Consider the following 224105-nt stretch of genomic DNA (forward strand, 5'->3'; position numbering starts at 1 on the left):
CAACCACCAGCGCTTGCCAGATGGCGGCGGCGGCGCAGACGCCGACGGCCTGAATAAAGCGCAGGATCCAGAGCTGCACGGCGTTTTCCACCCACAGCATGCCCAGGCAGCCGAGGGCGAACAGCGTCAGCCCGATCAATAATACCGGTTTGCGGCCCAGACGGTCGGAGAGCGGCCCCCACAGCAGCTGCGCAAAGGCGAAGCCGGCCAGGAAGATGCTCAGGCTGGCGCTCACCGCGCCGGCGGAAATTTGCAGTTCCTCCCGCATGGCGCCGAAGGCGGGCAGATACATATCGGTCGCCAGATAACCCAGCATGCTCAGGCCGGCGAGGTAGAACATAAAGCCAAAGGAATTTCGCATGGTATTTCTCGTTAATATTTTAATGTCGCAGGTTTTTAGCGCCGGCCAGTGTATCCGGCTGGATCTCTGCTTGTGAAACGGTAATATTTGCAAAGTGCTGTTAAAAAAATTGAAGGCAAGGCGATGTGGTCTGAATATTCTCTTGAAGTGGTCGATGCGGTGGCGCGCACCGGCAGTTTCAGCGCGGCGGCGCAGGAGCTGCACCGGGTGCCGTCGGCGGTCAGCTATACCGTACGGCAGCTGGAGCAATGGCTGGCGGTGCCGCTGTTTGAGCGGCGTCATCGCGATGTGGAGTTGACGCCCGCCGGTGCGCTGTTTATCAAAGATGCGCGAGTTGTTATCAAAAAAATGCTCGACACCCGCCGCCACTGTCAGCAGGTGGCCAACGGATGGCGCGGCCAGCTGAATATCGCGGTCGACATCATCGTCAAACCGCAGCGCAGCCGCCAACTGGTGCTGGATTTCTACCGTCATTTCCCCGACGTCGAATTGATGCTGCAACCCGAAGTGTTCAACGGCGTGTGGGATGCCTTGGTGGACGGCAGGGCGGACATGGCGATCGGCGCCACGCGCGCGGTGCCGGTCGGCGGCGGCTTCGCCTTCCGCGACATGGGTTATATGAACTGGCTGTGCGTGGTGAGCCCGCAACATCCTCTCGCGCAGTTGACGGGGCCGCTGAATGACGATCAGCTGCGGCCGTACCCTTCGCTTTGCCTGGAGGACACCTCGCGCAATCTGCCCAAGCGCGTCACCTGGACGCTGGATAACCAGCGGCGGCTGGTGGTGCCGGACTGGACTTCGGCGCTCGACTGTCTGTGCGCCGGGCTGTGCGTCGGCATGATGCCGGCGCATCGGGCGCTGCCGCGGGTGCAGCGCGGTGAGCTGACCGCGTTGCAGCTGCAGCAGCCGTTTCCCGCCAGCCCTTGCTGCCTGACCTGGCAGCAGGATAAACCGTCACCGGCGATGAGCTGGCTGCTGGCGTATCTGGGCGATGGGGAGACGCTGAATCAGGAGTGGCTGAGCGAGGTGGAACCGGAAGCCGCGCAGGCTTCCGGCGCGGGGGATTAGCGGCGGTAGTCGATGAACGGGCCGTCGGCGACCGAGCGGCGTTCGATCAGCTTCGGATGCACTTCGATCACCTGCGACTCTTCGCGTTTACTGATAATGCGATCCAGCAGCATGGTGAAAGCCATTTCGCCCAGACGCTCTTTCGGCTGGTGAATGGTGGTCAGCGCCGGGGTGAAGTAGCGAGCGTTGCGCACGTTGTCATAGCCGATCACGGAAATATCCTGCGGCACCCGCAGCCCCAGCTCGTCGGCCGCGCAGATGGCGCCCATCGCCATGATATCGCCGCCGCAGAATACCGCGGTCGGCCGCTGTTTTTGCGACAGGATTTGGTGCATCGCCTTGTAGCCGGACTCCGGCTCGAAGTCACCCTGGACGATCCACTCTTCGCGAATGTCGATATGCGCTTCCTGCAGCGCCTTCATAAAGCCCTGGTGACGGCCGCCGCCGGTGTTGCGCGACAGCTGGCCCGGAATGGCGCCGATATCGCGGTGGCCGCGCTCGATCAGGTAACGGCCGGCCAGATAGCCGCCTTCGAACGCGTTATCGATGATGGTGTCGGTGAAGTCGCCGCGCGCGGCGCCCCAGTCCATTACCACCATCGGGATGTTGCGGTAATCTTCCAGCATGCCCAGCAGCTGATCCGGGTACTCGGAGCACATGACCAGCAGGCCGTCGACGCGCTTTTGCGCCAGCATCGCCAGGTAGGCGCGCTGCTTGTCCAGATTGTTGTGCGAGTTGCACAGGATCAGGGTGTAGCCTTTGCTGTAGCAGCTGTTTTCCACCGCCTCGATCACTTCGGCAAAGTAGGGCGCTTCGCTCGAGGTGGCCAGCAGGCCGATCGACTTGGTGTGATTGACTTTCAGGCTGCGCGCCACGGCGCTCGGCGAGTAGTGCAGCTCTTTGATGGCGGCCCACACGGCCGCTTTGGTCTCTTCGGCGACGAAACGAGTCTTATTGATGACGTGCGAAACGGTGGTGGTGGAAACGCCCGCGCGTTTGGCCACATCTTTAATCGTTGCCATGTAAGGAATGACTCCTGAACTCACATGTTTACAGCATGTAAGTGTGATGTTAATCGTTTGCCTACGTAGATCCTTCTCCAGAGAAGCGAAAACTGAGTTTTTAGTGTGTTGAAGTCTTCAGCGCTTAATCAGGAGGGGCATGGATGCCGGTACGCAGTTGTGAACTGCGAATTTTGTCGCATATTGAACAAAAGTGGAAGAGGTAATCGAGATTATAAACCGGGAAATGATAACAAGATTTTATCGGCGAACTGTGGGAAAATGATTTGACGTACTAATTGTGCGCCTTTTATCCTTAGGAAAGCCCATTTTAAAGGAGTTGTCATGGATACCGAATTGAAGATGTCGCTGTTCACCACCGTCTGCGCGTTGGCGGTCATTATCGCTTTCAGCTTCGTTGCCGCGTTGAACTGATTTACCCCCGGTTATAAAAAAGGCGCAGCCTGGCTGCGCCTCATCACCTCAGAACCTGCGCTTACGCCAGGTTTTCCGCTGCGAAGGTCCAGTTGACCAACGCCCAGAAGTTTTCCAGGTATTTTGGACGCGCATTGCGGTAATCGATGTAATACGCGTGTTCCCACACGTCAACGGTCAGCAGCGGTTTGTCTTCACCGGTCAGCGGGGTGGCCGCGTTGGAGGTGTTGACGATCGCCAGCGCGCCGTCCGGTTTTTTCACCAGCCAGGTCCAACCGGCGCCGAAGTTTTTCACTGCGGCATCGGTAAACTGCTCTTTGAACGCAGCGAAAGAGCCGAAGGATTTGACGATCGCCGCCGCCAGTTCGCCCTGCGGTTCACCGCCGCCCTGTGGCGACAGGCAGTGCCAGTAGAAGGTGTGGTTCCACACCTGCGCGGCGTTGTTGAAGACGCCGCCGTTTGAGGTCTTGATGATCTCTTCGAGCGATTTGCCTTCGAACTCGCTGCCTTTCACCAGGTTGTTCAGGTTAACCACGTAGGTGTTGTGGTGTTTGCCGTAGTGGTATTCCAGGGTCTCGGCGGAGATGTGCGGCTCGAGCGCGTTTTTCTCATACGGTAATGCAGGTAATTCAAACGACATTGCTTCCTCCTTTACAGCGCCACTCTTTTTCCGCCGGAGCGGGAGCCGAATGGGCCGTTTTTTATTGTGGTCTTTCAATCTTAACAATTTTCATCATAAAAAACAGGAAGAAAAGCGAGAAATGCGCGTGAGGCGGTGTGAGGGGCGATAGCTTGAGCAGGCGGTTGCGACCGGTGCCGCAACCGCGCAGAGCAGGGAATTAACGAATGGTTTTCGGCGTTACTACGCGGCGCGCGCCGATGTAGTGGTTTTGCCAATAGTCGTTGTCGAGCTGGCTGATGCGGATCTCTTCGCCGGTGCGCGGCGACTGGATGAATTTGCCGTTGCCGAGATAAACGCCGACATGATCCGCCACGCCGCGGTTGTTGATGCGGAAGAACACCAGATCGCCACTTTCCAGTTCGCTTTTCTTGATCGGCGCCGCGTCGCGCAGGTGGTACATCTCGTTGGCGGTGCGCGGCATCTTGATTTTTACCACGTCTTTATAGGCGTAATAGATAAGGCCGCTGCAGTCGAAACCGGTGCGCGGCGAGCTGCCGCCCCAGCGGTAAGGTTTGCCCATCTGGCCCATCAGCTTGGCCATCGCGGTCTGTTTGGCATGCTGATAGCGTTTTTTGTGCGCCGGGCTGAGTTTTAACGGTTTTTCATCACGCGCCAGCTTGGCGGTGGCCATACCGGCTTCGCGGTGGCGGCCGTAGCCTTTTTTGTAGCCCTTTTTCGGCGGGGTGACTTTAATCTTGGCGGTTTTCTGCGCTTTGGCCTTGGGTTTGGCGCTGGCGATCTTTTTCGCGCTTTTCTCGCTTTTCGCCTTGGCGGTCTTGGTTTTTTTCGCGGGGGCCGTCACTTTGGCTTTTTTAGCGGTTTTGTCCGCTTTCTTTTTTCTGCGGTCATCGGGCCGCGCTTCATTAGCATGGCTTTTACGCTGCTCGGCGGCAACACGCGCCTGTGGCGCAGCGTGCGCCAAATTGAAGAAGAGCTGCGTAAACAGCAGCGCAAAGAGCGTAAGAATTAAACGCATGTCGACGTCACCAACCTTGGCCCCGAAACGGATATCGAAAGAGTCACAGTATTCCCGAATTTCGCCATATAAAACAGCGAAGAACTCATAAATAATAATCCATATTGTGAGAAAACGTTAATGACATTTTTTTTGGTTCAAAATCAGCCCGTTGGTGTATGAAAAAGCGCCGGCGGGGGCTATGAATATAATTAATCCGCGCCGTCAGCGCCGCGCAATATATTAGTGAAATGGTCGGATTAAAAATGTTATTCTCAACGTATGTTTTGACCGGAATGACGTGGCCGGTGAAACGCGATCGGCGGCGGGCGAATATCCTTGCAAAAGATGGCGTTTTCTTGCGACTGTTCCAGCCGCTACAATAGCCCGCGTGATGCATGTTGTAGCCATGAAATGTGGCTTGAGGAAGCAATAAATGACGACGACACTTGAAAAAATTCAGCACCAGATCGCTGAAAACCCGATTCTGCTGTACATGAAAGGTTCGCCAAAGCTGCCGAGCTGCGGCTTCTCCGCACAGGCTGTGCAAGCGCTGTCCGCCTGCGGCGAGCGTTTCGCTTACGTGGACATTCTGCAGAACCCGGACATCCGCGCCGAGCTGCCAAAATACGCCAACTGGCCGACGTTCCCGCAGCTGTGGGTAGACGGTGAGCTGGTCGGCGGTTGCGATATCATTATCGAAATGTATCAGCGCGGCGAACTGCAGCAGCTGATCAAAGAAACGGCAGAAAAGTATAAAGCGCAGGAAGACCAGCAGTCTTAATCGACGGGCTTGCGGTTATCGCGTAACGGGCGGCGCCAGTGCAAACTGGGCCGCCTTTTTTGTTGGGCTTATTCGGCAAGATCGCCGGCGGGCAGCGGCCAACCGCCGAGACGTTTCCAGCGGTTAACCAGCTCGCAAAACAGCAGGGCGGTTTGCTCGGTGTCGTACAGCGCAGAGTGCGCCTGGCTGCTGTCGAACGGCATACCGGCCGCGATACAGGCCTTCGCCAACACCGTTTGGCCCAGCACCAGGCCGCTCAGCGCGGCGGTGTCGAAGGTAGCGAACGGATGGAACGGGTTGCGCTTCAGGCCGGCGCGTTCGGCCGCGGCCATCAGGAAGCTGTGATCGAAGTTGGCGTTGTGCGCCACGATAATGGCCCGGTTGCAACCGCGCTCCTTGAGCCCTTTGCGCACCGCTTTGAAAATAGCGTGCAGCGCGTCATATTCGCTGACCGCGCCGCGCAGCGGGTTGTGCGGATCGATGCCGTTAAACGCCAGCGCTTCCGGCTGCAGGTTGGCGCCCTCGAAAGGCTCCACGTGGAAGTGCAGGGTTTCGTCCCGCTGCAGCCAGCCGTCCTCATCCATTTTCAGCGTGACGGCGGCGATCTCCAGCAGCGCATCGGTATTGGCGTTAAAGCCGGCGGTTTCAACATCTATTACTACGGGATAAAACCCACGAAAACGACCACTCAGGGCGTTAAGATCACTTTTTTCGGCCATCAGTTTCTTATCTTCATCGAATGCAGCGCGCATTATGGCAAATTTTGCGCCCGGTTGCAGGCGCTATCGCGCGGAGAATCAGCAGGGCGCAGCGCGCCCTGAGGGGGAGGCTTAGTGGCCGAGGCCCTGACCGGCGTGTTTGTTTTCGATCAGCTCGATTTTGTAACCGTCCGGATCCTCGACGAAGGCGATGACGGTGGTGCCGCCTTTCACCGGGCCGGCTTCGCGGGTGACCTTGCCGCCTGCGCGGCGGATGCTGTCGCAGGTGGCGGCAACGTCGTCCACGCCCAGCGCCAGGTGGCCGAAGGCGGTGCCCATGTCGTAGCTGTCGGTGCCCCAGTTATAGGTCAGTTCGATAACCGCGCCTTCGCTCTCTTCCGTATAGCCGACGAAAGCCAGCGAGTATTTGTACTCGGGGTTTTCGCTGGTGCGCAGCAGGCGCATGCCTAATACCTTGGTGTAGAAGTCGATGGCGCGTTGCAGGTCACCGACGCGGATCATGGTATGGAGTAAGCGCATAATTCCTCTGAATTGGCTGTGCCGTGGCAGACGGCGGGTGGATTGAAGCACAAGCGAGTATAGCCTTGTCCCGCAAGGGAATTCAACGTGACGAGTGAGTGACGATGTCACGTATTAGTTTTCCGTCAACGCTGTCTAAATATTGATCGAGCGTACCGATCGATACAGAGTAATTGATCTGCACAATCAATTATCTATTCCAGCGGCAATCGTGTAAAAATTGAACGGCAATATAGAGAACAACACCAGGGAACACCGGCCCGCCTCGTGCGGGCCTTTTTGCGCGCGGCGCACAAAAAAACGGCCATGCGATTGCGTGGCCGTTGGGGTCAGGAAGGGTTACTTCGCCAGAAACGGATAGTCGGTATAGCCTTCGGCGCCGCCGCCGTAGAAGGTTTCCGGCTTAGGTTCGTTCAGCGGAGCGTGCTGACGGAAACGCTCTACCAGATCCGGGTTGGCGATGTAGCTGCGGCCGAAGGCCACCGCGTCGATGAAGCCTTTTTCGATCAACGCTTCGGCTTTCTCGGCGGTGTAGGCGCCGGCGCCGACGATCACCCCGTTAAAGTGGGCGCGCACCGAGTCGCGGAAGGCGTCGGAATACGGTTTGCCGCCGGCCCAGTCCGGTTCGGAGATGTGCAGGTAAGCGATGTTGCGCTTATTCAGCTCTTCCACCAGATACAGCGCCGCTTCTTCCTGATCTTCACCGTTGTCCAGCCCGTTGAACGGCCCCAGCGGCGAGATGCGGATGCCGATGTGCTCGGAACCCCATTCGGCGATGGTGGCGTCGACCACTTCCAGCGTCAGGCGAGTGCGATTCTCGATGCTGCCGCCGTATTGATCGGTACGTTGGTTGGAGGCCGGTGACATGAATTGATGCAGCAAATAGCCGTGCGCCGCATGCAATTCGATGAAGTCGAAGCCGGCTTCCCGCGCGTTGGCGGTCGCCTGGCGGAAATCGTTGACGATGCCCGGGATCTCGCTGGTTTCGAGCGCACGCGGCGTGGAGGTCGGCACGCGCACCCAGGCGCCGGTTTCATCACGCACGGTGGTGCGGGTTTCGGCGTTGATTGCCGAAGGGGCGACCGGTGCTTGCCCGCCCGGCTGCAGGCTGGCGTGGGAGATGCGGCCTACGTGCCACAGCTGCACGGCAATATGGCCGTTGTCGTCATGCACTGCCTGCGTGATGTTTTTCCATGCGGCGATCTGCTCCGGCGTATGCAACCCCGGCGCGCCGGCGTAGCCTTTCGCCTGGAAGGAAACCTGGGTCGCTTCGGTCACGATCAGGCCGGCGCTGGCGCGCTGTGCATAATATTCCGCCATCAGCGGCGTAGGAATGTCGCCCGGCTCGATGCTGCGCAAACGCGTCAGCGGAGCCATAAACACGCGGTTGGGCAGGGTGATGGCGCCAACCTTCAGCGGAGAGAGCAATTTTTCAGTCTTCATAGTGCATCCTGTATTTAATAGACCGGTCGTCTAGTAATGGGCGATAAAAAACCACGAACTGCATTTTCAATAAAAAGAAATTGTTACCGTTACGCTTGCGGCGGGCGCAGCAGCAACTCGATGCTTTCCAGCGCGCTGGTCAGCGGCGCCAGCGAGTGGCGGATCTTGGCGCGCAGCGAGGCACCGAGCCACAGTGAATACAGCGTTTCTGCGGTCGCCGCGGGGCTCATGGCCACCGACAGCGAGCCCTCGGCGATACCGCGCTCGATGGCCTCCTGCAGGTGGCCGATCACGCGAGCGGTGCCCGTTTCCAGCGCATGACGCATCGGTTCCGACAGATCGCTCACCTCGGCGGAAAGCTTCACCGCCAGGCAGGCGTTGTGGCATTCGCTGCGGCAGTGGTAGCTGATAGCCTGAGCGTAATAGCCGAGCAGCTGGTGGCGGGCATCGCCGCGTCTGTCGGCAAACAGCGCCTGCATTTCTGCATCATAATGGGCGAAATAGCGTTGCAGCATCGCTTCGCCGAAGGCTTCCTTCGAGCGAAAATAGTGGTAGAACGAGCCTTTCGGCACGCCCGCGGTGGCCAGCAGTTCACTCAGCCCCATGCCGGTAAAGCCCAGGCGCAGGCTGAGGGTTTCGCCGGTGGCGAGCAGATGTTCACGTGTGTCCACGTTGCAATGCGTTGATTTGGTCATCATGGTGCCGAGCATAATAGACCGATTGGTCTAGGTCAATGGGAATAAAAAAACCGGCGCACAAAACGCCGGTTGTCTGCAAACTATTGTGCCCCAGCGGCACGCAGAAGTTAAGCCATTACGCCGCGTTGCGGCAAGGCTGCAGGATATCCAGCCGGGATTGATATTCGCGGGTCTGTACGTTCAGCATGCCCAACAGGGTGTGGAACAGGTTGTCCTGCGACACGTCGTCCTTTTCCGCCAGTGCGTTCAGGCACTGGCGATCGACGCCGAAATTGCGCTGATAGTCGGCCGACATCCACATCAGGAAAGGCACGTGCGTCTGCTGGCTCGGCGCGAAGACATAGGGCGTGCCGTGTAGATACATGCCGTTTTCCCCCAGCGATTCGCCGTGATCGGACAAATAGACCAGCGCGGTATTGAACCGGTCGTCATACTGCCGCAGCAGCTTGATGGTGGCATCGAGCATCGCGTCGGTATACAGGATGGAGTTGTCATAGGTGTTCACCAGCTGTTCATGGCTGCAATCCTGGATCTGATTGCTGTTGCAGGTCGGCGAAAACGCCTGGAATTCTGGCGTGCTGCGGCGGTAGTAAGCCGGGCCGTGGCTGCCCATCTGGTGCAGCACGATCACGCCGTCGTCTTTCAGGCTATTGATGTAGTTGTTCAGCTTATACAGCAGCACGTTATCCATGCAAACCTCGCCGCCGCAGTCCTGCGGCAGTTTCAGCTTGGTCATGTCGATGTGCGGCACCCGGTCGCAGGCGCCTTTACAGCCGCCGTCGTTATCGCGCCACAGCACGCTGACGCCGGCATGCGCCAGCACGTCGAGCATCCCCTCCTGGTGCGCCGCCTGAGTCGCGTCGTACTCCTTGCGCGGCATGTTGGAGAACATGCAGGGCAAGGAGATCGCCGTTTCGGTGCCGCAGGAACTGGCGTTCTTGAAGTAGACCACGTCATCCTGCTTCAGGCGCGGGTTGGTTTCGCGTTGATAGCCCCCGAGAGAGAAATTTTCGGCGCGGGCGGTTTCGCCCACCACCAGGATCACCAGCGTTTTCTTGGCCTGCCCGGCGATCAGCGGCCCTTTGCGCGCGTCCTCGCCGATCTTGACCAGCGGCAGATTGCGGGTGAAGTAACGCTGTTCGGTAAACTTGATGGTGCCGGCGACGAAGTTGGAAGGGGTCAACATCTTCACCACGCTTTTATTGTTGCGGATCAGCGAAGCATAGTCTTTGTAGAACAGCGCGGCGACGATCAGGATCACCGCCAGCGACAGCATGACGTTGGCGGCGCGCAGTCCAACCATATACCACCAGGGGCGAGTCTGGCGAATCTGGGTGAAGCAGACCGCTACCGCCGGCAGAATGCCAAGCAGCGCCAGCCACAATCCCATGCGCGGCGTCAGCAGCGCCGTCGCCTCCTGAGGGTTGGTTTCGAAGGCGTTTTGCATCATGTTGCCGTCGATCACCACACCATAGCTGAACATGAAATAGTTGGCTGCGGCGCTGCCGAGCAAGAAAAAGATGATCAGCGGCTTGCGCAGGTAGGGCACGGTCAACACGCTGAAGATGATATTCAGCGCACAGAAGATCACCACCGGCATGCTGGCAGCGAAAATCACGCTGTGGACGCTATCGAAGGTGATATACGACCAGGCGCGATGCAGGAATAACGCGTTTTGAAACAGAGTGAAGAACAGGGCGGTGGCGAGGGTAAAACCGAGGCTGTTGCACCGTAAGCGTTGACGTAACCACATTGCCGAATCGGGATCCTGAAAGTAGATAATGCTTTGAAATCTACCGGATGAAACTTAAGGAAACCTTAGAAACTCAGAATATTGGCGGCGGAGCCTGCGCGGAAAACGCCAGGCCGGGCGGCCTGGCGGTGGGGCGGTTTAGTAGGCGGCGGTGAATTGCGCGCGAATAAACTGAGGCTTTTCAATTTCATCAACGATAGCGACCGCCAGGTCTTCTACCGAAATGCTGGCCGGCGCTTCGCCGTTCATCAGCAGTTGCGTGGTGCCGAGGCGGAACTGGCCGGTGCGTTTGCCCGGCTCCAGCAGGGCGGCCGGCGAGAGATAGGTCCAGTCGAGCGCCGATTCATTGCGCAGTTTGTTGCGCAGATCGCGCACCGCCTGCGCGCCGGGGCGGATATTTTCCGGGAACTGCGGCGTATCCACCAGTTCAACGCCGGGCGCCACTTCCAGGCTGCCGGCGCCGCCGACCACCAGCAGGCGCTTGACGCCGGCCTGTTCGACCGCGGTGAGGATCTGTTGGGTACCTCGGGTGGTTTTCTCATACAGGTTGTCTTCGCCCCAGCCGGGGTTGTAGGCGCTGATCGCCGCATCCTGACCGCGCAATTGCCCCGCCAGCCAGGCGGTATCGGCAACGTCGCCCAGCGCGACGGTCAGGTTGGCGTGCTCCGGCAAATCTTTTTTCTGGCGGGCGATTGCCGTCACCTGAATACCGCGAGCCAGCGCTTCATCCACCACGCGGCGGCCAACAAAACCGGTTGCTCCAATAATGGCTACTTTCATCTGCATGCTCCTTCGGGGATAGGTTCAGTATCGTGACGCAGGCCGATGTGCCTGCTGCGTGGTGTTTACTCTAGTCCTTAACAATAGCCGTGATTAGTGCCATATTCATGCTTTCTTGATTAAGTAAAACTTCATAATCGTGGATAAACTCAATCGAATGGCGGTATTCGCCACCGTGGTGGCGGAGGGATCGCTGGCCGGCGCGGCGCGGCGGCTGGGCATGACGCCGTCGGCGGTCAGCCAGCACATGCGCTCGCTGGAGAAGGCGCTTGGGGTGCCGTTGCTGCATCGCTCCACCCGCCGTCTGGCGCTGACCGAGGCCGGGGCGGCGTTTTACCCCGGCTGCGAGGCGATGCTGCAACAGGCGCAGCAGGCGGAGCAGCGGCTGGCGGAATTGCGGGATACGCTGGTGGGCGAGCTGCGCATCGCCACCCCGGTCGGCATCGGCGGCCGATCGCTTGCGGAGGCGCTGGCGCCGCTGTTGCAGGCGCACCCCAAGCTGACGCTGCGGGTGCTGGCGGACGATCGCATCGTCGATATGATAGAGCAGCGGGTCGACATCGCGCTGCGGGCCAACCGTCAACTGGCGGACGCCAATATGATCGCGCATCCGCTGACGGCGTGGCCGATGGTGCTGTGCGCCGCGCCGCGTTATCTCAGCCAGCATGGAGTGCCGGAAAAGCCGCAGGATTTGGTGCAGCACCGCTGGATCTCCAGCGGCTACAGCGGGGCCCATCTGGACTTGCTGCACCAGTCCGGCCAGCAGGTTAAGCTGCGGCTGGCGGAAGGGCAGATCGTCAGCGAGAGCATGAACGTGATGCGCGCCTTTACCCGCGCCGGGCTGGGCATTTCCGTTCAGCCGCTGTATGAAATTGGCGACGAGCTTCAGCGCGGCGAGCTGTTGCTGCTGTTGCCTGAGTGGCGGCCGGCGCCGCTGCGGCTGCATGCGCTGACGCTCGAGCGCAACGCGCCGGAGAAAAGCCGCCAGGCGCTGCGCTATTTGCGCGACTATTTTCGCCGCAATGGCGAAAAGGGACTTGCCAGCGGCGGCGATGGCGTCTTCAATTAGCAAGAGAACGCAGGAGGAGCCCCGTGGCGCAGCAGCTTGAGTTTTTCGACATTCCCAGCCCGTGTCGCGGCATTTGCCAGGCCGACGATCGCGGATTCTGCCGTGGCTGCCTGCGCAGCCGCGAGGAGCGTTTTGGCTGGATGAACATGAGCGACGCGCAAAAGCGCGAGGTGCTGCGCCTGTGCCGTCAGCGCTTCCTGCGCCTGCAGCGCGCCAATAAAGCGCCCGACGAGCCGCTGCCGGAGCAGCCGTCGCTGTTTTAACCTTTCCTGATCTGCCGCACGTTCGTGTGGCTTACCGCTTCCCTGTGCCTCACCGGCTTGTGTATGCTGACTGGCAACTAATGTCATGAGGTTTTCGCAATGGTAGAACGTATTCGTCTCGCGCCGCAGGGGCCTGAATTTTCCCGCATGATTTGCGGTTACTGGCGGTTGATGGAGTGGGGCATGTCGCCGCAGCAGCTGCTGACGTTCATCGAACAGCATGTCGAACTGGGCGTCACCACCGCCGATCACGCCGATATCTATGGCGGCTATGCCTGCGAACAGGCGTTCGGCGACGCGCTGCGCCTGAAGCCGGCGCTGCGCCAGTCGCTGGAGCTGGTGAGCAAATGCGGCATCGCCACCACCGCCAAGCCCGGTAACCCGATCGGCCACTACATCACCGACCGCGACCATATCGTACAGAGCGCGGAGCAGTCGCTCCGCCATCTGCATACCGACTACCTCGATCTGCTGCTGATCCACCGGCCGGATCCGTTGATGGACGCCGACGACGTGGCCGAAGCCTTTGTTGCGCTGCACAAAAGCGGCAAGGTGCGCCATTTCGGCGTCTCCAACTTTACGCCCGCGCAGTTCCAGCTGCTGCAGTCGCGCCTGCCGTTCTCGCTGGCGACCAATCAGGTGGAGATCTCGCCGATTCACCAACCGGCTATTCTCGACGGCACGCTCGACCAGTGCCAGCAACTGCGCATCAAGCCGATGGCCTGGTCCTGCCTGGGCGGCGGGCGCCTGTTCAACGACGCCGAGTTCCAGCCGCTGCGCGACGAGCTGCAGCGGGTGGCGCAAGAAATCGGCGCCGAGACCATCGAGCAGGTGGTGTACGCCTGGGTGATGCGCTTGCCGTCGTCGCCGCTGCCGATTATCGGTTCCGGCAAGATTGAGCGGGTGCGTTCGGCGCTGAAGGCGCAGAAACTGGTGCTGAACCGCCAGCAGTGGTTCCGCATTCGCAAGGCGGCGCTGGGGTATGACGTGCCTTAAGGCGGAGTAAAAAAGAGCAAAGCCGGGCGGCGAAAGCACCCGGCTTTTTTACGTCGATCTTTAGGCCAACACCACCTGATCGGTGTTGAAGTGATCGAGCGAGACGCCGATCAGCGTGACCTGGCTGTGGCCGAAGGCCAGCACCAGATCGTCGTTTTGCTGCGTGGCGTAGTCGCGGATATTCCCGCTGGCGCCTTCGGTGCCGACAAACACCAGCTTATCGGTGGCGTTGAAGCCATACAGCTGATCGCGGCCAAAGTCACCGCTGAACAGGAAGGTATTGCCGTTGCCAACGCCCTTCAGGATGTCATCGCCGCTGCCGCCGACGAAGGTCAGGTTGCCGCCGGCGTGGCCGTTAAGGGTGTCGTTGCCGGCGTTGCCGAATAGCCAGGCGTCGTGGCTGCGAGCCTGCAGGACGTCATCGCCGTCGCCGCCGGCGGTGGCGGCGGCATAGGCTTTGAGGCCAGAGTCCGATTTCAATCCGGCGGCGGTCACCTGATGGTCCACCTGTTTGTTGAAGATAAGCCACGAGGTTTCTTTGCTGCGCAGGGTGCTGATGTCGTCCGCCAGCGTAATGCCGCCTTTGGCGTCGCGCAGGTAAAGCGTGTTGCCGTCGTAGGCGATCTCGGTGTTTTTCAACGCCTGTTGGGTATCGAAGATATTGTGGCCTTTGCCGCCGGCGATCAGGTTGTAGCCGCCTGCATCGCGGAAGATATCGTCGCCGTCGCGCCCCTCGAGATAGTCGTTGCCTTTGCCGCCCTTGATCAGATCATTGCCGTCGCTGCCGATGATAAACGTCGGCCCGCTGTGCGTTTCCGCGTTGCGGTTCAGGTCTTCCACCCAGGTATTGCCGCGCGTCACGTTCGACAGGTTGGAGACGATGATGGTCGAGTCTTTGTCGGTCAGCGAATAAAACTCGGAGTTCAGCACCCGCATCAGGCCGTCCTGATAGAAGAACGGCAGGTGCGACAGCCAGGTCGGAATGTTGAGAATGGAAAATGGCAGCAGGTTCCAGGCGTCCGACGCGTAGTGGTCGTTGAAGTTGACGATATTGTTGGTGGCGGAGGCATGGGGCGCATCGTGTACGCCTAACGACGCCCCGGTCAGCGTGGTGCCGTCGAGCGCGCGGAACACCGGATCGTTCTCGTAGCCGATGTTGATCACCTTGCCGCCGGCTTCGTACTGGGTCGGCGAGGCGAAGGCGACATAGTTGGACTGCGCGTAGAAGCCGCCCCAGTTGGCGTCGCTCTGCGCCGCCATGCTGTTGACCGCCAGCCCGCCGAGGCTGTGGCCGCTGACCACCACGTCTTCTCCGCTCAGCCCGTGCGCCTGCGCGAACTTCGCCACGTCGCCCAGCAACTGGCCGAAGGCCTTCAGCGTGTAGCCGTCGGCGTAGCCTTTCGGCCCGAAGCCGGCCAGCAGATCGTTAATCACATCGCCGATGGTATCGCCGATCAACGACTCGCGCGGGCCGCTGGTGCCGCGAAATGAGATGCCAATGGCGGTGAGATTGCCTTCGCTGTCATATTTGCCCAGCACCTCGGCCTGAGCGGTGGTGTAACCGGCGGTCTCGCCGTAGTAGGTGCCGCGCGCATCGGTTTTGCCGGCGTAACCCAGCTGCGCGGCGCTGATCACCGACCAGCCGGCGTTATTCACCGCCTGCTGCGCGGCCTGTTCGGAATCGGGATTCCAGGGAATGCCGGGCAGGCCGCCCTGCGATTGGGTGCTGCCGATGAGCGCAGTGACCAGCGTCAGCGGCAGGCCCAGCCCGAAACCGGTCTGGTGATAGCCTTCATCGAAGCCGTTATCGATATTGTGGTAAGCGTAGGTAGAGATGGCCAAGGCGTCGGAAAATAGCGCTTTCGACGCCTTTTCGTCCAGATCCTTATAGCTAAAGATGCCCATATCAGTTCCTTATGAAGTATGCCGCGGGCCTGTAAGTGGACTCACATGCGTCGGCGGTGGAAACAGGGAAACAACGTTAGCCGAACGACAGCTGGTCAGAGGACCAACATCGGTAGAATTATTATTAGTGTTAAATATTAGGCCCGCGAATCAAATTAGCGAGATTGTGCGTTGGTTAACAGTGCCGGCGCAGGCTCTCCTATACTGATAGCTCGATATAGTCATTAAGGAGACTGATTGATGAAACGTTATTGGTATGCAGCGCTCGGCCTGATGGCGTGTGGTGCGGCTCAGGCGGCGACAACCGACGTCGAGATGCACCTGGTGACCGGGCAGGGGATCGGTCAGGACATCGGCAAGGTGGCCATCAGCGAAACGCCGTATGGCCTGCTGTTCACGCCGAGCCTGAAAGCATTGCCGGCCGGGGTACACGGCTTCCACGTGCATGAGAAAGGCAGCTGCGAGCCGGGCATGAAGGACGGCAAAGCGGTGGCGGCGCTGGCGGCCGGCGGACATTTCGACCCGCAAAAGACCGGAAAACACCTCGGGCCGTATGCCGACGGGCACCTGGGTGACCTTCCGGCCATCTATGTGACCGCCGACGGCATGGCGAACTATCCGGTGTTGGCGCCGCGGCTGAAAAAAATCAGCGACATTGAGGGTAAAGCGCTGATGGTGCACGCCGGCGGCGACAACCATTCGGATCATCCACAACCGCTCGGCGGCGGCGGAGAACGCTTCGCCTGCGGTGTGATCAAATGATTATCCGCCGCTAACGGCCGGTACGGCGGTGGGCTGGCCCATCGCCTGTTGCAACTGCTGCAGCGAGCAGTAGAGCCGCCAGATCAGGCCGGCCAGATCGCGCGCCGCCTGTTCCGGGTGGTGCGCCAGCGCGTTGCTCATGCGCAGCAACTCCTGCAGCGTGGCGTCCAGCGAACTGTGCTGCACGCCTTTCTCCGTCATGATGCCGCGCAGGCAGTGGATACAGACGTTGCGCACCGCCGAGAGCGGATCGGAACGGGTTTGCCAGTCGCGCAGTTGCCAGACGATATGGCTGCAGTTGAGCAGCACCACGCCCCAGCGCAGCAGCCAGGTGCGAGCGTCCTGATCCTGACTTTGATTAAGCTGGCTGATGCGATGGTAGATCAGCGATTCGAACTGGCTTTCGCTCTGCTGCGGCCGTTTGCTCAGCTGATCGATAAAGTCGCGCCGCAGCGCGCGGATAATGCGGCGGCTTTTGCGTTTGTCCGAACTGGGGCGCAGGATCTGAAACGCCAGCCCGGCCAGCAGCACGCCGACGATTTTAGCGATGTTGTCATTGATAAAGGACTGGTAGTCATAGCTCGGCGGATTGCTGACGGTCAGGAACGAGCCCATAAAGACGATCAGCTGCCCCCAGAGCGCGGCATAAGGCGGATTCTGCAGCTTGAGCATCTGCATGGTCACCAGGATCGGGAACAGGAAGGCGCAGAACACCCAGAAGTCGTCAATCTGGATCATCAAACCGAATTTCACCACGAAGCAGGCGACCGAGAGCAGCAGCACCGCCTTGAGCAAGGTGCTGACGCTGTTGATCGGCGAAGGCGTGGACGAGTAGAGCACGCAGCTGATGGCGGTGAGCGTCAGCGCCGCGCTGCCGGCGTCCCACTGCGTGTTGATCCAGTAGGCGCAGCCGATCACGATGCACAAAAAGGTGCGCAGGCCGTTGTAGGCGGCTTCGTAGCTGTCGGTATGGCGCGCCAGCGAAGTGACGCGCGGCGGTTGGAGATCGCTGACCGCCGTGGCGCTTTCCAACCGCCGCAGCCAGCGGTTGCAGCGCAGGTAAAGCCAACAGAAATCGCGCAGCCGCAGCCAGAAGGCGCGATGGCGGTAGTCCGTAGCCTCTTGCGGGGCGATCTGCTGAAGCAGGCGCGCCAAACGGTATTTGTCGGTGGCGGGATCGCGCAACTCGTCCAGCAGTTGTGTCAGCACCGGCATCAGATTGGCGGGGCGATCCGGCCAGTTCAGCAGCATGCGGCGCAGGCTGGAGATAACGCTGGTCATGCGCAGCTGTTGGTGCAGCAGATAGTTGAGCAGGTTATTTTGCCGCCGCAGCCGGTAGTGGCTCCAGAATGCCTGAATGCGCAGCAGGTTCATGGTCAGGATCTGGCCGATGACCCCTTCGTGCGAGGTGCGCATCTGCGCGGTGATCTCCGGCTGCCACAGCATGGCGGCATGCTCCAGCAGGCGCAGCTGCATGCGCCGCAGCGAGGTCAGCAGGGCTTCGCCGTCCGAGGTGCTGGGCAGGATCATCATCATCAACCCGCCGCACAGAATGCCGGTGATCACTTCGCAAACCCGCGCCTGCGCGATATCGAAGATTTGCTGGGTATCGGTGACGTTGACCGTGCCGAAGGCGATGATGGCGGCGGTATAGCCCGCCAGCGCGAAGGCGTAAGAGACGTTGTTTTGGTAATGGTTGGAGACATAGGTGCACAGCCCGATCCAGGCGGCGATGAACAGCGTAAACAGCCAGGGATCGTTCAGGCAGTGGCCGGCGATCGCCACCGACGCGGCGGCGCCCACCAGGCTGCCGAAGATGCGGCCGATGCTTTTACTGATCACGCCGCCGATGGTGGGGAAGCTTACCACCGCGGCGGAGGTAAGCGCCCAATAGGGTTCGTCGAGTTCGAGCACGAAGGCTACCCATAGCGCCAGACACATCGCCAGTGAGTTGCGCAGCGCATAGCGCCATTGGCCGCCGGTCGCCTTACCCCAGGGGGTGCGGCTCCACTCCAAAAAAGGCAGGTTCACACTTTAGTTCCGCTGATGAATCGAAATGGTGCAGGTGGTGCCGGCGACCAGCGTCAAATCGACGGGCACGTTGAGCAATTTTATCCGTACCGGCACGCGCTGAGCCAAACGCACCCAAGGAACATTAGGCTTTACGTCCATTAATAGATCGTTGCTGCTGTCAACGCTCTGATCGTAAATGGCGCGGCCGATGCTCTCTACTTCCCCCTGTAGCGGCGTGTTGCCGTTATATAAAACGATGTCCGCTTTATTGCCTTCTTTTATATGCTTCAGCTTGGTTTCTTCGAAATAACCGAGCACATAAAACGAATGCACATCCACCAACGCCACCAGCGGCGTACCGGCGTTGGCGTAGTTCCCGACCCGCGCCTGCAGGTTGGTGATATAACCGTCGGTTGGCGCGTAAATTTTGGTTTTGCTCAAATTCCATTTGGCCTGTTCCAGATTGGCCAGGGCGGCTTTATAGGCGGCCTTCATTGCCTGCGCGGCTAAATTTGACTCGTCCAAATCTTCAGCGGAAATAACGTTACGCGGTAAACCGCGGCGGCGGGCAGCCTCGTGGTCCGCTTTGGCCAGATCGGATTGCGCTTTTGCCAACGCGGCCTCGGCATTGTCCAGCGCAATCTGGTAGGGCACCGGGTCGAGGGTAAAAATCAGACTTCCCGCAGGTACGAACTGATTGTCATTCGCGCTTATTTTCTCTAATCTTCCAGAGACTTCAGGGGTGATATTGACGAGTTCGGCGCGCACTTTTCCATCACGGGTCCATGGGGATTGCATATAATAATTCCAGAGCCACCAACCGGCGCAGACAGCAATGGCGCAGACGATCACCGTAGAGAAGTATTTTAATGTTTTATGCTGCATGGGTTACCAACTCGCTAAAATCCATAAGGAACCGCTGACGGTCAGAACGAAAATGGACAGGTCCATCAACATGGGATGCCAGATTTCACCGGAATACATCCAGTCTCTCAGCAGCTGATGAATCAGCAGCCATAAGAGCAGTCCTAGTAAAAAAGCTTTAAATATAGGTGGAAAATAAAGCGATGCTCCCAGGACCAAATCGGGCAAGGGAGATGAGGTGTGTAACCATGATGTATTCACATTAACAATCCCTAAGGGTGAATATGTTGAATATTTGCATAACGATTAAACAATAGCGGCTAAAAATAGTGGCTATTTCCACAATATACATTATATACATTTGTGTTTTTAATGTGAGTTACCCAAAATAGTCTAAGCTCTGGGAGGTAATGTTAGCATGCTAATTATAAGGAGGGGGAAGTGGAGTCAACATTAGGTTCAGATTTAGCACGATTAGTTCGTGTGTGGCGCGCGCTCATCGATCATCGGCTCAAGCCGTTGGAGCTGACCCAAACGCATTGGGTCACGTTGCACAATATCAATCGCTTGCCGCCGGAGCAGTCGCAAATCCAGCTGGCCAAGGCGATCGGTATCGAGCAACCGTCACTGGTCCGTACGCTGGACCAACTGGAGGAGAAAGGGCTGATCACGCGTCACACCTGTGCCAACGATCGCCGCGCGAAGCGCATCAAGCTGACCGAAGCGGCCGATCCGATCATCAGGGAAGTGGACAGTGTGATCACGTCTACGCGCAGTGAGATTTTAAGCGGCATTACCGCCGACGAAGTGCATCTGTTGGTAGGGCTGATTGGCAAGTTAGAACAAAATATCACCGAACTGCAGAACAAATAATAATATTCTTATTTTCTACGATTACAGTTTCACAGCATCAGAAATAAAACCGGAGGCGATTGCCTCCGGTTTGCCGCTTGTCGCCGGCTGGCTTACAGCGGAGAGACGGTGATGGTGTCGCCCATGCGCGCCATGCGCACGCGCTGGCCAGGGCTGAACTTGGTGTCGCCCGCTTTCTGCACCACCACGATGTTCTCTTTCTGGTCGGTTTTGATCTCCAGCTCGTAGCCGGAGGTACGGCCGGCCACTTCACCGATGCTGTTACCTGCCGCGCCGCCGGCGATAGCGCCCGCCGCGGTAGCCAGCGTACGACCGGTGCCGCCGCCAACGGTGTTGCCCAACAGCCCGCCAATCACCGCGCCGCCGATCATCCCCATGGCGTTGGAGCCTTCGCCGCCCTGAATTTTAACCGGACGCACGGAAACCAGCGTCCCGTAGGTGACGGTCTGCACCTGCTTGGCCTGCGAGGACGAGTAGACATCACCGGACATGGATTCATTGGCACAGCCGGCCAGCGTAACGGCGGCGACGGCAACGACGAGAAGACGCTTGATCATACAAAACTCCTGATGGTAGTAGTCCATAACCTGGCAATGCTCTCCAGGCAAGATTCAGTGAAAACGATAGACAAAGTATGGCTGAAAGTTGACACACCGCCATGCTTCATCGCTGCATGCAGCTTAACTTTTCTCTGTTCAACCAATAATAAACCGCGGTTTACCTTTATGACAGCCTTGGCGACATTCCGTCGCCTGTTATGGCACGGTTTAACACATAACCCGTGCCACAGCGGTGTCGGGGGGCATCTGGCTCACGAACCGTAAAAAAAGCATCATAATTCATGGCGTTAATCCGGCAATTCTGGTTTATTTGTCAGGATGAATTTTGCTTACCGCGCGGGTTAGAGGATGTTGCTATGAAGTCAGGCCGCTATATAGGCGTCATGTCCGGCACCAGTCTGGACGGAATCGATGTGGTATTGGCCGCGATCGACGATCGCATGGTGGCGCAGCAGGCCAGCTATAGCCATCCGATGCCGATGGCGTTGAAAAAAGAGATCCTGGGCATGTGCCAGGGGCAGCAAACCACGCTGGCCGCCGTCGGCCGGCTGGACGCGCGACTGGGCACGTTGTTCGGCGAGGCGGTGCTCGGCCTGCTGAAGCAAACCGGCATCGACGCAGAACAGATCACCGCCATCGGGTGCCACGGCCAGACGGTGTGGCACGAACCGGAGGGTGACGCGCGTTTCTCGATGCAGCTCGGTGATAACAACCGCATCGCCGCGCTGACCGATATCACCACCGTCGGCGATTTCCGCCGGCGCGACATGGCCTACGGCGGGCAGGGCGCGCCGCTGGTGCCGGCGTTCCATCAGGCGCTGCTGGGGCATCCCGTCGAGCGGCGCATGGTGCTGAACGTCGGCGGCATCGCCAACCTTTCTCTGCTGTTGCCCGGTACGCCGGTGCGCGGTTTCGATACCGGGCCGGGCAACATGCTGATGGACGCCTGGGTATGGCGCCACCGCGCGCAGCCTTACGATCAGGACGGCGGCTGGGCGATGCAGGGGCGAGTCTGCTTGCCGCTGTTGCAGCAGATGCTGGCGGATCCGTACTTCGCGCTGCCGGCGCCGAAAAGCACCGGCCGCGAGTATTTCAATATCGCCTGGCTGGAGCGGCAGCTGGCCGGATTGCCGGCGATTGCGCCGGTCGACGTGCAGGCCACGCTCACGGAGCTGACCGCGGTCAGCATCAGCGAGCAGGTATTGCTGGCCGGCGGGTGCGAGCGCCTGTTGGTCTGCGGCGGCGGGGCGCGCAACACGCTGCTGATGGCGCGCCTGTCGGCGCTGCTGCCGGGCACGGAGGTCGGGCTGACCGACGATTTTGGCGTCAGCGGCGACGACATGGAGGCGCTGGCCTTTGCCTGGCTGGCCTTCCGCACGCTGTCCGGCCAGGCCGGCAATCTGCCTTCGGTGACCGGCGCCAGCCGTGAAACGGTGTTGGGTGGGATTTATCCGGTTTTGCCATTGGGGGCCCGTTAGCTCTGTTAGGATAGCCTGTGAAGGATTTTTCTAAGGAGCAACAGCATGAAAAAAGTCATTTTCGTCGCCGGCGCGCTGGCGCTGTCCGGCTGCAGCTACATCCTGCCGCAAAGCAGCCAGACGATGCACTACCAGTGCGGCACCACGCCGCTGACGGTGGCGCTTGACGGCAAGGCGAGCGAAGTCAGCCTGCTGATGGACGGCGAACAGCTGCATCTCAAGCAGGTGCTGGCGCTGACCGGCGCCAAATACAGCGACGGCAAATACACTTTTTGGTCGAAAGACCGTAACGCCTATCTTGAGCGCAACGGCAAGGTAGTCATGAGCGACTGCGTGTTGACGGAGTGAAGGTCGACGGCGGCGTCGGAGCGATTGAGTTCCTGACGCCGCAGGCGCAGAATGTAACGACGGATTTTTTCAGTTGGTCGATAACCCAGATGATTGAAAAGAATGAGTTTGATGTTGCGGACCTGCGCCGTGAATACACCCGAGGCGGCCTGCGCCGCAACGATCTGACCGCCAACCCGCTCGAACTGTTCGAGCGTTGGTTGAAACAGGCCTGCGACGCGCGCCTGGCCGATCCCACCGCCATGTGCGTCGCGACCGTCGACGAACATGGCCAGCCTTATCAACGCATCGTGCTGCTGAAGCATTTCGATGAGCAGGGGCTGGTGTTCTACACCAACCTCGGCAGCCGCAAGGCGCAGCAGCTGGCGCACAACCCGCATATCAGCCTGCTGTTCCCCTGGCACATGCTCGATCGCCAGGTGATTTTCCTCGGCCAGGCGGAGCGCCTGTCGACCCTCGAAGTGCTGAAGTATTTCAACAGTCGGCCGAAAGACAGCCAGATCGGCGCCTGGGTGTCGCAGCAGTCGTCGCGCATTTCCGCGCGCGGCGTGCTGGAAAGCAAATTCCTTGAGCTGAAGCAGAAGTTCCAGCAGGGCGAGGTGCCGTTGCCGAGTTTCTGGGGCGGATTCCGCGTGAAATTTGACTCCGTCGAGTTCTGGCAGGGCGGCGCCCATCGCCTGCATGACCGTTTCCTGTATCAGCGGGACGGGAATGACTGGAAAATTGACCGACTGGCACCCTGAAGACGGAAAATCCCCTCTAAGCGCTGGTGCTGACGCCGCCGGCGCTTTATTCTATGCGCTACCCTGAATTTTTATTTCGCCACTGGGCGAAAGGCCGTGTACCGGCAAAGGTGCATTCGTTTATACATGGAGTCATTGATGGCAAGCAGCAACTTGATTAAACAACTGCAAGAGCGGGGCCTCGTTGCCCAGGTTACGGATGAGGAAGCGTTAGCGGAGCGACTGGCGCAAGGGCCAATTGCACTGTATTGCGGTTTCGATCCGACCGCTGACAGCTTGCATTTGGGCCATCTGGTTCCTCTGTTGTGCCTGAAGCGCTTCCAGCTGGCCGGCCACAAGCCGGTAGCATTGGTGGGCGGCGCCACCGGCCTCATCGGCGATCCGAGCTTCAAAGCGGCGGAACGCAAGCTGAACACCACCGATACGGTGAACGAGTGGGTCGAGAAGATCCGCAAGCAGGTTTCCCCGTTCCTCGATTTCGACTGCGGTAGCAACAGCGCTATCGCGGCCAACAACTACGACTGGTTCGGCGGCATGAACGTGCTGACCTTCCTGCGTGACATCGGCAAGCACTTCTCCGTCAACCAGATGATCAACAAGGAAGCGGTCAAGCAGCGCCTGAATCGCGACGACTCCGGCATCTCCTTCACCGAGTTCTCTTATAACCTGCTGCAGGGCTACGATTTCTCCGAGCTGTATAACCGCCACCAGGTGGAGCTGCAGATCGGCGGTTCCGATCAGTGGGGCAACATCACCTCAGGCATCGATCTGACGCGTCGTCAGCACCAGAAGCAGGTGTTCGGCCTGACCGTGCCGTTGATCACCAAAGCAGACGGCACCAAGTTCGGTAAAACCGAAGGCGGCGCGGTCTGGCTGGCGCCGGAAAAAACCAGCCCGTACAAGTTCTACCAGTTCTGGATCAACACCGCCGACGCCGACGTTTACCGTTTCCTGAAGTTCTTCACCTTCATGAGCCTGGAAGACATCAACGCGCTGGAGGAAGAAGATAAGAACAGCGGCAAGGCGCCGCGCGCCCAGTACGTGCTGGCGGAAGAAGTGACCGGCATGGTGCACGGTGCGGAAGGCCTGGCGGCCGCCAAGCGCATCACTCAGAGCCTGTTCTCCGGCGCGCTGCACGACATGACCGAAGCGGACTTCGCCCAGCTGGCGCAGGACGGCATGCCGACCATTAAACTGGAGCGCGACGCCGACCTGCAGCAGGCGCTGGTGAATGCCGAACTGGTGCCGTCACGCGGCCAGGCGCGCACCATGATCGGCTCCAACGCGGTGACCATCAACGGCGAGAAACAATCGGATGCCGAATACCGCTTCAGCGATGCGGACCGTCTGTTCGGCCGCTACACGCTGCTGCGCCGCGGCAAGAAACACTACTGCCTGGTGGATTGGCAGTAAGCGTCAGTCAGCCTATATGACGTGAAAAGCCCGGGGAGATCCCCGGGCTTTTTTTATCACTTGGCGCGGATGAAGATTAGGCAAACGCCTCCGGCAGCGAGTTTTCGGCCGCAACACCGTTCACGGTAATGGCTGGCGAGTGGTAGTGCAGAGAGACGGCAGCCAAATAGGGATCCTGATTGCCGATCGAGAACACCACATCATCGGCGTCAAACGTTTGGTTATGATTGTTATCCACGATGACATAGAGCGATTTGTCCAACTTTAGCAATCCGACTTCCGCCAGGTTGTTGGCGCTGGCGCCGTTGGTCATCTTCGCCAGAACCTGCGAGAACAGCGCTTGGGCATTGTCCGTCGCATTCAGGCCACTGAACGCATTTTGTAATTCAGCTTGGGTAGTGGCGCTGCCGTACAAGGTTGCGGTCTTGTCTCCTGTCTTGGAGAAAACCCATGGGTTATCGGTTTCTCCCACGGAGATGACGCTGTTGGCATAGCCGGTATTGAGCGTGACCATATTGTCTATTTTGCTATCGGTAAAATGTAACGCACCGGCGCTATCCAGCGTCGTGTTGCCCTTAACGTCGGCTTTATAGACGGTCAATCCGGTGCGGTCGACCGTTAACTGGTCGCCGGCAAGTTCGGCAATGACATGGGCGAAATCGTCTTTATTGGCCAGCGTGTTTAGCGTGTTGTAGAAAGCGCCGCCGCCGGTGCCGCCTTTTTCTGCGACGAGGTACAGCTTCATGTCGGAGTAATAACGGCGTTCATCGGTAAATTCGCTGCCTATGATGGTCTTCAGGTTATCGCTAAAATCTGCGGCGACGGTCAGATTAAGCACCAGCGGTTTATCGCCTGTGTACATATAGCCGCTCAGCATCAACGTGCTAATTGAGTTGTCCCCGCCGCTCAGGGTCAACGTGCGATTTTGCACAATGTCGAGGTTGCTGCCCATACGGATTTCGAGCGTTTCTTTATGGTTCGATGTAAAGCTGAAAGTACCCATATTGAGATTGGTTACCGTATGGCTAGCCGCATCGGTAAAGAACAATTTAAAGCTGTCGTCGCTTTGCGCCGTATCGCTGATATGGATACGACTTTTCGCGGTCAAGTCGCCGCCGAGGGTAAATTGCCCGCTGCTGACGTTGAGCAGCGCTAAATCTCCGGAGTAGGCCGTAATTACCCCCCCAGCCGATCCCGTAGCGTTTTGCGAAGCATTGGGCTGCGCCATTTCGCCTTGTTTTAGCGAGTTGATGTTGCCGTAAATCGGATGGGAGACGGTCGCTTCTTGCGTGAACAACCCAAAGTCAAAGACCTTGTTGCCTTCAGTGGCGACCCGCTGCCCGTTAAGATAAATCTCTCCGGTACCGCGATAATGGGTCAAATCTACATAGTTGAAGTACAGGAACTGATTAACGTTATTTGTGATTTCAGCATCATAGCCACCGCCGGCGCTGGCCGTCAGGTGGACGACCTTGGTGAAAAAATTGGCTGAGACACTGTAGTAAGATGTCTCGGGATCGCTATTAAGCGCCGTCGCTTTGAAATCACTGCTGACCCTATTGCCGCTGTCGGCTGTGGCATTGCCTTGCCAGACAAGCTGATGTTTCCCGGCGGCCAGATTGATTTGCGCGGCTGCCGTCGTCATATCGAGCCGGTCGGCGACGACGGTGCTGTTCTTAACGTTGGTAAAGTTAATCCCTTCGGGGGCGTTCAGCAGATTGCCCTCGCTAAGAATGAGAGTGATATTCAGGTTTCTCAGCGACTGTAGCATTGCGTCATTGGTGGCAAAATCGCCCTGCAGCGTGACTTTTTGCAACGATTTGGCAAAGCTGAGATCGACCGCGGAGCCGACCTCCGTGTTAAGAGTGATCTCGCGCAGTTGGCTGATTTCCGCATGACTTAACGTATGTTGCTTACCGGTATTCAGGCTGCCGTTGAGGGCGCCGTCGGCATTCGACATCGTGACGTTGCCACGGATCTGATACCCCAGCTCGCTGCCAATTTTGTATTCGAGATTGACGAGTTGCTCGTGACTGGGGCTGACTCCGCCCTCCAGCGGCGCTTCCCCGTTGCGGAACGCATGCAAAATATTCAGCGTCGCCTGCAGCGGATTATTGCCGGCTTTGAGCAGAATTGCCTGTTTTTGCAGTTCGCTCAGCGCCGGGCCGTAATACAGTTCGTGATAAACCCTGGCGAAGTCTGCGGCATCTTTGAAGGGGGAGGATTTAGCCAGAATGGTCAGCAGATCAAGCTCGGAATTTCCCGCGGCGAGGAATTTGCTGTAACTGTCCAACCCGGTTGATTCCAGCGTGGCCTTTTTCCCGAGTTGCAGAAAGAGCAGCGCTACGCTTTCCTGATAGTGGGTCGCAGCCATCTCACCCGCAGCGTAGACATGGGTAGCATTAAGAAAAGCCTGTTTGGCTGCGCCATGGGCAGTGTCGTTACGAATATCGGCGATCAGACGCATGATGACGTCGCCGCGCGTTTCGGTATGATTATTCAACCCGGTGACGTAATTGGCGAGCTCGCTTGCGCCTGCATCAACGCCGAACGTATTTTTATAGACGGTTTTGACGAAGTCTTCATTACTTAACGTGGTCAACGCGCTGCGCGTCTCGACGAAACGGCCGGCGATATAGCTGGCGTCGGCTTTTCCCGTCGCCAGAACCTGGCTCCAATAATTGACGCCTTCCGCCACCGCAAGGCTGCCTACGATGTAAAACAGAGCTTGAATATCGGCTGCCGCTTCGGCGTTGGCGGGATAGGGGGACAAAGCGGGGTGTAAGGTTGTATCAATAATATCAAACAGATGCTGTTGCTGTGCGACCGGTGCCGCAGCGTCACCCATATAGCTTTTCACGCCGGCGATGAGATCCTTGGTAATCAGCCCCAGCGTTTTTCCTGCATTGGCTTGCGCGACCAGCGTGGCCAGCACTGCGGGCGCTGGATCCGCGCCTGTCGTATTTTTATAGATGTATTGAATTTTTTGCGATGTTGTCAGGCCATCGTAGCGATGATGTCCATCCTGAGACTGGATGAATTTTTCTGCCAGTTGATCTCTGCTGTACTGCCCCGATTCCAGCTGGCGGGCAAAGAAGTTCAAGGCGGCGCTATCGGCTTTTTTACCGAGCGTGGCGTAAAAAAGGATGGCCACATCCTGTTGTGACGACAATAAACTCATGTTAACCCCTGTGTTGACATAGAAATAAGCATCAACAAGTACAGTTCAAAACCAGGTTATTGCAATGCGGCGAAATATGAGGAAATTCTGTTTCTGCCGAAAATGCGGTTGTCCTCTGTGTAAAAGCACTGCGGCGAAAGGCTCGATACTGGGGCAACCCTTTAGTGGCAGTCCACTATCGTAAATATCTTGGCGTGGATCGGGTTTTTCTCTCTGTCGAAGCCATGGCTGCAGGCTCGCGGCTTTTTTTGGATCGGACTTTTCGCTACAATATGCCGCCGTCGAAAGCATAAAAATCCCTCTCATTTCTTGTTTTTAACAGCGCCGGCATGACGTTTTAGCGTCGTGCACCCATTATCATTTCGCCGCGGGCTGATGCACACGGCATGGCGAGGTCAGTTGTTCCGATGAAAAACATTCTTTCTATCCAGTCGCACGTGGTGTTTGGTCACGCCGGCAACAGTGCGGCTGAATTCCCGATGCGCCGCATGGGTGTCAATGTCTGGCCGCTGAACACGGTGCAGTTCTCCAACCATACGCAATACGGCCAGTGGACCGGCTGCGTCATGCCTGCCAGCCACCTGACCGAGATCGCGCAGGGTATTGCCAATATCGAGCAGCTGCAACGCTGTGATGCGGTGCTGAGCGGTTATATCGGTTCGCCGGAGCAGGGTGACCATATTCTGGAGATTGTGCGTCAGGTTAAGCAGGCGAACCCGAATGCCTGGTATTTCTGCGATCCGGTGATGGGGCATCCTGAAAAGGGCTGCATCGTGGCGCCGGGCGTGGCCGAGTTTCACTGCCGCCAGGCGCTGCCGTGCAGCGACATGATGGCGCCGAACCTGCTGGAGTTGGAGATGCTGAGCCAGATGGCCGTCGCCAACGTGGCCGATGCGGTGCAGGCCGCCCGCGTGCTGATCGCCAAGGGGCCGCGGCTGGTGCTGGTCAAGCACCTGGCCCGCGCCGGCTATCACGCCGACTGCTTCGAAATGCTGCTGGTGACGGCGGACGAGGCCTGGCACATCAGCCGGCCGCTGGTGGACTTCGGCGCGCGTCAACCGGTTGGCGTCGGTGATTTGACCAGCGGTCTGCTGCTGGTGGATCTGCTGAAGGGCGAGGCGCTGGACAAAGCGCTGGAGCACGTGACCGCCGCCGTGTATGAGGTGATGCTGACCACGCAGGAGATGGGCGAATACGAACTGCAGGTGGTGGCGGCGCAGGATCGGATCGTGCAGCCGCTCAGCGAATTCAAAGCGGTAAAGCTGTAAGTGCATCGAGCCCCGGCGACAGCCGCCGGGGCTGAAACTTTACTTCAATCCTTCGGCGTTCAGCGCCGCATCTACCGCCGGGCGCGCCGCAACGCGATCGAACCAGGCCGCCAGATGGGCGTGCTTGCGCACGTCGAACTGCAGGGCGAACGCCCAACGCAACACGGTGAACAGGTAGGCGTCGGCTACGCTGAAACGGCTTCCCAACAGGAAGTGCTGCTTCGCCAGCACCGAATCCAGATAGCTGAACTGCTGCTCCAGCTTGGCGCGCGCGATGGTTTGGTATTCCTCGGGCGTTTTCGGGTTGAACAGCGGGCTGAACCCTTTGTGCAGTTCGGTGGCGATGTAGTTCAGCCATTCGATCGCGTGGTAGCGCGACAGGGTGCCCGCCGCCGGGATCAGGTTGCGATCGGGCACGCGGTCCGCCAGGTATTGCACGATCGCCACGCCTTCTGTCAGCAGGCTGCCGTCATCCAGCAGCAGCGCCGGTACCTGTCCCTTGGGGTTGATGGCGAGGTAATCGGCGCCGCTCTCGGTCTTCTTCTGCGCCAGATCGACCTTCTCCGCCGTAAAATCCAGCCCTGCCTCACGTAGCACGATATGCGGGGACAGCGAACAGGCGCCGGCTTTATAGAACAGTTTCATCGGAAGCTCCTTGTTGATGACGAATGACGGGCATGCTTAACCTCTCATCGTAGTCCCATAGCGCCAAAATTACAGCGGCTTAGCTAACAAATTTAACCGATGATCGCCTCGGCGGGCTGCAGCTGCGTCAGCGTTGCGGCGATCTGCTGTTGCAACGCCTGCGGCGCTACCTGCATCGGCGAGCGCAGCTCGTTGGCGATCAGCCTCTGCTGAGCCAGCACCGTCTTGACCGGCGCCGGATTCGGGAAGCTGAACATCTGGTGGATCATCGGCAGCAGCTCATAGAAGTTGCTGCGCGCCGCGGCCAAATCGCCGGCGGCGACCTGCTGCACCAGCTGCACGAAACGTTCCGGGTGAACATGCGCGGCGGCGGAGATGGCGCCGGTGCCGCCGAGGCACAGCGTGGTGAGGATCAGATTGTCTTCCCCGGTCATCACATCGATTTCGCCGTCGGCGATCAGCGCCATGGTGGCGTCAGGATTGCCGCCGCAGTCCTTGATGGCGGTGATGCGCGGATGGCGCGCGAGCCGGCGCAATGTGGCCAGCTCCATGGCGATGCCGGTGCGCTGCGGAATGTTGTACAGGATCACCGGCACGCTGGAGGCGTCGGCCAACTGGGTGAAATAATCGATCAGGCCGCATTGCGAAGGGCGGATGTAGTAAGGCGCTGGGATCAGCACGCCGGCGATGTCGCGCAGCTGAATGGCCTGCTGCATCTGCAGCGTGGCGGCCATGTTATTGCCGGAAAGGCCCATCACGACCTGGTGTGCGGGCGCCACTTCCAGCACGGCGTCGAGCACCGCCAGCTGTTCTTCTTTGCTCAGCGCGGCGGCTTCACCGGTGGAGCCGCAGACCACCAGGCCATCGATGCCGGCGTCGAGCAGGTGCCGCGCCAGGCGTTTCACCGCCGGCAAATCGACGGCATCGTGATTGAAAGGGGTAACCATCGCCACCCAAATACCCGAGAATGAGGCCATAAAATATTCCTTCTGTGTGACCGACAGAGAAGCCAGATGAGAAAATTGAAGGCGGGGCGTTGCGCGCCATCCAGTCAGCTCATCTGACGGGACAGCTCGCCCCGGTCAAATGAGCGTCTGTTTCTTCGATTTAACCGCCGCCAAACCGCCAACGGGCAACGCGGGCGTCATCAGCATGTCAGCGTTGCGTGGGTAGGCCATGGCGGTCTCATGAAAAGGGAAAGTGGGGTGATAATGAATATTCTTCATCAGGCTGTCAATTTACAACAGATTGATAACATTGTTATTCATGATTCGGTAGCGAGGATGAGTTTGGCTAATAAATAAAAATCCCCGCAGCGGCGGGGAGAGTTTGGCCGGCTCAGCGCGGCGGGCGGGAGCCGATGGTGGCGGACCAACTGAAGGTGTCGCCGCTCGGCCGATAGCGGTTGGCCTTGCGTTCTGCACGCTCCGCCTTGGCGAGCTTCGCTCTGGCGGCCATGATGCGCGCCACCACTTCATCCTTGACCTTGTGCTGTTCGGCGTTGGTCAGCGGCCTGCCGTGGCTTTTGCGCGCCTTGTCCAATTCGGTTTTCACTTCCCGCTGTTCGCTTTCCGTCATCTCTTTCAACGTCAACTTTTTCATCTTTGCCGCCCGTTCGGTGAAGTTGACCTACAGTTTAGCGGCGTTATGTGACCGAAAATGTTATGGGCATAACGAAATGCGCGGTAAGCCGGCATTACACCTCTTCCAGCAGATCGTCGACAAAGCGCCGCATGCGTTCGGTGCGCTGCTCGGCCATGTGCCGCCCGGCGGCGGTCTGGAAGCCGTCTTGCAGTTTGAACAGCTTGGTTTCGAAGTGATCCAGGCTGAAACGCTTGTCGTCGTATTGGCGATGTTCGGCCCGCGGGTCGGCGGCGTCGTACAGTGCGCTGCGCATGCGGCCGCCGATATAGAAGCAGCGCGCCACGCCGATCAGGCCGATGGCGTCGAGGCGATCGGCATCCTGCAGGATCTTCGCCTCCAGGGTTTGCGGGGGGATGCCGGCGGAAAAACTGTGCGCTTCGATGGCGTGAGCCACCGCCGCGATATCCGCCGGCGCCCATTCCAGCCGGGTCAGCGTCAGCGTGGCTTGCTCCGCCGCCATGCGTGAGGCCAGATGGCGCTGCGGCGAATTCTTTTCCACCGCGACGGCGTCGTGCAGCAGCACCGCCGCACAGAGAATGCGCCGGTCGCCGCCTTCCAGCTTGCTGATCCGGCGGCAGTTCTTCCAGACCCGGTGCAGATGCGCCACGTCATGCGAACCGTCGTCCGACTCGAGGGTGAGCGGCAGCAACGTTTGCGCCAGCGCCTGGTAGGGGGAAAAAGGTTGTAACAGCTCTTGCGTCAGCGAGGGTAAAGACACGTTCAGCTCCTGTTGGGGGAAATCGGTCAATCAGCATAGCCGCGCCGGATGCCGGGAGAATGACAGAAAAACGGCTATTGTTTACTAAAGTGCAACCCACTATTGTCATAACTGCGGTTTTTGCAGCGAAACAAGCAACCTAGAATAGCCGCATTCCGCCGTCTCCGCTTGGTGAGAGCCTGTGTCCGCGGAGATGGCCGGAATATCCTCATCAGCCATGGGAGAAGAGACATGCCAACCCCTCTTGAAATAGTGCGCGCAACCTATGAAGGCAGCTCCGAAGAAAACGGCGGTAATCTGCTGGCGGCGCTGGCCCCCGATGCCGAGTGGACCGAAGCCGCCGGTTTCCCCTACGCCGGTACCTATATCGGCCCGGAAAATATCATCAAGAACGTGCATCAGCGCCTGGGCAGCGAATGGCAAGGTTACCGCGCCGACGTCGACCACTTTTACGACGCCGGCGACAATGTGATCGCGCAAGGTTTTTATCACGGTACCTACCGGGCCACCGGCAAATCTTTCAGCGCCTCCTTTGCGCATATTTATACGCTGCGCGGCGGCAAAATCGTGAAGTTCGTGCAGATCGTCGACAGCGCCAAAGTGCTGGAAGCGATGCAGCCTTAATCGCCGCTGCGCTTGCCGAATTTGCGGTCGAACTCGCGCCGGTAACCCCGGGCCTTGTTGCGATCGCGGATCCACAGATAGCCGCACACCAGCGCAACCGCTCCCGAGAAGGTGACGTTGCGCATATCCCGGTCATACCAAAACACCAACAGCGCATCCAGCGCCGCAATCAGCGCGATCCATTTATACATATGGGATTGACGCCGCGTGGCGGCGTTGAGTCGCTTTAACTGTCTGGCTTCGTCCAACACCGGTTTTTGCTGCATAGCGTTTCGTTATCATCAGGCTGTTCACGCTAAATTAGCAGAATTTCCCTAACCGCCGCAAAGATTAACGCGCGGTGCCATGCGGTTTTCCCCGCCGCTGGCGCGGGGCAGAAAATTTATGCCGGACGCTTGAATTGTCCATTGGGCGTGGTAGGTTATTTATTCGCTATTTTTGGGTTTTTATTCAACATTCGCCGTGTCATCAAGCTGCAGCACCGGGCGGTTAACGTGATGGGTTCGATACATGCGGCGGTTAACTTCAGCAGGAGGATGTGATGAACGATAAAACGGCACGCCCGCAGGATGTGGTTCAGCAACAGCTTGACGCCTATAACGCCCGCGACATCGACGCCTTCATGGCCTGCTGGGCGGACGACGCGCAGTATTACGAGCATCCCGACACGCTGCTGGCCAGCGGCAAGGCGGCGATCCGCGAACGGCATCTGGTGCGTTTCCAGGAGCCAAGTCTGTACGGTGAACGGATAAAACGCATGGCGGTGGGGAACATGGTGGTCGATCAGGAAGTGGTGACGCGCAACTTCCCGCAGGGGCGGGGCAAAATGGATGTCATCGCCATTTACGAAGTGGAACAGGGGCGGATCGCCAAAGCCTGGTTCAAGATCGGCCCCTGTGTGCCGGATGAGGGCGCGCTCTAGCCGCGCATTATTGCAACGCCATCACCGCTTCTATCTCTACGCACACCTGCGGTGAAAACAACGCGCTGACCGCCATCAGTGAACAGGCCGGCAGCGCGCCATCGAAATAGTCAAACAGCACCGGGCGCACGCCCGCCAGATCGGCGATGTCGGTCAGGAACACGCTGATTTTAATCAACGCTTTAAGATTAACGCCTTCGCTGGCGGCGATAGTGGCTAACTGCTCGAGGATCTCCTGCGTTTGCTCCGGCGCGCTCAAGCCTTGCGCGTCGGTGGCGAAGGCCGTCAATCCCGACACGTACAGGCGATCGCCGTGGCGCACCGCATGCACATAGGGGCCGCCCGGCGTAGGCAACTGCGGATAATTCGTGCGTTTTAATAATGTCATGATCAAACCCCGCGCAAGACCGGTTAATAAAATCGACAAACTTGGTTAGGATACTGAGGAAACGGCGGCCAGACGCCGCGCACCGATGATATTTGAGAGTATCATCCCTCTTTATTTTATACGTCGTCTTTCACCTGAATGTGACAGTGCGGCGCAGATCGGCCACAAGGACGCATGAGACGATGAACTCGCTTTTTACTCCCTACCTGCAACGCTGGCAACTGGAACAGGACGGCAAAGCCTTCGAAACCCACAGCAGTCTGCTGATGCCGGTGCGTTACCGGGGCGAGGCGGCGATGCTGAAGATCGCCCGCGAGCAGGAGGAGCGCTTCGGTGGCCAACTGATGTGCTGGTGGCGCGGGGAAGGCGCCGCGCAGGTGCTGGCGTGGCATGACGACGGCATTCTGCTGGAGCGCGCGCAGGGTGAAGGCTCGTTGGCGCAGCTGGTGCGTGACGGCGACGATGAGCAGGCCACGCAAATCCTGTGCCGGGCGATCGCCGCCTTGCATGCGCCGCGAGCGGAACCGTTGCCCGAGCTGATCCCGCTGCAGGAGTGGTTCAGCTCACTGTGGCCGGCGGCGCAGGCGCACGGCGGCATGCTGCGTCTCTGTGCCACGGCGGCAGCAGAATTGCTGCACAGCCCGCGAGAAGAGAGCGTGCTGCACGGCGATATTCACCATGACAACGTGCTGGACTTCGGCGAACGCGGCTGGCTGGCGATCGATCCCAAGCGTTTGTATGGCGAACGGGGCTTCGACTACGCCAATATCTTCTGCAATCCCAACTATGGCATCGCCACCGATCCGGCCATTTTCCAGCGCCGCGTGGAACAGGTCTGTCGCTTGGCCGGGCTGGAGCGCCGGCGCTTGCTGCAATGGATCCTGGCCTGGTCGGGGCTGTCCGCCGCCTGGTTCATGGAAGACGGGCAGGCGGCGGACATCGACTTTCGCGTCGCTGAGCTGGCGGCGCGCGCGCTGGATCTCCCGCTGCCGGGCGGCGACTCAGGGTTCATCCTGCCAGTAATCGAGCGAGGTTGAAGGGCGCTGCAGGTAGCGCACCTGCTGGCCGTCTGCGCCGCGCGCCATCGCCTGGTATTTGCCGGAATCCGGGTACATCACCAGCTCCGGCTGCTCGCGCGTGCTGACGGACAGGTACTTCAGTGGCGCATCGGAGGTGTTGATGATCTGGTGCGGGTATTCCGGGCCCGGCGGAATGAAGATGACATCCCCGCTGACGATCGGCAGCATTTCTCCGGCCACCCGCAGCGTACCGCTGCCTTCCAGAATGATGAACATTTCCTCCTGAGCGTAGTGAAAATGGTAGGGGCAGGAGCGCATACCCGGCGCGACACAATCGAAAGAGGCGCCCAGCTTGTCGGCGGCGGTGCCGGTGCCGAGGCGAGCGCCGACGCTGTCATACAGCGGCGGCCGCCGATCGTGCCGCTTATCTACTCGTTCGACATTGCGTATCAGGCGCTGAGCCAACAGCGCAGCTTTCTCAGTCATAGGCTTCCTTGGTGACGGCGTCACTTATTTTGTGAATTGATCTCAAGACGACAGAGAAAGTGAAGGCGCCATGGCGGCACTTGTCAATGTAGACCGCCCGTTATGCTTGGCTTGTTCGCTGCGGCAGCGACAGCAGCAGATGGGCGATCGCGCCGCCGACGATGCCCCAGAAGGCCGAACCGATGCCCAGTAACGTGACGCCGGAGGCGGTGATGAGGAAGGCGATCAGCGCCGCGTCGCGCTGTTTCTCATCATGCAGCGCGCGCTGCAGGCTGCCGCCGATGGTGCCGAGCAGCGCCAGCCCGGCGATGGTGTGGATCAGGGCGAGGGGCAGCGCGCTGAACAGCAGGCCGATGGCGCCGCCGAACAGCCCGGCCAACAGGTAGAAGCCGCCGGCGGCCACCGCGCCCATATAGCGGCGCTGCGGATCGGGATGCACGTCCGGGCCCATGCAGATGGCGGCGGTGATCGCGGCGATGCACACCGAGAATCCGCCGAACGGTGCCAGCAGCAGCGCGGTGAGCGCCGTCCAGGCGATCAGCGGTGACGTAGGCACGCGGTAGCCCGCCGCCTGCAGCGTGGCGATGCCGGGCGCATTCTGCGAAGCCATGGTCACCACGAAGAACGGCACGCCGATGCCCAGCAGCGTCGGCCAACTGAAGTGCGGCGCGATAAATTCCGGCATGGCAAACGCCGGCGCGTGTTGCGCCGGCTGGATATTGCCCTGCAGCGCGGCGATCGCCAGCCCGGCCGCCAGCGTCAGCACGATGGCGTAGCGCGGCAGATAACGGCGGCTGAGCAGATAGGCCAGCCCCATGCCGGCGCTCAGCGGGAAATTGAGCTGCAGCGAAGCGAAGGCGTCCAGCCCGAAACGCAGCAGGATCCCCGCCAGCATCGCGGCGGAAATCGCCTGCGGAATATAGTCCATCAGGCGGGCGAACAGCCCGGTGACGCCGCACAGCAGGATCAGGCCGGAAGCGAAGATAAACACCCCGATCGCCTCGTTGATCGGCGTGCCGGGCAGGCTGGTGACCAACAGCGCCGCACCGGGCGTCGACCAGGCGGTGAGGATAGGCGTGCGATAGTAAAGCGACAGTCCCAGCGAGGTGACGCCCATCGCGATCCCCAGCGCGCTCAGCCAGCCGCCGATCTGCGCCGGTGTGGCGCCCGCGGCGGCGGCGGCCTGGAAAATGATCGCGGCAGAGCTGGTGTAACCCACCAGAACGGCGACAAAGCCGGCCATGACGGCGGGCAGGGTCAGATGGCGCAGGGAGAGGGCTGGGCGCATGAGAAGCTCCAATTGGTGGTTGTGCGTTATAACGCACGATGAGAAATCAGCATAGCACCGTGCGCTATAGCGCACAAGCGGGTATAATCGGGCTCGACACGCAGAGGAGAACTGGATGCAGGAACTTGCCGGCCATTTGGCACACACCCTTCGCACGCTGCGCGCGCAGCGCGGCTGGAGCCTGACGCAGGCGGCGGAATACACCGGCGTCAGCAAGGCGATGCTCGGGCAGATCGAACGCGGCGAGTCCAGCCCGACGGTGGCGACACTGTGGAAGATCGCCACCGGTTTCAACGTGGCGTTCTCCGCCTTTCTCGAGGCTTCTCCCGCGCAGCAGCAGGCGACGCTGCACCGCTACGGCGATCTGCCGGTCTACGATCAGGACAACGCCGACATGCGCGTAGTGCCGCTGTTTCCCTACGATCGCCAGCTGGGTTTCGATATGTTCGTCATCGATCTTGCGCCGGGCGCGCTCAGCGAATCGTCGCCCCATGAGCCGGGCGTGATCGAGCATGTGATCGTGATCAGCGGCCGGTTGGAGTTGGCGATAGACGGCGAATGGCACAGCCTGGCCGCCGGCGAGGCGATGCGCTTTCAGGCCGATCGGCCACACGCTTACCGCAACGCCAGTTCACAAACGGTGCGCATCCACGATCTGATCCATTATCCTCAATCCTGACTCAACGCGGCGGCCGTGGGCTTTGACTCCGCGCCGCCAAACGCCTACCTTGTTGAAAATGACTCTTATTTCACAGGCTGTCGCCCACGACGGGGCGGCGTTGCAGCCGACTCAAAAGGAGCTTGATTTTGCCGGTCACCAATCGACGTCAGTTTATTAAACTCAGTGCGCAAACCGCAGGAGCCGTATTCGCGATGACTTCATTACCCAACAGTATCCGCCTGGCGATGGCGGCGGAGGGCGGCGCGGCCGCCGGCGATGAATTCCTGTGGCTGGAGGAGCTGCAGGGTAAAAAAGCGCTGCAATGGGTGCAGCAGGAAAATCAGCGCTCCGTGGCGCGTTTCGGCCAGGGCGAAGACTTTCAGCGCATTGAGCGCGAGGTGCTGGATATCCTCAATAAAGACACCCAGATCCCGTGGGTGAGCAAGCGCGGCGAGTACTATTACAACTTCTGGCAGGACCAGGCCAACCCGCGCGGCCTGCTGCGGCGCACCACGCTGGACGAGTACCGCAAGGCCAAACCGGCCTGGGAAACGGTGCTGGATATCGATGCGTTGGGCAAGGCGGAGGGCAAGGATTGGGTTTATCAGGGCTCGCAGCCGCTGGCGCCGGAATACCGCTATTGCCTGATGCAGCTGTCGCCGGACGGCGGCGACGCCACCGAAATCCGCGAATTCGATCTGGTGGCCAAACGCTTCGTCAAGGACGGCTTCAACGTACCGGTGGCGAAAAGCCGGGTTTCCTGGGTCGATCGGGACACGCTGTTCATCGCCACCGATTTCGGCCCCGGCTCGATGACCCAGTCCGGTTACGCGCGCATCGCCAAACGCTGGCGGCGCGGCACGCCGCTGAGCGCCGCCGAAACGCTGTACGAAGCGCAGCCTGAGGACATGGCGGTCTTCGCCTATCACGATCGCACGCCGGGCTTTGAGCGCGATTTCGTCGGCCGCAGCCTGGATTTCTATCGCCGCGACTACTTCTTGCTGGCTCAGGACGGCCGGCAGATCAAAATCGACATCCCGGCGGACGCCGAGCTGGATACGCACCGTGAATGGCTGCTGATTAAACCGAGCAGCGACTGGGAGGTGGGCGGCAAGCGCTATCCGTCCGGCGCGCTGCTGGCGGCCAACTTCGATGACTATCTGGCGGGCAAGCGCGAGCTGCAGTCGCTGTTTACCCCAACGGCGGAGCAGGCGCTGAGCGGCTACAGCGGCACCCGCGATCACCTGATCCTCAGCATCATGGATAACGTGGTCAACCGGCTGGAAGTGCTGACGCCGAAGGGCGGCAGCTGGCAACGTCGCCCGCTGGGCAACCCCGGCGCCATCAGCACCATTTCCGCCGGCGGCATCGACGAAGAGAGCAACGCCTATTTCTTGACCGTCAGCGGGTTCCTGCAGCCGACCTCGCTGTACATGGGCAATCTCGACGGCGGTGAGGCGACGCTGCTGAAACAGGCGCCGCAGGATTTTGACGCGTCAGGCTACCAGGTGAGCCAGCATTTTGCGCGCTCCAAGGACGGTACCCGCGTGCCGTATTTCCAGATTGCCGCCAAAGATCTCAAACCGGATGGCAGCACGCCGACGCTGCTGTATGGCTACGGCGGGTTTGAAGTGCCGCTGCTGCCGGGCTATCTCGGCGGCAAGGCGCCGGCCTGGCTGGAGCGCGGCGGGGTGTACGTGGTGGCCAACATCCGCGGCGGCGGCGAATACGGCCCGGCCTGGCACCAGGCAGCGCTCAAGCAGAATCGCCATCGCGCCTACGAGGATTTCGCCGCCGTGGCCGAAGATCTTATCGCACGCAAGGTGACCTCGGCGCCGCATTTGGGGGCGCGCGGCGGCAGCAACGGCGGCCTGTTGGTGGGCAATATGCTGACGCAGTATCCGCAGCTGTTCGGCTGCATCGTCTGCGAAGTGCCGCTGCTGGACATGCAGCGCTATACGCAGCTTTCCGCCGGCGCGTCGTGGATCGCCGAATACGGTGACCCGAGCAAGCCGGAGCAGTGGGCTTATATCAAAACCTTCTCGCCGTACCACAACATTCAGGCGAAAACGGCCTATCCGCCGGTGCTGTTCTATACCGCGACCAGCGACGATCGGGTCAACCCGGCCCACGCCCGCAAAATGGCGGCGCGCATGCAGGCGATGGGGTATCAGCAGGCTTATTTCTACGAGAATACCGAAGGCGGGCACAGCGCCGCCGCCGACAAGCAACAGGCGGCGTTCCACAGCGCGCTGGTGAGCGAATTCATGTGGGCCAACCTGAGCGGCAAACCCAAGTCAGCGTAAGCCTTTTTCTTGCGGGCATAAAAAAACACCGGGGCGTTAACCCGGTGTTTTTATTTACGTCTCAATCTGCCGGCGATCAGCGAGCCGCGGTGGCTTCCTGCGCTTTCTGATTGGCGTCTTCGGTGGTGTCCAGCGTCATGCGGTACAGCTTCGGCGCGGTCAGCATCATCAGGATAGCGATGACGGCGGTGACGATACCGATCTGCATAAACACATGGCTGTAGATGGCCAGCGAAGCGTGCGCGTCGTTGATGTCGCTTGGGACGGCGGTCAGACCGGCAACCTTACCGGCGATCAGCGCGGCGGCAGCGGTGGTCAGGAACCAGGAGCCCATGATGAAGCCCATCAGGCGCTGCGGCACCAGCTGCGCCACCATCGCCAGACCCAGGCCGGAAATCATCAGCTCGCCGATGCTCTGCAGCGCGTAGCTCAGGATCAGCCAGTTGACCGACACGATGCCCTGTTCGTTGGCGAAGCTGGCGCCCCACGGCAGCACCAGGAAGGCGCAGGAGCAGAGGATCATGCCGAAAGCGAACTTGTGCGGCATCGGCAGGCGATCGCCCATTTTGTTATACAGCGCGGCCAGAATCGGGCTGGCGAGCATGATCCAGAACGGGTTCAACGCCTGATACTGCTCCGGCTCGAAGGCGACGCCGAAGATGCTGTGTTCCACGTTGTGGATGGCGAAGAAGTTCAGCGAGGTTGGCATCTGGCTGTACAGCACGAAGAACACCACCGCTTCCAGCATCAGCAGGAAGGCGACGATCATCTTGCGGCGAGCGGCGCCGTGCAGGGCGAAGGTTTCCTTGGCGAACACCAGAACGATGCCGGCGGAAACCAAGGCCAGCGCCCAGCGCGCGATCACCTGGTTGTGCAGCAGCCAGCTGGACACGGCGATCAACGCCACGATGCCGACCAGCACCATCAGCAGTTTCTGCAGATGCAGCGGCTTGAAGTCAGGCTTGGAACCGTTTTCCTTCACCCACTTGCGGCACATCATAAAGTTGACCAGGGTGATCAGCATGCCGACCACGCTCAGCGAGAACGCCACGCTCCAGCCGTATTTCGCCGCCAGCCACGGAGTGGCCAGCATAGAGAAGAAGGAACCGATGTTCACCGACATGTAATACATGGTGAAGGCACCGTCGAGACGCGGATCGTCTTTCTCATAGCAGGTGGACAACAGGGAGGATGGGTTGGCCTTGAACAGACCGCTGCCCACGGCGATGGTCGCCATGCCCATGTAGACCCAGAAGATGTCGTGGCCGGAGTAAGCCACCATGGCGTAACCGGCGGCCAGCACCAGCGCGCCGAGCACGATCACGCGTTTGGCGCCCAGCACTTTGTCGCCCAGCCAGCCGCCGATGGCGACGAAACCGTATACCAGGGCGCTGAAGGAAGAGAACAGGGTGATGGAGTCGGCTTCGCTCATGCCGAGCATCTTGACCAGATAAACCGCCATGATGCCCTGCAGGCCGTAGTAGCCGAAACGCTCCCACAGTTCGATCGAGAAGATCAGATAGAACGCTTTCGGTTGTTTGAACGCGTTAAGGCTAACGCTCTCCGGATGTTGGTTGTTTGCTGTTGACACTGGTACCTCTGTTTTTTCGCAGCCCGTCTTTGGAGGACGGGAAAGTACAAAAGTTGATGCGGAACGGCATCCTTTTGCGTTGTTATAGGATGGGGACGGCGGTTAATGTTCACTATCTTTGTCAACGAGGCAAGCAGTTTGTCATATTCGGTTACATTTAACGCCCACAGGATTATGCTGCGATGTTGCAAATGTTATGCAGTATTAACTTTCGGGTTTTAATGGTTTGCCGATTTTTTGTTTTGATTAAAAGCTATACGAATTTTAAACAGGGATATATTCTGCTGAATTGCTATTTTTTAGCGCATCAGTGTAGGTGAGGTTATTAATCCGTTGGAATGTTGTGCACATGGCGCGTTTTGTAAAATTATAGAAATTTGGGAAAACGGTACTGGCATTTGTGAACGCCTTGTGATCCTGAAAGCGTGACGTTCACCGCAATTTTCGACTAATTTTTCGCTTGAAAATAACACGGCACTGAGTTTTTCACTGAAAACCTCGAAATTGCCGGGGTTACTGCTGCGCGATATCACATTTCCGATAAAAAAGAGGCGCTGGCGGGGGGAGAGGTGGCGACGGGTGCGGTTTGCCGCACCCAACAGACTCAGGATTCCGGATAAACCTTTTCTTTATACTCGCACAGGTCTTCGATAATGCAGGAGCCACAGCGCGGTTTGCGCGCGATGCAGGTATAGCGGCCGTGCAGGATCAGCCAGTGGTGGCAATCGACCTTGAATTCGGCGGGCACCACCTTCAACAGCTTCTCTTCCACCTGATCGACGTTCTTGCCTGGCGCGAAGTGAGTGCGGTTGCACACCCGGAAGATGTGGGTGTCCACGGCGATGGTCGCCCAGCCGAAGGCGGTATTGAGCACCACGTTGGCGGTCTTGCGGCCGACGCCCGGCAGCGCTTCCAGCGCGGCGCGATCTTCCGGCACTTCGCCGCCGTGCAGCTCCAGCAGCATGCGGCAGGTTTTGATCACGTTTTCGGCCTTGCTGTTGAACAGGCCAATGGTCTTGATGTACTCCTTGACGCCATCAACCCCCAGCGCCAGCATGGCGGCGGGGGTGTTGGCGACCGGATAAAGCTTGGCGGTCGCTTTGTTGACGCTGACGTCGGTGGCCTGTGCGGACAGCAATACCGCGATCAGCAGTTCAAACGGCGTGGTGTACACCAGCTCGGTGGTCGGGTGCGGGTTGTTGTCGCGCAGCCGGGTCAAAATTTCCAGTCGCTTCTGCTTGTTCATCAGGCCTTCTCAGCACGTCCTTGTTCCAGCAGCGGTTCCACCGCCAGGGCGCGGGCTTTGCGCGCCTTCATTTTTTCGTCGATCAGATACTTGACCGCCAGCAGCAGCCCCAGGCCGATAAAGGCGCCCGGCGGCAACATGGCCAGCAGGAAGGGGCTGTCGAAATGCACCACTTCGATGCGCAGCGACTTGGCCCAGCCGCCCAGCAGCTGGTCGGCGCCGTCGAACAGCGTGCCGTTGCCCAACAGTTCTCGCATCGAGCCCAGCGTCACCATCACGCCGGTGGCGCCGAGGCCGATGGCCAGACCGTCCAGCGCCGAGAGGCCGACCGGTTTTCTCGCCGCCACCGCTTCGGCACGGCCGACCACGATGCAGTTGGTCACGATCAACGGAATAAAGATCCCGAGCGACTGATACAAACCGAAGGCATAGGCGTTGATCAGCATCTGCACGATGCTCACCACCGCGGCGATGATCATCACGTAGATCGGAATACGCACTTCGCTCGGCACCCAGCGGCGCACCGCGGAAATCGAGGCGTTGGTCAAGACCAAAACCAGGGTGGTGGCCAACCCCAGGCCGAGCGCGTTGGTGACGGTGGAGGTCACCGCCAGCAGCGGGCACATGCCCAGCAGCTGCACCAGGGCGGAGTTGTTCTTCCACAACCCCTGGACGATCAATTCTTTGGCTTCACTCATTCGGCGGCTCCACACGCAGGTAAGCTTTCAAGTTTAGGCGGCAGCGTTTCCATATACAACGCCGTGCGGCGCACTGCATTGACCACCGCACGCGGGGTGATGGTAGCGCCGGTGAACTGATCGAACATACCGCCGTCTTTCTTCACCGCCCAGCGCTTATCGTCCGGGCCTTCGATTTTCTTGCCGCTGAAGAAGGAAATCCAGTCGGAAATGCGCAGTTCGATTTTGTCCCCCAGCCCCGGGGTTTCGTGGTGTTCAATCACGCGGGTGCCGAGCACCGTGCCGTTGAAATCGGCGCCGACCAGCAGCTTGATGGCGCCGGAGTAGCCGTCCGGCGCGGTGGTTTCCAGCGCGGCGGCGGTCGGTTGCCCGTTTTTGCGCGCCAGGTACAAGCGATGCGGCGCGCCGTCGCCCAGCGCCGGATCGCTGACCAGCAGGCATTCGTTCTGCATGATGTTGTCGTAGTTTTCCGGCGGCACCACCTGATCGAGCAGCGCTTTTTGCTGCAGCGCCGCCTGATGGGCGATGGTGGTTTTCGTCAGGGCGTAAACCACGGCGGTCAGGCCGGTGGTGACCGCCGCGAACACCGCCAGCGTGGTGCCGTGCTTTCTCATGGAATTCAGCATGGCGGCTCCTCAGCGATGGCCGTACACGCGCGGCTGCGTGTAGTGGTCGATTAACGGGACGGTGATGTTGGCGAGCAGCACGGCGAAAGCCACGCCGTCGGGGTAGCCGCCATAGACGCGGATCAGCCAGGCCAGCACGCCGATCAGTGCGCCGTAGATCAGGCGGCCCTTCGGCGTGGTGGAGGCGCTGACCGGATCGGTGGCGATAAAGAACGCGCCCAGCATGCTGGCGCCGGAGAACAGGTGGATCAGCGGCGAAGCCTGATGCGCCGGATCGATCCACCAGGCAAGGCCGGAGCAGAAGGCGATGGCGGCCAACATGCTGAAAGGGATTTGCCAATGGATCAGGCGCCGCGCCAGCATAAACAGGCCGCCGGCCAGGAAGCCGAGGTTGACCCATTGCCAGCCGATGCCGGCCAGCGCGCCGCCGAACAGCGGCTGCTGTAACACCTGTTCCACGCTGTGGCCGCTGCGCAGGCCGGTTTTGAAGCCGTCGAGCGGAGTAGCCTGGCTGATGCCGTCCACGCCCATCTGCAGTTCGTGCAGCGTCGCGCCTTGCGAGGTATGGCCGCTGAAAATGGCCAGCAGCGTGTCGTGGAGCGACAGCGCGGTGGCGCGCAGCTCATCCGGCGGCAGCCAGCTGGTCATCTGTACCGGGAAGGAGATCAGCAGCACCACGTAACCGACCATCGCCGGGTTGAACGGGTTCTGCCCGAGGCCGCCGTACAGCTGCTTGGCGATGACGATGGCGAAGAAGGTACCGATAACGATCATCCACCACGGTGCCAGCGGCGGCAGGCTGATGCCGAGCAGCAGGGCGGTCAGCAAAGCGGAGTTATCCGCCAGCCGGCTGCGCACCGGCAGCTTGCGCAGCCTGAGGATCGCGCCTTCTGCGGCCAGCGCGACGATCGCCGCCAGCGCCACCTGAATCAATACGCCGTAGCCGAAGAACCAAATCTGCGCCGCGATGCCGGGAATGCACGCCAACATCACCCACAGCATGATGCGGCTGGTGCTTTGCTGGTTGTGGGTGAACGGCGAGCTGGCGATGTGTAAGCCTTTGGCGGCTGTGGGTGATACCGGCCTGAACTTCATAGAGTAACGATACCTTCTGCGCCGCGCCTGCGGCAGTTTCGATGCGCCGAATTGCGGGCGCGGCAAAAATAATAGCCGAGCATTCTACCTGATTCGATGCGAGGGTAATACGCCTTAATGATAGGGGTATTCGGCTTTCCGCGCATCTGGCGATCGGGACGACGCGATTTGATTTTTTTTTGGCCGGAAAATGGGCTAACGTGAGGAATTGTCAGTGGAACTTGTGCCGCCATCGACCGCAGTAAATGGGTTAACCGTATGAATGAAATATCATTTTTCACCAGATTTCCGCACAAAATAACAACTTTCACATAATCCGTGTAGGTTACTATCGCGAACATTATTGAGTCAGTGAACCCATAATAATGACAAATGAAGACATTTTTTTTATTGAAGAGCTAATTGAGTGGGTGGAGATACATCTGGAGAAACGGCCAAACCTGGATGAAGTCGCGCGTATTTCGGGCTATTCCAAGTGGCATCTGCAGCGTAAATTCAAGCGTATTACCGGCATTCAACTCGCCACCTACATCCGTTCGCGTATCCTGACGCGCGCCGCGGTGGCGCTGCGCATTACTCGTCGCTCGATCATCGACATCTCCGATGAGCTGGGCTTCGACTCTCAGCAGACCTTTACCCGCATGTTCAAGCAGCGCTTCGGCACCACGCCCAATCGCTACCGATCGATGACGCACTGGGACGTGAAAAACCTGATGCCGCGCTTTAACTTCGAAGCCAGCTACGGCGCCGGTTATTACCCGGAAGTGAAGCGTTTGACGCTGCCCGACATGCAACTGGTCGGCTTCACGCGCCGGCTGGATTTCGCCTCCGAACAGGAGCTGGAGTACTCTTCCTGCATGGCGATGAAGGACGAGATTTTCAACGACTTCTTCAAGGGGCTGCACGTCGACTGTCGGCGGATTTACAGCATCTACTCCCCTCATGCCGGGGAGGGCGACGAGCTCTCATCCACGCTGGTGATGGCGGTCGATCCTGAACACAAAAAGGATATTCTTTCCAACTATCAAATCGACACTTTCCATCTGCCGAGTCGCGAGTTTATCTCCATCAACCATAAGGGTTCGGCGAAAGAGTGTTTGCAGTTTTTCGGCTACCTGATGTCGCATGTAATGCCGGGGCTGAAGGATGAAGTGCGCGGCAGTATGGAAATGGAGATCATTCAAACCAAAGAGTGGAATCCGGAATCCAAACTGCGCCAGATTGATGTGGATTACACCTACCTGATCTCTATCGATTAAACGGCGCCGACGTCAGCCAGGCGCCGCTGTCATCATTTGTCTTCCGTTTCCGCCGCCAGCGATTCCCTGGCGGCTTTTTTGGCTTTGGCGCGGGCGATAGCCGCCGCGACCGCCGCCTTGCGCGGATCTTCCTCGGCGGTTGCCGGCGCCGTTTCCGCCGCTGCAGGGGCGTCCGCCTGCTGCGCCGCCTTCTTGGCTTTGGCGCGCGCGATAGCCGCCGCGACCGCCGCCTTGCGCGGATCTTCCTCGGCGGTTACCGGCGCCGTTTCCGCCGGTGCAGGGGCGTCCGCCTGCTGCGCCGCTTTCTTGGCTTTGGCGCGGGCGATAGCCGCCGCGACCGCCGCCTTGCGCGGATCTTCCTCGGCGGCTGCCGGCGCCGTTTCCGCCGCTGCAGGGGCGTCCGCCTGCTGCGCCGCCTTCTTGGCTTTGGCGCGGGCAATAGCCGCCGCGACCGCCGCCTTGCGCGGGTCTTCTTCGGCGGCTGCCGGCGCCGGTTCCGCTGCGGCAGGGGTATCTGCCTGCTGCTCTGCCTTTTTGGCTTTGACGCGCGCCAGGGCGGCAGCAACGGCCGCTTTACGCGGATCGTCCTCTGTTGCCGCCGGGGCGGCGTTGTCTGCGGCCGGCGCTTCCTTGCGCGCTTTCACGCGGGCCAGCGCCGCGGCCACGGCGGCTTTGCGCGCGTCGTCGCCGGAGGCCGCCGGTGGCGCCTCTTTTTCCGCCTCGGCCGCCAACTGGGCGCGGCGTTCACGCGCCTGCGCTTTACGCGCTTCGCGGGCGGCGATCATCTCGCTGTTATCCGGCTGCTGGCCGTCGACCGGCGTGACCGCCGCTTCGGCATTTTTGCTGCGCACGCGCGCCAGCGCGGCCTGCACCGCACCCTGATCGTCGTCGGTCAGTTTGACGGCGGCTTTTTTGTGCCGCTCTTCGCGCGCCAGCTTCTCGCGCTCCAGGCGGGCCAGCTTGGCTTCGTAACGCGCCTTGGCCTCGGCGGCGCGCGCCGCTTCCAGATCGATAGCCTTGATCTCGGCCTTTTCCTGACGGTAGTACTGCACCAGCGGGATGTTGCTGGGGCAGACGAACGCGCAGGCGCCGCATTCAATGCAGTCGAACAGGTTATGGTTGCGCGCCTTGTCGTGCTCCTGCCCACGGCTGAACCAGTACAGCTGCTGCGGCAGCAGCCCGGCAGGGCAAGCGTCTACGCACAGGCCGCAGCGGATGCAGGACTGCTCCGGCTCCTGCGGTGTCATTTCATCGACCGTCGGCGCCAGAATGCAGTTGCTGATCTTGACGATCGGCACGTTCAGCGCAGGCAGGGTGAAGCCCATCAGCGGGCCGCCCATGACCACCATCTGCTGCGCCTGCGGGCGGAAACCGGCGAAGTCAAGCAGGTGCTGCACCGGCGTGCCGATGCGCGCCCACAGGTTGCCCGGGCGCTCGATCGCGTCGCCGGTCAGGGTCACTACGCGCTCAATCAGCGGTTCACCGTCGACGATCGCTCGCTTGATGGCGAAGGCGGTGCCGACGTTTTGCATCAATACGCCGATGGCGGAGGAGTGCTTGCCGTGCGGCACTTCCTTGCCGGTCAGGATCTTGGTCAGCTGTTTGGCGCCGCCGGACGGGTATTTGGTGGGGATAACGCGCAGCGCAATGCCGGACTGGCCGCGCAACGCCTGCTTCAGCGCCGCGATCGCCTCCGGTTTGTTGTCTTCGATGCCGATCAGCGTGACCTTGGGTTGCAGAATATGCTGCAGGATCTGCGTGCCTTCAACGATCTGATCGGCATGTTCCTGCATCAGGCGATCGTCGGCGGTGATGTAAGGTTCGCACTCGGCGGCGTTGAGGATCAGCGTTTCCACGCCGCTCATGCCGCCCTGCAGCTTGCTGGCGGTTGGGAAACCGGCGCCGCCCAGACCGGCGATGCCGGCCTGATGAATACGTTGAATCAGATCCGCGGCGGGCGCTTGGCGATAGTCAACCACCGGATCGCGCTCGCACCAGCGGTCTTCGCCGTCCGCCTCGATAATCACGCACAGCTCCGTCAGCCCGGAAGGGTGCGCGGTGATGTGCGGCGTGATGGCGCTGACGGTGCCCGAGGTCGGGGCGTGAACCGGCACGGTGCGGCCGCGGCCGACGGTCAGCGGCTGGCCTTTCAACACCCGATCGCCGGCATTGACGCACAGCTCGCCTTCCGGCCCCAGATGCTGCTGCAGCGGAATGATAAAGGTCTTGGGCAGGGGAGCGACACGCAGCGGCGCACCGCTGGACTGCGTTTTCATTTCCGGCGGATGGATCCCGCCGTTGAAATCCCAGATCCGGTCTTTTTTAAAGGCGGCGAACAGATTAAGCATGTTGCTCCACGTGGATCACTTGCACCGGGATCGTCTTCATGTCCCACTTCCAGTTGGCGGTGGTGGTGGCGACCGGTCTCATTTCAATACAGTCGGTAGGGCAAGGGGCGACGCACAGGTCGCAGCCGGTGCAGAGGTCGGTGATGACGGTGTGCATGGCGCGGGTGGCGCCGACGATGGCGTCCACCGGGCAGGCCTGAATGCACTTGGTGCAGCCGATGCAGTTGGCCTCGTCGATATAGGCCACTTTACGCTCCGGCTCGGCGGCGGCTTCGCTGCCCAGCGGCTGCGGCTCGACGTTGAGCAGCTCCGCCAGTTTCAACATCACCTGTTCGCCACCCGGCGCGCATTTGTTGATCATCTCGCCGTTGGCCACCGCCTCGGCGTAGGGGCGGCAACCGGGGTAGCCGCACTGGCCGCACTGGCTCTGCGGCAGGATCGCGTCGACCTGCTCGGCGACCGGATCCTCCTCCACCTCAAAACGGCGCGCGGCGTAGCCCAGCACCAGTCCGAACAGCAGCCCGAGCGCGCTTAAAGCCGCGATAGCTATCCACAACGCAGTCATTAGAATTTCACCAGCCCGGTAAAGCCCATAAAGGCCAGCGACATCAGCCCGGCGGTGATCAGTGCGATCGAGGAGCCGCGGAACGGCGCCGGCACGTCGGCGACCGCCAGACGTTCGCGAATGGCGGCAAACAGCACCATGACCAGCGAGAAACCGGCGGCGGCGCTGAAGCCGTACACGGCGGACTGCAGGAAGTTGTAGCCGAGGTTAACGTTAAGCAACGCCACGCCAAGCACCGCGCAGTTGGTGGTGATCAGCGGCAGGAAGATGCCCAGCAGGCGGTAGAGCGCCGGGCTGGTCTTGCGCACCACCATCTCGGTGAACTGCACGACGACGGCGATCACCAGAATGAAGGAGAGCGTGCGCAGGTAGACCAGATCCAGCGGAACCAGAATAAAGGTGTTGATCACCCAGGCGCTGACGGAGGCCAGCGTCATGACGAAGGTGGTGGCCATTCCCATGCCGATGGCGCTTTCCAGCTTCTTGGAAACGCCGAGGAACGGGCACAGGCCAAGAAACTTCACCAGAACGAAGTTGTTCACCAGTACGGTGCCGACAAACAGGAGCAGGTATTCGGTCATTGCGATGCCTAAAAAAATAAAAGCCGCCTATTATCGGGAATCGGCGGCCGGACGACAACATATGAATCGCAGGGGTATTGCCTTTTTTGGCGAAAATTTACACAAAACACCCGATAAAACGTGCTGCAACCGCCCTTAACGTTCGGTAAAGGTGCCTTTGACCCGCTGCGAGCGCTTGATGTAAGGCACCAGCAGCGCCGCCATCAGCAGCGGCCAGCCGAGGCTGCGCACCGCCACTTCATCCGGCACCGGCGCGAAGGCGAAGGCTTTCACCGCCAGGAGCACCGTGATCAGCAGCCACAGCAAGAACAGTTTGGGAAAGCGCTGCGAGCGCTGGCAAAACAGCCACAGCAGCCACAGGGTGAAGCACCACATCAAGAGCGTGGTCAGCACCGAAAAGTACCATTGCAGGGTAAACGCCTGGGCGTTGGTCAGCAGGTAGTCGCGCGATTCGGGCATGAAGATCGCCATGGCGTACAGGAGCAGCATCAGGCTGGCGCTGAGCAGGGTGACGATCAGATAGGCCATCGGGGCCAGCAACCAACCGCCGATACGAGAGTATTCAGCTTGAGACATAAAGGCTTCCTGATTGAAACGGGGATCACAGGCGGCATAGCTTAGCGGGTAATACCGGCTTCGTCATCTCAATCAACCGGATAGCTCGGCATCGCGGCGGGTGGCAGCACGTTTGGCTACTCGACGCCGTATCGAGCCCGCTTCAAATTAACATCTCATTTACTTCTTGTTCCATCCGGCCGCATGGTGTCAAATCGAAAGGTCTGTCGTGAGCCTGCAAGAGGAAATCCCATGGCTGAGAAAATTCGTGTCGGGCTGGTCGGTTACGGTTACGCCGGCAAAACCTTTCATGCGCCGCTTGTCGCCGGTACGCCGGGGCTGGAGCTGGCTGCCGTCTCCAGCAGCGATGCCGGCAATGTGCACGCCGACTGGCCGTCGATGGCGGTGGTGGGCGATGCGCAGGCGCTGTTCGCCGATCCGGCCCTCGATCTGATCGTGATTCCCACTCCCAACGACACCCACTTCCCGCTGGCGCAGCAGGCGCTGGCCGCCGGCAAGCACGTGGTGGTGGATAAACCGTTTACCGTGACATTGTCACAAGCGCAGGCGCTGCAACAGCAGGCGCAGCAGAGCGGTTTACTGCTGTCGGTGTTCCACAACCGCCGCTGGGACAGCGACTTCCTCACCTTGAAAGCGCTGCTGAATGAGGGCGCGCTGGGCGAGGTGGTGTATTTCGAGTCGCATTTCGATCGCTACCGGCCGCAGGTGCGCCAGCGCTGGCGTGAACAGGGCGGCGTCGGCAGCGGTATCTGGTACGATTTAGGGCCGCATTTGCTCGATCAGGCGCTGCAGTTATTCGGCAAGCCCGACCGGCTGTTCGTCGATCTGGGGGAATTGCGGCCGGGGGCGCAGGCGGTGGACTATTTCCACGCCTTGCTGAGCTATGGCGATCGCCGCGTGGTGCTGCACGCCAGCATGCTGGCGGCGGCGGAGAGCCCGCGTTACGTGGTGCACGGCACCCGCGGCAGCTATATCAAATACGGCCTGGACCCGCAGGAAGACCGGCTGAAGGCCGGCGAGCGCCTGCCGCAGGCCGATTGGGGCTATGACATGCGCGACGGCGTAGTGACGCTGTCACGTGGAGATCTGCTGGCGGAGCAACCGCTGCTCAACATTCCCGGCAACTACCCGGCTTATTACGCCGCGGTGCGCGACGCGATCGCCGGCATCGGCGAAAACCCGGTGCCGGCCGCCGACGCCATCGCGGTGATGGCATTGATCGAACTGGGGCTGGAATCGGCCCGGCTGCAGCAGGCGCTGCCGGTGGTCTGAGCCCGTCCATTTCTCTGTGGCCCGGCGCAACGTCGGGCCTTTTTACGACTTTACGTGCAAGGAAATCCGTTTCATGTCCTGGTTGCAGCGTTTGCGCATTGATAAATTTTTGCTGGTTCTGATTTTGGTGGTGATCGTCGCCTCGCTGTTCCCTTGCGAAGGCATCTGGAAAACCTTCTTTGAACACCTGACCACCGCCGCCATCGCGCTGCTGTTCTTTATGCACGGCGCCAAGCTGTCGCGCGAGGCGATCGTCGCCGGCATGAGCCACTGGAAGCTGCATCTGCTGGTGTTCCTCAGCACCTTTGCGCTGTTCCCGCTGCTTGGGCTGGCGATGAATCTGCTGGTGCCGGGCATCATGACGCCGACGGTCTATCTCGGCTTCCTCTATCTGTGCGCGCTGCCGGCCACGGTGCAATCGGCCATCGCCTTTACCTCGGCGGCGGGCGGCAACGTGGCGGCGGCGATCTGCAGCGCCTCGGCGTCGAGCATTCTCGGCGTGTTCCTGTCGCCGCTGCTGGTGGGCGCGTTGATGCATACCCAGGGCGGCAATACCGACGTGCTGCACGCCATCGGTTCAATCATTCTGCAGCTGATGGTGCCGTTCGTGGTTGGCCATCTGGCGCGGCCGCTGATCGGCAAGTGGGTCGATCGCCATCGTAAGCTGATCAACCTGACCGACCGCTCGTCGATCCTGCTGGTGGTGTATACCGCGTTCAGCGCGGCGGTGGTGGAAGGGATTTGGCATCGCATCGACGGCTGGTCGCTGCTGACCATCCTGGTGATGTCGCTGGTGCTGCTGACGGTGGTGTTGGTGATCAACACCTACGCGGCGCGCTGGCTGGGCTTCAATACCGCCGATGAGATCACCATCGTCTTCTGCGGCTCGAAAAAAAGCCTGGCGAACGGCATCCCGATGGCCAACGTGCTGTTCCCGGCCGCGGCGGTGGGCGCCATGGTGCTGCCGCTGATGATTTTCCACCAGGTGCAGCTGATGGTGTGCGCGGTGCTGGCGCAGCGCTATGCGCGTAAAACCGCCAAACAACGGGCCGAGGCGGAGGCGCTGGCGGCCAAATAGACCGCAGGCCGCTAACGGCAGCCCAGCGCGTCGAGCAGAAAGTCGGCGCGCTCGTCGGGCGAGGCGCGCGGCAGTTCCTGCAGCCGATAGCCATGTTGGCGATAGGCGGCCAGCATCGCTCGATAGGTCTGCTCGGCTTCGGCGAAAGATTGTTTTCTCTCGCTGTCCTGCGCGTAGATCGCTCGCCACGGTGGGGCGATGAACACCGTATCGGCATAGCGAAAAGCGCCGATCGCCGTGGTTAAGGGGACGGGGATCGGCAACCCGCACAGCGTCAGGTAACCGGCGATATCCGGCAGGCCGCGATCGAAGAACCAGCATGTTGCGCCCGTCGCTTCCCGCCATGAGCGCAGTTCCCAATCCAGCATCCGCTCGGCGAAAGCCTGGCGATCGCCCCACGGCAGCGCATTGCCGCCAATACTCACCTGCTCCTGAATAATCGCCCGGCCCGCCTCCTGCGAATGCGGGTAGCCACGGCGATGAAGAACCTCGATGAGCGTGCTTTTGCCCGAACCCGGGCCGCCGGTCAGCACGATGCGGCGTAGTTTGTCAGACATAAGAAATTCCTCTAGTGCGGCAGAGTTATGGGTGAAAACAGCGATAAAGACGAGCAGGCGGAAGAAAACGGGGGATGAGAAGAAGGCGCCGTGTGGCGCCTTGGGGGAATTTAACCTTGCACTTTGGCGCGCAGCGCCTGTTTTTCCTGCTCGCTGAGGAAGGCCAGCTTCAGGCCGTTTTCCTGCGCGGTGCGGATTTCCTGCGGCGTCAGCCCGGCCTGCGGCGCGGCGACGCGGTATTCGTGCTCGATCTCGATGCCCTGAACCGCCGGATCGTCGGTGTTGATCGATGCCAGCACGCCGTGGCGCAGGAAGGTGGCCAGCGGATGCTGCGCCAGCGAAGGCACGGTGCTGGTCTGGATGTTGGAGGTCAGGCAGGACTCGATGCCGATGCCGTGTTCCGCCAGGAAATCCATCAGTGCCGGATCTTCAACCGCTTTCACCCCGTGGCCGATACGCTCGGCGCCCAGCTCGCGGATCGCCTGCCAGATACTTTCCGGGCCGGCGGCTTCGCCCGCATGCACGGTGATGCGCAGGCCGGCGTCGCGCGCGCGGTTGAAGTGGTTGAGGAACAGGCTGCCGGGGAAGCCCAGCTCATCGCCCGCCAAATCCAGCGCGGTAATGCCGTCGCGGTGCGCCAGCAACCCTTCCAATTCCTGCAGACAGGCGGCCTCGCCAAAGGTGCGGCTCATGATGCCGATCAGGCGAATGTCGATGTCGCGATCGCGGCAGCCCGAACGGATCCCGTCGATCACCGCTTCCACCACGCCGGCGACCGGCAGCTGGTGCTTCATCGCCATGTAGTAAGGGGAGAAACGCAGCTCGGCGTAGTGCAGGCCGGCGTTGGCGGCGTCTTCGACGTTTTCGTAGGCCACCCGGCGGCAGGCGTCCAGATCGCCCAGCACCGCCACGCCCCAGTCCAGTTTCTGCAGGAAGCTGACCAGATCCGGTTCGGCGTGGGTGATCTGCACGTGCGGGCGCAGGCTCTCCAAATCGTTGGCCGGCAGGGCGAGATTGAATTGGCGACCGAGGTCGAGAATGGTCTGCGCGCGGATGTTGCCGTCGAGATGGCGGTGAATGTCGGTAAGCGGTAGGCGGGGATCGATCATGCTGGGCACTCGCTAATTTATCGTAGGTAAAGTGCAGAACAGTATAAAAACAAATGAATGAAACTTGCCATCTCGTTGCATAAAAAAGTGACTTGAATCACAAATAATGCGAGATCTATCGCATTATCGTCGTGAATCAGGCTTTCAACACGCTGACGCCCGCCTGCTGCAACGGCGCGATCAATGCGTCGTCGGTGGCGCGTTCAACGATGATGGTATGCGCCAGCGTAATATCGCCGATCGCATACTGCGAGGCGGCGTTAAGCTTGGCGGCGGAGGCCAGCACCACGGTTTCCGCCGCGCGGGCCGCCAGCGCCCGCTTGATGTAGGCCTCTTCCAGATCGCCGGTGCTCAGCCCCGCGGTGGGGTGCACGCCGGTTACGCCCATAAAATAGATATCGGCGCGAATATGCGACATCGCTTCCACCGCGGCGGCGCCGACGCTGACGATCGAATGCTTGTACAGCCGGCCGCCGATCAGGATCACCTCGACCGTGGGGTGATCGACCAGGCCCACGGCGACACTGGGGCTGTGGGTGACGATGGTGGCGTTCAGGTTGAGCGGCAGCTGCCTGACCAGCTCGGCGGAGGTGGTGCCGCCATCGATGATCGCTACCTGGCCGGGGGCGATCATCGCCGCCGCCGCTTTGGCGATCGCGCGTTTGGCGCCGGATTCCAACTGATTGCGCTCGGCGAAGCTGGCAATGGCAGAGGAAACCGGCAGGGCGCCGCCATGTACCCGTTGCAGCAACCCCTCGGCGTCCAGTTCGCGCAGATCGCGCCGGACAGTGTCTTCCGACAGCCCGAACATTTCGCTGAGCTGCTTGGCCAACACCTGGCCGTCCTGGGCCAGTTTTTCCAGGATGATTTTCTTGCGCTGGCTGGTCAACATGGCCATTTTCCTCTCAAATTTAGTTTGCACGAAATACCTTGATCATACACGAAATTGCACGATAGTATCAATTTCCATCCTCTGGCGGAGTAAACCGATGATAGCCACCAAAGACAGGGTTCGCATTGTCGAAACCCGGGTGTTGTCCGATGACTGGTACCTGCTGAAAAAAACCACCTTTGATTTTCTGCGGCGCGATGGCGTTTGGCAGCGGCAAAGTCGCGAGACCTACGATCGCGGCGACGGCGCGGTGATTTTGCTGTTCAACCGGCGGGCGCAAACGGTGATCCTGACGCGCCAGTTCCGCTTTCCGGTGTTCGTCAACGGCCATGACGGCATGTTGATTGAGGCCGCCGCCGGGCTGCTGGACAACGCGTCGCCGGAGGCGCGCATCCGCGCCGAAGCGGAAGAGGAAACCGGCTATTTCGTGCAGAACGTGGAGAAGGTGTTCGAAGCCTACATGAGCCCCGGCTCGGTCACCGAGAAGCTGCACTTTTTCGTCGGCGAATATCAGGCGGGCGACCGCGTCAACGAGGGCGGCGGGGTGGTGGCGGAGGGGGAAGATCTGGAGGTGCTCGAGCTGCCGCTGGCGCAAGCCCTGCAGGCGGTTCGCCAGGGCACGATCGTTGACGCCAAGACCATCATGCTGCTGCAGTTTGTCGCCTTGAACCGCACGTTGGAGGAAGAACGATGAAAGCGCAACAAATCCTGATCGCCGGCCCCTATCGCAGCGGCACCGATGGCGATCCGCAGCGTATCGCTGCCAATCTGGCGCGCCTGGAACAGGCGGCGCTGGCGGTTTACCAGCGGGGGCACGTGCCGGTGATCGGTGAGTGGCTGGCGCTGCCTTTGGCGGCCGCGGCGGGTTCCACGCAGGTTGGCGATGCGGTGAGCGAGGCGTTTCTTTACCCGGTGGCCCACCGGCTGATTGCGCAGTGTCAGGCGGTGTATCGCATCGAAGGGGCATCTGCGGGGGCCGATAACGACGTGCGGCTGGCCAACGAGTGGGGCCTGACGGTCTATCGCCGCCTGGAGGAGATCCCGCCTGTTCAGGGGTAACGAAGGGGCGGGCAGAGGCTCGCCCCCTCGCGCTATTGCTCGTCCAGCACCAACCTCAATCCGGCGATCAGCTTGTCCATGCCGGCCTCCAGCTTGCTGCGCGGGCAGCCGACGTTGAGGCGCAGGAACCCGCGGCCTTCCTCGCCGTAGGTAAAGCCCGGCATGATCGCCACCTTTTCGCGCTCGATCAGCACCTGCTGCAGCGCTCGATCGTCTACGGCCAGCGGCCGCAGATCGATCCAGGCCAGGTAGGTGGCCTGCGGCGGACGCCAGCCCAGCGCGGGAAACGCCTGCTCCAGCCGCTCGGCGACGTAGGTCAGATTATCCTGCAGGTAGTCGCGCAGGGCATCCAGCCAGGGTTCGCCGTGCCGATAGGCGGCCACGTGCGCGGCCACCGCCAGCACCGCCGGCGAAGAAAGGCCGTCGCGGGCTTTGAGCTGCTGGAAGTAGGCTTCGCGGCTGGCGGCGTCGCTGATGAAGCCGTAGGCGCCGGTCAGCGCCGGAATGTTGAAACTCTTGGAACCTGAGGTCAGCAGGGCCCAGGCGCCGCTCGCCACCTGGCTCCACGGCGTATGGCGGTGTTCCCCCCACACCATGTCCATATGGATCTCGTCGCTGATGACGCGCACGTCGTGGCGCTCGCACAGTTCGGCCATCTGCTGCAGCTCGTCGCGGCGCCACACTTTGCCGGTGGGGTTATGCGGGCTGCATAGCAGCAGGATCTTGGTCTGCGGCCGCGCCAGCAACGCCTCAAGGTGCGCCATGTCGCAGCGCCAGTCGTCGCCGGCTTTTTGCAGCGGGCAGGCCAACAGCTGGCGCTGGTTGGCGAGGATCACCTTGTAGAAAGCGTCGTAGGCCGGGGTATGGGTCACCACGTAATCGCCCGGCACCGACCACTGGCGGATCAGCTGCGCCGCCATGTAGATAACGGAAGGACCGTACACCGCCGTCGCGGTGTCGATGCCGACGTTGAAACGTTGCTGATACCAGTGGCGCAGCGCGCCGAGAAAATCCTCGTGCTGCCAGCGGCTGTAGCCCAGCACGCCGTGCTGCAGGCGCTGCTGCAATGCGTCGAGAATGCACGGCGCGGTGGCGAAATCCATATCGGAGATGGTGAACGGCAGCAGGTCGTCGCTGCCGAAACGATCGGCGATATAGTCCCACTGGGTGCACCAGGTGCCGTGGCGGTCGATCGGGGTGGAGAAATCAAACATGGGTGGCTCCCTGCAGCGCCGCGGCAGGTTGCGCCGTGGCTATCAGTGAGTCTAATTCATCCTTCACCGATTGCACCTGCGGGCCGATCACCACCTGCAGATTATGGTCGTTGAGATGCACCACGCCGATAGCGCGGTTGGCCTTCAGCGCCGCGTCGTCCACCCGGCTCATGTCGTTGACCGACAGGCGCAGGCGGGTGATGCAGTTGTCCAGCGTGATGATGTTGTCCGGGCCGCCGAGCGCCGCCAAAATCGCCGGCACGTTGTAGCCGGATTTGCCCACCGCGCCGCTCGGGGCGCTTTGGCTAACGGCGCCATCGCTCTCGCGGCCCGGCGTTTTGATGTTAAAGCGCTGGATGGCGAAGCGGAAAATGGCGTAATAGCCGACGAACCAGACGGCGGCCACCACCGGCACCAGATACCACTTGGTGGCGGTGCCGTGCAGAATGCCGAACACCACGAAGTCGATGATATTGCCGTCGGTATTGCCGATGGTTACGCCCAGCAGCGCCATCACGGTAAAGCCCAGCCCGGTGAGCAGCGCGTGGATCAGGTAGAGGAACGGCGCGACGAACAGGAACAGGAACTCGATCGGCTCGGTGGTGCCGCCGACCACGCAGGCCACCACGCCGGAAATCAGCAGCCCTTTGATTTTATGACGGTTCTCCGGTTTGGCACAGTGGTACATCGCCAGCGCCGCGCCCGGCAGGCCGCCGAGGAACGCCGGCATTTTACCCTGCGACAGGAAGCGGGTGGCGCTTTCGGCGAAGCCGGTGGTGGTTGGGCAGGAAAGCTGCGCCTGGAAGATGGTCAGGGCGCCGCTGACGCTGTGGCCGCATACTTCCATGGTGCCGCCCGCCTCGGTAAAGCGGATCAGCGCCACCAGAATGTGCTGCAGGCCGAACGGCAGCAGCAGGCGTTCGCCGGTGCCGAACAGCATCGGGCCAAAGGCGCCGGCGCTGTTGATCACCCAACCCAGCCCGGTGATGCCGGCGGCGAACCACGGCCAGATCAGCGGGATCACCAGGCCGCACAGGCCCAGCACCACGGTGGTGACGATCGGCACGAAGCGCGTGCCGCCGAAGAACGCCAGCGCGTCCGGCAGGCGGATGGTGTGGAAGCGTTCATGCAGGCGATAGACGATGATGCCGACGATCACCGCGCCGAGGATGCCGGTATCGATCGACTGAATGCCGAGGATGTTCTGGATATTGTTGGCTTTCAGCACCAGCGGATCGCCGGTGGGCAGCACGCCGGCGGCGGTCAGGTAGAAATTGGTGCCCAGATTCAGCACGGCGAAGCCGACGAAGCCGGAGAAGGCGGCGACGCCCTTGTTTTCGCGCGCCATGCCCAGCGGAATGGCGATGGCGAACATCACCGGCAGGAAGCTGAAGGCGAAGGAGCCTACCTTGCTCATCCAGGTAAAGATCAGCTGGAAGATCGGGTGGCCGATAAACGGCATCAGGGTGATCACGTCGCGGCTGCTCAGCGAGCTGCCGATCCCCAGCATGATGCCGCAGAAAGAGAGCAAGGCGACGGGCAACATGAAGGTTTTGCCCAGGCTCTGGAAGAACTCCCAGAGGGTGATTTTTGGTTTGTTGGCTGCTGACATAACCGACTTCTCCTGGCGAAAAGACGAGCAAAAAGAGGACTGCAGATTAGGTAAAAAGAAGATAAAACGTTTTACCTAGCAAAAATGCGCCGCCAATCACAAATCTGCCGCCCGGTTTTTAGCGACAATGCGGCTGGCAGTAAAACGTTTTACTGAGCTAACGGATTCGGTATACCCTTGATCATTACGGCGCGGGTTGCCCAGGAACGGGTTCGCAGAGACTATGAGCATCAAAAAGATCACCATCACCGATGTGGCGCAACAGGCGGGCGTGTCGGTCACCACGGTTTCCCTGGTGTTGAGCGGCAAGGGGCGCATTTCGCCGACCACCGTCGAGAAGGTCAATCAGGCGATAGAGCAGCTGGGCTACGTGCGCAATCGCCAGGCGGCGACGCTGCGCGGCGGGGAGTCCGGGGTGATCGGCCTTATTCTGCGCGACATCTGCGAACCCTTCTATGCCGAAATGACCGCCGGGCTGAGCGAAGCGCTGGAGGCGCACGATAAGCTGCTGTTTTTGACGCAGAGCGGGCGCGACGGCCAGGGCCTGCAGCGGGCGTTTGACGCGCTGCTGGCGCAGGGCGTCGACGGCATCGTGCTGGCGGGCGGCATTCGCGCGGCGGCGGGCCTGAAGGAGAAGGCGGCCGAGCAGGGCGTGCCGCTGGTCTGCGTGGCGCGCTCCAGCGGTCTCGACGGCGTGGACGTGGTGCGGCCGGACAACATGCAGGCCGCCAAGCTGGCCACCGAATTTCTGATCTCGCGGGGCCACAGCCAAATCGCCTACCTCGGCGGCCAGAGCGATTCATTGACGCGTGCCGAGCGGCTGGGCGGCTTTTGCGCCACGCTGGTGCAGTATGGCCTGCCGTTTCGCAGCGAATGGATCGTCGAGTGCGATTGCCGGCAGCGCCAGGCGGCGGAAGCGGCGGAGCAACTGCTGCGCCATTACCCGAATATTACCGCCATCGTCTGCCATAAGGCATCGGTGGCGCTCGGCGCCTATTTTGGCCTGGCGCGCAGCGGCCGCAGCATCGGTTCGGACGGGGTCGACGCCTACTACGGGCGGCAGGTGGCGCTGATCGGCTTTGGCGACGTGCCGGAGGCTGAACTGACCGAGCCGCCGCTGACCTTCGTCTCCAGCTCGGCGCGGGAAGTGGGGCGCAGCGCCGCCGCGCGCCTGCTGCAGCGCATCGGTGACGCCGACCTGCCGGCGCAGAACGTCATTCTGCCGCCGACGCTGATCCGGCGCGGCTCCGCCTAGCCCTGCTGCTGTTCCTCCTCCGCCTCCCGGCGGATCCAGCCGATAAAGGTTTTCATCGCCGGCGTCAGATCTCGCGATTTCAAATGGGTCAGCCAATAGGCGCCGAGCGCGGCCTCGGCGGCGAACGGCCGCTGCAGCGCGCCGGCGGCCAGTTCGCGGCGGAACATGCTGACCGGCGCCAGCGCCACGCCATCGCACTGGATCGCGCCTTCCACCATCAGCCTTGACGAGTCGAACACCGGGCCGTTGATCCGCCACGGCGTCACCTGTGCCGCCGCGAACCAGCGCTCCCACTCATCCTTGCGGTAGGTGCGCATCAGCTGCTCGTGCTGCAGATCCTGCGGCGTGCGCAGGCGCGCGGCGACCGCCGGCGGGCAGAGCACCGTCAGCGGCGCGTCGAACAGCTTGATATTGCAGGTGGCGGGCCAGAGGCCTTCGCCGAAGCGGATGGCGAAATCCATGCCGTCGGCCGACAGATTGACCAGGTTGTTGTGGGTCAGCACCCGCAGATCGATAAACGGGTGCGCCGTGCGGAACGCCGCCAGCCGCGGCATCAGCCAGCCGACGGCGAAGGTGCCGACCACCGCCACCGTCAGCACCTCGTGGAAATGCCCGCCTTCGAACTGCTGCAGCACCGCCTCGATGCGGTCGAAGGCGTCGCTCAATACCGGCAGCAGCGCCTGGCCCTCTTCGGTCAGATCCAGCCCGCGCGGCAGGCGGCGGAACAGCTGAATGCCCAGCTGTTCTTCCAGCATGCGCACCTGCTGGCTGACGGCGGCCTGGGTGACGCGCAGCTCCAGACCGGCGCGGGTGAAGTTCAGGTGGCGAGCGGAGGATTCGAACGCCCGCAGGGCGTTGAGGGGAAGTCGATTGCGCATTGTCGATAGCCATAAGTTTTTCTTTATGCTGGCTGAAATTATTATCGCTTGTCAACCCGGCGGCAAAATCCGATATTTGGCGCGGCTGCTGTGAGCGTCGCCGCAGCCGTAAAGGAATGACATCATCAATCAGGGAAAGCGCCGTGCATAACGCCAATAAAAACTTTTGGCCGCGGCTGATACCCTGCAACCTAAGAGCTTCTATCATGACGAAAATGAACCGCCTGGCGGCCGCGCTGATCGCCGCACTGATCTTGCCGACCGCGCAGGCCGCGCAGCAGCAGGATATCGACGCCGTTATTCAGCCGCTGATGAAAAAATATGGCGTACCGGGCATGGCGATCGCCGTGTCGGTCGACGGCAAACAGCAGATTTACCCGTATGGCGTCGCCTCGAAGCAGACCGGCAAACCGATCACCGAGCAGACGTTGTTCGAAGTGGGCTCGCTGAGCAAAACCTTTACCGCGACGCTGGCGGTCTATGCGCAGCAGCAGGGCAAGCTGTCGTTCAACGATCCGGCCAGCCGCTACCTGCCCGAGCTGCGCGGCAGCGCCTTCGACGGCGTCAGCCTGCTGAATCTGGCGACGCATACCTCCGGCCTGCCGCTGTTCGTGCCGGACGACGTCACCAACAACGCCCAACTGATGGCCTACTACCGGGCCTGGCAGCCGAAACACCCGGCGGGCAGCTACCGGGTCTATTCCAACCTCGGCATCGGCATGCTGGGCATGATCGCCGCCAAGAGCCTCGACCAGCCGTTTATCCAGGCGATGGAACAGGGGATGCTGCCGGCGCTGGGCATGAGCCACACCTACGTTCAGGTGCCGGCGGCGCAGATGGCTAACTATGCGCAGGGTTACAGCAAGGACGATAAGCCGGTGCGGGTCAATCCCGGCCCGCTGGACGCCGAATCTTACGGCATCAAATCCAACGCTCGCGATCTGATTCGCTATCTGGACGCCAACCTGCAGCAGGTGAAGGTGGCGCAGCCGTGGCGCGACGCGCTGGCCGCGACGCACGTCGGGTATTACAAGGCGGGCGCGTTCACGCAGGATCTGATGTGGGAGAACTACCCGTACCCGGTGAAACTGTCGCGTTTGATTGAAGGCAACAACGCCGGGATGATCATGAACGGCACGCCGGCCACCGCCATCACGCCGCCGCAGCCGGAATTGCGCGCCGGCTGGTATAACAAAACCGGCTCCACCGGCGGCTTCTCCACCTACGCGGTATTTATCCCGGCGAAAAATATCGCCGTGGTGATGCTGGCCAACAAGTGGTTCCCGAACGACGATCGCGTCGAGGCGGCTTACCACATCGTCCAGGCGCTGGAGAAGCGCTGACGGCCAGGGGCGCCGACGAGGTGCCCCTACCAGCGATGCTGCCGTTCACGTTGCTCGCGCATGAAATCGATAAAGGCGCGCAGCTTGAGCGGCAGATGCCGGCCGGCGGGAAAGTAGATGAAAAACCCCGACGCTTCGCTGGCGTAATCCGGCAGCACTTCCACCAGTTGCCCCTGCGCCAGCTCCTGCAACACTGTGCCCTGAAAACGCTGTGCGATACCCAGGCTCGCCAACGCCGCATCCTTGATCAGCCGATCTTCGTTAAAAATCAAACTACCGCTGACGTCCAGCGCGCGTTCATCGTCGCCCAGGCTGAAATACCAGGGTTCCAGTTTGCCGCTGCCGGGAAAACGGTAGCGCAGGCAGTGGTGAGCGGGCAGATCGTCCGGCGTGGTCGGTACGCCGCAGCGCGCCAGATAGTCGGGCGAGGCGACCAGCACCCGGCGCTGGCCGTTGTCGATCGGCACGGCGATCATGTCCTTTTGCAGCATGGCATGCATGCGAATGCCGGCATCGAAACTGCCCAGCACCAGATCGGAAAAGCGGTCTTCGGTAAACAGTTCCAGCTGCACCTCGGGATAGCGCCGCTGAAACGCCGCCAGGTGCGGCATCACCAGCAGCGAGGCGGCCAGCTGCGGCAGCGTAATGCGCAGCAGGCCCGCCGGCTGCGCGCCCAAAGCGCGCACGTCGTCCGCCGCCACGTCGATCTGGCTCATCGCCGGCGATACCTTCTGATAGAACAACCGGCCCTCGTCACTGAGGCGCACCGAGCGGCTGGTGCGGTGAAATAACCGCACTCCCAGCTGATTCTCCAGCGCCTGAATGTTTTGCGACACCGCCGGCGGCGTGACGCCGAGCTGGCTGGCCGCGCGGGTAAAGTTGCCCAGGCGCGCGACGGCTTCGAAATAGGGCAACAGCTGCAGGAGTGAACTCATCTATCAATAACCTGTGCTTAATGATTCATTAAATTATGCCTTATTTTAATTTATGACGAAGGTTTTAGACTGATTTTACTTTCCATCAGAGAGATGAAAATCATGTCGGCAGAACAACGGGCGTTAACAGAACGGATCGCGGCGATCGATCAACAGGCGATGGCCGAAGGGCGCATCGTGGGTAGCGTAGTGCTGGTGGCGCGGCGGGGCGAGATTTGCTACGCCGGGGCGGCCGGCTATGCCGATCGCGAAGCGCGGCGGCCGATGCGGCGAGAAACGCAGTTTCGACTGTCGTCGGTCTCCAAACCCTATACCACGCTGGCGGCGCTGCGCCTGATTGAGCAGGGCAAGCTGAGCCTGGACGACGCGGTCAGCGACTGGCTGCCGTGGTTCACTCCGGCGTTGGCGGACGGCCGGCGCCCGGCGATCAAGATTCGTCATTTGCTGAGCCACACCGCCGGGCTGGACTATCGGCTGAACCAGCCGCCGGCGGGCGTTTATCATCAGCTGGGGATCCAGGACGGCGTGGAGCTGTCGACGCTGACGCTGGAGCAAAACCTGCGGCTGTTGGCACAGGCACCGTTGCTGTCGGCGCCGGGGGAGCGCTTCAATTATTCGCTGGCGATCGACGTGCTTGGCGCGGTGCTGGAACGGGTGACGGGCATGCCGCTGCCGCAGCTGTTTGTCGAATGGGTGGCGCGGCCGCTGGGGCTCAGCAATACCGCGTTTTATGCGACGGACGCCGCGAATCTGGCGACACCGTATTACAACACGCCGCAAGGGCCGCAGCGCATGCATGAAGGCCTGCGGCTGGCGCTGCCGGAGGAGATGGCGGGGGGCGAGGTACTGTTTTCACCCGCGCGGGCGCTTAACGCCGGGGCCTATCCTTCCGGCGGCGCGGGCATGGTCGGCGATGCCGACGATGTGCTGCGCCTGGTGGAGGCGCTGCGCAGCGGCGGGCTGGGCATGTTGCGGCCGGACACGGTGGCGTTGCTGCGCAGCCCGCACGTGGGGGCGCAGGCGCAAACGCAAGGGCCGGGCTGGGGATTCGGTTTCGGCGGGGCGCTGCTGGTGGACACAGATGCCGCGCAGACGCCGCAGCATGCCGGCACGCTGACCTGGGGCGGCGTTTACGGCCACAGCTGGTTCTTTGATCCACAGGCGCAGCTGAGCGTGGTGATACTGACCAACACCGCGTTTGAAGGCATGTGCGGCCGCTATCCGCAGCAGATCCGCGATGCGGTTTACGCCGCGGAAATGGGGTAAATAAAAAGGGCCCCGTAGGGGGCCCTTGATCAGGCTGTCAGGCGATTACTGCGCCGGTGCCGGAGCGGGTTCCGCTTCCTGCGCCGGTTCAGCGTCTTCCGCCGGGGCGCCCAGCATGGCGAACTGGCCGATGAACTCTTGCAGCGACATCTTGTTGCCGTTGAGGTCAACCTGGTTGTCGGCATAGTGGAACTTGCTCGCGATCACGCCGTCTTTCTGGGTGGTCAGCTTGAACATCTGGCCCATGGCCGCCAGGCCCTGCACTTGCTGCTGCGCCAGTTTCTGCGCGTCTTCCGCATTGTAACCCTGCAACAGCGCGGTTTTCGCGGTCACTTCGGTGGCCATCGCTTCCGGAATGGTCAGGTTGATATCCAGCTTTTTAACCGCCTGCGCGATCAGCTGATCCGGCGATTGCGCCGGGGAGGCGGCTTTGCTCGGATCGGTCAGCGCCAGATCCAGCGTGAAGGTGCTCTCGCCCTTGCTGTTTTTCCAGCTCAGCGGCGCGATGCTGAGGCTCGGGTTGCCTTTCAGCAGCAGCGGCAGGTTCTTTTGCAACAGCTCGGCGTTTTGCTGCTCATACACGGCCGGATCCAGGTTCTCGCCCTGTTGCAGCAGCGCCATGGTCTGGCGGTTGTAGCTGTCGGCGAAGTCTTTCAGCGCCTTGCCGTCGACGTTGTCGATTTTCAGCGCCAGCTTGCCGGCGCCGAAATCGTTGCCCTGCACCTTGAGCGCGTCCATGGTGTAGTCGATCTGGCCGCCGATGTTGCTGCTGCCTTGCTCGGCGAACTTGCTCACCAGGTTGAAACCGTCCAGCGCCACGGTATCTTTACCGTCGATCGTCAGTTTGAACTGCTTGAGCGTCATCGTCTGATCGCCGAGCTTCACGCCGAACTTGCTCTCGTTGCTGTTGCCTTTCAGGTTGAAGCCCTGGAAGGTGATCTGCTCGTTTTGACCGAATTCGTTCGGGCTGGCGAACACGATATTGTCGCTATTGGCGTCCAGCACGAATTTTTTCAGATCGCTGGACACATCGGCGTTAATGGTGGCGCCGCTGAATTTCAGCGAAGACTTATCCTTTTGGTAGTCCAGCGGGATGATGTCAATGGCGGACGAGGTGTCCCCACTGTAAGAGATGCGCGAATCGGCGGTAAACAGCGATTTGCCTTTGGTGGTGTCAAACAGGCCTTTCACCGCCGGGGTATTTTCCAGCTCGGTATGCACCGACGCCATGCTCGGCAGCAGATTGAATTTTTTCAGCTGGGCGAAGGGGAACGGGCCGTGATCGATGGTTTCCAGGAACGCCACTTCTTCGCCGGCTTTCAGCGCCGCGTCTTCACTGGTATCCGTGCCGTCGGAGCGCAGCACATAACGTACTTTACTGCTGAACAGGCCGCGCTGGTAATTTTCATAGCTCAGCTTAACCCCGGCTTTCGGCAGGTAAGCTTTCAGCTGGCCGTTGGCGTTGTCGACGACTTCGCCCATGTGCTGCTCGATCAGTTTCCCGGTGTACCAGGATGCCCCGGTCCATGCTGCGCCAAGAACCACAATGACGCTGACAGCGACTAACGATTTTTTCATAGCTCTGTTTCATCCTTTTTTCTTATCACCCTCCGTTGCGCGGGAGGGGCAAATAGGGGCCGAAAATAAACGCCCGCAGGCGTTTAATTGTGGGGGTAGCTCTCGCTTTCAGCAAGCAATTTGCTGAAATTTATCAACGGTTAGGCCAGCTGGTTATAAACCCTGGCGATGCGGCCGCTGCCGCTGATGTTGACCGGGGATTCGAAAGCCCCGATAAAGCAGGATTCGCCCGGTTTGAGCGTCAGGCGTTGCCCGGATTTTTCCAGCGTCGCTTCGCCGGTGACGCAGAACACGATGGCGGCGCTTTGCTGCGCCAGCGCCTGCGGGGCGGTGGTCAAATCGTGCAGCGAGAAGGCGAAATCCGCCACCGGAATCGGGAAGAACAGCTCGTTGCCGCGCGGCTCCGGCTGGGTCAGCAGGCCGGAAGCCGGCTGCGGGCGGAACTGCAGATTGGCCAGCAGCTCGGGCACGTCGATGAATTTCGGCGTCAGGCCCGCGCGCAGCACGTTGTCCGAGTTGGCCATCACCTCCAGCGCCACGCCTTTCAGGTAGGCGTGCGGCGTTTCGGCATACAGGAACATTGCTTCGCCCGGCGCGAGCTGCACCACGTTCAGCAGCAGCGGTGAGAACAGGCCGCTGTCGTCCGGATAGAAGCCGGCGATAAAGCGTACGGTGTCCCAGGGTTCCCCCTGCTGGTTGTTGAGCGCGGCTTTCAATACACCGAGCGCCAGCGACTTTTGCTCGCCGCTCATCGTCAGCAGGCTGGCGAACAGGGTTGCGAGATGCGCGGTGTCCGGCTGTTGCAGGAAGGCGGCGATGTCGTGGTGTGCGCCGGCGATCGGTTGCAGCAGGGAAACGATATCGGCCAGTTCGCGAAAGCCGTTCATCGCCAGGAACGGCGTGAGGGCGAACACCAGCTCGGGCTTGTGGTTGGGATCTTTATAGTTGCGTTCGGCTGCGCTCAGGGGGATGCCGGCGGCATTCTCTTTCGCGAAGCCGATTTCGGCCGCCGCTTTGCTCGGGTGAACCTGGATCGACAGTGGCTGATCGGCGCAGAGTACTTTAAACAGGAACGGCAACTCGCCAAAGCGGCTGGCGACGTTGGCGCCCAGCTGTTTTGGCTGGTCTTCATCGATAAGAAAGCGCAGCGAACGCAGCTCGCCGTCGGCGCCCGGCACGCGGGAAGGGCTCTTGGGATGGGCGCCCATCCACAGTTCGGCCATCGGCAGATTATCAGGGTTGGCGATGCCGTAAAGACGGGTCAGCGCATCGTGGCTGCCCCAGGCGTAATTCTGTACCGCGTTGGTCATTTTTTGCATGTCGATAAACGTCCTTAGCGTCATTGCCGTACCGGATGGCAATAACTTACTGATTTTATACGGTTAGTTAAATCTGTGCCGACAACCATCATACGCCCGCGTCGGCAGGAAAAATCATGGGCGCGATCAAAACAACGCCGAATAACGTCGCGCCCGGCAACGGGGCCAAAGTATAGCGTGATAACGATCGGCGCCTCAATTGGCGCGCAGGCCTCAAGGCGGCCCGGAAAACCCGCCGAACGATTATTTTTTGAACCGGCGGGATTATTGCCGATAGTCCGCGCATCCTGCCGCATTATTTATTATTCAGCATGTCAAAATATGACTGCTGAATTTATTTTTTACCGTCTGAGCCATTCCCTTATTATTATTTTCGCGCTGCGCCGGGCGATCACACGCCGAGCTTAAACCTGCGCGCCAGACCTCTTTACCGTAATGGCTAACGAGTCGATTTAACAAAACCAGAGGTCTGTTGCATGAAAAAACTGTTGTTGCTGTTGGGGCTTTGCGCCGGCGCAGCCCAGGCGGCGGTGATCGTCACCTATCCCTACGCGGCGCCGCGCGCCGTGGCGATCGCGCCGGCGCCGATCGTCGTTGCACCCGCGCCGGTCGCGGTTCCCGCCGCGATCGTGCCCGTGGCGCACCCGTTGGCGCTCACCGCCGGCGCGGTGGCGACCGTAGCCTATCGGCATCATGAACGGCAGGACGCCTACGACGAGATCAATCATCTGCAGCAACAACGTATCGATGAGCTCAATCATTTACAGGCGCAGCGCATCAATAATTTTAATTCGCGTCATCCGCGTTAATGAGTAGCCACACTTTTATTCTCCTGGCTCATTCCCGGCCGTTTATTTCGCCGCGGGTTAACCGATGGAAAATAACCGCGTCGTTAATGGGTAAAAAAGATGAAACGTGCTGTGAGATAACTCTCTTAATGCGAATAGTTATTATGTCACTATACTGGGAGTGCATGCCGACGGGGGTAGCGCGTCGGCCTAACCCTACGATTTTAGGAATTATGCTAAGGAGATAATGATGGCAGGCGTTCGTATCGAAAAAGACTCTATGGGCCCCATCGAAGTACCGGCCGACAAGCTGTGGGGCGCGCAAACCCAGCGTTCGTTGGCGCATTTCCGCATTTCCTCCGAAAAGATGCCGACCGCGCTGATCCACGCGCTGGCGTTGACCAAGCGCGCCGCCGCGCAGGTGAACGTGGATCTGGGGCTGCTGCCGGCCGAACGGGGCGCCGCCATTATCAGCGCCGCCGACGAAGTGCTGGCGGACAGCCATGCCGACCAGTTCCCGCTGTCGATCTGGCAAACCGGTTCCGGCACACAGACCAACATGAACATGAACGAAGTGTTGGCCAACCGCGCCAGCGAGCTGCTGGGCGGCGTGCGCGGTGAAGAGCGCAAGGTGCACCCGAACGACGACGTCAATAAAAGCCAGAGCTCCAACGACGTGTTTCCCACCGCGATGCACGTGGCGGCGGTGATTGCGCTGCGCGAACATCTGATCCCCGAGCTGAAAGTGCTGCACAAGACGCTGAGCGACAAGGCTGAAGCCTACCGCGACATCGTCAAAATCGGCCGCACCCATCTGCAGGACGCCACGCCGCTGACCCTGGGGCAGGAGATCTCCGGTTGGGCGGCGATGCTGGCGCACAATCTGAAACACATCGAGGACAGTATTCCGCACATCGCCGAGCTGGCGCTGGGCGGCACGGCGGTCGGCACCGGGCTGAACACCCATCCGGAGTACGCGGTGCGCGTTGCTAAAGCGCTGGCGGAGTTGACCCATCAGCCGTTCGTCACCGCCCCGAACAAGTTCGAAGCGCTGGCGACCTGCGACGCGCTGGTGCAAGGGCATGGCGCGCTGAAAGGGCTGGCGGCCTCGCTGATGAAGATCGCCAACGACGTGCGCTGGCTGGCTTCCGGCCCGCGCTGCGGCATCGGTGAGATTTCGATCCCGGAGAACGAACCGGGCAGTTCCATCATGCCGGGCAAGGTCAACCCGACCCAGTGCGAGGCGATGACCATGCTGTGCGCCCAGGTGCTGGGCAACGACGTGGCGGTAAACATTGGCGGCGCTTCCGGCAACTTCGAGCTGAACGTGTTCCGCCCGATGGTAATCCACAACTACCTGCAGTCGATTCGCCTGCTGGCCGACGGCATGCAGGGCTTCAACGAGCACTGCGCGGTGGGCATCGAACCGAACCGCGATCGCATCACCCAGTTGCTGAACGAATCGCTGATGCTGGTGACGGCGCTCAACACCCACATCGGCTACGACAAGGCGGCGGAAATCGCCAAGAAAGCGCACAAGGAAGGGCTGACGCTGAAAGCCGCGGCGCTGAAGCTCGGCTACCTGACCGAAGCGCAGTTCGACGAGTGGGTGCGGCCGGAAGCGATGGTCGGCAGCATGCAGAAATGATTGATCTGTGAGGCAACCGGGGGCTTACTGAGGTAAGCCCTTTTTTTGTGGAGAAATCAAGATGTCGCGCGCACAACGTTTACTCGATCTGATGCAGCTGCTGCGCAGCCACCGTTATCCGGTGGCGGGCCATGCGCTGGCGCAGACGCTGGGTATCAGCATGCGCACGCTGTACCGCGATATCGCTACGCTGCAGCAGCAGGGGGCGGAGATCGCCGGCGAGGCGGGCGTCGGCTATGTGCTGCGCCCCGGCTTTATGCTGCCGCCGCTGATGTTCTCGCAGGCGGAGACAGAAGCGTTGGTGCTGGGCATGCGCTGGGTCAGCCGCCGCGGCGACAGTCAGCTGGCGAGCGCGGCGGGCCAGGCGCTGGCCAAGATCGCCGCCGTGCTGCCGCCGGCGCTGCGGGAGGAGCTGGAGGCTAACACGCTATTGATCGCGCCGGTTCAGGCACCGCCGGTGGCGGATGAACTGCGGGTGCTGATCCGTGACACCATCCGCCGCGAGCGCAAGCTGCATATCGACTATCTCGATCTGGCGGGGCAGCGCAGCGAACGCCTGCTGTGGCCCTTTGCGCTGGGCTTTTTCGACCAGCTCCAGGTGCTGGTCGCCTGGTGCGAGCTGCGCCAGGCGTTTCGCCATTTTCGCCTCGATCGCATTCAGGCCGCCATGCCGTTGGAACAGCGCTATCCGCGCGGCCGGCGGCGGCTGCTGAAAGAGTGGCGCCTCAGCGAGGGCATTGCGGAGCAATAGCGGCACGCTGCTGCCATAAACTGTCAGTAGCGCGCTTTAGTCTGTGCCTATCGGGAACCGGCCGGTTCCCATCACCCAGAGGACAGACCGATGACTCTTCCCAGCATGACCCTGCTTTACGTCGACAACCCGCTGAACAGCGCCGCCTTTTATCAACGCTTACTGGGACAGGCACCGGTGGAACTTTCTCCCGGCTTCGCCCTGTTCGTGCTCAACAACGGCTTTAAGCTGGGGATGTGGGCCAAACAGGGGGTAAAACCTGCGGCGCCCCTGCCCGGCGGCGGCGGTGAACTGGGCTTTTTGTGCCAGGATCCGCAAGAGGTCGAGGCGCGCTATAACCAGTGGCGCGAACTCGGGCTGCCGATTGAGCAAACGCCGACCGAGATGGCGTTCGGTTACACCTTCGTGGCGCGGGATCCGGACGGCCATCGCCTGCGGGTGTATGCCCTCAGCGAGTAGCGTCGTCGGTATACAGGTGCAGGCGTGGCACCAGCAGCCGCAGCGGCCGGGCGTCGGGTTTGTAACGGTGTTTCACCGCGTCGACGTCGTAGTTGAGCAGCTCGCCAATCTTCGGCACCGCGGCGCCGTTTTCAACCTGACACAGGGCGATCAGCGGCAGCGGGCAGGGGTGTTGCACCTGTTTTTGCTGCTGCTGATACCACACCCGGGCGATCGGCTGCACTTTGACCGGCCGCTTGATTTTCAGCGTCGCGTGCTGCGGCAGGCGGCTGACGTCGTCTATCTCGCGGCTGACCAGGGCAGCCCACTGTTCACGGCTGTGCGGCGGCACCGCGCGGCCGGCTTTCAGGCTTTTCTCCAGCTGCGCCAGGATGTCGTCCCGCTTGACGTTTTTGATGATGTGCTTGTTGGCCCAGCCAAAGCGCACGGAGTCGGGATTTGTCAGGGCGGTGAGGGTGCGATAGGCGCTGAGGGTAATCAGCCCGTGCAGATGGGTGTGCACGAACTCGAAACGCTGCTCCGGCGCCAGGCCGGAATCGACGGTGATAATCTGTTCCAGCTCGCCCTTCAGGCGATTGATCAGCGCCAGCTGCGTTTGCAGCACCTGATACTCCGGCTGCTCCACCGCCAGACAGATGACGCCGGGCAGGCGAACGGCGGCCTTGCTGCTGACATTCTCCCGGTTATGGTGGATAAACAGCCGCTGATAGTGCTCCAGCGCCAGATCGCGCGCCGCTTGCCCCACATGTTGTTCGACCGCGATATGCGAGATAGCCTGATGCTCCTGACCTTTTTCAACCTCCGGCAGGCTGAACACCCGCGCCGCCAGCAACCGCAGCGGGGCGATCTGCTGCTGCAGCGCGCCGAGCGCCTGCTCCAGCTCGGTAAAGCAGGCGTTCATCCGGCCAATTACATCGTATCTGCTCATCGCACCTTCCTATTTTAGTTACAACATACTATAGGGGAATAGCAGACTGGGGGCAACATAGGCCACCGGGGAAAAGGCGGCTTCATTGGCCACCCGGCTTATCAGCGGAAAATACGCCATAACGGTCTTTGGCGGCAGGGCACGCAAGACACTCTGTATACGTAGTGTTTTGATTCATTTATGGATTTTATCCTGTTCGTTTGTGTTTTGTTTAATCCATTTTCCGCTCGCCGTTGTCCAAACGCTGGAACAAACGGAATGGCAGGACGCGATGAGCCCTTGGGGTTATCTTTTCTTCTGTCATTAACGGGCGCTTTAAACGGAGGTTCACTGTGGATATTAAACAGAAAGTCAAAAACATGACGCTGGAAGAGAAAATCGGGCAAAAAATCATGCTGGATTTTCGCTACTGGGATCGGAGCGGTAGCAGCAATCAGGATATGACCGTTCCCGATGAAGCCATTGGCAAGCTGATCGCCGATAACCACGTGGGTGGGGTGATCCTGTTTGCCAATAATCTGAAAGACAAGCAGCAGATCAACACATTGACGGCCTGGTATGCCGCGATGAAAACCCACGCGGGCATTCGTTTGTTTATTGGCACCGATAACGAAGGCGGTAACGTTTTCCGGCTGCCGCGCGGCGACTATGCCTCATTTCCCGGCAATATGGCGCTCGCAGCGGCGATTGAGGGCGGTGCGGATAAACATCTCGCCGTTGAACAAGGCAAACTGATGGCCCAGGATATGCGCGCGTTGCATATCAATACCAACTTTGCCCCGGTCGTGGACGTCAACACCAACCCGTTCAATCCGGTGATTAACGTTCGTGCCTTCAGCGATGATAAGAACACCGTTTCCCGTCTGGCAGAGAAAATGGTGGCGGGCATGAAACAGCAGGGGCTGATCACCGCTTACAAGCACTTCCCCGGCCATGGCAGCACCTCGACCGACTCGCATACCGGCTTGCCGCGCGTCGATCGCACGCGGGAAGAGGCTTTTGCCATCGATATCGCTCCTTACAAGCAGGCCATCGATCGCTGCGCGGCGCCGGACATGGTCATGACCGCCCATATTCAGTATCCGGCACTGGATAACCGCCAGATAGACACCCGCAGCGGTGAAAAAATCACGGTGCCGGCTACCATGTCGCATGAAATTCAGACCCAGATCCTGCGCAATGAATTGGGGTATGCCGGCGTAACGATTTCAGACGCGCTGGATATGGGCGCGATTGCCGAGCATTTCAGCCAGCAAGCGGCCGCTGAAAACGTCTTTGCCGCCGGGGTGGATATTGCCCTGATGCCTGTCAGCATCGCTTCGCCGGCCCAGGCGCGCTTGCTGCCGGATCTGATCCGTTACCTTGCGGACAGGGTGAAAACGGGGCATCTCAGCGAGGCTGATATCGATGCCTCGGTCGAGCGAATTTTGCGCCTGAAATTACGCCATAACCTGATGGGCCATAGCGACAGGCCGTGTTCCAACGACGCTTCGTCCTCAGCGCACAAGCTGGAAAAACGCATCGCCGATCGCTCCATTACCGTGGTGATCAATCGCCACAGCCTGTTGCCGTTGAAGGACAAAACGCTGCGCTACTTTATTTTGACCCCGTGGGGCGAGCAGGCCAACGGCATTGCGCGCGTGATGGCGCAGGAGGGGTATCAGAACGTCGTTGCCGCGAAGGAAACGGAGCTGAGCGACGCCCAAGTCAGAGAGCATATTGCCGGCTGCGACGTGTTCCTGCTCGGAACGCTGTCAACCCGCTTTACGCCTGCCGAGCAGGATGGGGGGGTGACTTCCGCAACCGGAGCGGGCAATGACGGCAGCCCTTATCCGGGCTGGTTGAAATACGCCGCCGAGCAGGGGAAAAAACGCGTTCACCTCTCACTGCGCGCCCCTTACGATATCGTGAACTATGCCGCAGAGGTGGAGGCGGCCGTCGCCACCTACGCCTACTACGGTTATGACAGCGGCGTGTGGCGCGGCCCTTCGATGGTCTCTTTGGCGCAGGTGCTGACGGGTAAAATCAAACCGCAGGGCAAATTGCCGGTCAACACCTGGCATGACTACGATGCGGAAACCAATACGGGCAAGGTGGCGTTCCCTCGCGGGACTGGGCTGAGCTGGTGATGGGGTAAGGACACCGGCGTCGTCTGAAAAAGGCGACGCCGGCAGCTTGATAACGGGCAGTTTCTTGCTCTGCACGCAACGACATGGGATAACCGTCACTCACGGAAGGAGAATCAGGATGCCGACAGGCGCAACAAAATTAGGCGGATGGCTGTTGATGGCCGCCATGCTGGGCGTGAGCGGATGCGCCAAGCCACCCGAACCGGAGAAGCCCCCGCGGCCGACACCGCCGATAACACCGATGCGGGGCATCTGGCTGGCCACGGTCATTGGCCTGGACTGGCCGCCGGCGGCCTCCCTGAAGGCGGAAACCGCGCAAGAGCGGGTTTGCCAGCAGAAACAGGGGCTGACGGACGCGCTGGACGAGATGGTGAAAACCGGGATTAACACGGTCTATTTTCAGGTTAAACCGGACGGCACGGCCCTGTGGCGCTCAAACATCTTGCCCTGGTCTGAGGTGTTGACCGGCACCGTTGGCCAGGATCCCGGCTATGATCCGCTGGCCTTTATGCTGCAAGAAGCGCACCGGCGCGGCATCAAGGTGCATGCCTGGTTGAACCCTTATCGGGTTTCCATGAATACCCGCCCACAGACGATTGAGGCACTCAATCATACGCTGCAGTCGCCGCCGGCCAGCGTCTATGCGCTGCATCCCGACTGGATACGCACCGCCAACGAGCGCTTCGTGCTCGACCCCGGCCTGCCCGACGTGCGCAACTGGATCACCGGCGTGGTGGCTGAAATAGTCAAAAACTACGATGTCGACGGCATTCAGTTTGACGATTACTTCTATTACGAAACGCCGCAATCGCCGCTGGATGATGAACGAACATATCGCGCATACGGCAAAGGATTTGCAGACAAAGCCGCCTGGCGCAGAGACAACACGCTGCAATTGATAAAACAGGTGTCAGCCGCCGTCAAAGCATTGAAGCCCGAGGTTGCGTTTGGCGTCAGCCCGGCGGGCGTATGGCGAAACAAAGCGGACGATCCTGACGGTTCGGCGACGCGGGCAGGCGCGCCATCGTATGATACGGCCTATGCCGATACGCGCCAGTGGGTAAAATTGGGGCTGCTCGATTACATCGCACCGCAGCTGTATTGGCCTTTTGATCGTGAAATTGTCCGCTACGACGTGCTGGCCAACTGGTGGGCCGAGGTGGTGAAAGGCACGTCGGTTCGGCTCTATGCCGGGGTGGCGCTGTATAAAGTAGGCACGCCTGCCGCCGGCGAGCCGGCCTGGGCCGTCGAGGGCGGCGTTCCCGAACTGAAAAGGCAGCTCGATCTCAACGAAAGCCTGCCGGGAATGGGGGGAACCATCCTGTTCCGGCAGCGCTATCTGACTGAGCCGCAAACGGATAAGGCGGTGGAGTACCTGCGCACCCGCTGGAAAACCGGTCAATAATCACAGGCACTGGCATGACAAGCCGCGGCAAACCACCGCGGCTTTTTCTCTTCAAAGGCGCGCCGCTTCCGGCAGGCGTTTCAGGTAATGCACTACCAGCAGCGCCAGCAGCAGCATCAGGCTAATGAACGCCGCCACGCCATTCCAGCCGAAACTGTGCCAGAACACGCCGCCGAGGGTGCCGGCCACGCTCGAGCCGACGTAATAGCAGAACAGATACAGCGACGACGCCTGGCCTTTGGCGCGGCGCGCGCGGCGGCCGATCCAGCTGCTGGCCACCGAGTGGGCGGCGAAAAAGCCGGCGGTGAACAGCATCATGCCGATAAAGATCGCCGGCACCTGTGGCAGCGCGGTAATCAGAATCCCGATCAGCATAATTACGATCGAGGCCAGCAGCACCGGGCCGCGCCCGAAGCGCGAGGTGAGCGCGCCGGCCTTGGGAGAGCTGTAGGAGCCGGTGAGGTACACCACCGACAGCAGGCCGACGATCGCCTGGCTCAGGTGGTAAGGATCCGCCAGCAGGCGATAGCCGATGTAGTTGAACAGGGTGACGAAGCTGCCCATCAGCAGGAAACCTTCCGCGAACAGCAGCGGCAGGCCTTTATCGTGCCAATGCAGTTTGAAATTGATCAGCAGGGTGCGCGGGCGCAGCGAGCTGGCGCGAAAATGCCGCGAGGCGGGCAGGATGCGCCAGAACATGCAGGCGGCGGCGAGGGCGAACAGGCCGATAACCCCAAGCGACACGCGCCAGGAGAAGAAGTCGGTCAATACCCCGGTCACCAGGCGGCCGCTCATGCCGCCGATCGAATTGCCGCTGATGTACAACCCCATCGAGAAGGCGACGAAGCTGGGATGGATCTCTTCGCTGAGATAGGTCATGCCGACCGCCGCCACGCCGCTCAGCGACAGGCCGATCAGCGCACGCATCAGCAAGATGCCGTGCCAGCTGGTCATAAAGGCGCAGATCAGCGTGCAGACCGCCGCCAGCAGCAACGCCACCACCATCACCGATTTGCGGCCGATGGCGTCGGACAGCGGCCCGGTGAACATCAGGCCGATCGCCAGCAGGCCGGTGGAGACCGAGAGCGACAGGCTGCTTTCCGCCGGCGAGACGCCGAAATCTTGCGACAGCACCGGCAGGATCGGCTGCACGCAGTAGAGCAGCGCGAAGGTCGCCAGCCCGGCGGAAAACAGCGCCAGCGTCACGCGCATAAACTGCGGCGTGCCGCGTTCGATGTAAGGGAGTTTGTTGTTGAGGGTGGAGCGTTTTACTTTTGGCGCAGCGGCCGCGTCATCGTTGGCGGCCAGCGTCGACGGCATCGCGGCCGCAGAACGCACAGGGGTTGTCACAGCGTTTCCTTACCGAACTTCGGGGAGATAAACAGACACTTTGCAGATAACAAAATGATAGGGAGCGGCGATTTTTTTGTCTAATATATTAATAATTAAAATTAAGACGTTTTAAATATGAATATCGAATTGAGGCACCTGCGTTACTTTATCGCCGTGGCGGAAGAGCTGCATTTTGGCCGCGCCGCCGAACGGCTGCGCATCTCCCAGCCGCCGCTCAGCCAGCAAATCCAGGCGCTGGAGGAGATGGTCGGCGCGCGGCTGCTGGCGCGCAACAACCGCAACGTCAGTTTGACCCAGGCCGGGGAGATGTTCCTCAAAGAAGCCTATCAGGTGCTCGATCAGGTCGGGCGCGCGGCGGAAAAGGCGGCGCGTCTGGATCGCGGCGAACTGGGGGAAATGACCATCGGCTTTACCTCTTCCGCGCCCTTTATCGGCGTGGTGTCGCGCAGCCTGCGCGCCTTTCGTCAGCACTCGCCGCAGGTGCATATCAAAATGCGCGAAATCAACACCAAACAGCAGATCGAACCGCTGCTGAACGGTGAGCTGGATCTGGGGGTGATGCGCAACACGCGGCTGCCGGAAGCGCTTCACTATCAGCTGCTGCTGCGCGAACCGCTGGTGGCGGTGGTGCCGCAAGGGCATCCGCTGGCGGAAACGCCCGGCGGCGCGCTGCGGTTTCAACATCTGGCGCAGGAGCCGTTCGTGTTCTTCTCGCGTGAAGTCGGCACCGCGCTGTACGACGAAATTCTGCTGCTGCTCGGCAAGGCCGGCATAACTCCGTACATCACCCAGGAAGTGGGCGAAGCGATGACCATTATCGGGCTGGTTTCCGCCGGGTTGGGGGTGTCGATTCTGCCGGCCTCTTTCGCCCGGGTGCGGGTGGACGGCGTGCGCTATTTGCCGCTGGCGGAACCCGACGCCACCACCGAAGTGTGGCTGGTGCATCACCGCCGGCGGCCGCTGACCGCTGCGGCGCAGGCGCTGATGGCGTTGATGCTCAAATGACGCCGAAACCGGGTAAATAAAACTCGATTCACGCTGAAATTGCGAGGAATTTGTGCAGCAAATCACATAACGAATCAAATAGTTGACGCTGTATGACAAAAGCCCCACCATAACCCCTAGTCTTTATTTAGAAGCGCGAAAAATAGTAGGAGCAGGTTTGTGATTGCGGTTGGGCAGCCTGGGCATATCGATCAAATCAAACAGACTAATGCGGGGGCGGTTTATCGGCTAATCGATCAACTGGGCCCGATTTCGCGCATCGAACTGTCAAAACGCGCGCAGCTGGCGCCCGCCAGCATCACCAAGATCGTGCGCGAACTGCTGGAAGCCCACCTGGTCAAGGAAACCGAGTACCAGGAAATCGGCAGCCGGGGCCGCCCGGCGGTGGGCCTGGTGCTGGACACCGAAGCCTGGCATTACCTGTCCGCCCGCATCAGCCGCGGCAGCATCACGCTGGCGCTGCGCGATCTCAGCAGCAAACTGGTGGTGGAGGAGCTGCTGCCGCTGGCGGCCGAACACCCCGAACCGCTGTTGAAACGCATCCTGACCGAAGTCGACCAATTCTTTATCCGCCACCAAAGCAAGCTGGAGCGGCTGACGGCGATCGCCATCACGCTGCCGGGCATGATCGACGTGCAGTCCGGCGTGGTGCACCGCATGCCGTTTTACGACGTGCTGGAGATGCCGCTCGGCCCGGCGCTGGAAACCCGCACCGGCCTGCCGGTTTACCTGCAGCACGACATCAGCGCCTGGACCATGGCCGAGGCGCTGTACGGCGCCTCGCGCGGCAGCCAGAACGTCATTCAGGTGGTGATCGACCACAACGTCGGCGCCGGGGTGATCACCGGCGGCCATGTGCTGCACGCCGGCAGCCACAGCGTGGTGGAGATCGGCCACACCCAGGTCGATCCCTACGGCAAACGCTGCTACTGCGGCAACCACGGCTGTCTCGAAACCGTGGCCAGCATCGAAAACATGCTGGAGATCGCCCAGCAGCGGCTGAGCGGCTCGATGAGCTCCAGCCTGCACGGCGCGCCGCTGACCGTCGAATCGCTGTGCGACGCCGCGCTGGCGGGCGATCAGCTGGCGCGGGACATCATTCTCGGCGTTGGGCACAGCGTGGGGCGCATTCTGGCAATCATGGTCAATCTGTTCAATCCGGAGAAGATCCTGGTGGGCTCGCCGCTCAACCGCGCGGCGGAGATCCTGCACCCGGCCATCGCCTCCTGCATTCGCCAGCAGGCGCTGCCGGCCTACAGCGAGCAGGTCAAGGTCGAATCCACGCAGTTCTTCAATAAGGGCACCATGCCCGGCGCGGCGCTGGTGAAAGAGGCGCTGTACAACGGTTCGTTGCTGGTACAGCTGCTGCAGGGCTAACATCAGAACTTCTTATTAATTCCGCAAAAGATTGAGCTACCTCAAGCCCCTATGGGGGCGCATCCCCTAGAATTTTTCCGCAAGACTTCTTCGCCGCCGGTGCGGCGACACATTGTTAACGGGGCATTCTGGGGCATTTTATTCATGTTGAAGCGTTTATTTGTGACAGGCACGGATACCGACGTCGGTAAAACCGTGGTTTCCCGCGGGTTGATGCAGGCGCTGGCCGCCGATGGCCGTTCGGTGGCCGGCTACAAGCCGATCGCCGCACGCTGCCAGGAAACCAGCGAGGGCATCCGCAATAAAGACGCTTTGGTGTTGCAGGCATCGTCAACCCTGCCGCTGTCCTACGAGGAGATCAATCCCATCACCTGCCTGGATGAGGTGTTTCACGCGCATGCGACCGAGGACATCAACTATGGCGTGATGAGCAGCGGTCTGCGGGATCTGTCCGCCAAAGCCGACACGGTGGTGGTGGAAGGCAGCGGCGGTTGGCGGGTGCTGATGAACGATCTGCGGCCTTACGCCGAGTGGGTGGTACAGGAACAGCTGCCGGTGGTGCTGGTGGTGGGCATCAAGCTGGGCTGCGTCAGCCACGCACTGCTGACCGCGCAGTCGATCATCAACGACGGCCTGCCGCTGTTGGGTTGGGTGGCCAACCGCATCAACCCGGGGTTGGCGCACTATGCCGAAACCATCGCGGCGCTGCAGCAGCGCATTCCCGCGCCGCTGCTGGGTGAGATTCCCTATTTGCCACGCGCAGAGCAGCGCGAGCTGGCGCACTACCTCGATATTTCCACGCTGCTGTAAGCCTGCTCAGGTGCACAGCGCCGCCAACAGCCGGGCGGCAATCAGCAGGCCCAGCCCATACACCGTGTGGGTGAGCAGGCTGAGGAGCCGCGCTTTTCGCGGGTAGGCGGTTTTCGCCGCCGCCACGCCAAAGCCCAGCGCGGGCTGCATCACCAGAAACGGCGCCGCCAGGCTCAGCCAGCCGCTCAACAGCGCGATGAGCGGCTCCGGCGCCGCATACCACCCGATGCCCGCCAAACCGATCGGGATAAAGGCAAACGCGATGCCGATGGCGTAATGCAATATCCAGCCGATTGTTCTCTCTCCCCGGCGCGGCGGCGCCGTAATGATGGTGGCGTGAAACCAGCGGCCGTCGAACATGCCGAGAAACCAGCGGCCCACCAGCGCATAATCGAGAGAAGGGATGCCGAAGCGCCGCCTCAGCAGCAGCGCCCACAGATCCATGCAGAGGGTGGCGCCAACGCCGGTTAACAGAATGCGCACTAACAGTTCAGGGGTCATAGGGGTGTCCTTGGCTCAGTGACGTGATAATGTGCGCACAGTGTGCAACTTAAAGTCGGCTTCAAGTCAATGGCAAAAGAACTGGATATCGGCACGGTGGCGCGCCTGAGCGGGATCGCGCCTTCCGCGCTGCGGCATTACGAGAAGAAAGGGCTGATCGCGTCGACGGGCCGCCACGGTTTGCGTCGCCAATACGCCGCCGGCGTGCTTGACCAACTGCGGCTGATCGCGCTGGCGCGCCTGGCCGGTTTTACGCTGGACGAGATGAGCGCCTTGTTTGACGAACGGGGCAAGATAGCGCTCGATCGCGGGCTGCTGGCGGCGCGGGCGGATGAGCTGGATCGCCATATCCAGCGCCTGGTGCAGGTGCGCGACGGGCTGCGCCACTTGGTTGATTGCCCTGAACCCGAGCACCTGCAGTGCCCGCAGTTCAGGAAAATCCTGCAGCAGGGCGAGTTCTAAGCCTCGCGTTTGGGTGGCGGCGCCGAATGATACACCGACACCGGCCGCAGGCCGCGCGACACGGTGGTGGCGATCACGCACGAGAGCAGAATGCCGGGCAGCAGCGCGTATTCGCCGGTCATTTCAAACACCATCAGCGCCGCCATGATTGGCGCATGGGTGGTGGCAGCCAGCAGGGTGGCCATGCCGGTCAGCGCCAGCAGCAGCGGCACCGCCGCATCCATGCCCGGCCACAGGCCAAACAGCTGACCGATGATCGAACCGAGCGCGGCGCCGACGAACAGCGTCGGGGTGAAGACCCCGCCCGGCGCGCCCGACCCGCTGCTGGCGAGGATCGCCAACAGTTTGCACACCAGGATCGCCCCCAGCAGCAATACCCCCGGCGGCGCGATCAGCAGCGCCTGTACCACGCTGTAACCGTTGCCCCACACCTGCGGGAACAGCAGCGAAAGCAGCCCGACGATCAGGCCGCCCAGCGCCAGCTGCAACGGCGGCTTCAACCGCAGCGAGCGGAAGGCATGGCCGGTGGCGGTCATCAGCCATAAAAACAGCGGCCCACCGGCGCCGGCCACCACGCCGACCAGCGCCATCAGCAGGTATTGCGTCGGCAAGGGGGCGGCGAGCGGCGTCACCAGATAGAGCGGCGCCTGGCCGCCGTTGAGCAGGTTGGTCATCAGCAGGGCGCTGACCGCGGCGATCACCACCGGGCCGAGCGAGGCCAGCATCAGGGTGCCGAACAGGATCTCGGCGATAAACAGGCTGCCCGCCAGCGGCGCATGATAGGCGCTGGCCATCCCGGCGGCGGCGGCGCAGGCCACCCACAGTTTCCACTCTTTCTCGTGCGTAAAGCGCTGGGCGAACAGCGAGCCCACCAGCGCCGCCAGCAGGATCATCGCGCCTTCGCGGCCGATGGCGCTGCCGCTCGACACCACCAGCAGCGACGCCAGGCACTTCACCAGGCTGGCGCCGGTGTCCAGCTTGCCGTTGCCGGTCTCGATCGCTTCCATATAGTCGGTGGGCGCCGCCGGGCGCTGGTGGCGGTAGCGCTGATGCATATACAGCAGCAGGCCCGCCGCCAGCCCGCCCAGCGCCGGCGTGAGGGCGCGCCGCCAGCCGGGCAGCGCGGCGGCGGCGGCCACCAGGCTGCCGTCGGCATTGCCGAGCAGCAGCCACTCGAGGCCAATCATCGAACGGTGGAACAGCCACACCGCCAGAGCGGCGGCGACGCCGATGAACACGGCGATAAACAGGCTGCGCAACAGGGCGCGATAGTGGTGCAGATGGACCAATCTTTTCATGCGTGGGCAGCGTCGTGAGAAAAATCAAAGGGTCATCAGCGCATTGTGCTTGGCGCTCCGGCCGATGACCAGTGAATCTTTAGCAAACTGCGGCGTGGGCGGGGCGGCGAGCGCCCCGGCGTGGGTTATTGCGGCGTCAGCACCCGGCGCGTGCGGCCGGAGCTGAGGTAGTCGGCGATATAATCCTGCGAGATTTCGCCGCTGTAGCGGCCGTCTTCATCGACGATCGGCATCCAGGAGGTGTTGTGCTCGTACAGCTTCGACAGCACCACGCGCAGGTTCTCCTCCGCACGGGCGGTGACGCGGAAATGGTGCAGGCTGTCGGCGCAGACGCCCGGCGCGCCGCGTGCCTCGCGGCGCTTGACGTATCCCAGCGGCTTGCCGTCGGCGTCCACCACCGTCACCGAGCGGGCGTCGATATCGTCCATCAGCCCGAACGCTTCCACTAGCGGCGTCTCCCGCCGCACCGTCACCGTTTCCTGTTGATCGGCCACGTCGCCGGCCTGCACCAGCAGCAGGCGCTTCAGCGTGCGATCCTGGCCGACAAAGGAAGCGACGAAGTCGTTGGCCGGTCGCGCCAGTAGCTCATCGGCGCTGGCGTTCTGCACGATTTTGCCCTGGCGGAACACCGCGATGCGATCGCCGAGCTTCAGCGCTTCGTCGATGTCGTGGCTCACCAGCATCACGGTCTTTTTCAGCTGGCGCTGCATGTCGAGAAACTCGTTCTGGATGGTTTCGCGGTTGATCGGATCCACTGCGCCGAAGGGTTCATCCATCAGCAGCACCGGTGGATCGGCCGCCAGCGCGCGGATCACGCCGATGCGCTGCTGCTGCCCGCCGGACATCTCTTTCGGGTAGCGGTGCAAAAAACGCTTGGGATCCAGCGCCACCATGCTCATCAGCTCCTCGGCGCGATCGTGGCAGCGTTTTTTGTCCCAGCCCAGCATGCGCGGCACCACGGTGATGTTCTCCTCGATGGTCATGTTGGGAAACAGGCCGATCTGCTGGATGACGTAGCCGATTTTGCGGCGCAGGCTGACGGTATCCAGCGCGCTGGTGTCTTCGCCGTTGACCAGAATGGTGCCGCCGGTGGGTTCGATCAGGCGGTTGATCATCTTCAGCGTGGTGGTTTTGCCGCAGCCGGAAGGGCCGAGCAGCACGCAGATTTCGCCTTCCGGCACGTCCAGATTGATGTTGTCGACGGCGTTGAACGGCGTGCCGTTCTTTTGCATGAACTGTTTGGTCAGATTTTCCAATTTAATCATGAGCGGATCCCCTTGGGCGTTAGCGCAATTTGCAAGCGGTGCAATAACCAATCGAGGACGATCGCCAGCAGGCTGATCATCACGGCGCCGGTAATCAACTGGCGAATGTCGCTGCTGCTGATGCCGTTGAGCAGCAGCAGGCCGAGGCCGCCGGCGCCGATCACCGCAGCGATCGCCATCACGCCGATATTCATCACCACGGCGGTGCGGATGCCGCCGAAGATCACCGGCAGCGCCACCGGGATCTCCACCCAGCGCAGGCGTTGCCAGAACGTCATGCCGATGCCGCGGCCGGCTTCGCGCAGCCCGCCGGGCAGGTTGTCGAGCGCGGTGTGGGTGTTGCGCACGATCGGCAGCAGCGAGTAAAGGAACACCGCGGTGATCGCCGGCACGTAGCCGATGCCGTGGCCGATTAAGGAAAACAGCGGGATCATCAGCCCGAACAGGGCGATGGAGGGCACGGTAAGCACCAGCGTGGCCAGGCTCAGCACCGGCGTCGCCAGCCATTTGTGGCGGACGATCAGCACGCCGAGCGGCACGCCGATCAGGATCGCCAGGCCGACGGCGACGCCGACCAGCAGCAGATGTTCCAGCGTCAATCCGGCGATATAGGCCCAGTTTTGCCAGGCGTAAAGTATGGTATTCATCACATGCCTCCCTAAATCAGGCCGCGCTGCTTGAGGAACGCGTCGGCGACCTGTTGCGGCGTCTGGTAGTCGATATCCACCCTGGCGTTAAGCTCGGTGATCACCTGATTGTTGAACTGTTTCGACAGCGTGTTCAGCGCCGCTTCCAGCCCCGGCGTGTTTTGCAACACGTCGGCGCGCACCACCGGCGTGACCGCATAGCTCGGGAAGTAACCCTTGTCGTCTTCGAGCACCTGCAGATCGAAGCCTTTCACCCGGCCGTCGGTGGTGTACACCAGCCCGGCGTCGACGAAGCCGTCGCGGATGGCGTTGTAGACCAGGCCGGGATCCATTTGGCGGATTTGCGGACGATCGAGCGGCATGTCGTACAGCGCCTGCATCGGCTTCAGGCCGTCCGAGCGGCCGGCAAACTCCAGATCCAGCCCCAGCAGCCAGTTGTGTTTCGGGTCGGTTTTACGCACCTGTTCCACTTTGGCCACCAGCTGCGACATGGTGCGAATCTGCTCTTTTTCCGCGCGCTGGCGCTGCATGGCGAAGGCGTAGGTGTTGTTCATGTCCGCCGGCTGCAGCCACACCAGGCCGAGTTTGGCGTCGAGCTTTTTCACCGTGTCGTAAGTTTCCTGCGGCGTCATGCGCTTATTGATGTGGTTAAAGATGATCAGCGAGGTGCCGGTGTATTCCCAGGTCATGTCGATCTGTTTGTTGATCATGGCGTTGCGGGTGATCACCGTGGCCAGATTGGTCTTGGGTTCGACCTGAAAACCTTTGGCCCGCAGGTATTGCACGGTGATCGCCGACAGAATGCGCTGTTCGGTGAAGTTCTTGCTCGCCAGCGTCAGCGGGGCGGCCCAGGCGGCCGCGCCGGTCATCAGCAAGGAGAACAGCAGCGCGTGGCGGAGGCGTTGTAACCATCGAGTCATCGCGTTTCTCCCATCAGGATGCGGTGTGCGGGCTGAGCCGGCGGCCGAGACCGGCCAGCGCCAGATCGAGCAGCAGGGCGATCAGCGCGGTGGCGGCGGCGCCGAGGATCAGCGTCGGGAAGTCGTTCAGGTAGATGCCGGGGAAGATCAGTTCGCCGTAGCTGCTGGCGCCGATCAAAAACGCCAGCGGCGCGGTGCCGACGTTGATCGCCATCGCGATGCGTACCCCGGCGAAGATCACCGGCAGGGCGTTGGGCAGTTCGACCTGGCGCAGCCGCTGCCCGGCGGTCATGCCAATACCGTTGGCGGCCTCGACCAGCGCCGGCGGCACCGAACGCAGGCCGGCATAGGTATTGCGCACGATGGGCAGCAGCGAGGCGAGGAACAGCGCCACCACCGCCGGCCGGTCGCCGATGCCGATGATCACCATCGCCAGCGCCAGCACCGCCAGCGGCGGCAGGGTGTTGCCGACGTTAAAGATCTGCATCACGTGCTCCGCCCAGCGGCGGGCGAAAGGGCGGCTCAGCAGGATGCCGCTGGGAATACCGACCAGCAGCGACAGCAGCATGGAGCACGCCACCAGGAACATGTGCTGCTGGCCGAGGTAAATCAAATCTTCCCGGCGCGACTTGAGGGTTTCCCAGCCGATGCCGTAAACCAGCAGCGCGACGACGGCGATAAACAGCAGGCTCCCGAGGAGCAGGCGCCGGTATGGCGCTGACTTGTGCATGATGTTGCGTCCTCCGTTGCGCGGAGCGGCCGATAGGCGGCGCATTCCGCTCTGATTGTTACCCACTGCCCGGCGGGCGTGGCGGTACAAAACGGGCGTTTCGCATGAGGTTAGCGAGATTGAGCGAAGGGTGCGTTCGGCACAGCGTGCTGAACGTAGGCTCAATACGTGAGTTAATCAGCATAAGATACTGATATTTAAACCCGAGAAAGCACGAAGCCCAAAGGCGCCGGCTAGGGAAGGTATAGCACCCTGACGTTGAGCGTGCCAAGTTTTATGAACAAAATCAGCTGATTGAGTTTGCCCAGATTGGCGCCGCAGACCGCGTCAGCGCTGGGATGCGTGGAAAGTAAAAAAAATCCGCAGCAAAAAGTTACGCCGTAACAATCAGTCCAAATGGTGCGATTCGCCGCCGGCAAAGGCAGGATGTGAGGGCGGATAGACTCGGCGCAGACGCTTGCTGATATACTCAGGGAAAATAAAAACGCCAGGAAGCCTGCATAACGCCATGACAAATAACGTTTCACCCGCACCCATCACCCATCGCCCGCTGATCCTGATCGCCTGCATGCTGGCGATGTTCATGTCGGCGATCGAAGCCACCATCGTCGCCACCGCCATGCCGACCATCATCGGCGATCTCGGCGGCTTTTCGCTGCTGGGCTGGGTGTTCGCGGTCTATTTGCTGGCGCAGGCGATCACCATTCCCATCTACGGCCGGCTGGCGGATCTCTACGGCCGCAAGCGGGTGTTCTTCTTCGGCGCCACGCTGTTCCTGCTGGGATCGGTGCTGTGCGGCTTCGCCCCCGACATGTATTGGCTGATCGGCTTCCGTCTGCTGCAGGGGCTGGGCGCCGGCGCCATCATGCCGATCGCCTCCACCATCATCGGCGACATCTACAGCGCCACCGAGCGGCCGAAGGTGATGGGCTACCTGTCGAGCGTGTGGGGCGTGTCGGCGATCATCGGCCCGCTGCTGGGGGCGTTTATCGTGCAGCACCTGCCGTGGGCGCTGGTGTTCTGGGTCAACCTGCCGATCGGCCTGCTGGCGATGTTCTTCCTCTGGCGCTATCTGCCGGCGCATCAGCAGCTGCGGCCGCACGCGCTGGATCTGGCGGGCACCGCCTGGCTGACGCTGTTTGTTTCGGCGCTGCTGCTCGCGCTGTTGCAGATGGAAAGCCTGGGATGGTGGGTGGCGCCGTTGCTCGCGCTGGCGGCGGCGTCGCTGGCGCTGCTTGTCCGCCAGGAGCGGCGCGCGGTCGAACCGCTGTTCCCACTGGCGCTGTGGCAAAGCCGGGTGATCGTCGCCGGCAACATCGGCGGGCTGGTGATCGGCGCGGCGATGATGGGCATCAGCGCCTTCCTGCCTACTTTCATTCAGGGCGTGATGGGCGGCTCGCCGCTGGAGGCGGGCACCACGCTGGCGCTGATGTCGATCGGTTGGCCGCTGGCCAGCACGCTGAGCGGCCGTTTGATGCTGATGACCTCGTACCGCGCGACGGCGTTGCTGGGTGCGCTGCTGTTGGTGGCGGGCGGCCTGATCCTGCTGATGCTGCAGCCGACCGGCGGCCTGCTGTGGGGGCGGGTGGCGGCGTTTATGGTCGGCGCCGGCATGGGGTTGTGCAACACCACGTTTTTAGTGTCGGTGCAGAATGCGGCGCATTACAGCATTCGCGGCATCGCCACGGCCTGTACGGTGTTTACCCGCATGGTGGGGTCGGCCATCGGCACCGCGATTTTGGGTGCCACGCTGAACCTCAACCTGCAGTGGCGTTTGCCGGAGATTGACGATCCGGTGCAGCGGCTGATGGAGCCGGCGGTGCGGCAGAGCATGGGAAGCGAAGCGCTGGCGCAGCTGATCCAGCAGGTGGCGGCTTCGCTGCATTGGGTGTTTCTGGTGTCGGCGTTGGTGTCGTTGCTGGCGTTGGCGGCGGCGATGCTGATCCCGGCGCGTTGTCGACCGCAGGGCGAAGGGGAAGAGGCGGAGCAGGCGTAAGGGAAAAGTAAAGGGCGCGGCTGTGAATGAACTGCGCCCTGGATAGCCGATGCGGCTTACTGCGTGTTGGAGGTATCCTGGCTGCTGCCGGTCTGCGCCGCGTCACCGCGATCGTCGCCATTGTTCAGGCGGGTATAGACGATCTTCTGGGTGTCGTTTTCGCAGTGGCCGACCACTTGGCCGCCCGCTTGATCGGCCTGATCGTTAGGCACGATCTCCAGTTTGAAGCCGGACTCCGGAACGCCGTTATTGATGATTTTCTGCGAAATATCCGCTTTCACGCTTTCGCAGGAGGCCAGAGCCGCCAACGGCGCGCCGGCCAGCAAGACAGCGGTTAATATCAGCGTTTTCTTCATCACGTCATCCTTTTAGACAATGGACTTCCAGTAACAGGATAGCAGTAATGGCGGCCGGGTTTCACGCTTGCCCGCCCGCCGCAGGCGGATTAAGGATTAATCCGACGCCCGGTCTGACGATCCAGACATTTACGGGTGTCAGGCTCCCAGTACGCGTTGACGTTGTTGCTGTCGTTGCAGCGATCTTCGTCATCCGCCGCGCGATCGGCCTTGTCGAACTCTTTCTCGACGCGAGTGTTAACCTTGTGGCGCAGGGATTTGGTATCATTCCACTGCTCTTTGCTCTGGCGTGCTTCTTCGGTGCTCATCGCGCCGCTGCCTTTGCCATCGACGGTGACGCAGGTGCTGCCCTGCGTGCAGGTGGCGGCCAGCGCCGGCGCCTGCCAGGCGCCCATAACGGCCAGCATGGCGACCGGCAGCATCCCGCGCAGCAGTCGTTGGGTCGAAAATGTTTTCATCGTTTCATCCTTATGAGTGAGTGCGCCTGATGATGGCGACACTGGCGTTACTTCGCCCGCAGGCGTGGTGACAAATATACCACCGCGCTTCTGAAATTCACCAGCCAAGCGCCGATTCGTTTACTTTATCGAGAGAAAACTGCGACCGATGTTAAAAACCACGCTGTTGTTTTTCGCCACCGCCCTGGCTGAAATTATCGGCTGTTTCTTGCCTTATCTCTGGCTCAAAAAGCAGGGCAGCGCCTGGCTATTGCTGCCGGCGGCAGTGAGCCTGATGCTGTTTGTCTGGCTGTTGACGCTGCATCCGGCGGCCAGCGGGCGGGTCTATGCGGCCTACGGCGGCGTGTATGTGGCGACGGCGCTGCTGTGGCTGCGGGTGGTGGACGGGGTGAAGCTGTCTGCGCTGGACTGGGTGGGCGCGGGGGTGGCGCTGGCGGGCATGTTGATCATCGTTTCCGGCTGGCGCGCAGCCTGAGCAAACACGGCGGGAGTCGCCTCCCGCCGCCGGAGATCAGGCGCCGCGGTGGATGTTCAGCCCGGCGAAGGACTGGCTGACCGGCATCATTTCCAGCGTGTTGATGTTGACGCGCGCCGGCAACGTCGCGACCCAGAACACCGACTCGGCGATGTCTTCCGGCGTCAGCGCATCGGCGCCTTCGTAGGTTTTGTTGACCTTGCCGTCATCGCCCTTGAAGCGCACGTTGGAGAATTCGGTGCCGCCCACCAGGCCCGGCTCGATATCGGTCACGCGGATGCGCGTGCCGTGCAGATCGGCGCGCAGCCCCAGGCTGAACTGTTTGACGAACGCCTTGGTGGCGCCGTACACGTTGCCGCCGGCGTAAGGCCAGTTGGCGGCGGTGGAGCCGATGTTGATCACATGGCCGACGTTGCGCTCGACCATGGCCGGCAGCAGCGCGCGCGTCATGTTCACCAGCCCCTTGGCGTTGGTGTCGATCATGGTTTCCCAGTCATCGGCGTTGGCCTTGTGCGCCGGCTCCAGCCCCAGCGCCAGGCCGGCGTTGTTCACCAGCACGTCGATCTGGCGCAGCTCGGCCGGCAGTGCTTCGATCGCCTGTTGAATGGCAGCGCGGTTGCGCACGTCGAGCCGCACGATGTGCAGCGCTTGCCCTAATTCGTCCTGCAGCTCTTCGAGACGCTCAAGGCGGCGCCCGGCGGCGATCACCTGATGGCCTTCACGGATAAAACGGCGTGCGATTGCCTCGCCGAAACCGGAGGTGGCGCCGGTAACAAAAATAATCATGTTGCTGTTCCTCAACTGTTTTTACCCTACATGCCTCTATCATTAGCACAAACCCGCTGGCAGTGGCAGCGGTTATCGTGGCGCAGAGAAAAAAAGGCCGCACCGGGCCGGCGGCCCGATGCTGATTAGCGCTGAGGCGGCAGGTGGTAGACCACGGCGTCATACTTGATGTTTTCACGCTTGCCGGCCAGCACGCCGCCCAGCGACTCGGCGAGGCGGCGGCTGGCGGTATTTTGCTCGGCCACCGGGTAGATAAGGTGCTGAGGCTGAAAGCGCTCGCTGACCCAGCGCGCGATGCCCTGCACGATTTCGCGCCCGTAGCCCTGGCCGTGCAGGCTCTCTTTCACCCAGATGCCCAGCTCCGGGGTGCGGCTGCGCAGGTTGTGCGCGCCGCCGACGCCGACAAACTGCCGGTCTTCGCGCCGACGGGCGACGAAGATCACTTCTTCGCCTTCGCGCATCAGCGGCAGCCAACCTTGCCAGACGTTGGCGAAATCTTCCGGCGACGCCTCCGGCTCAAAGGCCATAAAGCGCGTCAGAGTGGGGGTGATCGCCTGGTAAACATCGTCGGCGTCTGCTGCGGTAAAGGGGGCAATCAACAAACGGTCGGTGTCCACGCGGCACTGAGAAAGGTCATTATGATTCATCTTATTTTCCCTCGCTTTTCAGGCCAGAACGGCAAAAAATCCGCGCCCATAAATCAGGGCGGATCGTCGATATTACGCGCATTGGCGGCAGAAGCGACTTATTTTTCACCGCTTGGGCAAGATGGAAAGATCGGGATTGGTGACAATGTCACGTTGTGAATGAAGCGGCGAGCGCGCTGAGGTGCGCCCGCCGTAGGGGATCAGAACTTCACCGAGCCTTGCAGATAGATCGTGCGCGGCTGGCCGATGTACAGACCTTTGTTATTGTCGTCATAGGCGCGGGTGAAATACTCGTGGTTGAACAGGTTTTTCACGCCGACGCCCAGATTCAGGCCGGCCATTTCCGGGCCGAAATCATAGGCGGCGCGCACGCCCCACAGCATATAGCCGGGAATGCGGCCGGTGCTGCCGTCGGCGCTTTCCGCCACGGTGTTGGCGTTATCGGCGAACTGGCTGGATTGGAACTCGCCGTTGAGGTTAAACGCCCAGTTGCCCGGCGTGTAGTCCAGCCCCAGCGTGCCTTTATGCTTCGGTGAGAACGGCACCTGGTTGCCCTTGTAGCCGCCGTCTTCGCGGATAGTGGCGTTGACGTAGGCGTAGCTGGCGTAGGCGGTCAGATCGTCCAGTTTCGGCGTCAGCTGCGACAGATCGTAACGCAGGCTGCCCTCCAGCCCGGCGTGGCGAGTTTTGCCGCGCGCGGTCACGCTGTCGGTCACCTGGTTGGAGTCGTACTGGTTGTTGAAGTTGATCAGGAACAGCCCGATCTCGCCGGTCAGCGCATCGCCGGCGTAGCGGGTGCCCAGCTCCCAGGTGCGCGCCTTCTCCGGTTCAATCTTGCCGCTGTCGACCGCTTTGCCCATCTGGCTGTATTGCACGGTGCCGAAGGAGCCTTCGGTGTTGGCGTACAGGTTCCAGTATTCGTTAAGGTGATACATCACGTTCAACGCCGGCAGCGGCGCGTTATAGCTGACGTCGAGGCGGTTGTTCTTGATGTAGTTGTTCTGATACGACTTGATGTACTCGTAGCGCATGCCTGGCGTGATGGTCCAGTCGCCGATGTCGATGCGATCGTCGATATAGAAGGCGTGCGCCTCGGTGCCGGACTGGGTATCGCGATCGTACGGGCTGGCGCTGGACGGCAGCCGGCCGGTGCTGGCCTTGCTGGTGTAGCGCAGCTCGTGGGTGGATTCGCTGACGTAGCGGTAGCCGACGCCGACCTCATGCGCCGAGTCTCCCCAGCGGAAGCTCTGGCTGTAGCGCGGTTCCACGCCGCGCACCCAGTATTCGCGCGGTGACAGCGTCAGATTTTTGCCCTGATCCAGATAGCCGCTGCGCAGGGTGTAGGTGTAGAAGCTCTGCACGTCGAACTTGTGCTGTTGATCCGGCTGATACTGATAGCCGAAGTTCGCCAGCTGGCGGCGGCCCCAGAACTTGTCGTACGGGCGCGTCGACTGGAACGGGTTGGCGTTGTAGTCCGCCCGGCTCAGGCCGCCCGGCATGTCCGCCTCGCCTTCGTAGTATTGCAGCAGGCTGTTGAAGGTGTGCACCTCGTTCGGTGCGTAACGGCTTTTCAGCATCACGTCGTCAATCTTGGTCGCGCTGTGCTCGCGCCAGTCGCTGCCGCGCGTGCCGGAGTAGAGCAGCGCCGCGCCGAAGCCGTTGTCGGCGGTGCCGCCGATCATCAGGTTGCCGGTGCCTTTCGGGTGATCCTGGCGCGAGGTCGGGCTGAGCTGCCCCTGCATGCCGGCCTCCATGCCGAAGGTTTTCGGGATGGCGCGGGTGACGAAGTTGACGACGCCGCCGACGCTCTGCGGCCCATAACGCACCGCGCCGCCGCCGCGCACCACGTCGATCGCGTCCATATTGCCGAGCGAGACCGGCGCCAGTGACAGCTGCGGCTGGCCGTAAGGCGCGAAGGGCACCGGGATGCCGTCCATCAGTACGGTGGAGCGGCTGGCGAGGCGCGGGTTGAGGCCGCGAATGCCGAAGTTCAGCGCCATGTCATGGCTGCCGGTGCCGTTGTTCTCCGGCGCCACCACGCCCGGCACGCGATTCAACGCTTCGCGCACGGTGGTGGTGCCGGTTTTGGCGAATTCTTCGCGGCGCACCACGTCGCGCGCGCCGGGATGTTCGAACACGTCTACCTGGCGGCCTTCCGCCAGCCAGTCACCGACCACGGTGATGTCTTCTTCCTTCTGCGGCTGCGGCAGTTTGGCCAGCGTGTAACCGTTGTTGCCGAGCGCTTTAGCCTGCAGGCCGCTGCCCGCCAGCAGGGCGTTCAGGCCGTCATCGACGCCGTAGCTGCCGCTCAGGCCCGGCGAACGTTTACCGGCGGTCAGCGTGCCGTCCACCGAGAGCGCGATGCCGGCGCGAGCGGCGAAAGCGTTCAGCGCGCCGTCCAACTCACCGGCCGGAATATGATAGGCTGCGGCGGCGCTGGCGGCGCTCGCCGTCAGCGGTGCGGCGAATGCCAGGCCAATAGCCACGGCCAGCGGCGTGGCGCGTTTTCCCCAAAGCGAAGCCGGCGCTACTTTTCCCCAAGCGTTGTTCATACCTTCTCCTGAATCATTTTTTATTTATTGCTGCAGTGTTTTCCTGGGAGTCGGATGAGCGAAGCAAAAGGGACAATCAAGAATGCGATTTTTTATCATTTTCATTTAAAAAATTCAGGCGGGAACGATTTGCAGCCAATAACGGGTAAAGCTTTGCAGGCGCACCGGCAGCGTTTGGCTGAGCAGGGCGAGGGCGCGATCGGTATCGTTGAGCGGGAAACTGCCGCTGACGCGCAGGCCGGCAACGGCCGGATCGCAGCTCAGGTGGCCGCGTCGGTAGCGCGCCAGTTCGGCGATCACCCGGTCCAGCCGCCATTGGCTGACGCTCAGCACGCCGCGCAGCCAGCCGTCCTGCGCCGCAGCCGGTTGCTTGTCGCTGAAGGCCGAGGCGCTGAAGCCGATTTGTTCCCCGGCGTCCACCCGGCGCGTTTGCTGCGGATCCTGCGCCAGCTGCGCTTCGACTGCATGCTCCAGCACCGTCAGGCGCGTCTCGCCGCCGATCTCGCGCACCAAAAAGCGGGTGCCGAGCGCGCGCATCGCCCCCTGTGGGCTTTGCACCCACAGCGGCCGGGGGTCGCGCCCGGTAATCAGGCTGATTTCTCCGGCGTGCAAACGGATCAACCGTTGACGATCGTCGTAATGCACGTCCACCGCACTGGCGGTGTTGAGCACCAGTTGGGTGCCGTCGCTTAACACAATGGGTTTGATTTCGCCGGTGGCGGTGCGGTAGTCGGCACGCAGCTCCCGGCCGAACGGCGATTGGTAAAGGAAACCGCCGCCGCCCACGCCAAGCAACAGCAGCAGGCTCTTCAGTAGGGTGCGGCGATCGATTGCCGACTGGCGGCCGGCGCGATCGAGCGCGCGGTAGCTGAACTTGCCCGGCACGCCCTGCAGCTGGCTCTGCAGCGCTTCGACGCGCTGCCAGGCCCAGCGGTGATCGGCGTGCTGCTGGTGCCAGGCTTGCCACTGTAGGCGCTGGCGGTCGGTGACGTGCTCATCGCACAGCAGGGCATACCAGTGTGCGGCCATCTTCAGCGCCTGGCGCTGCTCGGGGGTAATGGCGTTGCTCATGAGAAAACGTCGTTTTCCAGGCTGAACAGCAGGCAATGCTCGGTGGCCTTGGCCATGTATTTTTTAACCGAACTGACCGACACGCCGAGGCGCACGGCGATGTCCGCATAGCCCAGGCCTTCGAGCTGCGACAGCAGAAAGGCCTGTTTCGCTTTTGGCCCCAGGCCGTCGAGCATGGCATCGATCTGCTGCAGGCTTTCCAACAGGCTCTGGCGCTGTTCCGGCGACGGGGCGTAGCCTTCCGGGATCAGCGTCAGCATCTCCAGATAGGCGCGCTCCAGCGTTCTGCGGCGGAACAGATCGACCATCACCCGCTTGGCGACGGTGACCAGAAAGTCTTTCGGCTCGCGCAGGGTCGCCGCGGCGTCGCTTTTAAGCAGGCGCATAAAGGTGTCCTGCGCCACATCGTCCGCGTCGAAAGCGCAGCCCAGCCGCCGGCGCAACCATCCCTGCAACCAGGCGTGATGGGTGGCGTAAAGGCGCGACAGCGCGGCGTGCGGGGCGGAAGCGGTGGCGGACATGGTTTTCGCATTGCTGGTCAAAAAGATGCGTGGATGATAATTGAGAATGGTTATCGTTTCAAGTTTGCCGGGTGGTTTCCTGAATGGTTCCGGCCTCTTTTTATCGCGTTGAAATAGGCTGACGGGCGCGAAAATATCCCTTTGCCCATTAAAGGTGCAGCAAAGGTGTTATTCCGGTAAGCAAACGGTTGCTATTAATCTGCCGTCGAAGATCGCCGCGTGTTTTATTCTTTTTCTTCGGTTGGTTTTCTTTGTTTAATTGGTATCACTTTGTTTTAACGTGAAAATATATTTTATGTCGGTCTGTTGGTACACGGCTTGCTATGCTTAACCCGGTCTTTAAGTTTGGGCAACAGAAGGCATTGTTTCATCGACGCAGGTTATTATGCGGGTGAGATTGGCCGGTCGTCACAAGGAAGAAAATAATGGTACTGCAATTCACCACGGCTATTCGTGGCAATTTTTTTGATATCGCGGCCTGCGTGGAGGAACCGCAACAGCTTGACGAACGCCTGCGGCACATTCCCGACGGTTTGTTGCTGCTGAACGGGGGCGTCATCGTCTGGTTCGGCAGCTGGCAGCAGGGCGAGGCGCTGCTGCCGCCGGGTTTCGCGGTCACGGAGTATCGCGACAAACCGATCGTGCCGGGGTTTATCGACACCCATATCCACTATCCGCAAACCGAAATGATTGGCGCCTATGGCGACCAACTGCTGGACTGGTTAAATAATTACACCTTCCCGACCGAAAGCCGCTATGGCTGCGAGCAGCACGCCGACGCGATGTCGGCCTTCTTTCTGCGTGAGTTGCTGAGCAACGGCACCACCACCGCGCTGGTGTTCGGCAGCGTGCACCCGCAGTCGGTCGATGCGCTGTTCAGCCAAGCGCAAACGCTGAACATGCGTCTAATCGCCGGTAAGGTGATGATGGATCGCCATGCGCCGCAGGCGCTGCTGGAAACGCCGGAGCAGAGTTACCGCGACACGCGCGAGTTGATTGAACGCTGGCACGGCAAAGGCCGCCTCGGTTACGCCATTACGCCTCGCTTTGCGCCAACCAGCACCCCGGCGCTGCTGGCGCAGGTGCAGCGGCTGCGCGAAGAATTCCCCGACGTGTGGCTGCAGACGCATCTGAGCGAGAATCCGCAGGAAGTGGCCTGGGTAAAATCGCTGTTCCCGCAAAGCCAAAGCTATCTGGACGTTTACCATCGCTACGGCATGACCGGCGGAAAAAGCGTGTTCGCCCACTGCCTGCACCTGGAGGAGCAGGAGTGGGACTGCCTGTGCGAGACCCGCTCGGCGATCGCCTTTTGCCCCACCTCCAACCTGTTCCTCGGTAGCGGGCTGTTCGACCTGCAGCAGGCCTGGCGCAAGCGGGTGAAGCTCGGCATCGGCACCGACGTGGGTGCAGGCACCTCCTTCAATATGCTGCGCACGCTGGGCGAGGCGTACAAGGTCGGCCAGCTGCAGCATTACCGGCTCTCCGCCGTAGAAGCGTTCTATCACGCCACCCTGGGCGGCGCCCGCGCGCTGTCGCTAGACGACAAAATCGGCAACTTCGACGTCGGCAAAGAGGCGGATTTCGTGGTGCTCGATCCGGCGGTGACGCCGCTGCAGCAGTTACGCTACGCCAACAGCGCCACGCCGGCGGAACAAGGCTTCGTGCTGATGACGCTGGGGGACGATCGCAATATTTACCGTACCTATGTGGACGGCAAGGTGGTTTATCAGGCGGCGGTGTCAGACTGATTTCATTCGCGGTGCCGGCGCATAGGCATATTGGAATACGCCGACACCGCGTGGCGACAATTTTAACATAAGGAAGTGAAAGCCTTGATAGCGTTATTGCTGCACACGTTGTGGATGAAAAACAGACAATGGAAGGGCGGCGCATGATTATTTATTGGACATGCCGAGATGTAGTCTGAATACGATTATTTGGTTAGGAGACTCTTTATTGGTTTTTTATGAATATACATGGTGATATACAGCCATGTTGCTGGATAAGTGCGTAAAAAGCATTGCATTTTTTCGGGGGGCTCTATATCATAATGAGAATAATTATCTTTACGATATCACTGCTTAAAAAGCAACAGGCTTGTTTTAATCACTGTTGCTGTTTTTTCGGTGTACTTCTGCATTTTACGAGCCAGGATTGGCTTGAGCTTTATTTCTGGAAAGGGATTTCATGCGTGATTTGTTTCGACAGGAAGCCACGGATCATCAGCGGGCGAAATGGGCGGGTAAGGCCTTATTGATAAACGGCTTGCCCGCCTGGTGCTTTGGTCTTTTATCGTTTTTATTTATTCTTGTTTTCCTCTCTTTTCTTATATTCAGTCATTATACGCGCCGCATTAATGTTTATGGTGAAATCACCACCTTCCCCCGCTCAGTCAATGTGTTTGCACCCCAGCAGGGTTTTATCTCGGAACGCTTCGTCGAAGTGGGCGACGTGGTTAAAAAAGGCCAGCGTCTTTATCAGATTGATGTCAGCCGGGTGACGGATAACGGGAAAGTGAGCGCCAATACGCGCCTGGCGCTGGAAAACCAGTTAAAACACGTTGACAGCATCATCCTTAAGTTGCAAGACAACAAGCGCATGACGCTGGAAAATCTACGCGCGCAAAAAAAACAGTATGAATTGGCGCACATGCAGTCCAAACAGCTGTTGGATAACGCACGAGAAGGGGTGGCATTTGCTCAGGACAACATGCGTTCCTATAAGGAATATCAGCAGCGCGGTCTGATTACCAAAGATCAGCTTAGCGGACAAACCTATTCGTTTTATCAACAACAAAGTCTGTTCCAAAACCTGCATAGCCAACACATTCAGGAATCGTTGCAAATTACGAATTTGGAAAGCGACATCGTTACGCGCGCGGCAGATTTCGATAATCAAATTTCACAGTACCAGTTTCAGCGTAATGATTTGCAACGGCAGTTAGCGGAAGCCGATGCCAGCGGCGCATTGATCGTGAACGCCCCGAGCGATGGCCGCATTGAATCTCTCAGCGTTACCCCGGGTCAGATGGTCAATAGCGGTGACAGTCTGGTACAGATTATTCCACGTAATGGCGCGATTTATCAGCTAGTTTTATGGTTGCCGAACGCCAGTGTGCCTTATGTTTCAGCGGGGGACGCCATCAACATTCGTTATGATGCTTTCCCCTATGAGAAGTTTGGCCAGTTTCCCGGCAGGATAGAAAGCATCGCTTATGTGCCGGCCTCCATGCAAGAAATGTCAACTTACAGCAGTTCTCCCGTGCATCAGCCCAACGCGCAAACGGCATCTTATTACAAGGTCACCGTTTCCATGGATGAAACGCATATCAGTTACCAGGGCAAGGCGTTGCAGCTCACTAACGGCATGCGGGCTCAATCCACGCTGTTTCTGGAAAAAAGGCCTTTATATCAATGGATGTTCTCGCCTTTCTACGATATGAAAAACAGCCTGATGGGGCCAATCAATGACTGAATCTTATTTCGACACGCTAAAGGGCAAACTCAATTTGTCGCTGCGCCGCAAAGTGCCGCAGATCCTGCAAACTGAAGCCTCGGAATGTGGGCTGGCCAGTCTGGCGATGGTATGCCATTACCATGGCTTGCAAATCGATCTGTTTAATCTGCGCAGCCGCTACGGCTTTTCTTCACGCGGGGCGACGCTGTCCGCGCTGATTGACATCGCGAGCGCACTGAAACTGCAATCCAGAGCGTTATCGCTGAATATCGATGAACTTAAGGCATTGAAAATGCCTTGTATTCTGCATTGGGACATGAAGCATTTCGTGGTGCTTGTCAGTGTCAGCCGAGGGCGGGCGGTGATCCATGATCCTGCCTTTGGCCGTAAAGTGCTGGGGTTGCATGAACTGTCGCGGCATTTTACCGGCGTAGCGCTTGAGCTGTGGCCAGACAGTGAATTTCAGCCGATCAAACAGCAAAGCAGATTGCGTTTTCGCAAGCTGATGAGCAATGTGCGCGGCCTCAAGGGGGCCTTGCTAAAGATCTTCTGTCTGTCGATCGTGATTGAAACGGTTAATCTGCTGTTGCCCGTCGGTACGCAGTTGGTCATGGACCATGTGATTCTGGCCGGCGATCATGATCTTTTAGCGCTGATATGCATAGGATTGCTGTTTTTTATTTTATTCCGTACCGGCGTATCCATGTTGCGCTCGTGGATCTCTATCGTCATGGGCGCGTTGATAGACGTGCAATGGAAGGCGGGAGTGTTCGATCATCTGATGAAATTGCCGCTTTCCTTCTTTGAGAAGCGCAAGTTGGGTGATATTCAATCCCGTTTCGGCTCATTGGATACGATAAGAGCGACTTTCACTACCAGCATCGTCAGCAGTATTATTGATGGCATCATGTCCGTAGGCGTATTTATCATGATGCTGCTCTATGGCGGCTGGTTGGTTTGGGTGGTGCTCGGCTTTACGGCGATATACGTTATTCTCAGGTTGTCGACCTATCAATATTATCGGCAGCTGTCGGAAGAGCAGTTGGTGAAAGGGGCACGAGCCGGGTCTCATTTCATGGAAACGTTGTATAGCGTCAGTACGTTAAAGGCGCTGGGGTTATCTGAAACCCGTTCGCAGTATTGGCTGAATCTAAACGTAGAAACGATCAATGCCGGTATCAAGCTGACCAAATTAAACATGATGTTTGGCGGCCTGGGGGCGTTTATCGCCACCTGCGATCAGGTGATCATCCTTTGGCTAGGCGCGGCATTGGTCATAGACAATCAAATGACGATCGGCATGTTTATCGCGTTTAACGCCTACCGCGGGCAGTTTTCGGAGCGTGCCAGCAGCCTGATCGACATGATGCTTCAGCTGCGAATGCTGAGTTTGCATAATGAAAGGGTGGCGGACATTGTGCTTTCGTCACCGGAATCGCAAATGCCCGCGCGCCAGCTCTTCACAAAAGGCAAAGCCGCGGAGCTTCGGGTGCGGAATCTGCGCTACCAGTATGATCGCTTGGCGAAACCCATTATCGCGGATTTGAATCTCAGCATTGCAGCGGGAGAAAGCGTGGCGATTGTCGGTCCCTCCGGCGCGGGTAAAACCACGTTGATGAAGTTAATGTGTGGGTTGCTGTCGCCGGATGAAGGGGCCGTGCTGGTCGACGGTATGGATATCAGCAACATTGGCGTTAATAATTATCGCCAATGTATCGCTTGCGTGTTGCAGGATGACAAGCTGCTGGCGGGATCTATCGCTGAAAATATTTCAGGATTTGATGCCGAAATGGATCTGAAGCGTATTGAGGCGTGCGCACGACGTTGCAATATGCATGATGATATTCAAAACATGCCGATGGGCTATGAAACATTGATCGGCGAACTGGGGGGGAGCCTTTCTGGCGGGCAGAAACAGCGCTTATTGATAGCCCGTGCGCTCTATCGTCGCCCCAGCATTCTGTTTATGGACGAAGCGACTAGCCACCTGGATCTAGATAATGAAACACATATTAACCGCGCTATTTCACAACTGAACATTACCCGCGTGATTATTGCGCACCGTCCGTCGACGATTGCCTCTGCGGATAGAGTCATTCGACTCGGGTAATGTCAGCTTCGCTTTACCTGGCCTCTTCACCCCGATATTTTCGCTACGTCAACCGCGCACTCATCCTGCGGTGAACCCATGAAAAAAGGGTTATCACAATGATAACCCTGGCATGATGTGACGCTTTAGGCGCTGAAGCCAATGTTAACCGCTGAGGTCAACCGCGAGGCTTGCAGGGCCCCGATCAGTTCGAATCGGTATTGTTGTTGTTCCCCCACATGGTACCGCCGCCGTTGCTCCCGCCCCAGGGAATGCCTGATGGGCCAACTGAGCCGGGGGCACGATCGCCGGTGACATAGTTACCGACAGCACCGCCGACAATAGTGCCGACAACGCCGCCCGCCACGCCACCGATAGAGCCGATGCCGCCGCCGATCGCTGCGCCGACAGTTTCTGCGGAAACCGTCAATGTACCGCTGCGATCTCCTGCACCGGAAATGATTGAACATTCTTCAGAGGTAAGATTGCGCATACTTGCTCCTTAGTAATTAAATTTTAAAATAAGCCACGTTGATCATGCTGAGCGTCGCCCGTGATCGCTATTGAGCAATTTATGCGTGGCGATAACGGCAAAGGCGATAAGGGCGTATTTCAAGAAACGATTGAGGCTGAAATAATCCGCAATCGCGCCAACAACAAGCCCGATTAAAATGGCGAACAATATAATGAATAATCTTTTCATATGATGGATACGAATCTTCCTGCATTAGTTACTGTCGGCAGGATTGTTCGTCGATGTTTGTTTATTGCCACCCAACATGGACTCCACCATTTTGCCAGCGGTATAGGCGGCACCACCGATAACGGCACCGGCAACAGCGCCTGGGCCAGCACCGACGCCGCCAGCCATGGCGCCGGTCATCGCTCCACCAACCGCGCCGGCAGCGACTGCACCGCCCAACTCTGCATAGCTGAAATCCCCAGCTGCCGCGATAAAGTTCACTTCATTAAGTGTAAGCTCTCTCATAATGACTTCCTTATATTATTGGTTTTTGGTTTTTGCAGTTTTCCGATACCAGAAAAATGCCACTAGCAAGGTTGAAAAGATAAAGGATTGAATGATTGTGCTGGTAAACCTCCTGTCTTCGGAAAAAAATAAAGAATAAAAAATATCCATAAATGTGTAGTAAAAGCAGAACAAAAAAATCCAACTGCTTGGTAATTTCATCAGTGCCTCGATAGGTTTGATTGATAGGGGGTATCTTCTCGCGTTATTCCAATGATGTTGACAACGCGTGCAGCAATTGCGTCAGCGCTCGAAGAAGTTGAGCGTTGTTTAAAATGCTGTAATGCGTTTCTGCACAATAACTGAGTTGAACGCTATGCGAGGATTGCATCTCCCAGCGTTGTGCAAGATGGGGGTGTTTACGCTGACGTTGCTGGCTGAGCCAAAGCGTTAGCGGTATCGCTATCTGCGGCAGGGGGCCGGCGTTATTCGTTAGTTCGAACGATTTTTTCAGCGCCCAACAGAAGGTTTCGGCATGTTCCAGCGTGATCTTCTCCGCAAGCACGCTCTGATTCAGCGCATAGTGCATTTTTATCTCGTTGGCGAAGCTGTCTATCGCATTCGTTTCTTGACGCCGACACAAATGGCGCGCAATACCGAGGGAGTCGAACAGACTGAGGTAACTTTGGGCCACGCTGAAACGTCGCTTCACTGCGGGCTGCTGGGCGGGAAAACCGCTGTCGACAACCACCGCATGCGCAAAGGGCGCGCCTTGTTCCGTGGCCAGCGCCGCCATATGGACAGCTAATTGGCCACCCAATGACCAGCCGGCGATAACGGCCGTGTCGCGTTTGGCACGCGGTATGGCCGCCAAGTGGGAGGCGGCCAATCGCTGCAGGGTGAGTGTGTCGTCTGCGCCTGGCGCGGCCAACCCCGGGCTGGCGATGGTAATGATGTTGGCGCAGGCGCAAAGCTGTTTTGTCCACTTTGCATATTGATGTACCTGGCCGCCGGCGCCATGCACCAAATACAAGGTGGGCAGAGAGGGGCGATCGGCTGAGCCGGACAGCATCGATAACGGCAGGGGCGCATTCGCGCGCAGACGCTCGACAAGTTTATCGAGCTGTGAGTAGCCAAGGATTTCCGCCAGGGTTAATTCCACATTAAGGGCGCGCTTGATGTTGCCCAAAAACGTGATGCCGGAAAGCGAGCTGCCGCCATTGCTGAAGAAGCTGGCATGGGGGTCGATCTTGTCTGGGGTACAGCCTAACGTATTCGCCAACAGCTCTCGTAGCAGCATGAGTTCCGCGGACGCCGCGGGTGCAACATCGCTGGCCTGACTCCGTTCGGTGCCTGGCGATAGCAAGGTGCGATCCAATTTGCCGTTGCGTGAAAGTGGGAAACGTTCAATGAGATGATAGCGGGATGGCGCCATATACGTGGGCAATGCGGCCGTAACCAGCTCGCGTATTCTTTGCTCTGCTTGAATGCAGGTTTTCCCCGCCTCGGTCAATGTGATGTAAGCCTCCAGATGCGGTGTGCCGTTCCCGGTTTCATCGCGACAGACGACACACGCTTCAGCGACCAGCTCGCTGCTTTTGAGCGCGAATTCGACGTCACCTAATTCGACGCGAAAACCCTGCAGTTTCACCTGTTGGTCTTCGCGGCCGAGAAACTCGATGTAACCGCTGCGATGCCAACGGCCGCGATCGCCGGTGCGGTACACGCGTTCTCCGGTGGTTGGGAAAAGCACAAAGCTGCCGACGGTGGTTTGGCTATCGCGCCAATACTCGCGGGCAACCCCAACGCCACCGATATAAATGTCGCCGGTAACGCCGAAACCGCACGGCTCGAGTTTTTCATCCAACACCCACATGCTCTGATTTGGCAATGCGGTTCCATAAGGGATGGCGTTTCTGTAGTGCGTATCTCGTGTAACCGGATGATAAATTGACCATATTGCCCCTTCGGTTGCACCGCCAAGGCTGGTGATGGTGGCGTTGGGGCAAAGCCGATGTGCCTCGGCGATCAGCCGCGAAGAGATGCGATCGCCGCTCAGCCAAATATGCCGCAGTTGAGGCAGCGACAGGATGTTTTCTTGTGCGCAATATTGCACCAGCATTTGCAAGATGGCGGGAACCGAGTTCCAGATGCTGATTTGCCGCTGGCGTATCGCATTTAGCCATGCTGACGGCTCTTTCGCTTCATGCGGCGATAGCACCGTTACCGATGCGCCGGCTAGCCAGCTGCCGAACAGGTCATAGACCGATAAATCGAAGGCCAGATCGGCGAGCGCCAATACGTTGTCACGATGAGAAACGTTAAACTGTCGGTTCATGGTCAGCAAGGTATTGGTGACGGCACCCTGTTCCATAGCCACACCTTTTGGCGTGCCGGTCGTCCCCGACGTATAAATGACATAGGCGAGCGCTTCCGCTTCGCCTGGCGGGAAGGTCGCTGTGTCTGTGACATGAGGGGAAAACAGCGCCTCCAGATCTTGAATGCGGGTAGTCTGCGGATAGCGGGCGCGATGGTGAGCCTGGTTGCTCAAAACCCAGGCGCAACCTGATATCCGCATAATGGCCGCTGCGCGGGCATCCGGCAATCCTTCGGCCAACGGCAAGTAGGCGCGTCCGGCGAGGATCACGCCGAGCGCCGCAATAGCTTGATGAGCGCCGCGTGGAAGATCGATGGCGATGAGCGCGCCTGGGGCGGTATGGGCGATCAGCCAATGCGCCACGAGGCCGGCGTGCCGCAACAGTCGATCGTAATGCCATACGCTATCGCCCTCGTACAACGCCGGGCGATCCGCATGCTGGTGGGCAGTGCGTAACAGCCGATCGGAAAGAGGTTGCCGCAAGAATGCCGGCATTGCCTGTCCGATGGAGAGCTGACGCAATTGCCGGTTATCGGCCATTGACGCCAGCGAATAGTGGCCGACGGCCCGCGAGGGATCGCAGGCAATTTGCTGCAGCAGCAATGCGTAAGCTTGCGCCAATCCATCAATGCGCTCCGGCGTAAACAGCTTGGCGTTGTATTGCCATTCCAACTGAATGCCCTCTGCGCTGGAAATCACTTCCAGAACCAGATCAAACTTGGGCGGCGCATAGCCTCTCGGCAGGGTGTTAACCTGCGCACCGCCAACATTTAGCTCATTGCTTTTGCGATGTTGGCAGACGAACATGATTTGAAAAATGGGGTGAAACTTGCCGCGCGTGGGCTTGAGTTGTTCAACCAGGTAAGAGAATGGCAAACCCTGATGTTTGAAAGCGCGCGCAAATTTATTCGCGTTCTTTTGCAGCAGCGCGGTGAAACTGTCGTCGCCAGTGATGATAAATTGGTGAGCGATCGTGTTGACGAAGCTGCCCACGGCATCGTTTAACGTTGGCTCGTTCCTGTTGGCGATCGGGCTACCGATGACCACGCGATCCGTCGCAGATTCTCTGGCAATCAGTAACGCGAAGGCGGAGTGCAACAGCGTAAACAGCGTCGTACCGTTATGTTTGGCTAACTGGGCCAGAGCCGACTGCAGTTCGTTCGTCAGCGATGTTCTGACGATATTCTGTGTTTTTCCTGCCGCGGTGATGGCAATATCGTATTCAAGCGCGTGTTTTTCCGGCGCACCATCCAGTTCATCGCGCCAAAACGCCATGCTGTCATCGACATTGGCGACGGCGAGGAAAGGGTCTTCAAGGTAGCGGAAAAACGCCTGGCCGTTGTCATAATGGCAATGCTCTTCGTGCGCGTGATAGCCACGGCTCAGTTCATCCACCAGCAAATTGGCCGTCCAGCCGTCGACCACGCAATGGTGAAAGGTCAAGAACAGATAGTGGTGCTGCGCGCTCTTTCTCAAGATCCGGCAGCGCAGGGGATACTCGGCACCGAGATCAAACGGAATCGTGCACTGGGCGTTAAGCGCCGCCAGCATACTTTTTTGCTGCTCCTCACTATTCTGCCCGCTGATGTCCTCGAGACTGTGTTCGAAAATGGTTTCATCAGGATGCACGATGTCAACGGTGATGGCTTCCCCGTCTAGCCGATAGCGGCCGCAAAGCGCACCGTGCCGCTTGAGTAGTTTTTTCAGCGCGGCGAGCAAACGCGTGGGTTCAAAGGGCCCCAGGATCTCTTTGGCGATCGGAATGTTATACAGCGGGCTGTTCTTGGTGAAGTTTTCATACAGCCACAGGTATTGCCCCGCGTAGTGATTGACGGTGTAACAAGGCTTCTCCCCGGTGTCTCGCACTGCATTATCTGGCGTACAGACAGATAAAAATGCGGTGATGTCTTCCTGCACCGCACTGAGGGCGGCGGCGTCGACATGCTCAATGGTTTGGCGTCGAGGCGACAGCTCGCCGAATGTTGCTCCCTGTTTCGCCATTTCCATCAGATTGATCAGGCCGATGACGCTCATCAGTGCACTCCTTCCATGTTGACGTCGATAGCTTTCCCTGTTCGACCGCTTTTATTCGGGCGTTTGTCGCTGTGGGCGGAAATCAAATTCAGCCAATGCGACAAGCTACACAACTGCACTCCCGGGTTTCTCCGCTGTGCCATTGTGAAGGCGGCGCGATGATCGATATTCTCGCCATCATCGAAGCCGAAGATCCTCAGTACGCAGCCGTTCAATCGCTCATTGGCCGTATCGAACCGGATGTGCGGGAAATAGCCAAGCCGCGCGGAAAAGGCTATCAACTCAGTAACGCCGGCGTCGACGGCTTGGCGGCGCGAATCGGTTTTATGCAGCAACAGCAGCCGCTCATGCCGAAAATCGCGCAGCAGGCTTTGCGTGAGTCTGGCGCCGCCGGCTGTATCATGCATAAAGATCATGTAGTTAACTCGGCCGGGCAGGACGAGCAGCAGGGCCGAAAGCGCATCAAGCCAGCTGGCATATTGCGTGGCTTCGTTCGGTACGTTGAATATGGCCGCGTTCAGCGGCCATTCAGCATGCAACGGCAGCGCCTGCGGTGACAGAATGTCCACACCGTGTTTGTCGGCGAGGGCGGCCAACAAAAGTCGTTCATCTGCGCCTTCGGGAGATTGAATAAACAGCCGGCTGCTGGCCGGCGCCTCGGTTGATAGGCGGCGGCCGATAGCGCAGCGGATGTCCAGATGCTGCGGATCCAGGCCATAGCGTGCATGGGCCAGCTGCGTTAGGTGTCGGCAGAAATCGGCGAGTCTCGGATGTTCAAAAATGTCGCTCAGGTTCAGATCCAACCGACAGTGGGCGTTAAGCGCGTTAATGATTTTTATGGCCTGCAGCGACTCGCCGCCGAGCGTGAAGAAGTCGCCATCGTCACTGCCCAGCGTCGCGAGCCAAACCTCATTCACCAGGGTGTTGAATGTCGTCGAACGCAATTCCCGTGTGGGTTCAGGCAGCCGGGATTGTCTTTCCAGGGTGCGATAATCAATCTTGCCGTTAGCCAGTTTGGCCAGCGGCGTTGGGTGATGCACGAAGCGCTGAGGAATATGTGCATTGGGCAGTTCGCCATACAGCGTGCGGCGCATTGCCTCGCTGAGCGGCTGCCGGCTGTGATAATGCGCGTACAGTTCCGTTCCCGCGTCGCCGCTTTTGGCCAGCACGGCAATTTCGACAATTGCGGGCAACCGGGCCAGACAGCTTTCTATCTCACCCATATTGACGCGCTGCCCGGCGATTTTCGCTTCACGAATTTTGCGGCCAAGGAACACCAACTGCCCATCCTGGCGCTGGCAGGCGATATCGCCGGTGCGAAAGGCGGGCATGGGATGGCCGTTAACCTCAAGGGTGACGAACTTTTCCGCGCTCAGCGTTGGCTGATGCAAATATCCCAGGCTGACGGTCGCTCCGGCTATCAGTAATTCGCCGCTGCAGCCGAGCGGCAACAGCCTGAGATCCTCGCCGACGATCGCCGTGTATATACCGTCCAACGGTGCGCCTATCGTCACGGCGGCGCCATCGTTTTTGATTTCGGCGACCGTCGCCACCACGGTTGTCTCGGTTGGGCCGTAGGAGTTGAATAACTTTCTGCCTTTGGGATAGTGCGCGAACCAGCTTTCTTTGGCTCGCGGTGAAAGGCTTTCGCCGCCGATGATAACGGTCGTGACGGCCGGCGGCAGCGTCTGTTCGCCGCCGGAGGCGAACAGCATCTCATTAAAGTAGGCGGTCGGCAGATCCAGCAGGCTGATTTGATGATCGGCGCAGAATGTGAAGAAAGCGGCAAAACTGTGCTTGACGGCCTCAGGGGCGATACACAGGTGGGCGCCGGCACCCAGCGTCATGAAAATTTCTTCAATGCACGCATCGAAATGCAAGGGCGCAAATTGCAACACGCGTTCATGCGGTTGAATGCCATAGCATTTTATCGCCGCATCGACAAAAACGTTGAGAGCATGTCGGGCGCCTATCACGCCTTTAGGCATTCCCGTCGAGCCGGAGGTAAACATGATATAGCCGGTTCCGGCCGGGAATGGCGGCGCCTCTGCCGCTGTTTGCCGGCGAAACACGGTGAAGTGCGCGAAATCCGCCGGCATATCGAGTGTCGATGCGCGCCAATGTGCCAATACGTCAGGTTCGGAATGAAAGGAGGGAAGTGTGCGATCGGTAATCAGGATAGCGTCGCTAAACTGTTCAAGCAGTTGACGATGAGCCGCTCCATCCCCTTTGGCATTCAGGTTGACGAACGGCATTTTCAACTGCAGCGCAGCAAGCATGCAGATGATGGCTTCCGGCCCTTGCGGCAAGTCGAGCAACAGCACGGTGTATGCAGCACGGGCGGGGGCCAGGGTATCGGCCAGCGCACGCCACTGTTGCTGCAAAACGGCATAAGACAGCGCTCTTAGCGACAACGAAGCGTGTGCGGGCGTGAGGATCGCCGTGCGTTGCGGCGCTTGAACGACGGCACGATCGATACGTTGCATTATATCGACCACGTTCTCGTTGGCTGCTTTACCCTGCAGCGAGAGCGGGAAACGTTGTCGCAATGCCGCGACGGAAAGATTTTCCGGGTCGTGATACAGCAAGTCGCACAAGGTCTGTATCCCCTGGCTGTGCCGCACCAGGCTGGCCGCATCGTAAAGCCCTGAGTCGGCATCGATCTCCAGCCGAAGCGTTTGGTTATCGAGATCGGGACGCATGTTGAAGACCAGATCCTGCGCGCCTCCTGAGCGTAAATTACGGATTTCGCTGCGCTGCGCGGAAGAAAATGAGGCTGCCGCTTCAAAGGGAATGATATTGACCACGATGTTGAACAGCGGCGAGCGGCTGGTGACGCTCCTCAGACTTTTTATCTCTTCGTAACGGAACGCTTGATGTTTTTTGAGTTGCCTGAGCATGCGTTCAATGGTTTGCGCCAACTGTCGGCATGAGGCCGTGTCCTCAATATCGAGCGTCAAAGGAACAACGTTGGTTTTGCAAGTCAGCGCCTGCCTCGTCAGGGAGTCTGTTCGCGCCATCATTGGGACGCCGATCGTTTGCTGTTTCTCGCCGGTACACAAGTACAAATATGCCATCACTACCACGAAAGTGCGCGCCAGCCAAGAAGGGTGCCCGGTTTGCAGCGCAAGGCGCTCGGCAGGATAGGGCAACGAAGTCACATGGCGGATCGTTTGTCCCGAGGGAATATTGGCGCAGGCTAATGTCATCGGGTCTGGCAGTGAGGCGCTGGCTGCTTGCCAAAAATGTCGGTCCGCTTGATAGGCGGCTGACTGTTTATACTCAGATTCAGCCCTGAGCAAGGCATCGATCGCAGGTACGTCTTGCGGTTGCTGCGTTTGGCCTCGGTAGGCCTGTGCCACTTGGTGGATCAGCAAATAAGTGCCGTAACCATCAAGCAGCAGATGGTGGCTGCAGAAATACCACAGAAAGCGTTGCTCACCCAGTCTAATGATTTTTTGTCTGAATAACGGCGCAGCGTTCAACGAGAACGGGCGCTTGGTATCCGCTTCCATTAATTCGATAGCGGTAGCCATATTGTTGGCGCGCTGCGAAAGATCTACCCATTCCACTGAGATGTTGGCGGTGACGGGATATTGATAAGGCGTACCGTTATCTTCATCAAACAGAACGTGCAGCGTCGGCGTTTGGCTGATGACGCGATGAATGACACGTTTCATTCTTGCGATATCGAGAGTGTGATTTATTTCGACATATTCCGCGATATTATAGCTCGATTTGTCATCGCCGACCTTGGTGCCGTAGTAAAATCCCGCCTGTGAATCCAATAGTTGATGCTTGCTCATCGGCTCATCCCTGATGTTTATTTTTCTTTATTTTTTTAACGTCATCAGTTTGCCCGTTCGGCGGGAACGCCATACAACCGTGCGACGTTCTGCGATTGGGTGAACTGTTTTAAGGTGTTCCAAACATAAATGCGCGCTGCCTGGTTTGCAGCAAAAATCTAAAATACACAGCGTGCCGCCCTCATCCCATTCTGAGGTATGGAGAAGAAACTGCGGATCGTTAATAAATCGACCCAGCGTCTCATCTCTCAGGTAGGCCCAGGTTATATATCCTAACGGATTGTCCAAATGGTCGAATAATATTTTGAATTGGTTTTGATTAATCGCTTCCTGAGTCCATAGCTGCAACGTTTTTATATGGTACAAACTGTAATTTTTATTCATCAGCATACAGTTAACGGCGAAGCCCAGGCTCTCGTATTGACTGAACTTACTTTTACCCTGCTGGTTTTCTTTGATAAAACTCACGAAATATCCTCAGCGTTATTATTGTAATACGTTGATCGCCTGGCGCTCGAAACGATCCAGATAGGTTTGCAACTGTTCGCTGATCTCGCTGACTTCACCGCGCCAGCCGGCAATTTCTTGAAAAATCACTTCACGGCGCATGAACGCGCGGGAGCCCAACCTTCGGGTGACGGTCTGCTTCATCGCCTGTTGTAATCCGGCGGCGGTTTGATCCGCTGATGTTTCCTGAAGGTACTTCGCGTATAACCGCTGGAATGCCAGAGAAAATTTCTCCTCCGCTGTCGTACCCTGTTGTTCGGCGGAAACCCTTACGGGCGAGTCGATGAGCCGATGCAACAGGGCAATCGCCGGATGAGCATTCCCCTGGCCCAGACCTTGTCGACGGCTAAAGACGCCGGGAGCCAAATCGAACATTTTTTGCAAGCGTTCGCCTAAGGCGAACCATTCGGCGGTGAGAGGCAGGCGTTGTAAAAATGCAGGGGCAAAACCCGCCATACCGAGATTATCCAGCAGGCAGGCTCGCTTGTAGGCCATACTAAAGGCCGCGCCGATGCCTTGGTGCGCTGCCGCGAGAAATGCCGGGCCAAATTGATGCTTGGCTAAATAAAAAGCGAGATCTTGCATGCCTCTCAGCAACAAAGGGGCGTCTTCGTTGAGTTTGTTGTGCTGAATGTAGCTGCGGCCGGGATCTCGACGTTCTGCGGGAAAAACGCTGCGAACACCATGAAAGTCCAGCAGCCTGCCGGCCATATCGCAATTGGAGGGTGAGGTCATCATCACCAAATGGCGGGTACGGCAGTAAGCTATCTGCGTCGCAAGGCGCCGGGCAAGCTCGCAGAGCCCGTAGAATGCTCGTTCTTCCTGCGGCAATGCCAACCAGCGCACAGCGTCAAACTCAGAGGGACGAGGCAGAAAGGACGGTGCGGCGACAATGAGTTTTTCGGTCCGCTCAATATCCGAAGGCTGCCTTTGCATCGCATCATGAGGATGATAGTAGGGCGCGCGGCAAAAATGTGCAGGGCGCACGACGGGTTCGCGCACCAGCAACGCCTTGCGGTTATGGACATCTCCCGCCGATGCAGGAGAGAGGGTGGCGATGGGGTTGTCGGTCAGCAAGATCGCCTTATTGGGCACGGCGCCATAAGGCAGCAGTTTGGCCATGACGTTTCCCCACAATGCCTCCAATACTGCGCCGGTCATTGTCAACTCGCCATCGACATGCTTTGCCCCTTGACCCACTAACGCATTGGCTCCGATGCCTTTAACCTGCCATAGCCCATCAAAGCCACAGCGTGCGCCACCGCCGTTGCGCGAAATAGCCCCGCCGCCATAACGTTCGGCGAAAAAGACTTTTTCATCGTTTAAGAGCGGCGTGCCGTCATCAAAAATAGCATGACGATTATTTTCTTCGATGAGATAGCTGGCCTCATTTTTCAGTTCGTCCTGCTCGGCAGGGCTTAATTCGTTGTGCCAGAGTAATTGAGAACCTGTCTTTTTTGCGACAAAAGGAATCAAGCTTTCGTGAAGCATGGCGAGGTTTTTCATTTTTTTAATCGTTATTTTTATGGGCGCAGGGCAAGTTAAGTATCGGCCTTATTTTTCAAGGGATAATAAGGCCCACGTTTTTTTAATTTGAAGAATCCGGTGTTGAAAGTGACGACGACGGTGAAGGGCGACCACCGCCACTGCCATTCCATGTTGGGCCCATGGGAACCTGTGGAATAGCAACGTTAACCGGCATGTGCGGTGCGGCCTGAATAGCGATTTCCGTGCCCACGCCCACGGCTAATGATACGGGGGTGGGCAATTTCGCTATTGTGCTCAGGCTGCCGACAATAAGTGAAGTCGGATTATAAGAATCATTGCCGTCAGAACCGTTAATACATGACAACTCAACTTCCGTTAAGGCTCTCATTTAAGCTCCTTCTTGCGAGAGGTAATAGATAACACAAGCGAAAAAATAACTGCCATCGACAAACCATACATTGCCGTGATTTTAAGGGCGGCCGTATCCAAAAGGATCGCTTGGCGCTGCAGGCAGTAGTCTAAAAATACGGCAAGGGGGAATATCAAGAACAGCATGACGATATGGTACGTGCGCAAGCCTTTTTTCTTCGCGTTTTTATAAGTTGCACTGATAATGAGGATGAAAATGACAATAAGAACTATTTCCGTTATAAGCTGCAATTTGATTAGCTCCATTAATCAAAATTTACATCAAGTTACATTGAGTAACCTGATAAGTCAACAGGGTATTTTATGATTCTTCTTTATTTATCAATGGCATTGAATTAATTTCCTATAAACTAATTACATTATGTGACTATATGTTGATGATAAAAAATAAAGATGTCACCGGAGCTTCTGGCAGCGGCCGGCGAGGCGGCTAACTTCTAATCACTTGTTTTTGCTCAAACTGCCAACTGCACCTAAGCTAGGAGGTGACTCAGAGGGAGCGATACCCCGAGACCTTATTCCGTGAACATGGAGGAGTTTCGATTTGATGCGTTTATCCACATTGGTGCTGGCGATCGGCATGGCGCTGGGCTCGCAGGCACAGGCAGCAGAAACCCAACCTCACGCCGACCATAGCGCACTGCCCAGCGGCCAGGCGAAGGAGGCTAACGTGACCGGTGAAGCCAATCAGCACGACAAGCAAAAGACTCAAAATCCGTTCTTCTATCAAAGCCGTCTGCCGTTCCAGGCGCCGCCGTTCAACCTGATCAAGGAGAGCGACTACGCGCCGGCGATCGCAGCGGGCATCAAGCAAAAGCGGGAAGAGGTGGAGAAGATCGCCAACAACCCGGCCAAGCCCAACTTCAAAAATACCTTCGTGGCGCTGGAGCAGGCTGGTTCGTTGCTGACGCGGGTGATGAACGTGTTCGGCGCCATGACCTCGGCCAACACCAGCGACGCGCTGCAAAAGCTGGATGAAGAAACCTCGCCGAAGCTGGCGGCGCTGAACGACGACATCATGCTCAACGGCAAGCTGTTCGCGCGCATCAAGGCCATCTATCAGGATCGCGATGCGCTGAAGCTGGATCCGGAGTCGCGCCGGCTGGTGGAAGTGACCTATAAGAACTTCGAGCTGGCGGGCGCCAACCTGTCGGACGCCGATAAGGCCAAGCTGAAGGCGCTGAACCAGGAAGCGGCGACGCTGAGCACCCAGTTCACCAACAAGCTGCTGGCGGCGAGCAAAAACGGTGCGCTGGCGATAACCGACCAGGCGAAGCTGGACGGCCTGTCGGAAGGCGAGCTGGCTGCGGCGGCCCAGGCGGCCGCCGAACGCAAGCTGGAGAAACAGTGGCTGCTGGTGCTGCAAAACACCACGCAACAGCCGTTGCTGCAGAGCCTGAAAGATCGCGACACCCGCCAGGCGCTGTTCGACGCCTCCTGGACTCGTGCGGAGAAGGGCGACGGCAACGATACCCGCCAGACCATTTCCCGTCTGGCCAAGGTGCGCGCCGAGCAGGCCAAGCTGCTGGGCTACCCGAACTACGCCGCCTGGAAACTGCAAAACCAGATGGCCAAGACGCCGGATGCCGCGCTGAGCTTTATGCGCAACATCGTGCCGGCGGCCACCGCGCGCGCCGAGCGTGAAGCCAAAGACATTCAGGCGGTGATCGACCAGCAGAAAGGCGACTTCAAGGTGCAGGCCTGGGACTGGCAGTTCTATGCCGAACAGGTGCGCAAGGCCAAGTACGATCTGGACGAGTCGCAGATCAAGCCTTACTTCGAGCTGAACAACGTGCTGAACAACGGCGTGTTCTACGCCGCCAACCTGCTGTACGGCATCAGCTTCAAGGAGCGCAAGGACATCCCGGTCTACCAGCCGGACGTCAAGGTGTACGAAGTGTTCGACAAGGACGGCAAGTCGCTGGCGCTGTTCTACACCGACTACTTCAAGCGCGACAACAAGGGCGGCGGCGCCTGGATGAGCAACTTCGTCGATCAGTCGAAGCTCAACGGCACCAAGCCGGTGATTTACAACGTCGCCAACTTCACCAAACCGGCGCCGGGCCAGCCGGCGCTGCTGTCGTATGACGACGTAATCACCATGTTCCACGAGTTCGGCCATGCGCTGCACGGCATGTTCGCCGATCAGGAATACCCGAGCCTGTCGGGCACCAACACCGCGCGCGACTTCGTCGAGTTCCCGTCGCAGTTCAACGAGCACTGGGTCAGCGATCCGAAAGTGTTCAGCCACTTCGCCAAGCACTACCAAACCGGCGAGGCGATGCCGCAGGAACTGGTCGACAAGATCAAGAAAGCCGACAAGTTCAACAAGGGCTACAGCATGACCGAGCTGCTGTCCGCCGCACTGCTGGACATGCACTGGCACATGCTGACGGCCGACCAGCCGCAGCAGGACGTGGACAAGTTCGAGGCCGAGTCGCTGCAAAAAGACAAGGTCGATCTCAGCTACGTGCCGCCGCGCTACCGTTCCAGCTATTTCCAGCACATCTGGGGTAACGGCTACGCCGCGGGCTACTACGCCTATCTGTGGACGGAAATGCTGGCGGACGACGCCTTCCAGTGGTTCACCGAACACGGTGGCCTGACCGCCGAAAACGGCCAGCGCTTCCGCGACATGATCCTGTCGCGCGGCAACAGTCAGGATCTGGAGAAGCTGTACATCGACTGGCGCGGCAAAGAGCCGAGCATCGAGCCGATGCTGATCAACCGCGGGCTGAAGGACGAGTAAGTTCGGCCACTCCCGGTAAGCAAACAAAAGGGCGCGTTATGCGCCCTTGGTCTTTTTCGGCTTGGCCGACATTCAGCGGTTCACCACCTTGGCCGGCAGGGCCACCACCAGCAGCGAGCTGAGCAGCAGGCAGCCGGCGAAGGCCCAGAGCGCGCCGCCGCTCTTGCCGGTCAGATCCAGCGCCAGCCCCATCAGCGAATTGCTCACCAGCCCGGCGATGTTGGCCAGCGAACAGGCCAGCGCGAAGCCGGTCGCCGCCGCCGTGCCGCGCAGGAAGGTGGCCGGCAGGCTGAAGAATACCGGCACCGCGCCGATGATCGCCGCCTGGGCGATGGAGAACAGCAGCACCGTGGCCAGCGCATTGTGGGTGAAGAAGGTGCTGCCGGCCATTGCCAGCGCGCCGACGATAAACGGCACGATGATATGCCAGCGCCGTTCGCGCAGTCGGTCGGAACTGCTGCCGATCAGCAGCATGCCGAGCAGGGCGGCGACGCTGGGGATCGCCGTCAGGTAGCCGATGGTGGTGATGTCGGTGACGCCGGCGGTTTTGATGAAGGTCGGCATCCAAAAACCCATGGCGTAGGCGCTGAGCAGAATGGCGAAGTCGATGCCGCCAAGCATCCACACTTTCAGGTTGAAGAAGCCGTCGCGGAAGCTGTGTTTGCCGTGATCGGCTTCGGCGTCGTCACGCGCCAAATCGTCGGCGATGCGCTGTTTCTCCTCGGGCGTCAGCCACTTGGCCTGCTGATAAGTGTTAGGCAACAGCCAGAAGGTCAGCACCCCCAACAGCACGCTGGGAATGCCCTCCAGCAAAAACAGCCACTGCCAGCCGTGCAGCCCGTGGCGCATGTCGAAATGGCCCATGATCCAGCCGGACAGCGGCCCGCCGATCACGCTGGACAGCGGCAGGCCGATCATGAACAGCGCGATGATGCGGCCGCGGCGATAGGTCGGGAACCACAGCGTCAGGTAAAAGAGCACGCCGGGCAGGAAACCGGCCTCCGCCACGCCGAGCAGAAAGCGAATGACGTAGAACTGGGTCGGCGTGGTGACGAACATGGTGGCGGTAGATAGCAGCCCCCAGGTGATCATGATGCGGGCGATCCACATCTTGGCGCCGACGCGCTGCAGGATCAGGTTGCTCGGCACCTCGAACAGAATATAGCCGACGAAGAACAGCCCGGCGCCCAGGCCGAAGGCCGCTTCGCTCAGCTGCAGCGCGTCGGCCATCTGCAGCTTGGCCAGCCCGACGTTGATGCGATCGAGGTAGGCCGCCAGGTAACACAGGCAAAGAAACGGGATCAGTTTCCAGGTGATTTTGCGGTACAGCAGCAGCGATTCTGCGTCCGCTTTCCCCGCCAGCGGGGTGTCGACAATGGCCATGATGTTGTCTCCAGGTGGTGCGTGTTGGCCTCCGCAGGAGGCGCCTGTTGTGTTTGCGTTGCATGGGCGCCGCCCTGTTTCGGGCGGTCGCGTGAGGCGCTGTCTGCGCCTTCGTTATTGTCGTTGCAGGTGAATCCTTGACTCATAACCGGTTCAGGTAGTCGAGCGCCTCCCGTTTGTGCACCACGTCGCCGTATTTGCTGTCGATATCGAACAGGTTGGCTTCGTGCGGGCCGGGGTGACGATCGCCGACGCACTCGCGCACCACCATGGCGCGAAAGCCGTGCTGCACCGCGTCCACCGCGCTGGCGCGGATGCAGCCGCTGGTGGAGCAGCCGATCATCAGCAGCGTGTCGATCCCTTGCGCCACCAGCAGCGGCGCCAGCGCGGTGCCGAAGAAGGCGCTGGCGTATTGCTTGCTCAGCACTACCTCATCGGCCAGCGGCGCCACCGGCGGGCAGAACGCCGCCAGCGGGTTGCCCGCCACCATGTCCTTCATCACCGGCGCTTTTTTGACCCACAGACCGCCATCGGCAAAATGGCCTGAATGATAACGGATATGGGTGTGGATCACAGGAATTCCCGTGCGGCGCGCGCAGGCCAGCAGCTCGCGGCTCTCCTCGACCGCGCTCACCACGCCCGGCGCGAACAGCGGCGCGCCTTCGGTGGTGTAGGCCTGCATAAAGTCGATCGCCAGCAGCGCCGGGCGCCGGCCGAAGCCGATGCGCTGGCCCCAGACGCCGCGGTAGTTGTCGCTGAGGGTGTCGTTCATTCTGCCTCCTCAATAGGCGCCGGACAGCAGGGCGCCGGCGCCGGGGACGATCGGTTCCAGCTCCAGCGCGGTCAGCATCGCGTAAGTGGTGGCGATGGCGGCGGTGATCACCGGCTTGCCGGTTTGGGCCTCCACCGTCGGAACCGCCGGCAGCGAAGGCATCTGCACGCAGGCGGACAGCACGATAGCATCGACCTCGCGTAAATCCATCTCGGCGACGATCCCCGGCAGCCTGGCCGGATCGTGCCGGCCGACTTCGAGGTTGTCCGGGATCTCCAGCGCGCGCCACACCTTGACCTCAATGCCTTCGTGCTGGATGTAGTCCACCACCAGCTGGGTCAGCGGTTTCATGTAGGGCGCCACCAGCGCGATGCGTTTGGCGCCGATCACCTTCAGGCCGTTGACCAGCGCGCCGGCGCTGCTGATAACCGGCGCGGCGGCCTGATTGTCTTTCGTCACCTGCGCCAGCCGGGCCTGCGATTCGCGGTGGTAGCCCAGCCCCATCGCCATGATGGCCACCAGGCAGGCGTAGCCGAGCACGTCGACCCGCGCGTCGGACAGCTCCAGCGCGCAGCGATCGGACTCGGCGTCCATCGCCGCCAGCTCTTCTTTATTGACGTGTTTCATGCGCATGCGGCTGGAGTGAAAGGTGAAGCGCTCCGGGCGTATCAGCTGGCGCGCGCCCAGCATCGCCGGGATCTCGGTTTCCATCGTGGTGTTGGAGCTGGGCACGATCTGGCCGATGCGGTAGTGGTTGCTCATGTCGGTGTTCCTCAGTTAATCCAGAAAATCGCCCAGGGCGCGGAAGAAGCCGTCGAAGTCGTCCCACGGGATCATGTGCCCGGCGTTCTCGACCTCGACGATGGCGATCTCCGGCTGCAGCGCGCGGATCTCCGCCCGGTCTTCGGGGTGAATGACGCCGCCTTTGCCTGCGGCCATCAGCAGCGTCGGCATGGTCAGCAGCGGGTAGTCGCGGTGGCTGTCCACCTGATGAAAATCGTCGTAGGCGCGTTGGATCGCCGGCTCGTAGCAGGTGTGCAGCCACTCGGCGCGCAGCCGGCGCTGCTCTTCGCTCCAGGTCGGGCAGAAGGCGCGCATTTGCTCGGCGCTCATGCCCGGCAGCGACTGCCGGATCGAGTCGGCGTACCACGGCCATTGGCCGGGATAGGCGCGGCGGCCGGGGCCGGAAACCGGCGGATCGACCAGCACCAGCCGCCGCACGCCGGCAGGCTGCAAAACGGCGGCGCGCAGGGCGAAGCGGGCGCCCATCGAATGGCCGAGCAGGGCGTAACTGTCCAGGCTCAGCGCGGCGGCGAAGGCGTTGACGTCCTGCGCGCAGGTCTCCGCGTCATAAGCCAGTTCCGGGCCGCTGGACGACAAACCGCGGCCGCGCACGTCGAGCACGTAGACGTCGTATTTTTCCCCCAGCCGCTCGGCGACGAAACCCCAGGTGATCGCCGGGCTGGTGATGCCGGGGATCAGGATCAGCGCCGGGCCGTGGCCGCCGTAGCGCAGGTAGTGTTGGCGAATGCCGTTGGCGTGAACGTGGGCGCCGTAGAGGAAAGTGCTCATGCGGCGTTCTCCGATTTCAGCGCTTGCGCGTACAGGTCATAGCCGTAGACCCAGGCCGGATCTTCCTGGGTGCGCAGGAAGGTGTTGGCGTTGGACACCGCCTGCACCCGTGAAGCGCGCTCCTTGCGGTTGGCTTCATACATCTGGAAGGCGGTGCGGTAGTCGCCAAGGCCGGTTTCCTGCAGGCAGCGGGTCAGCATGGCGGCGTCTTCGATCGCCATCGCCGCGCCCTGCGCCATATGCGGCTTCATCGGGTGGCAGGCATCGCCGAGCAGCACCAGGCGGCCTTCGCTCCACAGCGGCAGCGGTTTGCGGTTCAGCAATGGCCATTTGGTGACCTGCTCGCTGGATTCGATCAGCGCCTGCACGATCGGGTGGTAGCCGGCGAAGGTCTCGAACATCTCTTCGCGGCTGCTGTCGATGAAGCTGCCCTGGAAATCCCAGGCCGGGTGTGGCACGCCGCTGACGTAGTAATACTCGTCGCGCCGTTGGGTGGTGTAGTAGACCATCAGATGGCGGTCCGCCGACCACCACTTCACGCAGTCTTCGAACGTCAGGTTGTATTTCGCCAGCTTCTCGCCGCGGATCAGCGCGCGGTGGGCCACCCAGCCGCTGTAGGTCGGCGCTTCGGCGCCCAGCAGATGTTCGCGGATGCGCGAATTGATGCCGTCGGCGCCGATCACGATGTCGGCATGGGCCGAGGTGCCGTCGACGAAGTTCAGCACCACCTCGTCACCGCGATCTTCAATCTTGCTCAGGCATTTGCCGAAGTGCAGGGTGCCGGGCTGCAGCGCGGAAAGTTGCAACGCCTGCAAATCGCCGCGGTGCACCGTCACATAGGCGGCGCCGTACTCCCGGCGGGCAAAGCCGCCCAGTTCGATGCGCGACAGGTAGTCGCCGCTTTCGGCGTCGCGGCTGAACCAGAAATCGGGATGAGACGCCATCTGCTCCAGCCGCTGCTCAATACCGAGCCGGCGGAAAATCTTCAGTACGTTCGGCCCCATGTGAATGCCGGCGCCGAGGCGCGAGAACGCCGGGCTCTGTTCATACAGATCGACGGTAAAGCCGGCTTTTTGCAGCAGCCCGGCGGCGGCGGCGCCCCCCAGCCCGGCGCCGACGACGGCGATGCGTGGTTGTTTGCTCATCATGTTTCCCCTGTCTGTTGGCTTTTTTCAGCGTAGGTCCAACGCATGGCTGGACGATCGATTTATAGTGTATGCGCTAGATAACGCAAAGTTGCAAAAGTGTTAAATCAGATCTTGCTCACGCTAATTGACAGCGCTTTACTGTTAAACTCATGTTAATCACAGGATTGACAAGGGATGAAATAGGACTTTCTTATGGTGGATATTCGCAGCTTGCTTTCCTTTGATTTTTTGACTTAGATAAAAATGAGTGTGTTCGCTTTAAATTGTTTGAAAAATCACCGCCGCCTTGCGGGCGTCGGACACCCTTGACGAGACAGGAGACAGGCCATGGCGGTCAATGAAACCCAGTTGGTACAGCTGTTCGAGCAGGTGCTTACGCTGTCGAAGGTCGATGCTTCGCAGAGCGTGGCGATTTTGAAAAGCCATTATTCCGATGCGCGCACGGTGCGCGCCGCGACCGACGCGGCGCTGCGGCTGGGCGCCAGGGTGTATGCCGTCGAGCTGCCGGCGTTCAACCATCCGCGGGCGATGGGCAACGACATGACCGCCTATTGCGGCGATACCGCGCTGACCGGCAACCTGGCGGCGCAGCGTGCGCTGGAAGCCGCCGACCTGATCGTCGATACCATGATGCTGCTGCATTCGCCGGAGCAGGAGCAGATCCTGAAAACCGGCACCCGCATCCTGCTGGCGGTGGAGCCGCCGGAGGTGCTGGCGCGCATGTTGCCTAACGCGGAGGACAAGGCGCGGGTGCTGGCCGCCGCCGCCGTGCTGGAGCAGGCGAAGCTGATGCAGGTGACCTCCGCCGCCGGCAGCGATTTCCGCGCGCCGCTCGGGCAATACCCGACGGTGACCGAGTACGGCTATGCCGATGAACCGGGGCGCTGGGATCACTGGCCGAGCGGTTTCCTGTTCACCTGGCCGAATGAGGAGCAGGCGGAAGGGGTGCTGGTGCTGGAGGTCGGCGATATCTTGCTGCCGTTTAAAAGCTACGCGCGCGAACGCATCACGCTGGAGATCGAACAAGGGTTCGTTACCCGCATTCACGGCGGCTTCGAGGCGGAATACCTGCGCGAATACATGAAATACTTCGACGATCCGGAGGTGTACGGCATCTCGCATATCGGCTGGGGCCTGCAGCCGCGCGCCCAGTGGACGGCGATGGGCCTGCACGACAAGAACGACGGCATGTGCATGGACGCGCGCGCGTTCTACGGCAACTTCCTGTTCTCCACCGGGCCGAACACCGAAGTGGGCGGCACGCGCAAAACGCCTTGCCATATGGACATCGCGCTGCGCCGCTGCGACATCCGCCTCGACGGGCAAACGGTGGTGGCGGATGGGGAAGTGGTGGCGCCGGAGGCCTCGCGCGCGCGTCGGGCTTAATCGTTGCTGCCAACGGCGGGGGTTTGTACTATTCTCGTGAATTCCATAGATGGTGAGAGTAACGCAATGACGCCCCCCGAATACCCGTCAGCCGTGAGCGGCCAACCCGAAAATTATCATTTTACCGAGCAAGTCGGGCACCTGCTGCGCAAGGTTTATCAGCGCCACCTGGCGATTTTTCAGCAAAACGTCGGCGATTCGCAGCTGACGGCGGTGCAGTTCATCACCCTGTGCGCGGTGCGCGATATGGGGCCGAGCTCGCTGACCGAGCTGGTGCAGGTGACGGCGGTGGATCAGGCCACCATACGCGGCATCGTCGAGCGGCTAAAGGCGCGCGATCTGATCACGGTGACGCCGGATCCGGTGGATCGGCGCAAGGTGGTGGTCGGCCTGACCGACGCCGGCGCCGTGCTGCTGACGGAAACGGTGCCGCAGGCGGCGAAAATCACAGAGCTGACGTTCGGCACGCTCAACCCGGCCGAACGGATAGCGCTGATATTCCTGCTGAATAAAATGCTGGAAGATCCGCCCACCGGCTGATTCGCCCGCGCAACGTCGGTTGCCTGGTGGTCGGTGGCGAGAGGCCAGCCCATAAGACCATCAAGTGCAGGCGGAGACGCGAACAATGGCGATATCTGAAGTGCAGTCGCCCAGGGAAGGCGCGAAAACCACGCTGACGGAGCATCCGCTGATGCTGTCGGTGAACGGCGAACAGCTTCATGCGCAGGTGATGGCGGATACGCCGCTCTTGCTGGTACTGCGCAACGATCTGGCGCTCAACGGCCCGAAATACGGCTGCGGCCTGGGCGAATGCGGCGCCTGTACCGTGTTGATCGACGGCGTGGCGGCGCGCTCCTGCGTGATCCCGGCGCTCGGCGTGTCCGGCCGGGCGATCGTGACCCTGGAAGGCCTTGGCGATCGCCAGCGCCCGCACCCGGTGCAGCGCGCCTTTATCGAAGAGCAGGCGGCGCAATGCGGCTACTGCCTCAACGGCATGATCATGACCACCAAAGCCCTGTTGGATCGCAATCCCGCCCCGAGCGAGGCGGAGATCCGTCAGGCGCTGTCCGGCAACCTGTGCCGCTGCGGCACCCATCTCGAAATCCTGCGTGCGGTTCAGCGCGCCATCATTCTCTGCCGCGATGAGGGCGCCCACGCTTATGACTGATTCCCGTCCCTCATCGCCGAGCCAGGCCGAATTGCTGCAGCGCGACGGCGTGCTGCTGATCGTCGACAGCGTGCAACCGCCTTCGGGGCCGGTGCCCAAAGGGCAAGCGCCGGTGCTGAAGCCCAGGGAGCAGGGGCTGTTTATCGCCCTGTGCGACAGCGGCGAAATCTATGCCTTTAACGGCCATGTCGATCTCGGCACCGGCGTGCGCACCGCGCTCGGCCAGATCGTCGCCGAAGAGCTGTACCTGCGCATGGATCAGGTGCAAATGGTGTTGGGCGATACCGAGCGCGCGCCGAATCAGGGCGCCACCATCGCCAGCGCCACGCTGCAGATCTCCGCCGTGCCGCTGCGCAACGCCGCCGCCGAAGCGCGCCGTTGGCTGTTGCGCCAGGCGGCGCAGCGCTTCGATGCGCCGGTGGAACAGCTGACGCTGGAGGAGGGCGTGATCCGCAGCCCGCAGGGGCAGGCGCTGAGCTACGCCGAGCTGGTGGCCGGCGGTCATGTCGAGCTGTCGATTTCCGGCGACGCGCCGCTCAAACCGCAGGCGGAGTATCGCCTGGTGGGCACCAGCGCCGCGCGCGTCGATATTCCGGCCAAGGCGACCGGCGAAACCACCTACGTACACGATATGCGCCTGCCGAACATGCTGCACGGCCGGGTGGTGCGGCCGCCCTATGCCGGGTACGACAGCGGCGAATTCGTCGGCACCAGCCTGCTGGCGGTGGACGAAACCTCGATCGCGCATATTCCCGGCATCGTCAAACTGGTGGTGATCGGCGATTTCATCGGCATTGTCGCCGAGCGCGAAGAGCAGGCGATCAAGGCGGCGCAGGCGCTGCAGGTCAGCTGGAAAGACTGGCGGCGCAATTTGCCGCAGATGACCGACGTGGCGCAGGCGCTGCGCGACAACCCGCACTCGACCCGGGTGGTGCACGATACCGGCGATGTGGACGCGGCGCTGGCGGCGGCCGACAGGCGTTTCACCCGCAGCTACCTGTGGCCGTATCAGCTGCATGCCTCGATTGGCCCTTCCTGCGCGCTGGCGGACTACCGGCCGGAGCGCCTGCAGGTCTGGTCGGGCAGCCAGAACCCGCACCTGCTGCGCGCCGATCTGGCCTGGCTGCTGGAATACCCGGAAGCGCAGATCGAGATCGTTCGCATGGAGGCGGCCGGTTGCTATGGCCGCAATTGCGCCGATGACGTCTGCGCCGACGCGGCGCTGCTGTCGCGTGCGGTGGGCAGGCCGGTGCGGGTGCAGCTGACCCGCGAGCAAGAGCATGTGTGGGAACCAAAGGGTACCGCGCAGCTGATGGAGGTGGACGGCGGGCTGGACGCCGCCGGGCATCCGGTCGCCTACGATTTTCGCACCTATTATCCTTCCAACGGCGCGCCGACGCTGGCGCTGCTGCTGACCGGCCGGGTCGAGCCGCTGCCGGTGGCCTATGAAATGGGCGACCGCACCTCGGTACCGCCTTACGAATATCCGGCGCTGCGCGTCAGCATCGAGGACATGGCGCCGATCGTGCGCGCCTCCTGGATGCGCGGCGTTTCCGCCTTGCCGAACACCTTCGCCCACGAATCTTATATCGATGAGCTGGCCCACGCCGCCGGCGTCGATCCGCTGGAATATCGGCTGCGCTATATCGATGACGAACGCGCCAGTGAGCTGATGCGCAGCACGGCAGAACGCGCCGGCTGGACGCCGCATACCGAACCGATGCAGACCCCGGCGGAAGACGGCGTGCTGCGCGGGCGCGGCTTTGCCTACGCCCGTTACATCCACAGCAAGTTTCCCGGCTTTGGCGCGGCCTGGGCCGCCTGGGTGGCCGACGTGGCGATCGACAAAGCCAGCGGCGAAGTGGCGGTGACGCGCATCGTGGTCGGCCACGACGCGGGCATGATGGTCAACCCGGACGGCGTGCGCCACCAAATTCACGGCAACGTATTGCAATCGACCAGCCGGGTATTGAAAGAGCGCGTGACCTTTGAGGAATCGACGGTCTCCGCCAAAGAATGGGGAGCTTACCCGATCCTGACCTTCCCGGAGGTGCCGGAAGTGGACGTGGTGATGATGCCGCGCCCTTACGATCCGCCGCTGGGCGCCGGGGAATCGGCGTCGGTGCCCAGCGCGGCGGCCATCGCCAACGCGGTATTCGACGCTACCGGCATTCGTTTTCGCGAGCTGCCGATCACCTCGGACAAACTGCGCGAGGCGCTGAACGGGCCGGACACCGAGCGGCAGGCCGCCCCGCCCAAGAAAAAGAAGCGCGGCAAATGGTGGTTCGGCGGCGCGGCGGGGCTGTTCGGCGCGGTGCTGGGCATCGCCGGCAGCGCCTTGCCGTGGCGGGCGGAGATCGCGCCGGTGGCGACGCCCGGCGCCGGCACCTGGTCGGCGGCCACGCTGGAGCGCGGCCGCCAGTTGGCCGCTGCCGGAGACTGCGCGGTTTGCCATACCGCGTCGGAAGGGGCGACCAACGCCGGCGGGCTGGCGATGGCGACGCCGTTCGGCACGCTCTACAGCACCAACATTACCCCGGACGTGGCAACCGGCATCGGCAACTGGTCGTTTACCGCGTTCGATCGGGCGATGCGCCAGGGCATCGCCCGCGACGGCCGCCATCTGTATCCGGCATTTCCTTACACCGCCTTCAGCAAAATGACCGACGGCGACATGCAGGCGCTGTACGCTTATCTGATGTCGCAACCGGCGGTGCGCCAGAGCAATCCGGCCAATCAGATGCGCTTCCCGTTTAACCTGCGGCCGCTGATGGCCGGCTGGAACGCGCTGTTCCTGCGTCAGGGGGAATTTCAACCCGATCCGCAACAAAGCGCGCAGTGGAACCGCGGCGCCTATCTGGTCAACGGGCTCGGCCACTGCGCCGCCTGCCATTCGCCGCGCAATCTGCTGGGGGCGGAAAAGGGCGGCGCGGCTTTCCTGGCGGGGGGAATGGTGGACGGGTGGGAAGCGCCGGCGCTGAATCAATTGGCCAATGCGGACAAGCCCTGGACCGAGGAACAGCTGTTTCAGTACTTCCGCAGCGGGCATTCCGCTGAGCACGGCGTGGCGGCCGGGCCGATGGGGCCGGTGGTCAGCGAACTGGCGACGTTGCCGCAGAGCGATCTGCGGGCGATGGCCAACTATGTGATGTCGCTGAGCACCAAGGCGACGCTGAATGTGGAACCGCAGGCGCAGTTGGCGGCCCGCGCCTTGCCGGCGGCGGGGCAACTGGCCGGCGAGCGGTTATTTCAGGGCGCTTGCCAGGCCTGCCACAGCGCCGCCGCCGGCGGGCCGCAGCTGTTCGGCGTCAGTCCCGATCTGGCCAATAACACCAATATCTTCAGCGATCGCCCCGATAACCTGATCAAGGTGATCCTGCAAGGGATCCCCAAACCGGCTACCGCCGAATTGGGCTTTATGCCGGGCTTTAAGGACAGCTTTTCCGATCGGCAGGTGACGGCGCTGGTGAATTATCTGCGCCAACGCTATGCCGGCGACAAACCGGCCTGGCGCGACGTGGAGGAGCAGGTGGCGCGGCTGCGCGCGGAGCCGGGAAATCATTAACATTGTAAATTGTTACATTGGGTTATTGACTGGCGGCGCTCATTTGGTGATTAATGTTAGCCTGATTTTTACCTTACCTATAAAAAACAGGAAGTTAACATGGCATTAACCACGCATAAAATGGAAAGCGGCCTGGCCGTAACAGTTCGTTTACCTGAGAATCAGGCCAAGGTTCCGGCGATTATTCTGTGTCACGGCTTCTGCGGCATTCAGGAGCTGTTGCTGCCGGCCTTTGCCGAGGCCTTCGTCAACGCCGGTTTTGCGGCGGTGACGTTTGACTATCGCGGCTTCGGCGCTAGCGAGGGTGAACGCGGGCGGCTGGTGCCGGCGCTGCAGATTGAGGACATTCTGGCGGTGAGCCGTTGGGTGCAAACGCAGCCGCAGATCGACAGTGAGCGCATCGGCCTGTGGGGCACATCGTTTGGCGGTTGCCACGTGTTCGGCGCTGCCGCGGCCGAACCGGCCATCAAGTGCATCGTTAGCCAGCTGGCCTTCGCCGACGGGGAAACCATCGTGACGGGGAAAATGGCCGCCGATGAAAAACAGGCGTTCATCGCCACGCTGGACAAAATGGCGGAGAAGAAACAGGCCACCGGCAAAGAGATGTTTGTCGCCGTCACCCGGGTGTTGAGCGATGACGAGTCGAAAGCGTTCTTCGAGGAGAACAAGGCGAGCTACCCGGCGATGGACATCAAGATCCCGTTCCTGACCGTGCGCGAAACGCTGCGCTATCAGCCGCGCGACAATGCGGCGCGCGTCACATGCCCGGTGCTGGTGGTGGTGGCGGGCAACGATACCGTCAACCCGCCGGAGCAGGGCATCGCGTTGTATGAGGCGGTAGGCAGCGCGAAAAAGGCGCTGCACGTCGAGCAGAATGCGAAGCACTACGACATGTACGCCGGCCCGCATTTCGCCGGCATCATCGGCCGTCAGATCGCCTGGTTCAACGAGCACCTGTAATACCGTCCTCCTCCTGGCGCAGAAATGCCACCAGCCGCTGCGCCGGCAATGGCAGCTGCGCCCGTTCGCGCACCACGATCGACAGACGCCGGATCGCCCAGTCGTCCGTCAGCGGCAGGGCGTTGCGCAGGATCTCGGGCAGCCGCCGAGCGCTCTCTTCCGGCACCACCGCCAGACCGGCGCCGCGCAGCACCATGCGGCAGATGGCGTCGAAATTGGCGGCGCGCGCCCGCAGCCGCATCGGGCCGCCGCTGCGTATCGCCAGCTGCTCCAAATGCTGTTGCAGCGCGCTCTGTTCCGGCAGGCCGATAAAGTCGAAAGGCAGGGCGTCCGCAAAGCTGAGCTGGCGGCGGCCGCTGAGCGCATGCCCCGGCGGCAGCGCCAGCACCAGACGATCCTGCCGGAAGGGGTAGCTTGCCAGCCCGCGCAGATCGGCATGATCCGCCACGATGCCGATATCCGCCGCCCGTTCGGCGATCGCCTGCGCGATGGCCGGGCTGGGCAGCTCCTCCAGCGCGATGTCGGTGTACGGGTGCAGCACCAGAAAATCCGCCAGCAGTTCCGGCAGAAAAGCGTCGGCGGCGACGGTATTGGCGACGATGCGCAGCTGGCTGCGCTGGCCCGGCGCGAACTCGGCCATGTCGCCGCGCAGCCGGTCGCGCTGCTGCAGCAGCACGCGCGCGTGTTGCAACAGGCGTTCACCGGCGGGCGTCGCCTGGACGCCGCGCGGATTGCGCGTCAGCAGCGCCACGCCGGCCTGTTGCTCCAGCCCGCGCATGCGTGCGCTGGCGGCGGCCAGCGACAGCCCGACGCGCTCGGCGCCGGCGGTGATGCTGCCGGTCTCGAGCACCGCCGCCAACAGCCGCAGATCGATAAAGTCAAAATGCATGCGTTCTTCCTCTGTCTTTGCCGCAGGCAGGCTCTGCCATTGCCGCATTGTGCCGTGGCGCGGCGCCGGCCACAATCGGGCCGTTGATTCGCCATAAGGATAGACGCATGTCGCTGACGTTACTCGAAATTGTCGCCCTGACGGGCATTTTTACGCTGGCCGGCACGGTCAAAGGGGCGATCGGTTTGGGATTACCGACGGTGTCGATGGGGCTGCTCAGCCTGATGATGCCGCCGGGGCAGGCCGCCGCGCTGCTGCTGTTGCCCTCATTGATCACCAACCTGTGGCAACTGCTGTGCGGGCCGCGGTTGGGGGCGCTGTGCCGTCGGCTCTGGCCGATGATGCTGTGCGTCACGCTGGGCACCTTGCTGAGCGCCGGCACGCTCACCGCCATCGACGGCCGCCTGGCGCCGCTGGCGCTGGGCATTTGCCTGACCGGCTATGCGCTGTTGGGTTTTACCCGTTTCGACTGGCGGGTTTCCGCTGCGGCGGAGCCTTGGCTGGGGCCGCTGTGCGGCCTGTTGACCGGCGTGCTGACCGGCGCCACCGGCGTGTTCGTCATACCGGCGGTGCCCTATCTGAACGGATTGGGTCTGGCGCGTGACGATCTGGTGCAGGCGCTGGGGCTGTCGTTCACCGTCTCGACGCTGGCGCTGGCCGCCGGATTAGCCTGGCATCAGGCGCTGCCCGGCGCGCTGCTCGGCGTTTCGCTGTTGGCGCTGCTGCCGGCGTTGGCCGGCATGTGGCTGGGCGGGATCGCGCGTCGTCACAGCAGCCCGCTGATTTTTCGTCGCCTTTTCTTTATTGGGTTATTCATCTTGGGCGTTGAGATTATTTGGCGTTCAATTAATTGAATCGATAGCATCTACGTGTAATCAGGTTCGGTATATTATTCTGGTTTTTATTCTAATATGATTGTTTTCGATATTTAAAATACACTTTGCTTATTGGTTTGTTTATGAAATACAGAGTGGTTATGGATTGTTATTAGTGTATTTTACTTTTGCAACTACAACCCGTTTTAAACGGGGTAACCCCAGTGAATCCATAGGAGAATATTGATGAAGGAAATTTTAAGCAGCCAACTCGATGCGGTGTCGGGTGGATGGCAGGATCGAGATGGGAGTGGAAAAAGATCGTCTGATAACGGAGGCTCCGGTTCTTCAAGTCGCGGCGGAAATAACGGCGGTGACCGCGGGCTTCAGTCATTCCTGTCAAAAAACAGCCCTTATGGCAGTGGTTCCGGTGCCGGTGGTTTCTGGGGGAATGGCGGTTCTGCAAGAAATGGGTACGGCGGCAATGGCACTGGGCCGAGAGAAGCCAGAGAATTCGGAACCAAACGCTAATTAACCGATGCAATCCCAGCACAGAAGTAAAATTCTGTGCTTTTATGGGGTATATGATGAATAGATATGTTGTTTTTATAAAGAGTGATGAATCAAAAGTGCTAAGAAAGGACGTGGTTACACGCGAAATTATTAAGGATATGAAGCGGAAAGGCTTCAGAAAGCATCATGTCGAAGTAGAGGCTGATAACGAAAGCGATGCCATTAACAAATTAAATAAGAACAGCAATGACTATTTGGATTCATTGAAAAATTTTTCCGGTGATTTATTGCTCTGTTCTATTTGTGTTATTGTGATGGCGATCGTCTATTTTTTTAGCTAAGCCATAATCCAGCATTGAATCATTCAAGTTTTCCATACTATAGTTTTCGTGGTGATTTAAATGAGCCATCAGGCATTGGGTATTGATTTATCAAAGGTAGAAAGGTTATCCGTTCCAAATATCCTGCATTTTGTATGGATTGGTGACTTAAATGAAGTAAATACGCATTATATCGACATATGGAAAAAAACAAACAAAGATAAGCAGATATTCTTTTGGTATGACCAAGACTCTTCACTGTGCCATTTGCTAAACAATGCCATACGCGATTTCGTCAGCGTCAAAAAAATTAAAAATAAAGACAAGGCTGAATTAAAAATAAAAAATCATGCCTTCAAATATATATATCCAAAAATAAAGGCAGGTTTTTCTTTTGATGAGCTCGTTATTGAATTCTTAACCAAGCATGAAATCCCTTATCAGAGGCCGCCAAAAGCGATTGAAGACTCATGGTTTGGCAACAGAGGTTTTATAAAAAAGCCTATAACTGAGCTTTTTTTCAACGATTTCGATGATTTTATGAAGTATTATTACTATGAGATTATACTAAGGCATAACATTGCCAGTGCAAGTGACATTGTCAGGCTTTTAATTATCTATCAGTATGGCGGCACTTATATAGATGTTGATACGCTCCCATATATTGACAATATATATCATAAATTAAACAAATATATAAGAAAAAAGGGCATTGTCGAGAGTGACTCCTTTCTATTGTTTAAAACCGTATGTTTTTTAAAAAAGACAAATTCAGAAGGGGTGCTGCCTGAAGTCGTGATCGGCTGCGATGAAAATGAGTTAGGGGTAGATGCTGTTGGATTTGAAGAAATCAAAAGGCTTATCGAACTGGATCTCACTGATTTTTCTCTGGATATGATATTGCCATTGGGTGAGACATACGTTCATAAAAATTTATTGGCGCTAGGATCACTCAGAAGATTTAAAGGTGTTTATTTTAATAACTTCATATCCTCTCACCAAAAATCCAAGGCGGTAAGGATCATTCTTAGAGTAATGAAAAAAAGATACCGCTTTTTAGAAAAAAATAATTGCATATTTGACTGTTATATTGATGATGGGTCAAGGTGTTATCTGACCAGGATCTTACCATGGAGGAATGAGTTAACAACAAGGAACTATTGCGTTACCTCGGTCTTAACTGGGCCGGGTTTAATTGTTGAGGTTTTATTGGGGTTGGCTTATAAGGCCTTTAATATTGGATATCTGATAGAGCCCTCCAGCATTGCGGAATATATGCAAAATCCTGATTTTGGAATTGCATTGTTTCAACACACCATAGATACCCCTGATGGCGCCTATTCCACGTGGCGCAAATAAAAAGGGATGGTTTGTGATGCAGATTAACTGACGTTCCGCTTGTTTGATTACCAATGCAATAGCCTGTGAATTTGAATATTAGCTTTCAATAAGGGACGCTGATCATGTTTCGCCAGGAAGCGATCGATAATCAGAAAATGAAATGGCGTGGTCGGGCCCTCCTGCTACCCGGTATTCCCTTTTGGCTCACGGCAGGGCTCTGCCTGTTTTTTCTCATTGCTTTTCTCACCTTCGCAATCGCCGGCACCTATACCCGGCGGGTCAACGTGACCGGCGAAATCAGCACCTATCCCCGAGCCGCCAACGTCTATTCCGCCGTCCAGGGGGTGGTGGTCAAACAATTCGTCACCGAAGGGCAGGTGATCGCCGCCGGCGCGCCCATTTACCAGATTGACGTCAGCAGAAGCACCCGCAGCGGTGTAGTCAGCGATAACCAGCAGCGGGATATCGACGGCCAGCTGGCGCGCATTGCGCAAATCATCAGCCGGCTGGAAAGCAGCAAGCAGGCCACGCTTACCATGCTGGAAAAACAAAAGGCGCAGTATACCGCCGCGTTCACCCGTTCAACCGACATCCTCAAACGCGCCCAGGAAGGGATACGCATCATGAAGGAAAATATGGAGAATTACCGGCACTATCAAACCAAGGGATTGATCACTAAGGATCAGCTCACCAACCAGGTGGCGCTGTATTACCAGCAGCAGAATAACCTGCTGGGCCTGTCCGGCCAGAACGAACAGAATGCGCTGCAGATCACCGCGCTGGAAAGCCAGATCCATATCCAGGCCGCCAACTTCGACAACCAGATTTACCAGATGGAGCTGCAGCGCCACGAGCTGCAGAAGGAGCGGCTCAACATTGATGCCGGCGGGGCGATCATCGTTCGCGCGCTGGCCGACGGCCGCATCGATTCGCTGAGCGTCACGGTTGGCCAGATGGTCAACGTCGGTGACAGTCTGCTGCAAGTGATCCCCCACAATATCGCTCACTACGCCCTGGTGCTATGGGTGCCCAACGACGCCATCCCCTACATCGCCGCCGGTGACAAAGTCAATGTGCGTTATGACGCCTTTCCGGCGGAGAAATTCGGCCAGTTTGCCGCTACGGTATCCGTCATCTCCAAAGCCCCGGCCTCACCGCAGGAAATGCTGACCTACCAGGGGGCGCCCAAAGCGGCGCTGACCGCCGCCGTGCCGTACTACAAGACGATCGTCATTCCGGAAAAACAGGTCATTGCCTATGACGGTAAACGTCTGAGCCTGGAAAACGGCATGAAAGCGCAAAGCACCCTGTTTTTGGAAAAAAGGCAGATTTATCAGTGGATGTTGTCACCGTTCTACGACATGAAACACAGCGCGACGGGGCCGATCAATGAGTAAGCCCACGTTCAAACAGCGGATCAGCCAGCTGGATCTGCGGCTGCGCCACCGGGTTCCGATGGTGCACCAGACCGAGTCGTCAGAATGCGGGCTGGCCTGCCTGGCGATGATCTGCGGTTACTATGGTAAAAACGTCGACCTGATCGCGCTGCGTCGGCAGTTCAGCCTGTCGACCCGCGGCGCCACGCTGACCGGGTTAACCGGTATAGCCGAACAGCTGGGCCTGGCCACTCGCCCTCTATCACTTGATATTGACGAGCTCAGCGCGCTGAAACTCCCCTGTATTTTGCACTGGGAGTTCAACCATTTCGTGGTGCTGGTCAGTATCAAGGGGCACCGCGCGGTGCTGCATGATCCGGCGCGCGGGCGCCGGGCCATCAGCCTGACGGAACTGTCGCACAGTTTTACCGGCGTGGCGCTTGAGGCCTGGCCCGGCAGCGCCTTCACCGCCGACAGCGTCCGCCACCGCATTCACCTGCGCACGCTGATTGGCAGCGTACACGGTCTTAAGGGGGCGCTCGGCAAAATCTTTTGCCTGTCTCTGGTGTTCGAAACCATCAACCTGGTGATGCCCATCGGCACGCAGCTGGTGATGGATCATGCTATTCCCGCCGGCGATCGCGGGTTACTGACGCTCATTTGCGTTGGTCTGATGCTGTTCATCCTGCTGCGGGCAGCTGTCGGCATGGTGCGCGCCTGGTCCGGGCTGGTCATGTCGACGTTCATCAACGTGCAGTGGCAATCCGGGTTGTTTACCCACCTGTTGCGCCTGCCGCTGGGCTACTTTGAACGACGCAAGCTGGGTGACATTCAGTCGCGCTTCGGCTCGCTGGATACGCTGCGCAGCACCTTCACCACGAGCATTGTCGGCGCCATCATGGACGGCATCATGGTGATCGGCGTGCTGGTGATGATGGTGCTGTATGGCGGCTGGTTGACCTGGGTGGTGATTGCGTTCACCGCGCTCTACGTGCTGATGCGGCTGCTGACCTACGGCTATTATCGCCAACTGTCCGAAGAAGCGCTGGTCAGGGAGGCCCGCGCCGGCTCGTATTTTATGGAGACGTTGTACGGTATCGCCACCGTCAAGATGCAGGGCATGGCGGAACGTCGCATTGCCCATTGGCTCAACCTTGAAATCGACACCATCAATACCGGTATCCGGGTCACCCGTATGGACATGCTGTTTGGCGGGATCAACACCTTCATTGCCGCCTGCGATCAGGTCGTTATTCTTTGGCTGGGAGCCAGCCTGGTGATCGATAACCAGATGACCCTCGGCATGTTCGTGGCGTTCGGCGCCTTTCGCGGGCAGTTTTCCGACCGCATCGGGTCGCTGACGGAATTTTTGCTGCAGCTGCGCATGATGAGCCTGCATAACGAGCGCATCGCCGATATCGCCTTGCACCCACGAGAAAACCGTAAACCGGACCTTCCTTACGCGGCGGGCCTGCAACCTTTGGGATTGACGACCCATGCCCTGAGCTATCGTTACGACAGCCAGTCACCGGCGGTCTTCGATGCCTTGGACATCAGTGTTGCGCCGGGCGAGAGCGTGGCCATCGTGGGCCCGTCGGGCGCCGGCAAGACCACGCTGATGAAGGTGCTGTGCGGGCTGTTTCCCCCGGACTCAGGGCGGGTTGAGGTGAACGGCGTCGATATCCGGCAGCTTGGCATCAACAACTACCACAAGATGATCGCCTGTGTGATGCAGGACGACAAACTGTTCTCCGGCTCGATCCGGGAAAATATCTGCGGGTTCGCGGACGAGGTGGACGACGCCTGGATGGAAGCCTGTGCCCGTGCCAGCTATCTGCACGACGTGCTCATGTGTATGCCGATGGGGTATGAAACCCCGATCGGCGAGCTGGGGGAAGGATTGTCCGGCGGGCAGAAGCAACGCCTGTTCATTGCCCGGGCGATTTACAAGAAGCCGGCGATTTTGTTCCTGGATGAGGCCACCAGCGCACTGGATAAGGAGAGCGAAGCTGTGGTGAATCAGGCCATCAAGAGACTCAATATCACGAAGGTGATCATTGCCCACCGTGAAACGACCATTGCGTCGGCAGATCGGGTCATACATTTTGGATAAGGGGGGATATCACCAGCGGCACCGGCCGTTAACCCTGTTTTGCCCCCTAAAAACCCAATAAGGCTCAGGCCTGCGGGCCGCCAAAATGGTCCCCCACATGCCGGCGAGTTGGTCTGAACGGCGACGGAGCAAGGCTATTTTTTCTGCCCGCTCCGGTTTTCAATTTACTGGGCGCTTACATTGCGCGATATTCTGGTTTTCTGATGGGCTAAGGCGGATGAGGGAACCATGACGGACAGCCAGGCGTTTGAACAACAAAGCCTCGACAATCTGCTGAGCTATTGGCGGCGCCATCGCCGCCTGCCGGGCGCGCGCTATCCGGCCGGCCCGACCGACACCCTGTGCGACGTGCCGGGCGTCAGCGTCGGGCATCACACCTTGGCCGACGGCGAATGCCAGACCGGCGTTACCGCCATCCTGCCGCCGGGCGATCTGTTCAACCAGCCGTTGCCGTGCGGCAGCGCGGTGCTCAACGGCTTCGCCAAACCGCTGGGGCTGGTGCAGCTGAACGAGCTGGGGGTGCTGCAAACGCCGATCCTGCTGAGCAACACTTTCGCCGTCGGCACGCTGTTCAATGCCATGGTGCGGCGCAGCTGTCTGCGCTACCCGCAGATCGGCCGCGGCAGCGCCACCATCAACCCGCTGGTGCTGGAGTGCAACGACGGCTACCTCAACGATATTCAGGCGATGGCGGTGCGTGAGGAGCACGTCTTCAGCGCGCTGGATAACCATTCCACCCGCTTTGCGCGCGGCAGCGTCGGCGCCGGGCGCGGCATGAGCAGCTTCGGCCTGAAAGGCGGCATCGGCACCGCCTCGCGCTATTGCCCGGGGCTTGGCACCACGCTCGGCGTGCTGGTGCTGGCCAACTTCGGCACCCTCGACTCGTTGACGCTGAGCGGCGTGCGCGTTGGCCAGGCGCTGGGCAGGCTGCTGGCGGATCCGCCGCCGCAGGTGGACGCCGGTTCGGTCATTATCATCATCGCCTGCGATCGGGCGCTGGACAGCCGCCAGCTGAACCGCATCGCCCGCCGAGCGGGCGCGGGCCTGGGGCGAGTGGGCAGCCATTGGGGGCACGGCTCCGGCGATATCGCGCTGGCGTTTTCCACCCGGTTGCTGGGGGCGACGCTGCCGGACGAACGGCTGGAGCCGCTGTTTGCGGCGGCGGCGGACGCCACCGAATACGCGGTGTTGGATGCGTTGCTGAGCGCCGAGGGCGTCAGCGGTTTCCAGCGGCACGATCGCATGGCGCTGGGGCCGCTGCTCGATCGGCTGGCGGAAAATTAAATAACGGGAGCGTGACGTGAAAGTCTTTATCTCTGCGGATATCGAAGGTATCGCCGGCGTAACAGGGTAAACCGCATGGGCTGTCGATGGCGGAAGGGCTGTAACACCAACGTTACGACGGCCTGATGTTCATCGGCTACCACAGCGCCGCCGGTGAGCATGGCGTGCTGGCGCATACCATCAACGGCCGGGCCTTTTACCGCGTCAGCCTGAACGGCGAAGCGGTGGGCGAAAGCGATCTGTACGCGGCGGCGGCCGAGTTGAACGTGCCGCTGTGGCTGGTGAGCGGCGACAACATGGCGGCGCCAATCCGCCTGCTCAGCGTCTTTTCGTATCTGGCGACGACGCAGAATTGATGCACGATGTGCGGGCTACCCGCACGCAGCGCACGATTCCTCAACGAAAAAATCCCTTATCAAGATTAGGCCTGCTGGATAATAGGCTACGCTAATTATTGCTCTGTTGCGCTTTGTCAGCTGACGGGAGCAACAACCCATTCCCATAACAAGATTTGTTTCGCCGAAGGCAGTGACGCCTTCGGCTTTTTTGGAGTCATGAGCAATGAGCATATCCCAAGTTCCGCTTTCGCGGCGGCGGTTTATCGTCGGCGCCGGGGCGTTGGTGATCGGCGCCTATCTGCCGTCCACCGGCGCGCTGGCGCGGTCGAATGCCCCGGCCGCCTCCGGCGCGGCGGCGTTTGACGCCAACGCCTTCGTTCAGATCGGCGCCGACGGCGTCGTCACCGTCATCAGTAAACACACCGAAGTGGGCCAGGGGGTCTATACCGGCATGGCGACGCTGGTTGCCGAAGAGCTCGATGCCGACTGGGCGCAGGTGCGGGTCGTCGCCGCGCCGGTGGACACCAATATCTACAAAAACCTGAGCTTCGGATTCCAGGGCACCGGCGGTTCCAGCTCGGTAGCCAATGCCTATGAGCAAATGCGCCGCATGGGCGCCATGGCGCGTGCGCTGCTGGTGCAGGCCGCCGCGCAGAGCTGGAAAACCTCGGCGCAGGAAATTACCGTGCAGGCGGGCAAGATCCGCCATGCCGCCAGCGGGCGCGAAGCGGGCTTCGGCGAATTCGCCGCGCTGGCCGCCACGCTGCCGCCGCCCGATCCCGCCAGCCTGACGCTGAAGGATCCGGCCAATTTCACCCTGATCGGCAAAACGCGCGGCTTGCATCGCGTCGATTCGCTGGCGAAAACCAACGGCAGCGCGCAGTTCTCGCAGGATATCCACGAGCCGGACATGCTGACCGTCACCATCAAGAAACCGCCGCGTTTCGGCGGCAAGGTAGCGGCCTTCGACGCCGAACGCGCGCTGGCGGTGCCGGGCGTGGTGGCGGTGAAACAGGTTGCCACCGGCGTGGCGGTTTACGCCAAAAATACCTGGGCGGCGATCCAGGGGCGGGAGCGGCTGAAGGTGACGTGGGACGACGCGCAGGCCGAACGGCGCAACACCGAGGAGATCTACGCCGAATTCCGCCAGGTGGCGCAGAAAACCGGCGTGGTGGCGAAGAGCCACGGCAAGCTGGACGAGGTGTTCGACAAGGCTGACAAGGTGATCGAGGCCGAATACACCTTCCCGTACGTCGCCCACGCGCCGATGGAGCCGCTGGACGGCTATCTGTTCTGGGACGGTGAGAGCGTCAAGGCGCGCTACGGCTGCCAAATTCAAACGCTCGATCACAAGCAGCTGTGCGATCTGTTCGAGTTGCCGCCGGACAAGGTGCAGATTGAAACCATTCTGGCGGGCGGCAGCTTCGGCCGGCGCATCGATTTAGGCAACCCGACGCTGGGGCCGGATCTGGCGGCCGACATGGCGGCGGCGGCCAAGGGCATCGGCCCCGGCCACGGCGTGAAGGTGGTGTGGACGCGCGAGGACGACATCCGCAACGGCTGGTATCGCCCGATGATCCTGCACCGCCTGCGCGGCGCCATCCGCGGCGGCAAGGTGGTGGGCTGGACCGATACCGTGGTCGGCCACTCCTGGACGCGCCACAGCGCGATGGATGCGCTGGTGGTCAACGGCCTCGATCAGATGATGGTCGAGGGCGCCAGCGAGGTGTCATACACCTTCGAAGCCTTCCGCTGCGATGCGCACATCGTGCCCGGCAAGGTGCCGACCACCTCGCTGCGGTCGGTCGCCAGCACCCACACCGGCCACGCGGTGGAGAGCTTTATCGATCAGCTGCTGCAGGAAACCGGCCAGGATCCGGTCGAAGGGCGGCTGGCGCTGATGGGCGACGCGCCGCGCGCCGCGGGCGCGCTGCGGGCGGTCGCGAAAGCCGCTGACTGGCAGGGCGCCAAGGTGGTGGACGGGCGCGCGCGCGGCGTGGGCGTCGCCAAGGCGTTCGATACCTATGTGGCGCAGGTGGCCGAGGTGTCGATCGGCGAAGGTGGCATCCCGAAAGTGCACAAGGTGTGGTGTGCGGTGGACTGCGGCGTGGCGGTGAATCCCGACGTGATCCGCGCGCAGATCGAGGGCGGCATCGGCTACGGCCTGAGCATGGCGCTGTACGGCAACATCACGCTGAAAGACGGCGTGGTCGAACAGTCCAACTTCAATAACTTCCGCCCGCTGCGCATCGATGAGATGCCGGAGATCGAAGTGATCATCGTGCCCTCGAACGAGAAACCGACCGGCGTGGGCGAGCTGGGGGTGCCGACCATCGCCCCGGCGGTCGGCAATGCGTTGGCGCTGCTTGGGCGGCCGCGCACCTCGCTGAGCCTGCCGCTGCATAATCCCACCGCGAACCCGGCGTCTGACAAGGAGAGAACCTGATGATTCAATTAACCGTAAACGAGCAGCCGCTGACCTTCGAGGGCGATCCGCACATGCCGCTGCTGTGGTTCTTGCGTGACGAAGCCGGCCTGACCGGCACCAAGTTCGGCTGCGGCATCGCCATGTGCGGCGCCTGTACCGTGCATCTGGACGGGGTACCGGTGCGGTCGTGCATGACGCCGATTTCGGCCGCCGTCGGCAAAAAAATCACCACCATCGAAGCCGTGGGCGCCACGCCGGAAGGCAAGGCGGTGCAGGAGGCCTGGCTTGATCTGGACGTGGTGCAGTGCGGCTACTGCCAGTCCGGCCAGATCATGAGCGCCAGCGCGCTGCTGGCGCAAAGTAAAAATCCGAGCGATGCGGACATCGACGCGGCGATGGGCGGCAACGTCTGCCGCTGCGCCACCTATGTGCGCATTCGCGCCGCCATCCACCAGGCCGCCAAGGCGTTGGGTTAGGGAGAGATGCGATGAGCAACGCCTTGAAAGGGCTGTTATGGCTGATTATCGTCGTGGTGGTGTTGGCGGGAGGATACGCGCTGTACACGCTGCTGCGGCCCACCGGCGCGGAGCCTGCGGCGCCGATCGCCGGAGCGCCGGCCGGCATCACCGATAAACTGGCGCGCGGCGAGTACCTGGCACGCGCCGCCGACTGTGTGGCGTGCCACACCGCGCCGGGCGGCACGCCTTATGCGGGTGGCTTCGCCTTCAAGCTGCCGTTCGGCACCATTTACGGCACCAACATCACCGCCGACAAGGAGACCGGCATCGGCAACTGGAGCGACGATCAGTTCGTGCGCGCGGTGCGTGAGGGCATCGGCCCGCAGGGCAACCTGTATCCGGCGATGCCGTACACCTCCTACACCGGGCTGAGCCGCGACGACGTGCTGGCGATAAAAGCCTATCTGTTCAGCCTGCCGCCGGTGAAGCAGGCCAACCCGCAAAACGATCTGTCGTTCCCGTTCAATCAGCGTTGGGGCATGAAATTCTGGAACCTGGCGTTCTTCCATGAGCAACGCTTTACGCCGGATCTCAACAAGGACGAGCAGTGGAACCGCGGCGCCTATCTGGCGACCGCGCTGGGCCACTGCGGCGAGTGCCACACACCGCGCAATCTGGGGTTCGGCCTCAACCAGAGCAAGCACCTGAGCGGTGAAGTGGTGCAGGGCTGGTTCGCCGCCAACATCACGCCGGACAAACAGACCGGCATCGGCGGCTGGAGCGACCAACAGCTGTCGCAATATCTGGCCACCGGCCATGCGCCGGGGCGCAGCAGCGCCGCCGGCCCGATGGCGGAAGCGGTGGAAAACAGCCTGCAGTTCCTGACGCCGGAAGATAATCTGGCGCTGGTGAAATACCTGCGCGATATCGAACCGATCGCCGGCGACGCCGCTGCGGCGGTGAATCTGCAGCCGAAGGGCGCGGGGGCTTCCACCCCGATCCTGCCGGGCGGGCAAGAGCAGTCGCTCGGGCGGCGGGTGTTCGCCAACGACTGCAGCGGCTGCCACCAGTGGAACGGGCCGGGCCGCCAGAGTGAGTACGCCTCGCTGGTGGGCAGCACGGCGGTGAACGATCCGCAGGGGCGCAGCGTGGTGCAGGCCATCCTGAAGGGGACGAGCATCAGCATCGGCGATCGGCATGAAATGATGCCGGCGTTCGGCAGCGCCTATTCCGACGAAGAAGTGGCGGCGGTCGCCAACTTCGTGGTCGGCCACTTCGGCGATAAGCAGGGCAAAGTCACCGCCAAACAGGTGGCGGAGCAGCGCAAGCAGTAGCGCATCGCGGCCGCCACGGTGGCGTGCAGGGTAAAGGCGGCGATATCGGTGATGTCGCCGCTTTTTTTATAAAACAGGACAGAGCAGTTTATTCCTTCTGCATAGAAGGATCGACGTCATACGCGAAGGCGCAATTTCATTCTATCTCTCCCTCTCGCTTTCTGTTTTTCTCATCATGAACGTTGTACGCATTTATGCACGTGCGATTGCGATAAAGACAATAACCGAACGCAAAGAGGCGGGTATGACAGGGAATATGATTGATTTGGTTTCATACACTTTTGCAACTGCCTTCACGCCTGGCCCCAACAATATCGTTGCGTTGGCATCGGTCATGGCGCTCGGCCTTAGGCGCAGTGTCCCCTTTTTATTGGGAATAGGCGCCGGAATGGGCGTGACCATGTTGGTCACGGGTACATTGACCTCTTGGATCTTGCTCACCTTTCCGGCGGCTGTCGTTTATTTAAGAGGGCTGGGTTTTATTTATCTGGTCTGGCTTGCGTATAAAATTGCCACCAGCCGCCGTTTTGACGAGGAACAACGTGAAGGCGGTTATGGTTTCCTCAGCGGTTTTGTTCTTCAGGTTATCAATGCAAAAATCATACTGTTCACCATAACGGCCATTTCCGCTTTTATCATTCCGGTCGGTAGCGGCCTGTTGTTCATTTTAGGGGCATGCCTGGTCACTGCATTGATAGCGTGTTTGGGCACGCTGACCTGGGCGGTCGCAGGGGCGTTTCTCAAAAAAGCTTATCTGAGGCACTTTAGAGCGGTAAATATCACCATGGCCGCCGTACTGATCTATTTCGCCTGCAAAATGATTATTTAAGCCGCTTGGGGCCTGTAGGTGAGCCGCGGCTAATCGCCCTGGCTTAATTGATTGAAAAGATAGTCAAAGACTACGCGCACGCGCGCCGGGCAGGCATGCTGATGCGTATGATAGAGGTTGACCGGCCAGGGCGGCGGAGCGTCGCCCGGCAGAACGGCCACCAGCTCACCCGCGGCGAGGTGTTTTTCAACCAAATACCCGGCCAGTTGGCCAAAGCCTAAACCGGCGAGCACCGCTTTACGCTCTATATCGGGCGTATCGGTGACGAAGGCGGCGGACTTCGGGTAGAAATAACGTTTTTGGCTAAACTCCCAGGGCCAGTAGCGCCCGGTTTTGCGGTTCACCAGCGCGACAATCGGCAGATGGGCAAGCTGGTCTACCTGCTCCGGCGGCGGCAGGCGATCAAGCAACGCCGGCGAAGCAACCAGATGGAAAGGCATGGTTCTGGGTTGGCGAACGATGCAGGTTTGGTCGTGCAGAAAACCGATGCGAATGCCGATATCTATTCTTTCTTCGACCAGATCGCTGTGGATATTCGACAGGTGGAACTCGATCGTGATCGCGGGATACTGGCGCGCGAATTCCGCCAGTATCGGCATGACGACCTCGCTGCCATAGGTATGCGGCGCCGTAATGCGCACCACGCCGCCGAGATCTTCCGCCGCTTTCCCCTGCGGCTGAAACAGCCTGTTCAACTGATCCATCGCCGCTTTAGCCTGCTCAAGAAAGCCGAGGCCGAAATCCGTGATTCTCACGCTGCGGGTATTGCGGTGGAACAGCTGCTCACCGAGCACCGACTCGAGCTCTTTGATGGCTCGGGTGACTTTTTGCGGGGAAATGCCGAGCCTGGTCGCCGTGTGTTTAAAGTTCATCTCCTCGGCGGCGGCGCAGAAAATGCGCAAGGCTTCTTGTCTGTTTTGCACGTTGACCTCTTTGTTCCAAAAAATGGAATTCTCAAAGCATAACACTTCCATTTACCGGGCGAAAACGGTGGGTAAAGTATTCGCACTGACCCTAACAAAAGGAACGAGAGATGAACCGTATTTCAGGCAAAGTGGTGGTGATTACCGGCGCCAGCAGCGGGCTGGGCGAGGCGACCGCAATACATCTGGCCGCGCAGGGGGCAACGATGGTGGTGGCGGCGCGCAGGAAAGATCGTCTTGACGCACTGGTTCGGAAAATCGTTGGCGACGGCGGCACCGCGTTGGCGCTGCAGGCGGATGTGACGAAGCGTCAGGAGGTCGAAGCGATGATCGCCCAGGCCGTCAGGCAGTTTGGCAAGATTGATGTCTTGGTCAACAACGCGGGGCTGATGGCGATCGCACCGCTGAGTGCCGTGAAGGTCGATGAATGGGAACGGATGATCGATATCAATGTGAAAGGCGTACTGTACGGCATCGCGGCAACCTTGCCGCTGTTCGAAAAGCAGCAATTCGGTCATTACATCACCATTTCCTCCATTGCCGGCAAGAAGGTGTTCAGCCCCGGCGGCACGGTCTATAGCGGCACGAAATTCGCGGTCAGCGCGATCGCCGAAGGTTTGCGTCACGAAGTCGGCGGCAAGATCCGAACCACGACGATCGCCCCCGGCCTGATCGACACCGAACTGAAACAGGGCAGTTCGCACGCGGAAAGTTTGCAGGCCGTCGGCGAACTCTACCAGAGCCAGGCAATTTCCGCCGATGCCATCGCGCGCGCCATCGCCTATGCGATCGAGCAGCCTTCGGACGTGGACGTGAGTGAGATTGTCATCAGGCCGACCGTGCAGGAGTTTTAAATCGCCAGGGGCATTCCCGGAATTTTTAGCCGTATTTTCTTACCGTTACGAGGTTTTCTATGCGTATGCGTCGCAATCTGCTTATTGGCGCCTTTTTCGCCGCTTTTTCTGCCGCTGCAATGGCCGCGGCGCCTTTTTCTGCAATAGACAATCCCGGGTTCTACCGGATCATGCTGGGCGATGTGGAAGTGACGGCCCTGTCTGACGGCATCAGCCCGATGCCCGCCGATAAAATCTTGATCAACACCCGGCCGCAGCAGCTTGAAAAGGCGATGGCGGCCAACAACCTGTCGCTGCCGTTGCCGACCTCGGTGAACGCCTACCTGATCAATACCGGAAACAAGCTGGTTCTGGTCGATGCCGGCACCGGCGCGCTGCATGGCGAAACGCTGGGCAAAATGATGAAAAACCTGAACGCTTCCGGCTATCAGGCGGAGCAGGTGGATGAGATTTATTTGACGCACCTGCATCCCGATCATGTGGGCGGGTTGATGGCGGACAAGCGTCTCGCCTTCCCGAACGCCACCGTCTGGGTGGAAAAAGACGAAGTCGCCTTTTGGCTGAGCGAAGAGAAAAAACGGCAGGCGGAAGAGAAAGATAAACGTTTCTTCGATGCCGCCATCGCCTCACTGCAGCCTTACGTCACGGCGGGGAAACTCAAAACGTTTGCAGGGAATCAGGCGCTCACCCCGGGCATTTCGGCTATCGATACGCGTGGGCACACGCCAGGGCACAGCGTGTTCGCCGTCGAAAGCAAAGGGAAAAAGATGGTGATTCTGGGGGATATGATCCACGTCGCCTCCGTGCAGTTTACCGATCCGAATGTCGCCATCGCCTATGACATCGACGTCCCCGCCGCCGTTGCGCAGCGCAAGCGGCTGTTCGATGACCTCGCGCAGCAAAGGGCGCTGGTCGCAGGGGCGCATTTGTCTTTCCCGGGCCTTGGCTACATCAATAAACAAGGGAAAGGTTACGACTGGCAGCCGTTGAACTATGGCGCGATGAATCCACATTAATCGGCATGAGAGCAAGGCAAGAAGGCAAATGAACAATGCGAAGGGGCCAGCCGGCCCCTTTTTGCCGACGTTCAGAAAGCCGCTTCCGTGCAGAGCGCAGAGCTTTCACACGGTACGTTGTGTGTTATTTTGGCCGCTGTGGATAACCGGCAATCGGGTAAAAGAGGATGGGCAATTCGGCATTTATGCATCGTTTTGACGCATTGGGCGGGCTTGAACTGCTCGTCGCGGACTTTTCAGACCATCGGTTTGACGTGCATTGGCATGATACCTGGTCGATTGGCGTTGTCCTGCGCGGCGCCAATAACAACAGCGCCAAAGGCGATGCCGACGGTATCGTCAGCCGTGGGCAAGTCAGCCTCATCGCGCCGGGGCAGATGCATGCCGGGACGGTGCTGGGAGAAGAGGGATGCCATTATTTCATGTTTTACCCCAGCCACGAGATGCTGCTGGACGCGGCGGAAAACATGGAGATGCCCCTGCCGCCGGCAGTGAAGGGGAAGCATATCGACCATGCGCCTTTCGCCAACCGGTTGTGTGAGGCCGCGACGGTATTAACCGCGGCGCAATCCAGCCGTTTCGATCGGGAGGTGGCCTGGAGCCACTGTGTGGCGGATCTGCTGGCGGTGTGTTCCCCGCGGCGCGCGCCATTGGCAGACGCCGGCATCGCGCCGGGCTTGCGCAGGGCGAAAGAGTATCTGCACGATAACCCGGCGCGGGAAGTGCGTCTGGAGAGGCTGGCGCAGGCCGCCGGTCTGTCCAGGTTTCACCTTTGCCGCCAGTTCTCGGCAACATTCGGCTTGTCGCCGAGCCGCTATCAGCGGCAGCTTAGGTTGCAGCAGGCGAAGGCCTTGCTATCCCGGGGCGGCGACATCGCGGAAATCGCCGTCGTCTGCGGGTTCGCCGATCAGTCGCATCTGGGCAGGGCGTTCAAGTCGAGTTACGGCGTGACGCCGCGCGGCTATCGCGATCGCTGCCTGTGAGCAATATCGTTCTATCTCGCCGACTTACAGGGGCCGACAATGCGCCTATTTACGACGCGAGAAAATCATGGTCATCGAACTATCCACGCTGGGTTTATTTGCCCTTTCGGCCGCCGTCTTAACGCTTATTCCCGGCGCCGATATGCTTTGCGCACTGTCCAATGCCGTCAGCCAGGGAACAAAAGCGGGGCTGATTACCGTATTGGGGGCGGTCACCGGGGTGATATGCCATGTCTGTTTTGCGATTGTCGGCGTCACGGCGCTGATCGCCTCTTCGCCGCTGCTGTATCAGCTTTTCGTCATCGGCGGCGCGCTGTACATCATGTGGGTCGGGTTGGGCATTTTTACCCAGGCAAATGCGATTGGCCTGGAAAACCACGGCGAGCGCAAAAGCCGCAAAAGGCTCTATTCGCAAGGATTCCTGACCAATCTGCTTAACCCCAAGGCCATTATTTTCATGCTGGCGTTTATTCCGCAGTTTATTCGGGTGGAGGCGGGCAGGCCGGGAATTCAGATGCTGATATTAGGCATTGAACTCATCCTCATCATGTTTCTGATTGAAGTTCCCCTGGTATTTCTGGCGGGAAGGATTGCGCTGAGGATAAAACGGCGTCCGGCCATCGGGATTTATATCAATAAATGCTTCGGTGGCGTCATTCTGTTATTAGCCTGCGCCATTTTGGCCGCGCGGTTATGCTAAAAAATTAAATTCGCTTTTGGGCAAGGTTGTTCGATCGATAAGGTTTTATGTTCGCCCCGCTATGCTGCACGGCGAGCATTTACCGTAATCTTCTCTCGAGTTTCACAAACACTGAGGAGAATGACTAATGAAACGCTTTGAAAATAAAGTTGCCCTGGTGACGGGCAGTTCAAAGGGAATTGGCGCAGCCATTGCTAAACGCCTGGCGGCGGAAGGCGCCGTGGTTTTCATTAACTATTCCCGCGGGCGTGAAGATGCCAACCGGTTGGTTAAAGAGATCAATGAGCAGGGCGGCGTCGCTTTTCCGCTGCAGGCCAATGTCGGCATTGAGGCCGAAGTCAACGGCCTGATGCAAAACATTGTCGAGCAGTATGGTCGCCTGGACGTGCTGGTCAATAACGCCGGGGTTTATGCCACCAATAGCCTGGAAGCCTTCAGCGACGCGGAATATGAAAGGCACTTCAATTTAAATGTCAAAGGGCTGATTTATTGCTGCAAGGCGGCGGTCGCCGCTATGCCTGAATCGGGCGGCAGCATTGTCAATATCAGCTCCAGCGTGACCTCGTTTACGCCGGCCAATTCGCTGGTTTATACCGCTTCCAAAGCCGCGGTGGACTCGATCACCAAGACGCTGGCCAACGAGCTTGGCGGGCGCAAGATCCGGGTCAATGCGGTCAATCCTGGCTTGGTCATCACGGAAGGCGTACATGACAGCGGCTTTTTCGATACCGATTTCAAAACGCACATTGAATCCATCACCCCGCTGGGGCGCATCGGCACACCGGAGGATATCGCCCCGGCCGTGGCCTATCTCGCCTCTGACGAGGCGGGTTGGGTGACCGGTGAGAGCCTGATCGTCGGCGGCGGTTTGCATTAATTTAGCGAAGAATGGAACAGAAATGACATTAGACAAAGCCTACGGGCCACTGATTAACGGCGTATTCGAACTGGATGGCACGGACATTCATCCCGTTATTTCCCCCTCGAGCGGGGAGCGCCTGGCGGATTTGCACTACTGCAACGAACGGGACGTCGAGCGCGCCGTGTTGGCGGCGGAAGCGGCTTTCCCCGCCTGGAAGGCATTAGGGCAGCAGGCCCGCGCTCGCCTGGTGGCGCAGCTGGCGGATGTGCTGGAAAGCGATCTGGAAAGAATGGCGCAAATCGACGCGCGGGATGTGGGCCGCTGTATCAGCGAAGTGCGCCGCGATTATCAAACGGCGGTCAGACACTATCGCTATTTCGCCGCGGTTGTCATGGGGCACGAAGACAGCGGCAGAAGCATCGCGGACGGCTACAGCCTGGCGAAACGCGAGCCGCTCGGCGTCTGCGGGCAAATTATTCCCTGGAATGCGCCGGCGATCATGGCGGCGTTCAAGCTGGCACCGGCGCTGGTGACCGGCAACACTGTGGTGCTGAAGGCCGATGAAAACGCCTCGCTCTCCACGCTGGAGCTGGGCAAGATGATCGCCAATATTTTCCCTGCCGGCGTCGTCAACATCATTACCGGGCTCGGGAGCGTGGCGGGGGCGGCACTGACCGGCAACCGCAAGGTGCGCAAGCTTTCGTTCACCGGCAGCACGGAGGTGGGCAAGCGGGTGGCCAAGGCCGCCGCGGAGCGGCTGGTGCCCGTCACGCTGGAGCTGGGCGGGAAGAGCCCCAATATTGTGTTCCCGGACATCGAAGACCTGGACGCGGTGGTGGACAACGTGACCTTTGCCGCCATCCACAATAACGGTCAGTCCTGCCTGGCGGGCACCCGGCTGTTCGTTCACGCGGACATTTACGACCGTTTCAGCGCCAAACTGGTGACGGCTTTCGAACGGGTGCGCGTCGGTTCACCGCTGGCCGAGCAATCCCGGGTCAGCTGCCTGGTTTCTGAGAAGCAGGGCGAGCGGGTGCTGGCTTATATTCGGACCGGCCTCGAGGAGGGCGCTACCCTGCTGACCGGCGGCAAACGCCGCGCCGTTGCCGGCTGCGAGCACGGCTACTTCATTGAGCCGACGATTTTTGCTGCGGAAAATGGCATGCGCATTTGTCAGGAAGAAATTTTCGGGCCGGTGCTGACGCTGATCAAATGGTCAGACTACGACGAGATGATCGCCCAGGCTAACGACAGCGAATATGGGCTGGCGTCGGGGATTTACACCCGCAGCCTGAAAAACGCCCTGGCGACCGCAGACCGGCTGGAGGCCGGGTCCGTGTGGATCAACCGCTATTCAAACATTACCGATGGCACCGCGTTTGGCGGTTACAAGAACAGCGGGATCGGCCGCGAGTTCTGCAAAGAAACGCTCAATGCCTACACGCAAATAAAAACCATCACGCTGCAGACGGATCTGCCCGCGGCCTGGTTTGCAGAATAAGGACAAGACCGGCACAGGGATGAGCCGCCGTCGGCCGCTTCAGGAAATATGGCTGCCGATATAACTCCTTGGCGACGCGCCCATGCTTTTTTTGAACGCGGTGCTGAAGGCGCTTTCCGATTCATATCCCAGGTCAAAGGCGATCTGGGATATTTTTTCTTTATTGGCGACCATTCGCTCAATGGCCAGGCTAAAACGCCAGATGCGAATGTATTCGTTGACGCTGTAGCCGGCCAGCTTTCTGAAGCGGGTGGTGAAGGCGGTGCGCGACATGCCGGCCACGCCGGCGAGCTCGTCCAGGCGCCATTTCCTGCCCGGCTGGTCGTGTATGCGGGTCAGCGCCAGGCCGATATGTTTGTCCGCCATCGCGTAAAACCAGCCCTCGCCGCGGCCGAGCGCGCCGGAAGAGAGCAGCATGCGCAGCGCCTGCGTCAAAATGATCTGCAGCAGATGCTCGGTGATGAGCTCACTGCCCGGGCCGGGATTTTCTATCTCCGACGAGAGACGGCTCAGGAAATCCTTGATGCCGGCGTTCTCCTCCCGCTGCGTTTTGATCACGATGGGTTCGGGCAGGCTGGTGATAAAGCGGAAGGTATCGTTGATCTGAAAGACGAAGCGGCAACCCACAAAGGAGAAATCGCACCCGCCGTTGCTGAAGCAGGAAGAGCGGTCTTTCATCACGTGAACTTTTGTTATATCGATGGCCGGCGCGTTAGGGCTATCAAAAATGCTGAATTCGCGCCCGCTGGATAAGATCAGCACATCGCCTTGTTCAATCGGGTAACTGTTGGCGTCGCCCGCCAGTTTAATGAAAAAAGATCCGCGCTTGGCGATATAAATTTTCATCCCGGAATAGTCGGGAAACAGCGCTTTGGTATTGGCGCTCATGTCAAACGTCACAATTTTCTGGCTGCTGATTTTTAGCCTGGAAACAATATCGGATAACGGATCCATTATTACCTGCTTGTCTGATGCGTTTACTGTTGAGCATAGTCGCTATTGCGCCAGGGTTATGCATGATCCCGGCAGTGCGGCGAGGTGAACGCATTATGGGTGAGGCGCCAGCCGGTGTACAGGCTATCTCGCCGTCCTGTCCGAACGATAAGAAAAAAAGTGCGAACGCGAAAGTTCGCGATCCGGCCGGGTGCTACGATCGGTATTTTCCATGATGGTGGCATAATGACTTCTGACCAGACAAACCGCAGCCAGGTGAGCCTATTGGCGGCGTTGACGATCGCTTTATTTTTTATCTTGTTGAACAGCGGTTCTCCCACGCCGTTATATCCCCTCTATCAAGAAACCCTTGGCCTAAGTAATATCGACCTGACCTTCATTTTCTCTTCCTACGGGTTTGGCGTATTGCTGGCCTTGTTTTTATCACGCAGGCTCACCATCACCGATAAAAATGCCCGGTTGCTGGTGGTGGTGTCGCTGATGGTGGTGGTGGTGCCAACGCTGTGTTTTTCCTTTGCTCGTTCTTTGCAGGCGCTGTGCCTGTTCAGGTTTATTTCCGGGTTAGGGGCCGGTACGGCCACGGCCATCATCAACATCCTGTTGATTAACGTCAGCCGCGGCGACAGCGCCAAACGCGCCGCGCTGTTGGGCAGCTTGGCTTTGGTGACCGGCCTGGCGCTGGGCCCGGTGATCAGCAGCGTTTACGCCCAGTTGGCGTTTTACCCGCTCACTTCGCCGGCGGTGACCATCGCCGCGTTGGTTTTCCTCTCCGCGATCGCCATCGTCCTGCTTTGGCCGAAGAAGGGATTGCCTACCCTCGGCGTTGCGGACACGAAAACGGCAGAAAAGGGCGCCGGTTTTAGCCAACCGCTGTTCTATCTGCTTGCGCTGTGCGTGTTTATCTCCTGGTCATACGCCGCGCTGATCCTGTCGTTGGGGCCGACGGCCGCGATCCAGGTCTTCGGGCTTCAGTCACCCGCGGGCTTTGGCTATATCGCCACCGGTTATTTACTGGTGGCCGGCGTGGTGCAGTTCACGATCCCGCGTTTTCTGAAGCCTGAGTTTTCTTTGGTGTTAGGGCTGATTGCGCAGGTTTTCTCCATGGTGATGATGACCATGGCGCTCGAAAGCAGTTCTGTGGCCAGCGCGGCGGTGAGTCTGGTGCTGTCCGGCTTCTCGTACGGCGCGGTTTTTGTGGGCGGTGCCATCCTGGTCAATAAGCTCTCTCTTGCGGCGCCAGGGTGGAACGCGGTGTCGAAGTTTTACTTTATCGTCTATTTGTTCAATATCATGCCGCCGGCCGCAGGTTGGCTGGCGGATAAAATAGGGGTAGTGAGCGCCTTGTTCGCCGCCATTGTCCTTTTTATGGCGATATACATCGCCTTTGCCGTGCTGGCGCTGTGGGCGCTGTTGCTGAGAAAGGCCTGACGTTCCCAGCGTTGGGGAAGGGCTTTACAAGCCCCCCTGGCTTCCATAAGCTTGGCGGCGTGTTTTGGCGCTGATTGCTGGCGATTACCGCGCATAACAGCGGCTGCCCGGCGACTCTGCTTTAACACGCCATGTTTTACATAGGTTCAGGTAAGAGAACGGCCCCATCGATGATTGCCGGCGCCCACGGAAATCGGGCGTTGCAGTGAGGATGGGGTGATGCCGTGTCGGCTTCGGTGATGAGAGGTGTGTCCGCCTTCACCGGTTGCCGCATGCATAGGTTACTGACCTGTTGATGAATTTTTGGATGGCCTGCCGTCTGACTCATTACAGGATTAACATATTGTGATGCTTACCCTAGATCATTCCTCGTCTCACCGCGTTTTTTACCGCATTCACTCCTCCTTCAACGAGGCCTTCGCACCCATGCCGTCACTCACGGTGCGCGAAAACGTGCTCGTTGGCCTGCATAAATAACCCTTGGGAGCCATTTTATGGAATGGAATGTAAACCAAACCACGCTCTCTCGAGCGCAGATGGTTTCCCTGCCGAAGGCGGAAGTGCATGTGCATCTGGAGGGCTGCTTTGAGCCGGAACAGCTCTCGGCCTGGGCGTTATCCTCGGGGATACCGATGCCCAGAAAGCAGGACGAGCTGCTGAATTTTAACGGGCTTGCCGACTTTCTCGATTTCCTCGATTGGTCCTGCAGCCTGGTGAGCAGCCGTGAACGCCTGGCGCAGTTAAGCTACTCCTATGCACAACGGCTGTCGCGGGATGGTGGGCTGTACGCCGATCTGATTTTCAACCCGACCCATTGGAAAGCGTGGCGCGGCAGGCTCGGTGACATGATCGACGCGATTGACGCCGGTTTGCGCGCGGCCGAAGAAGATGGATTGGCGTCCGTTGGGCTGTGCGTCAGTTTGCTCTGCCGGCAAACCGCCGCCGAGGCGAGTGAGCTGGTGGATTTTTTAACCGCGCTGCGGCACCCCAGAGTGGTCGCGCTGTCCGTCGATGGCAATGAGGCCGTCACCAAAGGCAGCGGTGCGCGTTTCGCGCAGGCTTTCGCCCAGGCGGGCAGGGCCGGGTTGAAGCGAACCGTGCATGCCGGGGAGTCGAGCGGCGCAGAGGGCGTGCGCGACGCCATCTTGCTGCTGGGGGCCGACCGCATCGATCACGGCGTTCGGGCGATAGACGACCCGGCCGTCGTGGAACTGTTGGCTGAACGGCGTATCCCCATCGGCGTATGCCTGACCTCGAACATCAAACTGGGCGTCTATCCCGGCTACGCGGAGCATCCGCTGCGCCGGCTGCGGGATGCCGGGGTCATCGCGACCATCAATACCGACGACCCGGTCTTATTGCACACCACGTTGGTGGATGAATATCTGATCTGTCAGAGCGAATTTGCATTTTCCACCCAGGATATCGTCGATGTGGCCCTGAATGCTTTTGCCGCCAGTTTCGCCGGCGATGAGGCAAAAAAGGAGTATCGAAAGAAAATGGCCCCTTGGGTTGCTTCTCTTAATACAGAAAATGGAGACAAGCGGTGAGCGAGAAGAAAATAAAATTATATTTTGATTGCGATACCGGCATCGATGATGCGATGGCGCTGGGCTATTTGCTCGCAGAAAGCGACAAGGTGGATATTCTGGCGATCGGCACGGTTTGCGGCAACGTCGCCGCCGATGCCGGGGCCAGAAATACGCTGGAGCTTGCCCGCCTGGCCGGTTTTCCCGAGATCCCCGTCGCCGTGGGGGAACGGGATTACCTGCGCCAGGCGTATCTTTGCGATGTGCAGCATATACACGGTGACAACGGCATCGGCGACATCGAGCTGGAAGCCTCACACGCCAAGCTGGCGCCGCTGTCGGCCCCCGACCTGTTGGTTGAGCTGGCCAGAGCGCACCCGGGGGAGCTGGACATCTTGGCGACCGGCCCGCTGACCAACATCGCCAAAGCCTTGCAGCTTGAGCCCGCGTTAGGGGAGCTTATCGGCACGCTGACGATCATGGGCGGTGCGGCACTGGCGCCCGGCAACCGAACGCCCGTTGCGGAGGCGAATATTGCCTGCGATCCGGAGGCGGCGGCCATGGTGTTTAAGGCGATGAAGAATATCGTGATGGTGCCGCTTGATGTCACCATGTCGCATACTTTTGAAGAGGCGGATCGGCTCAAACTGCTGTCGGCCGAGAGCCGGTTTGCGCAGGCGATAGGGCAAATGCTGGAGCGGTATATCCAGTTTTATATCAATACCTACGGCCGCAAAGCCTGCGCGCTGCACGATCCGGTGGCTGCGGTGTTGGCGGTGCAGGGCATCGGCGCCTGCCTTGCACCTAACGTGAAGGTGACGATCGATGATTCTGACGGGCCAGGCCGCGGGCAAACTCTGTGCGATATGCGGGGACGATATAGGAACTATCCGCCGCAGCCCGATGCCAACTGCCATGTGGTATTAAGCACCGAGCTTAATATGTCGGAGTTGCTGCTCGCGAAGCTGCTGTCGTTGGCGTAATTCGTCTCTATCGACAACGTCTGAGTGTATAAGAGGCCTTTCCGGAGGCCTCTGAATGAGCACTGAAGAAGGGGGAAAGAGATCGGGCTGGATTTATCGATCCGCAGGCGTGCGAATCCAAATCGATAGATGTGTTTGCTGTTTGTTTAGCGAATATTGAGTACAGTGTTTCCCCTGTGCAGCCTGATTATTGATGCGTTTTGCCGAATTCAGCCGGGCCATAAAATATTAACCAATCCTCCTTTTTTATTTTATATATGCGGAACATGTTGTGGAAAATGAAAATTTAACGTTGCATTATGACAATGATGCACGCTCCTTTCTGGAGGGCCAGCTCGATAGATTTAATTCAAAGTTCATGGGGTTAAATGCTCACGAGTATGATGTTTATTATAAAGACGGCGATGAGAAAATAATCGCGGGACTTTATGCAGAGTCTTACGGGGCCGTTTTTTACATCCATTATCTTTGGATTGATGAAGCGCAGCGCGGCCGGCGTTTAGGCCACCGTCTGCTGGAAGCCGCAGAGGCTCATGCCAGACAGTTGGGATGCGTCAGCGTCGCCGTGGACACGTTTAGCTTTCAGGCGCCCAATTTCTACCTGAAACAGGGTTTTCAAATGATTGGCGAGTTGGATTGCGGCAATGAAATAACACGCTCCTATCTGAACAAACAACTGTAATATCTGTTTTTTATAAAAGGAATTCGGTTAACTCACTGAGATCAATGTATTGTTCTTAATATGAAATATGACGCTTTGGCCGATGTGACGGAGGCGAGGGAGTCTCTCCCTCGCCGTGGCGTCAGCGGCTGCGGCGCGACATCACCCGTTTGTCTTTCGGTCTATCCTGCCAGTCCTCAATCTGATTATTGAAGTTGTCCGCCAGCAGGTAGGCCGGGGTTTTCGCCAGCCAGTCGGATAGCGAAATGTCCTGATAAATGCCGTTGTCCATCACGATCAATACCTTCAAATCCTCATCGCCGATGTTCTCGATGTAATGGCCGAAGCCCTGCGGCACGTAACCGACGTCCGAAGGGGCGTACTCTTCCGTCTGCGCGTGGCCGTGTGAGCTGAACACCGTCATCCGGCCTTTGCCGGCAATATAGTATTGCCATTCGTTGGCATTGGGGTGCCAGTGCAATTCCCGGATCGCGCCGGGTTTCACGATCTCGATGATGCCGGTCATGGTGGTGGAAATGGGAAATTCTTTCGATGACACCAAATGGACGCTGCCGGCGTCATTTTCAAAGAACGGTTTTTGCTTCATTAATTCATAGCGGTGGGTCAGCGGGGTGTTATTTAATCCGCCGTCGTTTTTCGGCAATGGCAAGGTGGGCGGAACGGCGCCGTCGACAATATAAGCCTCGCCCTGTTTGGCCTTGGAAAATACCGCCGCCGGCATGTTGACGCTTTTTTCCAATACCTCTTTCGGCATATGCGCCACCCAATCGGTAATGCTGAAGGTGCCGAACTCGGAGAAATGGCCGTTATCGAACGCCAGAATAAAATGCGCGCCATCTGCCAGCGCCTGAATGGAATGGCCATAGCCTTTCGGGAAATACCACACGTCACCGGGGCCGAAATCCGCCACTTCGCATTTGCCCTCGGGATCGAGGATGGTGATGCGCGCATGGCCTTCCAGCATAAACGCCCATTCGGCGGCGATGGCGTGCCAGTGCAGCTCGCGCACGCCGCCCGGCTCCAGCGTCATGTCCACGCCCGCCACGCCTTCGGAGATCGGGAATTGCTCGACGGTGGCTTCGCGCGCCCAGCCGCTGGGCAGGCTGCGTTTCTTGCTGTCGGTGAATTTGTATTTATAGAGATGCTGCGCATCGGCAGGCGGCTGATAGCTGCTGGGGGGGACGATATTGCGATGATCGTCGGCAGCGGCATTTTTTACGATGCCGCCGATCATGCCGGCGGCGGCCGCGCTGACGGCGGAGACTTTCAATATATCACGACGCGATAGCATAGCATTTTCTCCAATATAAAACCGCGCGTCTGAATAGGCAGGCGCAGGGAAGGCATAATTGCTCTTGAAAGGTGTTTTGTCATCGGCGAAATAGGCGGCGACCCTTAAATCCTAGCGGCTGGAATGTATTGGGTAGGCGTTTATTTGTTTGCGTTTGTTACTAAGTGAGAGCGGGTTTGATTAATTCCTTGGAAGTTGAATAGTCATTAATTGGAATTAATTTTAGTCGCTGACCTGTTTAAATAAATAATAAACGAACGTCATTTTTTATTGGCCGTTCGGGCTTTTTATGACTGCGCCACGGTCTCCAGCACCAGCTGACGAAAGCGCTCGACGATCGGCGAAGCCGGGCTGCGGCGCAGCGCCAGGTAAAGTGGGGCGCTGAGCTGCGCCTCTTCGGCGAGGGTGCGGTAGACGATGCCGTCGCCGCCCAGCCGCCGCATCGAGCCGGGCACCACTGACAGCCCCAGCCCGGCGCCCACCAGGCTGAGGGTGGCCGGCAGGCGCGGCGCTTCCTGAACGATGCGTGGGCTGAAGCCGGCGCGGTGGCAGGCGGCCAGGATGGCGTCGTACAGCCCCTGGCCGGCCGGGCGGCGATAGAGAATAAATGCCTCGTGGGCCAGTTCGGCCAGCGGCAGCGGCTGCTGCGTTTCTTGCGCCAGCCGGTGGCCCAGCGGCAGGGCGACGATCATCGGCTCGCTGAGCACCGGCTCGACGCTCAGGCCGGGAATGCCGTTGGCCGGCGAGCGCACGAAGGCGGCGTCGAGGCGCTGTTCCAGCAACGCCTCCATCAGTTCGCCGCTGCCGGCCTCTTCCAACTGGGTAGTGATGCCCGGCAGGATGTCGCGGTAGCGGCGCAGCAGGTTGGGCACGAACGGGTGCAGCGCGGCGGAACTGGTGAAGCCGATGGCGATGTGGCCCTGTTCGCCGCGGGCGGCGCGCTGCACCGCTTCGCGCAGGCGTTCGGCGCGCGCCAGCAGGGCGCGGGCCTCTTCGAACAGCACGCCGCCCGCCTCGGTGACGCGCACGCCGCGCGGCAGACGCTGCAGCAAGGTTACGCCCAGTTCGTCTTCCAGCCCCTGCAGCAGGCGGGTCAGCGGCGGCTGCTGGATAAACAGCCGCTCGGCGGCGCGGGTGATGTTGCCTTCTTCCACCACGGTGACGAACGCCCGCAGGCGACGCAGTTCGATCATAGCCATACCTCAAAGGTATCTTTGGTTGTTCCGGAATGCATTAGACATCATGGCACGGCGGCGCGCATGATACCAGACATCAAAACAAGCGATGTGGAATGGCAATGTCATGTCAGATATCAATACGTTAAAACCGCACCCGGCGGCAGCGCCGGGCAACGCGGAGCTGTTTGTGGGCTTTCTGTGGCTGGGGCTGATCGGCTTCGGCGGCGTGCTGCCGTTGGCGCGCAGCATGTTGGTAGAGCGCCGGCGCTGGTTGAGCGGCGAACAGTTCACCGAGCTGCTGGGGCTGTGCCAGTTCCTGCCCGGCGGCAACGTGATCAACCTGTCGGTGGCGGTGGGCATGGAATTTCGCGGGTTGCGCGGCGCGCTGTGCGCCTTGCTGGGCCTCATCAGCGCGCCGACGGCGATCGTGGTGGGGTTGGGCGTGGTCTACGCCCGCTTCCAAAACGATCCGCACGTGCAGCATGTGTTCGCCGGGCTGGCCGCCGCTGCCGCCGGGCTGCTGCTGTCGACCGGGATCAAGATGCTGCTGCCGCTGCGCGGTAAATGGCCGGCGCTGGCGATCGTCGCGCTGGCGCTGATCGCCATCGCCTGGCTGCGCCTGCCGCTGCTGCCGACCATGCTGGTGCTGGCGCCGCTGAGCATTCTGCTGATGTGGCGGTGGCCGTCATGAGCGGGGTTTTAATTGCGCTGGCGCTGATCTTCACCGAGCTCTCTCTGCTGGCGTTTGGCGGCGGCATGACCATTCTGCCGGAAATGCAGCGGCAGGTGGTGGAGGTGCATCAATGGATGAGCGCCCAGGAATTCAGCGCGCTGTTCGCCATGGCGCAGGCCGCGCCGGGGCCGAACATGATGATCGTGCCGCTGGTCGGCTGGCATGTGGCCGGCTGGGCGGGGCTGCTGGTTTCTTCGCTCGCCAAGTTCGGGCCGTCTTCCATCGTCACGCTGCTGGTGATGGGCGCCTGGCGGCGCTTTAAGGATCGCCCGTGGCGCCGCATCGTGCAGGCCGGGCTGGTACCGCTGACCGTGGGGTTGGTGGCGGCCAGCGGTATCTTGATCGCCGAGGCTTCCGCACCCAGCTGGCGGCTGGCGGCGATCGTGGCGCTGGCGACGGGATTGAGCATGAGCAAGCGCCTCCATCCGCTGTGGGTGCTGGCGGGCGGCGCGCTGCTCGGGTTGCTGTTCGCCTGAGGGATTAGCGCGGGATCAGCATAAAGCGCGAAGGGCCGCCGCGATCGACTAGCTCATAGCGCTTTGGCGCGGTCAGGGCCAGAAACGCCACCATGCCGCCTTCGGCGTCGGTCAGCGTCATGCCGTCCGGCGTCGGCCGCCAGGCGACCGGCAACGTTTGCAGCGCCAGCGGCTGCAGGCACTGGGCGGAGGCGCTGAAGCGGAAGGCGTTGGTGTTGGCCACCGCTTCGTCGCTCAGCTGCACCTCGCAGACGGCTTTACCGTCGCCGATGGCGGCGAGCTGCCAGTCGCCCTTCAGCGCGGCGGGTTCCAGCAACGGCAGTGAACTGCCCAGGGCACTGCTGCACAATACGCTCATAACGACTCCTGTCAGGCTGGCGCGGCGCAAGGCGCGCATAAGGAAATGGGTTGGCATCGGGTCACTCCTTTCGGCTGTCCGTTCACACCTTAGCACGTTCCCAGCGGGATGATGATGCAAGGATTAGCTTTTTTAATGCTCGATAATTCTGATCTAACCGGCGATAACATGCCCATAAAGACGAGTCATTAGCCCGCCGATACGCTTATCTTTCTCATTAATACTGCGCTAATACAAATCGTTATGATTATTTCCGTCTTAACGCCCGGCGCGATCATGCACGGCGGCGTCGGGTCGCGCCGTCGGGGTTAATTACTATACTGGTCAATCCTAAGTCTTGGCTTAGATTAGAACGACTGATGAATAGTCTTACAAAGCGAGTGGATTCCTACTGTGTAAAAGGAGAATGCAATGAGCAGTCGCCACAACGATATTTTGCAAGATGACGATGAGTTCACCAGCCTGTCCGCCACATCCCCCAACGATCATAACTATCAGTTTTACTATCACCAGCCCGGCAGCCTCTATGACGGATTGGGCTACGGCGCGCTGTTTACGCTGGACAACGCCAACCTGTACAGCAACCAGCGCGGCGGAGCAGCCATTAACAACCTGGGTAAAATCCGCGATAACTTCAGCTTCGATCGCGCCGCCGACCAGCTGACGCGGCCGGGCCTGACGCACAACGGCGATCAGGTGTACCACCAGCCGATCGCGCTGACCTATTCCTTCCTGACGCAGAGCGCGCTGAACCGCATCGGCCAGACCGGCGACGGCGACAAGGGGCTGCAGCCGCTGACCCAGGCGGCGCAGGCGCAGGCGCTGAAATCGATGCAGGCCTGGGCCGACGTGGCGAACGTGACCTTTACCGAAACGGTGTCCACCGATATCAACCATCGCGCGGACATCACCTTCGCCTACTTCACCCAGCGCGCCGACGGCAGCACCGCTGAGGGCAGCGGCCCGAATGCCATTAATGCTTACGCCTATTACCCGCCGAGCTCCAAACCGGGCAGTGATAACGCCTTTGCCGGCACGGTGTGGTTCAACAAGAACTTCGCCACCCATCAGGCGCCGGTTAGCGGCGATTTCAGCAGCCAGACCTTCACCCACGAGCTGGGGCATGCCCTGGGGCTGGCGCATCCGGGATCTTATGACGCCTCGTTGGGCAACCCGAGCTACCAGAACGACGCGGCTTACTATCAGGATTCGCTGCAATACTCGATCATGAGCTATTTCAACGCCGGTTACACCGGCGCCGACACCAAAGGGGTGTATGGCTATGGCCCGATGGTGGATGACATCGCCGCGATCCAGAAATTGTACGGCGCCAACATGAACACCCGCACCGGCGACACGGTGTACGGCTTTAACTCCAACACCGGGCGCGATTTCCTGACCGCCACGGCGGACAACGGCAAACCGGTCAACTTCGCGGTGTGGGATGCCGGCGGCAACGACACGCTGGACTTCTCCGGCTACAGCCAGCAGCAGATGATCAACCTGAACGACGGCGCGTTCTCCAGCGTCGGCGGCGGCACGCAGAACGTCGCCATCGCGCGCGGGGCGATCATCGAGAACGCCATCGGCGGCAGCGGGCGCGATGTGATCATCGGCAACGATCAGGACAACCTGCTGGCGGGCAACGCCGGCTCCGACATCCTGTACGGCGGCCTGGGGGCGGATCATCTGTGGGGCGGCAAAGATGCCAACAACTTCACCGACTATTTCGTCTATCTCAATGCCAAAGAGTCCACGGTGGCGGCGTTCGACGTGATTGAAGACTTCGAGCACGGCATCGACAAGATCGATCTCTCCGGCCTGCGCTTCAACAACAGCCTGAGCGAGCTGCGCTTTATCGACAGCGGCAGCGCCTTCAGCGGCCAGAAAGGCGAGATCCAGCTCAACTTCGACGCCTTCAACGGCACCACCGATCTGTTGATGAACACCCAGAGCAACAGCTATGCCGCCGACTTCAAGATCCACGTGGTTGGGCAGGTGGAGCAGAGCGATATTCTGTTTGCCTGAGGGCGATGCAGGGGAAAGAGAAAAGGGCCGAACGGCCCTTTTTTTACGGCTGGGCCACCGCGGCGCTTTCCGCTACGAAAGAGCCGGTTGCCACCGCGCCGGCGCGGCGGTAGTGGGCCACGATCACGCCGCCGGGCGAGACCACCGATTGAGCCAGCGTGAAGGCCGCCGGCGCCGCGTTGTCATCGAACAGCCGCTTGCCGCCGCCGAGCAGCACCGGGTAGGTGAGCAGGCGCAGTTCGTCCACCAGATCGTTGGCCAGCAGCTGTTGCATCAGCGTGCTGCTGCCCTGCACCAGCAGTACCGGCCCCTGCGCGCGTTTCAGCTCGCGCAGCCGGGCGAGGATGTCCCGCCCCAGCCACTGGCTGTTCTGCCACGCCAGCGTCTCGCCGTGGTGGGTGGCGACGTACTTGGTGGCCTGATTGAACACGCGGGCGATATCGGCGGATAACGGGTCGGCCTCGTCGGTGATCTGCGGCCAGTAGCCGGCGAAAATGTCGTAGGTGCGCCGCCCCAGCAGCAGATCGAACGGCGCAGAGAAAAGATCGCCCATCGTTTCCGCAATGGCGTCATCCCAGTAGGGGGCTGTCCAGCCGCCGAAGCGAAAGCCGCCGCTGCGGTCTTCGTCCTGCCCGCCGGGCGCCTGCATCACGCCGTCGAGGCTGACGAAGGCGCTGGCAATAATCTGTCGCATGGCTGTCTCCTGCCGTTGAGTGCCAGCTGAAAGTTTAGCCGCCGCGCGGCGGCTGCGCCAACCGGCCGCTCAGGGCTGCAGCGCCTTGAGCAACGCCTGGTGGAAACGCTCCGGTTCCTCCATTTGCGGCGCGTGGCCCAGCCCGGCGAACTCGATCAGCGTGGCGTGCGGGATCAGCTTCGCCGCCTGTTTGCCCAGCTCCGCATAGTGCCCGATCCTGGCCTTGACCGCCGGCGGGGCGATATCGCTGCCGATGGCGGTGGTGTCGGCGGTGCCGATCATCAGCGTAGTGGGGGTTTGCAGATCCTTGAACTCGTAGTACACCGGCTGGGTGAAGATCATGTCGTAGATCAACGCCGAGTTCCACGCCACCAGGCGATGGCCCGGCCCGTTGTTCAGCCCGGCCAGCATATCCACCCAGCGATCGTACTCCGGCTTCCAGTTGCCGCCGTAGTAGGTGCGCTGCTCATAGTTGCGGATGCCCTCTGCGGTGGTGTTCAGCTCGCGCGCGAACCATTGATCGACGCTGCGCCACGGCACGCCTTTGGCCTTCCAGTCCTCGAGGCCGATCGGATTGACCATGATCAATTGCTCCACCGCCTGCGGATACATCAGGCTGTAGCGCGTGGCCAGCATGCCGCCGGTGGAGTGGCCGATGATGATGGCCTTACTGATTTTCAGGTTCTGCAGCAGACCGTGGGTGTTTTGCGCCAGCTGCTGGAAGCTGTACTGGTAATGCGCCGGTTTGGTGGAGGAGCAAAAGCCGATTTGATCCGGTGCGATGACGCGGTAACCGGCCTTGCTCAGCGCCTTGATGGTGTCCTGCCAGGTGGCGGCGCAGAAGTTTTTACCGTGCAACAACAGCGCGGTGCGGCCGTTGGCGGCGCCTTCCGGCGGCACGTCCATATAGCCCATTTTTAACGGCTGCCCCTGCGAGGTGAAGCTGAACTGCTGCAACGGGTAAGGGTAATGAAAGCCCTGTAGCTCCGGGCCGAACTTCGGCGTTTCGGCGGCGGCGGGGAACGCGGCCAGCGTGGCGCACAGCAGCGCGCGACGGGTGAATCTCAGCATCCTGATCTCCTGAAAAACGGACGATAGCCGAGTATAGCCACAATCAGGGCGTCGGCGCGCCGATGGTTTCAGATAATTCTGTAATGTTACGGCCCGATCCCGGGCAAGGTTCCGGCCACGGCCTTGCACACAGTGAACGCGGTCACGCCGCGCAACATTGGCGGTGCCTGATGGTTTTATTTCAAGGCTAAGTTATGCGATGCTTAAGCATTATTTATGCAAAAGGATCCTCGCATGTCCGCTTTATCCCGCTGCGCTTTCAGCGAAGGCAGCGTCGCTTTGCCGGAAGGCTATGCCGATCGCACCGTCAACGTGCTGTTGGCCGGCGATGATGTTTCCCCCTCAATCAATATTTCCCGCGATGCGCTGCAGCCGGCGGAAAACCTGGAAAGCTACGTCACCCGCCAGCTCGATGCGCTGGCGCAGGGGCTGAAAGGCTGGGCGTTCAAAAGCCGCGAGCCGGCGACGCTGGGCGATGGATTAACCGCCGGTGAATGGGTGCGCGCCAGCTACCTGCGCGACGGCAAGCGCATCTGGCAAAACCAGGCGGTGTTCGCGCTGGCGGAGGGCCGGGTGCTGGTGTTCACCCTGGCGATGGCGCGCAAGCTGACGCCGCAAGATGACGCCCTGCTGCAGCAGGTGCTGAGCAGCTACCGGGCGGCATAACGATGAACTCTTCACGTAAAAGGACCTTACGATGACCGAAGCGGCTCGCGTCGGCGATACCATCGGGCATTCCCATGCCCTGGCCGGCATGATTGCCGGCACGATTGTCGGCGGCCTGATCGCCGCCGCAGGCGCGGTGGCGGCGGGTGCGCTGTTCGTCGCCGGCCTGGCGGCTTCCTGTATCGGCGTCGGCGTGCTGCTCATCGGCGCCAGTCTGGCGGTGGGGTATCTCACCGGGGAGGCGGCCACCGCGGCGCGCGACGGCATTGCCGACGCCGGTGCCGGTAGCCTGACCCCCAAAGGCAATATCGTCACCGGCTCCCCCAACGTCTTCATCAACGGCAAACCCGCCGCGCTCGCCACCAACAGCCAGGTGGCCTGCAGCGACGACGGCCCGAGCATGCAGATGGCGCAGGGCTCCGACAAGGTCAGCATCAACGGCCAGCCCGCCTCGCGTGTGGGGGACAAAACCAACTGCGACGCGCAGGTGATGGAAGGTTCGCCCAACGTGTTTATCGGCGGCGGCACCGTCACCACCTTGCCGATCAAGCCCGAAGTGCCGGATTGGCTGTACAAGGTCTCTGACCTGACGCTGCTGTTCGCCGGCCTGGTGGGCGGCGTGGGCGGCGCCGCCGGCAAGCTGGGGGCGCTGGGCAAACTGCTGGGCAAGCTGCCCGGCATCAACAAGCTGGCGCGCATCGCCTGCCGCGCCGGCACCCTGATGACCGCCACCGCCGCCGTCGGCATTATCGCCCGGCCGGTGGATATCGTCAGCGGCCAGAAATTCCTCGACGGCGAAGACGATCTCGATTTCGTGCTGCCTTCGCGCCTGCCGGTCGCCTGGCAGCGCTATTGGCGCAGCGGCAACCCCGGCGACGGCGTACTGGGCCGCGGCTGGAACCTGTTCTGGGAGAGCAGCCTGCAGCCGTATCAGGACGGCCTGGTGTGGCGCGCGCCTTCCGGCGACTTCGTCGCTTTCCCCAGGGTGCCGCGCGGCCACAAAACCTACTGCGAAGCCGAAAAATGCTGGCTGATGCACAACGACGACGGCAGCTGGCAGCTGTTTGACGTCGGCGAACAGATTTTCCACTACCCGCCGCTGGCGGGCGACCAGCCGAGCCGGCTCAGCATGATCACCGACGCCATCGGCAACGCCACCTCGCTGTTTTACGACGACGAGGGGCTGCTGAGCGAACTGGTGGACAGCGCCGGGCAGCGCCTGATGTGCCGCTATGCGCAGGGCCGCCTGCGCGAAGTGGCGCTGCAAACCGCCGAAGGCGAACGGACGCTGGCGCGCTACGATTACGATGAGCAGGGCCAACTGACGACGGTGAGCAACCGTGCCGGTGAGGTAACGCGCCGCTTCGGCTGGCGCGACGGCCTGATGATCAGCCACCAGGACGCCGCCGGACTGCTGAACGAATACCAATGGCAAGAGATCGACGGTGTGCCGCGCGTGACGGCCTACCGTAACAGCGCCGGAGAATCGCTGGAGTTCGGTTATGACTTCGCCGGTGGGCGCCGCAGCGCGGTGCGCGGCGACGGCAAACGGGCGGAGTGGCGGCTGGATGACGACGACAACGTGGCGCAGTACACCGACTTCGATCAGCGCCGCTACGGTTTTATCTACCAACGCGGCGAACTGTGCAGCGTGCTGCTGCCCGGCGGCGCGCAGCGCCAGAGCGAATGGGATCCTTACGGCCGCCTGCTGTCGGAGACCGATCCGCTCGGCCGCGTCACTCGCTATCAATATTCGCGCAACAGCGGCCGGCTGTTCGCCGTCGCGTACCCGGACGGCAGCAGCGAAGCGCAGCACTGGGATACGCTGGGGCGCCCGACGCGCTATGTCGATGCGCTGGGCAATGCCACGCTGTACCGCTATCCGGATGACGAAGAGAGCCTGCCGGCCGGCGTGATCGACGCGCTGGGCGGGGAAGTGAAGCTGGAGTGGGACGCCCGCGGCCAGCTGACGCGCTACACCGACTGTTCCGGCAGCGTCACGGCTTATACCTACGATGCGCTGGGGCAACTGACGACGCAGACCGATGCCGAAGGCCACCAGACGCGCTACCTATGGGATAACGGCGGGCGCCTGCACACCCTGATCCACCCGGACGGCGGCGAAGAGCGCTTTAACTGGAATGCGCACGGCCAGCTGGCCGAACATCAGGACGCGCTGGGCAGCCTGACCCGCTGGCAGTACAACGCCCTGGGGCTGCCGATCAGCATCACCGATCGCATCAACCGCACCCGGCGCTATCACTACAGCCCGCAGGGCTGGCTGACGCGGCTGGAGAACGGCAACGGCGGCGAATACCGCTTCAGCTACGATGCGGTGGGCCGCGTGCTGGCCGAAGAGCGCCCGGACGACACCCGCCACTATTATCGCTACGGTGCGGCCGGGCTGCTGGAGGAGCACCGCGAGGTCGGCCTGCCTGGCAGTGCGGGTGAGCTGACGCAGCGCGAACAGCGCTTCCGCTTCGACGAGGCGGGGCAACTGGTCTGGCGCGGCAACGCCAGCGCGGAATGGCATTACCGCTTCGACGCCATGGGGCGGCTGCGCGAGCTGAACCGCCTGCCGACGGCGAGCGGCGCGGCGCTGGGCATCGAGCCGGACAGCGTGCAGATGCGCTATGACGCCGCCGGGCGGCTGCTCGGCGAGCAGGGCGTGAACGGCGAGCTGCAATACCAGTGGGATGCGCTGGCCAACCTGCAGGCGCTGACGCTGCCGCAGGGCGATCGCCTGCAGTGGCTGTATTACGGCTCCGGCCACGCCAGCGCCATCAAATTCAACCAGCAGGTGGTGAGCGAGTTCACCCGCGATCGCCTGCACCGGGAAACCGGCCGCAGCCAGGGCGCGCTGCAGCAGCAGCGGCGTTACGACGCCATGGGCCGCCGCAGCTGGCAGAGCAGCGCCTTCGGCCACGACAAACTGACCCGGCCGGAAGACGGCGTGCTGTGGCGCGCCTATCGCTACACCGGCCGCGGCGAGCTGGCCGGGGTGAGCGACGCGCTGCGCGGCGAAGTACACTACGGTTACGACGCCGAAGGCCGCCTGCTGCAACACCGCGAGCCCAATCAGGGCAAACCGGGCGCACGGCTGGTGTACGATCTGGCGGATAACCTGCTGGGCGAGCGTAGCCCGCAGAACGACATCGACGCGCACCTGCCGCTGGCGCCGATCGCCGATAACCGCCTGACGCACTGGCAAAAACTGTTTTACCGTTACGACGCCTGGGGCAACCTGATCAGCCGGCGCAACGGCCTGTATGAACAGCACTACCGCTACGACGCCGACAACCGGCTGGTGCAGGCGCATGGCCGCGGCCCGCAGGGCGAGTTCGAGGCGCAGTATCATTACGACGCGCTGGGCCGCCGCAGCCGCAAGGCGGTGCGCTACAAGGGCAAAACCGAACAGACGACCCGTTTCCTGTGGCAGGGTTACCGGTTGCTGCAGGAGCAGCGCGACGACGGCAGCCGCCGCAGCTGGAGCTACGATCCGGCCAGCCCGTGGAGCCCGCTGGCGGCGCTGGAGCAGGCGGGCGACAGCCGCTCGGCGGATATTTACTGGTATCACACCGATCTGAACAGCGCACCGCTGGAAGTGACCGACGCGGCGGGTAACCTGTGCTGGTCCGGGCAATACGACACCTTCGGCAAGTTGCAGGGCCAGACGGTGGCCGGCGCGGCGAAGCGGCAGGGCGCGCAATACCAGCAGCCGCTGCGCTACGCCGGGCAATATCAGGACGACGAAAGCGGCCTGCACTACAACCTGTTCCGCTACTACGAACCCGAGGTGGGGCGTTTCACCACGCAGGATCCGATAGGGTTGGAAGGCGGGCTGAATTTATATGCATACGCGAAAAATCCGCTCATTTGGGTTGACCCGTTAGGCCTTACTAGTTGTAGCATTCAACCTGGTAAAAACTTTAAAGATCACTTTATTCGGCATAAAGGTATACTAGAAGGCTATTTAGGGAAAAAATATCCAAAATGGAAAGTGGATGAAGGTGCTGAGTTCTTGAGAGATGTTGAAAAGTTACGAGATAGCGGGAAACTGGTCCATGTAGGACAAGGGACAATTAAAAAAGGTCAGCCTGTGATGGAGATATATAGAGGCGAAGGGATGACCTATATTTCTAAAAAGCTGTCTGATGGTAGGGAGGAATTTGTAACTCTTATTGAGTCTGGCAAAGGCATGGATCTTGGGATTGTTTTTTCACCATAGGAGTGCATATGAAAGAATTTATTGAGCATGTAACTAGGAGTAGCGTCAGTGATATAATTGTCACGGGTTATATAGATGGGGAAACAGTACCAGTGTTTCATCCGATGTATGACAGAGTTTACTTTATATCAGATGAAACTATATTTGAACTGTATATTGATGATGATGGGATTGTTAATTCACGTTTAGTTGAAAACATCGTTCCATGGTTTGAGGTGGATGAGGATGATAAGTTTTCCATGATGTCAATTTATTCCCAGTCATTTAAAACTGAGCAGGAGGTTAGCATAGTTGGAGTAAATTATAGTGACGATCCGTTCTCAGGGGTTTTCTTAAAATATAAGGCAGGTGACGATGAGCGGCTATTGTCTTTAGAATCAAATAATTTTTTCGGTTTTCTTATTTCATAGTTAAAAGGATTTCGAGATTATTGAATGCTAGTAGTTAATTGAAGCTTTGAGTTTTTTGATAGTGGTATTGAAAATTAGAGGGTTATTGTAAGTAACATGGTGATTGACAGTTATAAATAACTTATTCCATCTGTCGTAGGGGGAGGAAAGAACTGTGGAGTCCGATAAGAATTATTATAAAGGTACATGTGAACTCATTTCTGGCGAAGGGAGGATCTATACCGAGTTTAATGGCGATGCTGCAACAAGACAAATAACTATAATAAATGATTTGTATTATTCATCCTCATCTTTGGAAGATTGGCACGAAGATATAGGTTTTTTACTTTATGATGGTAAGAAAAGTGAGCTTGATCTTTCTGAGTCAAAGTTGATAACTAGTCTTGAGTTTGAAAGTGAATGGAATAAGACGATCACCTCTGATGTTTTGAATGATTATGTCAGTTTTAGCTATGGTGATGCATCTATTCCTTCGTCAAAATCTAAAATGATCATTCATATTGTGAATAACAAGGGTAAGTGGGGAAAAGGCTTTGTTGTTCCTCTATCAAAACGCTATCCAGCAGTAAAGGAAGAATATTTAAAGTGGTTCTCTGAAAAAAAGGATTTTTTTCTCGGGAATGTACAATTCATCTGTGTGAGCGAAAATGAGCGGATATATGTTGCAAATATGTTGGCTCAGGATGGACTAAAGAAAAGTAAAGATGATAATGCTCAGTATGTTTCATATGAAGCACTTAAAGAATGTCTAAGTCTGGTTTCTGATTATGCATTAAAAGAAAGGCTTAGTATACAATTGCCTATGATTGGTGCAGGATTGGGAGGTGGTGATTGGGATGCTATTTTTTCTCTAATCAAAGAGCGCTTAGCAAGAAAGAAAATAAAATGCAACATCGTTAAGTTAAGTTGAATGAGAGTGACATGAACTTCTATACTTTCAATAGCTTTACATTTGGCGATAACTTGATTTGTTTTCCCGATCCGAAATCAAGATTGTCCAGCTTTTTTATTTGGAATGAAGGTGATGGTAATTTCCTATCCTACTCACTGCCAAAAGGGAAAATGCCAAGCGCTTCGAGTAGCGATATTTTTAATTTGCATGACTATTTTCCTGCCAGTCTCGGAATTCCAATCTTTTCAAAAAGAGCTAAGGCTGTATTTGAACGCAAGGTTTCGTCTGAGATGTTATTCTATGAATGTGCGGTAGAAAACGTAACTGAAACAATTTTTCTGTGTAAAGTGAATAATTATTTTCAAATTATTGATGAGGAAGCCTCGACGTTCAGAGAACTTGAAGATGGAAGCAAGCTCATTGATGTGCCTGCTTACAAGTGTGACAGGGAGTTCTTTATTGCTAGGGATAGCATCTATTGTGAAAGAATAATTGTCTCTCAGCAGTTTGTTGACCTATGTAATGAAGAACAGCTAAACATAGGCTTTGAGCGTTGCTAATTGACGTTCCCAAAAGATGCTCACTATCCTCTTATCCCCCAAACTAAATACCCAATGTGCCATCAATCAGGGTGCGGCACTGCCCGCCGATCCAGGGTTCGCCGTCAATAAAGCGCACGCTCACGCGGCCATCTCGATTCAGTTGGGTGCCCTGGCGCACCTGGTAACCCTGTGCGGTCTGGCTGCCGTCGGGAAAGTGGTTGGCCTTCAATAAGCGCGCCAGGCAGGCGTTGGCGCTGCCGGTCACCGGATCTTCAATCAAGGCGCCGCATTCCACCATAAACGCGCGCATTTCGTAATCGGCCGGTTCGGTTGCGGAGCAGGCGCCATAAATCACCACGCCATCCACATTGCAAGACGTTTGCAGGCGTTTAATCGTGGCCTGATCCGGCGTCACCGCCAGGCAGGATTGTGCGTCCGGCAGGCGCACCATCAGCCAGCGAATGCCCATCTCGGCAATCACCGGCAGAGGGCTTGCTGCCATCACCGCGGGCCGTAAAGCGGCCATCAGCCGTTCTGTTTCCTCAGCCGCCATTGGGCGGAGCTCAACTTCGGGCGCGGCGAACGCCAATGTACCTTCCTGCTGGATATCGACCGCCACCAGGCCGACGCCGCATTCCTGCATCACCATCCCAGGCCGTTTAGGCGTCAAACCGGCTTCCAGCAGGGCGTGGGCGGTGCCCAGCGTTGGGTGGCCGGCGAAGGGCAGCTCTTTTTCGGTGGTGAAAATGCGCACCTTATAATCCGCCGCCGGGTGCGTCGGTTTAAGCACAAAGGTGGTTTCCGAAAGGTTGGTCCAACGGGCCAATGCCAGCATTTGCGCGCTGCTCAGCCCCTCGGCCTCCAGCACCACCGCCACGGGGTTGCCCTGCAGCGGCGTACGGGTAAACACGTCCACCTGTTTGTAGGCGCGGGGTGTCACATCATCACTTCTGAGCATTTGCCATCATCCGTTATCAACAAAACCTGATGATAACGATATTCGCCAATGGCTTCAAAGGGTTGAGTTTTGTTTTGAGATACCTGGCCGTCGCCATTTCAGCCCCGGCTTGGCGAACATCACCAGGTTGCCCAGTAGGATCAGGCACAGGCCCAGCACGGCGTTGAAGTGCCACTGATAGCCTTCGTAGATCGTTGAGATGGTCAGCGCTACCAGCGGGAACAGCAGGGTGCTGTAAGCCGCCGCGCCGGCGCCGATGCGGCCGAGCAGGCTGAAGTAGGCGGCGAAGGCGATCACCGATCCGAAAATCGCCAGGTACAGCAGGGAGCCGATATAGTGGCTGCTGAATTCGATCTGGAACGATGCGCCCTGCGCCAAGGCGATCAGCGCCATCGGCAGCGCGCCGTAGATCATGGCGTAGGTGTTGGTGGAAAAGATATCCAGCCCGCGGCGCTGATGGCGCGTGCTGATCATGTTGCCCAGCGAGAAGCCGTAGGTGCCGAGCGCGCTCAGGCCGATGCCTTTGAGCAGCTCCGGCGCCATGCGGGTGGCGGCCAGATCTTGCCAAAACAGCGCCACGATGCCGGTCAAACCCAGCAGCGCCGCCGGCAGCAGGTTGGGGCTGGGGCGCTGGCGGAAAAACAGCAGGCTGTTGAGGGCGTTGAACAACACCGCCATCGAGAAGATCACCGATTCCAGGCCGCTGCTGATGTAGGCCGCCGCGTGGTAGAAGCAGAAGAAGTTGAAGCCGAATACGCAGCAGCCCTGCAGCACGCAGAACAGATGATCGCGCGGGGCGAGGCGGCGCAGGCGGCGTGTTAGCAACAGCACGGCGAACATCACCGCGGCGGAAATGGCGAAGCGGTAAGCAATCGAGACGGGAATGGCCACCGGGCCTTCCTGTTGCAGGGTGATCGCAATCCAGGTGGTGCCCCAAATCAGCACTACGGCGAGGTACAACAGCGCATTCATTCTATTTGTTACTCCGAAAAAACCGATGGCGCAGTATCCGCTTTGGCGCGCGGCGGCGCTTGCAGCGCTTTGCGGCCAGTTGCATATTCTTGCGCTTTTTTTGCCAAAAGCGCGGGGCGGCGGCTGGTATGCGGCGGCGCCACTCTTTACACTGTCGGCATGTCGAACAACGGGGCCGGCGATGTCCAACTATCAGGCGTTTGAAACACTGCGTGAGCACAAGGCGCGGCTGCACGGCAGCGTGCTGCTGGGCACCGGCGTGGAGCTGGCCGCCTGGTCCAACTGCAACGATCGCGTCACGCAGGAAAGCGCCGACCACCATACCCTGAGCCTGTACGTCGCCGACGGCTATGAGTGCTACCAGCAGGTGCCGGGCGGCTGGCGCAACGGCGGCGGGCCGGATCGGTTCTGCATCATGCCGCGCCAATACGCCTCCACCTGGGACGTGCGCAGCGATCTGTCGTTCGTGCACCTGTATTGCACCGACGGGCATCTGCGGCAGCTGGCGGAGCAGACCTGGGATCGCAGCCCGGCGGCGATCAACGTAGAGCCGCGCAGCTTCGGCGAAGATCCGCAGATCACGCTGCTGTATCGCCAGTTTTTGCTCAACTGCGACTGGCGGGACAGCGCCAATCTGCTGGCGCTCAGCAGCGCGTCGAACCTGCTGATGTCGCATCTGATCCAGCGTTACAGTCAGTTGCAGTGGAAGCTGCCGCAGGCGCGCGGCGGCCTGGCGCCTGCGGTGGCCAGGCGGGTGCGGGAATATATCGAAAACCACCTCGATCGGCCTTTGCTGTTGGCGGATCTGGCGGCGCAGGCCGGGTTGAGCGAATACCATTTCGCCCGCATGTTCAAGCACGCCACCGGGCTGGCGCCGCACCAGTTTGTGATGCGCGCACGGCTGCAGCGGGCGGAACGGCTGCTGCGGCACAGCCAACAGCCGATCACCGAGATCGCGCTGGCGTGCGGCTTCAGCTCCGCCAGCCACTTCAGCAACCGCTTCAAGGCGGCCTATGGATTTGCTCCGCTGCAGGTGCGGCAGGGGCGCTAACCGAAAGGGAGTGCAGCATGGATCAACAGTGTGCCGGGCTGGGCGTGTTGTTTGTCGCCGGATTCGGGCCCATCACGCGTGAGAGCGACGAGAGCAAGGCGTTTTATGTCGAGGCGCTGGGGCTGCCGCTCAAGCCGATGCCGGGCAACGAAACCTATCTGCTGTCGGAGCAAGGCGCGCTGGACGGCGTAAAGCATTTCGCCCTGTGGCCGCTGGCGCAGGCGGCGCAGTCCTGCTTTGGCGACGATCGCTGGCCGGCGGATCTCGCGCTGCCGCAGGCGTGGATCGAGTTCGACGTGGCCGACATGGCGGCCGCTACCCAGGGGCTGGTCGATCGCGGTTATCGGCTGTTGGTCGCCAACCGCGAAGAGCCGTGGGGGCAGAGCGTTACCCGTTTGCTCAGCCCGGAAGGGGTGCTGGTCGGCGTCACCCATACGCCCTGGCTGCGTTAAACGCGACGCCGTTCGCCACCGCCTTTCGGGGGGGGCGGCTTAAGAACAAATACGCATTAGCTTAAAGCGATCTGCGCTATAGACCCATCAAATCTCCGAGCAGTTTCCCTTCCTGAAAGCAGAAATTCCGTTCATTGCGTAAAAACCAATGGCCAGAATGCGCTATTGCCATGCCATTCCGCGGCGATTTTTCGCCGTCTTTTTTCGCCGCCAGGTGCCTGATAGGAATAGAGATTATTCTTATATTTCTGCCCATTGCCAAGTGATGATAATGATTCTCGTTTTCAACCACGGAAAGGAGAAGGAACGATGAAAACAGTGAAGAGAACGGGCATCGCGCTGGCGATAGCCCTGACTTTCCCCCTCGCATTACCCGCCGCTACGGCGGCGCAACCCTCCCTGACTAACAGTAAGGCGGCAACGATGACGGAAAAACACGGGCAGTTCATTGCGGTCGGTAAAGTGGTGCAGGTGACCTTCGGCGATTTCGCCTTCAAGCTGGATTTTACCGATGACAAGACCATGACGTTCACCGGTATCGGTGAGGCGTCGCAGGGCATCACCGACACCGTGCAGTACACCGCGGTGGAGATCCGGCCAAAGGTCTATATGGTCTATTGGCATGAGCCGCAGTCCGGCGACAACGTGACGCATATCGAGGACTTTGAGCGCGGCGAGGTGTACACCAACATCGCCGCCAAGGATGGCAGCTTCACCCATCTGAAAGGGCAGCTGAAAATCGTAGGTCACTCAGGAAAATAAGGAGCAGTTATGAAAAAGGCATTGATCACCTGTGCGATCGTCGGCGGCTTGCTGGCGAGTTACCCGGCGCTGTCGACGGATCAGGCGGCGTCTGACAAATCGGCCGGCAAAGGCGGTTATCATCATGCTCAGCAGAAGCTGAAGGTGGTGGAAGACCTGTACGCGGGCTTTTTCAATCGCCACGACATCGGCGTGGCGCAGAAGCTGATTGTGGAAAACTACAAGCAGCATAACCCGTTCGTCGGCGACGGCATCAAGCCGTTCCTGGATTTCTTCAGCCAGACCTTTAAAGACAATCCGCAGTACAGCGCCAAAATATACCGCAGCGCGGTCAACGGCGATTTGGTCTACGTTCACGTCAAATACCAAAATAACCCGCAGGATCGCGGCACTGCCAGCGTGGATATTTACCGGGTGAACGATCAGGGGAAAATCACCGAGCATTGGGACGTCAATCAGGATGTGCCGGAAAAATCGGCCAACGACAATACCATGTTCTGATCCGCAAGGGCCGCTGCGGCGGCCCTCAACACGCCCGCAACACTTTATTTACTTACATAAATACCAAACGATCGCCGCGTCGAGTAGGCTACGGCCGCCTTTGGCAGTGGTGGCACGGTTGATGGGCGTCATTGTCCCGCCACTGCTTGAGGCGTTTCCCCGCATTCCCCGTTATCCCGCGCGTTGGCTCTCCACTTTTTTGAACTGATGGCGCAGCTGCAGCGCATTGCAAAGCACCAACACCGCCGTCACGGCGAACACCCAGCGGAACCCCATCATCGCCGAAATGCCCGACCCCAGCAGTGGGCCAACCACGTTGCCCAAGTACATAAAGGATTGGTTATAGCCGAAGATGCGCCCGGTTACCTGATCTGAGGAATACTTCAGCAGCAGCGCCTGCACCGCCGGCATCAGCGCGCCGTCGGCGAAGCCGAGCAGGAAACGCAGAATGCCCAGCTGCAGCGGCGTATTGACCCAGGCCATCACGGCGAACAGGCCGGTGGTGAACAGCAGCGCGGCGATCAGGATGCGCGCGGTGCCGATGCGATCGCCGAGCCGCCCGAGGCGCGGCGCCGAGATCAGCGCTGCAATGCCGGGCACGGCGGCGATCATGCCGCTGACAAAGGCGATATTGCTGACGTCGCCGGACAGCTCGCGAATGAACAACGTCAGGATCGGGCTGATGGACGAGTTGGCCAGCTGGATCATCAGGGTGCAAACGAACAGGGTGAGGATCAGCGTCGGATAGGGCAGCGAACGGAACACCGCCTTGCCGCTCAGCTGATCCGCTTTTTTCACCGTGATGCGCCGCTCTTTAATCAGGAACAGCGTCACCAGGAAGCTGACGAACATCAGCCCGGCGGTGACGAAAAACACTACCCGCAGCCCCAGATGGTCGGCCATCAGCCCGCCCAGCAGCGGCCCGGCGATCACGCCGGAGATCTGCCCGGTAGAAAGCGTGCCCAGCGCCCAGCCGCTTTTATCGCGCGGCACCTGCGAGGCGACCAGCGCCATGGCGTTGGGAATATAGCCGGACGTCAGCCCCATCAGGGCGCGCAGTGCGAACAGCTGCCAGACGTTGGTGGCCAGCCCCTGCAGCGCGATGACGATCGCCATGCCCAGCGAGGCGCGCAGCAGCATCAGCTTGCGGCCTTTGCGGTCGGCCAGGCTGCCCCACAGCGGCGACACCACCGCCGAGACCAAAAAGGTGCCGCTGAACACCAGCCCGGACCACAGGCTGAGGGATTGGTGATCGCTGACGCCGAGCTGTTCGACGTACAGCGGCAGAAAAGGGAGGATTTGGCTCATCGCCAGCCCGGTGAAGAAACACCCGAGCCAGACCGAGATCAGATTGACTTTCCACGCTTCCATCGGCTTACCGTACCACGTTGAATAAGGAGGGATTTATTGAGCAAAATAATAATAACACTGCAAATTAATCGGCGAGAGGCAATGCGTGAGCAAACGTAACCCTGCCGACGCAGTGTCTTTTTGCTATATATTAATAGCTATATTATCATAGGTAATTGGGTTAAGCCAGAGCCGCGCGATCCGGCGGTGTGAAAGCAGAGATAAACTGAACGCTAGATTGATGCCAATGAAAAAAGATCACCCTGAAGACGTGACGCTGCTGCGCACGCAGTTAATGTCGCTGGTGCGCCGTATGCGGCGCGAATCGCGCAGCGACGAAAAATCCTGGGCCCAGCTGATGCTGTTGGGGGCTATCGATCGCCACGGCGGCGAGGCGACGCCGTCGCTGCTGGCGGAATCGGAGCGCATGCGTTCCTCAAATCTGGCGGCCGCGTTGCGTGAGCTGGAGGCCGATGGGCTGCTGGTGCGCACGCCGGATGCCGAAGACAAACGCCGGGTGCGGGTGCGCCTGACGCCCGCCGGGCTGGGCCTGCTGCAGGAGAGCCGTACCCGGCGCGAGGCGTGGCTGCTGGCGGCGATGGAGAGCTGTTTAACGGAGCGGGAGCAGGCGCTGTTGATTGAGGCGGGGGCCTTGATGGCGCGGCTGGCGGCGGCGCCGTCAGCGGAAACGGAATAATCGGCGGGGCGGCCGGTGCGCCGCCCCCGCGACGAGGTTACGGCATCGGCCAATCGACCGGCATGGTGCTGACCACGTCCACATAGCGATCCCAGGCCGATGACCAGAATTGGGTGAAAGCTTCCAGGGTGAGGTGGATGCCCATCAGGCCCATCACGAACCAGCAGGCGGTAAACAGGCCCAGGCTGCTGAACATGAACGCCATGCCGTTACGGCTGGTTTTACGGCAAACGACGTTTAACTGGCTGGCGAAGAACATCATCACGGCGCTCAGCAACTCCCAGCGCATCATGACTAAACCGGTGGCAATGGTACTCATCGAACTCGATCCTATGTAACAAAAAGCCGCATCCGGCAGGGCGCCGACAGGGAAATGCGGGGGAATATCGGGAATATTGTGATTCAGATCACATTGTAGCATTGGGGCGAACGGCGGCTCAATGGGAAGCGCGGTGAAAAAAACGCCGCCGGTAACATTCCAATATGCTGAAACAGTTATGCCATTTCATTAGCAACCTTTTCATGGGGCGGTGCGCCCGATAACGCTATGCTTGCCGGCTTTTCAGTTCCCTGATTTTGCGGGGAAATGTGACACAAAAGGTATCGGCACCGCATGGCCCTGTTAAAAGAAACAATTCGCGACCACTCTGCGGAAGAGAGGCTGTTTATCCACCGGGCAGGCGTGGCGCTGGCGCTGGTGGTGGTCTGTTTCGGCGCGCTGATCGTCAACCTCTACCGGCTGCAAATCCGCCAGCACGGCTTTTACCAGACGCGCTCCAACCAGAACGACATCAAAATGCTGCCGATCGCCCCCAGCCGGGGGCTGATCTTCGATCGCAACGGCACGCCTTTAGTGCGAAACGTGACACTGTATCGTATCGAGATCACGCCCAGCAAAATCAGCGACATGGCGGCGCTGCTGCAGGCGCTGACGCCGATCGTCGACCTGACGCCGGAGGACATCAGCGCGTTTCGCGACGACATGCACCACAACAGCCGCTACAAACCGGTGACGCTCAAAGCCGGGCTGAGCGACACCGAGGTGGCGCGCTTTGCCGTCAATCAATACCGTTTCGACGGGGTGACGATCGATACCTATCAACAGCGTGAATATCCTTACGGCGCCCAGCTGGCGCACGTGCTGGGCTATGTGTCGAAGATCAACGACAGCGATCTCAAACGCCTGGACAAGGCCGGGCTGAGCGAGAACTATGCCGCCGACCGCAACATCGGCAAACAGGGCATCGAGGCCTATTACGAGGCCGAACTGCACGGCACCACCGGCTATCAGGAGGTGGAGGTGGATAATCACGGTCGCGTGATCCGCCTGCTGAAAGAGCAGCCGCCGAAGGCCGGCAAGAACATCTACCTGACGCTGGATCTGCCGCTGCAGCAGTACATTGAATCGGTGCTGAAGGGGCAGCGCGCCGCGGTGGTGGTGGAAGATCCGCGCGACGGCGGCATCCTGGCGATGGTTTCCAGCCCCAGCTACGATCCCAATCCTTTCGTCAAAGGCATCGGCTATCAGGCCTATAAGGCGCTGCTGACCAACCCGGATTTGCCGCTGATCAACCGCGTCACCCAGGGCTTATACCCGCCGGCGTCGACGGTGAAGCCCTACATGGCCGTTTCGGCGCTGTTCGCCGGGGTGATCACGCCCACCACCACCTTTTTCGGCGCCCCGACCTGGACGCTGCCCGGTACCGAGCGCCGCTACCGCGACTGGCTGAAAACCGGCCACGGCATGCTCAACGTCACCAAAGCGATCGAGGAATCCGCCGACACCTTCTTTTATCAGGTGGCGTATGAGATGGGCATCGATCGTATCCACCACTGGCTGAGCCAGTTCGGCTACGGCCAGTCCACCGGCATCGATCTGAACGAAGAGTACCGCGGCGTGCTGCCGAGCCGCGAATGGAAGCTGAAGGTGCACAAAAAAGGCTGGTATCAGGGGGATACGGTTTCGGTGGGCATCGGCCAGGGGTATTGGGTGGCGACGCCGATCCAGATGGTGAAAGCGCTGACCACGCTGATCAACAACGGCCAGGTGAAAACGCCGCACCTGCTGTATTCGCTGCAGCAGGGCAACCGGGTGACGCGCTACCCGCCGCCGGCGAAAACGGCGCAGATCGGCGATCCCCATTCGCCTTACTGGGGCATCGTGCGCAATGGCATGTACGGCATGGCCAATCTGCCGAACGGCACCGGGTACAAGCTGTTCCACACCGCGCCGTATCAGATCGCCGCCAAATCCGGCACTTCGCAGGTATTCAGCCTGAAGCAAAACCAGACCTACAACGCCAAAATGATCCCGGTGCGGCTGCGCGATCACATCTTCTATACGCTGTTCGCGCCTTACAAAAACCCACGGGTGGCGATGGCTCTGATCCTGGAAAACGGCGGCGGCGACGGCGTGGTGGCGGGGCCGACCGCGCGCGCCATCCTCGACCATATTTTTGACCCGGCCAACGCGCCGCAGCCCGGCGATGCGGGGCAAAGTAAACCGCAGTTAAACGACAGTGCCGATGTGCAACGGTGAGGCGGTTTGTTTTTACTTTCTTACAAACTGCAATCTCCTGACCATTTCCGGCAAGGTAGACTGAAATAACACCATAAACCGAATAAAAACGCAGGGTTAACACAACAGTGGCGCCATCGACCAAAAAAAGCGGTAAAACCTATTCCACAGTTCGTTTCGGCTGGATTTGCGCCGGTATGCTGGTCTGTTTTTTTCTGTTGGCGTTCAGGGTCGGTTACCTGCAGCTGCTGGAGCACCAGCAGCTGGCGGATCAGGCCGACCAGCGTTCGATCCGCACCCAGGTGGTGCCGACCAACCGCGCCATGATCACCGATCGCAACGATGAGGCGCTGGCGGTCAGCGTGTCGTCCAAAGACATCGTGCTGGATCCGAAGCATATTCTCGATTCCCAGACCGACACCGGCAACGAGCGCTGGCAGAGCATGGCCAACGTGCTGAAGATCCCGCTGGCGGACGTGCAGCATCTGATCCAGAGCAACGCGCACAAGCGTTTCGTCTATCTGGCGCGCAAGGTGGAGGACGACAACGCTGCCTACATCAGCAAACTGCACCTGACCGGCGTCAGCACCGAGCAGGATTTCAGCCGCTTTTATCCGATGGGCCAGGACGCCGCCGGGCTGATCGGCATCGTCGGCCAGGACAACCAGGGGCTGGAGGGCATCGAGCTGGGCTTCAACCCGCTGTTGCAGGGCAAAAACGGCCTGCGGGTCTATCAGAAGGACGGCAGCGGCGCGGTGATCGGCGTGCTTAAAAGCGTGGATCCGGTGCCGCCGCCGAACGTGACGCTCAGCATCGACAAATTTATCCAGTACGTGCTCTATGCGCAGATCCGCGACGGCGTGGTGGCCAACCAGGCCGACTCCGGCTGTGCGGTGCTGGTCAAGATCGACACCGGCGAGATCCTCGGCATGGCCAGCTACCCGTCGTTCAACCCCAACAACTATGCCGGCACCCCGGCGAAAGACATTCGCAACGTGTGCAGCAGCGACAGCTTCGAGCCGGGCTCGACGGTGAAACCGGTGGTGGTGATGGTGGGGCTGGAGCATAAGCTGATCCGGCCGGATACGGTGCTGGACACCACGCCGTATCGGGTGAACGGTCACCTGATCAAAGACGTCGGCCACTGGTCGAAGCTGACCATCACCGGCGTGCTGCAAAAATCGAGCGACATCGCGGTATCGCACATTGCGCTGGCGCTGCCGGCCACGGTGCTGCCGGCGGTCTACCGCAGCTTTGGCCTGGGGCGGCCGACCGAGCTCGGCATCGGCAACGAGAGCAGTGGTTATCTGCCGCAGCATCGTGAACGCTGGGCCGATATCGAACGCGCTACCTTCTCCTTCGGCTATGGGCTGCGCGTGACGCCGCTGCAGATGGCGCGCGAGTACGCTGCGATCGGTTCCTTCGGCATTTATCGGCCGCTGTCGATCACCAAGGTGACGCCGCCGGTGATGGGGCAACGCATTTTGCCGGCGGATACGGTACGCTCCGTGGTGCATATGATGGAGAGCGACGCCTTGCCGGGCGGCAGCGGGGTGAGCGCCGCGGTGCCGGGCTACCGGCTGGCGATCAAAACCGGTACCGCCGAGAAAATGGGCCCGAGCGGCAAATACGACGGCGGCTACATCAACTACACCGCCGGCGTGGCGCCGGCCAGCGATCCGCAGGTGGCGCTGGTGGTGATGGTCAACAACCCGAAAGCCGGCAAGCACTTCGGCGGTTCGGTGGCCGGGCCGGTGTTCGGCAAGATCATGGCCCAGGTGCTGGAGCACATGAATATTCTGCCGGACGCCCAGCCGCTTAACGTAGTGTCGTCGGTCAAGGGGTGATGGGAATTAGCGCGATTCCAGCAGGCGCTTCAGCGCCTGCTGATCGGCGTTCACCAGCCCGGCGTCGCGGGCGAACAGCGCGTCGACCATGCTCGGCTGGCGGCGCTGTTTCAGTGTAGATCCCGCCGCGCTCAGAAGTAGTAACCGATGTTCACGTTGGTGCGAAAATACCATTTATTGCTGCCGGAGGACTGGGTGCCGGTCCAGCCGGTGGCGTTTTCCACGCCGCCCCACGGGTTGGCGTTCTGCGCCCAGGTCAGATCCACCCACAGCATCACCGGCATGGCGAACACCTGCACCCCCAGCGTGTTCATTTTAGAGTCGGATCCGCCGTGCCGGTCCTTCCAAAGCACGCTGTAGTCGTTGTAGAACCGCAGCTTTTTCACCGGTCCCCAGGGCACGTCGACGTCACGCGCCAGGTTGATGGCGGCGGTGGTGGCCTGCGACGGGATCAGATAGGCCGGCGTCAGGCCGTTGCCCCCCATCAGGATCACCGAATTGTTGGCCCCAGCCGGGCCTTTGGCATCGTAACCGTAGCGGATCACCTGGCCGGACAGATGCCAGGGATCGTAATTCACCAGCGTATGTAAACCCGCCGCCCAGAAGCTGCCGTTATCGCCGGTCGCCTGGTTATAGAGCCGCGAGGCCGCCAGCGAACCGCCGAGCTCATTGTCCCAGCCGCCCAGATGGAAAGCGCGCGTCAGCCGCAGGTTTACCTGATCGCGTTTTTCGTTGCGCTGCAGGTGCTGCGACGCAAAGTTGGTGTTTTTCAGGTCGTCGTAGCTGGCGACGTCGGGGGCATAACGCACGCCGGTCGGCATCATGCGCGGGTAGTAGGCGGCGTCGAAGGCCCAATCGTCATGCTGATATTGGTATTTGGCGCCCAGCCCGGTGTTGACGCCAAAGCCGAGGTAAAACGGAATGCCGTACGACCAGCCGAACTGCGGGTAGGGCATCAGGCCGAACGGTTTGAACGGCGCGCCAAGCTGCACGGCGGAACGTTCAGACAGGTGGTAACCGACATAGGCGCGGTCGATGGCGTATTTGCGCCGATCCTGAAACCATAATCCGCTATCGAAAAACGCGTCGTTTATCTGGCCGGCGGCATCGATGCGAAAGGCGTCAAAGCGTAAATGCGGCGGATTCCGATAATTGCTGCTGTGCCAGTCTTCATAGCGATAATTGGCACGCAGCGCGCCGCCGATATCAATATTCTTTTTATTATCCTCGCTTTGCCAATGAATATGCGGCAATGCCGGACGGCTTTTTTTTACCGGTGCCGCGGTGGCGGCAGCGTCGTTGGGCAATGCGGCGGTGGCCGCATAACTCACTGGTGAAACAAGAAAAAAACAAAGCGTGATCGTGCGCATGCCTGGCCCCTGATGAAAGTAGACTGTTTATTAAGACGAGCGAGTTTCACCTGTGAACAGGGCATTTACGCTCATTGGTTTTATATTTGAGACGATTTTATTGTGCGTTTCATATATTAAATTCAGCGTCGGTTAATATATGAAACTTTGTTTCTTGTTTAATGGAAAAACTATAAATCCGGTATTAAACAAGTCAAGAAATAAAAATGAGAGTTGACGGGCAATACCGATTATTGGTCTGCGGGGGCGACGCAAAGCAGGCTGAAATATTAGTGTCATCAATGCCCGTTAGACTCGCGGCATCCTGGTATTACTGACTAAAAATCATGAACATAAAACTGACACTGGGCCGCAGGGTAAAATCTGCGGCAGCGCTGCCGCGCGCGTTTGGCTTCGGCAAGAGCATGGGCTTATTAAGCGGCGTAATTTGCGTTATCGCGCTATTTTCTCTGCTGCAATTGTTTTCCACCGTATTTATTTCCAATATTCTGCGCGACGCCAAGGTTAACCTGGTGACGGGCGACGCCTTGCATCGCCAGCAGGCGACGATGGATCGCGCCAGGCTGTCGCTGCTGACGGCCAGCGACACCCTGAACCGTGCGGGCATCTATTATCTGCAGGACAAAGCCACCGGCTCCGACGGCAGCTGGCACAGCCTGCTGGATGAGTCGTTGGCGGCGCTGCAGGCTTCAGAGCAGGCCTTTGCCCGGTTCGAGCGCTTGAGCGCGGATGCGCCGGAAGCTCCGGGCGCCCTGCAAGACAGCTATCGCCTGTTCTATGACGGCCTGAAAGAGCAGGCGCAAGGATTGCAGGGCAACAGCATCGATGCGTTTTTCGCCGTGCCGATCCAGGCGTTTCAGGCGGATTTCAACGAGAAGTATCTCGCTTACCAGGCGCTGAATGAACGGCGTGGCGATGACGTCAACGTGCGGCAGTTGGCGGCGCTGGAGCAGGCCAGAACCTTTGCGCTCGGCGCGTTGGCCGCGCTGGCGCTGATCGCCGTGGGCGTTTGGTTCGGCGTCTCTCGCTGGGTGATCGCACCGCTGCGGCAGGCGATCGCGCACCTCAACGTACTGGCCGCCGGCGATCTTTCGCGGCCGCTGCCGCCTGGGCGCGCGTTCAACCGTGAGATGCGTCAGCTGCAGACCAGCATTGGCCATATGCAGGGCGGCCTGCAGCGCCTGGTGAGCGAGGTGCGCGATGCGGCGGGCGGGATCCTGAACGGCGTCGGGCGGCTGGCGGACGGCAATCGACAGTTGACGGCGCAGTCGGCGAAGCAGGACGGCGAATTGCAGTTGGCGACCGAGCACGTGCGGCAACTGGCGGCGCGGGTGGAAGAAAACGGCCAATATGCGCAGCAGGCCAGCCAACGAACCGAACAGGCCCGGCAGTGCGCGGGCGCCGGTGAGCGGATGATGCAAACCGTCAATGTTTCGATGCAAGGGATCGTCAACCAATCGGCCGAGATGCGCGGCATCGTCGCGCTGATCGACAGCGTGGCGTTCCAGACCAATATTCTGGCGCTGAATGCGGCGATCGAGGCCGCGCACGCCGGGGGGCACGGCCGCGGCTTTGCCATCGTGGCCAAAGAGGTGGGCCTGTTGGCGCAAAAGAGCAGCCATTCGACGCGCGATATTCAGCAGTTGATCAACCGTTCGCTGCAGCAAATCGATCAAGGCTCGCAGGCGGTGGATCTACTGACGGGCAACCTGCGCCAAATTATCGATCTGGTGAACAAATGCAGTGCGCTGATGGGGGACATTTCCCTGGCGTCGCTCAATCAGGGGGAGAGCATTCAGGACGTGACGGCGCGCATCGCGGCGCTGAATCAGGTAGCGCGGCAAACCGGCACGGTGGTGAACGCGGTGACCGAGGCTTCGCAGCGGTTACAGGGCGAGTCGGAACGGTTAGAAAAAGCGATGGCGCGCTTCAGGCTGCCGGCGCAATAAATAACCACGCCGCAGATTAATGAATAATAAAGCTGCGTTTAACGTTATTTATTATTTTCCCTCACTGAGGGAATTTATCTCGATAAAAAAAACAGGCCGGCGCTTATGGGTTAAAAAAGCGCCGGCCTGCAGAGATTATTTTAACCGGATGATTAACGGCCGGTCTGGTGGCCGATAATGCCGCCCAGCGCTGCGCCGCCCAGGGTGCCCAGCGTACTGCCGTCGGTCAGCACAGCGCCGCCGACGGCGCCCACGCCCGCGCCGATCGCCGTGTTGCGATCGCGCTTGGACATATGCCCGCATGCGGTAACGGAAAGCGTTGCCATGACCACCACCAACACACCTGCGGCACGTTTAATATTCATAATGAGTTCCTGGTAAATTGGCTGATTAATGGATTAAAAATAATCCGATTAACCTGCCGGTAGAAGTTGAGATGAATGTATTCCTCCGTAAGAAAATCGAACAGGTAAAAATTCTTAATTTTGCGGCGCTGAAAAGTAATTGCTCGCCGAATGCGCGGCCGCCGGCAAAACTGCTGGTCTATACTGGGAAGACGCCTCGCGGCGGGGCGCACACTCTGGAGGCCGCCATGTCCGATCTCGTTTCCGCATCCGGCAAACCGGTGAAAATCCCCGGCCCTGATCACCCGATCACCTTGACCCGCCATCCGACGCGGGTCGTGGTGCGTGCCGGCGGTCAGACCCTGGCCGACAGCCGCCATGCGCTCATTCTGCAGGAAGCCAGCTATCCGCCGGTGTTTTACTTTCCGCGTGAGGACGTGAATATGGCGCTGTTGCAGAAAAACGAGCACGTCAGCTACTGCCCTTATAAGGGCGACTGCAGTTATTTCTCCCTGGCGCTTAACGGCGAGCAGGAGGCCAATGTGGCCTGGAGCTATGAAATGCCCTACAACGCCGTGGTGGCGATCAAGGATCATCTGGCATTTTATTCCGACAAAGTGGCGGAAATCCGTGCCGAAGCCTGAGCCCCGCCGCATCCGGGCGTGGGCAGGTTGACATTCTTCTTATCCCTACTCATTATGTGTATTATCGGAAATTGATACGTTTTCCTTATGTTTTAATCCGACATAAACGAAACTCTGAGCAGGTGCCAAGGTGTCTACCTCTACGCGATTTGCCGTTGCCATCCATATTCTGACCAATATCACGCTGTGCCGTGGCCAGACGGTGCGTTCCGAAGATATCGCGCGCAGCGTCAACACCAACCCGACGGTGGTGCGGCGCATCCTCGGCGCGCTGGCGGAGGCCGGGCTGACCTATTCACAGATGGGGCAAGGCGGCGGGGCGCTGCTGGCGCGGCCGGCGGAAGCGATCTCGTTGCTGGATGTGTATCGCGCGGTGGAAGATCAACCGTATTTCATGCTGCACCGTACCCGGCCTAACGATGCGTGCTATATCGGCCACGCCATTACCCCGGTGCTGGAGCAAGAGTTTGCTCGCGTCGGTCTCGCGCTGGAAGCCAGCCTGGCGCAAACCAGCATCGCCGAAATGGCCGGGCAGGTCGAGCGGCGCGCAGGCTATCCTTTTGTCCCTTGTTCGCCGCAATATCAAGCGGATACGCAATAAAAACCCGCGCCAATTCCTTCTTCGCGCAGAGCATTTTTTGCATTGCGTTAATGTAATTGTGTAAGTTACATTAGCTCGCATCAAGTGTGATGTAGCTCACGTTTTAGACTGCCTCCCCACGATACTCAACCGATTGGCCGGAAACCTTTTCTTCCGGCACAGATTCGCTGTGCTTATAAACCAGGAGAGAACGATGTTAGAAATGATTGAAAGCTTGGCCACCGTGGTGGTCCTGGTGCCGGTAATGGTAGCCGTCTTGCTCGGCGCGATTTACGGCCTGGGTGAAGTGTTCAACGTCTTTTCCGCTATTGGCCGCAAAAACGGCTGATGGCACGCCAGGGGGCGCTCAGCCCCCGGCTCTTTTATCTCCTTTCCTCTCTAAGATTGCGCTGTGGCGTCAATCATCGCTATCACCTGCCGAAACATCGCGCTTTCCGCATCGGCCAGTTCGTTGACCAGCGTAAAGTGATTGCAGTGGCGATCGGCCAGCAGCTGGACGTCGAGGCCGCGCGCCAGGCAGGCGTCATAATAGGCCTGCGTCTGGTTTTTGAAGCCTTGGGTTTCCCGCTGGCCGACGTCGAGCAGGATCTGCGGCGCATGCGATTTCGCCGGCAGTAAAAACAGCGGGCTGAGGGCTTGCGCCTGTTCGGGCGTCAGGTGCAGCCAGTCGTTGATATAGATATCGCACAGCGGCCGCAGATCGTAGAGGCCGCTCAGCGCCAGCGCGCCTTTGATCGCGTCGGGCGGCAGGCGATAGCGTTGCTGCCAGCCGTCGGCGATCAGCATGCCGCACAGGTGGCCGCCGGCTGAACTGCCGCTGACGAAAATGCGCGCCGGATCGATGCCGAAGGGCGCCCCGTGATGATAGAGCCAGGCGACGGCGCTGCGCACCTCGTGCACGATCTCCGCCAGCGTCGCTTCCGGCGCCAGCGTATATTCCAGCGTGGCGACCGCCACGCCGCGGCGGGCAAACGCGGCGGCCATCGAGCAAGCTTCCTCTTTGCGCTGTGAATGCCAGTAGCCGCCATGAATAAAGATCAGCAGCGGGGCGGGCTGTGCGCTGGCCGGGAACAGATCGAGGCGCTCGGCGCCGCTCATGCCGTAGCGCAGATCGTAAATGCCCGGCGTCTGCGCCCTGGCACGCTGGGCCAGCGCGGCGTATTCCGCCATGCAGGCGTCAAAATCTTCCACCGAAGCGCGGGCGTTGTATTGCACGGCGCGCGCGCTCAGGTCTGTAAACGTCAGATCGATGCTCATCACCTCTCCTGATTGTTATGCGTTATGCCCTCATCGTCGTCCCGCAGGCGAAAAGATGTTTGATCTTCGGTGCGCATCATTGCGGCTTCTCTGATGCTGTTTTCTGCTGTATATTGCTGTTTTATGCTTTTTACTGCGGAATAAACCCATGCACAAAGCGGCACGACAGCGCCATTTACTGGATTTGCTCAGCGAACGCGGGCAGGCGGCGGTGGCGGAATTGGCTGGCGCCATCGGCGTTTCGGTCGATACCGTGCGCCGCGATCTGGCCGATCTCGAGCGGCAAGGGTTGGCGCAGAAACATCACGGCGGGGCGATCGCGCTCGAACCGTCCGGCATGCCGCGCCAGGCGCGCGCGGCGCTGTTGCCGCAGGTCAAGCAGCGGCTCGGCCGCGCGGTGGCCGCGCAGATCCCGCCCGGCAGCACCCTGATGTTGGATGCGGGCAGCACGCTGCTGGCGGTGGCACAGGCGCTGCGCGGGCCGGCTACGGTGATCACCGCTTCGCTGGATATCGCGCAGTGCCTGAGCGACAGGCCGGAGATCAACCTGATTCTGCTCGGCGGCCAGTGGGATGCGCGCCAGCGGCTGTTCGCCGGCAGCGCCACCCTGGCGTTGCTGGAACGCTACCGCGCGGATATCGCCTTGCTGGGCGCCTGCGCGGTGCATGCGCAGCTGGGGCTGAGCGCCGGCGAGGAGGCCGATGCAGAGGTCAAACGCGCCATGCTGGCCAACAGCGGCGAGCGCTGGCTGGTGGCCGACCATATGAAGCTGGATCGCTGCGAACCGCATCACGTTGCGGATCTGGCGCAGATCCAACGGCTGTTTACCGATCGCCCGTGGGACAAACTGGACGAACAGTCACTGATTGAACTTTGTGTCGTCGCCGACGACCGCTAGAGGAGAACACTGATGAACGATACCGCTCGACCGTTGCAGGTGGCGCTGATTGGCTACGGCTTTGTCGGCAAGGCGTTTCACGCGCCGCTGATTAACGCGGTGCCGGGGTTGGAACTGAGCGTGGTGGCTTCGCGCGATGCCGCCAAGGTGCATGCCGATCTGCCGCACGCGCAGGTGATAGCCGATCCGCTGGAGGCCATCCGGCGGCCGGAGGTGGATTTGGTGGTGATCGCGTCGCCGAATGACACCCATGCGCCGCTGGCGCTGGCCGCGCTGGAGGCGGGCAAGCACGTGGTGGTGGATAAGCCGTTTACGCTGGACTTGGCGCAGGCGCGCACGCTGATTGCGGCGGCGGAAAAACACGATCGCCTGCTGTCGGTGTTCCAGAACCGCCGCTGGGACAGCGACTACCTGGGGGTGAAGCAGGTGATCGAACAGGGGCTGATCGGCAAGGTGACGCACTTTGAGTCGCACATCGATCGTTACCGCCCCGAAGTGCGGGTGCGCTGGCGCGAGCAGAACCTGCCGGGCAGCGGGCTGTGGTTCGATCTGGGGCCGCACATGGTCGATCAGGCGCTGCAGCTGTTCGGTTTGCCGCACAGCGTGCAGGCCAACATCGCCACGCTGCGCCCCAACGCGCAGGTTAACGACTGGGCCCACGTGGTGCTCAACTACCCGACGCACCGCGTGATCCTGCATGGCAGCATGCTGGTGGCGGGCGGCGTGTCGCGCTTTACCGTGCACGGCGAGAAAGGCAGCGTGGTCAAAACGCGCGCCGACGGGCAGGAGAGCCAACTGCTGGCCGGCGTGACGCCGGGCTCGGCGGAGTGGGGCAAAGACGACGACGCGATGAGCCTGTTTATTGGCACGGAGCCGGTGCGCACGCTGCCGACGCCGGATGGCGATCAGCGCCAGTATTACTTCCAGGTACGCGACGCCCTGCGCGGCGCCGGCAGCAATCCGGTTACCGCTGCGCAGGCGCTGGCGGTGATGGCGGTGCTGGAGGCGGCCACCCTGGCGGCGGAAACCGGAGTGACTCAGCCGTTGCCGCTCACCGAGGCGGAAATCGCCGCCTGGTAACGGCTCGCGTCAGATAAGGCGTCAGACGCATGGATACAGTGCATGTCGTGCGTCTTCCGCCATTCCAACCCCTGACATAGGCTAATCCTCAGTCTATGTCAGGAGTGTTTACCATGTTATCCCATCCTTCGCCGCAGGGCGTCCGCGGCATACTGGCCGCACTGTCTCTGAGCATGCTGCTGTCATCGCTCGGCATCAGCATCGCCAACGTCGGGCTACCGGCGCTCGCCACAGCGTTCCATGCTTCGTTCCAGGCGGTGCAGTGGGTGCTGCTCTGTTATTTACTGGCCGTCACCACCTGCATCATCGGCATCGGCCGCTTGGGCGACAGCCTTAATCGCCGCCGCCTGCTGCTGGCGGGCATCGCGCTGTTTACCGCCGCTTCGCTCGCTTGTGCGCTGGCCCCGCAGCTTTGGCTGCTGCTGGCGGCGCGTCTGGCGCAGGGGCTGGGGGGCGCGGTTATGATGTCGATCGCCATGGCGCTGGCGGGCGAGGCGCTGGGCACGGAAAAAATCGGCCGCGCGATGGGGCTGCTCGGCGCGATGTCGGCGGTGGGTACCGCGCTGGGGCCGTCGTTGGGCGGCGCGCTGATCGCCGGTTTCGGCTGGCGGGCGATGTTTCTTATCAATCTGCCGCTGGGGCTGCTGGCGCTGTGGCTCGCCTGGCGATACTTGCCGGATGGGGCACGCCCGGCAGCGCGCCAGGAACCGTTCGATCGCGCCGGTACGCTGCTGCTGGGCGGCGCTTTGCTCTGCTATTCGCTGGCGATGACCCTTGGACGCGGCAACTTCGGTGTGCTCAACCTGGCGTTGATGCTGGGGGCGCTGTTGGCGGGGGCGCTGTTTATCGGCGTGGAACGCCGCGCCGCATCGCCGCTGTTGGCGCCGGCGATGTTTCGCCATCCGGCCCTGACGGCGGGGCTGGCGGCCAGCGCGCTGGTGATGACGGTCATGACCGCCACGCTGGTGGTCGGGCCGTTCTACCTGTCGCGCGCGCTGGGGTTAAGCGCCGCGCAGGTCGGGCTGGTGATGTCGGCGGGGCCGGCGGTGGCGATCCTGACCGGCATTCCGGCCGGTTATCTGGTGGATCGTTTTGGATCGCAGCGCATTGGCCAGTTTGGGCTGGCGGCAGTGGCCGCCGGGGCGGCGTTGCTGTCGTTGCTTAACCGCTGGGGCGTGCTCGGCTATGTTGGCCCCATCGCGCTGCTGACCGCCGGCTATGCGCTGTTTCAGGTGGCCAACAACACCATGCTGATGAAGGATCTGTTTCCCGAACGGCGCGGGCTGGTCGCCGGCATGGTGAACCTGGCGCGCAATCTTGGGGCGATTACTGGCGCTTCGGCGCTGGGGGCGCTGTTTTATCTGGCTTCGCAGCGGGTGGCGGGCGCCGCCGCCGCCGCGGCTTACGGCATGCAGGTGACCTACGGCGTGGCGGCGCTGTTGGCGTTAGCGGCGCTGCTCATCGCCTTCGGCGGCCGCCGCCCGCGTCGGCGATGAATCCGTCTACGCCGGTGGCGATATGAACCGAACATTTCATCAGGCGAGATCGCCCCGGTACACCACATGGACCTTGTTGCCGTCGGGGTCGCGCAGGTAAGCGCCGAAATAGCCCTTGCCGTAATGCGCGCGTTCGCCGGGCTCGCCTTCACCGCTGCCGCCCGCCAGCAGGCCGGCGGCGTAAGCGCGTTTGACCTCCAGCTCATCGGCGGCGAGAAACGCCAGCATGCTGCCGTTGCCGGCGCTGGCGGGTTGCCCGTCGAAGGGTTGGTAAGCATAGAAACGCGGCAGCGTTTGGCCCGGCATCACCCAGCAGCGGGCAGCGGGGCCGCCGTCCGGCGTCACTTCCCGCCGCTGTAATCCCAGCGGCAACAGGATGGCGTCGTAGAAGGCGGCGGCGGCGTCCAGATCGCTGACGCCGACGGTAATATGGCTGAACATGGCGCTTCCTTTCCGAAGAGAGAGTATGAACGCATAAAACAGTAGCAGCGATATTGCCGAATGGACAGACCGCAACGGAGGATTCGGATTAGAGACGCGCGCAGGGGCAAAGCGCTCTTCACGGTGTGCGGGGCAGGCCGCCGCTCAATTGCTTTCGACGCGAGGATTGGCGTGAGTCGGTTGGCTGGGATAGTCCACCTGATGCTTGTGCAGATAATCGCGGATCAGCTGGCGCACCACCTGGGAAGGGGTGACGTCCTGTTGCAGGCACAGTTCCTCCAGGGCTTTCTTCTTGTCCGGGTCAATCAGCACCGTTAGCCGCGCCGTTTTCTTTTCCATCAGGATCCTCCAGAGAATGATAACTGAATGATAATACCATGTGGGTGAAGCGGCCAGCCAGACCGCGTCGCCGCCCGTCTTTAGCGGAAATGCAACCGCTCTATTTTGCGTGACAGGTAGCCGAGTTCGCAGTTGAACAGCTCGCCGCTGCTGGCGGCCAGGCTGCGCAGCGCGCTCAGCGGCAGCGTCACCTGGGCCGGCGTGGCGTAAATGATCACGTTGCCGCTGGGGGCGACGCAAAACAGTACGGTGCCGAATATTCGCTGCAGGCTGTGGTACAGCAGGCTGTTTTCGTCAGGCAGATCGTGGTAATTGAGCACCAGCCAGCCCCCGTCGTTCAGCCGCGCGGCGCAGTTTTCCAGGAAGGTCTGGGTGCCTTGCTGCGGATCCATGGCGAACGCCGAATAGAGATCGGAGAAGATCAGATCGTAGCGCGTCTCGACGGGCGGGCGCACGAAGTCCATGGCGTCGGCGGTGCGCAGGCTGATGGTGTCGGTGGCCGGCAGCGTAAAATAGCGGCGCGCGACGGCGATCACCGCAGCGCGCAGCTCGACGACGTCGAGGCGCATGGCCGGATCGAGCGCGTGCAGCGCGCGCAGCAGACTGCCGCCGCCCAACCCCAAAATCAACGCCGAGCTCGGCGGTTGCCAGGCTACCGCCATCAGCATCGCTTTGATGTAGTTGTGGATCGGCTGCGCGGGGTTGCTTAGGCTCATCTTGCTCTGTTCGCAGATGCCGTCAAACCGCAGCGTGCGGTAGTCCTTGTGATCGGAAACGATGATTTCGCCCCAGGCGTCGGCTTCGCGAGCGATCACCTGGCCGCGCGGAGAGAAATCGAGGGTTCTGAGTAAGCTGTCAACCAGAGACATGGTATTCGCAGGGCTCCTTTGGCAAGCGGCCTATTTACGGGCGCACATGAAATCGGCGGTGCAAATGCGCCGGCCATCGATGCTGGCGCGGCCGGTAAAGCGGGCGATCGCCCCGCGCCGACGAACAAAAGCGACCTCCATCAGCACCTGGTCGCCGGGGCGGGCAGCGCGATAAAACCGCGCGCGCTGAATGGCGGCGAAATAGTAATGCTCCCCCTCATTCAGCGCCCCGAGATAGTAGTGGGCCAGCAGACCGGTGCTTTGCGCCAGCGCTTCCACCAACAGCACGCCGGGAAATCCGGCGAAGTGCGCGTGGCCGTTCCAGAACGTCGGCTCATTGGCGGTGATGTTCTTGATGGCGCTCAGCCGCCCTTCGGCAATGCAGGTGCCGGCGGGCAGTACGCGATCGACCAGCAGGCAGGGATAACGATGAGGCAAAATCGCCTGAATATCGTTGAATTGCAGGGGGTGACCAGTCAATGGCATGAGAGAGCGTGATCCTGTCTGCGGCGAAACCGGTGCGAGGGCCGGCGTTCAGTCCATGATGAGTGTAATAACATTATAATAAAATTATCATCATATGTGCCAGATGAAAAAAACGACGGCGCAGAAACAGGCGAAGAGAGGAGCGAGAGGGAGGCACCCGATCCTGGCGATCGGGTGTGGCAGCGCGTTTAGTGCTTGGAGCGGGTCACTTTATCCAGGTAGCCCATCACGAAGGCGGACAGCACAAAGGTAAGGTGGATGATCACATACCACATCAGCTTGTTGTCCGGCACGTTCTTGGCGTCCATAAACACCCGCAGCAGGTGAATGGAGGAGATGGCGACGATAGACGCAGCAACTTTGTTTTTCAGCGAGGTGGCATCCATTTTGCCCAGCCAGCTCAGCTTTTCTTTCCCTTCGGTGATATCCAACTGCGAGACGAAGTTTTCATAACCGGAGAACATCACCATCACCAACAGCCCGCCCACCAGCGCCATGTCGACCAGCGACAGCAGGGTCAGGATCAGATCGGCTTCGGCGATAGAAAAAATGTTGGGCAGGACGTGCAGGATCTCCTGAAAAAATTTGATCGACAGGGCGACCAGAGCCAGTGAAAGGCCGACATAAACCGGTGCGAGCAGCCAACGGGAGGCGTACATCGTGTTTTCGAGCAAGCGTTCAATCATAAAAATTTATTAATTACGTGGCTAAAAGAGCGCTCAGTATAACTCAGGAGACCCGGGCGAAATCAACCGCGTGCCAATGGCTTGGAGAAATTTGCGAATGGACGTTCGCTTCGAACGGGTTCATGACAATGATATCGCATGGGGATAAACTGCCGCGATATCTTGCCTTGCTACTGTTCCGTCAATCGCTGCTCAAAACTAAGGATGGTTATATGGTCGACAATGCGTTTATCGCAAGAACGCGAGCCGTCAACGGCTGCTTTTCCATGTTTTTGCTGATGTTCCTGATTACGTTTATTCCGCTGTTCCTTGAGAACAGAGCCGCCTTGATGCGACAAGGGCTATTGCTGCCGCTGCTGTATGGAATGGAATTCGTCGCTATCTTTTCGTTATACCTGCTCTTTTTCCGCCGCAGAGAAGGATTGGGCAAAGGCGAGGTTAAACGCAGCGATTTTGCACTGCTGCTGTTCGCGCTGTTGGTGATTCAGTTTATTTTCCCGCGTTTGATGGGCGTGGAGAAAACGGAAACCTGGGTGACGGAGCAGGTGGCATTGCCCGGCGAGATTTTGGCGCTCAATGTCGCTTTGTTGGTTTTCGTCGTCCCCGTCTATGAAGAGATCGTATTTCGCGGCTGTCTGTTTAACGCGCTGATGTATTGGTTTAACGACAAGGTGCTTTGGGCCGCGTTAACGGTGTCTGTCATCTTTGCCGTTTTGCATACCCAGTACACCGATTGGCGCACATTAGCAGCTCTGGTGCTCATCTCGCTGGTGTTGACGGCCGCACGAGTCAAATCCAAAGGGCTCTATTTGCCCATCGGGCTGCATATGACCATGAACGGCGTCGTGATGGCGGCCAGCTATGCGTTAAGCTGAAGCCGTGCTTACCGCCCGATTTTCAGTGCCGGGCTTTTTTACCGTCGCTGTGGCCGAGAGAGCGATCGGGGAAGCTGTGATCGCGCAGCCGTTGCTTTAACTGCGCCGCATCGGGGAAACCGCCGTCAATCTTGCGATCCCAAATCATTACGCCATCGACGCTGATTTGATAGACCCCGCCGGTGCCCGGCATCAGGGTGACGGAGGCGAGATCGTCGCCGAAGGTGTTCAGCAGCTCTTGCGCCATCCAGCCGGCGCGCAGCAGCCAGTTGCATTGTGAACAGTAGTGGATCGTAACGGCGGGGGCATTTTTCATCGATGATCGACCGGTAGTGGTAACGGCTTGCAATCAGCCTGAGGAACCTGCAAACGATGGTGGCCTCGTCTCGCCAAATAGTCAAGCGTCTGCAGCGGCAGGAACGAGAGGGGGGTCGAGCGCGCGTCACGGCCGCTTGCTGCCGGCAAACCATTCAACCCCACGCAGCATGCCCGCCCAATAAAACCGGGGTAAAAACCAGGCTTTCAGCCACCAGGCCAGACGGCTGGGCTGGGTGGCGTCGAGCAGCGGAAACGTGGGCAGCAATTTACCGTCATAGCCAAACTCCGCCAGCACAACTTTGCCTTTCTCAACCGTCAATGGACAGGAACCATAACCATCATAATGGGCAGTGAGAGGCGCGCCTTGAATCAGCGCCGCGACGTTTTCCGCCGCCACTACCACCTGCTTGCGGGCTGCCGCCAGGGTTTTGGCATTTGGCGTCGAGCAACAGTCGCCTACCGCAAAAATATCCGGCCAATGCTTATGCTGCAGCGTCGATTTATCCACATCGCACCAGCCGGCACCATCAGCGAGGCCGCTTTGCGAAATAAACGCCGGGGCCGATTGAGGCGGCACCACGTGGAGCATATCGAAGGGCAGGGTTAACTCGCGTTTTCCCTCTTCATTTGTCTCTACGGCAAATGTTGCTTGCCGATTCGGGCCATCAACACGAATTAAATGATGATTGAAATTGACCTTTGCACGGTATTTTTGTAAATACTCGCTCAGCGGGGGGACAAATTGCGGAATGCCGAAAATCGCCGTGCCCGCAAGGCAGAAATTGACGTTAATATTATTCAGGATGCCTTGGCGGCGCCAGTGGTCGCATGAAAGATACAGGGCTTTTTGCGGTGCGCCGGCGCATTTTATGGGTAGTGCCGGTTGAGAAAATATCGCCTGGCCGCCTTTCATTTCCTGAACCAGTTGCCAGGTGTATTCGGCAAGATCAAATCGATAATTAGAGGTGACGCCGTTTAATCCCAGGGTGTCTTCAAGGCCCTCTATTTTATCCCAGCGTAAAACGAGGCCGCACGCAACAATAAGAAAGTCATAGTTTATTTTCTGCCCCTGGCGGGTCTCGATGTATTTTTGGCTGGGCTCAACCCTGACCACGCTATCCTGTATCCATGCGGTGCCTGAGGGCAGAACGGCATGCATGGAGCGCCGTGTTTTCGTGATATCAAAGAGCCCGCCGCCCACCAGAGTCCATGCCGGTTGATAATAATGACAATCGTTAGGCTCCACTATCGTTATATCGATGTCTTTAACTCGCTTCCTTATGCTTGCCGCGATACCTATTCCGGATGATCCGCCGCCAATAATAACGACGCTTTTCTGGGGGGTTATTTTTTCTGGTTTCATGCAGGCCTCCTTTCATAAGAAAGTAGGGGGTTGTCGCCCAGATTAAAAGCGAATTCATAGAACTTGTGGTTATATAAAAAATCACATATTCCATTTTGCTATATGTAATAACAAATCGAAATAAGTTATTTGACATTGCCGGTGAACTGATCGTTAATAAATGGCATGAGCATCATTAAGGGATTAACGCAGTGGATTTTTTCCATTTCAGTTTTTATATCGTGATGCTGTTAGTGGTCACCGGGGGAATTGTGGGATTTCTCCTGGCCCTGACCGGCGGCGGCGGCTCAATCGTCTGCGTGCCATTATTGCTGTATATGGTGAAAGTGCCGGATACGCATTTGATTATAGGGACCAGCGCCATGTCTGTGGCCGTTAACGCGCTGATCAACCTGGCCGCGCACGCCTCCAAAGGCAACGTCAGGTGGCAGACCGGGCTTGTCGTTTCGCTGCTTGCCGTCATGGGGGCTCTGGCCGGCTCTCAGATGGGAAAAATCACGGACGGACACTACATAACCCTGCCTTTCTCCCTGTTGATGCTGGTGGTCGCCGGATTGACGCTGAAAAGAAATCCCCTTGCCGGCAACCCCTTGCCGTCCTCCCATTCTGCCGTTCATCCCGCCATCGTATGGCCCAGCGTTCTCGCGCTGGGTGGGCTGGCGGGCTTTCTGGGCATTGGCGGCGGATTTTTGGTTGTGCCGGCGCTGGTCTGGTTTTTTCGCTTCTCGATGGTTGAGGCGGTGGCAACCTCACTGGTGGTCGTGGCGGCCATGGGGCTGTCGACCAGCGCCAGCTACGCCATGTCCGGAAAGGTGTCGCTCGCCATTACGTGCTGGCTCATCGTCGGCGGCGTTCTGGGGGGCGTGGTGGGGGTGGCGCTCGCCGAGCGCCTGAAAAAACGCGAGGGCATTATCAACGTGCTCTATGCCCTCATGCTCCTGGCGCTGGCCCTGTATATGTTATTTAAAAGCCTATGAAACGGAAGGAAACAAACATGCGCATCCGCACTTACCACCCTCAACTCTCCTTTTCGGGCGCGCCCGAAGCGAGTGATTTCAAGGCGCTGTCTCAACAGGGCTACTGCCTTATCGTCAACAATCGGCCGGACGAGGAGCCGGGGGAGTATCTTGACCATCAGCAAGAGAAAGCGTTGGCTGAACAAGGGGGAATGCGCTACGTCTATCTCCCTTATACGTTCGATACGCTGACCTGGGAGACCGTTTACACCTTCCAGTTTCTGTTGCGGCAAGGCAAGAAAACCCTGGCGCACTGCAGAAGCGGGGCTCGCTCTGCCTGCCTTTCCCTGCTGTATGCGCTGCGCGAAGGTCAGATAAATGAAGCGCAATTTCGCCGCCAATGCGACGAATACGGCGCGGACGCCGATAAGGCGCTCAGCTGGTACGGCAAGCATCGGTCCGTGCGGGCCACGGCAGAAGTTCACGCGTTTTATGAACCGGAAAGCGGCAGCCTGCAGTATGTGGTTGCCGATCCCGAGGCGCGCCGCTGTGCGATTATCGACCCGGTGCTGGATTTTGACCGCCGATCGGGCACGGTCTCGCATCAACAGGCCAATGATATCCTGAATTTTATCCATCAACGGGGGTGGGGAGTGGCCTGGGTGCTGGATACGCACCCGCACGCCGATCATTTTTCGGCCGCCACCTGGCTGGCGCAGAAAACCGGCGCCTTCACCGGCATCGGTGAAAAAATTACCGCCGTTCAGGGGCTGTGGGAAGAGATCTATAATTTAAAAGACCTGCCTGCGGCCAATACCGTCTGGGATGCGCTGTTCGCGGACGGCGACGTCTTTTTTATCGGCAACCTGCGCGCTGAAGTCCTGCTGTCTCCCGGGCACACGCTGGCGTCCGTCACTTATTACATTGCGGATGCGGCGTTTATCCACGATACGTTCTTCATGCCGGACAGCGGTACCGCAAGGGCCGATTTTCCTGGCGGCAATGCGGAAGCCTTGTGGGAGTCATTGCAGCGGATCTTGAGCCTGCCGGCGGATACCCGCCTGTTTACCGGCCATGATTACCGCCCGGCGGGGCGTGAGGCCCGCTGGGAAAGCACCGTGAGAGAGCAGCGCGAGAACAATCCCTGGGTGGTCAACATGGATAAATCCCGCTTTATTGCGCAAAGAAAGCAGCGGGACGCCACGCTGCCGCACCCGGAACTCATGCTGATGGCGCTGCAGGTCAATATTCGCGGCGGCGTGTTGCCTGACTGCGAAGACGATGGGCAACGCTACCTGAAAATTCCCGTGAATCGATTTAAGCGCTGAATCAAGCCAGAGGTGCGCGATCGTTCGCCGCCGCTGCGGTCAATGCGAATGAGATCGCGCCGTCTGTTAATTGTTTTTTATGAAATAATCATGCTGGTTCATATTTAATTATTTGTTTTTACACAAAACATGCGGCGCTTGCCCTCACCGAATACAGTCACTACATTAACAACTGTACTTCCCACTCTGCTAAGGAAAACACCATGAAAGCTGCCGTAGTGACGAAAAACCATACCGTAGACATTCAGGATAAAGTGCTGCGCCCGCTGAAGCACGGCGAAGCGGCGTTGAAAATGGAGTGTTGCGGGGTGTGCCACACCGATTTGCACGTGAAAAACGGCGATTTCGGCGAGGTGCCGGGCATTACGTTGGGGCATGAGGGCATCGGCGTGGTCTCCGCCGTCGGTGAGGGCGTCACCTCGCTAAAAGTGGGTGACCGCGCCAGCGTCGCCTGGTTTTACCAGGGTTGCGGCCATTGCGAATACTGCGTCAGCGGCAACGAAACCCTGTGCCGTTCGGTGAAAAACGCCGGCTACAGCGTTGACGGCGGCATGGCGGAAGAGTGCATCGTGGTGGCGGACTACGCGGTGAAAGTGCCGGACGGGCTCGATTCTTTCGCCGCCAGCAGCATCACCTGCGCCGGCGTCACCACCTACAAGGCGGTGAAAATTTCCGATATCAAGCCGGGGCAGTGGATCGCCATCTATGGCCTGGGCGGGCTGGGCAACCTGGCGCTGCAGTACGCCAAGAACGTGTTTAACGCCAAAGTGATCGCCATCGACGTCAACGATGGCCAGCTGGAGTTCGCCAAACAGATCGGCGCCGATCTGGCCATCAATTCCAAAACGCAAAACGCCGAGGAGATCATTCAACAGCAAACCGGCGGCGCTCACGCGGCGGTGGTGACGGCGGTGGCGAAAGCGGCCTTCAACTCGGCGGTCAATGCGGTGCGCGCCGGCGGTAAAGTGGTGGCGGTGGGGCTGCCGCCGGAGAGCATGGATCTGAGCATTCCGCGCCTGGTGCTGGACGGCATTCAGGTGGTGGGTTCGCTGGTGGGCACGCGCGAAGATCTGAAAGAGGCGTTCCAGTTCGCCGCCGAAGGCAAAGTGACGCCGAAAGTGACCAAACGGCCATTGGGCGACATCAACGCCATCTTCGACGAGATGAAGGCGGGCACCATTCGCGGTCGCATGGTGATCGATCTCGGCATGGCGAAATAAATCACGCCACCAACCATGCCAAATAAGAAGGCCACCTGCGGGTGGCCTTCTGGTTGTTACGTCCGGCTCAGAACAGGCCCAGCGGTTTAGCGTCGTAGCTGACCAGCAGGTTTTTCACCTGTTGATAGTGCGACAGCGCCGCCTTGTGGGTCTCGCGCCCGATGCCGGAGTTCTTGTAGCCGCCGAACGCGGCGTGCGCCGGATACAGGTGGTAACAGTTGGTCCACACGCGCCCGGCCTTGATCGCGCGGCCCATGCGATAGGCGCGGTTGATGTCACGGGTCCACAACCCGGCGCCCAGCCCGAACTCGGTGTCGTTGGCCAGCGCCAGCGCTTCGGCTTCATCTTTAAAGGTGGTGACGCCGATCACCGGCCCGAAGATCTCCTCGCGGAAGAAGCGCATGCTGTTGTTGCCGGTAATCAACGTCGGCTGCAGGTAGAAACCGTTTTGCAATTCATCCCCATGCTGCGTGCGTTTGCCGCCGGCGAGGATGTTGCCGCCCTCATTCTTGGCGATGTCGATGTAGGACAGGATCTTATCGTACTGTTCTTGCGACGCCTGCGCGCCGAGCATGGTGTCGGTGTCGAAGGGATCGCCCTGGCGGATGGTGGCGATGCGCGCCAGCACTTTCTCCATAAACTGCGGATAGATAGATTCTTCAATCAGCGCGCGTGAAGGGCAGGTGCAGACCTCCCCCTGGTTGAAGAAACCGAGCACCAGCCCCTCAACCGCCTTGTCTATGAACTCCGGCTCCGCCTGCATGATGTCGGCGAAATAGATGTTGGGCGATTTACCGCCCAGCTCGACGGTGCTGGGGATGATGTTTTCCGCCGCGCAGGCGAGGATGTGGCGGCCGATCGGCGTGGAGCCGGTGAACGCGATCTTCTCGATGCGTTTGCTGCGAGCCAGCGCTTCGCCGGCCTCGGCGCCGAAGCCTTGCACCACGTTGAGCACGCCCGGCGGCAGCAGATCGCCGATCTCTTCCATCAGCACGCTGATGCCGAGCGGGGTCTGTTCCGCCGGTTTCAGCACCACGCAGTTACCGCCCGCCAGCGCCGGCGCCAGTTTCCAGGCGGCCATCAGCAGCGGGAAATTCCACGGGATGATCTGGCCGACCACGCCCAGCGGTTCATAGATATGGTAGGCCACGGTGTTCTGGTCGATCTCCGCCGCGGTGCCTTCCTGCGCGCGCAGGCAGCCGGCGAAGTAACGGAAATGGTCGACCGCCAGCGGCAGATCGGCATTCAGGGTTTCGCGGATCGGTTTGCCGTTGTCCCAGGTTTCGGTCAGCGCCAGCATCTCCAGCCGCGATTCGATGCGATCGGCGATCGCCAACAGCACGTTGGAACGCGCCTGCACGCTGGTTTTGCCCCAGGCGTCCGCCGCCGCGTGCGCCGCGTCGAGCGCCAGCTCGATGTCCTTGGCGTCGGAACGCGGGAATTCGGCGATCGGCTGGCCGGTCACCGGCGAGGTGTTGGTGAAGTAGTTGCCGGATACCGGTTCGACGAATTTGCCGCCAATGTAGTTGCCATAGCGTTTGCGGAACGAAACCAGCGAGCCAGGCAAACCGGGGTGGACATATTTCATGTTAAGCACCTCTCTGCAGATGAAAATCAGCGCTATTGGGCTGCGCCTGTGAATGCGGCATGCCGCCGCAGCACAGAGAAGCACGGCGCGTGCCAGATTAACGAAAGGCGAGAATGCTGATTAAAAGGGCTTATTTATTAGCGTGTTAAAAAATGATGTGGCTTAGCGAATCGGGCGATTCCGCCGCCGTCGGTGTTTTTTTGTGTCCCGTGTCGCAACGCTTGGTACACATCTGTGATACATATTTGCAACACTCGCGAACGGGGGAGAAACGCATGTTGCCTGACGACCGCTTGCCCACCGAGGGCGCCAGTCCGCTGGCGGAATCCTGGCAGCGCAGCCGGGGCTACGGCCTGACGCGCGCCGATCGCCATATCCCGTTTATCAAAGCCGGACTGCTCGAAGAGCTGCGCAGCCGCAACGACTGGGTGCCGCAACGGGTACAGCCGCTGATCGAGCAGCTGGGCGCGCAAATTACGCGCCAGCCCGCCATTGTGGTGATCGCGGACGCCGACGGGCTGGTGCTGGAAACCCGCGGCAATACCGACTTTTTGCACAAGGCGTCGCGCTTTGCGCTGGCGCCGGGCAACCAGTGGGGAGAAGCGGAGCGGGGCACCAACGCCATCGGCACCGCGCTGGCGCTGGGCGCGTTCTGCGAAGTGCGCGGCGACCAGCATTTCCTCAACCAAAACGCCGGGTTGAACTGCACCGCCGCGCCGATCTATCGGCCGGATGGCCGCATTGCCGGCATACTGGATCTCTCCGCCCCCGCGCAGCGGCCGTATCGCGATGCGCAGCGCCTGATCATGCAGGCGGTGCGGCATATTGAACACCGCTGGGTCAGAAGCGCGATCGCCGATCGTCACTGGACGCTGCGCCTGCACGCCGATGCCGGTCGTCTGGGCAGCGCGCAGGAGCTGCTGCTGGTGTTTCACGACGAAGTGCTGGTCGCCACCAATCGGCTGGCGATGATGGAGTTTCAGCTCTCGCCGGCCGCATTCGGCTCCGTCGAGTTCGCCCAGCTGTTCCCCGATCTGTTGCGACAGCCCTCCGGCGCGCCGCGTCAGACGCTGGCCGGCAATCAACGGCACTATTATTCTCTGCTCGAGGCGCCGCAGCGCCGCGTCAGCGCCCTGCGTTCCACGCCGCCGGCGGAACGGCATGACGAGCAGCATCAGAAAGCGCTGCGGATCCTCAACGCCGGCCTTTCGCTGTGCGTGACCGGCGAAACCGGCTGCGGTAAAGAGCACTTCAGCCGACGCCTGTTTCAAGAGAGCCGCTGGCGCAACGGCAACTTCGTGGCGATCAACTGTGCGGCGCTGCCCGAGCCGCTGATCGAATCCGAGCTGTTCGGCTATGCGCCGGGGGCGTTTACCGGCGCCAACCCGAAAGGCTATATCGGCAAGATCCGCGAGGCGGACGGCGGCGTGCTGTTCCTCGATGAAATCGGCGACATGCCGGCGGGCCTGCAAACGCGCCTGCTGCGGGTGTTACAGGAAAAAACGGTCACGCCGCTCGGCAGCCGCAGCGCTTATCCGGTCGATTTCGCGCTGGTCTGCGCCACGCACCACGATCTGCATCGGCAGGTTGAGGCGGGGGCGTTTCGCGAGGATTTGCTGTACCGCATACAGGAATACAGCCTGTGCATTCCGCCGCTCCGAGAGCGGGCGCAGTTGGAGGCCTTTATTATGCAGCTGTGGCGAGAGCTGGGCGGTGAGCGGCGCGACATTCGCCTGCTGCCGGAAGCGCTGGCGATGCTGGCGCGCTACCCGTGGCCCGGCAACGTGCGGCAGCTGTTGAGTACGCTCAAGGTGCTGCTGGCGCTGGCGGACGATCATGCGGTGCTCACTCTGGACGATCTGCCGCAGTCCATCGCGGTGCTGGCGCCGCGCCAGGAGAACGCCGATACCGGCCTGGAGGCGCTGCAGGCGGCGATCGACAGGGCGGGCGGCAACCTCAGCCGGGCGGCCAAGGCGCTCGGCGTTTCGCGCAGCACGCTGTACCGCAATCTGGGAAGGCAGAAAGCGGCGGCGGAATGACACTTCTCGATTGAGCGGCGATAAGGCCCCGCTGCGCGGAGCCTGTTGCTCTCTCAATCCCCCAGCCCCGGCGGGTTAATCTCCGAATGGGCGATCTTCTCGTCGCTCTCCGCCCAGCGATCCAGCACCTGCAGATAGCTGCCGTTGGCGATGGCGCTGTTGAGCGATGCCTGCACCGCATCCACCAGGCCATTGCCTTTCTTCAGCGTGACGGCGATGTTGGCGGTCTTCGGCCAGCCGCCGGGCACGATGCCTACCAGCCGGGTTTTGCCGGTCAGCCGCGCCTGATAAGCGCCGGAGACGTTGGGGCCGAAGGTGGCGTCGGCGCGGCCGGACTGAATGGCCAGCGTGGAGGCGGCCTTGTCGGTGACATACACCGGCTGCAGCGGTGCCAGCCCCTTGGCGCGGTTCTCCTTGTCCCAGGCCAGTAGCACCGCTTCCTGATTGGTGCCGGAATCGACGATGATCTTTTTACCGGCGATATCCGGCGCGGTGTTGATCTGGGTGATTTTACTGTCGGATTTGACGTAGAACCCCAGCGTATCCTGGCGATAGGTGGCGAAATCGAATTTGGTCTTGCGTTCGTTGGTTACGGTGATGTTGTAAACCGCGGCGTCATATTTGCCGGAGGCCACCCCCAGCGGCCAGTCTTCCCAGGAGGTGGGCACCAGCTTGAGTTTCAATCCCAAGCCGTCGGCCACCAAGCGCGCGATGTCCGCCTCGCTGCCGATCACCGTTTTATTGTCGCGGGCGTACAGGCCGAACGGCGGGCCGCTGCCCAGCAGGGAAATGGCCACCGTCAGCGTGCCGGGTTCCACGAACTTGAAATCGGCGGGGATTTTGGCCACGGCTTCGGCGCTCTTCACCGTGTGGATCGGCGTTTCGTTGGCGACGAGATCCACCCCTGGCGCGGCCGCGGCGGAAAAGCTCAGCAGCGCCGCCATCACAATCATCTTTTTGCTATATATCATTATGTTAATTACCTTCATTATTATGGGTGTCACAAGGTCGTTGCACTATCTCTAAAGGCGGCAGATCTGTGAACGAACAAAATCAACTATCCAATCTTGGAAATGTCATGAAGCGCCGCCGGTGGCGCTGAATCTCTCGAGGATGGACCATGCTGTCGCGTTTCGCTACGTTGGGCCGCATACCGCGCGGCGTGTGGGTATTGGGTGGGGTGAGTCTGTTGATGGACGTCTCCTCGGAAATGATCCACAGCCTGCTGCCGCTGTTTATGGCGACGACGCTCGGCGCCAGCGTGATCGTCATCGGGCTGATCGAAGGGCTGGCGGAGGCGACGGCATTGATCGTCAAGGTGTTCTCCGGCGTGCTGAGCGATTACCTCGGCAAGCGCAAAGGGTTGGCGCTGCTGGGCTACGGGCTGGGCGCCATCAGCAAACCGTTTTTCGCCATCGCGTCGTCGTCCGGCATGGTGATGAGCGCGCGCCTGCTGGATCGCGTGGGCAAAGGCATCCGCGGGGCGCCGCGCGATGCCCTGGTGGCCGACGTGACGCCGCCGGAGATTCGCGGTGCGGCCTTCGGGCTGCGCCAGTCGCTGGATACCGTCGGTGCCTTTTTAGGGCCGCTGCTGGCCGTCGGCCTGATGCTGCTGTGGCACAACGATTTTCGCGCCATCTTTTGGGTGGCGGCGATCCCGGCGGCGCTGGCGATTGCGCTGCTGTTTTTTGGCCTGAAAGAGCCGGCCGCCGCGATAACCCACAAGCGCACCAACCCGATCACCCGCGCCAATCTGCGGCTGCTGGGGCGCGGCTATTGGTGGGTGGTGGGTATCGGCGCCGTCTTCACGCTGGCGCGCTTCAGCGAAGCGTTCCTGGTGCTGAAGGCGCAGCAGGGCGGCACGCCGCTGGCGTTGATCCCGCTGGTGATGGTCGCCATGAATCTGGTCTACGCCTGCTCGGCCTATCCGTTCGGTAAACTGTCCGATCGCATGAGCCATGAAGGACTGCTGAAAGCCGGGCTGCTGGTGCTGATCGCCGCCGATGTGGTGTTGGCGCTGAGCGATCATTGGGGCGGGGTGCTGTTTGGCGTGGCGCTGTGGGGCGTGCACATGGGCATGACGCAGGGACTGTTGGCGGCGATGGTGGCGCATACCGCGCCGGCGCACCTGCGCGGCACCGCGTTCGGCATGTTCAATCTGATCAGCGGCGTGGCGCTGCTGCTGGCGAGTCTCGGGGCCGGAACCCTGTGGGAGCTGTTCGGTTCCGCCTCCACCTTCTACGCCGGGGCGCTCATCTGCGTGGTGACGCTGGTCGGCATGCAGCTGGCGCCGTTCGGCGAACGGCGGGGCGCTTAACGGCCGTCGACAAGTTGCGGCATCGCCTGCAGCAGCTCGGGCACCCGCTGGGATTCCACAGCCCGGCTGAACAAATAACCCTGGCCGATATGGAAACCGGCTTCGCACAGCGTTTGCCGCTGCTGCTCGGTTTCCACGCCCTCGGCGATGATATCGATCGACAGTTTTTGGCCGAGGATGCCGATGCTTTCCACGATCGCCAGGATCGCCGGTTCGGTATTCATCCGTTGAACGAAGTCGCAGTCCAGCTTAATGCAGTCCAGCGGGTAATCCATGATATGGCTGAAGGAGGAGTGGCCGGTGCCGAAATCGTCCAGCGCGATGCGGATGCCCATCTCCTTGAGCATTTGCAGCGCGCGCAGCACGTACTTCGAGCCGTGCTTGTTGAACGCGTGTTCGGTCACTTCCAGTTCGATCAGATGGTGGGGAATGTGGAACTTCAGCAGGCGCTGCAGGAAGGTTTCGGCGTAGTTGTCGCGTAAAAACTCGATCGGCGACACGTTCAGCGAGATGGGCCGCACCGCCACGCCGGCCGCGCGCCAGCGGGCGATATCGGCGAAGACCTTCAGCTGCATGGCCTCGCTGATCTTGGTCGCCAGCTCGTAGTCGTTGAACGCCTCGCTTACCGTTGCCGGCAGCTGCACGCCGTTGATCGGGCAGTGCCAGCGCAGCAGCGCTTCAAAGCCGACGATGCTGCCGTCGGTCAGGCAGACCTTCGGCTGGTAGCTGGGACGGATGCAGTTGTCGCGCACGATCTGGCGTGCGTAGTTGAGCTGGCTGGCGCGGGCGCGCGCTTTGTCCATCATTTTGCGGTCGAACATATAGACACCGCCGCGGCCGCCGTCTTTCAGCTCATACAGCGCGGTATCGGCGCATTTCATCAGCTCTGAAGCGTCGCGCGCGTCTTTGGGATAGATGGCGCCGCCAAGGCTCATGCCGCAATGCAGCGTCTTGCCGCCGTGGGTGATCGGCGTCTCCAGCTGCAGCAGAAACTTGTTGGCGATGCGGAAAATATCCTGCTCGTTTTCGACGTCGCTGATCACCACGGCAAACTCATCGCCGCCGAGGCGAGAGACGAACGAGTGCGCATTCATGCAGGCGCTGAGCCTTTTACCCAAGATCCGCAGCAGATGGTCGCCCGCCGCGTGGCCCAGCGTGTCGTTCACCAGCTTGAAGTGGTCAAGATCCAACAGCATCAGCCCGAGGGACTTGTTGCCGTGCAGGGCGCGCTTCATCTCTTGCTTCAGCTTTTTCTTGAAGAGGCGCCGGTTGGGCAGGCCGGTCAATTCGTCATATTCGCTGGCGAGCAACAGACGTTGTTCCATCACGCGCTGTGAAGTCACGTCGCGCGAGACGCACAAGATCTCGGCCACGGTGCCGTGCTCATCGCTGACCGGCGTGAGAATGTTGTCCCAGTGCTGTTTTTTACCCTGCGGCGTCACGCTCAATCCGGTGAAGCGCGCATTCTTTCCGGCTCTGACGCTGCGCAGCGCCTTACTGCCGCGGCGCCGGATCTCGGGCGACAGCAGCCCCAGCCAGGGCATGCCAAACTCTTTTTGCGCCGGATCAAGGCCAAGGGCCAGGCTGCCGGAGCGGTTCATGTGGCGCAGCGTGCCGTCGTGATTGATCACTTTGATGCAGTCGACGCTGGCGTCCAGCATGTCTTGCTGGATAGAGAGCGCCTGAACGTTTTGCTGGCGCTGCAGCATTTGCGGATGGATGTCGGTCGCCGTGAGGTACCAGCTGAGCTCCAGCGCCATGCCGTCCTGCCGGGCGTTGAACGCCAGCATAAACCAACGGTAGGCGCCGCTGCGATCGCACAGGCGGGCTTCGCCGGCGAACGAGGAAAGGGCCACGATCGCCTGGCGCCATTGCGCGGCCAGCCGCTCGCGATCGTCGGGGTGCAGGGCATCGAGCCAGTCGGCGGCGCCGTGTTCACCGGCGATGGCGCCGGTATAGTCGCGCCACTGTTTATTGAAGTAACCGCCAAGGCGGTTGCCGAAGCAAATCAGGCCGGGCAAGTCGTCTACGATTTCGCCATAGAGATCAATCGGATTTTTGTTATTGCTCTGCTTGGGCAACAGGGTCATGCGGTATTTCCTCGGAAAATTACCCATATTCTCGCTCTAGGGCAGAGCTTCTTTCAATATAGTCTTGCCAATTAAAATGGGAATAGCCAGCGGGCGCGGCTAAAAATCGGCCCGCCAGCATGGAATACATCCCGCGTGAACGCATTAGGAATACTCTTGTTATTTATAAGCATCCCTTATATTGCAGCGAAAAATAAGTAATCGGACCACGCCGCGTTATTGCCGTGAAAATTAATCATTCCTGATGTTTCTCTGTGGCCAAATGTTCAGTCGCCATGATGTACTTCCGAACGGTATTCTGCCTGCTCTATGCGGTAACACTGACAAAAACCCCAGTCCAGACGGTGATAAACGCCATTTTATGCACTCTGCAACGCCCGTCATCGCCCGTTCACTGGGGCTTAGCGAAAAAATCATGATGAAAATCAAGAAATGTTTTGTTTCATCTGTTGACACTTCGCTTACGTGTGAGATAGCCTCGCGAATGATAATCATTAGCAAAACTGGATGGTGGCGCAAATGCATTCACGTAATTTTCTTCGGGTAACGGTTCGGATAACAGGCAACGGTCACAACACGAGACCACGTCTGCTGTTGTCTCTGGCAACGAGACAAGGTATCGAACGGCCGTTGTCATCCGCCCCTTTGAGCGGCATCTCAACCTAGCCTCAACGCGCAAACTCTGGAATCAAACCCTTGCCGGATCAATGCGCCTATTATTTCCGTGCATTTTGCACGGAAATATCGCGATCTCACGCAGTTGCATCAGTTCTCAATCATGGGTAAGGAGGCATCGGGTAGTTAAAAGTCAATTGTAAAGGGATAGGCAAAAAGAGTGGGGCGTATCGGGTGATCGCTATTCTCAGGATCTTGATTATCCCCAAGGGACATTTCGGATGTCATAGCAATACTAGCTACTTTGTGGAGAAAGTTATGGGTAATACCATGAATGGAAACGAAACGGGTTGGGACAGCGTTAACGATCTTATTCACTACCATGAGCGCGGAAATGGTCTGACGATAAATAACAAACCGTCTTATGACATAAATCAGGCGGGGTTGCAGATCGCGCGCGGCGATAAAACCTGGAATGGCGTTCACGTCACGGGAAAAGAGGCGACGGTGACCTATTCCTTCCCGGATTGGGATTATAACGAACTGAACCTGGGCCACCGCTCCCCGGAACGTGATACGGGGTTGAGCTCGTTCACGCAACAGCAACAAGAACAGGCGAAGCTGTCTTTGCAATCCTGGGCCGATGTTGCCAACATCAAATTTGTCGAAGTTGCCGCAGGCCAACCCTCCAATATTACCTTTGGCAATTATGAGGGGACAGGACAAGCGTATGCCTTGAAACCGTTCTCATATAATGGCAATGATTACAGGGGGTTCAATTCTGATGGGCAAAGTTGGTACAACATTAAGAATCACTCCGAAAATTTGCATCCTGAGCTAGGTAATTACGGCCGCTTAACCATTACCCATGAGGTTGGCCATACTCTCGGGTTAGATCACCCGGGCACTTATAATGCGGGGCAAGGCAGCCCAAATTATACCAAGGCAGTTTACGCCGAAGATACCCGGCAGTTTAGCGTAATGAGTTACTGGAATGAATCCATTACCAACGCGGATCATGGCCATTACTATGCCGCTGCGCCGCTGGTTGATGATATCGCGGCCATCCAGCATCTTTACGGCGCCAATATGACCACCCGAACCGGCGACACCGTTTACGGGTTTAATTCAAATACAGGCCGAGACTTCTATACGCTCAATGACAGCCACGACAAACTGGTGATGTCTGTTTGGGATGCAGGCGGTAATGATACCCTTGATTTCTCGGGGTATAGCCAAAATCAACGTATCAACTTGAACGAAGGCGCTTTCTCCGACGTCGGGGGATTAAAAGGGAATGTTTCCATCGCCGCTGGCGTCACCATCGAAAACGCGATAGGGGGCTCAGGTAATGACGTCATTGTTGGGAATCACGCAGACAATACGCTCAAAGGCGGCGCCGGCAACGATGTCATTTACGGTGGAGCGGGCCAGGATCAATTATGGGGAGGGCAAGGCAACGACATTTTTGTCTTCTCTGATGTGAATGACTCGCCTGTTCGGGCTCCTGATACCATTTGGGACTTTGAGTCAGGCAAGGACAAGATCGATCTGTCCTTCTTCAACCAGGGCGCTAAAGGCAGTGATTTCATTCAGTTTGTCGATCATTTCAGCGGGCAGGCCGGTGAGGCGCTGGTATCCTATGATACCCAGAGCAATCTGAGTGAATTGGCCTTCAATATCCATGGCGGTGCAAATCCAGACTTCCTGGTGCACATCGTCGGGCAGGCCGACGTCGCTGTTGACTTTATCGTGTAAAACGGCAACGGTGGGCGATGATGCCCACCGTTTCGCATGGGCCAGCTATGTGCAAATTTATTCTTGTCGGAATAATTTTCTTGTTTTCAGGAGCCTCTATGGCAAGCAGTCTGGTGTTACCTTCCGCCGAAACGCTATCCGGGCAGTGGACGGTCAGTGATAAATCAAAGTCTTGTGTTGTGCAGCTCAACGCGGAGAGTGTGGAATCGGCCGGCGGCTATAGCCTGAAATTTTTATCTGATTGCACGCCCGACGTCTTGCCGCAAGAGCCTGTGGCGTGGCGTCCTGCTCCCGATGGCATTGCGCTGTTGGACAAGGATGGGCTGACCGTACTTTTCTTCTCTCAGGAAGACGATCATTATCGCAGCCAGATCTGGGCTGAAACTGGGAAGATCCTGAAGAGAAATAACTAGCGGAAAACGCCGGCCTGACCCGGCGCTTCTGAACGCGGTTATCACGCCTCACATCACCCAGCCTCCGCCGTAACGGCGGGGGCTTTTTAATGGGCGGGCGGCAAGCCGTCGACGATGGTAATCATGGCTTCCGCCACGTGGCGCCGCTGTTGTTTCGCCAACTGATAGGTCGGCGAATGGTAGCAGGCCAACGCGGTGGCGTAGTCGTCGAATTCGATCAGCACATGTTTCACAAACGATGGGCCTTCCAGCGTTTGCGCCTGTTCGCCGCGGGCGAGAAAACGGGCGTTGAACTGGCGAAACGCCTGGGGCGCCAAATCCATGTAATGCTGATATTGCTGCGGATCTTTCACGGTAACATGGGCGATCCAGTAAGCGGGCATCTCAGGACTCCTGTTGCAGAATGCGCTTGGCCAGCGCGGCGGCCTCGGTCAGGTGATCGATGACTTCTTGCCTGGCCTGCGTCGGATTGTTTTGTTCGATGGCGTGATAAATGCGCGTCATGCGCTCGAAACCGGCCAGCTGGCGCTCCGGGGTTTTCAGGGTCAGGGCGCGCAGGCGGCTGATGCGGCTATTCAGGCGTTGAACGATTTCCCAGGCAATGGCGTGATGGGCCACCTGGAAAATGGTTTCATAAAAGGCCTGCGAGGCTTCAACGCGCTGAATATCGTCCTGCCCGGCCGACGCCTGATTAATCGCAATTAATTTTTCATGCAGTTTCTTTTTATCTTCCGGCCCGGCTTTCAGGGCGCAGTCGTGAGCGGCATCCTGTTCAAGCAGCAGGCGAATAGTATAAATCTGCTCGGCAATTTCCCAGGTCAGAATAGCGACAATCGGCCCTTTCTTGCCGAGCGTTTCAATGAGCCCCTCCGCTTCGAGATAACGGATCACCTCGCGCACCACGCTGCGGCTGACGCCCAGCTCCTCGCACAGGCTGCGTTCCACCAAACGATCGCCGGCCTGAAAATACCCTGAGATAATCGCCTGCCTAATTTTCGCCAATGCCAATTCGCGCAAGGTGACCGGTGCATTCTCAATTTTCAATGACGCCTGAACCATAATTGTCTCTATTTTTTGTGGATCATCATTAATCCGGATAACGACGCGAATTCCCGTTTGCCCGGTACTATTAACATCTTTCCAACCTGCAAAGCAACGGCGGCCGATTTCGCGCCGCATCGCCAAAACGGTGAATGTTGCCGCAGCTCACAAAATCGAAAGATAGCCTAAAAAAACCGCTTTTCGGTGCCGATAGCCGCTGGCTCAACGGCTGCGGCACGGGCACAGGGTGCTGAGCGGACGCGGTTGTGGCCGGCGTTTCATTCCCTGCCAAAGTCCACGAAAATTTACTAATGCATTGATTAACCGCTGTTATTTTCAAATGTGCTCTACCGCCTCAAGTGAAAATAAGAATACCGTATTATGGTATACCAAATTTTGACATACCAATCTGCCCGATGCTATATCCTCGACTCGCGACATCTGATTAACATTTGATTTACTTTTCGAGGTCCCTTATGCATCAAGACATCCGCAAGACCCTGGTTTCCACAGAAACCCTCTACGCCGACGGCGGCAAATCGGCCGGCAAACCGCTGGTGATGATCGCGGCGGCGGCGGTGATCAAAAACCCCTGGGCCGGGCAAGGCTTTGTCGAGGATCTGGCGCCAAAGATTCGAGAAATGGCACCGGTGCTGGGCGAGCTGCTGACCGGTTTGATCCTCAAAGAAGCCGGCTCCGGCGAGCGGGTGGAAGCCTTCGGCAAAAGCGCGGTGGTGGGGCTGGGCGGCGAGTTGGAACATGCCTCGGCGCTGATCCACACGCTGCATTTCGGCAACCACTACCGTTCGGCGGTCAACGGCAAGAGCTATCTGGCGTTCAACAATACCCGCGGGCCGGCCAACGCGCCGATCCTGATCCCGATGATGGGGAAAAACGACGAAGGCAGCCGCGAGCACTACCTGACATTTCAGTTCAACATCAACGACGCGCCCTTCGACGATGAAATCGTCATAGCACTGGGCGCGGCGCTGGGGGGGCGGCCGCACCACCGCATCGGCAATCGTTATCTGGATCTGAAAGAGCTGGGCCATGATCAGAACAATCCGGCAGCTGTCTGAACCCGCTCTGCGGGTGGGGTATTTGGAGGCCGGGCGTGGCGAGCCGCTGGTATTGATCCACGGCGTAGGCATGAACGCGGAGGCCTGGTATCCCCAGCTCGATGCGCTCAGCGCGCACTTTCGGGTCATCGCCGTCGATATGCCGGGCCACGGAGAAAGCGAAGGCTTCGCCCACGCCGCGACGCTGGAGGATTACGTGCGCTGGATGGCGGCCTTCTTAAACACCCTGGGCGCGCCGAGCGCGGCGGTGGCGGGGCACTCGATGGGGGCGTTGATCACCGCCGGTCTGGCGATCGATTATCCGGAGCGGGTCAATCGCGCGGTGGTGATGAGCGGCGTGTTTCAGCGCTCAGCAAAGGCCAGCGCCGAGGTCGCGCAACGCGCCAGCGCGTTGGCCAGCGGCCAGACGCAGCTCGACTCGCCGCTGAGCCGGTGGTTTGGCGCCGATCCCGCCGAACAGGGTCTGCGCCGGCAGGTGGGCGGCTGGTTGCAACAGGTGGACGTAGCGGGTTATGCCCGCGCCTATCAGGCGTTTGCTACCGGCGATCGGGTGTATGCCCCGCGTTGGCACCTTATCCGCTGCCCGGTGTTGGTGCTGACCGGCGAGCACGACGCCAATTCCAGCCCGGAGATGGCGCGGCAAATGGCGCAGGCCGCACCGAACGGGCGTGCGGTAATCATTGAGAACGCCAAACACATGGTCAGTCTGACCGATGCGCAACGCGTCAACGCGCTGATGCTCGATTTTCTGACCTCAGAGCAACCTTTGACTTTAGGAGCGGCAAATGGACGCGGATAAACGCAGGCAGTTGCGCGACGCTTTCGGTGCCTTTATGACCGGCGTCACCATTGTGACCTCGGTAGACAAGCAGGGGAAGCCGATTGGCTTCACCGCCAATTCGTTTTCGTCGGTGTCGCTGGATCCGGCGCTGCTGTTGGTGAGCATCGATAAACGTTCGGCGAATCTGGCGCATTTTACCCAGTGCAGCCATTTCGCCATCAATATTCTGGCGGAACAGCAAAAAGAGGCTTCAACCATTTTTGCGCAAAAGAACGAAGACCGCTTTGCGCAGATCGATTGGCGCTGGAGCGCGTCACGGGTGCCGCTGATCGATAACAGTTCGGCCTGGTTCGACTGCTCGCTGCATCAGGTGGTGGACGCCGGCGACCATGCCATTCTGATCGGCAAGGTCGAAGGGTTCGAGTCCAACGCCACCGCCGGTCTGGGGTATTACCGCGGCGCTTATTTCACGCCTTATCAAAACGCGCAGTCGCTGATTGGCGGGCCGCAGGTGGTGGTAAGCGCGTTGATCGAGTTTGAAGGGCACGCCGTGATGGTGCGGCAAAATGACGGCGGCTATCAACTGCCGTCCAGCGCGGTGGAGAAACGCAGCGTCAGCGAAACGTTGGGGGAGCTGCTGCAACAGCTGGGCATTAATGCCCATCCGGGCTTCGTCTATTCCGTCTATGACGACCGCCAAAAGCACCAGCAACACATCGTTTTTCTGTGCGCGCTGCCGACCGACGCCGGCAGCCTGACGCCGCAGCTGGGCGCGGCGGAATGGTTCGACATGCCGACGCTGGCGCGGCTGCCGATCAAGGATCCGGCGCTGCGATCGATGCTGGGCCGGTTCGTCAAAGAAAACGCCGTGGGCAATTACGGTATCTATTATGGCGATGAGCACAGCGGTGCCATCAAGCAATTCGCCGGTTGAGGCTGAACGGGAGAGTGTGATGAAACTGTCTTTATTCGTGCATATGGAACGAACGTTACCCGACGAACCGCAGGAAAAGCTCTACCAGGAGATGATCGAGCTGTGTGAAATCGCCGATCGCGGCGGCATGCACGCCATCTGGACCGGCGAGCACCACGGCATGAATTTCACCATTGCGCCGAATCCGTTCATCAATCTGGCGGACATTGCCCGGCGCACCTCGCGGGTGCGGCTCGGCACCGGCACCATCATTGCGCCGTTCAATCACCCGATCCGTCTGGCGGGCGAGGCGGCGATGACCGACATCATCACCGGCGGCAGGCTGGAGCTGGGCATCGCGCGCGGCGCCTATTCCTATGAATACGAACGACTGATGCCCGGTTTGACCGCCTGGGATGCCGGGCAGCGCATGCGCGAGTTGATCCCGGCGGTGAAAAAACTGTGGCAGGGCGACTATGCCCATCAGGGGGAATACTGGTCGTTCCCGGCGACCACCTCGTCGCCGCTGCCGAAACAGCAGCCGCATCCGCCGATTTGGGTGGCGGCGCGCGATCCCAACAGCCACGAATTTGCGGTGCAAAACGGCTGCAACGTTCAGGTTACGCCGCTGCATCAAGGGGAAGAGGAGATCGTGCGGCTGGTGACCTGTTTCAACGAGGCGCGTGCACGCTTCGCCGCCGAGCAGCCGCTGAAGATCATGCTGTTGCAGCATGGCTACGTAGCGGAAGATGAGGTGGACGCCCGCCTGGCGGCGGAAGAGCTCAACCGTTTCTACCACTACTTCGGCGCCTGGTTCAAGAACCAGCGGCCGGTGCGGCAAGGGCTGATTCAGCCGCTGAGCGACGAAGAGATCGCCGCCAATACCTATTACTCCGCCGAGATGATGCGCACCAACCTGGCTATCGGCACCGCCAATGAGGTCATTACGCGGCTGAAAAAATATGAGGCGCTGGGGTATGACGAGTTTGCGTTGTGGATCGACAGCGGCATGAGCTTTGCGCGTAAAAAGGCCTCTCTGGAGCGGTTCATTCGCTGCGTGATGCCGGAATTTCACTGACGGAGGCGCTAATGGAATCGTTCAAACTCTACATCGACGGCCGGTTTGACGCCGGTTCGGCCACCTTCGACTCGATCAACCCGGCGAGCGGCGAATCCTGGGCGCAGGTGGCGGAAGCCCGCGCGCAGGATGTGGATCGCGCCGTTGCGGCGGCGCACCGGGCTTTCCAGGGGGCCGAGTGGCGCGATATGACCGCCGGCGCGCGCGGCAAGCTGTTGTTGCGGCTGGCCGACTTGCTGGAGCAGCACGCCCCCGAGCTGGCGCGGCTGGAAACGCTGGATACCGGCAAGATCATCCGGGAAACCCAGGCGCAGATCGCTTATGTGGCGGAATACTACCGGTACTACGCCGGCCTGGCCGACAAGATGGAAGGCAGCGTGCTGGCGATCGACAAAGCCGACATGGAAACCTGGGTACGTCGCGAACCGATCGGGGTAGTGGCGGCGATCGTGCCCTGGAACAGCCAGCTGTTTCTTGCGGCGGTGAAAATCGGCCCGGCGATCGCCGCCGGCTGCACGCTGGTGGTCAAAGCGGCGGAAACCGCGCCGGCGCCGCTGCTGGCGTTCGCCAGACTGATAGACGAGGCCGGTTTTCCACGCGGCGTATGCAATGTGATCACCGGCTTTGCCGCCGAATGCGGTGCGGTGCTGACGGCGCATCCGCAGGTAGACCACATCGCCTTTACCGGCGGCGCGGAAACCGCGAAGCACATCGTTCGCGGCAGTGCGGAAAACCTCGCCAGCACCTCGCTGGAGCTGGGCGGAAAATCGCCGTTTATCGTTTTCGATGATGCGGATCTGACCAGCGCGGCGAATGCGCAGGTGGCGGCCATTTTCGCCGCGTCGGGCCAGAGCTGCGTAGCCGGCTCGCGCCTGCTGGTGGCGGAAAGCATCAAGGACACGTTTTTGGCCCGGCTGACGGAGAAGGTGCGCAGCATCCGCATCGGGCCGCCGGATCGCCCGGACACCCAGTTCGGGCCGCTTTGCACCAGGCAGCAGCAAGAGCGGATCGCCGCCATCGTCAGCCGTTCGCTGGAGCAGGGGGCAAAACTGGTGATTGGCCACGCGGCGATCGACTCACCGGGCTTTTACTACCCGCCGACGATTGTCGATTGCAGCGCGCAACCCGACGCCGAGTGCGTGAAGCAAGAGCTGTTCGGCCCGGTGCTGTCGGTGTTGACCTTCAGGGACGAAGCGGAGGCCATTCAGCTTGCCAATGATTCTGCCTATGGCCTGGCGGCCGGCATTTTCACGCAGAACCTGACGCGCGCGCATCGGGTGACCCGTCGCCTGCGGGTGGGGGTGGTGTGGCTGAATACCTATCGAGCGGTATCGCCGCTGGCGCCGTTTGGCGGCTACGGCCAGTCGGGGTTTGGCCGCGAGGGCGGGATTGACGCCGCGCTGCAATACACCACCAGCAAAACGGTGTGGCTGCGCACCAGCGACGATCCGATAGACGATCCTTTTGTCATGCGCTGAGTCAGCGCAATCAGGCGCGATTTCAGATCGCGCCGGCAGCCCCGTTTTCATCGCATTGATACAGGCGACCGCAATGTCGCCGGGGCAGACGCACGCTTTTTTCGACCTATTCGCACGCTAACACGCTGTAAAAAATAATAATCCACGTTAACCGGGGGATATATGAACTCTCAGCCAGAGCAGACCGCGTTTATTGAAGACAAGTCGATCGATTTTGTTCCCGCCGGGGAGCGCCATGGCCATGCCCGCAGCCTGTTTACCCTGTGGTTTTGCACCAATATTGCGCCGCTGGCGGTCGTGACCGGGGCCATCTCCACACAAACGTTTCATCTCAATATTCTCTCGGCGCTGAGCGCGATTATCGCCGGCCACCTGTTCGGCGGTATTTTTCTGGCGCTGACCTCTGCCCAGGGACCACAGGTCGGAATACCGCAAATGGTGCAGAGCCGGGCGCAGTTTGGCCGCTACGGCTCGCTGTTGGTGATCGTGTTCGCCACGGTGATCTATCTGGGGTTCTTTATTTCCAACATCACGCTTTCCGGCAAGGTCATCCATAACGTCATCCCGTCATTGAACATGGGCGTGGCGACGGTGATTGGCGCGGTGTTGGCAACGCTGATCGGGGTGGTGGGCTACCGTTTCATCCACAAGATCAACAAAATCGGCGCCTGGGTGATGGGCAGCGCGCTGATTCTCGGATTGGTATTGATGTTTTCTCAACCGCTGCCGGCGGATTTTTGGCAGCGGGGATCGTTCAGCATTGCCGGTTGGTTCGCCACGTTCTGCATCGGCGCCGTCTGGCAAATCAGCTTCTCGCCCTACACGTCAGACTATTCGCGTTACCTGCCGGCGGAAGTCGGCATTGCCAAACCCTTCCTGTATACCTACCTGGGCGCCTGCAGCGGCACCATTTTGGCCTTCGTGTTCGGCGTGGTGGCGGTCAATCTGGTCGCCGGCAGCGACGATGCCATGGAGGCGGTGCGCCAGGCGACGGGAGGGCTGGGGCCGGTGTTGATGGTGCTGTTTCTGATCAACATCATCTGCCATAACTCGATGAATTTGTACGGCGCGGTGCTTTCACTCATCACTGCGGTACAAACCTTCTTACCGCAGTGGATGCCGAATGCGCGTATACGCACGCTGTTCTCGGCGCTGATTTTGCTGGGAGCGGTGTGGGTGGCGCTGGTTGCCTCGGCCAACTTCGTTCATCTGTTCCTGAACCTGATTTTTGCCTTGATTTCGGTGCTGATCCCCTGGTGCATGATCAACCTGATTGATTTTTACCTGCTTAACCGCCAACGCTATGACATTTCGGCCATTTTCAGCGCCGACGGCGGGCGCTACGGCCTGCTAAACACCCGCGCGCTCGGCGTTTATTTCGGCGGTATTGCGGTGCAGGTGCCTTTCGTCGAGAACGCATTCTTCTCCGGCCCTTACGCCAATCTGATCCCGGGCGCAGACATTTCCTGGGTGATCAGCATGGTGCTGACCGGTATCGCCTACCCATTGTGTTGTTCGCGACGGGCTAACTGGGCGGTGCAATTATAATTCTCCTGCATCCCGGCCAGCATAAAAGGCCGGTTTGAGTGATATGATAAAGTAATTTTTAGAACAGGATGTTTCTAATTTTTTAATTTATTAAATTAGATAATAATCGTATGAAATGGCTAAATGGATTTGGGCTAACTTATGATTGTTATATTAATGTTGCTGCTCATGGTGTTTTATATATCGCTAGCTTATGAGTTTAAAAGAATGAAAAAGCGAAGAATATATGCCTGCCATAAAAAGAAAAGGAGGGCGTCGGTTAGGCGATTAATCAACATGCTGTTATTCAAGTAATTTCCCGAAGTAGTTCTTACAGGAGGGAACACGATTATTGAGATATATCTCCCTCTGGTTATTAGTTGTTTCGCTACGTTTATATTGCGTCGGGTTGGCTCCGACGCAACATCAGCCTGCGGCGAATAGCCGCTGCTGCCAATAGGCCAGTTGCGTCAATGTCATGGGCTCGGCGGCAATGATTGCGTGATTTTCCAGGGCGATTTCGCGGGCGCGTTGCAATGGCTCGGCGCTGAGGCGCTGCACGCTTTGCCGCAGCGCCTGTTGCGTTTGCGCCAGCTCGTTTGCGCCCACGTGCGCCAGCTCATGACGCATCTGTAGTAAGAATTCGTCGGTTAACTGCCGCAGCTGTTCAACGTTGAACGTTGGGGATTGCAGCGCGAACAGCAGGCCTTCGGCATCGGCGCAGCGGTGGAAGGCGCATTGCACCACGTAGCCCACGTTGCGATCCACGCGCAACCGCTGAAAATAGCGCGGCGCGTAAAGCTGGGCCAGCACGCGCAGCGCCCAACGGCTTTCGGCTTCGCCGTTCGGCAGCGGGTAAAACTGCAGCAAGGCGTGTTCGGCGCCGCTTTCCGTCAGCGTGACGGGGCGATGATGCTGATATATCGGCAGCGGCGGCTCGGCGGCCACGGGATAGGGGAAGTCGTACAGCAGGTGCGAGAGCTGCCGTTTTAACTCGCCATCGCCGCCGACTAAGGTGGCATGCCACTGCACCGCTGTTGCTGTCGGCGCGCTGAGCGCCGCGGGCAATTGGGCCAGCAGGCGACGAATGGCGATGTCGTTTTGCTCTTGCAACTGCGTATGGCGCAGGTTTCTCGCCGCCTCGTTGAGAATGGCCGACGGCAACGCCGCCAGCGCCCGGTTCACCTCGCTCAGCCCGTGGCAAAGCAGCGCGGGGCTGCCCGCCAGCTGCAGCAGCCACGCACCCTGGTGGCGTTCGAAGCTTAAATGTCCTTCCCGATGCGCCAGTTCGGCCGCCCCGGCGCGCAGCGCCGCCTGTAAGCCGTAGGCCTGTGCATCACTGAAGGGGCTGGACGGCGTCGGCCGCAGCAGCAGCACCGGCTGCGCTTCGTCGGGGCGCAGATGCCGCAGCGGCGCCAGGCCGGCAGGCAATGTCGGGGGCGGCAGCGCCGCCGAGGAGGAGAAAAAGCGGAAGGGTTCAGCCGTAGCCGTCAGCGCGGCGCCGGCGAAGGGGCCAAGCGCCAGCGGCAGCCCTTGAATTTCACGGGTTTCACCGCCGCCTTCGGGCCGCACGGCCAGGCGACGGCGCGGCGCGCTAATCAGCGCCGCAATATGCCGTGGCCAATCGTCGTTCGGCTCCGCCGGCGGCAGCCCAAACGCTCTGGCACGCAGCTGGTCGAGCGGCGCCAAACGGTGGAAATCGCGATTTGCCAGCCGCTCGTAATGCGCAAGCTGGGCCGGTGTCAGCACCTGCAGCGCCTGCAGCCACGCCAGCAGGGCGCTTTCGATGCAGGCAGCCTCAGCGGCTGAACCGTGATTGACGGTAAAGATAAAACTCAGCAGCGCGTTGTTCTCGCTGCAGCGCGAATAATCGAGCCAAACAGCGTCGCACCACGCCTGAGCGCGCAGCCGGGCCAGCAGCCCGCCGGGGGCTTCGTCCAGCAGCAGGCGCTCCAGCCGCCGCAGCCAGCCGCGCGAATGGGAGCGCGGCAGGGCAAACACCAGTCTCAACTGCGGCGTGCCGGGCAGCGTCAGGGTGTAATCTTCCGCAGCGGTCAGCGGCGGTGAGTTCTCGTGCGGTGAGCCGTTGCCCGCCGGCAGCCGGCTGCCGTAGCGTTGGGCCAGCGCATGCAGTTGCGCCAGCGATTGCGGGCCTTGCAGCCACAGCGTCAGGTTTGGCGCGCGAAAATAGCGCTGATGAAACTGCCGCAGCGCCAGCTGCAACGCGGAAATATCGCTGCCAAAGGCGGCGCGGCTGCCGATATGAAAGCGATGCATTGCGTCAAGGCCGCTGAACATCTGCCGCTGTGCGGCTTCGCAGCGGGTTTCCACATCGGCGCGCAGCAGGCGATATTCAGCGTCGATGACCTCAATCTCCTGAGCGATCGCCTCGGCCGCCAGCTGCGGGGCGGCGAGCATATCGCTCAGCCGCGCCAGCCCCGGCGCCAAATGATCGGCGCCCACCTCGAAGAAAAACGCGGTTTGCATGGCCTGGGTGGTGGCGTTCAGCCGGCCTCCCACCGAGGCGACCCAGGCCATCAGACCATCTTGCGCGCCGTAGTTCGCGCTGCCGCGAAACAACATATGCTCCAGCAGATGCGCCAGGCCCGGCCAGGCGACGGGCGCCTGAAAACTGCCCGCTTCAATGCGCACCAGCGCGGCGGCGCCCGCGGCGGCAGGATCGCTTATCGCCTTGACGGCCAAACCGTTGTCGAGCTGCCACGAGGCGGCGGCGGGTGTCATCGTCAACCCTTGAAGATCAGACGGGAGTTGGCCTGATTGCGAAAACGCAGCTGATCGATACCGATCTGCGAGCGATTCGCCGCTTCCCGCGCCGCCAGAATGGTGCCGTGGTGGGGCGATTTGCCGCACACCGGGTCGGCGTTGTCGGCGTTGCCGGTCAGCATGAACGCTTGGCAGCGGCAGCCGCCGTAGTCTTGTTCTTTCTCCGAGCAGGAACGGCACGGCTCCGGCATCCAGTCATAGCCGCGATAGCGGTTAAAGCCGAACGAGTGGTACCAGATATGCTGCAGATCGTGCTCCAGCACCGACGGGAAGGCGATCGGTAACTGACGGGCGCTGTGACAGGGTAACGCCATGCCTTCCGGCGTCACGCTCATGAAGATGGCGCCCCAGCCGCCCATGCAGCCTTTGGGGCGCTCCTCGTAGTAGTCCGGCGTGACGAACAGCAGGTTGGCCAGCTTGCCCTCGGTGGCCATGCGTTCGCGGTAGCGTTTCACCACCGCTTCCGCGTCGGCGATCTGCTCGCGGGTCGGCAGCAGGCCCTCGCGGTTGAGGTGCGCCCAGCCGTAGAACTGGCAGGTCGCCAGCTCGACGTCGTCGGCGTCCAGCTGGATAGCCAGTTCGATAATGCGGTCGATCTGGCCGATATTATGGCGATGCAGCACGAAGTTGAGCACCATCGGATAGCCGAGCGCCTTGACCGCCTTAGCCATGGTCAGCTTCTGCTGAAACGCCTTGGCGGAGCCCGCCAGCGCGGCGTTCAGCGTTTCGTCGCTGGCCTGAAAACTGATCTGGATATGGTCCAGCCCGGCGTCGGCGAAGGTCTGCAGCTTCTTCTCGGTCAGGCCGATGCCGGAGGTGATCAGGTTGGTGTAAAAGCCGAGCTCGCGCGCGGCGGCGATCAGCTCGGGCAGGTCTTTACGCACCAGCGGCTCGCCGCCGGATAAACCGAGCTGCACGCTGCCCATCGCTCGCGCCTGGCGAAACACCTCGATCCACTGCGCGGTGGTCAGCTCTTTTTCCTGCGCGGCGAAATCGAGCGGGTTGGAGCAATACGGACACTGCAGCGGGCAGCGGTAGGTCAGCTCCGCCAGCAGCCAGAGCGGCGGGTTCACCGCCGGCGCGCGCGCTTCAGTCACGGAAGGTCACCCATTTTTGTTCGTAGGCGCGCTGAAAAAACTCCAGCACGTCTTCCGCCAGCCCTTCGGCGCCGGGGAAGCGGGCGTTCAACTGGGCGATGATGCCGTTCAGCGTGGTGTGGCCGTCGACCAGCTGCAAGATGGCGGCGGCGCTGTCGTTCAGCTTGGCCATGCCTTCCGGGTAGAGGATCACGTGGCTGTTTTGCACTTGCTCCCATTGCAGGCGGTAGCCGCGACGGAAGACGGGGGTGTGTTCAGGGTTCAGCGTCATTACACCAGCCTCTGGTTGTGCCATACCCGCGCGGCGGTCACGCTGTGGTAAGGCGGGCGGTTCAGGGTATAGGCCATGCTCATGGCATCCAGCATGCTCCACAGAATGTCCAGCTTGAACTGCAGGATCTCCAGCATGCGCTGCTGTTTTTCTACGGTGTCGCAATAGTCCAGCGCCAGCGCCAGGCCGTGTTCCACATCGCGGTTGGCCTGGCCGAGGCGGCTGCGGAAATAGTCGTAGCCGGCGGCGTCGATCCACGGGTAGTGCTGCGGCCAGCTGTCGAGGCGCGATTGGTGGATTTGCGGCGCGAACAGTTCGGTCAGCGAGCTGCAGGCCGCTTCCTGCCAGCAGGCGCGGCGCGCGAAATTGACGTAGGCGTCCACCGCGAAGCGCACGCCCGGCAGCACCAATTCTTCAGAGAGCAGGGCGTCGCGCTGCAGCCCGACGGCTTCGCCCAGGCGCAGCCAGGCTTCGATGCCGCCTTCGCTGCCGCCGTAGCCATCGTGATCCAGGATGCGCTGCACCCATTTGCGACGGGTTTCCGGCTGTGGGCAGTTGGCCATGATCGCCGCGTCTTTGATCGGAATGCTGGTCTGGTAGTAGAACCGGTTGGCCACCCAGCCCTGGATCTGTTCGCGGGTCGCTTCGCCGTTGTGCATCGCGATGTGGTACGGGTGGTGAATATGGTAATAAGCGCCTTTGGCGCGCAGCGCCGCTTCAAATGCCGGCGGAGTCAGGGGCAGTGGTTGCGTCATGGCGGTTCCCTACAGTTCGATATTCATGCCGTCCCAGCTCACTTCAATGCCGGCGGCGGTCAGGCTTTGCCGCTCTACCGAGTCTTCATTGAGGATAGGGTTGGTATTGTTTATGTGGATCAGGATCTTACGCCTGGCGGGCAAGGTGGCGAGCAGGGCCGCCAGCCCGTGTTCTTCCGCCAGCGCCAGATGCCCCATGTCCTTGCCGGTATTGCGGCCCACGCCGGCGTTGGCCAGCTCGTTGTCGCGCCACAGCGTGCCGTCGATCAGCAGGCAGTCCGCGCGGCGCAGCCACGGCAGCAGCACCTCGTCCGGCTCACCCAGGCCCGGCGCGTACAGCAGCGCCACCCCGCGCGCGGTATCTTCGATAAACAGCGCCACGTTGTGGCCCGGCAGCGGGCGATCGCGGAACGGCGAATAGGGCGGCGCGTTGCTGAGCAGCGGAATGGCGGTAAAGCGCACGTTCGGGCAGACCATCGTGCGGAACGGCTCGCCGGGCGTCACCGGGTGGTGAATCAGGCCGCCGTTCCAGTGTGAGAGCATGGGAAACACCGGGAAACCGGTGCTGAGATCGTCATGCACTTCAGGGGTGCACCAGACGTGATGCGGACAGCCCTCGCGCAAATTGAGCAAGCCCGCGCTGTGATCGATCTGGCTGTCGGTCAACACGATCGCGCCGATGCCGGTGCCGCGCAGCACCTCGGGATTATTCAATTCGGGCGAGGCCAGCAGCTGATGGCAAATGTCCGGGGAAACGTTGCACAGCACCCAGTTTTTACCGTCGTCGCTGACGGCGATGGAGGACTGCGTGCGGCGCGTGGCGCTGATGCTGTGGTCGCGAACGCCCCGACAGTTGTCGCAGTTGCAATTCCACTGGGGAAAGCCGCCGCCCGCCGCCGAGCCGAGAACTTTTATCTGCATGTCTAAACCAGAAAAGAAGGAAAGAAATGCCCGCGCGAAAGGCGGGCAGACGGGCGATTAACGGTTGGAAATGTACAGCGTCACTTCCAGCCCCAGACGCAGATCAACAAACTCAGGTTTAGTCCAGGTAGTCATAGCGGTGCTCCTTTGCATGCATCGTAATAAGTCGAACCCAATGAGAAACGTTCGCATTCGGCCGGCCCAATGTTGGCGAAATGTGACGGAGATCGCAACCTTTAAAGCGTAACCGGGTTATTCACCCCAGGCGGCGGTGAGCGCGTTCAGCCAGTTGCGCCAGGTCAGCTTCTCCAGCAACCGGTTATCGAACCCGGCCTGCGCCAGCGCTTGCGTCAGGCGCGGCAGGCCAGCGGCGTCCTCCAGCGGTTGCGGTACGTTGACCCCGTCAAAATCAGAGCCAAATCCCACGCGATCTTCACCAAGTTTAGCGATCAAATACTCAACGTGTTTAACAATTTCTGTTAAGCCGGTTGTTGCACTGTCACGTTTACCGTCCGCACGCAGGAAGGCGGTGCCGAAATTGACGCCGACCATCCCGCCGCTCTGGGCGATGGCGCCCAGCTGTGCGTCGGTCAGGTTGCGCGGCTGGGGGCAGAGGGCGTGGGCGTTGGAGTGGGTGGCGACCAGCGGCGCGTTGCTCAGCGCGGCGGTTTGCCAGAAGGTTTTCTCGTTCATGTGCGAGACGTCGATCATGATGCGGCGGCGGTTGCAGGCGCGGATCAGCGCCTCGCCGGCCGGCGTCAGGCCGGGGCCGATATCGGGTGAGCCCGGGAACGGCCCGCTGACGCCGGTGCCGAAGGCGTTCGGCAGATTCCAGAATGGCCCGATGCTGCGCACGCCCAGCCGGTAGAAAGCCTCCAGCTGCGTCAGCTCCGCATCGATCATGCCGGCGCCTTCGATATGCAGCACCGCGGCAATTTGCCGGTTGAGGCGGCACTGTTCTATCTCGGTGGCGGTGCGGCAGATGCGCAGCCGCCCCTGAGAAGCCTGCTCCAACTGCTGCAGGATGGCGATCTGCCGTTCGGCGATCGCCAGCGGATCGAAGGCGGCCTGCGCCTCGTCCTGCGTTTGGTTGCGCATCTGGGCGATATAGCTGACCGGGGGAATAAATACCGCGAACAGTCCGCCGAAAAATCCGCCGCGCCGCATGCGGGAGAAATCGAGGTGGCCCGGCGTGACGCGGGAATAGAAGGCGGCGGCCGGATCGTCGTCGTGCTGCAGCCACAGGTTGAGCAGCAGGTCGTTATGGCCGTCGAATACCGGCCAGAGAGGGGGAAGCGTCATGAGCGTTTCACTGAGTCAGGCATCGTGAACGCTATGTTCTCCCATCGCGCGAGGGGGAACAACCCTCAGGGTATGGGGGCTTTGCCGTTGGCTGGATCACTCGACGTCAGTAATGCAAAATCTAGTGACATTGTCACTATTCGCGAAACGGTTCCTGCACGCGCTGGCGACAGACCGACAACACCAGCTGCCGCAGCCAGCGGTGATCCGCCTCGGCCTCCAGGCGCGGGTGCCACATTTGCGACACGGTAATGGGCGGCGTTTTCACCGGCAGCTCAAAGACGCGCAGCGGGCCCTCGGCCGGTTGAGCGTGCAGGAAGGAGGCGGGCAACAGCGCCAGCAGGTTCGAGGCCTGCGCCACCGCCAGCGCGGCCGGAAAACTCGGCACCACGGCGGCAATCTGGCGCGTCAGCCCCAGCTCCGCCAGCGCGGCGTCTACCGGCCCGAGAATGCGCCCGCTGCGCGAGGCCACCACGTGGCCGCAGGCGGCGTAGTCGGCGGCGCCGATCTCCGGCTGCTGCGCAAGCGGGTGCGAGGTTCTCATCACGCCGACGAAGCGATCGCGGAACAGCGCCTGCAGGCGGATTTCCGGGCCCATGTCACCCAGCACGCCTATCTCCAGATCGACCAGCCCTTCACGCAGCGGGCGGTCGCTTTTCTCCGGTTTGGGCGCAAAGCGCAGCCGCACCCGCGGCGCCTGTTCGGCAGCGGCGGCGATCAGCGCCGGGCCGAAGGCTTCGACGAAGCCGTCGTTGGCGCGCAGCGTGAAGGTACGATCCAGCTCGGCGGGATCCAATGCTCCCTGCGCCGGGCGCAGCAGCGCACGGGC

The 224105-nt window shown here is 60.0% G+C and carries 212 protein-coding genes and 1 pseudogene (2 of these 213 running past the window's edge); 106 read left to right on the top strand and 107 right to left on the bottom strand.

The genetic code is table 11. The annotated features are described in order from the left end of the window. Positions 1 to 361: the beginning of a purine nucleoside transporter PunC gene (gene punC, locus ACJ8HH_RS06620; RefSeq protein WP_060428189.1), read on the bottom strand. It extends 851 nt beyond the left edge of the window; only the first 361 of its 1212 coding nucleotides appear in the window; its start codon is at positions 359 to 361; its stop codon lies beyond the left edge, outside the window. Between the two features lie 123 nt (positions 362 to 484). Between punC and punR the strand changes: the two genes are divergently transcribed. Further along, positions 485 to 1429, top strand: a complete 945-nt coding sequence (gene punR, locus ACJ8HH_RS06625) for a DNA-binding transcriptional activator PunR (protein ID WP_047567756.1) — start codon at positions 485 to 487, stop codon at positions 1427 to 1429. Here punR and purR read toward each other — a convergent pair. Further along, positions 1426 to 2451 carry an HTH-type transcriptional repressor PurR gene (gene purR / locus ACJ8HH_RS06630; RefSeq protein ID WP_033638375.1) on the bottom strand — a complete coding sequence of 342 codons (1026 nt, stop codon included), beginning with the start codon at positions 2449 to 2451 and terminating at the stop codon, positions 1426 to 1428. The two genes, punR and purR, sit on opposite strands and share 4 nt — an antisense overlap. Positions 2452 to 2775: 324 nt before the next feature. Between purR and cydH the strand changes: the two genes are divergently transcribed. Beyond that, a complete protein-coding gene (cydH, locus tag ACJ8HH_RS06635; protein ID WP_019455989.1) occupies positions 2776 to 2865 on the top strand; it encodes a cytochrome bd-I oxidase subunit CydH in 90 nt (29 codons plus the stop codon). 61 nt (positions 2866 to 2926) lie between these two features. Here cydH and sodB read toward each other — a convergent pair whose 3' ends face one another. Both sodB and ACJ8HH_RS06645 read right to left on the bottom strand, forming a co-directional pair. After that, positions 2927 to 3505, bottom strand: coding sequence for a superoxide dismutase [Fe] (sodB, locus tag ACJ8HH_RS06640; RefSeq protein ID WP_004931333.1), 579 nt, complete (start codon positions 3503 to 3505; stop codon positions 2927 to 2929). 199 nt (positions 3506 to 3704) lie between these two features. Further along, positions 3705 to 4523 carry a C40 family peptidase gene (locus tag ACJ8HH_RS06645; RefSeq protein ID WP_033638376.1) on the bottom strand — a complete coding sequence of 273 codons (819 nt, stop codon included), beginning with the start codon at positions 4521 to 4523 and terminating at the stop codon, positions 3705 to 3707. Positions 4524 to 4938: 415 nt separating this feature from the next. Between ACJ8HH_RS06645 and ACJ8HH_RS06650 the strand changes: the two genes are divergently transcribed. Next, positions 4939 to 5286 carry a Grx4 family monothiol glutaredoxin gene (locus tag ACJ8HH_RS06650; RefSeq protein WP_004931329.1) on the top strand — a complete coding sequence of 116 codons (348 nt, stop codon included), beginning with the start codon at positions 4939 to 4941 and terminating at the stop codon, positions 5284 to 5286. Positions 5287 to 5354: 68 nt separating this feature from the next. Here the strand turns inward: ACJ8HH_RS06650 and rnt are convergent, their stop codons facing one another. The 6 genes from rnt to ACJ8HH_RS06680 all read right to left on the bottom strand — a co-directional run bounded on the left by rnt (position 5355) and on the right by ACJ8HH_RS06680 (position 11198). After that, on the bottom strand, positions 5355 to 6038 hold the full coding sequence (gene rnt / locus ACJ8HH_RS06655; RefSeq protein WP_142590437.1) for a ribonuclease T: 684 nt from the start codon (positions 6036 to 6038) through the stop codon (positions 5355 to 5357). Between the two features lie 78 nt (positions 6039 to 6116). Further along, the gene (gene gloA / locus ACJ8HH_RS06660; protein WP_004931325.1) at positions 6117 to 6524 is read right to left on the bottom strand and encodes a lactoylglutathione lyase; all 408 of its coding nucleotides are present in this window, start codon (positions 6522 to 6524) and stop codon (positions 6117 to 6119) included. Positions 6525 to 6863: 339 nt separating this feature from the next. Continuing rightward, the gene (locus tag ACJ8HH_RS06665; RefSeq protein ID WP_197766192.1) at positions 6864 to 7967 is read right to left on the bottom strand and encodes an N-ethylmaleimide reductase; all 1104 of its coding nucleotides are present in this window, start codon (positions 7965 to 7967) and stop codon (positions 6864 to 6866) included. A gap of 89 nt (positions 7968 to 8056) precedes the next feature. Further along, on the bottom strand, positions 8057 to 8677 hold the full coding sequence (locus ACJ8HH_RS06670; RefSeq protein ID WP_033654775.1) for a TetR/AcrR family transcriptional regulator: 621 nt from the start codon (positions 8675 to 8677) through the stop codon (positions 8057 to 8059). Positions 8678 to 8780: 103 nt separating this feature from the next. Further along, on the bottom strand, positions 8781 to 10418 hold the full coding sequence (gene eptA / locus ACJ8HH_RS06675; RefSeq protein WP_197760852.1) for a phosphoethanolamine transferase EptA: 1638 nt from the start codon (positions 10416 to 10418) through the stop codon (positions 8781 to 8783). A gap of 138 nt (positions 10419 to 10556) precedes the next feature. Then, positions 10557 to 11198, bottom strand: coding sequence for an NAD(P)-dependent oxidoreductase (locus ACJ8HH_RS06680; RefSeq protein WP_060428187.1), 642 nt, complete (start codon positions 11196 to 11198; stop codon positions 10557 to 10559). Positions 11199 to 11337: 139 nt separating this feature from the next. Between ACJ8HH_RS06680 and ACJ8HH_RS06685 the strand changes: the two genes are divergently transcribed. From ACJ8HH_RS06685 to ACJ8HH_RS06695, 3 genes are all read left to right on the top strand, one after another. Beyond that, complete coding sequence (locus tag ACJ8HH_RS06685; RefSeq protein ID WP_195903455.1) at positions 11338 to 12267, top strand: LysR substrate-binding domain-containing protein; 930 nt, start codon at positions 11338 to 11340, stop codon at positions 12265 to 12267. A gap of 23 nt (positions 12268 to 12290) precedes the next feature. Continuing rightward, entirely contained in the window at positions 12291 to 12530 is a 240-nt protein-coding gene (locus ACJ8HH_RS06690; protein WP_015377731.1) for a DUF1289 domain-containing protein, read from the top strand. A 99-nt stretch (positions 12531 to 12629) separates the two neighbouring features. Then, a complete protein-coding gene (locus ACJ8HH_RS06695) occupies positions 12630 to 13526 on the top strand; it encodes an aldo/keto reductase (RefSeq protein WP_033638383.1) in 897 nt (298 codons plus the stop codon). A gap of 60 nt (positions 13527 to 13586) precedes the next feature. Here ACJ8HH_RS06695 and ACJ8HH_RS06700 read toward each other — a convergent pair whose 3' ends face one another. Beyond that, a complete protein-coding gene (locus ACJ8HH_RS06700; protein ID WP_086556912.1) occupies positions 13587 to 15431 on the bottom strand; it encodes a polyurethane esterase in 1845 nt (614 codons plus the stop codon). Between the two features lie 240 nt (positions 15432 to 15671). Here ACJ8HH_RS06700 and sodC point away from each other — a divergent pair, with 240 nt between their 5' ends. Beyond that, positions 15672 to 16193 (top strand): superoxide dismutase family protein, encoded by a 522-nt coding sequence (sodC, locus tag ACJ8HH_RS06705; protein WP_033648185.1) that lies wholly within the window; start codon positions 15672 to 15674, stop codon positions 16191 to 16193. Here sodC and ACJ8HH_RS06710 read toward each other — a convergent pair whose 3' ends face one another. The 3 genes from ACJ8HH_RS06710 to ACJ8HH_RS06720 are packed head-to-tail and all read right to left on the bottom strand — an operon-like array spanning position 16194 to position 19331. Next, positions 16194 to 18224: an FUSC family protein gene (locus ACJ8HH_RS06710; protein ID WP_060425714.1), complete on the bottom strand. Its 2031-nt coding sequence runs from the start codon at positions 18222 to 18224 to the stop codon at positions 16194 to 16196. It lies immediately after the preceding gene. Between the two features lie 3 nt (positions 18225 to 18227). Further along, a complete protein-coding gene (locus tag ACJ8HH_RS06715) occupies positions 18228 to 19091 on the bottom strand; it encodes an efflux RND transporter periplasmic adaptor subunit (RefSeq protein WP_060418493.1) in 864 nt (287 codons plus the stop codon). Positions 19092 to 19094: 3 nt separating this feature from the next. Continuing rightward, complete coding sequence (locus tag ACJ8HH_RS06720; protein WP_049234481.1) at positions 19095 to 19331, bottom strand: DUF1656 domain-containing protein; 237 nt, start codon at positions 19329 to 19331, stop codon at positions 19095 to 19097. Between the two features lie 180 nt (positions 19332 to 19511). On the opposite strand from ACJ8HH_RS06720, the gene slyA reads away from it, so the two are divergent. After that, positions 19512 to 19943, top strand: a complete 432-nt coding sequence (slyA, locus tag ACJ8HH_RS06725) for a transcriptional regulator SlyA (protein WP_004931301.1) — start codon at positions 19512 to 19514, stop codon at positions 19941 to 19943. 92 nt (positions 19944 to 20035) lie between these two features. Here the strand turns inward: slyA and ACJ8HH_RS06730 are convergent, their stop codons facing one another. Next, on the bottom strand, positions 20036 to 20500 hold the full coding sequence (locus ACJ8HH_RS06730; protein WP_028128178.1) for a glycine zipper 2TM domain-containing protein: 465 nt from the start codon (positions 20498 to 20500) through the stop codon (positions 20036 to 20038). A 359-nt stretch (positions 20501 to 20859) separates the two neighbouring features. Between ACJ8HH_RS06730 and anmK the strand changes: the two genes are divergently transcribed. From anmK to tyrS, 4 genes are all read left to right on the top strand, one after another. Next, on the top strand, positions 20860 to 21981 hold the full coding sequence (gene anmK / locus ACJ8HH_RS06735; RefSeq protein WP_039566363.1) for an anhydro-N-acetylmuramic acid kinase: 1122 nt from the start codon (positions 20860 to 20862) through the stop codon (positions 21979 to 21981). Positions 21982 to 22026: 45 nt separating this feature from the next. Beyond that, the gene (locus ACJ8HH_RS06740) at positions 22027 to 22329 is read left to right on the top strand and encodes an MliC family protein (RefSeq protein ID WP_004931294.1); all 303 of its coding nucleotides are present in this window, start codon (positions 22027 to 22029) and stop codon (positions 22327 to 22329) included. Between the two features lie 89 nt (positions 22330 to 22418). Then, positions 22419 to 23072, top strand: a complete 654-nt coding sequence (gene pdxH / locus ACJ8HH_RS06745) for a pyridoxamine 5'-phosphate oxidase (RefSeq protein ID WP_086579742.1) — start codon at positions 22419 to 22421, stop codon at positions 23070 to 23072. Between the two features lie 138 nt (positions 23073 to 23210). After that, positions 23211 to 24485: a tyrosine--tRNA ligase gene (gene tyrS / locus ACJ8HH_RS06750; protein WP_033648189.1), complete on the top strand. Its 1275-nt coding sequence runs from the start codon at positions 23211 to 23213 to the stop codon at positions 24483 to 24485. A gap of 76 nt (positions 24486 to 24561) precedes the next feature. On the opposite strand, the gene ACJ8HH_RS06755 is transcribed toward tyrS, so the two are convergent. Then, on the bottom strand, positions 24562 to 27666 hold the full coding sequence (locus ACJ8HH_RS06755) for a DUF4214 domain-containing protein (protein WP_197766193.1): 3105 nt from the start codon (positions 27664 to 27666) through the stop codon (positions 24562 to 24564). 407 nt (positions 27667 to 28073) lie between these two features. Between ACJ8HH_RS06755 and pdxY the strand changes: the two genes are divergently transcribed. Continuing rightward, on the top strand, positions 28074 to 28934 hold the full coding sequence (pdxY, locus tag ACJ8HH_RS06760; protein ID WP_033638395.1) for a pyridoxal kinase PdxY: 861 nt from the start codon (positions 28074 to 28076) through the stop codon (positions 28932 to 28934). A gap of 39 nt (positions 28935 to 28973) precedes the next feature. On the opposite strand, the gene gstA is transcribed toward pdxY, so the two are convergent. The 5 genes from gstA to ACJ8HH_RS06785 all read right to left on the bottom strand — a co-directional run bounded on the left by gstA (position 28974) and on the right by ACJ8HH_RS06785 (position 31971). Then, positions 28974 to 29579 carry a glutathione transferase GstA gene (gstA, locus tag ACJ8HH_RS06765; RefSeq protein WP_033638396.1) on the bottom strand — a complete coding sequence of 202 codons (606 nt, stop codon included), beginning with the start codon at positions 29577 to 29579 and terminating at the stop codon, positions 28974 to 28976. Positions 29580 to 29671: 92 nt separating this feature from the next. Next, positions 29672 to 30556 carry a 4-hydroxy-tetrahydrodipicolinate synthase gene (gene dapA / locus ACJ8HH_RS06770; protein WP_164050138.1) on the bottom strand — a complete coding sequence of 295 codons (885 nt, stop codon included), beginning with the start codon at positions 30554 to 30556 and terminating at the stop codon, positions 29672 to 29674. Positions 30557 to 30661: 105 nt separating this feature from the next. Continuing rightward, complete coding sequence (locus ACJ8HH_RS06775) at positions 30662 to 30805, bottom strand: hypothetical protein (protein ID WP_154610398.1); 144 nt, start codon at positions 30803 to 30805, stop codon at positions 30662 to 30664. A gap of 112 nt (positions 30806 to 30917) precedes the next feature. Continuing rightward, positions 30918 to 31181: a DUF3811 domain-containing protein gene (locus ACJ8HH_RS06780; protein ID WP_004938373.1), complete on the bottom strand. Its 264-nt coding sequence runs from the start codon at positions 31179 to 31181 to the stop codon at positions 30918 to 30920. Positions 31182 to 31275: 94 nt separating this feature from the next. Continuing rightward, positions 31276 to 31971: an HD domain-containing protein gene (locus ACJ8HH_RS06785; RefSeq protein WP_079656471.1), complete on the bottom strand. Its 696-nt coding sequence runs from the start codon at positions 31969 to 31971 to the stop codon at positions 31276 to 31278. 201 nt (positions 31972 to 32172) lie between these two features. Here ACJ8HH_RS06785 and ACJ8HH_RS06790 point away from each other — a divergent pair, with 201 nt between their 5' ends. Beyond that, positions 32173 to 32565 (top strand): nuclear transport factor 2 family protein, encoded by a 393-nt coding sequence (locus ACJ8HH_RS06790; protein ID WP_197766194.1) that lies wholly within the window; start codon positions 32173 to 32175, stop codon positions 32563 to 32565. Here ACJ8HH_RS06790 and ACJ8HH_RS06795 read toward each other — a convergent pair. After that, positions 32562 to 32831 carry a hypothetical protein gene (locus ACJ8HH_RS06795; RefSeq protein WP_004938382.1) on the bottom strand — a complete coding sequence of 90 codons (270 nt, stop codon included), beginning with the start codon at positions 32829 to 32831 and terminating at the stop codon, positions 32562 to 32564. The two genes, ACJ8HH_RS06790 and ACJ8HH_RS06795, sit on opposite strands and share 4 nt — an antisense overlap. 275 nt (positions 32832 to 33106) lie before the next feature. Between ACJ8HH_RS06795 and ACJ8HH_RS06800 the strand changes: the two genes are divergently transcribed. Next, on the top strand, positions 33107 to 33487 hold the full coding sequence (locus ACJ8HH_RS06800; RefSeq protein ID WP_033638401.1) for a nuclear transport factor 2 family protein: 381 nt from the start codon (positions 33107 to 33109) through the stop codon (positions 33485 to 33487). Positions 33488 to 33494: 7 nt separating this feature from the next. On the opposite strand, the gene ACJ8HH_RS06805 is transcribed toward ACJ8HH_RS06800, so the two are convergent. Next, positions 33495 to 33875 (bottom strand): RidA family protein, encoded by a 381-nt coding sequence (locus ACJ8HH_RS06805; protein ID WP_033654780.1) that lies wholly within the window; start codon positions 33873 to 33875, stop codon positions 33495 to 33497. Positions 33876 to 34057: 182 nt separating this feature from the next. Here ACJ8HH_RS06805 and ACJ8HH_RS06810 point away from each other — a divergent pair, with 182 nt between their 5' ends. Next, positions 34058 to 34912, top strand: coding sequence for an aminoglycoside phosphotransferase family protein (locus tag ACJ8HH_RS06810; RefSeq protein WP_197766195.1), 855 nt, complete (start codon positions 34058 to 34060; stop codon positions 34910 to 34912). Here ACJ8HH_RS06810 and ACJ8HH_RS06815 read toward each other — a convergent pair. Together ACJ8HH_RS06815 and ACJ8HH_RS06820 are read right to left on the bottom strand one after the other, a co-directional pair. Then, complete coding sequence (locus ACJ8HH_RS06815) at positions 34877 to 35380, bottom strand: cupin domain-containing protein (protein ID WP_033638403.1); 504 nt, start codon at positions 35378 to 35380, stop codon at positions 34877 to 34879. The two genes, ACJ8HH_RS06810 and ACJ8HH_RS06815, sit on opposite strands and share 36 nt — an antisense overlap. A 100-nt stretch (positions 35381 to 35480) precedes the next feature. Continuing rightward, positions 35481 to 36668 carry a benzoate/H(+) symporter BenE family transporter gene (locus tag ACJ8HH_RS06820; protein WP_033638404.1) on the bottom strand — a complete coding sequence of 396 codons (1188 nt, stop codon included), beginning with the start codon at positions 36666 to 36668 and terminating at the stop codon, positions 35481 to 35483. Between the two features lie 115 nt (positions 36669 to 36783). Here ACJ8HH_RS06820 and ACJ8HH_RS06825 point away from each other — a divergent pair, with 115 nt between their 5' ends. Together ACJ8HH_RS06825 and ACJ8HH_RS06830 are read left to right on the top strand one after the other, a co-directional pair. Beyond that, positions 36784 to 37347, top strand: coding sequence for a helix-turn-helix domain-containing protein (locus tag ACJ8HH_RS06825; protein ID WP_033638405.1), 564 nt, complete (start codon positions 36784 to 36786; stop codon positions 37345 to 37347). 194 nt (positions 37348 to 37541) lie between these two features. Then, the gene (locus ACJ8HH_RS06830; RefSeq protein ID WP_197760843.1) at positions 37542 to 39635 is read left to right on the top strand and encodes a prolyl oligopeptidase family serine peptidase; all 2094 of its coding nucleotides are present in this window, start codon (positions 37542 to 37544) and stop codon (positions 39633 to 39635) included. A gap of 76 nt (positions 39636 to 39711) precedes the next feature. Here the strand turns inward: ACJ8HH_RS06830 and dtpA are convergent, their stop codons facing one another. The 5 genes from dtpA to rsxD form a co-directional block, all read right to left on the bottom strand. After that, positions 39712 to 41226 (bottom strand): dipeptide/tripeptide permease DtpA, encoded by a 1515-nt coding sequence (gene dtpA, locus ACJ8HH_RS06835; RefSeq protein ID WP_197760842.1) that lies wholly within the window; start codon positions 41224 to 41226, stop codon positions 39712 to 39714. Positions 41227 to 41830: 604 nt separating this feature from the next. After that, positions 41831 to 42472 (bottom strand): endonuclease III, encoded by a 642-nt coding sequence (gene nth / locus ACJ8HH_RS06840; protein WP_019455952.1) that lies wholly within the window; start codon positions 42470 to 42472, stop codon positions 41831 to 41833. Beyond that, entirely contained in the window at positions 42472 to 43170 is a 699-nt protein-coding gene (locus tag ACJ8HH_RS06845; RefSeq protein ID WP_033654763.1) for an electron transport complex subunit E, read from the bottom strand. Before ACJ8HH_RS06845 ends, nth begins: the two co-directional genes overlap by 1 nt. Then, positions 43167 to 43796: an electron transport complex subunit RsxG gene (rsxG, locus tag ACJ8HH_RS06850; protein WP_004938412.1), complete on the bottom strand. Its 630-nt coding sequence runs from the start codon at positions 43794 to 43796 to the stop codon at positions 43167 to 43169. The genes ACJ8HH_RS06845 and rsxG overlap by 4 nt, the downstream gene beginning before the upstream one ends. A 9-nt stretch (positions 43797 to 43805) precedes the next feature. Next, positions 43806 to 44891 carry an electron transport complex subunit RsxD gene (gene rsxD / locus ACJ8HH_RS06855; RefSeq protein ID WP_033648202.1) on the bottom strand — a complete coding sequence of 362 codons (1086 nt, stop codon included), beginning with the start codon at positions 44889 to 44891 and terminating at the stop codon, positions 43806 to 43808. A 365-nt stretch (positions 44892 to 45256) separates the two neighbouring features. Between rsxD and ACJ8HH_RS06860 the strand changes: the two genes are divergently transcribed. Further along, positions 45257 to 46150 (top strand): helix-turn-helix domain-containing protein, encoded by an 894-nt coding sequence (locus tag ACJ8HH_RS06860; protein WP_043147394.1) that lies wholly within the window; start codon positions 45257 to 45259, stop codon positions 46148 to 46150. A 32-nt stretch (positions 46151 to 46182) separates the two neighbouring features. On the opposite strand, the gene rsxC is transcribed toward ACJ8HH_RS06860, so the two are convergent. From rsxC to ACJ8HH_RS06880, 4 genes are all read right to left on the bottom strand, one after another. Next, entirely contained in the window at positions 46183 to 48498 is a 2316-nt protein-coding gene (rsxC, locus tag ACJ8HH_RS06865) for an electron transport complex subunit RsxC (RefSeq protein ID WP_197760841.1), read from the bottom strand. Continuing rightward, a complete protein-coding gene (gene rsxB / locus ACJ8HH_RS06870; RefSeq protein WP_004938428.1) occupies positions 48491 to 49063 on the bottom strand; it encodes an electron transport complex subunit RsxB in 573 nt (190 codons plus the stop codon). Before rsxB ends, rsxC begins: the two co-directional genes overlap by 8 nt. Next, positions 49063 to 49644, bottom strand: a complete 582-nt coding sequence (gene rsxA, locus ACJ8HH_RS06875) for an electron transport complex subunit RsxA (protein WP_004938443.1) — start codon at positions 49642 to 49644, stop codon at positions 49063 to 49065. Before rsxA ends, rsxB begins: the two co-directional genes overlap by 1 nt. A 135-nt stretch (positions 49645 to 49779) precedes the next feature. Continuing rightward, positions 49780 to 50220: a DUF2569 domain-containing protein gene (locus tag ACJ8HH_RS06880; RefSeq protein WP_019455945.1), complete on the bottom strand. Its 441-nt coding sequence runs from the start codon at positions 50218 to 50220 to the stop codon at positions 49780 to 49782. A gap of 231 nt (positions 50221 to 50451) precedes the next feature. On the opposite strand from ACJ8HH_RS06880, the gene ACJ8HH_RS06885 reads away from it, so the two are divergent. Both ACJ8HH_RS06885 and ACJ8HH_RS06890 read left to right on the top strand, forming a co-directional pair. After that, positions 50452 to 51492 carry an oxidoreductase gene (locus ACJ8HH_RS06885; RefSeq protein WP_060451543.1) on the top strand — a complete coding sequence of 347 codons (1041 nt, stop codon included), beginning with the start codon at positions 50452 to 50454 and terminating at the stop codon, positions 51490 to 51492. 73 nt (positions 51493 to 51565) lie between these two features. After that, entirely contained in the window at positions 51566 to 52570 is a 1005-nt protein-coding gene (locus ACJ8HH_RS06890) for a bile acid:sodium symporter family protein (protein WP_033648207.1), read from the top strand. 11 nt (positions 52571 to 52581) lie between these two features. On the opposite strand, the gene ACJ8HH_RS06895 is transcribed toward ACJ8HH_RS06890, so the two are convergent. From ACJ8HH_RS06895 to ACJ8HH_RS06905, 3 genes are all read right to left on the bottom strand, one after another. Further along, entirely contained in the window at positions 52582 to 53127 is a 546-nt protein-coding gene (locus ACJ8HH_RS06895) for an AAA family ATPase (RefSeq protein ID WP_033648208.1), read from the bottom strand. Positions 53128 to 53237: 110 nt separating this feature from the next. Further along, positions 53238 to 54236, bottom strand: coding sequence for an adenosine deaminase (add, locus tag ACJ8HH_RS06900; RefSeq protein ID WP_033638417.1), 999 nt, complete (start codon positions 54234 to 54236; stop codon positions 53238 to 53240). Positions 54237 to 54372: 136 nt separating this feature from the next. After that, positions 54373 to 55128, bottom strand: coding sequence for a DeoR/GlpR family DNA-binding transcription regulator (locus tag ACJ8HH_RS06905; protein WP_033648209.1), 756 nt, complete (start codon positions 55126 to 55128; stop codon positions 54373 to 54375). Between the two features lie 97 nt (positions 55129 to 55225). Between ACJ8HH_RS06905 and ACJ8HH_RS06910 the strand changes: the two genes are divergently transcribed. Further along, positions 55226 to 55822 (top strand): NUDIX domain-containing protein, encoded by a 597-nt coding sequence (locus ACJ8HH_RS06910; protein WP_049196846.1) that lies wholly within the window; start codon positions 55226 to 55228, stop codon positions 55820 to 55822. Next, positions 55819 to 56187, top strand: coding sequence for a hypothetical protein (locus ACJ8HH_RS06915; RefSeq protein WP_033638420.1), 369 nt, complete (start codon positions 55819 to 55821; stop codon positions 56185 to 56187). The genes ACJ8HH_RS06910 and ACJ8HH_RS06915 overlap by 4 nt, the downstream gene beginning before the upstream one ends. 32 nt (positions 56188 to 56219) lie before the next feature. Here the strand turns inward: ACJ8HH_RS06915 and ACJ8HH_RS06920 are convergent, their stop codons facing one another. After that, the gene (locus ACJ8HH_RS06920) at positions 56220 to 57401 is read right to left on the bottom strand and encodes a MalY/PatB family protein (protein WP_047567666.1); all 1182 of its coding nucleotides are present in this window, start codon (positions 57399 to 57401) and stop codon (positions 56220 to 56222) included. Continuing rightward, positions 57394 to 59013 (bottom strand): maltose/glucose-specific PTS transporter subunit IIBC, encoded by a 1620-nt coding sequence (gene malX / locus ACJ8HH_RS06925; RefSeq protein ID WP_049234468.1) that lies wholly within the window; start codon positions 59011 to 59013, stop codon positions 57394 to 57396. The genes ACJ8HH_RS06920 and malX overlap by 8 nt, the downstream gene beginning before the upstream one ends. 223 nt (positions 59014 to 59236) lie before the next feature. On the opposite strand from malX, the gene ACJ8HH_RS06930 reads away from it, so the two are divergent. After that, positions 59237 to 60268, top strand: a complete 1032-nt coding sequence (locus ACJ8HH_RS06930; protein ID WP_047567664.1) for a Mal regulon transcriptional regulator MalI — start codon at positions 59237 to 59239, stop codon at positions 60266 to 60268. Here ACJ8HH_RS06930 and ACJ8HH_RS06935 read toward each other — a convergent pair. Next, positions 60265 to 61146, bottom strand: a complete 882-nt coding sequence (locus ACJ8HH_RS06935; RefSeq protein WP_039566322.1) for a LysR family transcriptional regulator — start codon at positions 61144 to 61146, stop codon at positions 60265 to 60267. The two genes, ACJ8HH_RS06930 and ACJ8HH_RS06935, sit on opposite strands and share 4 nt — an antisense overlap. Before the next feature lie 206 nt (positions 61147 to 61352). Between ACJ8HH_RS06935 and blaSRT the strand changes: the two genes are divergently transcribed. After that, positions 61353 to 62489, top strand: a complete 1137-nt coding sequence (gene blaSRT / locus ACJ8HH_RS06940; protein ID WP_039566321.1) for an SRT/SST family class C beta-lactamase — start codon at positions 61353 to 61355, stop codon at positions 62487 to 62489. Positions 62490 to 62515: 26 nt separating this feature from the next. On the opposite strand, the gene ACJ8HH_RS06945 is transcribed toward blaSRT, so the two are convergent. Continuing rightward, positions 62516 to 63424 (bottom strand): LysR family transcriptional regulator, encoded by a 909-nt coding sequence (locus ACJ8HH_RS06945; RefSeq protein WP_043147409.1) that lies wholly within the window; start codon positions 63422 to 63424, stop codon positions 62516 to 62518. Between the two features lie 102 nt (positions 63425 to 63526). Here ACJ8HH_RS06945 and ACJ8HH_RS06950 point away from each other — a divergent pair, with 102 nt between their 5' ends. After that, positions 63527 to 64690 carry a serine hydrolase domain-containing protein gene (locus ACJ8HH_RS06950; RefSeq protein ID WP_060451769.1) on the top strand — a complete coding sequence of 388 codons (1164 nt, stop codon included), beginning with the start codon at positions 63527 to 63529 and terminating at the stop codon, positions 64688 to 64690. A gap of 45 nt (positions 64691 to 64735) precedes the next feature. Here the strand turns inward: ACJ8HH_RS06950 and ACJ8HH_RS06955 are convergent, their stop codons facing one another. Continuing rightward, positions 64736 to 66268, bottom strand: a complete 1533-nt coding sequence (locus tag ACJ8HH_RS06955; RefSeq protein ID WP_060451546.1) for a YdgA family protein — start codon at positions 66266 to 66268, stop codon at positions 64736 to 64738. 140 nt (positions 66269 to 66408) lie between these two features. Beyond that, positions 66409 to 67587, bottom strand: coding sequence for a mannose-6-phosphate isomerase (manA, locus tag ACJ8HH_RS06960; RefSeq protein WP_060443250.1), 1179 nt, complete (start codon positions 67585 to 67587; stop codon positions 66409 to 66411). A gap of 476 nt (positions 67588 to 68063) precedes the next feature. On the opposite strand from manA, the gene ACJ8HH_RS06965 reads away from it, so the two are divergent. The 4 genes from ACJ8HH_RS06965 (at position 68064) to ACJ8HH_RS06980 (ending at position 71233) form a co-directional block, all read left to right on the top strand. Then, on the top strand, positions 68064 to 68396 hold the full coding sequence (locus ACJ8HH_RS06965) for a hypothetical protein (RefSeq protein ID WP_060451547.1): 333 nt from the start codon (positions 68064 to 68066) through the stop codon (positions 68394 to 68396). 229 nt (positions 68397 to 68625) lie between these two features. After that, a complete protein-coding gene (gene fumC, locus ACJ8HH_RS06970) occupies positions 68626 to 70023 on the top strand; it encodes a class II fumarate hydratase (protein WP_033638434.1) in 1398 nt (465 codons plus the stop codon). Between the two features lie 61 nt (positions 70024 to 70084). Beyond that, entirely contained in the window at positions 70085 to 70774 is a 690-nt protein-coding gene (locus ACJ8HH_RS06975) for a helix-turn-helix transcriptional regulator (RefSeq protein ID WP_060418506.1), read from the top strand. Between the two features lie 90 nt (positions 70775 to 70864). Then, a complete protein-coding gene (locus tag ACJ8HH_RS06980; protein ID WP_060418508.1) occupies positions 70865 to 71233 on the top strand; it encodes a VOC family protein in 369 nt (122 codons plus the stop codon). Here ACJ8HH_RS06980 and tus read toward each other — a convergent pair. Continuing rightward, positions 71223 to 72161: a DNA replication terminus site-binding protein gene (gene tus / locus ACJ8HH_RS06985; RefSeq protein ID WP_033654741.1), complete on the bottom strand. Its 939-nt coding sequence runs from the start codon at positions 72159 to 72161 to the stop codon at positions 71223 to 71225. The genes ACJ8HH_RS06980 and tus overlap by 11 nt on opposite strands. Before the next feature lie 332 nt (positions 72162 to 72493). Between tus and ACJ8HH_RS06990 the strand changes: the two genes are divergently transcribed. Further along, positions 72494 to 74290 (top strand): glycoside hydrolase family 3 protein, encoded by a 1797-nt coding sequence (locus ACJ8HH_RS06990; protein ID WP_442520222.1) that lies wholly within the window; start codon positions 72494 to 72496, stop codon positions 74288 to 74290. A 118-nt stretch (positions 74291 to 74408) separates the two neighbouring features. Further along, a complete protein-coding gene (locus ACJ8HH_RS06995; protein WP_033648221.1) occupies positions 74409 to 75695 on the top strand; it encodes a glycoside hydrolase family 10 protein in 1287 nt (428 codons plus the stop codon). Between the two features lie 51 nt (positions 75696 to 75746). Here the strand turns inward: ACJ8HH_RS06995 and ACJ8HH_RS07000 are convergent, their stop codons facing one another. Next, complete coding sequence (locus ACJ8HH_RS07000; RefSeq protein ID WP_031300458.1) at positions 75747 to 77015, bottom strand: MFS transporter; 1269 nt, start codon at positions 77013 to 77015, stop codon at positions 75747 to 75749. A gap of 147 nt (positions 77016 to 77162) precedes the next feature. Here ACJ8HH_RS07000 and ACJ8HH_RS07005 point away from each other — a divergent pair, with 147 nt between their 5' ends. From ACJ8HH_RS07005 to bioD, 3 genes are all read left to right on the top strand, one after another. Beyond that, complete coding sequence (locus tag ACJ8HH_RS07005) at positions 77163 to 78053, top strand: LysR substrate-binding domain-containing protein (protein WP_033638441.1); 891 nt, start codon at positions 77163 to 77165, stop codon at positions 78051 to 78053. 159 nt (positions 78054 to 78212) lie between these two features. Next, on the top strand, positions 78213 to 79430 hold the full coding sequence (mlc, locus tag ACJ8HH_RS07010; RefSeq protein ID WP_060428160.1) for a sugar metabolism global transcriptional regulator Mlc: 1218 nt from the start codon (positions 78213 to 78215) through the stop codon (positions 79428 to 79430). Positions 79431 to 79574: 144 nt separating this feature from the next. Beyond that, positions 79575 to 80240, top strand: coding sequence for a dethiobiotin synthase (gene bioD / locus ACJ8HH_RS07015; RefSeq protein ID WP_060428158.1), 666 nt, complete (start codon positions 79575 to 79577; stop codon positions 80238 to 80240). A 6-nt stretch (positions 80241 to 80246) separates the two neighbouring features. Here the strand turns inward: bioD and ACJ8HH_RS07020 are convergent, their stop codons facing one another. Next, a complete protein-coding gene (locus ACJ8HH_RS07020) occupies positions 80247 to 80741 on the bottom strand; it encodes a DUF2938 family protein (protein ID WP_060428156.1) in 495 nt (164 codons plus the stop codon). 69 nt (positions 80742 to 80810) lie between these two features. Here ACJ8HH_RS07020 and ACJ8HH_RS07025 point away from each other — a divergent pair, with 69 nt between their 5' ends. Then, entirely contained in the window at positions 80811 to 81203 is a 393-nt protein-coding gene (locus ACJ8HH_RS07025) for a helix-turn-helix domain-containing protein (RefSeq protein WP_060428154.1), read from the top strand. Here the strand turns inward: ACJ8HH_RS07025 and clcB are convergent. The 5 genes from clcB to ACJ8HH_RS07050 form a co-directional block, all read right to left on the bottom strand. After that, positions 81200 to 82501 carry a voltage-gated ClC-type chloride channel ClcB gene (gene clcB, locus ACJ8HH_RS07030; protein ID WP_033648226.1) on the bottom strand — a complete coding sequence of 434 codons (1302 nt, stop codon included), beginning with the start codon at positions 82499 to 82501 and terminating at the stop codon, positions 81200 to 81202. The two genes, ACJ8HH_RS07025 and clcB, sit on opposite strands and share 4 nt — an antisense overlap. A 125-nt stretch (positions 82502 to 82626) precedes the next feature. Further along, on the bottom strand, positions 82627 to 83766 hold the full coding sequence (gene osmV, locus ACJ8HH_RS07035; protein ID WP_033638454.1) for an osmoprotectant ABC transporter ATP-binding protein OsmV: 1140 nt from the start codon (positions 83764 to 83766) through the stop codon (positions 82627 to 82629). Next, the gene (gene osmW / locus ACJ8HH_RS07040) at positions 83763 to 84413 is read right to left on the bottom strand and encodes an osmoprotectant ABC transporter permease OsmW (RefSeq protein WP_033638455.1); all 651 of its coding nucleotides are present in this window, start codon (positions 84411 to 84413) and stop codon (positions 83763 to 83765) included. Before osmW ends, osmV begins: the two co-directional genes overlap by 4 nt. Positions 84414 to 84424: 11 nt before the next feature. Further along, positions 84425 to 85282 (bottom strand): glycine betaine ABC transporter substrate-binding protein, encoded by an 858-nt coding sequence (locus tag ACJ8HH_RS07045; RefSeq protein ID WP_204275976.1) that lies wholly within the window; start codon positions 85280 to 85282, stop codon positions 84425 to 84427. A 64-nt stretch (positions 85283 to 85346) separates the two neighbouring features. Further along, positions 85347 to 86063 carry an ABC transporter permease gene (locus ACJ8HH_RS07050; protein WP_033638459.1) on the bottom strand — a complete coding sequence of 239 codons (717 nt, stop codon included), beginning with the start codon at positions 86061 to 86063 and terminating at the stop codon, positions 85347 to 85349. 508 nt (positions 86064 to 86571) lie between these two features. On the opposite strand from ACJ8HH_RS07050, the gene ACJ8HH_RS07055 reads away from it, so the two are divergent. Continuing rightward, positions 86572 to 88059 (top strand): MDR family MFS transporter, encoded by a 1488-nt coding sequence (locus tag ACJ8HH_RS07055; RefSeq protein ID WP_060451548.1) that lies wholly within the window; start codon positions 86572 to 86574, stop codon positions 88057 to 88059. A gap of 56 nt (positions 88060 to 88115) precedes the next feature. Here the strand turns inward: ACJ8HH_RS07055 and ACJ8HH_RS07060 are convergent, their stop codons facing one another. Together ACJ8HH_RS07060 and ACJ8HH_RS07065 are read right to left on the bottom strand one after the other, a co-directional pair. After that, positions 88116 to 88415, bottom strand: a complete 300-nt coding sequence (locus tag ACJ8HH_RS07060; RefSeq protein WP_033648229.1) for a DUF1161 domain-containing protein — start codon at positions 88413 to 88415, stop codon at positions 88116 to 88118. A gap of 89 nt (positions 88416 to 88504) precedes the next feature. Beyond that, positions 88505 to 88873, bottom strand: a complete 369-nt coding sequence (locus tag ACJ8HH_RS07065) for a DUF1283 family protein (RefSeq protein ID WP_004938560.1) — start codon at positions 88871 to 88873, stop codon at positions 88505 to 88507. Between the two features lie 148 nt (positions 88874 to 89021). Here ACJ8HH_RS07065 and ACJ8HH_RS07070 point away from each other — a divergent pair, with 148 nt between their 5' ends. Then, the gene (locus ACJ8HH_RS07070; RefSeq protein WP_033648230.1) at positions 89022 to 89348 is read left to right on the top strand and encodes a YnfA family protein; all 327 of its coding nucleotides are present in this window, start codon (positions 89022 to 89024) and stop codon (positions 89346 to 89348) included. A 36-nt stretch (positions 89349 to 89384) separates the two neighbouring features. On the opposite strand, the gene ydfG is transcribed toward ACJ8HH_RS07070, so the two are convergent. Beyond that, entirely contained in the window at positions 89385 to 90134 is a 750-nt protein-coding gene (gene ydfG, locus ACJ8HH_RS07075; RefSeq protein WP_025302722.1) for a bifunctional NADP-dependent 3-hydroxy acid dehydrogenase/3-hydroxypropionate dehydrogenase YdfG, read from the bottom strand. 125 nt (positions 90135 to 90259) lie between these two features. Continuing rightward, positions 90260 to 90781 carry a GNAT family N-acetyltransferase gene (locus ACJ8HH_RS07080; protein WP_033655179.1) on the bottom strand — a complete coding sequence of 174 codons (522 nt, stop codon included), beginning with the start codon at positions 90779 to 90781 and terminating at the stop codon, positions 90260 to 90262. Here ACJ8HH_RS07080 and ACJ8HH_RS07085 point away from each other — a divergent pair. Beyond that, positions 90773 to 90940 (top strand): hypothetical protein, encoded by a 168-nt coding sequence (locus tag ACJ8HH_RS07085; protein WP_154609291.1) that lies wholly within the window; start codon positions 90773 to 90775, stop codon positions 90938 to 90940. The two genes, ACJ8HH_RS07080 and ACJ8HH_RS07085, sit on opposite strands and share 9 nt — an antisense overlap. A 41-nt stretch (positions 90941 to 90981) precedes the next feature. Here the strand turns inward: ACJ8HH_RS07085 and fecA are convergent, their stop codons facing one another. The 3 genes from fecA to fecI form a co-directional block, all read right to left on the bottom strand. Beyond that, positions 90982 to 93333 (bottom strand): TonB-dependent Fe(3+) dicitrate receptor FecA, encoded by a 2352-nt coding sequence (fecA, locus tag ACJ8HH_RS07090; RefSeq protein ID WP_060451549.1) that lies wholly within the window; start codon positions 93331 to 93333, stop codon positions 90982 to 90984. A 114-nt stretch (positions 93334 to 93447) separates the two neighbouring features. After that, on the bottom strand, positions 93448 to 94404 hold the full coding sequence (fecR, locus tag ACJ8HH_RS07095; protein WP_033655181.1) for a ferric citrate uptake sigma factor regulator FecR: 957 nt from the start codon (positions 94402 to 94404) through the stop codon (positions 93448 to 93450). Further along, positions 94401 to 94925, bottom strand: a complete 525-nt coding sequence (gene fecI / locus ACJ8HH_RS07100; protein WP_033638471.1) for a ferric citrate uptake sigma factor FecI — start codon at positions 94923 to 94925, stop codon at positions 94401 to 94403. The genes fecR and fecI overlap by 4 nt, the downstream gene beginning before the upstream one ends. A 425-nt stretch (positions 94926 to 95350) precedes the next feature. Between fecI and guaD the strand changes: the two genes are divergently transcribed. The 3 genes from guaD to ACJ8HH_RS07115 all read left to right on the top strand — a co-directional run bounded on the left by guaD (position 95351) and on the right by ACJ8HH_RS07115 (position 100491). After that, positions 95351 to 96673, top strand: a complete 1323-nt coding sequence (gene guaD, locus ACJ8HH_RS07105) for a guanine deaminase (RefSeq protein ID WP_060451550.1) — start codon at positions 95351 to 95353, stop codon at positions 96671 to 96673. Positions 96674 to 97112: 439 nt separating this feature from the next. Continuing rightward, a complete protein-coding gene (locus tag ACJ8HH_RS07110) occupies positions 97113 to 98399 on the top strand; it encodes an HlyD family secretion protein (RefSeq protein ID WP_048321525.1) in 1287 nt (428 codons plus the stop codon). Then, entirely contained in the window at positions 98392 to 100491 is a 2100-nt protein-coding gene (locus ACJ8HH_RS07115) for a peptidase domain-containing ABC transporter (protein WP_033648237.1), read from the top strand. Before ACJ8HH_RS07110 ends, ACJ8HH_RS07115 begins: the two co-directional genes overlap by 8 nt. A gap of 184 nt (positions 100492 to 100675) precedes the next feature. Here ACJ8HH_RS07115 and ACJ8HH_RS07120 read toward each other — a convergent pair whose 3' ends face one another. The 8 genes from ACJ8HH_RS07120 to ACJ8HH_RS07155 all read right to left on the bottom strand — a co-directional run bounded on the left by ACJ8HH_RS07120 (position 100676) and on the right by ACJ8HH_RS07155 (position 112309). Beyond that, positions 100676 to 100963 (bottom strand): hypothetical protein, encoded by a 288-nt coding sequence (locus tag ACJ8HH_RS07120; RefSeq protein ID WP_025302730.1) that lies wholly within the window; start codon positions 100961 to 100963, stop codon positions 100676 to 100678. Between the two features lie 234 nt (positions 100964 to 101197). Continuing rightward, positions 101198 to 101458 carry a hypothetical protein gene (locus ACJ8HH_RS07125; RefSeq protein ID WP_049196799.1) on the bottom strand — a complete coding sequence of 87 codons (261 nt, stop codon included), beginning with the start codon at positions 101456 to 101458 and terminating at the stop codon, positions 101198 to 101200. A gap of 244 nt (positions 101459 to 101702) precedes the next feature. After that, complete coding sequence (locus ACJ8HH_RS07130) at positions 101703 to 105848, bottom strand: non-ribosomal peptide synthetase (RefSeq protein ID WP_164025052.1); 4146 nt, start codon at positions 105846 to 105848, stop codon at positions 101703 to 101705. Continuing rightward, the gene (locus ACJ8HH_RS07135) at positions 105848 to 109654 is read right to left on the bottom strand and encodes an AMP-binding protein (protein WP_033648239.1); all 3807 of its coding nucleotides are present in this window, start codon (positions 109652 to 109654) and stop codon (positions 105848 to 105850) included. The genes ACJ8HH_RS07130 and ACJ8HH_RS07135 overlap by 1 nt, the downstream gene beginning before the upstream one ends. A 27-nt stretch (positions 109655 to 109681) precedes the next feature. After that, positions 109682 to 110122 (bottom strand): toxin-activating lysine-acyltransferase, encoded by a 441-nt coding sequence (locus ACJ8HH_RS07140; protein WP_033648240.1) that lies wholly within the window; start codon positions 110120 to 110122, stop codon positions 109682 to 109684. Positions 110123 to 110140: 18 nt separating this feature from the next. Beyond that, positions 110141 to 111667 carry an MchC protein gene (locus ACJ8HH_RS07145; RefSeq protein WP_139291254.1) on the bottom strand — a complete coding sequence of 509 codons (1527 nt, stop codon included), beginning with the start codon at positions 111665 to 111667 and terminating at the stop codon, positions 110141 to 110143. A gap of 82 nt (positions 111668 to 111749) precedes the next feature. Beyond that, the gene (locus tag ACJ8HH_RS07150; protein WP_125460888.1) at positions 111750 to 112037 is read right to left on the bottom strand and encodes an E492 group microcin; all 288 of its coding nucleotides are present in this window, start codon (positions 112035 to 112037) and stop codon (positions 111750 to 111752) included. Beyond that, positions 112034 to 112309: a hypothetical protein gene (locus ACJ8HH_RS07155; protein ID WP_060420559.1), complete on the bottom strand. Its 276-nt coding sequence runs from the start codon at positions 112307 to 112309 to the stop codon at positions 112034 to 112036. Before ACJ8HH_RS07155 ends, ACJ8HH_RS07150 begins: the two co-directional genes overlap by 4 nt. Before the next feature lie 316 nt (positions 112310 to 112625). On the opposite strand from ACJ8HH_RS07155, the gene dcp reads away from it, so the two are divergent. Then, the gene (dcp, locus tag ACJ8HH_RS07160; RefSeq protein ID WP_033634447.1) at positions 112626 to 114827 is read left to right on the top strand and encodes a peptidyl-dipeptidase Dcp; all 2202 of its coding nucleotides are present in this window, start codon (positions 112626 to 112628) and stop codon (positions 114825 to 114827) included. 72 nt (positions 114828 to 114899) lie between these two features. On the opposite strand, the gene ACJ8HH_RS07165 is transcribed toward dcp, so the two are convergent. The 5 genes from ACJ8HH_RS07165 to ACJ8HH_RS07185 all read right to left on the bottom strand — a co-directional run bounded on the left by ACJ8HH_RS07165 (position 114900) and on the right by ACJ8HH_RS07185 (position 119702). Further along, positions 114900 to 116210: an MFS transporter gene (locus tag ACJ8HH_RS07165; protein WP_004938595.1), complete on the bottom strand. Its 1311-nt coding sequence runs from the start codon at positions 116208 to 116210 to the stop codon at positions 114900 to 114902. Positions 116211 to 116352: 142 nt separating this feature from the next. Further along, positions 116353 to 116982: an N-carbamoylsarcosine amidohydrolase gene (locus ACJ8HH_RS07170; RefSeq protein WP_033648241.1), complete on the bottom strand. Its 630-nt coding sequence runs from the start codon at positions 116980 to 116982 to the stop codon at positions 116353 to 116355. Between the two features lie 9 nt (positions 116983 to 116991). Next, entirely contained in the window at positions 116992 to 117744 is a 753-nt protein-coding gene (locus ACJ8HH_RS07175; RefSeq protein ID WP_015377793.1) for a maleate cis-trans isomerase family protein, read from the bottom strand. A 15-nt stretch (positions 117745 to 117759) separates the two neighbouring features. After that, positions 117760 to 118554, bottom strand: a complete 795-nt coding sequence (locus ACJ8HH_RS07180; RefSeq protein WP_033648242.1) for an alpha/beta hydrolase — start codon at positions 118552 to 118554, stop codon at positions 117760 to 117762. Beyond that, on the bottom strand, positions 118551 to 119702 hold the full coding sequence (locus ACJ8HH_RS07185) for an FAD-dependent monooxygenase (RefSeq protein ID WP_033648243.1): 1152 nt from the start codon (positions 119700 to 119702) through the stop codon (positions 118551 to 118553). Before ACJ8HH_RS07185 ends, ACJ8HH_RS07180 begins: the two co-directional genes overlap by 4 nt. Before the next feature lie 327 nt (positions 119703 to 120029). Here ACJ8HH_RS07185 and ACJ8HH_RS07190 point away from each other — a divergent pair, with 327 nt between their 5' ends. The 5 genes from ACJ8HH_RS07190 to uilS all read left to right on the top strand — a co-directional run bounded on the left by ACJ8HH_RS07190 (position 120030) and on the right by uilS (position 126781). Beyond that, entirely contained in the window at positions 120030 to 121088 is a 1059-nt protein-coding gene (locus tag ACJ8HH_RS07190; RefSeq protein ID WP_033648244.1) for a 2,5-dihydroxypyridine 5,6-dioxygenase, read from the top strand. A gap of 66 nt (positions 121089 to 121154) precedes the next feature. Then, a complete protein-coding gene (locus ACJ8HH_RS07195; RefSeq protein WP_033634451.1) occupies positions 121155 to 121628 on the top strand; it encodes a MarR family winged helix-turn-helix transcriptional regulator in 474 nt (157 codons plus the stop codon). Between the two features lie 85 nt (positions 121629 to 121713). Then, positions 121714 to 122256 carry a (2Fe-2S)-binding protein gene (locus tag ACJ8HH_RS07200; protein ID WP_033648245.1) on the top strand — a complete coding sequence of 181 codons (543 nt, stop codon included), beginning with the start codon at positions 121714 to 121716 and terminating at the stop codon, positions 122254 to 122256. Further along, on the top strand, positions 122249 to 125821 hold the full coding sequence (locus tag ACJ8HH_RS07205) for a molybdopterin cofactor-binding domain-containing protein (RefSeq protein ID WP_033648246.1): 3573 nt from the start codon (positions 122249 to 122251) through the stop codon (positions 125819 to 125821). The genes ACJ8HH_RS07200 and ACJ8HH_RS07205 overlap by 8 nt, the downstream gene beginning before the upstream one ends. Positions 125822 to 125920: 99 nt before the next feature. Next, a complete protein-coding gene (gene uilS, locus ACJ8HH_RS07210; RefSeq protein ID WP_197766197.1) occupies positions 125921 to 126781 on the top strand; it encodes a UilS family quorum-quenching N-acyl-homoserine lactonase in 861 nt (286 codons plus the stop codon). On the opposite strand, the gene ACJ8HH_RS07215 is transcribed toward uilS, so the two are convergent. Beyond that, complete coding sequence (locus ACJ8HH_RS07215) at positions 126765 to 127670, bottom strand: LysR family transcriptional regulator (RefSeq protein ID WP_039566275.1); 906 nt, start codon at positions 127668 to 127670, stop codon at positions 126765 to 126767. The two genes, uilS and ACJ8HH_RS07215, sit on opposite strands and share 17 nt — an antisense overlap. Before the next feature lie 107 nt (positions 127671 to 127777). Between ACJ8HH_RS07215 and ACJ8HH_RS07220 the strand changes: the two genes are divergently transcribed. From ACJ8HH_RS07220 to ACJ8HH_RS07275, 12 genes and pseudogenes are all read left to right on the top strand, one after another. Beyond that, positions 127778 to 128524 carry a sulfite exporter TauE/SafE family protein gene (locus ACJ8HH_RS07220; protein WP_039566272.1) on the top strand — a complete coding sequence of 249 codons (747 nt, stop codon included), beginning with the start codon at positions 127778 to 127780 and terminating at the stop codon, positions 128522 to 128524. Positions 128525 to 128731: 207 nt separating this feature from the next. Next, the gene (locus ACJ8HH_RS07225) at positions 128732 to 129016 is read left to right on the top strand and encodes a hypothetical protein (RefSeq protein ID WP_154067230.1); all 285 of its coding nucleotides are present in this window, start codon (positions 128732 to 128734) and stop codon (positions 129014 to 129016) included. A gap of 56 nt (positions 129017 to 129072) precedes the next feature. After that, on the top strand, positions 129073 to 129339 hold the full coding sequence (locus ACJ8HH_RS07230; protein ID WP_033638479.1) for a hypothetical protein: 267 nt from the start codon (positions 129073 to 129075) through the stop codon (positions 129337 to 129339). Positions 129340 to 129399: 60 nt separating this feature from the next. After that, positions 129400 to 130677, top strand: a complete 1278-nt coding sequence (locus ACJ8HH_RS07235) for a TcdA/TcdB catalytic glycosyltransferase domain-containing protein (protein ID WP_039566268.1) — start codon at positions 129400 to 129402, stop codon at positions 130675 to 130677. 104 nt (positions 130678 to 130781) lie between these two features. Next, positions 130782 to 132056, top strand: a complete 1275-nt coding sequence (locus ACJ8HH_RS07240) for an HlyD family secretion protein (RefSeq protein ID WP_033648252.1) — start codon at positions 130782 to 130784, stop codon at positions 132054 to 132056. Beyond that, on the top strand, positions 132049 to 134148 hold the full coding sequence (locus ACJ8HH_RS07245) for a peptidase domain-containing ABC transporter (RefSeq protein ID WP_033648253.1): 2100 nt from the start codon (positions 132049 to 132051) through the stop codon (positions 134146 to 134148). Before ACJ8HH_RS07240 ends, ACJ8HH_RS07245 begins: the two co-directional genes overlap by 8 nt. Positions 134149 to 134376: 228 nt before the next feature. Then, positions 134377 to 135432, top strand: a complete 1056-nt coding sequence (locus ACJ8HH_RS07250) for a P1 family peptidase (protein ID WP_043147430.1) — start codon at positions 134377 to 134379, stop codon at positions 135430 to 135432. A 62-nt stretch (positions 135433 to 135494) separates the two neighbouring features. Then, positions 135495 to 135728: pseudogene (locus ACJ8HH_RS07255) on the top strand (M55 family metallopeptidase); the annotation flags it as partial. Positions 135729 to 135993: 265 nt separating this feature from the next. Beyond that, the gene (locus tag ACJ8HH_RS07260; RefSeq protein ID WP_197766198.1) at positions 135994 to 138216 is read left to right on the top strand and encodes a molybdopterin cofactor-binding domain-containing protein; all 2223 of its coding nucleotides are present in this window, start codon (positions 135994 to 135996) and stop codon (positions 138214 to 138216) included. Beyond that, positions 138216 to 138674, top strand: coding sequence for a (2Fe-2S)-binding protein (locus ACJ8HH_RS07265; protein ID WP_033648257.1), 459 nt, complete (start codon positions 138216 to 138218; stop codon positions 138672 to 138674). The genes ACJ8HH_RS07260 and ACJ8HH_RS07265 overlap by 1 nt, the downstream gene beginning before the upstream one ends. An 11-nt stretch (positions 138675 to 138685) precedes the next feature. Further along, positions 138686 to 139990 carry a cytochrome c gene (locus ACJ8HH_RS07270; protein ID WP_060451556.1) on the top strand — a complete coding sequence of 435 codons (1305 nt, stop codon included), beginning with the start codon at positions 138686 to 138688 and terminating at the stop codon, positions 139988 to 139990. 244 nt (positions 139991 to 140234) lie between these two features. Then, entirely contained in the window at positions 140235 to 140819 is a 585-nt protein-coding gene (locus ACJ8HH_RS07275; protein ID WP_039566257.1) for a LysE family transporter, read from the top strand. A 29-nt stretch (positions 140820 to 140848) separates the two neighbouring features. Here the strand turns inward: ACJ8HH_RS07275 and ACJ8HH_RS07280 are convergent, their stop codons facing one another. Next, the gene (locus ACJ8HH_RS07280; RefSeq protein WP_039567103.1) at positions 140849 to 141742 is read right to left on the bottom strand and encodes a LysR family transcriptional regulator; all 894 of its coding nucleotides are present in this window, start codon (positions 141740 to 141742) and stop codon (positions 140849 to 140851) included. A 110-nt stretch (positions 141743 to 141852) separates the two neighbouring features. Here ACJ8HH_RS07280 and ACJ8HH_RS07285 point away from each other — a divergent pair, with 110 nt between their 5' ends. The 6 genes from ACJ8HH_RS07285 to ACJ8HH_RS07310 all read left to right on the top strand — a co-directional run bounded on the left by ACJ8HH_RS07285 (position 141853) and on the right by ACJ8HH_RS07310 (position 147658). Further along, complete coding sequence (locus ACJ8HH_RS07285) at positions 141853 to 142596, top strand: SDR family oxidoreductase (protein ID WP_039566256.1); 744 nt, start codon at positions 141853 to 141855, stop codon at positions 142594 to 142596. A gap of 59 nt (positions 142597 to 142655) precedes the next feature. Beyond that, positions 142656 to 143612, top strand: a complete 957-nt coding sequence (locus ACJ8HH_RS07290) for an MBL fold metallo-hydrolase (RefSeq protein WP_223182225.1) — start codon at positions 142656 to 142658, stop codon at positions 143610 to 143612. A 167-nt stretch (positions 143613 to 143779) separates the two neighbouring features. Beyond that, the gene (locus ACJ8HH_RS07295; protein ID WP_039566251.1) at positions 143780 to 144595 is read left to right on the top strand and encodes an AraC family transcriptional regulator; all 816 of its coding nucleotides are present in this window, start codon (positions 143780 to 143782) and stop codon (positions 144593 to 144595) included. 67 nt (positions 144596 to 144662) lie between these two features. Continuing rightward, on the top strand, positions 144663 to 145295 hold the full coding sequence (locus ACJ8HH_RS07300; protein WP_039566249.1) for a LysE family translocator: 633 nt from the start codon (positions 144663 to 144665) through the stop codon (positions 145293 to 145295). Between the two features lie 127 nt (positions 145296 to 145422). Continuing rightward, on the top strand, positions 145423 to 146172 hold the full coding sequence (locus ACJ8HH_RS07305) for an SDR family NAD(P)-dependent oxidoreductase (protein ID WP_033634470.1): 750 nt from the start codon (positions 145423 to 145425) through the stop codon (positions 146170 to 146172). A gap of 22 nt (positions 146173 to 146194) precedes the next feature. After that, the gene (locus ACJ8HH_RS07310; protein WP_039566246.1) at positions 146195 to 147658 is read left to right on the top strand and encodes an aldehyde dehydrogenase family protein; all 1464 of its coding nucleotides are present in this window, start codon (positions 146195 to 146197) and stop codon (positions 147656 to 147658) included. A 39-nt stretch (positions 147659 to 147697) separates the two neighbouring features. On the opposite strand, the gene ACJ8HH_RS07315 is transcribed toward ACJ8HH_RS07310, so the two are convergent. After that, entirely contained in the window at positions 147698 to 148612 is a 915-nt protein-coding gene (locus ACJ8HH_RS07315; RefSeq protein ID WP_039566244.1) for an AraC family transcriptional regulator, read from the bottom strand. A gap of 84 nt (positions 148613 to 148696) precedes the next feature. Between ACJ8HH_RS07315 and ACJ8HH_RS07320 the strand changes: the two genes are divergently transcribed. The 4 genes from ACJ8HH_RS07320 (at position 148697) to ACJ8HH_RS07335 (ending at position 153234) form a co-directional block, all read left to right on the top strand. Next, a complete protein-coding gene (locus ACJ8HH_RS07320; protein WP_126171670.1) occupies positions 148697 to 150040 on the top strand; it encodes an MFS transporter in 1344 nt (447 codons plus the stop codon). Between the two features lie 494 nt (positions 150041 to 150534). Continuing rightward, complete coding sequence (add, locus tag ACJ8HH_RS07325) at positions 150535 to 151590, top strand: adenosine deaminase (protein ID WP_039566242.1); 1056 nt, start codon at positions 150535 to 150537, stop codon at positions 151588 to 151590. Next, positions 151587 to 152552, top strand: a complete 966-nt coding sequence (locus ACJ8HH_RS07330) for a nucleoside hydrolase (RefSeq protein WP_039566240.1) — start codon at positions 151587 to 151589, stop codon at positions 152550 to 152552. Before add (ACJ8HH_RS07325) ends, ACJ8HH_RS07330 begins: the two co-directional genes overlap by 4 nt. A gap of 271 nt (positions 152553 to 152823) precedes the next feature. Further along, positions 152824 to 153234 (top strand): GNAT family N-acetyltransferase, encoded by a 411-nt coding sequence (locus ACJ8HH_RS07335; RefSeq protein ID WP_050498673.1) that lies wholly within the window; start codon positions 152824 to 152826, stop codon positions 153232 to 153234. A 121-nt stretch (positions 153235 to 153355) separates the two neighbouring features. Here ACJ8HH_RS07335 and ACJ8HH_RS07340 read toward each other — a convergent pair whose 3' ends face one another. Both ACJ8HH_RS07340 and ACJ8HH_RS07345 read right to left on the bottom strand, forming a co-directional pair. Beyond that, on the bottom strand, positions 153356 to 154525 hold the full coding sequence (locus tag ACJ8HH_RS07340) for a cupin domain-containing protein (RefSeq protein WP_039566237.1): 1170 nt from the start codon (positions 154523 to 154525) through the stop codon (positions 153356 to 153358). 287 nt (positions 154526 to 154812) lie between these two features. Continuing rightward, the gene (locus ACJ8HH_RS07345) at positions 154813 to 155724 is read right to left on the bottom strand and encodes a LysR family transcriptional regulator (protein ID WP_049211855.1); all 912 of its coding nucleotides are present in this window, start codon (positions 155722 to 155724) and stop codon (positions 154813 to 154815) included. Positions 155725 to 155827: 103 nt separating this feature from the next. Between ACJ8HH_RS07345 and ACJ8HH_RS07350 the strand changes: the two genes are divergently transcribed. Both ACJ8HH_RS07350 and ACJ8HH_RS07355 read left to right on the top strand, forming a co-directional pair. Continuing rightward, positions 155828 to 156394, top strand: a complete 567-nt coding sequence (locus tag ACJ8HH_RS07350; protein ID WP_033634481.1) for a chromate transporter — start codon at positions 155828 to 155830, stop codon at positions 156392 to 156394. Next, on the top strand, positions 156391 to 156912 hold the full coding sequence (locus ACJ8HH_RS07355; protein WP_033648485.1) for a chromate transporter: 522 nt from the start codon (positions 156391 to 156393) through the stop codon (positions 156910 to 156912). Before ACJ8HH_RS07350 ends, ACJ8HH_RS07355 begins: the two co-directional genes overlap by 4 nt. A 4-nt stretch (positions 156913 to 156916) precedes the next feature. Here ACJ8HH_RS07355 and ACJ8HH_RS07360 read toward each other — a convergent pair whose 3' ends face one another. Beyond that, on the bottom strand, positions 156917 to 157270 hold the full coding sequence (locus ACJ8HH_RS07360; RefSeq protein ID WP_033638485.1) for an AprI/Inh family metalloprotease inhibitor: 354 nt from the start codon (positions 157268 to 157270) through the stop codon (positions 156917 to 156919). Between the two features lie 411 nt (positions 157271 to 157681). Here ACJ8HH_RS07360 and ACJ8HH_RS07365 point away from each other — a divergent pair, with 411 nt between their 5' ends. Then, positions 157682 to 159298 carry a serralysin family metalloprotease gene (locus tag ACJ8HH_RS07365; RefSeq protein ID WP_197766200.1) on the top strand — a complete coding sequence of 539 codons (1617 nt, stop codon included), beginning with the start codon at positions 157682 to 157684 and terminating at the stop codon, positions 159296 to 159298. Positions 159299 to 159341: 43 nt separating this feature from the next. On the opposite strand, the gene ACJ8HH_RS07370 is transcribed toward ACJ8HH_RS07365, so the two are convergent. Together ACJ8HH_RS07370 and ACJ8HH_RS07375 are read right to left on the bottom strand one after the other, a co-directional pair. After that, positions 159342 to 159992: a dihydrofolate reductase family protein gene (locus ACJ8HH_RS07370; RefSeq protein ID WP_033655260.1), complete on the bottom strand. Its 651-nt coding sequence runs from the start codon at positions 159990 to 159992 to the stop codon at positions 159342 to 159344. Positions 159993 to 160061: 69 nt separating this feature from the next. Next, complete coding sequence (locus ACJ8HH_RS07375; protein WP_197766202.1) at positions 160062 to 161063, bottom strand: alpha/beta fold hydrolase; 1002 nt, start codon at positions 161061 to 161063, stop codon at positions 160062 to 160064. A 234-nt stretch (positions 161064 to 161297) separates the two neighbouring features. Between ACJ8HH_RS07375 and ACJ8HH_RS07380 the strand changes: the two genes are divergently transcribed. The 5 genes from ACJ8HH_RS07380 (at position 161298) to ACJ8HH_RS07400 (ending at position 167819) form a co-directional block, all read left to right on the top strand. Further along, positions 161298 to 161729, top strand: coding sequence for a DcrB-related protein (locus ACJ8HH_RS07380; protein WP_041035031.1), 432 nt, complete (start codon positions 161298 to 161300; stop codon positions 161727 to 161729). Between the two features lie 31 nt (positions 161730 to 161760). Continuing rightward, positions 161761 to 165957, top strand: a complete 4197-nt coding sequence (locus ACJ8HH_RS07385) for an RHS repeat-associated core domain-containing protein (protein WP_230298436.1) — start codon at positions 161761 to 161763, stop codon at positions 165955 to 165957. An 8-nt stretch (positions 165958 to 165965) separates the two neighbouring features. After that, complete coding sequence (locus ACJ8HH_RS07390) at positions 165966 to 166367, top strand: hypothetical protein (RefSeq protein WP_039566212.1); 402 nt, start codon at positions 165966 to 165968, stop codon at positions 166365 to 166367. A gap of 154 nt (positions 166368 to 166521) precedes the next feature. Further along, complete coding sequence (locus tag ACJ8HH_RS07395) at positions 166522 to 167277, top strand: macro domain-containing protein (RefSeq protein ID WP_079656494.1); 756 nt, start codon at positions 166522 to 166524, stop codon at positions 167275 to 167277. A gap of 11 nt (positions 167278 to 167288) precedes the next feature. After that, on the top strand, positions 167289 to 167819 hold the full coding sequence (locus ACJ8HH_RS07400) for an imm11 family protein (protein ID WP_039566211.1): 531 nt from the start codon (positions 167289 to 167291) through the stop codon (positions 167817 to 167819). Positions 167820 to 167862: 43 nt separating this feature from the next. Here ACJ8HH_RS07400 and ACJ8HH_RS07405 read toward each other — a convergent pair whose 3' ends face one another. After that, the gene (locus tag ACJ8HH_RS07405) at positions 167863 to 168759 is read right to left on the bottom strand and encodes a PhzF family phenazine biosynthesis protein (RefSeq protein ID WP_039566209.1); all 897 of its coding nucleotides are present in this window, start codon (positions 168757 to 168759) and stop codon (positions 167863 to 167865) included. A 54-nt stretch (positions 168760 to 168813) separates the two neighbouring features. Then, complete coding sequence (locus tag ACJ8HH_RS07410; RefSeq protein ID WP_197766203.1) at positions 168814 to 169731, bottom strand: EamA family transporter; 918 nt, start codon at positions 169729 to 169731, stop codon at positions 168814 to 168816. Between the two features lie 181 nt (positions 169732 to 169912). Between ACJ8HH_RS07410 and ACJ8HH_RS07415 the strand changes: the two genes are divergently transcribed. The 4 genes from ACJ8HH_RS07415 (at position 169913) to ACJ8HH_RS07430 (ending at position 172497) form a co-directional block, all read left to right on the top strand. Continuing rightward, positions 169913 to 170782: a helix-turn-helix domain-containing protein gene (locus ACJ8HH_RS07415; RefSeq protein WP_033634491.1), complete on the top strand. Its 870-nt coding sequence runs from the start codon at positions 169913 to 169915 to the stop codon at positions 170780 to 170782. A 17-nt stretch (positions 170783 to 170799) separates the two neighbouring features. Next, positions 170800 to 171234: a glyoxalase/bleomycin resistance/dioxygenase family protein gene (locus tag ACJ8HH_RS07420; RefSeq protein ID WP_039566204.1), complete on the top strand. Its 435-nt coding sequence runs from the start codon at positions 170800 to 170802 to the stop codon at positions 171232 to 171234. A 309-nt stretch (positions 171235 to 171543) separates the two neighbouring features. Then, positions 171544 to 171996, top strand: coding sequence for a MoaF-related domain-containing protein (locus tag ACJ8HH_RS07425; protein ID WP_204275775.1), 453 nt, complete (start codon positions 171544 to 171546; stop codon positions 171994 to 171996). Positions 171997 to 172005: 9 nt separating this feature from the next. Continuing rightward, positions 172006 to 172497 (top strand): nuclear transport factor 2 family protein, encoded by a 492-nt coding sequence (locus ACJ8HH_RS07430; protein WP_033648272.1) that lies wholly within the window; start codon positions 172006 to 172008, stop codon positions 172495 to 172497. Between the two features lie 171 nt (positions 172498 to 172668). Here ACJ8HH_RS07430 and ACJ8HH_RS07435 read toward each other — a convergent pair whose 3' ends face one another. Then, positions 172669 to 173868 (bottom strand): multidrug efflux MFS transporter, encoded by a 1200-nt coding sequence (locus ACJ8HH_RS07435; protein WP_039566203.1) that lies wholly within the window; start codon positions 173866 to 173868, stop codon positions 172669 to 172671. A 226-nt stretch (positions 173869 to 174094) separates the two neighbouring features. Here ACJ8HH_RS07435 and ACJ8HH_RS07440 point away from each other — a divergent pair, with 226 nt between their 5' ends. Next, entirely contained in the window at positions 174095 to 174544 is a 450-nt protein-coding gene (locus tag ACJ8HH_RS07440; RefSeq protein ID WP_060425742.1) for a MarR family winged helix-turn-helix transcriptional regulator, read from the top strand. Between the two features lie 37 nt (positions 174545 to 174581). Here ACJ8HH_RS07440 and ACJ8HH_RS07445 read toward each other — a convergent pair whose 3' ends face one another. Next, positions 174582 to 174863 (bottom strand): YjcB family protein, encoded by a 282-nt coding sequence (locus tag ACJ8HH_RS07445; RefSeq protein WP_033634498.1) that lies wholly within the window; start codon positions 174861 to 174863, stop codon positions 174582 to 174584. A gap of 294 nt (positions 174864 to 175157) precedes the next feature. Between ACJ8HH_RS07445 and mrdA the strand changes: the two genes are divergently transcribed. Both mrdA and ACJ8HH_RS07455 read left to right on the top strand, forming a co-directional pair. Then, positions 175158 to 177083 (top strand): penicillin-binding protein 2, encoded by a 1926-nt coding sequence (mrdA, locus tag ACJ8HH_RS07450; RefSeq protein ID WP_197766204.1) that lies wholly within the window; start codon positions 175158 to 175160, stop codon positions 177081 to 177083. A gap of 107 nt (positions 177084 to 177190) precedes the next feature. Further along, positions 177191 to 178909, top strand: coding sequence for a penicillin-binding transpeptidase domain-containing protein (locus tag ACJ8HH_RS07455; protein ID WP_033634500.1), 1719 nt, complete (start codon positions 177191 to 177193; stop codon positions 178907 to 178909). Between the two features lie 6 nt (positions 178910 to 178915). Here the strand turns inward: ACJ8HH_RS07455 and ACJ8HH_RS07460 are convergent, their stop codons facing one another. Together ACJ8HH_RS07460 and ACJ8HH_RS07465 are read right to left on the bottom strand one after the other, a co-directional pair. Continuing rightward, complete coding sequence (locus ACJ8HH_RS07460) at positions 178916 to 179083, bottom strand: hypothetical protein (RefSeq protein WP_226873083.1); 168 nt, start codon at positions 179081 to 179083, stop codon at positions 178916 to 178918. Further along, positions 179041 to 180279 (bottom strand): hypothetical protein, encoded by a 1239-nt coding sequence (locus ACJ8HH_RS07465; protein ID WP_053063695.1) that lies wholly within the window; start codon positions 180277 to 180279, stop codon positions 179041 to 179043. The genes ACJ8HH_RS07460 and ACJ8HH_RS07465 overlap by 43 nt, the downstream gene beginning before the upstream one ends. 404 nt (positions 180280 to 180683) lie before the next feature. On the opposite strand from ACJ8HH_RS07465, the gene ACJ8HH_RS07470 reads away from it, so the two are divergent. Further along, the gene (locus tag ACJ8HH_RS07470) at positions 180684 to 182228 is read left to right on the top strand and encodes a methyl-accepting chemotaxis protein (protein WP_170310553.1); all 1545 of its coding nucleotides are present in this window, start codon (positions 180684 to 180686) and stop codon (positions 182226 to 182228) included. A gap of 152 nt (positions 182229 to 182380) precedes the next feature. Here the strand turns inward: ACJ8HH_RS07470 and osmB are convergent, their stop codons facing one another. After that, positions 182381 to 182593, bottom strand: coding sequence for an osmotically-inducible lipoprotein OsmB (gene osmB / locus ACJ8HH_RS07475; RefSeq protein WP_033648276.1), 213 nt, complete (start codon positions 182591 to 182593; stop codon positions 182381 to 182383). Between the two features lie 227 nt (positions 182594 to 182820). On the opposite strand from osmB, the gene ACJ8HH_RS07480 reads away from it, so the two are divergent. The 3 genes from ACJ8HH_RS07480 to ACJ8HH_RS07490 all read left to right on the top strand — a co-directional run bounded on the left by ACJ8HH_RS07480 (position 182821) and on the right by ACJ8HH_RS07490 (position 184145). Then, entirely contained in the window at positions 182821 to 183216 is a 396-nt protein-coding gene (locus tag ACJ8HH_RS07480; protein ID WP_033648277.1) for a DUF427 domain-containing protein, read from the top strand. Positions 183217 to 183346: 130 nt separating this feature from the next. Next, on the top strand, positions 183347 to 183817 hold the full coding sequence (locus tag ACJ8HH_RS07485) for an Rrf2 family transcriptional regulator (protein WP_033648278.1): 471 nt from the start codon (positions 183347 to 183349) through the stop codon (positions 183815 to 183817). Between the two features lie 193 nt (positions 183818 to 184010). Further along, positions 184011 to 184145 (top strand): AcrZ family multidrug efflux pump-associated protein, encoded by a 135-nt coding sequence (locus ACJ8HH_RS07490; RefSeq protein WP_033643027.1) that lies wholly within the window; start codon positions 184011 to 184013, stop codon positions 184143 to 184145. A gap of 50 nt (positions 184146 to 184195) precedes the next feature. On the opposite strand, the gene ACJ8HH_RS07495 is transcribed toward ACJ8HH_RS07490, so the two are convergent. Beyond that, positions 184196 to 185074 carry an alpha/beta hydrolase gene (locus ACJ8HH_RS07495; protein ID WP_060451560.1) on the bottom strand — a complete coding sequence of 293 codons (879 nt, stop codon included), beginning with the start codon at positions 185072 to 185074 and terminating at the stop codon, positions 184196 to 184198. A 148-nt stretch (positions 185075 to 185222) separates the two neighbouring features. Here ACJ8HH_RS07495 and ACJ8HH_RS07500 point away from each other — a divergent pair, with 148 nt between their 5' ends. The 3 genes from ACJ8HH_RS07500 (at position 185223) to ACJ8HH_RS07510 (ending at position 188548) form a co-directional block, all read left to right on the top strand. Then, complete coding sequence (locus ACJ8HH_RS07500) at positions 185223 to 185972, top strand: DeoR/GlpR family DNA-binding transcription regulator (protein WP_039566192.1); 750 nt, start codon at positions 185223 to 185225, stop codon at positions 185970 to 185972. A gap of 12 nt (positions 185973 to 185984) precedes the next feature. Then, positions 185985 to 187052 carry an oxidoreductase gene (locus ACJ8HH_RS07505; protein ID WP_049212345.1) on the top strand — a complete coding sequence of 356 codons (1068 nt, stop codon included), beginning with the start codon at positions 185985 to 185987 and terminating at the stop codon, positions 187050 to 187052. 113 nt (positions 187053 to 187165) lie between these two features. Continuing rightward, positions 187166 to 188548, top strand: a complete 1383-nt coding sequence (locus ACJ8HH_RS07510) for an MFS transporter (RefSeq protein ID WP_060426163.1) — start codon at positions 187166 to 187168, stop codon at positions 188546 to 188548. A gap of 39 nt (positions 188549 to 188587) precedes the next feature. Here the strand turns inward: ACJ8HH_RS07510 and ACJ8HH_RS07515 are convergent, their stop codons facing one another. From ACJ8HH_RS07515 to ACJ8HH_RS07535, 5 genes are all read right to left on the bottom strand, one after another. After that, positions 188588 to 188989 (bottom strand): VOC family protein, encoded by a 402-nt coding sequence (locus ACJ8HH_RS07515; RefSeq protein WP_033634513.1) that lies wholly within the window; start codon positions 188987 to 188989, stop codon positions 188588 to 188590. A gap of 144 nt (positions 188990 to 189133) precedes the next feature. Then, positions 189134 to 189328, bottom strand: coding sequence for a ribbon-helix-helix protein, CopG family (locus ACJ8HH_RS07520; protein WP_004928567.1), 195 nt, complete (start codon positions 189326 to 189328; stop codon positions 189134 to 189136). 80 nt (positions 189329 to 189408) lie between these two features. Further along, the gene (locus ACJ8HH_RS07525; RefSeq protein WP_060418602.1) at positions 189409 to 190197 is read right to left on the bottom strand and encodes a spermidine synthase; all 789 of its coding nucleotides are present in this window, start codon (positions 190195 to 190197) and stop codon (positions 189409 to 189411) included. A 30-nt stretch (positions 190198 to 190227) separates the two neighbouring features. Further along, complete coding sequence (fabZ, locus tag ACJ8HH_RS07530) at positions 190228 to 190683, bottom strand: 3-hydroxyacyl-ACP dehydratase FabZ (protein WP_033648284.1); 456 nt, start codon at positions 190681 to 190683, stop codon at positions 190228 to 190230. Positions 190684 to 190871: 188 nt separating this feature from the next. Further along, positions 190872 to 191366, bottom strand: coding sequence for a TIGR00645 family protein (locus tag ACJ8HH_RS07535; protein ID WP_033648490.1), 495 nt, complete (start codon positions 191364 to 191366; stop codon positions 190872 to 190874). 215 nt (positions 191367 to 191581) lie between these two features. On the opposite strand from ACJ8HH_RS07535, the gene ACJ8HH_RS07540 reads away from it, so the two are divergent. Then, entirely contained in the window at positions 191582 to 192244 is a 663-nt protein-coding gene (locus tag ACJ8HH_RS07540) for a CPBP family intramembrane glutamic endopeptidase (protein WP_060451561.1), read from the top strand. Positions 192245 to 192266: 22 nt separating this feature from the next. Here ACJ8HH_RS07540 and ACJ8HH_RS07545 read toward each other — a convergent pair whose 3' ends face one another. Together ACJ8HH_RS07545 and ACJ8HH_RS07550 are read right to left on the bottom strand one after the other, a co-directional pair. Beyond that, entirely contained in the window at positions 192267 to 192560 is a 294-nt protein-coding gene (locus ACJ8HH_RS07545) for a SelT/SelW/SelH family protein (protein ID WP_004928553.1), read from the bottom strand. A gap of 126 nt (positions 192561 to 192686) precedes the next feature. Beyond that, complete coding sequence (locus ACJ8HH_RS07550; RefSeq protein ID WP_060451562.1) at positions 192687 to 193925, bottom strand: NAD(P)/FAD-dependent oxidoreductase; 1239 nt, start codon at positions 193923 to 193925, stop codon at positions 192687 to 192689. Between the two features lie 191 nt (positions 193926 to 194116). On the opposite strand from ACJ8HH_RS07550, the gene ACJ8HH_RS07555 reads away from it, so the two are divergent. The 3 genes from ACJ8HH_RS07555 (at position 194117) to adhP (ending at position 197429) form a co-directional block, all read left to right on the top strand. Beyond that, positions 194117 to 194902, top strand: a complete 786-nt coding sequence (locus tag ACJ8HH_RS07555; protein WP_080281292.1) for a sulfite exporter TauE/SafE family protein — start codon at positions 194117 to 194119, stop codon at positions 194900 to 194902. A 17-nt stretch (positions 194903 to 194919) separates the two neighbouring features. Next, the gene (gene blh, locus ACJ8HH_RS07560) at positions 194920 to 196209 is read left to right on the top strand and encodes a bifunctional sulfur transferase/dioxygenase Blh (protein ID WP_060451563.1); all 1290 of its coding nucleotides are present in this window, start codon (positions 194920 to 194922) and stop codon (positions 196207 to 196209) included. Positions 196210 to 196412: 203 nt separating this feature from the next. Further along, positions 196413 to 197429: an alcohol dehydrogenase AdhP gene (adhP, locus tag ACJ8HH_RS07565; RefSeq protein WP_033634519.1), complete on the top strand. Its 1017-nt coding sequence runs from the start codon at positions 196413 to 196415 to the stop codon at positions 197427 to 197429. Between the two features lie 67 nt (positions 197430 to 197496). Here the strand turns inward: adhP and exaC are convergent, their stop codons facing one another. Beyond that, positions 197497 to 199017 carry an acetaldehyde dehydrogenase ExaC gene (gene exaC, locus ACJ8HH_RS07570; RefSeq protein WP_033648288.1) on the bottom strand — a complete coding sequence of 507 codons (1521 nt, stop codon included), beginning with the start codon at positions 199015 to 199017 and terminating at the stop codon, positions 197497 to 197499. A 275-nt stretch (positions 199018 to 199292) separates the two neighbouring features. Here exaC and ACJ8HH_RS07575 point away from each other — a divergent pair, with 275 nt between their 5' ends. Continuing rightward, on the top strand, positions 199293 to 201056 hold the full coding sequence (locus tag ACJ8HH_RS07575; RefSeq protein ID WP_060451564.1) for a sigma-54-dependent Fis family transcriptional regulator: 1764 nt from the start codon (positions 199293 to 199295) through the stop codon (positions 201054 to 201056). Positions 201057 to 201109: 53 nt separating this feature from the next. Here the strand turns inward: ACJ8HH_RS07575 and ACJ8HH_RS07580 are convergent, their stop codons facing one another. Then, a complete protein-coding gene (locus ACJ8HH_RS07580) occupies positions 201110 to 202027 on the bottom strand; it encodes an ABC transporter substrate-binding protein (protein WP_094860074.1) in 918 nt (305 codons plus the stop codon). Positions 202028 to 202176: 149 nt separating this feature from the next. Here ACJ8HH_RS07580 and ACJ8HH_RS07585 point away from each other — a divergent pair, with 149 nt between their 5' ends. Beyond that, positions 202177 to 203373, top strand: a complete 1197-nt coding sequence (locus tag ACJ8HH_RS07585; protein ID WP_048321558.1) for an MFS transporter — start codon at positions 202177 to 202179, stop codon at positions 203371 to 203373. Here the strand turns inward: ACJ8HH_RS07585 and ACJ8HH_RS07590 are convergent. After that, the gene (locus ACJ8HH_RS07590) at positions 203370 to 205463 is read right to left on the bottom strand and encodes a putative bifunctional diguanylate cyclase/phosphodiesterase (RefSeq protein WP_060425751.1); all 2094 of its coding nucleotides are present in this window, start codon (positions 205461 to 205463) and stop codon (positions 203370 to 203372) included. The two genes, ACJ8HH_RS07585 and ACJ8HH_RS07590, sit on opposite strands and share 4 nt — an antisense overlap. Positions 205464 to 206396: 933 nt before the next feature. On the opposite strand from ACJ8HH_RS07590, the gene ACJ8HH_RS07595 reads away from it, so the two are divergent. Together ACJ8HH_RS07595 and ACJ8HH_RS07600 are read left to right on the top strand one after the other, a co-directional pair. After that, positions 206397 to 207836 (top strand): serralysin family metalloprotease, encoded by a 1440-nt coding sequence (locus ACJ8HH_RS07595; RefSeq protein WP_049196990.1) that lies wholly within the window; start codon positions 206397 to 206399, stop codon positions 207834 to 207836. Positions 207837 to 207934: 98 nt separating this feature from the next. After that, positions 207935 to 208249: an AprI/Inh family metalloprotease inhibitor gene (locus ACJ8HH_RS07600; RefSeq protein ID WP_033648294.1), complete on the top strand. Its 315-nt coding sequence runs from the start codon at positions 207935 to 207937 to the stop codon at positions 208247 to 208249. Positions 208250 to 208335: 86 nt separating this feature from the next. On the opposite strand, the gene ACJ8HH_RS07605 is transcribed toward ACJ8HH_RS07600, so the two are convergent. Then, on the bottom strand, positions 208336 to 208632 hold the full coding sequence (locus ACJ8HH_RS07605; RefSeq protein ID WP_060451565.1) for a DUF1330 domain-containing protein: 297 nt from the start codon (positions 208630 to 208632) through the stop codon (positions 208336 to 208338). A 1-nt stretch (position 208633) separates the two neighbouring features. Continuing rightward, on the bottom strand, positions 208634 to 209428 hold the full coding sequence (locus ACJ8HH_RS07610; RefSeq protein ID WP_223181988.1) for a GntR family transcriptional regulator: 795 nt from the start codon (positions 209426 to 209428) through the stop codon (positions 208634 to 208636). A 338-nt stretch (positions 209429 to 209766) separates the two neighbouring features. Between ACJ8HH_RS07610 and ACJ8HH_RS07615 the strand changes: the two genes are divergently transcribed. From ACJ8HH_RS07615 to ACJ8HH_RS07640, 6 genes are all read left to right on the top strand, one after another. Then, positions 209767 to 210369 (top strand): amino acid synthesis family protein, encoded by a 603-nt coding sequence (locus ACJ8HH_RS07615; RefSeq protein ID WP_033648297.1) that lies wholly within the window; start codon positions 209767 to 209769, stop codon positions 210367 to 210369. Next, on the top strand, positions 210341 to 211168 hold the full coding sequence (locus tag ACJ8HH_RS07620; protein ID WP_033648298.1) for an alpha/beta fold hydrolase: 828 nt from the start codon (positions 210341 to 210343) through the stop codon (positions 211166 to 211168). The genes ACJ8HH_RS07615 and ACJ8HH_RS07620 overlap by 29 nt, the downstream gene beginning before the upstream one ends. After that, on the top strand, positions 211155 to 212084 hold the full coding sequence (locus ACJ8HH_RS07625; RefSeq protein ID WP_060421033.1) for a flavin reductase family protein: 930 nt from the start codon (positions 211155 to 211157) through the stop codon (positions 212082 to 212084). The genes ACJ8HH_RS07620 and ACJ8HH_RS07625 overlap by 14 nt, the downstream gene beginning before the upstream one ends. A gap of 19 nt (positions 212085 to 212103) precedes the next feature. Further along, positions 212104 to 213141 carry an LLM class flavin-dependent oxidoreductase gene (locus ACJ8HH_RS07630; protein ID WP_060430183.1) on the top strand — a complete coding sequence of 346 codons (1038 nt, stop codon included), beginning with the start codon at positions 212104 to 212106 and terminating at the stop codon, positions 213139 to 213141. 11 nt (positions 213142 to 213152) lie between these two features. Then, entirely contained in the window at positions 213153 to 214619 is a 1467-nt protein-coding gene (locus ACJ8HH_RS07635) for an aldehyde dehydrogenase (RefSeq protein WP_060451566.1), read from the top strand. A 162-nt stretch (positions 214620 to 214781) separates the two neighbouring features. After that, positions 214782 to 216167: a purine-cytosine permease family protein gene (locus tag ACJ8HH_RS07640; protein WP_033648302.1), complete on the top strand. Its 1386-nt coding sequence runs from the start codon at positions 214782 to 214784 to the stop codon at positions 216165 to 216167. 405 nt (positions 216168 to 216572) lie between these two features. Here the strand turns inward: ACJ8HH_RS07640 and pqqF are convergent, their stop codons facing one another. From pqqF to ACJ8HH_RS07680, 8 genes are all read right to left on the bottom strand, one after another. Beyond that, positions 216573 to 218888 carry a pyrroloquinoline quinone biosynthesis protein PqqF gene (gene pqqF / locus ACJ8HH_RS07645; protein ID WP_060451567.1) on the bottom strand — a complete coding sequence of 772 codons (2316 nt, stop codon included), beginning with the start codon at positions 218886 to 218888 and terminating at the stop codon, positions 216573 to 216575. Between the two features lie 2 nt (positions 218889 to 218890). Next, the gene (pqqE, locus tag ACJ8HH_RS07650) at positions 218891 to 220027 is read right to left on the bottom strand and encodes a pyrroloquinoline quinone biosynthesis protein PqqE (protein WP_060451568.1); all 1137 of its coding nucleotides are present in this window, start codon (positions 220025 to 220027) and stop codon (positions 218891 to 218893) included. Then, complete coding sequence (gene pqqD, locus ACJ8HH_RS07655; RefSeq protein ID WP_039566152.1) at positions 220020 to 220298, bottom strand: pyrroloquinoline quinone biosynthesis peptide chaperone PqqD; 279 nt, start codon at positions 220296 to 220298, stop codon at positions 220020 to 220022. The genes pqqE and pqqD overlap by 8 nt, the downstream gene beginning before the upstream one ends. Next, on the bottom strand, positions 220298 to 221053 hold the full coding sequence (gene pqqC, locus ACJ8HH_RS07660) for a pyrroloquinoline-quinone synthase PqqC (RefSeq protein WP_033634535.1): 756 nt from the start codon (positions 221051 to 221053) through the stop codon (positions 220298 to 220300). Before pqqC ends, pqqD begins: the two co-directional genes overlap by 1 nt. Positions 221054 to 221062: 9 nt before the next feature. After that, complete coding sequence (gene pqqB / locus ACJ8HH_RS07665; RefSeq protein ID WP_060428303.1) at positions 221063 to 221974, bottom strand: pyrroloquinoline quinone biosynthesis protein PqqB; 912 nt, start codon at positions 221972 to 221974, stop codon at positions 221063 to 221065. Positions 221975 to 222031: 57 nt separating this feature from the next. Next, entirely contained in the window at positions 222032 to 222109 is a 78-nt protein-coding gene (gene pqqA, locus ACJ8HH_RS07670) for a pyrroloquinoline quinone precursor peptide PqqA (protein WP_004937827.1), read from the bottom strand. 117 nt (positions 222110 to 222226) lie between these two features. Continuing rightward, a complete protein-coding gene (locus ACJ8HH_RS07675) occupies positions 222227 to 223276 on the bottom strand; it encodes a dipeptidase (RefSeq protein ID WP_060451569.1) in 1050 nt (349 codons plus the stop codon). A 136-nt stretch (positions 223277 to 223412) separates the two neighbouring features. Then, a protein-coding gene (locus ACJ8HH_RS07680; protein WP_033648309.1) for a LysR family transcriptional regulator crosses the window boundary here: on the bottom strand, positions 223413 to 224105 show its 3' portion. Its footprint extends 231 nt past the window's final position; the window shows 693 of its 924 coding nt (coding positions 232–924); the start codon falls outside the window, past its right edge — the gene reads right to left on this strand; it ends in the stop codon at positions 223413 to 223415.

The organism is Serratia sp. CY32780, assembly GCF_052169135.1.
Classification (GTDB): domain Bacteria; phylum Pseudomonadota; class Gammaproteobacteria; order Enterobacterales; family Enterobacteriaceae; genus Serratia; species Serratia sarumanii.

Bases quoted from the DNA above. Each gene is read 5' to 3' on its own strand.
- exaC (WP_033648288.1), bottom strand. From the start codon at position 199,017: ATGAAATATGTCCACCCCGGTTTGCCTGGCTCGCTGGTTTCGTTCCGC.
- ACJ8HH_RS07465 (WP_053063695.1), bottom strand. From the start codon at position 180,279: ATGCGCACGATCACGCTTTGTTTTTTTCTTGTTTCACCAGTGAGTTAT.
- ACJ8HH_RS06670 (WP_033654775.1), bottom strand. From the start codon at position 8,677: ATGCTCGGCACCATGATGACCAAATCAACGCATTGCAACGTGGACACA.
- ACJ8HH_RS07315 (WP_039566244.1), bottom strand. From the start codon at position 148,612: ATGGATCCGTTATCCGATATTGTTTCCAGGCTAAAAATCAGCAGCCAG.
- purR (WP_033638375.1), bottom strand. From the start codon at position 2,451: ATGGCAACGATTAAAGATGTGGCCAAACGCGCGGGCGTTTCCACCACC.
- blh (WP_060451563.1), top strand. From the start codon at position 194,920: ATGCGCATCCGCACTTACCACCCTCAACTCTCCTTTTCGGGCGCGCCC.
- ACJ8HH_RS07580 (WP_094860074.1), bottom strand. From the start codon at position 202,027: ATGATATATAGCAAAAAGATGATTGTGATGGCGGCGCTGCTGAGCTTT.
- ACJ8HH_RS06740 (WP_004931294.1), top strand. From the start codon at position 22,027: ATGAAAAAAGTCATTTTCGTCGCCGGCGCGCTGGCGCTGTCCGGCTGC.
- ACJ8HH_RS07150 (WP_125460888.1), bottom strand. From the start codon at position 112,037: ATGAGAGCCTTAACGGAAGTTGAGTTGTCATGTATTAACGGTTCTGAC.
- tus (WP_033654741.1), bottom strand. From the start codon at position 72,161: ATGAGCAGATACGATGTAATTGGCCGGATGAACGCCTGCTTTACCGAG.
- ACJ8HH_RS06965 (WP_060451547.1), top strand. From the start codon at position 68,064: ATGAAAAAACTGTTGTTGCTGTTGGGGCTTTGCGCCGGCGCAGCCCAG.
- ydfG (WP_025302722.1), bottom strand. From the start codon at position 90,134: ATGATTATTTTTGTTACCGGCGCCACCTCCGGTTTCGGCGAGGCAATC.
- ACJ8HH_RS07605 (WP_060451565.1), bottom strand. From the start codon at position 208,632: ATGCCCGCTTACTGGATCGCCCATGTTACCGTGAAAGATCCGCAGCAA.
- ACJ8HH_RS07490 (WP_033643027.1), top strand. From the start codon at position 184,011: ATGTTAGAAATGATTGAAAGCTTGGCCACCGTGGTGGTCCTGGTGCCG.
- ACJ8HH_RS07300 (WP_039566249.1), top strand. From the start codon at position 144,663: ATGGTCATCGAACTATCCACGCTGGGTTTATTTGCCCTTTCGGCCGCC.
- anmK (WP_039566363.1), top strand. From the start codon at position 20,860: ATGAAGTCAGGCCGCTATATAGGCGTCATGTCCGGCACCAGTCTGGAC.
- ACJ8HH_RS07610 (WP_223181988.1), bottom strand. From the start codon at position 209,428: ATGCGGCGCGAAATCGGCCGCCGTTGCTTTGCAGGTTGGAAAGATGTT.
- fabZ (WP_033648284.1), bottom strand. From the start codon at position 190,683: ATGCCATTGACTGGTCACCCCCTGCAATTCAACGATATTCAGGCGATT.
- ACJ8HH_RS07055 (WP_060451548.1), top strand. From the start codon at position 86,572: ATGACAAATAACGTTTCACCCGCACCCATCACCCATCGCCCGCTGATC.
- rnt (WP_142590437.1), bottom strand. From the start codon at position 6,038: ATGCGCGCTGCATTCGATGAAGATAAGAAACTGATGGCCGAAAAAAGT.
- ACJ8HH_RS07625 (WP_060421033.1), top strand. From the start codon at position 211,155: ATGGACGCGGATAAACGCAGGCAGTTGCGCGACGCTTTCGGTGCCTTT.
- ACJ8HH_RS07630 (WP_060430183.1), top strand. From the start codon at position 212,104: ATGAAACTGTCTTTATTCGTGCATATGGAACGAACGTTACCCGACGAA.
- ACJ8HH_RS06910 (WP_049196846.1), top strand. From the start codon at position 55,226: ATGATAGCCACCAAAGACAGGGTTCGCATTGTCGAAACCCGGGTGTTG.
- fumC (WP_033638434.1), top strand. From the start codon at position 68,626: ATGGCAGGCGTTCGTATCGAAAAAGACTCTATGGGCCCCATCGAAGTA.
- ACJ8HH_RS07675 (WP_060451569.1), bottom strand. From the start codon at position 223,276: ATGACGCTTCCCCCTCTCTGGCCGGTATTCGACGGCCATAACGACCTG.
- pqqC (WP_033634535.1), bottom strand. From the start codon at position 221,053: ATGACGCAACCACTGCCCCTGACTCCGCCGGCATTTGAAGCGGCGCTG.
- ACJ8HH_RS07420 (WP_039566204.1), top strand. From the start codon at position 170,800: ATGGATCAACAGTGTGCCGGGCTGGGCGTGTTGTTTGTCGCCGGATTC.
- fecA (WP_060451549.1), bottom strand. From the start codon at position 93,333: ATGAACAACGCTTGGGGAAAAGTAGCGCCGGCTTCGCTTTGGGGAAAA.
- ACJ8HH_RS06715 (WP_060418493.1), bottom strand. From the start codon at position 19,091: ATGCAGCATAAAACATTAAAATACTTCTCTACGGTGATCGTCTGCGCC.
- ACJ8HH_RS07480 (WP_033648277.1), top strand. From the start codon at position 182,821: ATGTCCGATCTCGTTTCCGCATCCGGCAAACCGGTGAAAATCCCCGGC.
- punR (WP_047567756.1), top strand. From the start codon at position 485: ATGTGGTCTGAATATTCTCTTGAAGTGGTCGATGCGGTGGCGCGCACC.
- ACJ8HH_RS06780 (WP_004938373.1), bottom strand. From the start codon at position 31,181: ATGAAAAAGTTGACGTTGAAAGAGATGACGGAAAGCGAACAGCGGGAA.
- ACJ8HH_RS07220 (WP_039566272.1), top strand. From the start codon at position 127,778: ATGTCGCTGACGTTACTCGAAATTGTCGCCCTGACGGGCATTTTTACG.
- adhP (WP_033634519.1), top strand. From the start codon at position 196,413: ATGAAAGCTGCCGTAGTGACGAAAAACCATACCGTAGACATTCAGGAT.
- ACJ8HH_RS07430 (WP_033648272.1), top strand. From the start codon at position 172,006: ATGAAAAAGGCATTGATCACCTGTGCGATCGTCGGCGGCTTGCTGGCG.
- ACJ8HH_RS07355 (WP_033648485.1), top strand. From the start codon at position 156,391: ATGAGCGGGGTTTTAATTGCGCTGGCGCTGATCTTCACCGAGCTCTCT.
- pqqB (WP_060428303.1), bottom strand. From the start codon at position 221,974: ATGCAGATAAAAGTTCTCGGCTCGGCGGCGGGCGGCGGCTTTCCCCAG.
- gloA (WP_004931325.1), bottom strand. From the start codon at position 6,524: ATGCGCTTACTCCATACCATGATCCGCGTCGGTGACCTGCAACGCGCC.
- ACJ8HH_RS06730 (WP_028128178.1), bottom strand. From the start codon at position 20,500: ATGATCAAGCGTCTTCTCGTCGTTGCCGTCGCCGCCGTTACGCTGGCC.
- ACJ8HH_RS07425 (WP_204275775.1), top strand. From the start codon at position 171,544: ATGAAAACAGTGAAGAGAACGGGCATCGCGCTGGCGATAGCCCTGACT.
- ACJ8HH_RS06885 (WP_060451543.1), top strand. From the start codon at position 50,452: ATGGCTGAGAAAATTCGTGTCGGGCTGGTCGGTTACGGTTACGCCGGC.
- ACJ8HH_RS07235 (WP_039566268.1), top strand. From the start codon at position 129,400: ATGAGCCATCAGGCATTGGGTATTGATTTATCAAAGGTAGAAAGGTTA.
- ACJ8HH_RS07060 (WP_033648229.1), bottom strand. From the start codon at position 88,415: ATGAAGAAAACGCTGATATTAACCGCTGTCTTGCTGGCCGGCGCGCCG.
- ACJ8HH_RS07275 (WP_039566257.1), top strand. From the start codon at position 140,235: ATGACAGGGAATATGATTGATTTGGTTTCATACACTTTTGCAACTGCC.
- ACJ8HH_RS07005 (WP_033638441.1), top strand. From the start codon at position 77,163: ATGAATATCGAATTGAGGCACCTGCGTTACTTTATCGCCGTGGCGGAA.
- pdxY (WP_033638395.1), top strand. From the start codon at position 28,074: ATGAAAAACATTCTTTCTATCCAGTCGCACGTGGTGTTTGGTCACGCC.
- ACJ8HH_RS07435 (WP_039566203.1), bottom strand. From the start codon at position 173,868: ATGGAAGCGTGGAAAGTCAATCTGATCTCGGTCTGGCTCGGGTGTTTC.
- ACJ8HH_RS07415 (WP_033634491.1), top strand. From the start codon at position 169,913: ATGTCCAACTATCAGGCGTTTGAAACACTGCGTGAGCACAAGGCGCGG.
- ACJ8HH_RS07000 (WP_031300458.1), bottom strand. From the start codon at position 77,015: ATGCCGTCGACGCTGGCCGCCAACGATGACGCGGCCGCTGCGCCAAAA.
- ACJ8HH_RS07345 (WP_049211855.1), bottom strand. From the start codon at position 155,724: ATGGCTATGATCGAACTGCGTCGCCTGCGGGCGTTCGTCACCGTGGTG.
- ACJ8HH_RS07520 (WP_004928567.1), bottom strand. From the start codon at position 189,328: ATGGAAAAGAAAACGGCGCGGCTAACGGTGCTGATTGACCCGGACAAG.
- ACJ8HH_RS07370 (WP_033655260.1), bottom strand. From the start codon at position 159,992: ATGCGACAGATTATTGCCAGCGCCTTCGTCAGCCTCGACGGCGTGATG.
- ACJ8HH_RS07500 (WP_039566192.1), top strand. From the start codon at position 185,223: ATGCACAAAGCGGCACGACAGCGCCATTTACTGGATTTGCTCAGCGAA.
- ACJ8HH_RS07145 (WP_139291254.1), bottom strand. From the start codon at position 111,667: ATGAAAAACCTCGCCATGCTTCACGAAAGCTTGATTCCTTTTGTCGCA.
- ACJ8HH_RS07510 (WP_060426163.1), top strand. From the start codon at position 187,166: ATGTTATCCCATCCTTCGCCGCAGGGCGTCCGCGGCATACTGGCCGCA.
- ACJ8HH_RS07495 (WP_060451560.1), bottom strand. From the start codon at position 185,074: ATGAGCATCGATCTGACGTTTACAGACCTGAGCGCGCGCGCCGTGCAA.
- ACJ8HH_RS06995 (WP_033648221.1), top strand. From the start codon at position 74,409: ATGCCGACAGGCGCAACAAAATTAGGCGGATGGCTGTTGATGGCCGCC.
- ACJ8HH_RS07380 (WP_041035031.1), top strand. From the start codon at position 161,298: ATGTCCGCTTTATCCCGCTGCGCTTTCAGCGAAGGCAGCGTCGCTTTG.
- clcB (WP_033648226.1), bottom strand. From the start codon at position 82,501: ATGAAAAGATTGGTCCATCTGCACCACTATCGCGCCCTGTTGCGCAGC.
- ACJ8HH_RS06980 (WP_060418508.1), top strand. From the start codon at position 70,865: ATGACTCTTCCCAGCATGACCCTGCTTTACGTCGACAACCCGCTGAAC.
- ACJ8HH_RS07385 (WP_230298436.1), top strand. From the start codon at position 161,761: ATGACCGAAGCGGCTCGCGTCGGCGATACCATCGGGCATTCCCATGCC.
- ACJ8HH_RS07305 (WP_033634470.1), top strand. From the start codon at position 145,423: ATGAAACGCTTTGAAAATAAAGTTGCCCTGGTGACGGGCAGTTCAAAG.
- osmV (WP_033638454.1), bottom strand. From the start codon at position 83,766: ATGATTAAATTGGAAAATCTGACCAAACAGTTCATGCAAAAGAACGGC.
- ACJ8HH_RS07120 (WP_025302730.1), bottom strand. From the start codon at position 100,963: ATGCGCAATCTTACCTCTGAAGAATGTTCAATCATTTCCGGTGCAGGA.
- ACJ8HH_RS07295 (WP_039566251.1), top strand. From the start codon at position 143,780: ATGGGCAATTCGGCATTTATGCATCGTTTTGACGCATTGGGCGGGCTT.
- nth (WP_019455952.1), bottom strand. From the start codon at position 42,472: ATGAACAAGCAGAAGCGACTGGAAATTTTGACCCGGCTGCGCGACAAC.
- ACJ8HH_RS07615 (WP_033648297.1), top strand. From the start codon at position 209,767: ATGCATCAAGACATCCGCAAGACCCTGGTTTCCACAGAAACCCTCTAC.
- ACJ8HH_RS07635 (WP_060451566.1), top strand. From the start codon at position 213,153: ATGGAATCGTTCAAACTCTACATCGACGGCCGGTTTGACGCCGGTTCG.
- ACJ8HH_RS07125 (WP_049196799.1), bottom strand. From the start codon at position 101,458: ATGAGAGAGCTTACACTTAATGAAGTGAACTTTATCGCGGCAGCTGGG.
- ACJ8HH_RS07405 (WP_039566209.1), bottom strand. From the start codon at position 168,759: ATGCTCAGAAGTGATGATGTGACACCCCGCGCCTACAAACAGGTGGAC.
- ACJ8HH_RS06920 (WP_047567666.1), bottom strand. From the start codon at position 57,401: ATGTTTGATTTCTCCACCCCGATCGACCGCCACGGCACCTGGTGCACC.
- ACJ8HH_RS07260 (WP_197766198.1), top strand. From the start codon at position 135,994: ATGAGCATATCCCAAGTTCCGCTTTCGCGGCGGCGGTTTATCGTCGGC.
- add (WP_039566242.1), top strand. From the start codon at position 150,535: ATGGAATGGAATGTAAACCAAACCACGCTCTCTCGAGCGCAGATGGTT.
- ACJ8HH_RS07250 (WP_043147430.1), top strand. From the start codon at position 134,377: ATGACGGACAGCCAGGCGTTTGAACAACAAAGCCTCGACAATCTGCTG.
- ACJ8HH_RS06805 (WP_033654780.1), bottom strand. From the start codon at position 33,875: ATGACATTATTAAAACGCACGAATTATCCGCAGTTGCCTACGCCGGGC.
- ACJ8HH_RS07085 (WP_154609291.1), top strand. From the start codon at position 90,773: ATGATTCATCTTATTTTCCCTCGCTTTTCAGGCCAGAACGGCAAAAAA.
- ACJ8HH_RS06800 (WP_033638401.1), top strand. From the start codon at position 33,107: ATGAACGATAAAACGGCACGCCCGCAGGATGTGGTTCAGCAACAGCTT.
- ACJ8HH_RS06905 (WP_033648209.1), bottom strand. From the start codon at position 55,128: ATGTTGACCAGCCAGCGCAAGAAAATCATCCTGGAAAAACTGGCCCAG.
- ACJ8HH_RS07200 (WP_033648245.1), top strand. From the start codon at position 121,714: ATGGCGATATCTGAAGTGCAGTCGCCCAGGGAAGGCGCGAAAACCACG.
- ACJ8HH_RS07080 (WP_033655179.1), bottom strand. From the start codon at position 90,781: ATGAATCATAATGACCTTTCTCAGTGCCGCGTGGACACCGACCGTTTG.
- guaD (WP_060451550.1), top strand. From the start codon at position 95,351: ATGGTACTGCAATTCACCACGGCTATTCGTGGCAATTTTTTTGATATC.
- manA (WP_060443250.1), bottom strand. From the start codon at position 67,587: ATGCAAAAAATGACCAACGCGGTACAGAATTACGCCTGGGGCAGCCAC.
- ACJ8HH_RS07600 (WP_033648294.1), top strand. From the start codon at position 207,935: ATGGCAAGCAGTCTGGTGTTACCTTCCGCCGAAACGCTATCCGGGCAG.
- ACJ8HH_RS07110 (WP_048321525.1), top strand. From the start codon at position 97,113: ATGCGTGATTTGTTTCGACAGGAAGCCACGGATCATCAGCGGGCGAAA.
- ACJ8HH_RS07350 (WP_033634481.1), top strand. From the start codon at position 155,828: ATGTCAGATATCAATACGTTAAAACCGCACCCGGCGGCAGCGCCGGGC.
- ACJ8HH_RS06775 (WP_154610398.1), bottom strand. From the start codon at position 30,805: ATGAAGAATATTCATTATCACCCCACTTTCCCTTTTCATGAGACCGCC.
- ACJ8HH_RS07400 (WP_039566211.1), top strand. From the start codon at position 167,289: ATGAACTTCTATACTTTCAATAGCTTTACATTTGGCGATAACTTGATT.
- ACJ8HH_RS07620 (WP_033648298.1), top strand. From the start codon at position 210,341: ATGATCAGAACAATCCGGCAGCTGTCTGAACCCGCTCTGCGGGTGGGG.
- uilS (WP_197766197.1), top strand. From the start codon at position 125,921: ATGGCATTAACCACGCATAAAATGGAAAGCGGCCTGGCCGTAACAGTT.
- ACJ8HH_RS07230 (WP_033638479.1), top strand. From the start codon at position 129,073: ATGAATAGATATGTTGTTTTTATAAAGAGTGATGAATCAAAAGTGCTA.
- ACJ8HH_RS07575 (WP_060451564.1), top strand. From the start codon at position 199,293: ATGTTGCCTGACGACCGCTTGCCCACCGAGGGCGCCAGTCCGCTGGCG.
- ACJ8HH_RS06825 (WP_033638405.1), top strand. From the start codon at position 36,784: ATGCAGGAACTTGCCGGCCATTTGGCACACACCCTTCGCACGCTGCGC.
- ACJ8HH_RS06880 (WP_019455945.1), bottom strand. From the start codon at position 50,220: ATGTCTCAAGCTGAATACTCTCGTATCGGCGGTTGGTTGCTGGCCCCG.
- osmW (WP_033638455.1), bottom strand. From the start codon at position 84,413: ATGAATACCATACTTTACGCCTGGCAAAACTGGGCCTATATCGCCGGA.
- ACJ8HH_RS07045 (WP_204275976.1), bottom strand. From the start codon at position 85,282: ATGACCGGCGCGGCCGCCTGGGCCGCCCCGCTGACGCTGGCGAGCAAG.
- ACJ8HH_RS07245 (WP_033648253.1), top strand. From the start codon at position 132,049: ATGAGTAAGCCCACGTTCAAACAGCGGATCAGCCAGCTGGATCTGCGG.
- ACJ8HH_RS07270 (WP_060451556.1), top strand. From the start codon at position 138,686: ATGAGCAACGCCTTGAAAGGGCTGTTATGGCTGATTATCGTCGTGGTG.
- ACJ8HH_RS06830 (WP_197760843.1), top strand. From the start codon at position 37,542: ATGACTTCATTACCCAACAGTATCCGCCTGGCGATGGCGGCGGAGGGC.
- ACJ8HH_RS07215 (WP_039566275.1), bottom strand. From the start codon at position 127,670: ATGCATTTTGACTTTATCGATCTGCGGCTGTTGGCGGCGGTGCTCGAG.
- eptA (WP_197760852.1), bottom strand. From the start codon at position 10,418: ATGTGGTTACGTCAACGCTTACGGTGCAACAGCCTCGGTTTTACCCTC.
- ACJ8HH_RS07470 (WP_170310553.1), top strand. From the start codon at position 180,684: ATGGGCTTATTAAGCGGCGTAATTTGCGTTATCGCGCTATTTTCTCTG.
- ACJ8HH_RS06955 (WP_060451546.1), bottom strand. From the start codon at position 66,268: ATGAAAAAATCGTTAGTCGCTGTCAGCGTCATTGTGGTTCTTGGCGCA.
- dapA (WP_164050138.1), bottom strand. From the start codon at position 30,556: ATGGCCTCATTCTCGGGTATTTGGGTGGCGATGGTTACCCCTTTCAAT.
- ACJ8HH_RS06895 (WP_033648208.1), bottom strand. From the start codon at position 53,127: ATGTCTGACAAACTACGCCGCATCGTGCTGACCGGCGGCCCGGGTTCG.
- ACJ8HH_RS07170 (WP_033648241.1), bottom strand. From the start codon at position 116,982: ATGAACGACACCCTCAGCGACAACTACCGCGGCGTCTGGGGCCAGCGC.
- pqqD (WP_039566152.1), bottom strand. From the start codon at position 220,298: ATGACGCTGAACCCTGAACACACCCCCGTCTTCCGTCGCGGCTACCGC.
- ACJ8HH_RS07550 (WP_060451562.1), bottom strand. From the start codon at position 193,925: ATGAAACCAGAAAAAATAACCCCCCAGAAAAGCGTCGTTATTATTGGC.
- ACJ8HH_RS07135 (WP_033648239.1), bottom strand. From the start codon at position 109,654: ATGAGCAAGCATCAACTATTGGATTCACAGGCGGGATTTTACTACGGC.
- fecI (WP_033638471.1), bottom strand. From the start codon at position 94,925: ATGTCCGCCACCGCTTCCGCCCCGCACGCCGCGCTGTCGCGCCTTTAC.
- ACJ8HH_RS06700 (WP_086556912.1), bottom strand. From the start codon at position 15,431: ATGGGCATCTTTAGCTATAAGGATCTGGACGAAAAGGCGTCGAAAGCG.
- ACJ8HH_RS06945 (WP_043147409.1), bottom strand. From the start codon at position 63,424: ATGAGTTCACTCCTGCAGCTGTTGCCCTATTTCGAAGCCGTCGCGCGC.
- ACJ8HH_RS06650 (WP_004931329.1), top strand. From the start codon at position 4,939: ATGACGACGACACTTGAAAAAATTCAGCACCAGATCGCTGAAAACCCG.
- ACJ8HH_RS07025 (WP_060428154.1), top strand. From the start codon at position 80,811: ATGGCAAAAGAACTGGATATCGGCACGGTGGCGCGCCTGAGCGGGATC.
- ACJ8HH_RS07265 (WP_033648257.1), top strand. From the start codon at position 138,216: ATGATTCAATTAACCGTAAACGAGCAGCCGCTGACCTTCGAGGGCGAT.
- gstA (WP_033638396.1), bottom strand. From the start codon at position 29,579: ATGAAACTGTTCTATAAAGCCGGCGCCTGTTCGCTGTCCCCGCATATC.
- ACJ8HH_RS07545 (WP_004928553.1), bottom strand. From the start codon at position 192,560: ATGAAAAATGCCCCCGCCGTTACGATCCACTACTGTTCACAATGCAAC.
- ACJ8HH_RS06845 (WP_033654763.1), bottom strand. From the start codon at position 43,170: ATGAGTGAAGCCAAAGAATTGATCGTCCAGGGGTTGTGGAAGAACAAC.
- tyrS (WP_033648189.1), top strand. From the start codon at position 23,211: ATGGCAAGCAGCAACTTGATTAAACAACTGCAAGAGCGGGGCCTCGTT.
- sodB (WP_004931333.1), bottom strand. From the start codon at position 3,505: ATGTCGTTTGAATTACCTGCATTACCGTATGAGAAAAACGCGCTCGAG.
- ACJ8HH_RS07285 (WP_039566256.1), top strand. From the start codon at position 141,853: ATGAACCGTATTTCAGGCAAAGTGGTGGTGATTACCGGCGCCAGCAGC.
- rsxC (WP_197760841.1), bottom strand. From the start codon at position 48,498: ATGCTTAATCTGTTCGCCGCCTTTAAAAAAGACCGGATCTGGGATTTC.
- ACJ8HH_RS06890 (WP_033648207.1), top strand. From the start codon at position 51,566: ATGTCCTGGTTGCAGCGTTTGCGCATTGATAAATTTTTGCTGGTTCTG.
- ACJ8HH_RS07175 (WP_015377793.1), bottom strand. From the start codon at position 117,744: ATGAGCAACCACTACCGCATCGGCCAGATCGTGCCCAGCTCCAACACC.
- ACJ8HH_RS06665 (WP_197766192.1), bottom strand. From the start codon at position 7,967: ATGAAGACTGAAAAATTGCTCTCTCCGCTGAAGGTTGGCGCCATCACC.
- ACJ8HH_RS06790 (WP_197766194.1), top strand. From the start codon at position 32,173: ATGCCAACCCCTCTTGAAATAGTGCGCGCAACCTATGAAGGCAGCTCC.
- ACJ8HH_RS06795 (WP_004938382.1), bottom strand. From the start codon at position 32,831: ATGCAGCAAAAACCGGTGTTGGACGAAGCCAGACAGTTAAAGCGACTC.
- ACJ8HH_RS07340 (WP_039566237.1), bottom strand. From the start codon at position 154,525: ATGCTATCGCGTCGTGATATATTGAAAGTCTCCGCCGTCAGCGCGGCC.
- rsxB (WP_004938428.1), bottom strand. From the start codon at position 49,063: ATGACTGCGTTGTGGATAGCTATCGCGGCTTTAAGCGCGCTCGGGCTG.
- ACJ8HH_RS07185 (WP_033648243.1), bottom strand. From the start codon at position 119,702: ATGATGAGCAAACAACCACGCATCGCCGTCGTCGGCGCCGGGCTGGGG.
- ACJ8HH_RS06950 (WP_060451769.1), top strand. From the start codon at position 63,527: ATGTCGGCAGAACAACGGGCGTTAACAGAACGGATCGCGGCGATCGAT.
- cydH (WP_019455989.1), top strand. From the start codon at position 2,776: ATGGATACCGAATTGAAGATGTCGCTGTTCACCACCGTCTGCGCGTTG.
- ACJ8HH_RS07115 (WP_033648237.1), top strand. From the start codon at position 98,392: ATGACTGAATCTTATTTCGACACGCTAAAGGGCAAACTCAATTTGTCG.
- ACJ8HH_RS07515 (WP_033634513.1), bottom strand. From the start codon at position 188,989: ATGTTCAGCCATATTACCGTCGGCGTCAGCGATCTGGACGCCGCCGCC.
- ACJ8HH_RS07440 (WP_060425742.1), top strand. From the start codon at position 174,095: ATGAAAAAAGATCACCCTGAAGACGTGACGCTGCTGCGCACGCAGTTA.
- ACJ8HH_RS06975 (WP_060418506.1), top strand. From the start codon at position 70,085: ATGTCGCGCGCACAACGTTTACTCGATCTGATGCAGCTGCTGCGCAGC.
- ACJ8HH_RS06755 (WP_197766193.1), bottom strand. From the start codon at position 27,666: ATGAGTTTATTGTCGTCACAACAGGATGTGGCCATCCTTTTTTACGCC.
- dcp (WP_033634447.1), top strand. From the start codon at position 112,626: ATGCGTTTATCCACATTGGTGCTGGCGATCGGCATGGCGCTGGGCTCG.
- ACJ8HH_RS07595 (WP_049196990.1), top strand. From the start codon at position 206,397: ATGGGTAATACCATGAATGGAAACGAAACGGGTTGGGACAGCGTTAAC.
- ACJ8HH_RS07585 (WP_048321558.1), top strand. From the start codon at position 202,177: ATGCTGTCGCGTTTCGCTACGTTGGGCCGCATACCGCGCGGCGTGTGG.
- ACJ8HH_RS07205 (WP_033648246.1), top strand. From the start codon at position 122,249: ATGACTGATTCCCGTCCCTCATCGCCGAGCCAGGCCGAATTGCTGCAG.
- ACJ8HH_RS07390 (WP_039566212.1), top strand. From the start codon at position 165,966: ATGAAAGAATTTATTGAGCATGTAACTAGGAGTAGCGTCAGTGATATA.
- ACJ8HH_RS07505 (WP_049212345.1), top strand. From the start codon at position 185,985: ATGAACGATACCGCTCGACCGTTGCAGGTGGCGCTGATTGGCTACGGC.
- add (WP_033638417.1), bottom strand. From the start codon at position 54,236: ATGATCGATCCCCGCCTACCGCTTACCGACATTCACCGCCATCTCGAC.
- ACJ8HH_RS07180 (WP_033648242.1), bottom strand. From the start codon at position 118,554: ATGAGCACTTTCCTCTACGGCGCCCACGTTCACGCCAACGGCATTCGC.
- ACJ8HH_RS06935 (WP_039566322.1), bottom strand. From the start codon at position 61,146: ATGCGCAATCGACTTCCCCTCAACGCCCTGCGGGCGTTCGAATCCTCC.
- rsxA (WP_004938443.1), bottom strand. From the start codon at position 49,644: ATGACCGAATACCTGCTCCTGTTTGTCGGCACCGTACTGGTGAACAAC.
- ACJ8HH_RS07050 (WP_033638459.1), bottom strand. From the start codon at position 86,063: ATGCACAAGTCAGCGCCATACCGGCGCCTGCTCCTCGGGAGCCTGCTG.
- ACJ8HH_RS07375 (WP_197766202.1), bottom strand. From the start codon at position 161,063: ATGCTGAGATTCACCCGTCGCGCGCTGCTGTGCGCCACGCTGGCCGCG.
- ACJ8HH_RS07310 (WP_039566246.1), top strand. From the start codon at position 146,195: ATGACATTAGACAAAGCCTACGGGCCACTGATTAACGGCGTATTCGAA.
- rsxD (WP_033648202.1), bottom strand. From the start codon at position 44,891: ATGAAGTTCAGGCCGGTATCACCCACAGCCGCCAAAGGCTTACACATC.
- ACJ8HH_RS07410 (WP_197766203.1), bottom strand. From the start codon at position 169,731: ATGAATGCGCTGTTGTACCTCGCCGTAGTGCTGATTTGGGGCACCACC.
- ACJ8HH_RS07165 (WP_004938595.1), bottom strand. From the start codon at position 116,210: ATGGCCATTGTCGACACCCCGCTGGCGGGGAAAGCGGACGCAGAATCG.
- ACJ8HH_RS07540 (WP_060451561.1), top strand. From the start codon at position 191,582: ATGGTCGACAATGCGTTTATCGCAAGAACGCGAGCCGTCAACGGCTGC.
- ACJ8HH_RS06915 (WP_033638420.1), top strand. From the start codon at position 55,819: ATGAAAGCGCAACAAATCCTGATCGCCGGCCCCTATCGCAGCGGCACC.
- pqqA (WP_004937827.1), bottom strand. From the start codon at position 222,109: ATGACTACCTGGACTAAACCTGAGTTTGTTGATCTGCGTCTGGGGCTG.
- ACJ8HH_RS06860 (WP_043147394.1), top strand. From the start codon at position 45,257: ATGACAAATGAAGACATTTTTTTTATTGAAGAGCTAATTGAGTGGGTG.
- ACJ8HH_RS07020 (WP_060428156.1), bottom strand. From the start codon at position 80,741: ATGACCCCTGAACTGTTAGTGCGCATTCTGTTAACCGGCGTTGGCGCC.
- ACJ8HH_RS07240 (WP_033648252.1), top strand. From the start codon at position 130,782: ATGTTTCGCCAGGAAGCGATCGATAATCAGAAAATGAAATGGCGTGGT.
- pdxH (WP_086579742.1), top strand. From the start codon at position 22,419: ATGATTGAAAAGAATGAGTTTGATGTTGCGGACCTGCGCCGTGAATAC.
- ACJ8HH_RS07225 (WP_154067230.1), top strand. From the start codon at position 128,732: ATGAAGGAAATTTTAAGCAGCCAACTCGATGCGGTGTCGGGTGGATGG.
- ACJ8HH_RS06680 (WP_060428187.1), bottom strand. From the start codon at position 11,198: ATGAAAGTAGCCATTATTGGAGCAACCGGTTTTGTTGGCCGCCGCGTG.
- ACJ8HH_RS07525 (WP_060418602.1), bottom strand. From the start codon at position 190,197: ATGTCTCTGGTTGACAGCTTACTCAGAACCCTCGATTTCTCTCCGCGC.
- ACJ8HH_RS07130 (WP_164025052.1), bottom strand. From the start codon at position 105,848: ATGAGCGTCATCGGCCTGATCAATCTGATGGAAATGGCGAAACAGGGA.
- ACJ8HH_RS06930 (WP_047567664.1), top strand. From the start codon at position 59,237: ATGAGCATCAAAAAGATCACCATCACCGATGTGGCGCAACAGGCGGGC.
- ACJ8HH_RS07070 (WP_033648230.1), top strand. From the start codon at position 89,022: ATGTTAAAAACCACGCTGTTGTTTTTCGCCACCGCCCTGGCTGAAATT.
- rsxG (WP_004938412.1), bottom strand. From the start codon at position 43,796: ATGCTGAATTCCATGAGAAAGCACGGCACCACGCTGGCGGTGTTCGCG.
- pqqF (WP_060451567.1), bottom strand. From the start codon at position 218,888: ATGACACCCGCCGCCGCCTCGTGGCAGCTCGACAACGGTTTGGCCGTC.
- ACJ8HH_RS06815 (WP_033638403.1), bottom strand. From the start codon at position 35,380: ATGACTGAGAAAGCTGCGCTGTTGGCTCAGCGCCTGATACGCAATGTC.
- ACJ8HH_RS07445 (WP_033634498.1), bottom strand. From the start codon at position 174,863: ATGAGTACCATTGCCACCGGTTTAGTCATGATGCGCTGGGAGTTGCTG.
- malX (WP_049234468.1), bottom strand. From the start codon at position 59,013: ATGTCAGCAGCCAACAAACCAAAAATCACCCTCTGGGAGTTCTTCCAG.
- osmB (WP_033648276.1), bottom strand. From the start codon at position 182,593: ATGAATATTAAACGTGCCGCAGGTGTGTTGGTGGTGGTCATGGCAACG.
- sodC (WP_033648185.1), top strand. From the start codon at position 15,672: ATGAAACGTTATTGGTATGCAGCGCTCGGCCTGATGGCGTGTGGTGCG.
- ACJ8HH_RS06695 (WP_033638383.1), top strand. From the start codon at position 12,630: ATGGTAGAACGTATTCGTCTCGCGCCGCAGGGGCCTGAATTTTCCCGC.
- ACJ8HH_RS07065 (WP_004938560.1), bottom strand. From the start codon at position 88,873: ATGAAAACATTTTCGACCCAACGACTGCTGCGCGGGATGCTGCCGGTC.
- ACJ8HH_RS07590 (WP_060425751.1), bottom strand. From the start codon at position 205,463: ATGACCCTGTTGCCCAAGCAGAGCAATAACAAAAATCCGATTGATCTC.
- ACJ8HH_RS07290 (WP_223182225.1), top strand. From the start codon at position 142,656: ATGCGTATGCGTCGCAATCTGCTTATTGGCGCCTTTTTCGCCGCTTTT.
- ACJ8HH_RS06820 (WP_033638404.1), bottom strand. From the start codon at position 36,668: ATGCGCCCAGCCCTCTCCCTGCGCCATCTGACCCTGCCCGCCGTCATG.
- ACJ8HH_RS07365 (WP_197766200.1), top strand. From the start codon at position 157,682: ATGAGCAGTCGCCACAACGATATTTTGCAAGATGACGATGAGTTCACC.
- ACJ8HH_RS06645 (WP_033638376.1), bottom strand. From the start codon at position 4,523: ATGCGTTTAATTCTTACGCTCTTTGCGCTGCTGTTTACGCAGCTCTTC.
- ACJ8HH_RS07460 (WP_226873083.1), bottom strand. From the start codon at position 179,083: ATGGTATTTTCGCACCAACGTGAACATCGGTTACTACTTCTGAGCGCG.
- ACJ8HH_RS07190 (WP_033648244.1), top strand. From the start codon at position 120,030: ATGGCGGTCAATGAAACCCAGTTGGTACAGCTGTTCGAGCAGGTGCTT.
- mrdA (WP_197766204.1), top strand. From the start codon at position 175,158: ATGGCCCTGTTAAAAGAAACAATTCGCGACCACTCTGCGGAAGAGAGG.
- ACJ8HH_RS07360 (WP_033638485.1), bottom strand. From the start codon at position 157,270: ATGAGCGTATTGTGCAGCAGTGCCCTGGGCAGTTCACTGCCGTTGCTG.
- fecR (WP_033655181.1), bottom strand. From the start codon at position 94,404: ATGAGCAACGCCATTACCCCCGAGCAGCGCCAGGCGCTGAAGATGGCC.
- ACJ8HH_RS07640 (WP_033648302.1), top strand. From the start codon at position 214,782: ATGAACTCTCAGCCAGAGCAGACCGCGTTTATTGAAGACAAGTCGATC.
- bioD (WP_060428158.1), top strand. From the start codon at position 79,575: ATGTTGAAGCGTTTATTTGTGACAGGCACGGATACCGACGTCGGTAAA.
- ACJ8HH_RS06810 (WP_197766195.1), top strand. From the start codon at position 34,058: ATGAACTCGCTTTTTACTCCCTACCTGCAACGCTGGCAACTGGAACAG.
- blaSRT (WP_039566321.1), top strand. From the start codon at position 61,353: ATGACGAAAATGAACCGCCTGGCGGCCGCGCTGATCGCCGCACTGATC.
- ACJ8HH_RS07195 (WP_033634451.1), top strand. From the start codon at position 121,155: ATGACGCCCCCCGAATACCCGTCAGCCGTGAGCGGCCAACCCGAAAAT.